This is a genomic window from Mesorhizobium sp. XAP4, from assembly GCF_029269325.1.
In the GTDB taxonomy this organism is placed as follows: domain Bacteria; phylum Pseudomonadota; class Alphaproteobacteria; order Rhizobiales; family Rhizobiaceae; genus Mesorhizobium; species Mesorhizobium ciceri.
The window spans coordinates 390,973-611,997 of record NZ_JARIXW010000001.1 but is presented as its reverse complement, the minus strand read 5'-3'; the positions used below and the strand labels follow the sequence as shown (position 1 = coordinate 611,997).

The following is a 221,025-nucleotide window of genomic DNA, read 5'->3' as shown; positions in this document are numbered from 1 at the left end:
GCTGACATCCGGGGTTAGCGGAAGCCTCTCCCGCCTTCGTCATCCACAGGCGGAGCAGGAGCGAAGCTCCGTCGCGGAGACCCGAGGATGACGAACGTGGTGAATGCTGCGCGCCGCCTACTCGGCCTTCGCCCAGCCGAAAACCAGCCACGCATATTTCGATTTTTCGTAGGGTTCGACAGTGTAGGTCATCTGCATGTCGCCGTCCTTGGCGTAGATATCCAGCCGGGGCGCCGTATCCAGCTCGAGCCACGCCGAACTCTTGCTGAACGACCAGGTTCCGCACCAGACGCAAGGCCCCGACGTCGGATCCCCGGGCTGGTGAAAATTGTAGCGGCCGTCCGCCGTGATCTCCAGATAATCGAACGCCCCGTAAAACGCGGTCACCGTCTGCTGGAACTCACTGGCGGCCGCTTCCTGTTCCGGTGTCGGCGCATCCTTCATATCGCGCGGCGGCCGGATGGCTCCGCCGTTGAGTTTCCATTTGCCGACAAAATCCTTCTCGGTCGGAAGATATTCCTCCTGGGCCTGCGCCGATGAAATATAAGCAAAGGATGATATACTTGTGAGGCCAACGGCCCCGATCGCAAATAGAAGCGTGGCGGCACAGATCGCCCTTGCTGGGTTTTGCATAAAAAAAATATCTCCACGGGGGGGTAAGGGGAGTTTTATTGAAAATTTGTGGCGGACGTTGCTTCGGGACCGATTCCCATCCGCCATTTGCACGGTTAGCATCGGGGCCACCGATCTGGCAACGCAAGGCAGCCTCTCTCCAGCATCGCCCATGCACCCGCGATCCCGGCCGGCTGAATATCGGCAGCTTAGAAGGTGATCTTCACCGAAGCGGCGCTGCGACGATGCGGGCCGTGATGGACGGCCTCGATGTTGTTGCCGTCCGGATCGAGCAGGAAGGCGGCGTAATAGCCGGGGTGATAGGGCCGTTCGCCCGGCGCGCCATTGTCCGTGCCGCCGGCCGCCAGCCCGGCCTTGTAGAAGCCGTCGACCATGGCGTGGTCCCTTGCCTGGAAAGCCAGGTGATGGCGGCCGGTGAGTTTTCTCTGTGCGGCCCGGCTGTCGGCAGTGGAGACAAACAGCTCGTCGGCCCAGAAAAAGTCGGCGCCGCTACCTCCGATCGGGACATCGAGCGCCTGCAGGACCGCCTCGTAGAAACGCCGGCTGGCCGCGAGGTTTCTGACCACCAGCTGGATGTGGTCGATGAGCCGGCCGCGATGCAATTCCTGGGTTTCCATGAAAACGCCTCCTCGTGTGGGTTCGAATTTAGGTTGGGATAGGGCGTCGTCAACGCGGATACTTCCCAGCAAACAAAGGGCCCGCCGGGAGGGGATCCGGCGGGCCTTTGGAAAGCATGTCTAGCCTTCAGGGGTCTGAGGGGGGATCAGACCTGGTAAGAACCTTTGTTGGCCGCGGAGGTTCCACCCGAACAAAAAAATTGCCGATGGCCCGTCCGCGGAATTCAAGCAATGGAGGCGATTTCTTCGCGAGACCACTCACAGTTTGGAACTTTCCGCTCGCAACCGGGTTTGGTGGCGCGGTGGGAGGAATTGCGATTGGATTGTTTTCAGAGGCTCGAAGCGCTGGTCGACAGCGCCGCTGTCGACGATATCGAGGAAGCAACCGCTCTGCTGCGCCGGTTCAAGGGCAGGTCGCGCGAGGTCGCGGCAGCCATCGACGAATTCATGCTCGATTTCATGACCTTGGTCTTCGTCGTCGAAAACGGCGAAGAAGGTTTCGAAAGGCCGGTCCGCAAGCTCGCTCGCACCAGGCTTTCAAAGCTTGAGCGGCTGGTGACTGTAACGGCGGAGGAAAAGCCGGCTTCCAGCGCCGGCCTATCCCTTCAGGATGGCGGCTAGCCTTGGAATGCCTTCGCTCACCGCGCGCCGGTCGGCGAGCGTGAAGGACAGCCGCAGCGTGTTGCGCCCGGTGCCATCGGCATAAAAGGCGTTGCCCGGCACGAAGGCGACCCGCGCTTCCTTCACCGACCGAGCCAGAAGCTCGGTGGCGTCGGCCCCTTCCGGCAGTGTCACCCAGACGAACATGCCGCCTTCCGGGCGGCTCCAGGTCACGCCTTCGGGCATGTGGGCTTCCAGTGCCGAGAGCAGCCCGTCGCGGCGCTCGCGATAGGCGTCGATGAGTTTTTCCACCTGGCCTTCGAACACGGCTTCGGCGACGCGATGCATCACCACCTGGTTGATCGACGGGCTGTGCAGGTCCGAGGCCTGCTTCATCAGCACCAGCTTCTCGACAATGTGGCGCGGCGCGCACACCCAGCCGACCCGCATGCCCGGCGACAGGATCTTCGAGAACGAGCCGCAATAGAGCGTGCGCGCCTTGTCGATGCCGCCGGACCGGGCACAATCGAGCGCCAGGATCGGCGGCTCGCCCTCGCCGTCATAGCGCAGCGCGCGGTAAGCGGCATCCTCGATGACGGCGATGTCGAGTTCGCCGGCAAGGTCGAGCACCGCCTCGCGCTGCTCACGGTTCAGCGTGTTGCCGGTCGGGTTGGCGAAATCCGGCACCAGATAGGCGAATTTGGCCTTGCCGCCATTGGCGGCCGCCGCCGCGCGATAGGCATCGGGCGTCATGTTGCCGCCGGCCGGGGTCAGCCGGTCGTAGCGCGGCTCATAGGCGTTGAAAGCCTGCAGCGCGCCGAGATAGGTCGGCCACGTCACCAGCGCGGTGTCGCCCGGCGACAGGAACAGCTTGCCGAGATAATCCAGCGCCTGCTGCGAGCCGGAGGTGATGAAGATGTTGGCCTCGTCGCAGGCGACGCCGAGCTTGCCCATCTGCCCGGCGAGCCAGCGCCGCAACGGCAGATAGCCTTCCGAGACCTGGTACTGCAGCGCAGCGCCCGCCTCGGCGCCACCCAGCACATCGGCATAGGCGTCGCGGATCGCCTCGGCTGGGAACAGCGCCGGATCGGGAATACCGCCGGCAAACGAGATGATGTCCGGCTGGTCGAGCAGCTTCAGCAGCTCGCGGATTTCGGACGCTTTCATGCGCGACGAGCGCGAAGCCAACAGGTTCATAAGGGTCACGGCACGCCTCCCCGGACGCTGCAATATAGGTCAACTTGACTGACCTATATCCCCTCTTGGCTGCGAATTGAAGTGTGCCTGAACGGTTTCCCGAATGCGCCAGCGCTGGCGCACTGCTCGAACGCCGCGAGCAGTTCCACAAAAGTGTTGCAGCGTTTTCCGACCGCCTAAAGGCTCTTCTTGTAGCCGAGATGGCTGCCGGTGAAGCCGAGGCTTTCGTAAAAACGATGCGCGTCCGCCCGCCCTTTGTCGGTGGTCAGTTGGACGAGGCCGCAGCCGCGCGCGCGGCACGCGTCGATCGCCCATTCGATCATCTGCCTGCCGATGCCGTCCGAGCGCCTGTGGCCGGCGACCCGAACCGCCTCGATCTGGCCGCGCCACGCGCCCTTGCGCGAGAGCCCGGCAAGGAAAGTTATCTGCAAGGTGCCGACCACCTCGCCGCCACCCACGGCCACCGCCAGCAGCTGATTGGGATCGGCGTCGATGGCGTTGAAAGCGTCGACATAACCTTGCGCCAGCGGCAAGGAAGCGTCCTCGCGGCCGGCGCCAAGCGGATCGTCGGCCAGCATGGCCACGATATCAGGCAGGTCGGAGGCCTGCGCACGGCGGAAGGTGATCATGGTGTCGAGATATCGCGAGGCGGCGGCAGCGGCAAGATTTGAATACGTTCCCACTAGGCGCGGGCTAAACTTCGCCCTCATAAACCCGCTGCGCCTGCGTCAGCGCCTCATCGAGCCGCGCGCCCTCGGCATATCCAGCCAGGTTCCGCGGCCGCTCCATGTCAGGCATCAGCCTCGGACACGGCTCGGCGGCGCCGACCACCATCCGCACCGGGATGACGCCGGCCCAAACCGGATGCCCGTAATCCTCCTCGTCGTCGCCGACGCCCTTGGCGCGCACCTTCGCCGATGCCTCTTCAATACGCATGCCGATCACCGTCGTCGCCTTGGCCTCCTGCGCCGAGATCGGCCTCAGGGTCTCGCTCCGGCCGGGATAGAAACGGTCGACGACGCCGGCCAGCGCCTTCAGTTTCTCCTGCGGCTCGTCGACGATTCGCGCCGTGCCGAAACACATCGCCGAGCGGTAGTTGGCCGAATGGTTGAAGCCCGAGCGCGCCAGCACCAGCCCGTCGAGATGCGACACCGTGAGACAGGCCGGCGTGCCGCCGCGCAGATTGCGCAGCATGCGGCTGGCCGACGAGCCGTGCCAGTACAGCATGTCGTCCTCGCGCCAGTGGATGGTCGGCGTGCAATAGGGCTGGCCATCGAACGTATAGGCGACATGGCACAGCAGCCCGGCATCCAGCACCGCGAAGACTGCCGCATGGTCGTAGCTGCCGCGCTCGTGCAGGCGCTTGACGCGGTTGCGGCTGGTGGTCGGAAAACTGGCTGGCGTGTCGTTCACGGCTTGCATCCTTGGTTGTCGTCTGCCAACCATGCGCCATGACATTGGTCGATAAAAGAACCAATCCCATGAAGAAAAACCAGACCAATTTTCCGGATTGGTCGGCGCTGATCCCGGTCCTGCCGGGCGACGGCCCGCGCAGCCGCGAGCTTTATGCGGCGCTCAGGCGGCTGATCGAGACCGGCGCGCTGGCCACCGGGGCGAAACTCCCGACCACCCGGGATCTCGCACAGCGCTTCGGCCTGTCGCGTTCGGCGGCGGTTGCCTGTTTCGAAATGCTGATCTCGGAGGGGTTTGCGGTCGCCAAGGTCGGCGCCGGCACCTTCGTCGCGCCTGATGTGCCGCATCTGCCGCTGACGCTGATCAAGCCGCGTCCAGCGGAGATCGACGTCGCGGCGTCGCTACCTTGCGGCCTTGGCGTTGCGGTCTCCGATCCGCGCACGCTTGATATGTTTCGCATCCTTCTGTCGCGCCACCTCACCCGCCCCGGACCGGAGCATTTCCGCTATGGCGATCCGCGCGGCGGCCTGCCGCTGCGCACGGCAATTGCCACCTATCTCAGGACCGCACGCGGCGTGCGCTGCGACGCCGGCCAGATCGTGCTGACGTCGGGCACGCAGCAGGGGCTGGATCTCCTGGTGCGTGCAGCACTTCGTCCCGGCGATGCCGTCTGGATCGAAAACCCCTGCTATCCCATGGCGCACGCCGTGCTGGCCGGCAGCGGCGCCAGGGTTTTTGGCGTACCAGTCGACGCCGAAGGGCTCGATCCCGAGATCGGCGAAAGCCTGTGCTCCAAGGCGCGCGCGGCCTATGTCACGCCCTCGCATCAATATCCGCTCGGCGTGACGATGACGATGCGCCGCCGTCTCGCTTTGCTCGACTGGGCGCGGCGCAACGATGCCTGGATCATCGAGGACGACTACGACAGCGAGTTCCGCTATGCCGGCCCGCCGCTGACCTCGCTGCAGGGCATGGACGGCTCGGGCCGTGTCGCCTATCTCGGCAGCTTCTCGAAAATCCTCTTCCCCGGCCTGCGCATCGGCTATGTCGTGGTGCCCGAAGCGCTGCTCGATGCCGTGATGGCGGTCAGGGCGCGCTCCGATCGCTTCCCCTCGACGCTTGCCGAAGGCGCGCTGACCGACCTGTTGAACGAGGGCCATTTCGCCGCGCATCTCAGGCGCGTGCGCCGCCGGGTGCAAGCCGCGCGCGACGTGCTGGTCGCCGGCCTCGAGACGCATTGCGGCGATGCCCTCGAAGTAACCGTGCCCGAACAGGGGCTGCACTTGATGGCGACGCTGAAGCACGCCGGGCCGGACACGGCGATCGTCGAGGCGGCGAAGGCGGCAGGTGTCGGCGCCAGGGCCTTGTCCTCGATGTTCATCGGCGGGGCGTCCCGGCAAGGCCTGGTGCTGGGTTTTTCCGGGTTTTCGGACGAGGAACTGATGGCCGCGACGGTACGACTGGGTGGGGTGATGGGCCCCAGTCCCGGCCGCCAAACTACCTGATCCTGCTCAAACAATCCTAGGGCGAAGCAGGAGCGCAGCTCCGTCTCGGAGGCCTTCGGATGACGAAGTCCTCAATCCCCATCGGCGGGCTGGGCCTTGCCGCACTGCGCCAGCACCTTGCCGATGGCCGCGCTTGAACCCTTCAGCGGAAAGCTGATCTCGCCATATTTGGCTGAACTGACCGACACATCGCCCTTGCCGCGCAACAGGTCGAGCAGCGGATCGGCTTTCGCCAGGTTGACCACGAAGTAGTTGTACATGGCCTCCAGCTGCAGCGCCTTAGTTACCGTCTTGCCGTCGGCCTTGAACGCGAACGAACCGCTGATGCCAGGCTCCAATTGCCGGCCGTTGGCGCCGAGATCGTAGCTCAGCACCGGCGTGTCGAAACAGGTCAGCATCAGATACGCATCGCCTTTCGGCCCGCCGCAGACCGAGGCCGTCAGCACGCTGCCGCCCTCGTCTTCCTCCATCCTGGCGCTCCAGCCGCCGCACGACGCGGCAAACGCCGGTTGCGCGGCCTGCAGGACCGCTACCGCACCGGCGACGACGAGATGTGCAACTCTCATGGCTCCCCCCAATTGACTGCCTTCAGGGCATTTGCAGCGCCCGTCGCCAGCATATAGGAAAAGCGATCCGATGGCATTGCCCCTTGCGGCAGCCGGTCCTGTTTCGCGGAGAGTTGGATTGAGAGCCTGCGTTCGCCTGTGTCTGTCCTTTGTCGCCCTGCTGGCCTTGCCGCTCACCGCTCATGCCGAGTGGAAGCCGGTCGAGAAGATCGAGCCCTACGCGATCTCGGGCCAGTCCGGCGCCGAACTCTACCGCTCGATCGGCGAGAAAGGGCCAAAGCTCGGCATTGCCCGCGCCATCGCCTACACCAATTTCAAGCTGACCTGGGGGCTAAGGGATTACAAGCCCAGCGGCAAGGACTGCGTGCTGACGGCCGGGCGGCCGAAGCTGATCGTCACCTACACTTTGCCGAAACCCTCCCGCTCCCTGCCGCCGGCCGTCCAGAAGAACTGGGACACCTTCATCGCCGGCGTCGCCGCCCATGAGAAGGTGCATGGCGCCAGCATGGTCCAGATGGTCCACGACATCCAAGCCGCGACGGACGGCCTGACCGTCGCCGACGATCCCAAATGCAGCAAGACCAGGGCCGAGGTGGTCAAGCGGCTCGACGCGATCTCGAAGGCGCGGGTGCAGGCAAGCCGCGACTTCGACCGTATCGAATTCGGCAATGGCGGCAATTTGCAGAAACTGGTTTTTTCGCTCGTGACCGGCCCCTGAAGCCACCTGACACGGATCAGGAGGCGGGCACTGATGACTTACCACGAAATGCCGGGGGGACAGCGCCCCTCTGTCCTGCCGGACATCTCCCCCGCAAGGGAGGAGATTGTGCTCTCATTTCTGCTTTCGGCAAATTTCCAGCGTTGCAAGACAGGCGCAGCAATTGAAGCTGCCATCTCCCCCTTGCGGGGGAGATGGCCGGCAGGCCAGAGGGGAGTCTGACAGAACTCGGCCCCTTCCAGCTACCGCGGTATGGGCGCGAGGTGCGAGCCCTCACCGCGTTTCCGCGTTCGCCCGCAGCTCCGCCCGCTTCTCGTCCGACACCACGGCCAGATCCAGCACCTTCTGCAATTCGGCCGCATGGCGGAAGGACGGTTCGGCCTGCACGCCCGTGCGCACCGCGTCAGTGAAACGCTGGTAGTTGGTCTCCACCGTGCCGGGGTCGCGCTCTTCCCATATGGCGTTCTCGACATTCTCCCCCACGCATGCCTTGAGCGTCGAACCGTCGAGGTTGTGCACCACTTCGATGCCGCCCTTCTCGCCATAGATGCGCAGACGCAGTTCGTTGAGATGGCCTGTTGCCCAGCGGCTGGCATGCACCACGCCGAAGGCGCCGTTGGAAAAATCCAGCGTCATGGCGAAGCTGTCATTGGCGTCGAGTCCGTAGTCGCCGATGCGGTTGCCGGGCGCCTTGTCGAAGGCGCGCAGCCGGCAGAAGACATGGTCGATGCCGACGGCTGCGCCATAGCTGGCGAAATCGAGGATGTGGATGCCGACATCGCCGAGCACGCCATTGGAACCGTGGCCGCGCGACAGCCGCCACAGCCATTTCGGATCGGTGCGCCAGTCGCCCCAGAATTTCGACACCAGCCAGCTCTGCAGATAGGACGCCTCGACATGCCTGACGGTGCCGATCTCGCCCGCTTGCACCATCTGGCGCGCTTTCTGCAGCGCGGCCACATTGCGATAGGTGAGGTTCACCATGTTGACGATGCCGGCAGCCTCGGCGGCATCGGCCATCTCGGTCGCCTTGCCGAAGTTTTCGGCCAGCGGCTTTTCGCACAGCACCGGCTTGCCGGCGGCGATCAGCGCCATGGTGGTCGGGTGGTGGATGCGGTCGGGCGTGACATTGGCCACCGCGTCGAACTCGCCCCATGCCAGCGCCTCCTCCAGCGCGGTAAAGCGGTTGGGAATGTCAAAGCTGTCGGCGAACTCGCCGACCCGCGCCGGATCGACATCGACCGCGCCGACAATGTCGACGCCCTCGATGGCGCTGAAGCGCCGGGCATGTTCCTGCGCCATCCAGCCGGTGCCGAGTATCAAAAGCCGCATTATTTGCTCCTTGGGGTGAGATGCCGGAATCCCCTCCCGGCCGACGCCCTCAAATAGCGCGTATAATGCCGCCGTCGACCCGGATGTTCTGGCCGGTGATGTAGCCGGCGCCCTCCGACGCCAGGAAGGCGATGGTCGCGGCGACCTCTTCCGAAGTCCCGTAGCGCTGCATCGGCACGCTGTCGCGGCGTTCTTCGGTGGCCGGCAGGCTGTCGATCCAGCCGGGCAGCACATTGTTCATGCGCACATTGTCGGCGGCATAGGTGTTGGCGAAGATCTTGGTGTAAGCGGCAACGCCGGCTCGGAACACGGCGGACGTCGGGAACATCGGGCTCGGCTCGACCACCCAGGCCGTCGAGATGTTGATGATGGCCCCACCCTTCTGCTTGACCATCTGGGGTGCCACGATGCGCACCGGCCGGATGACGTTGAGGAGGTAGACGTCCATGCCGGTGTGCCATTGCTCGTCGGTGATCTCGAGGATCGGCGCGCGCGGCCCGTGGCCGCCGCTGTTGACCAGCACGTCGATGCGGCCATAGCGCTCCAGCGTCAGGTCGACGAGGCGCTGCAGATCGTCGTTCGACTGGTTGGAGCCGGTGACGCCGAGCCCGCCAAGCTCCTTGGCCAGCGCCTCGCCCTTGCCCGAAGAGGAAAGAATGGCAATCTTGAAGCCGTCCGCCGCCAGCCGCTTGGCCGCCGCCGCCCCCATGCCGCTGCCGCCGGCCACCACCACAGCTACTTTTTCTACACTCATCGGATTTCCCTCTCAGGGTTTGCGGGCACCGCAAGCGGTGTTTTCGGGAGTTGAGCGTTGATATAGCTGGTTTTCCGCGTCGGTTCGAACCAGAATGCCTGAAATCAACCTGTAGAAAAACTACTGCATGCCCGAAACCTTCCTCAGCTTGCCGCCGTTGAATGCGCTGCGCGCCTTCGAAGCCTCGGCGCGTCATCTCAACTTCCGCATCGCGGCCGAAGAGCTCAACGTCACGCAAGGGGCGGTCGCCCAGCACATTCGCGGGCTGGAGGCCGATCTCGGCACGAAGCTGTTCGAGCGGCTGCCGCGCGGCCTGGCGCTGACCGATGAGGGCCGCGCCTATGTCCCCAACATCCGCCGCGCCTTCGACCTGATCTCGGAGGCGACGCTGCTGCTTCGTCCCGAGCCGGCGCGGCTGACGGTCAGCGTGACGCCGAGCTTCGCCACCAAATGGCTTATCCCGAGGCTGCACGATTTCGTCGCGCACAACCCGCTGGTCGACCTGCGCGTACTGGCCAGCGAAAGCCTGTCGAGCTTCCAGGTCGATGGCGTCGACATCGCGGTCAGGCAGGGCCGCCCACCCTTCGGCGCCGGGCTGGTCGTCGACCTGTTGTTTCCCCAGCAGATCGTCGCCGTGTGCAGCCCGGCCCTGCTGCCGGCCGACGCGATCGAGATCGCGGCCTCCGAAATCCAGCGCCACGTGCTGCTGCACGATGCCCACAATCTGTGGCCGGAATTCATGGAAAAGGCGGTCGGCCTGAAGATGACGACCGAACTCAAACGCATGCGCTTCAACCAGACCGGCCTCGCCATCGACGCGGCCGTCGCCGGCCAGGGCATTGCGCTGGCCAGCCGCTTTCTCGTCGCCGCCGACCTCGCCGCCGGCCGTCTGGTTCAGCCCGTCAGCGGCGAAATGCGCGGCACGCAGGATTTTTATGTCGTGATGCCGAGAAAACAGCGCCACCCCGAGCCGACGCAAGCCGTGCGGCAATGGTTGCTGGATGCCGGAGAGCGACGACCTTTGTCGTGAGACCTTCGCACGCACGGAGACGTCAAGCCGCTTGCCTATGAGGCAACGACGGGCGCACCGCGAAAGATCGCCACGGCGGCAGCGACGATTTCCGCATTGTCCTTGGCTGTCCTGCCGTCGGCGAGCGTCTTGCCGTCTTCCAGACCGACCCGTGTCGACCAGCGCTGGCGATGCGCAAGCTCGACGAGGGGCCAGACAGTTGTGTCGACGCCATGCAGCAGGATCGGCTGCCGTACCCCGGCGCGCTCGAGTACGGCGGCGATGCCATGCGCTTCATCGAGTGCAGCGGACAGATCGGGGATGTCGATCTCGATCAGATTGCGCAGCACCTGGTTGTGGCCGGGAAGCGCTACGAAGCGCTCGGCATCGGCGACGACGGCAAGCCCCGTCTCGATGCCTACACCACGCTGGCGCAGCAACTCCATCACGGCGGGCGCATCCGGTTCGGACAGGTTGACCGAAGCATAGTCAGGCAGGTCTCGCCAGCCGGCGATCGCCGCGCGGGTCCGCTCGACGTCGTTCTCGATCCAGGCGCCGGTCGACACGCCAACCAGTGTTCCCGGGCAGGTCCGGCGCACCGCCAGCACCGTGGCGTCGACGGCTGCCAGGCTTTCGCGTCCGTCGGTGCCGCGCGGATGGATATGCAGTTCGGCCGCTCCAGCGGCGACGCAGGCTGCCGCATCGCTGGCCATTGCCTCGGCGGTCAGCGGCAGCTTCGGGTGGAAATCGCGCGGACGCGCGCCGTTGATGCAGGCCTGGACGATCATCGATGTCACCTTGCGCAAGGGGCCGCAGTGTAGCTGTGCGGCGTTGAAACTGCCAATCTCCCCCTCGTAGGGGAGATCGGCAGCTTCAACGCCGCGCGCCTGCTCACAACATTCGGCGGCATTTGAATAAAAGCCGCTTGTGGATATTTACCCGGCGTTCCCTCGTCTCCGGCAAGCTCTTTTTAGGGCGGGGTCATGGAGGGACCATTGACCAGCGATTTTTCAGCCGCCCGCATCCACCTCGAACGCGCCTATCATTATCTGCAAGGCAATGACGAGACGAGCCGTGCCGCCTGTGACGCGCTCGATCTGTTGATCGAAGCGGTGACGGAGGCGCAGCACAGGCGACCCGAGGCTGGAGTGCTGGAGTTCCCGCAATCGACGGCGCGGCGAACCGGATAGAAAGTGTCGAGTTTCAGGCCAGTCCGGCCTGGCCTGAAACTCGCCGCACCCGGATCACGATGCCTTGCGGGCCGTCGCTCCCTTGGTTGCGCGCGCGACAATTCGCTCGAGCGGCTCCGGCCGGTGCAGCAAAAATCCCTGGCCGAAGGCGACCCCCATGTCGCTCAACATGGCCAGCGTGTCCTGCCGTTCGATCTTCTCACCGACCACGTCGCAACCGAGGCTACGGGCAATGCTGGTGATGGCCAGCACGATCTCGCGGTCGAAGCGGCTTTGCGTGATGTGCTCGATGAAGGAACCGTCGATCTTGATCGTGTCGACGGGGAACCGCCGGAGATATTCGAACGAGCTCATGCCGGCTCCGAAATCGTCGAGGCCGACCCGGCAGCGCCGCTCGCGCGCCTTGCGCACGAACTGTTCGGCGGCATCGAAATTGGTGACGGCGGCGGTTTCGGTGATCTCGAAGCCGATGCCCGAATGCGGCGCCCCGGTTTCTTCTATGACGCTGTCGACGAAGTCCCAAAGCTGCGGATCGCTCAGCGTCTGCGCCGACAGATTGAAGCCAAGCGTCAGCGCCCCCGAACGCAAGGCGGCACCATGCCGCGACAGCGCGGTGCGGATGATCCAGCGATCGAGCCGCGACGCGATGCCGAACCGCTCGGCCACCGGAATGAACTCCCCGGGTGGCACCAGCCGGCCGTTGCGTGCGGCGAGCCTGGCCAAGACTTCGACATGGCGGCTTTCCTGCCAGGGGCGGCCCAGAAGATGGATTTCCTGGCCAAACAGCTTCAGCCTGCCGTCTTCCATGGCATCGACCGTATCGGCGACGATGCGCGCCGCGTTGAGGCCACCCGAACCCGATGCCGTATCGGTGGAGAAGACGGCAAATCGGTTTCGCCCGGCGGCCTTGGCCGCGTAGCAGGCGTCGTCGGCACAGGCCAGCGCGTCGGCCACCGTCGTGTCGGCGTCATCGACGAAAGCGATACCGATCGAGGCCGCCAGCTTGCGCGACGTGGCCGTCGATCCAAGTTCGGCATCGCGAACCGCGGCAAGTACCGCGTCGGCCAGCCGCCCGGCCTGCGCCGCATCGCAATTGGGCATCAGCAGCGCGAACTCGTCACCGCCCAGGCGCGCGGCATGCGCCTTCGCGGGAAGGCAGCCCAGAATGCCTTGCGCAACGCTTTTCAGTGCCAGGTCGCCGGCCGCGTGGCCGGCAAAATCGTTGAGCGCCTTGAAGTAGTCGAGATCGACATAGAACACGGAAAGCGGCAGCAACTGCGCGGCCGCGATATGATCGGCCAGCAGCCGGTCGAACGCGGCGCGGTTCAAGAGACCGGTGAGCGCGTCATGGCGGGCCGCATAGGCAAGCTCCTGCTCGCGCTGCTTGTCTTCGGTGATATCGCGCACCGTGCCCAGGATCTGCCCCGCCAGCCGGCGGTCCCGGATTTGCGGGTCGGCGATGAAACGCAGCAGGGATTCTATGTGCCGGACCTCTCCGTCGCGCCGCACGATGCGGTATTGCACGGCGGTGACCTTGTCCGTTTCGAGCGGCACCAGATGCGCGCGCGACGCGGCCTCCTTGTCGTCCGGATGCAGATAGCCGAACCAGTGGTCGCGCTCGACTTCGGCGGTGTCGGAGACGAGCCCGAAAATCTCCCTGGTGCGTTCGTCCCAATAACTTTTGCCGCCCGCGAGGTCGTGGTGCCAGATGCCGGTGCCGCTGGCGGCGAGCGCCAGGCGAAACCGCACATTGACCTGCTCGAGTTCGGCCTCGGCGGCCTTCTGCTTGGAGATGTCGGTCTGCACACCCATCAGCCTGAGCGGCTTTCCCATCGCGTCGCGCTCGACGACGCCGCCGCGATCGAGCACCCACACCCAATGTCCCTGCTTGTGCTTCAGCCGCAATTCGGTCTCGATGGCGTCGGTCAGGCCGGCAATGTGGCGGTCGCCGCTGGCCAGCGCCCGCTCGCGGTCGTCGGGATGGGTCAGTTGCAGCCAAAGGTCGCTGGTGTTGGCCAGTTCGCTCTCATCGTAGCCTAGCATCCGCGCCCAGGTCGCGGAATAAAAGCAGTCGCCGGTCACAAGATCCCAGTCCCAGACGCCAAGATGCGCGCGCTCCAGGGCTTTTGCCCAGAACGTTCCATTGCGACTTTTCTTACCCTGACGCGCCATCGTCTGCTTCGCCTGCTCCACCGCGGCGCAATCTGCGGCAAAACCAGAGAAGAAACAGTTACCGCGCGGGCGGAGTTGTCGACGTCTGATTGGGAGCCCCTGTTCATCAAGGCCGTACCGAACTACTCCAGGCAGCCGTCAATTTCCCCAGGTCGACGACACGACATTGCCCGCCGTCACGCCGGACAGTCTTTCGCGCTTCTCGAGCCTCGGCTTTTCATAGGTCTTCTTCATTGCCATCGCCTTCTCCCGTGGCCATCCGATTTCCAGGGTCTAGCTGAGGCGGGGCAGCCATGCTTGGGCTCAGCGGAACGGGTTCCGGCCCAGGCGGCCCTGCCCGGCGCCGAACCCGCCTTTTCGATTGGCCGGCAGGAACCGGAGTTTTGTGTCTGGCGGATCGTCCTACTGCTGCCCAGGTCAGCGGCGCAAGCCGGTGACCCCTGGATCATCGGCGGCGCCGATGATCCCATGCACGACAACAACAAGGACCTCCCCATGACCAAGCAAGAAGACAACAAGGCCGTCGTCGTCAGATGGTTCACCCACTTCTGGGGTGAACGTTGCGATCTGTCCGTCGTCGACGAGATCGCGGCACCCGACATGCTGCTGAAATATTCGCTGCACGAGCCGCGCCGCGGCCGCGACGACATCAAGGCCTTCATGACCGACTTCCGCGCCGCCTTCCCGGACCTCAACTTCTGGGCCACCGCCGACCTGATTGCCGAGGGCAACTATGTCGTCGGCCAGTGGGAGGGCGGCGGCACGCATACCGGCCCAGCCTTCGGCGACTTCCTCGTCGGTTCGCTGCCGGCCGCCACCGGCCGCACCATGCGCTTCACCGGCACCACGGTGCTGAAGGTGGTTGACGGCAGGATCGTCGAGGAAATCGGCCTCGATGACGGCGTCACCGCCCTCACCCAGCTCGGTCTGATCAAGACCGCCTGAGGCGATCAGGCAAAACGATCGTTCGGGCCAGGCGGCGTCAATGCCGCCTGGCCTCATTGCTTATTGGCTCGGCGCCATTGCGTGCTCGCATGACACTTTCGGATTCATGTCGGCGAACGTGCCTGTCGGGTTCCCTTTCCAGGCCCAGACATGCAGCTCGTAGAATTCACCCAGGCCATAGCGGTTGGGGGCGCTGTTGAAATTGAACAGCTGGCCGTCCAACGATGCCGGTCCTTTCGAAGTGATGTACTCGACCGCCACCAGCTTCAGCGTGCCATCGGCCATCGGCTCGTACATCACAGCTTCGGGACGGGCGATGTCGATCTTGTCGTCCTTCAGATACTGGCCGTTGACATAGTGGATGCCCATGGCGCCGCCGGTGATGCCGCTGGCACAAGGAATAGGCGCATAGCCCTCTGATACCGCTGCCTTGACGTCGACAAACCGGCTGTTGACAGCCCGCACCTTGTCGGCCAGCGGGTTGGGGCCGGAGGCAGCTTCAGCCGGCTCCTGATGCGCCTGCGCGAGGGTGGTGCAGATTGCCAGCATGGTCCCCGCCATAAGAAGTCCGCTGCGAAAGTTTGATATCATCTTCATTCCATTCTTCTTGAAAAAGCACAGCTGGCCGGCCGCCGAAAATACGGAGGCCCGTCAGGCAAGCGCTGTGGCTGTTGTTGCTTGGAGATCCCGAAATTGATGTAACGGCTACCGAAAAGGATCATCCCTTCGGCAGATACGGGATCGTTCCGGCCAGATCGGTGTTGTCGATCATCTGGAAACGGCTGTCGCTGCCGTCCTGACGGGCCGAGACGAAGGGCGCGTAGGCAGGATCGGTGGTGAAGGCGCGCGCCGCCGCTTCCGACGGGAACGCCATCAGCGCGATCAGCGTGGTATCGAGCGGCTTGCCTTCAAGCGTTTTCACATTGCCGCTGCGCGACAGATATCTGCCGCCATGCTTGTGGACGAGATCGTGCACCGAGGCGGCGTAAGCCGGCACCCACTGCGGGTCGTTTATCTTGATGTCTGCGATAACGTAGGCGGTCATGGTGGTCTCCTGGTTGCGGTGCACAGGCGTATCCCGTGCAACCGGCCAAAAGGCTCGCATGGCAGGACCCTCGCCAACCAGTCCGCGATCTGTACCGGGGCAGTACAGTTTCCGTACTGGCCGCTTCATTCATGAAGGCCTAATATTCGGTCAGGTTTGAGGGAGAGGCACCAATCATGAGCCAGCACGGATACAAACAATTCTGCCCGCTATCGATGGCCGCTGAGGTGCTGTGCACCCGCTGGACCATGGTGCTGATGCGTGAACTGGTGGCCGGCTCGACCCGTTTCAACGATCTTCGCCGCGGCGTCCCCAAAATGTCGCCCACCCTTCTGTCGCAACGGCTGAAGGAACTTGAGATCGCCGGGATCGTCGAGCGCAAGGAAGTGCCGGGCGAAAAAGGCATATTCGAATATCGGCTGACGGAAGCCGGCCGGGATTTGCGTCCTGTCGTCGAGGCGATGGGCTTCTGGGGGCAGAAATGGGTCGAGTCCCGGCTGTCGCTGAAGAACCTCGATCCGTCGTTGCTGATGTGGGACATGCGGCGCAATCTGAACCCGTCGCCGCTGCCCGAGGGACGTACGGTGATACAATTCCTGTATCAGGACCTGCCGGCATCCAAACGCTCGTGGTGGCTGATCGTCGAGAAGCACGGCGAGGTCGATCTGTGCTGGTACGATCCGGGTTTCGATGTCGATCTCTACGTCTCGACCGACCTGCACACCATGACGGCGATCTGGATGGGAGTGCTGACCGTCGAGAAGGCCGGCGCCAGGGTTGCCCTGACCGGCGACCAGGCCATCGGCAGGAAGATGCAGACTTGGCTCGGCCTCAGCCCGTTCGCGGTGGAGCCCAAACGCGCGGCTTAGGAGAATCGGTGCATGTTAGGCGCGCCTGCGGCCCCTGTCATTTGCAAGGTGATAGGGTTGCACGAGGACTTCGGCGGGAATTTTCCATTCCTTGTTCAGTTTGAAGACCATATCCAGGGTGAGTGCGCGCTTTTTGTTCAACACCTCGGTCGCCCGGGGTGATGATCCGATCACCTCGGCCAGCGCCTTCCGCGACAGGTTGAACAGTTCCATGTGCGAATGAATGGCTTCAACGGGATCCGGTGCTTCAATCGGGTAGTGCTTATCCTCATAAGCCTCGATCAGGGTTGCGAGAACGTCGAACCGGTCACCATCGAGAGAGCCGACCTCCGGCTCATTTTCGAAATATTTAGTGATTTCGGCGATCGCCCAATCGTAATCGGCTTCGGTCTTAATGGGTCGAATGTTTTCCATCACACCTTCTCCGGATCAATCTTGTCATACTCTTTGTGCGTGCCGACGAATTTGATCAGAACGCGGTGAAACTTGTAGGCGACGTGGACAATCAAACGATACTTGTTGCCGCTAATGTCGAAAATGATGCGATTGTCACCGACGAAATCAACTGTCGCTCCAAACGCATCCTTGACGTCAGCCGGGGTCTTCCAATCAGCATTCCCGACAGCCACATACCAAGCCGTCAAAGGAGCTTCGGCCTGATTGTGTTTTGCCCAAAAATCCTTCAGCGCCTTCTTGGCAATTATCTGCATGACCTGATATAGCAAATTCCCAAATTGGGAACAAGAGGATTTTCCCAAATTGGGAAAGGCAAGTGAGGTTCCCAGGCACTTGTCAGGAAACGGGTGGCGGGGCCGGCTTGTGGTGGCTTCAATGCGGTCATGTTCATCACCCTGGCCAAGAGTCTGAAGTCCGCGCCGCTGCAAATCACCGACGATCCGCGCTGGGCGCGCATCGTCGCGCGCGACAAATCCGCCGACGGCGCATTCTGGTATTCGGTGGCGACGACGGGCGTCTATTGCCGGCCTTCCTGTCCGTCTCGGCGCGCCAATCCGAAAAATGTGCAGTTGCACGACACGCTGGACCAGGCCAGGGCGACCGGTTTTCGCCCGTGCCGGCGCTGCGATCCACATGGCCCGTCGCTCGAGGCCGGCAACGCGGCGATGGTCGCCGCTGCCTGCCGCAGGATCGAGCAGAGCGAGGAAGAACCCTCGCTGGCTGAATTGGCGGATGCCGCCGGCCGCAGCGCCGGTTATTTCCACCGCATCTTCAAGGCCGTCACCGGGCTGACGCCGAAGGATTTTGCCGCCGCGCACCGTGCCGCCAGGGTCCGCCAGGGCCTGGAAGACGGCGCCAGCGTGACGACGGCGATTTACGATGCCGGTTTCAACTCAAGCGGACGTTTTTACGAGAAATCCACTGGCATGCTCGGCATGACGCCGACGCGCTATCGCGCCGGTGGCGCCGACGAAGAGATCCGCTTCGCCGTTGGCGAGACCTCACTCGGCACCATCCTGGTCGCGTCCAGCCAGAAGGGCGTCGCCTCGATCCTGCTCGGAGACGATCCCGACGCGCTGGTGCGCGACCTGCAGGATCGTTTCCCCAGGGCACGGCTGATCGGTGGCGACCGCGACTACGAGGCGCTGGTCGCCCGCGTCGTCGGTTTCGTCGAGGCTCCGGCGCTCGGCCTCGACCTGCCGCTCGACGTCCGCGGCACGGCGTTCCAGCAGCGCGTCTGGCAGGCCTTGCGCGCCATCCCCGCCGGCCAAACGGTTTCCTATGCCGAGATCGCGCATCGCATAGGCGCACCTAAGGCGACCCGCGCCATCGCCGCCGCCTGCGCCGCCAACAATCTTGCCGTCGCCATTCCCTGCCACCGCGTCATCCGCAAGGACGGCGCACTTTCCGGCTACGCCTGGGGCGCGGAGCGCAAGCGCGCGCTGCTCGACCGCGAGGCAGCGTCCGACAATGCCAACCGGTCGGTGCGGGCCTGACGAGGACCGGCAATGCGCGCGATGGCAAGGTCTCCCACCACCGATGCGAACATCCAGACCCAAGCTGCCGGCAGCCGCCGCGCCCCTGACGCGAAATCACGGGTGATGACCGCCATCGGCCAGATGGTCGATGATGGCAAAGCCGAATGGAGCCGCACCGCAACCGGCGAGGTTGAGTTGCGCCTGTCATCAGGCGAAGTGTTCATGCTGGGCGAAATTTCCGTCACCCGTGTCGCATGACATCCTCAGGCGAAGTGCCAATGATCAAAATCGGCGCTCTACGGCGCCGTAGAGCACCTGCCTTGGAGATTCGAATTTGAAAGCAAGCATCGGAGTGAGCGCCAATCAGCACGTGGCTAGGGTTCAGGCACAGACAAAGGAGTGAAGGCAATGAACCTCGTACAAACCAATATTCCGGCGACAGCCACCAAGCTCGCCGCCCTCGATATCATAACCTACGCCATCGGCGAATCCCCGATCGGTAAAATCCTGGCGGCACGCAGCGCTATCGGCGTCTGCGCCATCCTGATCGGCTCGGACGCCGACACACTGGAGCGGGATCTTGGCCATCGCTTCCCGGGCAAGCTACTGGTCGAAGACGGGGCCACCTTGCGCGACGATCTCGCGGCAATCGCGCGCTTCATCGAAACGCCTGGCGTCGGCCTCGACCTGCCGCTCGACCTGCGCCGCGGCACGCCATTCCAGCAGCGCGTGTGGGAGGCGCTCCGAGGCATCCCGTGCGGCGCCACCATCACCTACGCCGCGCTGGCCCGGCGCCTCGGCCAGCCGGACGGCGCCCGTGCCGTGGCGACGGCCTGTGCAGCCAACGCGATTGCGCTGGGCATTCCCTGCCACCGTGTTGTCCGCGCCGACGGCACGCTGTCGGGCTACCGCTGGGGCGTCGAGCGCAAGCGCGCTCTGATCGACAAGGAGGCTACGATATGAATGCCGCCAGGGTTGCCGCATCGGCGGTTGAAGCTGCTCGGACGCGTGTCGCGGGTTACGACTGGCCCGCCCTTGCCGCCGAACTCGACGGCTTCGGCTGCGCGGTGATTGAAAAGCTGCTGTCGCCCGAAGAGTGCCGGCAGATCGCGGGCCTCTATCCCGAGGAGAAGCATTTCCGCAGCCACATCCATATGGCCAGGCACGGCTTCGGCAAGGGCGAGTACCGCTACTTCCGTTATCCCTTGCCCGACCTGCTGGGTGGCCTGCGCAGCGCGCTCTATCCCAGGCTGGCCGAGGTCGCTAACCGGTGGAGCGAGCGGATGGGGCAGGCCATGCGTTATCCCGCGACGCATGCCGCGTTTCTCGATCAGTGTCATGCCGCCGGTCAGACGCGGCCGACGCCGCTGCTGCTGCAATATGTGCCTGGCGACTTCAACTGCCTGCACCAGGATCTCTATGGCGACCTCGCCTTTCCGCTGCAGGTGGCGATCCTGCTCTCCGAACCGGGCCAGGATTTCACCGGCGGTGAGTTCGCGCTGACCGAGCAGCGGCCGCGTATGCAGAGCCGGGTCGCGGTGGTGCCGCTGCGCCAGGGCGACGCCGTTGTCTTCGCCGTCCACAACCGGCCGGTGCAGGGCACCAAAGGCAATTACCGCGTCAACCTGCGTCATGGCGTCAGCCGGCTGCGCTCAGGCATGCGCCACACGGTCGGGATTATTTTTCACGATGCGAAGTGAGCAGGGAGAAGATGGAGGTCCCCCTCACCCCGCCGGTGCATAGCGACTGACCACCATGCCACAGTCATAGGCCTTCGAGCCGAGCAGCCGCAGGTTTCTAAAACCGCCCTGATCAAAAATCCGGCGGCCCGCACCCAGCACCGCCGGGTTGATGAAAAGCTGAAACTCGTCGACCAGCCCGGCCGCGATCAGCGCCGACGCGAAACCGGCGCCGCCGAACACGGCCATGTCGCCGCCCTCGCCCGCTTTCAGCGCATTGACTTCGCGCGGCAGGTCGCCGCTGGCCACGCTCGTGCGCTCCCAGACCGGCTCCCCGGCCGATTGCTTGAGCTTATCACTGAGCACCACCTTGCGGGCGTCGACGATGCGTTGCGCAAAGGCGTAGAACGGATCGTGCGGAAACTTCTTGGCGGCATTGCCCCAATGGGTGAGATAGCCCTCCTGCGCCATCTTGCGGCTGAGCAGGATGGTATCGACGCCTGTGAAGACAGCGTTGAAGTCCTGCTTCAGCTCATCGTCCCAGGCGCTCTCGTCACCCCACTCCCAGAGCTGCCAGGAATGATCCTCGGTGGCGCCGACAAAGCCGTCGACCGACATCTGCATCTGCAGGACCAGCTTTTTCACCGTCATTCTCCTCACGGCTATCGCAAAACAGTTTACATTTGGAACTGTTGACGCAAGGCCAAAACGATGTCAATAGTAAAGTGATTTAGAAATGGAACCATAGATGGCGACGCGCGAAAAATCCGACTGCCCGATCAACCTGTCGCTCGAACTCATCGGCGACCGCTGGACGCTGCTCATCATCCGCGACATGGTCTTCGCCGGGAAAAAGCACTTTCGCGAATTCCTGCAATCCGACGAAGGCATCTCCTCGCGCACGCTGGCCGAGCGACTGCAAACGCTTCAGGACGAAGGCATCCTCACCAGAAGCGACGACCCGACGCATGGCTTGAGAACGGTCTACCGGCTGACCGAAGCAGGCATCGACCTGTTGCCGGTGCTGGCGACGCTCGGCGCCTGGGGCAGCAAGCACCGCAAGGCCGACGAGAGATTGGCCAGGATTGCCGATCAGTTGGCGGCAGGCGGCGAAGCAGCGCTGGAAAAGATGAAAGCGGCGCTGCGAGCGGAGCATAGTGTCTAGGCGGTTGCGTTCAAGCCGAACCGGCATGGCTGTTGCCGCACCCAATCGCCCTTCGCTTGACAACGATCCATCTTTGTTCTTTATTTGTTCCAATCTATCAGCAACTGCGGATGTGCGGTCGATGGAAACGACAGCCACCATCCTGCATGCCGATCTCGACGCTTTCTACGCCTCTGTCGAGCAGTTGCTCGATCCGTCGCTGCGCGGCAAGCCGATCGCGGTGGGCGGCGGCGTCGTGCTCGCCGCTTCCTATGAGGCGCGCGCCTTCGGCGTGCGTGGCGGCATGCCGGGGCGCAAGGCGCGCGAACTCTGCCCGCATTTGATCTTCGTCGGCGGCAATTTCAGCCATTACCAGCGGCTGGGCGATGCGGCGATCAAGGTGCTCGACGATTTTACGCCTGTAGTCGAGCGCATTTCCATCGACGAGGCGTTTGCCGACGTCGCCGGCTGCACGCATCTGTTCGGCTCGCCGCAGGAGATCGCGACAACCATCCGCCGCCGCGTGCGGGCCGAACTCGGCCTGCCGATCTCGATCGGCGTGGCGCGCACCAAGCATCTGGCCAAGATCGCCTCGCAGGTCGCCAAACCCGACGGGCTGGTGGTCGTCGAACCCGGCACCGAACTCGCCTTCCTGCATGATCTGCCGGTCGGACTGATGTGGGGCGTCGGCCCGGCGACCAGGGCGCGGCTGGCCGAGATCGGCGTCGAGACCATCGGTCAACTGGCCAGGGCGCATGGCGGCGCGCTGACGCGCCTGCTCGGTCCCGCCGCCGGCGAAAAGCTCGCCGCCCTGTCCTGGAACCGCGACCCGCGAAAGCTGGAGACGAAGCGCCGCGCGCATTCGGCCGGCGCCCAATCGGCACTTGGCCAGAAGCCGGCTATGGCACGGGTCATCGTGCCGACACTGCTGCATCTGGCCGACCGCGTCGCCAGCCGGCTGCGCGCCAAGGCAAGGCCCGGCCGCACGGTGACGGTACGCGTGCGCTTTGCCGATCTCAGAGCCGTCACCCGTTCGATCACGCTTGACCAGCCGATCTCGGCGACCGCGATGCTGGCCGAGATCGCCGGCGATCTGGTGCGCGGCGTGCTTGCCGACAATCCACAGGAGAAAATGATCTCGCTGCTGGCGATCTCGGTCTCGCATCTTGAGGAAAGCTTCGAGTTGCAGCTCGACCTGCCGCTTGGCCTCGCCGACGAGAGGCGCCGGCCCGGCACGAAGAAGGGCCTAGCACGCTTCGACGCCGATCGCGCCATCGACAAGATCCGCGAGCGCTTCGGCAAACAGGCGGTCGGCTACGGCACCGTGGCACTGGAGGCGGCGCGCTCGGTTCCCGACGAATTCAGGGAGTTGGCGGAGAAGGAGCTGTGAAGCCGGGGGCTACTCCATCTCTTCGCCGTCCCAGTACCGCCTCACCGCTCCCATGTCGAAAATGCCGTCGCGCCGGCGCAAGGCGTCGACCGCCATCTTGTTGGAATCTGGATAGACGCAGACCTCGTTGGGATTTTTCTCGCCGATCATCAGGTAACGGCACGGCCCCGTGCCGCTGTTGAGGAAGGAATGCCCGACCGCCAGGCCGGCTGGAAAGCAGACATAATCGCCGGTTTTCATTTCGTGGCGCTCCTCGCCAAGCAGCAGCGTCACCTCCCCTTCCAGGATCAGCGCATGCTCCTCTTCGAGCATGTGATAGTGCCGGGGCGCCAGGCGCATGCCGGGCGCCGGCGCTTCGATCAGCATGCCGACATGATAGTCGGAGCGTCCCAGCGCGGCATAAGTCAGGTGCCTGGACCGGCCGCCGAACCGCGGACCTTCGCCCTCGACCTTCCATTCGACAGCATCGCTGGCGATCGGCGGGATCGGCGCGGCTGGGGGTTTGGTGACACCGGCCGTCACATCCGACGGCAGCGGATCGCCGGCGGCAAGGCCGGTGTTCTCGCCGTCCCAGTAGCTTCGGTTTGCAGCGAGATCGAAGATCGCGCGGCGGCCCAGGGCGCGTACCAGCACCTTGTTGGAGGCGGTGTAGACGACCACTTCATTCGGGTTGCGCTCGCCGACGATGACATAGCGGCACAGTGCGTCGCTGGTATTGATCAGGCAATGCCCCGCCGCGGCACCGGCGGGAAAGCAGATGTAGTCGCCGGACTTCATGGCATAGGCCGCGTCGCCGACATACGCGGTAAGCGCCCCTTCGAGGATGAAGACATGCTCTTCCTCGAAAATATGGTAATGCGCCGGCGAGGACTGCTTGCCAGCCGGAAGCTCCTCGATTGCCACGCCGACACGGTGTTTTTCGCCAAGGGCAGCCAGCGACAAATGCCGGTAGCGCAGGCCGAAGCGTGGCACATCGGACCATTCCGTCCACGGCACCTCATCCGATGCGAATGGTAGCGGCGGTTTAGCTTCGTCCACCATTAGGGCCTCCTGGTCCTGTCGCCCTGCCCTCGTCGCGTGCTGCTAGAGGGTCCACGACAGAACAAAGCTGCCAGCTTCCGGCTAAACCGCCAAGCGGTGTTCGCTACGCTCCTGACAAAGCCGGACAGAAGCCGCGCGCTTCAGCCTCGGATGGCCTTGCCCGCCTGCTGCAGCAATTCGAACGCCGCGAAGCGTTTGGCATGCCAGCCGGCCAGCGTAGCGTCGGGATGATAGACCTCGCCGAGTTCCGACATGCCGGCCATCGCCGCCGCCACATCCTTGTAGGCACCGGCGGCGACCGCGCCCAGCATCGCCGAGCCGAGCAGCACCGGTTCCGGCGAGGTCGAGGCCACCACCACCATGCCTGTGGTGTCCGCCAGCAGTTGGCGCACCAGCGGGCTTTGGCCGGCGCCGCCACTGACCACGATGGTGTCGACGGGAATGCCCTTGTCATGCTCGGCCCGCACGATCTGGCGCGCGCCGTAGCCCAGCCCGCAGACCCCGGCGACATAGAGCCCGACCAGGCTGTCGAGGCTGGTGTCGAGATTGAGCCCGGCAATCAGCGCGCGCGCGTCCGGGTCGGCGAAAGGCGCGCGGTTGCCGAGGAACTCCGGCACGACATGGATGCCGCCGACCAGGGCCGGCGTGGCCGCGGCTCCATTGCGGCTTTGCGCCTGCAGCGACAGCCAGGCGCTGAGGCTGAGCCCCTCGGCTTGCGCTTTGGCGGTCGCTTCGCCGGCTGCAGGGTGCATGCGCACCAGATGATCAATCGCAGCACCAGCTGCCGACTGGCCGCCCTCGTTCAGCCACAGGCCCGGCACCATGGCCGAGAAATACGGACCCCAGACACCGTCGACGAAGGCCGGCTCGGCGGTCGACGACATGGTGCAGGCCGAGGTGCCGAAAACATAGGCCATGCGCGACAGCACGCTGCCGAAATCGCCGCGCGCGCCGACCGTGCCGACGCCCCCGGCATGCGCGTCGATCAGTCCGGCCGCCACCGCGGTGCCGGGGTTGAGACCAAGGTCTGCTGCTGCCTGCGCGGTCAATCCGCCGCCGAGTGCGGCACCGGCCGGCACGATCTCGGTGCCGATGCGCGCGAATGCCTCGTCGGCCAGCGCGCCGAGGCCGATCTTGCGGAAATACGTCTCGTCCCAGCGGCTCTCATGCGCCAGATAGGTCCATTTGCAGGTCACCGTACAGACCGAACGGGCAAGGCTGCCGGTCGCCCGCCAGGTGAGGAAGTCGGCGAGGTCCATGAACTGCCAGGCGGCATTGAAGGTGGCGGGCAGGTTTTCGGCCAGCCACAGGAGTTTCGGCGTTTCCATCTCCGGCGAGATGATGCCGCCGACGTAGTTCAGCACCGCCTCGCCACTGCGATTGATGCGGCGCGTCTGCTCGACCGCGCGATGATCCATCCAGACGATGATGTTGCGTTCGGGATTTCTCGACGGGCCAACAGCCAACGGTACGCCGCCCTCGCCCAGCACCACCAGCGAACAGGTGGCGTCGAAGCCGATGCCGGCGATCGCCTCGGGCGCCACCCCCGATTGAGCGACCGCTTCACGCGTCGCCGCGCAAACCGCCCGCCAGATGTCGTTGCTCGACTGCTCGACCATGTCGCCGGCCTCGCGCCAGACCTCGATGTCCCGTTTGGCCGAGGCAAGCAGGGTTCCCGTGTGGTCGAACACCCCGGCCCGCGCGCTGCCGGTGCCGACGTCGATGCCGAGGAAGTGGGACATTGGGGGAAACCTTCGGTTTAAGGCAGTAGGGGAGTAGGGCAGTACGGGAATAGGAGATGGTGGCTTGGCTCGGGCCCGGGCATTGAACGGCAGAGCAATCATAATGCCCTACTGCCCTACTGCCCTACTCCCCTACTCCCCTACTCCCCCTAGAGATCATTGCTCTGCGGCAAAATCACCAAATCCCTTATCGTCACATTGCGCGGCCGGGTCAGCATGAACATCACGGCTTCGGCCACCTCGCGTGGCTGCATCAGGCCGCCGGCGGCGAGTTCCTCTTCGAGCTTGGCCTTTGGCCAGTCGTCGACCAGTGCCGTCACCACCGGGCCGGGCGCCACGGCGCCGACGCGCAGGCCGTGCTTGGCGACTTGCCGGCGCACCGTGTGGACGAAGGCCTGCACGGCGTGCTTGGAGGCGGTGTAGATCGGTTCCCATACCACCGGAACCAGACCGGCGATCGAACTGGTGACGATGATGTCGCCGGTCTTGCGTTCGATCATGTGCGGCAGCACTGCCTGGATCGAACGGAAGCAGGCATTGATGTTGAGGTTGAGCATGCGGTCCCAGACGTCGGGATCGCCAGTCGCCACCTCGCCGCCGACATAGGCGCCGGCATTGGCATGGAAGATGTCGAGCTGGCCGGCCTTCTCCAGGATTTGCGGCATCATGGTGGCGACGCTTGCCGGCTGCATCAGGTCGATCACCAGCGGGATCGCTTTGGGGCCGAGTTCGGCGCACAGTTTGTTCAGCGTCGCCTCGGCGCGGTCGACCAGCACCACGGTGGCGCCTGCCGCCAGCATATGCCTGGCGCATTCGAGGCCGATGCCTGACGCGGCACCGGTGACGGCGGCAACTTTTCCGGACAGTTCTTGGCTCATGTCTTGCTTCCTGTTGATGGGTTCAGGCCCGGCCATGCGAGACACGCGAGCGGCGTGCCAGCGAGTCGACGATGACCGCGATGGCAAGCACGGCGCCGGTGATCATGTACCGAAGCGACGAGGACAGATCGAGCAGCGTGAGGCCGCTGGCGATCGACTGGATGACGATGATGCCGAGCAGTGCCGAATAGGCGCTGCCCCTGCCGCCGAACAGGCTGGTGCCGCCTATGACGGCCGCTGCGATGGCGTTGAGGTTGACGTCGCCCGTGCCGGCCTGCTGGCTGGCCGAGGCCAGGCGGGCCGCCGACAGCACGCCGCCGAAAGCCGCCAGCATCGAGCACAGCACGAAGGCGCTGGAATAGATCAGCCGCACATTGATGCCGGCGCGCCGCGCCGCCTCGCGGTTGCCGCCGACCGCCGACATAGAGCGGCCCCATTTGGTCCGCGTCAGCGCGTAGTGCATCGATATGACCAGGCCGACGAACAGGCCGAACATCCACGGAATGCCGCGCGCCTGATTGAGATAGAAGACGATGAGCTCGAGAATGACCGTAATCACCACCGCGCGCGTGACGAGCCCGCCGGTCGACGGCGCCGACAGGTTCGCGGCGCGGCGGCGCGCGACGGTGCGCAGGCCGGTGATCAGCATGACGATGCCCGGCACGGCCGCCAGAGCGAACGAGACGAGTTTGGGCATCATCAGCAACTGGCCGAAATTCACCAGGTTCGAGCCGTAGGGCAGGTTGATCGAGCCGGTCGAGCCGAGGATGTAGAGCTGCAGGCCAAGCACCGCCAGCAAGCCGGCCAGCGTCGAGACGAAGCTCGGCATGCCGAGCCGGTTGAACAGCAGCGCATAGAGGGCGCCGATGAAGCCGCCGACGGCAACAGCGGCCAGAATCGCGAGCGCCACCGGCCAGCCCTGGTTGACCCACAGCGTGCCGACCATGGCCGAGGCAAAGCCGCTGATCGAACCGACCGACAGGTCGATCTCGCCGACCATCAAAACGCAGACGATGCCGAGCGCGATGACGCCGACGGTTGAGCAATCGAACAGCAGATTGACCAGATTGCTGCTCGACAGGAAGATCGGGTTGATGCTGGCGAACACCGTCCAGATGATGACCAGCCCGACAATCACTGGCAGCGAGCCGAGATCGCCCGAGCGGACCCGGTCGAAGAACCGGCGGATGGCGCCGCCGATCCCCGCCTCGTGCTTGACGCGCACATCGGCGCGGTCGAGCTGCGGCGGGACGGGGGCGGCCTGTTCGGCTTCGCGGCTCATGGGCGTGGCTCCTGGGTCTGGTCTTGCCTGGCCTGCCTGCGCTCGGCGCGCCGCGACACCGAATTGTTCGAGGCGCCGGTGATGGCGCTGACCAGTTCCTGGTTCGAGGCATCGGGCGAGAAGATGCCGTTGTTGCGGCCAAGCCGCAGCACGACGATGCGGTCGGCGACGGCGCGCACGTCTTCCATGTTGTGGCTGATGATGACGACGCCGAGGCCGCGGTCGCGCACCCGCTCGATCAAATTGAGCACTTCCGCCGTCTGCGCCACGCCAAGCGCTGCCGTCGGCTCGTCGAGCAGGATGAGCTTGGGTTCGAGCAGCAGCGAGCGCGCGATCGCCACCGTCTGGCGCTGGCCGCCCGACAGTGAAGCGACCACTTCGCGGACACTCGGGATGCGCGCCGAAAGCTCGTTGAGCAGCGTCCAGGCGCGCACTTCCATCGCCACCTCGTCCAGCCGCAGCGGGCTGAGTTCGCGGCCAAGGAAGATGTTGGCGACGATGTCGAGGTTCTCGCACAGCGCCAGGTCCTGGAACACGGTGGCGATGCCGAGCGTCAGCGCGGCACTCGGATCGGCAAGTGTCACCTGCTTGCCGCGAAAACTGATCGTGCCTGAGCTCGGCTGATGCACGCCGGCCAGGATCTTGACCAGGGTCGACTTGCCGGCGCCATTGTCGCCGACCAGCGCCACCACTTCGCCTGCATGGACATCGAGATCGATGTCGGTGAGCGCCGAAACGGCGCCGAAATTCTTCGAAACGCCGCGCAGGCTGAGCACCAGCTCGCCTGCCGGAACCGGTTCGTCCGAGGTATCGGTCATGCCAGGAAGCCTTTCAAAACCGGTTCAAAAATTTCGCATGAGCGCTGCCTGGCCACCACGCGGGTGGCCAGGCAGCGGAGCGGGCAAGGGTCGCGGTCAGTTCCCGATGCCCAGCTTCTTGCAGCCTTCCGCGTAACGATCGACGCAGAGCTCGGCCGCGGTGTTGATCTTCTTGTCGATGATCTCGGCCTTCAGGTTTTCCTGCGTCACAACAGCCGGCGTGAACAGCTGCGAGGGCGTATCGTACAGCGTCATCTCGGCCTTAGGCGTCTCGCCAGAAAGTAGCTTGATGGCGATGTTGGCGGCGGCCGCCGCCACGATCTCGCTCGGCTTGGAGATGGTGTTGTACTGGTCGCCGGCGATGATCAGTTGCAGTGCCGCGATCGTCGCGTCATTGCCGGTCACCGGCGGCACCGGATCGACGCCGGCCGCCTTGAAGGCCGCGATGGCGCCGCCACCGGTGCCGTCATTGGCGGCAACCACGCCGAGGATTTTGGGGCCGAAGCGGGTGATCTGGCCGCCGGCCCATTGCTGCGCCTTCGGCGGCGCCCATTCCGGCGTGTCGTATTCGGCCAGGATCTTGTAGCCGCTGTTGTCGAGGCCGGCATGGATGCCCTTCTTGATCAGGCCGGCCGCCGCGTCGGTCGGCGAACCGTTGATCTGTAAAACGCCGCCGGTGGCCGGATCGACCTTCAGCGCCTTCAGGTGCTCGACCAGCGAATCGGCGATGGCCTTGCCGATGCCTTCATTGTTGAACGAGACATAGAAGTCGGCCGGCGCTGTCGGGATTGGCCGGTCATAGGCTATGACCTTGATGCCCTGGCTCTGCGCCAGCTTGACCAGCGAGGCGGCGGCGGTCGAGTCGACGGGGTCGAGCACAATCGCCTTGGCGCCCTGCGAGATCACCGAGTTGAACTGCTGCTGCTGGCGCGAGGCGTCGGCATCGGCGTTCTGGTAGAGCACCTTGCAGCCCGGGCACAGCTTCTTCATCTCGGCGGCGAAGCCGGGATAATCATGCTGTTCGTAACGGGTCGAGGCCTGGTCAGGCATCAGGAAGGCGACGGTGGCGTCGGTGACTTCGGCTGCCTTGGCGATAGCGGCGGTGCCTGCCAGCAGCGACAGCGCAAGCGCTGCCATGCCGGCGGACTTGCCAGTGGACTTCAATGAAATTGAAAGTTTGGTCATTCGGTCTTCTCCGTTTCTGGATATGTTGTAAGAAGGTCGTGACTGCTTTGGTGGTCTGAAGACACCCATCCACCCTCGCCCCAATTGAAGGGGAACCAGGGTCCGGCGCTGGACTTTCGAGCCGCGCCGACGTCCTCCGCCGACGGAGGAATTCGAGACAAGCGTTCTCCATCACGAACCGCTCAACGCGGCTCACGTCCGTCATGCAAAAGAAAAATCCTCCCTTGGTTCCTCCCTGGCTCCTCCGTTAAGCGGCTTTTCCCGCGTTGATGTTGTCGGCCAGCAGGCGCCTGAAGCGCGAGGGCGGCATGCCCTTCTCCGCCAGGAACTGCCGGTTGAAATTGGACAGGTTGTTGAAGCCGACCTCGTAGCAGATGTCGGTGATCGAGGCCTGCTCGTCGCTCATCAGGATCTGGCAGGCGAGATTGATGCGCAGCCGCTTGACATACTGCACCAGCGACATGCCGGTGTGGCGGCGAAACGAGCGCGAGAAGGCCCCGGTCGACTGGCCGGCGATGGCGGCGAGATCCGCCTCGTCGAACAGCTGCGTCAGGTTCTCCCTGATATAGGCGAGCGCCTTGTTCATGCCGGCGGTCATGTAGCCCGACGGATCGGGCCGATAGCTGGCGCTGGCCAGCAGCTGGAATTCCTGGGCGCGGCTTAGCAGGCCGGCGATCATCATGAACAGCTCGATGCGGCGCACGCCCTGCGCCTGCATCATCTCTTCCATCAATGGCGCCAGCGCCTTGCTGGTGCGGTTGGAAAACAGCACGCCGCGCCGCGACGCCTCGAGCAGAGCCGCAAGCCCCGCCAGCTCCGGCAGCACATGCATGGCATCGCCGATGAAACTTTCGGAAAACTGAATGATGCGGCCGCGCAGCGGGATCGAGCTGTCCTTGGGGATGTCGCTGACCCAATTGTGCGGCAGGTTCGGCCCCGTCAGCACCAGATTGCCCGGCTCGAACTCGCCGATGAAGTCGCCGACGAAATAGCGGCCGTTGGTGAAGATTACCTGATGCAGTTCATATTCTGGATGGAAGTGCCAGCGCACCGTATGGAAGGGGTAGCCATGCGACCACGCCTTGAAGGACTCCCCGCGTCGTATCTGGACAACTTCCAGGTCCGGTTCCATGTCCGTTTCCTCCCGGCCGGCACGGATATTTGCCGCGTTCGGCCCAATTCCCTAAACCGGCCGAATTGGTTTCGGCTCTGCATTTCAAGAGCCACGGTACCGGCTCATGACAACAGGCGCCACCACGATTCAAGACAATGGATGATACTTTTTTAACCGGAAGGGCGCGCTCAGAGGCGCTATTCGGGCAGAACAGGTCAGTCTTGCTGACGCGTTCGCTCGACTGACCAACGAGAACACTACCGCCCGAAACGGAATTCCAACGTGTCCGGTGGGCGCCTGGCCTATCGCAAGAACAGCGTGTTCAGGCGCTGTTGCAGCGCCGTCATCGTAGTTCAGCTGGTGCGCAGCGCACCACCCGCCACCGTCGCGAGCGGCGTAACCATGTCAGGCACCAGTATGTCGTGGCGGCGCGCGAAGCTGACCAGCGTGGCCCGCACCGTCTCCGGATCGATTTCGCCGACGATGCCCGCCTTGCAAGCGTTGAGTGCGATGGCATGGGCGCCGTTGCGGCCGGCGCTCGGCCAGTCCTGCAGCAGTGCATAGGCTTCCATCACGCTGTCGATCATCCTCGGAAAGCCCATTCCGACCAGAAGTGTGACCGGTTCTTCGAATTGCCCGCGATTCATGGCTTGTACCTCCTCTCGATTGTTCAGGGCCTGCAGCGGGCCGAACACCGGGAAGCACGGCCCGCCGCGGATAGGTGAAGGGACTGGCCGATTTCCGTTCAGCCGCTGCCGGCGGATACCTCGGATGTTGCCGACACTTGCTGCGCTGCGAGGAACATCAGTGCCGACGCCGCGGTTCGCCGGTTCCAGCCGGCGGCTTCAGCCATGTCGAGCAGCCCTGCCAGCAGCGGCTTCAGCACGTTCCTGCATTCTGTTTCATAGGCCAGGAATTCCTTCGCTTGATGCGTAGGAGCCGGTACGGATCCGAGGCCAGCCATTGCATCCATCTTTACCTCCACTCTCTCTTCGACTGACGCCCGCTCCCCGCCAGGGGAGCGGGCGGATTGGGCCGCGACTTCAGAAGTCCATGCCGGCGCCGGCGGGCATTGCCGGGGCGGCGGCTTCCTTCTTCGGCTTCTCGGCCACCATCGCCTCCGTGGTCACCAGCAGGCCGGCGACCGATGCCGCGTCCTGGAGGGCGGTGCGCACCACCTTGGCCGGGTCGATAACGCCCTGGCCGAAGAGATCGCCGAATTCATTGGTCTGGGCGTTCCAGCCCCAGCCGAATTCGCTTTTCTCGCGCAGCTTGCCGACAATGATCGAGCCTTCGGCGCCGGCATTCTCGGCGATCTGCCGGACCGGCGTTTCGATGGCACGGCGCACGATGTCGACACCTGTCCTCTGGTCCGCATTGTCGGTCTGCACGGCATCGAGCGCCTTGGCCGCCCGCAGCAAGGCGACGCCGCCGCCGGGCAGCACGCCCTCCTCGACGGCCGCGCGGGTTGCATGCAGTGCGTCGTCGACACGGTCCTTGCGCTCCTTGACCTCGACCTCGGTCGAGCCGCCGACCCGGATCACCGCAACGCCGCCTGCGAGCTTGGCCAGCCGCTCCTGCAGCTTTTCGCGGTCATAGTCGGAGGTGGTCTCCTCGATCTGCGCCTTGATCTGTGCGACACGGCCCTGGATCTCTTCCTTGCGGCCGACACCATCGACGATGGTGGTGTTTTCCTTCTCGATCACCACCTTCTTGGCGCGGCCCAGCATCTGCAGCGTTACATTTTCCAGTTTGATGCCGAGATCATCCGAGATCGCGGTGCCGCCGGTGAGAATGGCGATGTCCTCCAGCATGGCCTTGCGGCGGTCGCCGAAGCCCGGCGCCTTGACGGCCGCGACCTTGAGGCCGCCGCGCAGCTTGTTGACGACCAGCGTGGCAAGCGCCTCGCCCTCCACATCCTCGGCGATGATCAGGAGCGGCTTGCCAGACTGCACCACGGCTTCGAGCACGGGCAGCATCGCTTGCAGATTGGAGAGTTTCTTCTCGTGGATCAGCACATAGGGCTCGTCGAGCTCCACGCGCATCTTGTCCTGGTTGGTGATGAAATAGGGCGAGAGGTAGCCGCGATCGAACTGCATGCCTTCCACGACTTCGAGTTCGGTCTCGGCGGTCTTGGCCTCCTCCACCGTGATGACGCCTTCATTGCCGACCTTCTCCATCGCCTCAGCGAGGAAGCGGCCGATTTCGGCATCGCCATTGGCGGAGATGGTGCCGACCTGCGCGATCTCGTCGTTTCGAGTGACCTTGCGGGCATTGGTCTTCAGTTCGGCGACCACCGCATCGACCGCCTTGTCGATGCCGCGCTTCAGATCCATCGGGTTCATACCCGAGGCAACCGCCTTGGCCCCTTCCCTGACGATCGCCTGTGCAAGCACCGTTGCGGTCGTCGTGCCGTCGCCCGCAAGGTCGTTGGTCTTGGACGCCACCTCACGCACCATCTGGGCGCCCATGTTCTCGAACTTGTCCTCCAGTTCGATCTCCTTGGCGACGGTGACGCCGTCCTTGGTGATGCGCGGCGCGCCGAACGACTTGTCGATGACCACATTGCGCCCCTTGGGACCGAGCGTCACCTTCACCGCATTGGCAAGGATGTCGACGCCGCGCAGCATCTTCTCGCGCGCTTCGGTATGGAATTTCACTTCTTTGGCAGCCATTGGATCACTCCTTTATCTAGGCAGCATTCGTTGACTGGTTGGATACAAGAAGCCGTCAGGCGGCCTTCTTCACTTCGGCGATCTCATCGATGATCCCCATCACGTCGCTCTCCTTCATGATGAGCAGGTCCTCGCCGTCGAGTTTGATCTCGGTGCCGGACCATTTGCCGAACAGGATGCGGTCGCCGACCTTGACATCGAGTTCGACAAGCTTGCCGCTGTCGTCGCGCGCGCCGGGACCGACGGCGAGCACTTCGCCTTCCTGCGGTTTTTCCTTTGCGGTATCGGGGATGATGATGCCGCCGGAGGTCTTCTCCTCGGCTTCAAGGCGGCGGACCAGAATACGGTCATGCAATGGACGGAACGCCATGTCGTTCTCCTCGTGGACAAACAGGTTTTGAGGTTCCTCCGCACCGAACCGGCAATATCGGACCGGTGCGGAACGCCGCGACCCTTCGTCAGGCATCGCGGCGCATATCGAGCTAGTTTTGCCCTTTTTCGGTTTCAAGAGACCAGCGCAAAAATTTTTATATTCGACAAGAAAGAGCGCCAAGGCACTGTTATGGCGTGGCTATTTTCGGAACCCGCGAGCTTCTCGCGGCGTTGTTTAAAGAGGGACAGAACCAATCGCCCCGGCCCGGCATTGGGCGGGTTCGACACAAATGCCGCCGGCTCGATGCCTCAGCGGAGAAGGAGAAAGACATGGCCGATACGGTCAGCAACGAATTCCGCCTGCAAATGGAAGGTTATGGCCTGACGACGGCCGAAATCCACTATTACCTGCCCGATCATCCAAGCCTGCTTCAGCTCTATGTCTGGCAGGACTATGATCTCGCTCCAGCCTTTCCCGAACTCAAGGGTTTTCTCCAATATTGGGAGCGCGAACTCGATGGTCCGCTCCACTCGGTTCGCGTTGCTCATCACCGGCTCATCCAGCCTTCGGAATGGCGGGCCGTCGAGGGCATAATCACGGTCCACTAGGGTCTTTGCGACGGCCTCCGCTACGTAGGGAATCACGACATTGGGGCAGGCTCTCGCCGGCCCCACGCAGCGCGATAGCCAACAACCTCCACTCCAAGATTTCCAATTTCCGTATTGTAAAACGATCGCGCCGCGCTAGCCTGAAATCAGATGCGAGGCGGGGAAGAGGAATGGAGCTCCAACTCAACGGCAAGGTGGCGCTGGTCACCGGCTCGACGCAAGGCATTGGCCGCGCCATCGCCGAGACGCTGGCGCGCTGCGGCGCCGGCGGCCTGCTCGTCACCGGGCGCGAGAAGACGCGCGGCGATGCCGTTGCGGAAGAGCTTTCGCGGCTCGGCACGCCGACGGTTTTCGTCGCCGCCGACCTCGCCGACCCGGCAGCCCCTGCCCTTTTGGCGCAAGCCTGCATCGAGCGCTTCGGCCGCATCGATGCGCTGGTCAACGCCGCAGGGCTGACCGACCGGGCCTCCTTCGTCGATGCCGATCTCGACGGCTGGGCCTCGCTGTTCGCGGTCAACGCGCGGGCGCCGTTCTTCCTCATGCAGGCGGCCATCGCCGACATGAAGAAGCGCGGAGAGCGCGGCGCCATCGTCAACATCCTGTCGATCAACGCCCATTGCGGCTCGCCGGAGCTCGCCGTCTATTCCGCAAGCAAGGGCGCGCTGGCCACGCTGACCAAAAACGCCGCCAACGCCCATCGCTTCGATCGCATCCGCGTCAACGGCATCAATGTCGGCTGGACCGACACGCCGGCCGAACGCGTCATGCAGGCCGACACGCTGGGCAACGGGCCGGGCTGGCTCGATGCCGCCAACGCCTCGCAACCCTTCGGCCGCCTGTTCTCGACCAGCGATATCGCCAACCTCGCCGTCTTCCTGCTTTCGGATGCTGCCGGGCCGATGACCGGCACGCTCGTCGATCAGGAACAGTGGGTGATTGGGGCGAACCGGTGAGCGCCATCGAAACGCAAGCGCCTGCATGACGCATCTCGCCGTCGGCGATTTCACGGTTGCCATCAGAAATTTGTCGCGATGACGGTGACTGAAAAGCCTATCGCATCATTCGCTCAAAGCACCCGCGCCGCCTCACAGCGCCAGGCTTCCCTGCTCCACCTCCTCGGCATTCGGATCTCCCGGTGCGGTGGCCCAGGCCAATTCGACCAGTGTCACGGTGCGCCGGCCTGTCCCGTCGAGTTGGCAGACGATGAGGCCCTGCTCCTCGATATAGGTCAAGAGGCGCCGGGCGCGGCGCAGCGAGTGCGAGCCGTAGGCGCGGGCGATCGCGGCGTCGCTCGGGCAAGGCCAGCCCTCCTTCGCCGCGCGGGCAATCATCATGAACACGCCCTGCATGTCGTCGGGCAGCAGCGACGCGCGGACGGAAACGTCCCGCCATGCGTCGTCCTGCGTCGTCTCTGACCCAAGGCCGGCCCGGGCGCGCGTCAGCATGCGGCGGAACTCCGGCAGGTCGGGCACGACCGAGGCCAGGCCTTCGATGCGGCAGCGGACCACGAACTCCTGATAGAGCACGCCGATCACGCGAAAACCGGCGTCGGGCTGCGCCAGGATGGCGCGCAGCACACGGTCCACGCGCTCGCGGCGCTCGGCCAGATCCTCGGCGCTGACTTGCGGCTCCGCCGGTTCGGGGCGGATTTCCAAGGCCGCCGACTTCGCCGCCATCAACTGGTCGAGCAGGTCCGGCGACGCCGGGCGGCGCGGCGTGCGCACCGTTTCGGGCGGCGGCGCCGCCAGGATGATCGCGCGTGCATCCTCGAGTGCTGCTTCCGGCATCGCCATCAGCCGCGGCGTTCCGTTGCGCGGGCTCGTATCCGTCGGGCCGATGCGCAGGCCCAGCGGACGGCGCGACAGCGCCGGGCCGAGCGCCATGAACTGCCCGCGTTCCAGGTCGCGAAACGCCTCCGCCTGGCGCCGCTCCATGCCCAGAAGGTCGGCGGCACGCGCCATGTCGATATCGAGGAAGGTGCGGCCCATGAGGAAGTTGGACGCCTCGGCGGCGACGTTCTTGGCGAGCTTTGCCAGCCGCTGGGTGGCGATGATGCCGGCCAGCCCGCGCTTTCGGCCACGGCACATCAAATTGGTCATCGCGCCGAGCGAGAGCTTTCGCGCCTCGTCGGAAACCTCGCCGGCCACCGCCGGCGCGAACAGCTGCGCCTCGTCCACCACCACCAGCATCGGGTACCAGTGGTCACGGGCGACCTCGAACAGCCCGCCGAGGAAGGCGGCGGCACGCCGCATCTGGTTCTCGGCGTCGAGCCCTTCAAGATTGAGCACGGTGGAGACGCGATGCATGCGCGCCCGCTCGCCTGCCGCCTGCAGGCCGCGCTCGGTATGCTGCTCGGCATCGATCACCAGATGGCCGTAACGGTCGCCCAGCGAAACGAAGTCGCCCTCGGGATCGATGATGGTCTGCTGCACCCAGGGCGCGCTCTGCTCCAGCAGGCGCCGCAGCAGATGCGACTTGCCGGAGCCCGAATTGCCCTGCACCAAAAGGCGCGTCGCGAGCAGTTCCTCGAGATCCAGCTTCGCCGGGGCGCCTGCGGTCGTCTGTCCCATCTCGATCGCAACGGTCATCTCGACTCAGGCGCTCCTTTCGCAGACGGGCTTATCAACTGGGTCACGGCCCGTCGAGCGTGCATGACCGCCCGCGGCGTGTTGCGCACAACTGTGCAGGCACCATCTGGAGGGGTCATCAGCCGATGCCTGACGCAAACTTTGGGTTGACCCCTTCGGACCACGAGGCGACACTCCTCCCAACGCTACGAGTGCGAGGAGGAATGCGATGGACGAGCCCGAACGGTGGCGCCACATGTCGACGGCGCCGAAGGACGGCAGCCGCATCCTGGTCACTGTGCGTCCGTCCGAACAGGGACCGGCGGAAGTCGACCTTGCCTATTGGTCGCGTGCCGACCAGTTCGCCTCGGAAGGCTGGCGCGCGTCGGACTCTTCGCCCGGGCGCGTCATCGAATACGCCGACCCGGAACTGAAATGCTGGATGCCGCTGCCCACCGCCAACCTTAGCCGCGCGTCGATGCCGGCGCCCTGGGAAGGCGAAGACGCCCAGCAGTTGGATGGGTCCGGGATTTGAGGGGCGCAAGAAATTGGCGAAAGCCGCAAAGCTGCCAATCTCCCCCCTCGTGGGGGAGATTAGCAGTTTCGTTGTCAGCTCGTTAAAACTTGCCTCTCAGAACAGGAACGCGGCCGTGGCGGGGTTGGGTCCGTTGCGGCCCTCGGGCGAATCCATGCCGCGGATCGTCTGCAGGTCCTGCGCATCCAGTTCGAAATCGAAGACATCGAAATTGGCGGCGATGCGATCCCTGCGGATCGACTTTGGAATGACGATCAGCCCCTCCTGGAGATGCCAGCGGATGATCGCCTGGGCGACGGACTTGCCATGTTTTTTGGCGATGCCTGCAATGGTCGGATCGCCGAGCAGCCGGCCGCTGCCCAGAGGGCTCCAGCTTTCGATACGGATGTCGTGCTTGGCATGAAAGTCCCTGACACCGCGCTGCTGGAACTGGGGATGCAGCTCGATCTGGTTGACGACGGGCGTCACGCCGGTCTCGCCGATGATCCGCTCCAGATGGTCCTGGTTGAAGTTCGAAACGCCGATCGATTTGATGCGGCCGGCCTGCCTGAGTTCGACCAGCGTCTTCCAGGCCTCGACATATTTGTCCTGGCTGGGCACAGGCCAGTGGATCAGGAACAGGTCGATCTGTTCGACGCCAAGCTTCTCCATCGTCTCGTCGAAGGCGCGCAAGGCCGCATCGCGCTGGTGCGCGCCGTTGCGCAGTTTCGAGGTGATGAACAGCTCAGCCCGCGGCACGCCGGCACTGCGGATCGCCTCTCCGACCCCTTCCTCGTTCTGATAGCCTTCGGCGGTGTCGATCAGGCGATAGCCGGCCTCGATGCCCCAACCCACCACGTCGGCGGTGATGTCCTGGTCGACCTGCCACACACCGAGGCCGAGTTGGGGAATGGCGGAGCCGTCGTTCAATGCAATCTGTTCGGGCATGGTGGGCTGTTCAGGCATGAGGGATCCTTTGCAAAGCTGGGCCGGGCGTCCGCCCGGCGCACAGCCTATCTAGGTCCGACAAGGGGCAACGGCCAGCCGACAGCGGACAAATTGCCGTGTGAAGTGCGCCTGCAAGTGTGACTTCGGCGTCGGCCGCATCCTCACCGCGGCCGGCGCACCGCCCGCACCACCCCGGCGGATGTGCTGCCGCAATAAAGGCGGTCGCCGCCATCGGATTCCAGCCCCGACACGCCCATCCCGGCCGGCATATCGAGCTTCTCCAGAACCTTGCCTGATTTCGGGTCGACGCGGCGCAGGTCGCTCTGGTCGCCTTCCCAGGTGGCGTGCCACAGCTCGCCCTCGACCCATGTCACCCCGGTGACGAAGCGGTTGGATTCGATGGTGCGCAGGATCGCACCGGTTTCCGGGTCGACCTGGTGGATCTTGCGTTCGCGGTATTGTCCCACCCAGAGCGTTCCTTCGGCCCAGGTCAGCCCGGAATCGCCGCCACCACCGGGCGCCGGAATGGTCGCCAGCACCTGGCCGGTATCAGGGTCGATCTTCTGTATCAGGTCGTTGGCAAGCTGGAAGAAATGCTGGCCGTCCCAGGCGGTGCCGGCATGCGCCGCGACATCGATCGAGCGCAGGTTCTGCCCGCTCTCCGGATCGAAGGCGTTCAGCTTCTCGCCCGAGGCAAACCAGACATTGTTGCCGTCAAAGCTCACCCCATGCACCCTCTCCACATCGGCAAAGGGCCCGTATTCGCGCAGGATTTCGGCCGTTGACTGTTTCATGTCCTTGTCCTCACTGAGATCCGATGTCACTTCCTAACCGTTCGGCAGCGGTGCCGGGAGTAACAAGGTGGTCGTGAATCCCACCAGTGGAGGCGTCATCCAGCGGCGCGCCCGGCCGTGACCGAAAAACTGCACCTTGCCGGCCTCGCCAAGCTGCTCCAACGCCCGCTGCACGCTGCGTTGGCCGGTGCCAAGCGCCAGCGCCAACGCCGAACTCGCCCAGGATTCACCGTCGGCAAGGAAAGCCAGCACCGCCGCGTGCCGCTCCTCGATCGGCCGCGCCAGCACCAGCACCTCGCGTGCGTGGCGCGGCGCCAGCGCAAAGCCCTGGCTGGTGGCGCCGATGTCGGCCAAGCCCCGCAATTCGGTGCGCAGCCGGCCGATCTCGACCCGCAGCCGCGCCCGATGCGATTCATCGGCGTGCCTGCCGCCGAAGGCTTGCGCGATCAGCGTTGCCCTCGACACATCGCCTGGCCACGCTTCGGCGAGCGTACGGGCCAGCGCGAACAGAACCGGGCGCGTGGCCAGCGAGACCGTTTTGTCCTGTTGGCGCACGACATATCGGAAATTATCGACCAGCAGCGCCGGCGACGCCTGCAACGCCTCGACGTCCTCAAGCAGCAACGGGCGCTGCTCGCCAGCCGCGATCAGCCGTGCCGCCGGCGTGTCCAGCGCCAGGAATGCGCGGTCGACTTCAGCGATGAGCCCCGCAATGCCGGCCTGGCGGGCGGCGTGGCGTGCCCACTCCAACGCCCTGCGCGCCGGCTTCGTCTTGAGGCGCCGCATCGCGATGCCGGCGATGGCCAGTTCGTGGGCGGCGCGCGAGGCCGGCGGAAGCGGTGCCGGGTCGAGCCCCGCCAGCACGTCTTCGGCCTCGTCGAGACGGCCGATCAATAGCAGGCGCCGCACCTTGAGGTGGCCGGCATGCGCTGCGTTCAGCCGGTCGCCATGCTTTTCCAGCGTCGCCCGCGCCGCATCCAAAGCCTTGGCCGGCCAGCCGAGATCCCGCGAGACCAGCGCGATCTCGGCCTCGGCAACGACGCATCTGGCACGCGCTACCGCCTCTTTCGGGCCGAAGCCGCGCGCGGCACGCCGCAGCAGCGCCTTGGCGCGATCGAGATCGCCGAGCTGCGCCATGGCAATGCCGCGCAGCGCCAGCGCCGGCGGGTCTTCGCGCAAGGCGACGCGATCCAGCGCGCCGAGCGGGTCGCCTCCGGCCAGTGCCAGCGCAGCCGCGGTGATCAGCGAATCCATTCAAATCCCGTCACACTTGTAACTCCCACCCTTGTGCATCGCCGCCCTAACTTAAATCCGTACCGTGAACCGGCAAGCCGCATCGGCAACTATCGGCAACGCGCGGCACGCCAAGGGAGAACCGACAATGCCAACCGACACTCCTCTCCATCGGCCGAAGGCACCGTGAGGATGCGCCACCCCTGCTGCGACGGGCCGGCTCCTGCAAATCCCGTCACACTTGTAACTCCCACCCTCCCGCTTCACCGCCCTATTCTGGCTGACAGCAAGCGACAACAGACTGGCAAAGGAGACGACCAATGACCAAGCACATCGCAATGAAGACCCCGCCGATCGTTTCGAGGCAGGACTGGGAAGCCGCCCGCGAACAAATGCTGGTGAAGGAAAAGGCAACACTGCGCGCCAAGGACGCATTGGCCGCCGAGCGCCGGCGCATGCCGTGGATGGAAGTCGACAAGGCCTACGTGTTCGAGGGGCCGAACGGCAGAGCGAGCCTGCTCGACCTGTTCGAAGGCCGCCGCCAGCTGATCGTCTATCGCGCCTTCTTCGAGCCCGGCGTGCATGGCTGGCCCGATCACGCCTGCCGCGGCTGTTCGCTGGGCGCCGACCAGGTCGGCCACCTCGCCCATCTCAACGCCCGCAACACCACGCTTGCCTACGCTTCGCGCGCCCCGCAGGCCGACATCGCGCGGCTGAAGCGGCGGATGGGCTGGCAGATGCCCTGGTACACAATCACTGACAGTTTCGACAAGGACTTCGGTGTCGACGAATGGCACGGCCACAACGTCTTCATCCGTGACGGCGATCGCATCTTCCGCACCTACTTGATTAACAGCCGCGGCGACGAAGCGATGGGCACCGTCTGGAGCTATCTCGACGCGACGCCGCTCGGCCGCCAGGAAATCTGGGAGGATTCGCCCGAAGGCTATCCGCAGACTCCACTCTACTCCTGGTGGAACTGGCACGACAATTACGACGCCGGGGCCGACAAGAAATGGGAAGAAGTGTCTGCTGCCGGCGAGGCCGCGTTCAGGGACAAGGGCGAGCAGTAACGGTTGTCCAGTCTGGGTTCCTCTCCCCACTCCCTGGAGAGAGGAACCTGTCGTGACTGGCATGATCATCAAGGATCAAGGCGATGAGCGATATCCACACAGGTGCCGGCGGCACGATCCCAGAAGCCGCCACCCTCGGGCTGGCCGACTGGCTTTGCCTTGCCGCGGCACCGACCTTCGCCGTGATGGCGCTGCTCACCTGCATCTTCAGCGGCGATGCGGCCATGCAGTGCATGGGCACCGACGCCTCGCCCCTCACGGGCATGGCCGCGATGTATCTGCTGATGAGCGCATTCCATCTTGCGCCCTGGCTGCGGGTGATCTCCGGCCGGCAGGCCCGCTAGGCCCTTCCAATTCTAGACACCCCACGCATCGGAGAAGACAATGAGACTGGTCAGGCTGAGAGCGCCGGGCGGCTTGGGCAATCTCGACCTGGTCGAGGAAGATCCGCCCCAGCCAGGGCCGGGCGAGGTGCTGGTCAGGATCCGGGCCTGCGCGTTGAACATGCGCGACGACTTTGCCGTGCAAGGCAAGATGCCTCTCGCCGACGGCCGCGTTCCGCTCTCCGACGGCGCCGGCGAAGTGATTGCCCTCGGCGACGGTGTCGATGCACTCAGGCCCGGAGACAGCGTCGTCAGCGTCTTCTATCCCTGGTGGCTGGGCGGTGACATGACGCCCTGCACCCGGCGCGATATTCCGGGAGACAGTTTCGACGGCTTCGCCAGCGAGTATGTCTGCATGCCGGCGCATGCTTTCACCAGGGCACCGGCAGGCTATACGCATGTCGAGGCGGCGTCGCTCACCTGCACGGGCGTTACTGCCTGGCGCGGCCTGATTGTGTGCGGCAAGGTGAAGCCGGGCGACGCAGTGCTGGTCCTCGGCTCGGGCAGTGTATCGTTGTTCGCGTTGCAATTCGCCAAGGCCGCTGGCGCCCGGGTCATCGCCACCTCATCCGACGAGCAGAAGCTGGAAAGGCTCAAGCGCCTCGGAGCCGACGCCGTCATCAACTACAAGTCCGTCCCGGACTGGGGCCGCAAGGCCAAGGATCTGACGGGCGGGCGCGGCGTCGATCACGTGATCGAGGTCGGCGGACCCGCCACGCTGGCGCAGTCGATTGTCGCCTGCCGCACGGGCGGTCACATCGCGCTGGTCGGCGTCCTGACCGGCTTTGCGGCGGAAGTGTCTATCCCAGCCCTGTTTTCCAACCAGATCCGCATCAGCGGCATTTCCATCGGCAGCCGGGCCGACCAGGAGGATATGATCCGCGCGATAGAGTCCAACAGGCTGAAGCCCGTCATAGACCGCCACTTTCCGCTGCAGGACATCGCCACCGCCTTCGCGCATTACGAATCCCGAAAGCATTTCGGCAAGGTCTGCCTTGACGTTTGAGCGTCCTCCGCCAGCAGCACGATGAAGGGGACCGCCGGGGCCGCGCCTCGTCGTGATCCTGCCTAGGTCGCGATGTCGTTGACCGGCAGCAGGGGCTTGGGAAGGTCGCTCTCGCCGAGCCCGCTACGCAACTCGATCTCGATGTCGCGGCAAATCTGCGAGATCGGAACGTCGTTGGCATTGCCCTCGAACGGGTTGGCGCTGCTTTCGCCGACCTGGTCGAGAGACATGTAGGCCCAGCCGAGCAGCGTGCTGAACGGGATCGTCAGCCAGATCGCTATCGACCCGAGCGCGCCACCCAGTTTGCCCATATCGGCAAAGACGGGAACGACCCCGAACGGCAACAGTGTGCAGAAGATCATCACGAACATCGAACTGACGATGGCGTATTGCCGGGGATAGGGATTATTCTTGATGCGATCGCAGCGCGCCTGCTGGTCATGGAAGTCGCGGATCAGCTTGGTCAGTTCGCCATAGATCTGAGGAGGGAGCTTTGTGTCCTTGAACAGCGCATTGACCTGGACAGATTGCAGTTCGAGCAGGGCTATCGCCGGCTGGGGCGATTTCAGGACGTCCTCGGCCTGTTCGGCGAGCAGCGGACGCAATTCGTCGCCGACCGAGCTCGCATCCTCATGGATACGGTAGCGCCGCCGGTATTCGATATTGGCGGCCCGCGCCATGGACTCCCATGGCATCGGCCGGCGCAGGGAAAAGCGCAATGCCGTCATCCAGGCGATGTGGCGATAGATGAGCTGTCTGGCCGTCGGCGCGTCGAGGAAATCCCTGCAGAAATTGGACCACAAACGGCTGCTGGCCGTAATTTGCGTAAAAGCCTGCAGCGCGTCGCTGCTGCGGGTGAACACCTGCGAATTCTTGAACCCGGCGACGAGTGACACGGTGGTGCCAAGCACCAGCACCACCGACCATGGCACCGAAAACCCGGCGATGCCTGGAAGACGGTAGGCCGCCACGGCCAGACCGCTCACCACCACCATGTAGATGACGCTGCGCCGCGACCACAGCGCGAAATCGATCAGTTTGTAGGAACGGCCTACATACATCGTATCCCCTCAACTCATCGATAGGTCTGGTTTTGCACGGCCGGAATCTGGTCGCCTCATTGTGCCTTTGCAGCCCCGAACCGCAACCCGTCCATCAACAGCTTGACCAGCCGGCGCGAGCGGTCGCGCCATTCGGGGGTGTCGGGCGCTGAATAGATGCCGCCCAGCGCGTGCAGCACGTCGGAAGCGTCGACGTCGCCGCGGATGGTGCCGTCGGCCACCGCCGCCTCGACCAGGCGTCGCAAGGCTTGCGACACCCGGCCGAACGTGTCGGAAAACAGCGTCGAATTGGTGGTGAGCACAATGCGCAGGCTGGTCGCCAGGCCGCGCTTGGTGGCGATGTAGTCGACGAAGCGCTGCATCCACTGTTCCAGCGCGACATCGGACGGATGTTTTTGGGCAAGCTCGCCGGCGGCCGCGCACAGCGCCTCCACCTCACGACGATAGACCACCTCGACCAGATGCTCGCGCGTCGGGAAATGCCGGTAGAGCGTGCCGATGCCGACGCCGGCGCGGCGCGCGATCTCCTCCAGCGAGCCATCGATGCCGCGCTCGGCAAAGACTGACACCGCCACCTCGACCAGCCGGTCGCGGTTGCGCCGCGCATCGGCGCGCAGCGGCTTTGCGTCTACGGCCTCGGCCTTCTGTTCAGCAATGGCGGACGGCTCGCTGGCCAATTTTTTCTCCACATCGTGTCAGGGGGCTTGAATCCGGCAGGGTCAGCCACCACGTAATAAACGGAGGCGCCTCCGTTTTAGTGGAGCACCTTTATCATATAATCAGGGGAACCGGTATGTCACGTCTTTCGAACACGCAAGCCGACATCTCCCCTGCCCGCCTGCCTCGCGGGAGATCCGCCATCTCCGCTTTCGCCGTCAAGACCTGACCCAACGGTTACCTTGCCCTTCTGCGGCAAGGCACCAGTTCAATCCCATCCGCGTCAAGCAACTGGAGCCAGACGCCCATGACCAGCCTTCCCATTACCCTCACCATCAATGGCCACCGACACCAACTGGAGGTCGATCCACGCGTAACCCTGCTCGACCTGCTGCGCGAGCGGCTCGATCTCACCGGCACCAAGAAGGGCTGCGACCGCGGCCAATGCGGCGCCTGCACGGTGCTGGTCGACGGCAAGCGCATCAACTCATGCCTGGCGCTGGCGGTCAGCCATGACGGCGCCCAGGTCTTGACCATCGAAGGCGTCGCCAACGGCGAGGAACTGCATCCGGTGCAGGCCGCCTTCATCGCCCATGACGGCTTCCAGTGCGGGTTCTGCACACCCGGCCAGATCATGAGCACGCTCGGCCTGATCGCCGAGGGACAGGCCGGCGACGATCCCGAACGCATCCGCGAGGGGCTGAGCGGCAACATATGCCGCTGCGCGGCCTATGGCGGCATCGTCGAGGCCGTCCTGGAAGCCCAGCAACAGCTTGTCAAAGCCGACCGGAGGACCGCGGCATGAGAGACTTCGATTACATCAGGCCCGCCACCATTCCCGACGCCATCGCCGCGGCAGCCGAGCCGGGCTCGGCCTATCTCGCCGGCGGCACCAATCTGCTCGACCTGATGAAAGGCGGCATCACCAGTCCCGAGCGTATCGTCGACATCTCCCGGCTGCCGGAACTCAACCGCATCGAACGGCTGGACGATGGTGGCCTGCGCATCGGTGCGCTGGTGCGTAACGCCGACCTTGCCTACCATCCGGCGTTCGCCAAATCCTATCCGGCGGTGGCCGAGGCGCTGCTGTCGGGCGCTTCGGCGCAGCTTCGCAACGCCGCCACCGTCGGCGGCAATCTGTTGCAGCGCACGCGCTGCAGCTATTTCTACGACACCGCCAGCGCCTGCAACAGGCGCCAGCCAGGCACCGGCTGCGACGCGCTGGAAGGCGAAAACCGCCTGCACGCCGTGCTCGGCTGGAGCGACGCCTGCATCGCCACCCACCCGTCGGATTTCTGCGTGCCGCTGGTGGCGCTCGACGCCGTGGTCGAGATCGAAGGCAAGAAGGGCCGGCGCCATGTTTCGCTGGAGGAATTTCACCGGCTTCCCGGCGAAACGCCGCAGCGGGAGAATGCGCTGGAGCCCGGCGACCTGATCGTGGCGGTGCGCCTGCCGGCGGAGGCTGCCTCCTTCTCCGCCAATGCCCGCTACCTCAAAGTCCGCGAACGCACCTCCTATGCCTTTGCCGTCGTATCGGCCGCGGCAGCGCTCGTCGTCGACGGCGGCAAGATCCGCGCCGCAAGGCTGGCGCTGGGCGGCGTCGCGGCTAAGCCGTGGCGGGCACGCTCGGCGGAAGCCGTCCTGCTCGGCGCGGATGCCAGCGAGGCGACCTTCGCCAGCGCCGCGGACGCTGCCTTGGCCGATGCCAGCCCCTCCGGCGACAATGCCTTCAAGATCGAGCTTGCCCGCCGCATCGTGATCAGGGCGCTGATCTCTGCGCTTTCGGGAACGCCCGAGCGTCTGCCGGCCCTTCCTGCCTCCCCGTTCTCGAACATTCCTGGAGCGCGCCATGACGCTTGAACTCAGCCTCAACCAGCAACCCGCCCATGCCCGGCAAGGCTCCAGCATCGGCCAGCCGCTGACCCGCCGCGACGGCTTTCTGAAAGTCACCGGAGCCGCGCGCTATGCCGCCGACAACCATCCGCCCGGCATGCTCTACGCCGTGCTCGCTGTCTCTAGCATCGCGCGCGGCCGCGTCGCTGCGCTGGATGTCGAGGCGGCCAAGGCACACAAGGGCGTGGTCGAGGTGATGACGCCCAAGAACCGGCCAGCGCTCGCCGCCGATCCGGACGCCAAGGACCATCCCTTCATGTTCCGGCTCGACCTCTTGCAGAACGACCGGGTCCGCTACCCCAATCAGAGCATCGCCGTGGTGATCGCCGAGACGCTGGAGGCGGCGACCGAGGGGGCGGCGCTGCTGTCGCCGCGCTATGAAGTGATGCCGGCGCGCGTTGGCCTCGACGGCGCCGAAAGTTTCGTGCCGCGTGCTGTCGGCGTCGGCGGTCCGGCCGTGCAGCACAAGGGCGATGTCGAGGTCGGCCTTAAATCCGCAAAGACGCGGATCGAAGCCACCTACGAGACGCCGGCCCAGTACCACAACGCCATGGAGCCGCATGCGATCGTCGTCGCCTGGGAAGGCGACACACTGTCGATCGACACACCGAGCCAGGGCCTTGCCATGGCGCAGGGCCGCATCGCCGGCCTGTTCGGCATCGCGCCGGAGAACATCCACATCCGCAGCCCGTTCCTGGGTGGCGGCTTCGGCTCGAAAGGCATGATCTCCGGACCGCAGGTGCTCGGCATCCCGGCGGCGCGTCTCGTCGGCCGTCCGGTCAAGCTGGTGCTGCGGCGTGAGCAGATGTACGGGCCGGTCGGCCACCGTGCGCCGACGCGCCAGACGCTGCGCATGGGCATGGATGGCGAAGGGCGGCTGACGGCACTCGACCATCACGCCAAGACCGCGTCGAGCACGTTCGACGATTTCTTCGAACCGGCGGCGGATGCCTCGCACACGCTCTATGCCAGCCCGGCCATCGCCACCTCGCACGATGCGGTGCGGCTCGATACCGGTACGCCGCTGTTCATGCGGGCGCCCGGCGAAGCCACCGGCTCGATCGCGCTGGAGAGCGCTATCGATGAGGCAGCCTACGCCTGCGGCATGGACCCCCTGGAATTCCGGCTGCGGAACTATGCCGAGGTCGAGCCGATGACCGGCAAGCCGTTTTCCTCCAAGGCGCTGCGCGAATGCTACAGGCAAGCGGCCGAAACGTTCGGCTGGGCGAGCCGCCCGCTTCAGCCTCGGCTGATGCGCGACGCCGACGGTTTCCTGACCGGCTGGGGCATGGGCACGGCGACCTTCCCGGCGATCATGTTCCAGGCCGAAGCGCGGGCGGTGCTGAGAGCCGATGGCAGCGGCGTGATGGAGACCGGCGCTCAGGACATGGGGCAAGGCGCCTGGACCGCCTTCGCCCAGATCGCCGCCGACGGACTGGGACTGGATATCGACCAGGTCGATTTCAGGGCCGGCAGTTCCGATCTGCCCAATGCAGGCATTGCCGGCGGCTCCGGCCACACGGCGACGGCCGGCATGGCGATCCACAATGCGGGCGCCGCCGTCATCGCCAGGCTCGCCGATCTCGCCACCGGCGACGAGGGCTCGCCGCTCTACGGCGCCGGCAATGAAGGCGTGCTGGCGCGCGGCGGCCGCCTCTATCGGCGCGACGATGAAAGCCGCGGTGAAAGCTACGCCGAGATCCTCACGCGCGCGGGCCTCACCGAGATCGAGGGCCACGGCAAGGGCGCTCCCGACCCGGCGTCTCAGGAGGCCTATGCCAAGCACGCGCACGGCGCCGTGTTTGCCGAGGTGAAGGTCGATCCGGATTTTGGCCAGATCCGTGTCACAAGGCTGGTCGGCGCGTTCGCCGCCGGACGGGTCATCAATCCCAGGCTGGTGCGCAGCCAGTATTATGGCGGCATGATCTGGGGCGTCTCGTTCGCGCTGCATGAGGAAGCCATCACCGACCGGCGCTCTGGCCGGATCCAGAATGCCAACCTCGCCGAATATCATGTCCCGGTGAATGCCGACGTTCCATCGATCGAGGCGTTGCTGGTCCACGAGGACGACCCTCACGTCAACGCGCTCGGCATCAAGGGCGTCGGCGAAATCGGCATCACCGGCACGGCCGGCGCCGTCGCCAATGCGGTCTGGCATGCGACCGGCGTGCGGCCGCGGCGCTTTCCGGTCCGCATCGAGGACCTGCTGGGGTGAGGAGTGGTCCACCTAGCGGATGGGAAGCCAATTGCTTGGCTTCCCGAACGACGAACGGTGAAAGCCCGGTCCGCCTTCGGGCGCACCAAAAGGTCCAGTGGACCTTTCTAAGGGGCTGAACGCCCGAAGGCGGGGAGCGGCAGCGAAGGGCCGCACAGCCGGCGCCAGGTCCCCGCCGGCTGCCAAAGATGAAATCAACGACTTCGCGTCAAGCAACTGGAGCCCGACGCCCATGACCAAAACAACGATCCCAGTTCATCTCGACATCAACGGCCGTGATCACGATCTGCAACTCGAACCGCGCGTCACGCTGCTCGATGCCTTGCGCGATCGCCTCGGCCTGACCGGAACCAAGAAGGGCTGCGACCACGGCCAGTGCGGCGCCTGCACCGTGCATGTCGACGGCGAGCGCGTGCTGGCCTGCCTGACGCTGGCCGCACAAGTCGAGGGCCGCACCGTCACCACCATAGAGGGGCTTGCACGGGAGGGCGAAATGCATCCCGTGCAGGCTGCCTTCCTCGAACAGGACGCCTTCCAGTGCGGCTATTGTACGCCGGGCCAGATCATGTCGGCGGTCGCCTGCATCCGCGAAGGCCATGCCGGCTCCGACGAAGAAATCCGCGAGTATATGGCCGGCAACCTCTGCCGCTGCGGCGCCTATCCGCACATCGTCGCCGCTGTCCGCCAGGCAGCATTGGAGGCCGCATCATGAGGGATTTTTCGTATGTGCGCGCCAATTCGCTCGATGCAGCACGCCAGGCGGCCGCCCTGCCCGGCGCCATGCTCTTGGCCGGCGGCACCACGCTGATCGACCTCGCCAAATGCGGCGTCGCCGAGCCCGAGACGCTGGTCGACATCACCCATCTCAAGGGGTTGGGCAGGATCGAGGTGAACGAGCGCGGCGTCACCATCGGCGCACTGGCCAGGATGAGCCATGTCGCCGACCATGCCGACATCAAAAGCCGCTTTCCTGCGGTATCGGAAGCCCTGTGGCAGGCGGCTTCCGCGCAGATCCGCAACATGGCGACTATCGGCGGCAATCTGATGCAGCGCACGCGCTGCCCTTATTTCCGCGATCCTGCGAATTTCCCAGCCTGCAACAAGCGTCAGCCCGGCTCTGGCTGTTCGGCGATCGGCGGCGTTACCCGTGGCCATGCGGTGCTTGGCATCAGCGACGCGTGCATCGCCATGTATCCGGGCGACCTCGCCGTGGCGCTGGTCGCCTTCGATGCGATCGTGCATCTGGGCGAGCGCCACGTCCCGGTCGACGACTTTTTCCTGCTGCCCGGCACCACGCCGGACAGGGAACATGCGATCGAACCGGGCGAGATGATCACCGCGATCGAGATCCCCGGCTCGGCCCCTGCCCGGCGTTCGACTTATCTCAAGATCCGCGACCGGCAATCCTATGAGTTTGCCGCCGCGAGCGCAGCGGTCGGCATTGAGTTCGAACCTGACGGCCGAACGATCCGCGATTTGCGCGTCGCGCTTGGCGGCGTCGCGACCAAGCCGTGGCGTGCGCGGGCCGTGGAAAACGCGCTGAAGGGCAAGGTGCTTGAGCCGGACACTGTGCGCGCCGCCAGCCTGCTCGCCGTCGAAGGCTCTGTCGACCATGGCGCCAACCATTACAAGGTCGAACTGGCGCCGCGCGTCGTCGCCCGCGCCATCCGCAAATTGGGAGAGACGGCATGACCGTTCACAACATCAGGCATGGGGATGCGTCCGACGGCGCTTTTGCCGAAGCCGTCGGCGGCCGGCTGTCGCGCATCGCCGGCCCGGCCAAGATCACCGGTGCGGCGAAATACGCCGTCGAGCAGCAGCTCGAAGGCCTCGCCTACGCCGTGCTGGTCGAAAGCACGATTGCATCGGGCAAGGTGCTCGCGATCGACACCAAGGCAGCCGAGGCTGCGCCCGGCGTGCTGCAGGTGCTGACGCCGGACACCATCATCAGCCTGAAAACCGCGGCGGACTGGTTCGGCACGCCGCCGCCCGACAAGCCGTATTGCCCGCTCGCGCGCGACATCACCTTTTCGGGTCAGCATGTCGGCGCCGTGGTCGCCGAGACCTTCGAGCGGGCGGTCGCGGCGGCAGCACTGGTCAAGGTCAGCTATGAGGAAACGCCTGCCATCGTCGACCTCAGCGACGGCAAGGCCGGCGATGGCATCGCGATCGATGCCATGACCAAGGAGTGGGGCGACGCGCAAGGTGCGTTTGCCTCGGCGCCGGTCCGCATCTGCGCCGCCTACAACACGCCGCGCGAGTACCAGGCGCCGATGGAGCCGCATGGCCTGATCGCCCGCTGGGAGGGCGACCACCTCACCGTGTGGGAGCCGAGCCAATGGCTGGACGGCATGGCGCGCACCTATGCCGAATGGTTCGGTGTGCCGTTCGAGAACGTGCGGCTGGTGTCGCCCTATATTGGCGGCGGCTTCGGCTCCAAGGCGCTGGCGCTCAGCCATGGCGCGGTGGCCGCCTGTGCGGCCAAAATGCTCGGCCGGCCGGTGCGGCTGGTGATGACCCGGCCGCAGACTTTTACCGGCTATGGCGGCCGCGCGGCGACGCGCCAGACGGTGACGATCGGCGCCGACGTGCAGGGAAAGATCCAGTCGATCGTGCATCGCGGCGTCAATGAAACATCCATCGACGGCATGTGGGTCGAGCCGCTCGGATCGGTCACCTCGATCATGTACACAACGCCGAATTTCTCCTCGAAGCAGAATGTCGTACGGGTCAATTCGGTGGTGCCGGGCGCCATGCGCGCGCCGGGCGAAAACCCCTCAGCCTTCGGCATCGAAAGCGCCATCGACGAGCTTGCCTACGAGGTCGGCATCGATCCGCTGGAGATCCGGCTCCGAAACTATGCCGAGCAGGATCCAGATGCCAAAAAAGCTTGGTCGACCAGGCAGTTGCGCGAGGCTTTTGCTGCAGGCGCCGAACGCTTCGGCTGGTCCAGGCGCACACCCGAACCGCGCTCGATGCGCGACGGCAACCAGTTGATCGGCTGGGGCGTCGCCGCCGGCACCTATCCGGTGCGACGCGCCTATGGCGAGGCGCTCGTGCGCATCCTGGCCGATGGTTCGGTCGAGGTCGAAAGCTCCTCGATTGACATGGGCCAGGGCACCTACACCATCCTGGCGCAGACCGCCGCCGAAACGCTCGGCGTACGAGCTGACGACGTGGTGGTGAAGCTCGGTGACTCCCGCTTTCCGCGCGCCGGCGTCACCGGCGGTTCGCGGCTGGCCGGCGTGATGACGGGTGCGGTCTACAAAGCGGCAACCTCGGCCCTCGACCAGTTGGTGGGCCTCGCCATCAGCGATCCACGCTCGCCCTTCCACGCGCTGCAGGCCAACACGCTGGTCGTCGCCAATGGCCGTATCGCTTCGCCGCGCGGCGACGGCCCCGATGTCTCCGTCGCCGAACTGCTCAAGAGCGTCGGCCGCGACCACATCGAAGCCACCGGCGACACCATGCCGGCCAATTCGACGCCAGAGGATCGCTACAAGAACTACACCACCATCGCCATGTCGGTGCCGCACACCGAGGGCGACTATTCCCGCCACTCCTGGTGCGCGCATTTCATCGAGGTGCGCGTCGACGAGGACTTTGGCACGGTGCGTGTATCGCGCGTGGTGTCGGCGCTGGATTCGGGCCGGCTCTACAACCCGAAACTTGCCGAAAGCCAATGGAAGGGCGGCATCATCATGGGCATCGGCCAGGCGCTATTGGAAGAAGGCATCGTCGACCGCCGCCACGGCCGCATCGTCAATGACAACCTCGCCGACTACCTCGTGCCGACCAATGCCGACATCCCCGACATCGAGGTGATCTCGGTCGGCATCCCCGACCTGCATTCCTCGGTGCTCGGCGGCAAGGGCGTTGGCGAACTGGCCATTGTCGGCGTGGCGCCGGCGATTGCCAACGCGGTGTTCCATGCGACGGGAAAGAGGATCAGGGATCTGCCGATCACGCTGGAGAAGCTGATTTAAGGGCGGTGGCACCGAAGCTGCCGAACTCCCCCTCGGAGCCCGCTTGGAGGAGTTCGGCAGTTCCAACGGTCAGAACTTATAGGCGACGCCGATCCGGACATCATGCGTCGTCAGTTCAATCTCGTCGGGATTGAGGGGAGCGCCGTTGACGAATGCGTGACGCAGGGAGTTGTGGCGGCCGAAATCGGCGAACCGGTACTCACCGCGAACCACCCAATTGTCGGTGACGGCGTATTCGGCGCCGGCGCCCAGCGTATAGCCCGTTACGGTATCCTTCACGTCGGCATAGGGACCGCCCGGAATGTCGGTGGTGGTGTGCTTGTAGCTTGCCACAGCCAGGCCGCCGGTGACAAAGGGAAGCCAGCGATCCATCGCATAGCCGGCCCGCAGGCGCACGGAGCCAACTGACTCCATCTTGAGCTCGCCGCCAAAGGCCGGGTCATCGATGCCGAGCGCCCGATAGAGCGTCGTGTCCTTCACGCTTGCGAAACTGTAGTCGCCCTCGATGCCGAGAGCCAGCCCACCGTCGAACTGCTTGTTGTAGCCGGCGTAAAGACCGCCGAAACCACCGGACGGACTGTAGCCCCAGCCGTAATTGTCGAAGCTGTCCGGGGCAAAGACTTGCCCTGCCCTTGCGTTCCCCCAGGCATATCCGGCATGCGCGCCAATATAGCCGCCGGACCAGTCGTAGGTGGCCGCGACAGGCAAGGCTTCACTGGTGTCCGCTGCGGACGCCATACCGACAGGCGTGAGGATGAAGGCCGTGGCGAGAAGAATGGTTTTCATCGTTTGCTATCCCGAAACTATTGCCTCGCCCCGCGCGAAAAAAGCGCGGGGGTTTGTTCAGCGACGCTAGGTCAGAACTTGTAGCTGAGCCCGACCCTGACATCGTGAGTCTTGAGATCGAAGTTCGCAACCGTTCCAAGACCAAAAAGCGGTACCGAAACGTCCTTTTTGCCGAAGTCGGAGTAGCGATATTCGACCCGCGCGATCCACCTGTCGGTGAAGGCGTGCTCAACGCCAGCCCCAGCCGTCCAGCCAAGATGGGTTTCGTCATGGACCGGTATTGTACCGCCGGGGCCGGTGGTCATCACGCTCACTTCATATTTGGCAGCCGCCACGCCTGCTGTGATGTAAGGCAAGGTGCGATCGAAAGCATAACCAGCCCGCAGCCGCGCCGAGCCCGACCATTTGACTTCGCTCTTGAACAGCGCGCCGGCACCGGCGAAGGTGCCCACCGCGTCTACATTGCTGTACGCAATGTCAGCCTCGGCACCGAGCACGAAGCTGTTCGCCAATTCCTGGTTGACGCCGATATGCACGCCGCCAACAAAACCGCTCGGATCGAGGGGAGCGTTGATGTCGGTGCCGCCGGGGCCAGCGCCGCCGATGAACAGATTGGACTTTCCGGATGCATAGCCGAAGTGAGCGCCGGCATAGAGGCCGGACCAGTCGTAGGAGGAGGCGACGGGCGAAGCCTCGCTGATATCTGCGGCGCACGCCATGCCGGCCGGCGCGAGGATCAATGCCGTTGCGAGAAGAAGAATTTTCATTGTTGTCTGCCGCCCCAAAATTGTCGTGGTCGCCGCCGCGGATGCCAGCGGAGGACCAGCTGTTGTCGAGAAATCCGGTGTTGCATTGTCCGCCGGCCGCGTCTTGGGCTGGGCCGCACCCGAATTGTCGGGGAAAGCACCACGGCGCTTTCCCGGTCGGTGTGGCTTTTCAGCCTCAGTCGATCGGCGCGCCGTGCATTCGGTGGCTGTCGGAAACTATCTGGCGCTGCCCGGCGTCGAGCCGAAGCGGCGGCGGAAGCAGCGGTTGAAATAGGACACGTCGGAGAAGCCGCTGAGCAGCGCGATCTCGCTGATCCGCATGCGGTCGTTGCGCCTATCGGACAGCATCCGATGCGCCCTTTGCAAGCGCAGTTCGAGAATGCGCTCGGCAAAGCTCACCCCGGTTTCCTGCAGCAGGTCATGGACATAGCGAACGGAGAGCCGCAATTGCCCGGCAACGCCCTGCGCCGAAATGGCGGGATCGGCGAAATTGTCCCGCATCTTCTGCAGTATGGCCTGCAGCCTTGCCGCGCGCAGACCGCGCAGGCCCGCCAGTTCGGCCGCTTCGCCCTTGGCACCGGTCGCCAGGCCGATCAGGTCGACGATCGTTTCGGTGGCGTGGCCGATGAGGTCGGGCGAGACCAGGGCCGGGCCTGCTTCCAGGAAGCTGCAATAGCGCTTGAGCATGCCGAGCGCCTCATTGTCGGCTCCGACGGTCAACGCCAGCCGATCCTCTATATGGGCGAAGGCATTTTCCAGCACGGCACGGGGAAGCACCACATTGGCCCAGACATTGCTGTCGCCGCCGGTCATCTGCAACGCTTCCGAAGCCGAGACCAGGGCGGCCTCGCCTTTGCCGACGTGATAATCGCGGCCAATCTGCGTGCCGCTGAGCACCGTATCGCCATTATTGACCAGCAGCAGATAGCCGTCGCGACCGTCGGCAGCGATATTGCCCGCCTTGCGGCTGGCATGACGTATCGTCCCGGCCATCTGCCCAAGCACAAGCGACCCGACAGCGGTGGCTTCGATCGCGGCTTCGAACGACAGTCTTTCCGAAATCGTGTATTCGACCGACCATATCTCGGCGACATGGATGTCCTGCCAGAGCGCGAAGCGTGCGCGATGATCCAGATGCGGCGGCAGATCCGCCGATGAGAAGACGTTCTTTTGCAAGGGACGACCGGCCTTTTCTACAATCGCGTCTTCATTTCGACACGCACCGTATTGGACCAGATCACGGTCTGTCCAGAGCCGGAAATACTTGTGCGCCAGGCGACAATTTCAGTGCCGTCCTGGACAAGGATTGGCCTGATTTCGCGGATCTGGCTGGCTGAATTTCGGATTACTCGAAAATACCCAGTGCCGACGAATCGTTCCCCTACTCCGGCGATGGAACCGGCGGCCGTGATGTCAGCGCCGTGCCGAAGGCGGCGACAACAACGGCAGCGATCCCGGCCAGTTGCGTCGCGGTCAGGCTTTCATGCAGGAACAGGAAGCCGGCCAGTGCACCCAGCCCAGGCTCCAGGCAGGTCAGCGTGCCGTAGATGCGCGCCGGCATGCGGGTCAGCGCCACCATCTCCAGGAAGAACGGCAATGCGCTGGAAAACAGGCCGACGAGCAGCGCGCTGACCAGGATCGACGGCGCCAGCAGCGCGGATCCCGCCTGGGCGACACCGAAGGGCAGCACCAGCACGGCGGCGATGGCCATGCCGTAGGCGGTGGTGCGGGTGCCAAGCTCCGCGCCGGCCTTCTGGGCCAGCACGATGTAGAGCGCCCAGAAGCCGCCGGCCGCCAGCGCCAGCATCACCCCGATCGGATCAAGCGGCGCGAGGGAACGAACGAAGGGCGACAACAGCAGGATGCCGGCCACCGCCAGCGCGATCCAGGCAAAGTCGCTGGCGCGCCGCGAAGTCAAGGTCGCCACCAGAAGCGGGCCGGTAAACTCCAGCGCCACCGCGATGCCGAGCGGAATCCTGGCCAGCGCTGCGTAGAACAGGAGGTTGAGGGCGGCGAGCGTCACCCCATAAGCGACCAGCCACGGCATGGTGGCACGCGAGGGCCGCATCTGCCAGGGCCGCAGCACCGCGATCAGCATCGCCGCACCGATGACCAGCCTGAGCGTCGTCGTCCCTTGCGCGCCGATCTGCGGGAACAGGCCTTTGGCGAAGGTGGCGCCGATCTGGATCGACACCATGGCGCCCATCAGTGCCGCGACAGGCAAGGGCGCCGCTTCGCGACGGGCAATCGGCGTCGATGTCACGTGATCCCATCCTCCATATCGCCGGGTCCAAACCCGACCGGCGGCATGGAGATAGGGCGAACCGGCCGGCCTGTCGTGAGGCAGCGGCAACTGGCTGCTAGGGCACGGCCAAGTGCCGCCGGCCGGTCAGTTCAGGGATTTGCGCCGTGGCGGCGGTGCCGGGTGGCGCTGCTCGAGGGCCGCAGCCGCATCGGTGCGGCCGGTCCGGCGCAGTCTTTCGAGATAGGCCGGCAACTCGCCAAGGCAATGGAACGGCCCGCCTTCCCGGATCACCGTCACCAGCGGGTCGACATCGCTGTCGCTGCGGATGGCCATGGCGCTGCGCCAGTCCTCGAGCAGCCGGCTGGCATGATCGACCACATCGCTTCGGGAGCCTGAGAGATCATGCTGCTCATGCGGATCCTCACTCAGATTGAACAGGCTGACCGGGCCGAAATCCTTGTAGCCGTCATGATAGGTGCGCAGCATCAGCCAGTCGGCCCCGCCGAGCCGGAACCGCACGCCGCGCTGTACCGCCCACGCACCCTGGCTCAGCACCAGGAAATCGCGGCCACCTTCCTCCTTCGCGGCGAGCGCCGGTGCAAAGGAGCGCCCGTCCCAAAGCGCCGGAACGTTGCCGCCGAGCCGGTCGATCAGCGTGGCGGCCCAGTCGAAATGATAATGAAGGCCGCCATTGACGCCGCGCATGTCCTCGGCGCCGGGCCAGCGGATGACCAGCGGCACGTTGCAGGTGAACTCGTCAGCCGTCTGATGGTCGCCCCAGACGTTGAGCTCGCCGAGGTTTTCGCCATGATCGGCGCCGATGACGATGATCGTGTCGTCGAACAGGCCTTGCCGCTTCAACTCCTCGACGATGAGACCGACATGATGATCGGCATAGAGCACGCCGGTGTCGTAGCCGTCGAACCAGGCCTTGACGGTGTCCATGTCGCTGATCGGCGACGGCATGCGCCGGTATTTCGATCCCCCCGGCTCGACGTCGAAGCCCGAGGGTTCCTGCGGGCTGTGCGGGCCGTAGCCGGCATGGCTCTTCTCGAACACCGCCCTGGTCATCCAGTCGGGAAGCGGCTGGTCGGCGAAGGGGTCGCCGAAAGCGTCCGGCGCGCGATAGGGTGTATGCGGGTCCCAGACATTGACATGCAGGAACCACTTTTTTGCCGAGCCATTGCGCTTCAGCCAGTCGATCGCCAGGCCCGAAACCTCGTCGGCGTTCTCCATGCCGGCCTTGCCGGGATTGATGATCTCGTTAAAGCCGGCATACCAATGCCAGCAGCCATGCCGTTCGCCAAAACTGCTGATGGTCGTGGTGTGGTAGCCAAGATCGCGCAGCGCCCGCATCCAGCCTTCCTCGTAGAAGGTGCCGGCCCAGGCTCGCTCGGCGCCTTCGCGGAACGGCTCGCAGGCGGTGCCGCCATGGCCGACCACGCCGGTCCGCATTCCGTGGCGGCCGCTCCACAGCGCCGTGCGCGACGGATGGCAAGGCACATCGGACACATAGACGTTCTCGAAGCGGATGCCCTCGCCGGCAAGGCTGTCGATGACGGGAGAGGTGTTGCGATGATAGCCGTAGCAGCCGAGGTGGTCGCGCCTGAGGCTGTCGATGTCGATATAGAGAACGTTCATGGATGGCTCGTCGCTGCTGTGATTGTCAGGAAACAGGCCCCGGTTCGCTGCCGGGGCTTGCGGTTTGCAAGGGGCGATTTCAAGATGGCCGTCAGGCCGAAATGTATTGATCGCCCAGATAATAGTCCTTGGGATCGAGCGAGGTCTCGAGCTTGCCGAAGGTCTTGAACAGGTCGTTCATCGTCGAGAACCAGCCGTTCACGGTGCCGTCCTTGGTCAGCTTGATCAGTTCGGCCGAGGTCATGAAGCGGCCATAGCCGGCCTCCGTCTTCAACTGGTCGGCCGGAATGCCGAGCAGCTTGGAGGTGATCTCGATCGCCTTGTCCTGGTTGGCGGCACGAAAATCCTGCGCGTCCTTGATGGCGCGCACCACGTTGCGGACGAGATCGGGATTGCCCTCCACCAAATCGTTGCGGGCAATGAAGACGCTCGGAAATGTGGTCTGCGGATAGAAGTCGTCGTTCTTGGCCAGCTCCACCAGATCGGGAACGCTCTTCTGGATGATGCCGACGAACGGATACCAGATGCCGGCCGCGTCGACCTGCTTGGAGGCGAAGGCCGCCACGATGGTGCTCGGGTCCATCTGCACGATGTCGAGGTCGGTCATCGCCATACCGGCCTTGCGCAGCGCCAGCCGCAACAGCATGTCGCCCGAGGTGCCGGCCGCGATCGCGACCTTCTTGCCCTTGAGGTCGGCGATGGACGTGATGCCGGCTTGGGCGATCACCCGGTCCGAGAAGCCGACATCGTTGACGGCGATGATCTTGGCCTTGCCGCTCGCCGGCAGCCACAGCGCGCCCGGTCCGAGATAGCCGAATTCCAGGCTGTTGGCGCCAAGCGCCTGGACCTGGATGGGGCCGTTGGTGAAGACCTTGATATTGGCATCGACGCCGTGCTTGGCATAGAAGCCCTGGTCGGCCGCAACGCCGGCAACGCTGGCGCCCCAGAAATCGCCGTTGTAGCCGATGCGTGCCGCCGTTCCCGCCGCTCCGGCACGGATGCCAGAGGCAGCGAACGCGGCAAGTGCCGCCGATGATGCGATGAGGTTACGTCTTGTCAGTGTCACCATACTCTCCTCCTGTCACTGTTACTGGTGGTAAACGGCTTGCCAGACGCGGTTGCGGATGCTCATGAACTCCGCCGAAAGCCGGATTTCCTCGGTTCTTGGGTAAGGCAGGCCGACGTCGATGATCTCCTTCAGCCTGCCGGGCCGCGCCGCCATGACGATGACGCGGTTGGCGAGGTAGACCGCCTCGTCGACATCGTGGGTGATGAACATCACGGTGCGCCGCTCCCGGCTCCAGGTGTCGAGCAACTGGTCCTGGAGCTGCACGCGGGTCAGTGCGTCGAGCGCCCCGAAGGGCTCGTCCATCAAAAGGATCGAGGGATCGACCGCATAGGCCCGGGCGATCGCGCAACGCTGCTTCATGCCGCCCGAAAGCGTCTTCGGCAGCGCGTCGGCGAAGTCGCCAAGGCCGACGAGATCGATGAAACGCTCGGCGATCTGCCGGCGGCGCGAAGCTTCCTCGCCCTTGATGCGCAGCCCGAACTCGACGTTCTGGCGTACGGTGAGCCAGGGAAACAGCGCGTATTGCTGGAAGATCATGCCGCGCTCCGGACCCGGCCCCTCGACCGCCTTGCCATCGACCAGCACGGTGCCCTCGCTCGGCTTCAGCAGGCCGGCCGCGATGTTGAGCGCGGTCGACTTACCGCAGCCGGACGGACCGACGACGGTGACGAACTCGCCGTCGGCGATGTCGAGCGACAGCCGGTCAAGCGCGACGAAGGCATTGTCCTTGAGGTCGAACCGGCGCGTGACCTTGTCGAAGACGATCTTTGGGGCGATCCTGGGCGGCATCACACGCGCTCCTGCCAGACGGTCAGCCGGCGCTCGATCACCAAAAGGATGCGATCCATGGCAAGGCCGAGAAGGCCGATGGTGATCAGGCTGACGAAGATGGTCGGCAGGTCGTAGTAGAGTTGCGCCTGCTGCATGCGGAAACCGAGGCCGGTCTGCGCGGCGATCAGTTCGGCGGCCACCAGCGTCGCCCAGGCCGAGCCGAGGCCGATGCGCACGCCGACCAGGATGAACGGCGTCGATGCGGGAATGATGACGCGCAGGAAGATGGTCATGTCCTTGGCGCCGAGCACGCGCGCGGCGTTGATCATCGTCTTGTCGACGCTGATGACGCCCTGATAGGTGGCGACGACGCTGGCCAGGAAGGAGGCCAGGAAGATGACGAAGACCTTTGGCGTCTCGTCGATGCCCATCGTTACGATCGCCAGCGGAATGATGGCCAGCGGTGGGATCATGCGGAAGAACTGCAGATACGGCTCGATAAGCGAGCGCGCGACCTTGTACCAGCCCATGACGAAGCCGACCGGGATCGCCAGGATGACGCCGAGGAGAAAGCCGGTCATCACCCGAGCAAGGCTCGACGTGATGTCGGTGACGAGCTGCCCGTTTGCGATCAGATCGATAAACCTGGACGCAACCTGTGGCGGTGGCGGCAGGCCCACCGCGCCGCCCGCCGTCAACACCCACCAGATGGCGATGCCGGCGACGAGACCGCAGAGATTGAGCGCGAGACCGCGATAGTCGATACCCCGATCCTCGTTCGAGCCGCCGCCGGAGCGTGTCGTCTTCGACGCTTCGCTCATCGCGACACTCCCGAATAGAAAAAATGGTCGAGCGCCGCCGCAGCAGCACCGATGGCGCCGGCACCAGGACCGAGGCTCGACCGCTCGACCCGCAGCACGTCGCGCATCGGCGGCAGGACGCGTGGCGGAACGCCCCGCCTTATATGATCGATGAAGCTTTCCGGGGCTTCGGCCAGGTGACCGCCAAAGACGATCAGATCGGGATTGAGCAAATTGGTCGCCGTCGCTATGGCCGTCGTCAGATGCCGGAGCGCCGCGTTCCAGACGTCGGGATATTTCTCCACCGCGGCCAGCAGGCGCCTGGGATGAGGCGTGTCGATATGGGCGGCGCGGGCCAGCGCGCGTTCGGACAGGAATGTCTCCAGGCAGCCCACATTGCCGCAGGCGCAACGCTCGCCATCCTCGACCACCTGGACATGGCCGAGCTCGACGGCCCCGTAGCCGCCGGGACGGAACGGCATGCCGTTGATCACCAGGCCGGCGCCGAGGCCGGTGCGCAGATAGATGTAGAGCAGCGCGGTCGTGTCGCGCCCGATGCCGTAGCGCGATTCCGCCAGCGCCATCGCGCTGACATTGTGCTCGACCACCACCGGCATGCGCAGCGCCGTTTCGAGCTCGTCGGCGAACGGCACGTCCTTCCAGTCGTAATTGACCGACTGCAGGTTGCGGCGGCGCTTGGTGTCCACCGGTCCCGGCACGCCGAGCCCCAGGCCGATCAGGCGCGAACGGTCGACGCCGGTCTTCTTGATCAATTGCTCGACGATCCGCACCACCATGCCGATCACCGCGGCGGGTTCGCTGGTGGCGGTGTCGAAATGCTGCGAGGCCATGGCTTTCGGGGCGGCCCTGAGGTCGGTGATGGTCGCGTCGATCGTTCCCGCGCCAATGTGCACGCCAACCACGGACAGGGCGTCGGGCACCAGCGCGACGCCGATCGCCGGCCGGCCGACGGGTGCATCGCCGGCAGTGGCCTGGTTGAGCTCGACCACGGTGCCTTCCCGCAGGAGATGGGCCGTCAGATGGGTCAGGGCGGTGGGTGACAGCGAGGTGCGCCGCGCCAGTTCGGCGCGCGACTGCGGACCGTCGTCGCGCAGGATTCGCAGGATCGCTCCGTGGTGCGCGCCCATTCTTCCTCCCTATTATTTTCTAATGTTAATAAATTAATTAAGCCTGTCAAGCACGGCAAAGCGCGGCTTGCGACTGGCATCGATGCACCTGGGTTTCACCCTACCCTGCCGCTGGAGTAGGGGCATTGACGCGAAGGGAGATAGCGGGGAAGGCAAGGCCGGCATGAGTAGGTCGAAGATCAGCCAAGCGGAGACGGCCACCTATGCCGCTTGGCTCCCGCGCGCGCTAAGCTGCGGTGGCAGCCGAGCGCTTGAACAGGATGGTCACCCGCGTGCCCTCGCCGGCGCTCGACGTCACGTCGAACTCCGCCTTGGCATTCTCGGTCAGCGAGCGGGCGATCAGCGCGCCGAGTTTGCCGCGCTTGGGCCAGCTCTCGCCGTCCGGCAGGCCAATGCCGTCATCGGCGACCACGATGCGGCAGCCATCGCCGTCGACGATGCTGTGCAGCGTGATCGTACCGCCGTCGCGCCCCTGGAAGGCATGCTTGAGCGCATTGGTCAAAAGTTCGTTCACCACCAGCCCGGTCGGCATGGCGACATTGATCGACACCGGATAGGTGTCGACCTTCATGTCGAGGCGGATGCCCTCGACCGCATGCGAGTTCATGACCGCCGACGCGATCTGGCTGAGATAGACACCAAGATCGACCTCATCCTTGCCATCGTCCCCCGACAGCGTCTGGTAGAGGATCGCCAGCGCATCGACGCGCCCCGCCAGCCTCTCGAAACGCTTCTGGTCCGGTTCGGCCGCGTTGCGCGTCTCCATCCGGATCAGCGCGGTGATCATCTGCAGATTGTTCTTCACCCGGTGCTGCAGTTCGCGCAGCAGCGTGTCCTTCTCACGGATGCGCTCGTCGATCGATCGCGCATCTTCGGTTTCGCCATGGGCCGAAACGTCGACCAGCGCCACCAGCCGGAAGCAGGCCTTGCCATTGTCGTCCTCGATGACGTTGGAATAGACGTCGACGATAGTCGGTTGGCCTTCCTTCCGCTCCAGCCGGAACGTGCCGATGAAATCGGTGTCCTCGACCACGGCCTCGAACAGCGGCCGGTCCTTCTGTTTGTGCAGGCCGGTGCCGGAAAGCGCCGCCCAGTGTTGCCGGGCGAGCGTCGCCGCCTTGAGGCCGGACAGTTTCTCGAATTCCGGATTGGCATAGATGACACGCTCCTTCGAACCCAGGTCCGAGACGGCAATGGCGATCGGTACCTGGTCGAGGAACTTCTTGAACTGTTCGCTTTCGAGCGCGCTGGCAAGGTCCGGCGTTTCGAGCAACTGCCCGACCGCTTCGGCCTTCTGTGTATCGGATGTCATCTGCGGCGCCTGTGCTGTGTGGGCACCATCAATAACAGCGATGCGATCACCCCGCCATCGCCAAACATGGAGTCCGCATTTTCACGCCCGGCATCGGCGATGGCGGCGTGTCTGCCGAATTGACGCCGCTGCCTGAGAGTGCCTCAGGAGGCCGGCTTCGACGCCAGCCGTGGACCGGTCTTGACGTCGACGATCTCCGGCTTGGCGCTGTCGACCGCGCCATCCCAGCCGCCGCCGAGCGCCTTGTTGAGGGCGATGTAGTTGGTCGCCAGCAGGACGCGGCTTTGCAGCAGCGAGTCCTCGGCCGAATAGAGCGAGCGCTGGGCGTCGAGCACGTCGAGGAGGCTTGTCTCGCCGGCCTTGTAGAGAGTGCCTTCGAGACTTGCCGCCTCGCCATAGGACTTCGCGGACGAGGCGAGCTTGCCGATCCGGATGCGCTCCTGCGACAACAGCACCAGCGCGTTCTCGACATCCTCGAGCGCCGTCAGCACCGAAGACCGGTAAGCGATGAAATACTGATCGCGTTGCGCCTTGGCGACCTCGACGGCCGCCTGCAATTGGCCGGCATTGAACAGCGGCACACTCAGCGTCGGCCCGAACGACCAGCCGATCGACGAATTCTTGCCGAGATCGCCAAGCTTCAGCGCCGCCGTGCTGATGTCTCCCGTCAGGCTGACCGAGGGATAGCGGGCGGCTTCGGCCTGGCCGATCTTGGCGGTATATTGCGCATATTGGCGCTCCGCCATGCGCAAATCGGGCCGCGACAGCAGGAGGTCGGCGGGAATTCCGGTGGGCATCGGCAGGCGCGGTGCAGGAATGGGCGCGACCCGCTTCAGCCGCTCGTTGAGCGAGGCAGGCGGCCGGCCGGCCAACACCGCGAGACGATGCACGGCCTGCGCATAACTTGCCTCCAGCGTCGGAACGGCGGCTTCGGTGCTCGCTGCCTGACCCATTGCCTTGGCGACATCGGCGGCGGTCGCCGTGCCCGCCTGCGCCATGGTGCGGGTAAGTTCGGCGGTCTGTCTTTGCGACGCGGCCGAACGACGGGCGAGCGCGATGCGGGCCTGGTAGCCGCGCGCCTGGGTATAATAGGAAGCGACATCGCCGACCAGGGTGAGAAGCGTCGAGCGCAGTTCCTCCTGCGAGGCGTTCAGCCCGTAGCGCGCGGCCTCTACGCCCCTCCGGTTGGCGCCGAACAGGTCGAGCTCCCAGCTTGCATCGAAGCCGGCCTGGTACTCGCTGTAGGTGGCGTCAGAGCCTGATGTGGTCTCGGCCGACTTGTTGCGGGAGGCCGAGCCGGAGCCGTCGGCCGAAGGCAGCAATGTGCCGGCACTCTGGCGATAGCTGGCGCGCGCCTCGCGGATTTTTGCCTTGGCGGTGGCGACATCGAGATTGCCGGCAACCGCTTCCTCGACAAGCGTGTTCAGCTCGGGATCGCGTAGCCGCTGCCACCATTTTGACAGTCGTGCCGGCTGGGCAGGCTTTGTCGGCTTCTGGCCGCTCCAATTCGCCGGCATTGCCAGTATCGGTGTCTGATAATCCGGACCGACGACGCATCCCGCGAGCAGGACAGCGGTGAGCATAGGCGCAAGAAGCCGCCTCGCGGCCACCGAGCCACGTTCCAAACCTGTCATGTGAAGTTTTCCTTATTGCTGGGTGGCCGTCACCGGCGTCTCGCCCGTATCTGGTTTGGCCGCCCTGCCCTTGAAGATGCGCCGCACCGTGACGAACAATAGCGGCACCAGGAAGACGCCGATCACCGTCGCCGCGATCATGCCGCCCATCACGCCGATGCCGACCGAGTTCTGCGCGCCCGAGCCCGCACCGCTGGCGATCGCCAGCGGCAGCACACCCAGGATGAAGGCCAGCGACGTCATCAGGATCGGCCGCAGCCGTTGTCGCGCCGCCTCCAGCGTCGCCTCGACCAGCCCCATCCCGGCGGCTTGCCGCTCGATGGCGAACTCGACGATGAGGATGGCGTTCTTGGCGGCGAGACCGATCGTGGTCAAAAGGCCGACCTTGAAATAAACGTCGTTGGACTGGCCGAACAGGCTGGCCGCCAGCAGCGCGCCGAAGATGCCGATCGGCACCGACAGCATGACCGCGAACGGGATCGACCAGCTCTCGTAGAGTGCGGCCAGGCACAGGAACACGACCAGCGCCGAAATCGCGTAGAGCGACAGCGCCTGGTTGCCGGAAAGCTTCTCCTGGTGCGACAGCCCGGTCCACTCGTGCGAATAGCCGGCGGGCAGTTGCGCGACGAGCTTGTCGATCTCGTCCATGGCGGCACCCGAGCTGACGCCCGTGGCTGCCGCGCCCTGGATCTCGACCGCCGCCGAACCATTGTAGCGCTCCAGCCTGGGCGAGCCGAATGTCCAGTGGCTGGAGGCAAAGGCCGAGAACGGCACCATGGCGCCGCTGGCGTTGCGGACCTGCCATTTGTCCAAATCTTCCGGCTGCATGCGGAAGTTCGGGTCCGACTGCAGATAGACCGGTTTCACCCGCCCGCGATCGATGAAGTCGTTGACGTAATCGCTGCCCCAGGCGGTCGAAAGCGTGTTGTTGATGTCGGCCAGGCTGACGCCCAGCGCGCTGGCCTTCTCCTGGTCGATGTCGACCGAGAGTTGCGGCTGGTCTTCCTGGCCGTTGGGCCTTGTGTTGGCGAGCACCTTGCTCTGCCCGGCCAGGGCCAGAAGCTGGTTGCGCGTCTGGATCAGCGCGTCATGGCCGGCGCCGTTGACGTCCTGCAGGTAGAAGTCGAAGCCGTTGGTGTTGCCGAAGCCCTGGATGGCGGGAGGCGCGAGCGCGAAGACCTGCGCGTCCCTGATCTTCGAAAACGCGCCCATCGCCCGGCCGGCGATGGCCTGCGCGGCGGAAGCCGGCGATTTGCGCAGGTCGAAATCCTTCAGCCGCACGAAAGCGATGCCGACATTCTGCCCTGCGCCGCCGAAGCCGAAGCCGGAGGCGGTGAACACCCCGTCGACGACGTCCTTCTCCTGGTTGAGATAATGGTCGGTCACTTCTGCCAGCACGCGCTCCGTGCGATCCTGCGTCGCGCCGACCGGCAGCTGCACGCTGGTGATCAGGATGCCCTGGTCCTCTTCCGGCAGGAACGAGCTCGGCAGCCGGGCAAACATCCAGCCCACGGCAACGACGATGGCCAGGAACACGACGAGGAAGCGCCAGGATCGGTTGATGATGCCGTGCGAGCCGTCGCGGTAGGCAAGCGTGCCGCGATCGAAGACACGGTTGAACCAGCCGAACGGGCCGGTCTGCGTCGCATGGTCCTTGGGCGGCCGCAGGATGGTGGCGCAAAGTGCGGGCGTCAGCACAAGGGCGACCAGCACGGACAGCACCATCGCCGAGACGATGGTCACCGAGAATTGCCGGTAGATGATGCCGGTCGAACCGCCGAAGAAAGCCATCGGCACGAACACGGCCGAAAGCACCGTGGCGATGCCGATCAGCGCGCCGGTGATTTCGTGCATCGACTTGCGCGTCGCCTCCTTCGGCGACAGGCCTTCCTCCTGCATCACGCGTTCGACATTCTCGACGACGACGATGGCGTCGTCGACCAAGAGGCCGATGGCCAGCACCATGGCGAACATGGTCAGTGTGTTGACGGAATAGCCGAACAGCGACAGCACGCCGAACGTGCCGAGCAGCACCACTGGCACCGCGATCGTCGGGATGATGGTGGCGCGCAAATTCTGCAGGAAGATGAACATCACCAGGAACACCAGCACGATCGCTTCGGCCAGCGTCTTGACCACCTCCTCGATCGACAGCCGCACGAAAGGCGAGGTGTCGTAGGGATAGACGACCTCGACCCCTTGCGGGAAGGTCGAGCTCAGCCGGGCGATCGTCGAACGCACCGCTTCGGCGGTGTTGATGGCGTTGGCGCCGGTCGCCAAATTGACGGCGACGCCGGCCGCCGGCTTGCCATTGTAATTGGCCTGCGTCGTATAGCTTTCGGCGCCGAGCTCGACGGTGGCGACATCGTTGAGGCGGACCAGAGAGCCATCGGTCTGGCTCTTCAGGATGATGTTGCGGAACTGTTCGGCGGTCTGCAGCCGGCTCTTGGCCGTCACCGTGGCATTGAGCTGCTGGCCCTTGCGCGCCGGCAGGCCGCCAAGCTGGCCGGCCGAAACCTGCGTGTTCTGCGCCTCGATCGCCGAGGCAATGTCGCTCGGCATCAAGGCGTATTTGGCGAGCTGGTCAGGATCGAGCCAGATGCGCATGGCATAGCCGGAGCCGAACAGCTGCGTCGAGCCGACGCCTTCGACGCGCTTCAGCGTGTCGTTGACGGTGGCGTCGACATAGTCGGCGAGATCGGTCGAGTTCATCTTGGCGTCGGTCGAGACGAAGCCGATGACCATCAGGAAGCCGGTCGAGGATTTGGAGACGGTGATGCCGTTGCTTTGCACCACCTGCGGCAGCTGCGATTGCACCAGCTGCAGCTTGTTTTGCGTCTGCACCTGGGCGGTGTCGGGATCGGCCGCTGTGGTGAAGGTCAGCGTGATCGAGGCCGAACCGGTCGAGGTCGACGTCGCCGTCATGTAGTCGAGATTGTCGATACCGGTCATGCCTTGCTCGATGACCTTGGTCACCGAGTTCTCGACCGTCTGCGCGTCGGCGCCCGGATAGGTGGCGCTGATGTTAACTGTCGTCGGCGCAATCTGCGGATATTGCGAGATCGGCAGCGAGGTGAGCGCCAGGAGACCGCCCAGCATGATCACGATGGCGATCACCCAGGCGAAGATCGGCCGGTTGATGAAGAATAGTGACATCGCTCAGTTCCCGGTCGCGGCGGCAGGCGCCGGTTTCGCCGCATTGGACGCGGCCGGTGCGGCGGACGTGCTCTGCCCGCGGTCCTTGACCTCGCCGGTCGTCTCGTCGATCGTCACTTCGACGCCCGTCGCATCGCCGCCGGGGCGCACCAGCTGCATACCCTCGACGATGACGCGGTCGCCGTCGCCGACACCCGAATCCACCAGCCAGTTGTTGCCGACGCTGTTGCGCACGGCGAGCACGCGCGTCTCGACCTTGCCCTGCGCGTTGATGACCATCGCCGTGGCCTCGCCCTTGGCGTTGCGGCTGACGGCACGCTGCGGCACCAGGAAACTGTTCTGGGCAACGCCCTCCTCGACCAGTGCCCGCACATACATGCCGGGCAGAAGCAGGCGGTCCGGATTGGGGAACTCGGCCCTGAGCGCAAAGGTGCCGGTGGTCTGGTCGACATTGGCGCCGGCGAATTCCAGCTTGCCGGTCTGCGTGTAGATGGTGCCGTTCTCGAGCTTCAGCTTCACGCTGACATTGGGCCCGCTGAACTTCAGCCGCCCTTCCGAGATCGCCTGCCGCAGATTGAGCAGGTTGGTGCTCGACTGCGTGACGTCGACATTGATCGGATCGAGGGCACGGATGGTGGTCAGCACCGTGTCCTGGTTCGCGGTCACCAGCGCGCCCGGCGTCAGCGTGGACTTGTCGATGCGCCCGGCGATCGGTGCCGTGATGGAGGTCCGGTCGAGGCTGATGCGCGCCGTCTCGGCACTGGCCTTGGCCGAGGCGACATCGGCTTGCGCCTGCGCCAGCGTGGCGGCGGCATCGTCATAATCCTGTTTGGAAACAACGTTCTGCTTCAACAGGCCGGCATAACGGTCGAACTTGGCCTGCGCCGTAGGCACCGCCGCTTCCGCCTTCTGCTGTGCGGCGACCGCGCTGTCGTAGGACGCCTTGTAGCTCGCCGGATCGATGAGGTAGAGCGGCTGTCCAGCCGCCACCTCGCTGCCCTCCTTGAACAGGCGCTGCTGGATAATGCCGTTCACCTGCGGGCGCACTTCGGCAACCAGCGAGGCCGCCGTGCGTCCCGACAGTTCGGCGGTGATCGCCACCGATTGCGGATGCAGGGTGACGACGCCGACTTCCGGTTTGCCGGGCGCGCCCATGCCTGCGGGGGCGCTGCTCTCCTGCGAGCAGGCCGCCAGCAGAAAGGCGGATGCGAACATCGCGGCCCAGGGCGCCAGACGGCGTGCCGGCTGCAAAGACGGGCTAGGCTGGATAGACATGGACTGAATGATCTTTCGCTGGAGTTGCGGGCGCGGGCAATCGACCGCTTGGTCGAGGCATGCCGGCCGATATCTTGATGGTGGGCCGCGCCGGTCTGCGGGCGGCGACGAGCAATGCTTCGAAGCGGCTCATGTCGCGCTCCTTCTCGGCGGCCAGAGCTGCTCGAAGGTCGAGTAGCCGGCCGCGATGCCCACCAACATCATTATGCCGATCAGCGAGGACATGCCAAGCGCCTTGCCGGAATTCACGCGATCTTGCGGTCATGATGCCCATGGTTGTCGAGCGGCTGCGACAGCGGGAGCGACAACCGCCAGCCGGCGAAACTCAGGCGGATCGCGCCCTTCAGCGTGTCGGCCGGCGGGGCCAGCGGCATGCCTCGCCCGACAGGACCGAACGAGAGCCTCGGGCTGGCGGACGCGAGCAGCCGCAGCATGATCATGGCTTCCCACATTGTCGTGCTTCCATTGCAGGGTTCGAATTGGGCATGGTTCGAATTGGCGCGATTCGAACTGGGCGTGATCGAAACGAGGATGGCGGAGATACGCCCGCCATCCCCGGAGAACCGGCCGACCCGAGAACGGGTTGGGTACCGGGCCGGCCGGTGCAGTCGGTCAGAGTTGCTCGTCGTTCCCGGGCTGGGGCGGGAGCTGCCTGCCATCGTTGGGCAGACCTCTGGGGCCGGCTGCATCGTTCGGCGGACCGCCCCAGGGACCGGGGGGTGATCCATGGGGACGTTCCGCCGAAGCGAGGAGTTCGAGTTGTTCGGGCGTCAGCTTGGCGCGCAGTTCAGCGATCGCCTCCTTCAGTCTGCCGGCCGAAACCGCGCGGGCGGTAACGTCGTCGGCCAGCTTTTCCTGGAAGGCGAAGGGATCGGGCTTGCCGCCCGGGCCTGCTGCGTCGGGGTCCTTCGCTTCAGCACCAACGGGCCGCCCGCGGTCAGGCCGAGGCTGCGAAAGCACCGCCTGCAGCGCGCTGGTGTAGTCGCGCCAGGCGTCGAGTTGTTCGGTGCGGATGCCGACGCGGGTCTCCAGCGCGGCGAGCCGGGCGGCCAGCATGAATTCCGGCGGCGGACCCATGCGGCGGGGGCCAAAGCCTTGCGGGCCGAAACCCTGCGAACCAGGTCGCATCGGTCCATGCGGGCCGGGTCCATTCCGGCCGTGGCCTGCCCCATCCTGCATGGCCATGACAGGGGGCGGCTCACCGGGTCCGGCGCCGGGGTCGGGCTGCGCCGCCAGCGCGGGGTGAATTGCGGCGACGGAAAACAGGCCGAGCGCAAGAAGTCTGCTTGGCATAAAGATGTTCCTTTCTCTCATGCTTCGGACGGTTCAGAGGATAGGAAGCGTCTTTGTCCGCTTCGCGTCGGCGTGTTGCCGAAGGTTTCCGCAAAAGGGCAATTTGTTTCCGAATGTTTCCCATGGCCCGCCGGAAACGTTCGGTTGCAATTTTCCACGCCGCTCGGGCGCGGCTCTCCTATAATCGCGGCAAGCCCCTGCAATCACGGGTCCCAATATTCATCGGCAACGGCACGGTCATGCAGTCACAACCCCATATCCTCGTCGTCGACGACGACCGCGAGATCAGGACGCTTCTCCAGCGTTACCTCGACAGCCAGGGCTTTCGCGTCACGGCGGCGGCGGACCGGCGCGAATGCGAGCAACGGCTTGGCTCCGGCCAATTCGACCTGATCGTGCTCGACGTGATGCTGCCGGACGGCTCGGGGCTCGATATCTGCCGCGGTTTGCGCGACCGCAAGCCGCACACCCCGATCATCCTGCTGACCGCGCTGAAGGAAGATGTCGACCGCATCATCGGCCTGGAACTCGGCGCCGACGACTATCTCGGCAAGCCGTTCAACCCGCGTGAGCTCATTGCCCGCATCCGCGCCGTGCTCAGGCGCTCGACGCCCGAGGAAGCGCCCGCGCCGCCGCGCGCGCGCATCTACCGCTTTGCCAGTTACAGGCTGGAACCGGAGACCCGCAAGGTGACGGATGCGCGAGGCGTGGCCGTCGACCTCACCGGCGCCGAGTTCGCTCTTTTGCAGGTGTTTCTCGACCGTCCCGGCCGGCTTTTGTCGCGCGACCAGCTTCTCGACCTGACGCAGGGCCGCGAACGCGATCCGCTCGAACGCTCCGTCGATGTGCTGGTGAGCCGGCTGCGCCGGAAATTTTCCGACACCGGCGACGGGCCGCTGTTCAAGACCGTGCGCAATGGCGGCTACCAGCTCACGGCGCGTGTCGAGACCGTGGAGAGCCACGCGTGAATTCACTGCGCCGCCGTCTCATCCTGCTGTTGGTCGCCTCGATCGTCGGCGTCGTCGGCCTGGCGACGGCCGCCGTCATCAGCGTGCGCGGTGGCGGACCGCCGCCGGAACTGACCGTGCCCTGGATTGCCCAACAGATGGAACTGGTGGTGCGGCTCTTGCCGGGGCCGATCCCCGACGTCCTGCGGGTTCAATTCGCCGACCATCCAGCGGGCGGCAAGGTGGCTCGTGCGGAAACGGCGATGCTCAACGACATCCTGCACCGCCGTGGCCTCGACTTTCCCGCGGTCGTCAACGAGAAGCCGGACGAACCCGGCCAGATCGCATCGATGCACCTGCCCGACAGCCGATGGGCGATCATTGAGGTGCCGCACCTCAAGCCGCCGCGGCGAGAATGGCTGGTTCTGGCCGGCTGGATCTCGCTGATCGTCGCCGGCGCCACGGCGGTATCGGTCTATTTCACCTCGGTGCTGATCCGACCGCTCGAAATGCTGGAGGCCGCCGTCTCCAAGATCGGATCGGACGGCGTGCTGGCGGCGGTGCCGGAAGTGGGTTCGGCCGAGGTCAAGGCCACCGCGCATGCGCTGAACCAGCTCTCGTCGCGGCTGCGGACCGCCATGGAAAGCCGCATGCGGCTGGTCGCGGCTGCCGGCCATGATCTGCGCACGCCGATGACGCGCATGCGGCTGCGCGCCGAATTCCTGGACGACGAACGCGACAAATGGCTTCACGACCTCGACGAACTCGATCGCATCGCCGACAGCGCCATCCGCCTAGTGCGCGAAGAGGTCAACCAGGACGCCGTCGAAGCGGTGGACCTGGCAAAGACGGTGCGCGATATCGAAGCCGAGATGGTGTCGCTCGGCCATGCCGTCTCGATCGGGCACCTGGAAAAGGTTTGCGTGCGCGCCGGCGCGCTCGGCCTGCGCCGCGCCTTGCGCAACCTGATCGTCAACGCCGCCACCCATGGCAAGGCGTGCCGCATCGACCTGGCCGCGACCGACAATCGCGCCGTGCTGACCATATCGGACCATGGGCCGGGCATCCCCCCGGAACTCCTGAACAAGGCGTTCGAGCCCTTTTTCCGCGTCGACCCCGGCCGCCTGCAATCGATCCCCGGAGCTGGTCTTGGCCTCGCCATCGCCAAGGAAATCATCGAGCGCTACGGAGGCACGGTAACACTGGAAAACCGCCGGGGCGGCGGGCTGGAGCAGACGGTGGTGTTCGACGCGGTGTGAGGGTTGGCGGTCAGCCGAGTAATGGGCGTTGCGCGTGGCAACGACGAAAAACAGAGACGATGCTGCACCGCGCAAAGCTAATGGTTCCAAATCATTTCTTCACGGAGCCAGGGCCGGATCCATATAGATAAAATATAGATTACGGAATTTCCTGTGATCTAACAAAGAACTAGGCTCTCAAGCCACGAGCTCGCAAATCAACCGAGGCGGGAACATCGGCAAAATTTAAACCACAGCGTTTAAGTTCTGAGAAAAATCGCCAGAATTGACGAGAAACGCTCGGTTTTCTCAATTTTTTAGCGCTTGCTCACATAAGTATTTCAGCTGGGTAGATTTTTTGTGTTGCGCCGCACAATGCCGTAGCCGAACGATCTCCTGGGGGACTCGTTTGCGACTGGATATGCGCCGTGGAGGATCCCGCCAGGTTGACCAGCTTGAGCCACCCGTCCGTCGATTTCGGGCGTAGGTTCGACGATGCCTGCGCTCTGGCGGGTCTCGTCCGCCTTGGCCTGCCGCTCGAAACGGCCGGCTGGCGGCTTGGTCGCGACCATCACGCTGGCGGATGCCGCTGATGGGAAGCGCACGCGACATCCAACTGGATGCGTTGAGAGCCATCGCCGTGACGATGGTGTTGTATTCCCATTTCTTCGCCGCTGGAGGATCTTCATTCTGGGGCCATATCGGCGTCCGGCTGTTCTTCGTGCTGAGCGGCTTCCTGATCACGCGCCTGCTCCTGGAAGCGCGTTCGGCCGCCGAATTCGAGACCGGCCCCGCGCTGCGATCCTTCTATATCAGGCGGGGCTTGCGGATATTTCCGCCCTATTTCGCCGTGCTGGGTTTCGTCTGGCTGGTCGACCTGGACCAATCCAGGGGATCGCTGGTCTGGCATGCGCTTTACCTGTCGAATTTCTGGTATGCGCTGCGCAATGACTGGAACCCTTGGGTGCTGTGCCATTTCTGGAGCCTGAGCATCGAGGAGCAGTTCTATCTTGCCTGGCCGCTGGTCGTCCTGTTGGCCCCGCGCCGCCGCTTCGAACAGATCTGCATCGGCGTCATCGCACTGTCGCTGGCCTATCGCTTTTACTGGCCGCTCACCGCCAACACGACGCTGGCGCGCGACCTGCTGCCGCCGGCATCCATGGATGCGCTGGCGACGGGCGCGCTGCTTGCCTGCTGGCGATCCAGGGGCGCGGCCCTGCCGCACTGGATGCGGCTCAGTTGGCCTGCCTTCGCGGCCGCATTCCTTGTCATCGAGTGGTTTGTGCCTGCGCCCGCCGATCCGATGCTCGAATGGACCCATTGGCTGGTGCGGCAAGTCCTGCCGCTGGTGCCGCTGATGGTCATCGTCGCAGCCTGTTCGCGCGGCCTTGGCGGCACTTTGGGAAAGCTTGCCGAACTGCCGCCGCTGCTTGGCCTCGGCCGCATCAGCTACGGCGTCTATCTCTATCATCCGATATTGCTGTCGCTCGCCGTCAAGGCGCAACCCTGGATTCCGCTCAACGTCTCGGAGCAAGGGCCAGGGCGTTTCCTGGTTGCGAGTGCCGCCACGATTGTCGCGGCCTCGATTTCCTGGGTGGTTTTCGAGAGGCCGCTCAACAGCCTGAAGCGCCACTTCCCCTATGTCGCGCGCACCCGCTCCGCACAGGGCAGCCATGGCGGCTGGCTCGCGACGGCGGCTGGCGGATCGCCCGATGGCCGCACACCGGCGCTCGAACTCCAGCGCACGGATGCAAGACGATGACCGCCGCACCGCTCGTCTCCGTCCTGTTGCCGGTCTACAATGCCGGTCCCTATCTCGCCACCGCGCTGGGAAGCATCCTGCGGCAGGATCACAGTCGCCTGGAAATCATCGCGATCGATGACGGTTCGACCGACAATTCGCTCGAGATACTCGAGCGATGCCAAAAGGCCGACAGCCGCATTTCGATCATCTCGCGCGAAAACCGTGGCCTCGTCGCGACCCTCAACGAAGGGCTGGCGATCGCCCGGGGCGAACTGGTCGCGCGGATGGATGCCGACGACGTCGCCTATCCCTGGCGTTTGTCGCGCCAGGTGGCGCTGTTCGAGCGGCGGCCCGAACTGGGCTTCTGCGGCGCCGGCGTCGACATGTTGATCCGCGGCCGCATCGCCAGGGGCAGGCCCGATCCGGTCTTCCAGTTCGGCCGCATCCCCGTATTGGCGATGTTCTTCACGATCTTCATGCACCCGACGGTCGTCTACAACAGGAAGGTCATCGACGACAGCGTCCTGCACTATGACCAGGCCTACCGGCATGCCGAGGACTTCGATCTTTTCAGGCGGCTGGCCGGCCGTTACCCGGCAGCCATGATGCCCGAAAACCTGGTCGTCTACCGCGTCCATGAGGCAAGCGTGACGAGCCGGCACGTCAAGGAGATGCGCAGGACGCATTTGCGGATCGTGGCCGAGAACCTCGAGCGCGAGGACCTGGCGCAGGCCACGCGGGACCTGCGCGACATTGGCGATGCGGTCGGCCACGGCACCGTCGCCCGTGCGGCCGACTTCATCGTCGCGCTGGAGCAGGAGATTTCCTCGCTGCCGGCGGCGACGCGGCCGAGCTTCGAGGCCGGCGCGCTGAACCTGTTCTATTTCCTCTACCAGCTCGTCGCCGACGAAAAGCAGCCCGCGCTCACCCATGAATTGCTGACGCGGACCGCCAAATGGAACGTCATCCGGCGCCGCGAACAATATGCGCTGCGGCCCGGCGCCTGGGCGCCCTGGCTCAGCCGCGCTTCGCTGTCGGCCGCCAGGCAGGCCGATGCCATGGCATACTTCTTCAAATCCGCGCCCGCCGCGGCGGTTCTGGCACCTTATCAGGCGGGCTGAGGCATGATCGTCAAAGCCAACCAACCCCTGCAGCGCGATCGTTCGACGGCGCTTGGCCCCGCCCCGGCCGGTCCCCGCCCGGAACGAGCGGCGCCGGAAGTCAGCTTCATCATCTGCACGCGCAACCGCGTCGCCGTGCTCGATGCCTGCATCAAGTCGGTGCAAGCCGCATGCCGCGCACATGCCGGCTTCGCCGCCGAACTCGTGGTCGTCGACAACGGTTCGAGCGACCGCACGGCCGAACGCCTGGCCAGCATCGCGGCTGCGTCGGACATTCCGTTCACGCCCGTTTGCGAGCCGCGCCCCGGATTGGCGGCTGCGCGCAACGCCGGGCTGAGGCGCGCGCGCGGCCGTGTGCTGGTCTTCGTCGACGACGACTGCGCGCTCCATCGCGACTATCTGCGCGATCTGGAGCGACACTATGCGTCCGGGGAACAATGGCTCATCCGGGGAGGCCGTGTCGAGCTTGGCGATGCCAGGGATTTGCCGTTCACCATCAAACGGTCCTGGGCGCGCGAGCGGCTGACGCCAGATGTTCATCCCGGCGGTTTCGTGCTGGGCTGCAACATGACGATGCACCGCGATGTCGCGGCCCGCATCGGCTATTTCGACGAACGCTTCGGCGCCGGCGGACCATTGCGGTCGGCCGAGGATACCGATTACCTCGTGCGCGCGATGCTGCTCGGGATCGCGGTCGAGTATGTGCCTGACATGACGATTTTCCATCATCACGGCCGGCGGGATCGCAAAGCCATCGAAAAGCTGCATCGCGACTACAGCCTGGGCAATGGCGGGCTCTGCCTGAAGCATGTTCGCCACGCGCCCTGGCTGCTTCGCCATTTCTACTGGGCCGCAAGAGGGGCTTTCCGGGAACTGGCGGGAGGACCCGCCTTCGATCGTGAACTCAACCTGTCGCACTGGCCGATCGTCGCCATGAATTTGCTCGGCGCGGCCAGGTTCGCGGTTCTCCTGCTGGTCAGACGGCCGCGAGCCGAACCGGTGCGCCAAGATCAACAAGCCAATGCCCAGGCGAGGTGAAACGCTGTAATGCCAATGCTGCCGCCAAACCTGCCGATGCTGTTCCGGGCGTTCGGAAAGCGGCAACTGCGCCTGCTTCCGGCGGTAGTGGTTCTCGGCCTGGTCAGCGCCGTCCTCGAAGGGTTCGGCATCGGCCTGATCATCCCGTTGCTGGGCATCATCATGGGACACGGGGATGCCGCCGGAATGGCAGGCTTCTCCGCTGTCCTCCAGCACGTCGGATCGGGCTTGAGCGAGCGCGACCGGCTGATCGTCATTTCGGCCGCCATCCTCGGCTCGATCATCCTGAAGAACGTCTTCGCCTTCGCCAACACGCTGCTGACGACCTTCATCTCCGGCAAGGCAAGCCATTCCATCCGCAGCGCCCTGTCGGAGCAGCTGTTGCGGGTCGGCTACCCGTTCTTCCTGCGGCAGAGCCCCGGACGCCTGCTCAACATCATCTCCAACGAATCCTGGCGGGCTTCCGATGCGATCCAGATCATGCTGTCGGCCATCGTCAGCGCATCGGCCGCCATCATCCTCCTGGCTTTCCTGCTGCTGCTTTCGTGGCGCATGACGCTTTTGGTCACGCTCGGACTGGCGCTCGTCCAGATCGCGCACGCCATCCTCTCAGCCAATCTGAAGGAGCCAAGCCGCAGCGTCGCCTCGCGCAACGGCCACCTCGCCTCGCAGATGCTTCACCTTGTGCATGCCGGACGGCTGATCCGCATCTTCGGACAGGAGAACCGGGAAAAGGCGATATTCGACACGGCGTCGGATGCGGTTCGCCGCGCTTCCTTCGCGCTGCTCGTGCGCCAGGGAGCGCTGCCGCCGCTGACGGAGGTTCTCCACGCCATGCTGTTCCTGGCGGTGGTGATCGGCGCCTGGCTGGCGCAGGTGAGTTTCCCGCTGATCATCGCCTTCGTCATCCTGCTCTACAGGCTGCAGCCGCATATGCGGGCCCTGCAGGGGTCGTGGAGCCAGCTGCAGGGCCTGAGCGGATCGCTTGAAGAGGTGACATGGCTGCTGGATCCCGCCGGCAAGCCGCAACCGCCGCAAGGCGCCGGGCCGTTCCACGGCCTGCGCCAGGGCATCAAGTTCGACGATGTGACATTCACCTATTCCGGCACGGACCGGCGCGAGGTGGTGCTGCATGCGGCGACATTCGAAATCCGCGGCGGCCGCTCGACGGCGCTGATCGGCCGCTCGGGCGCCGGCAAGACGACGATCGTCAATCTCCTGTGCCGCTTCGTCGAACCGGACACCGGCAGCATCCTCGTCGATGGATCGCCGCTCGACCGGATCGACGCCAGCCAGTGGCGCCGGCACATCGCCCTGGCCAGCCAGGAACTGGAACTGGTCGACGGCAGCATTTTTGAAAACATAATCTACGGCCAGGATGCCGCGACAGCCGGCGATGCCGAGGCCGCCGCAAGACTGGCCGAAGCGCATGAATTCATCGAAAGGCTGCCTCAGGGCTACGAGACCCTGGTTGGCTACAGGGGCGTCAATCTGTCGGCGGGACAGAGGCAGCGCATCGCCCTGGCGAGAGCCCTGGTGCGCGATCCCGATCTCCTCATCCTGGACGAGGCCACCAATGCCGTGGACGGGCTGTCGGAAGCGGCCATCGTCGAGACCCTGAAGTCGAGAGCCGGCCGCCGCACGACCATCGTCATCAGCCATCACCACAGCACCATCTCGTTCTGCGACGACGTGGTCATCCTGAGCGGCGGCCGCGTGAAAAAGCAGGCCCCTTTCGGCGCCCTGGCCTCGCTCAGCATGGACGAGCTTTACCAGCACGAACCGCTCGACTGAGAAGGCGCCGGGCCGGCCCGCGATCGTTTCCGGGCGTGTCTGCAGCCTCCGGCCGGCGGGTCGTCGCAAGGGTTCGAATCACAAGCCAGGGGAATTGCCGCTGGCACCTTCCGTGATCGCACCAATGCCGTGCGGGACCGAGGCGCGCTACCTTGCCTGTGCGGCGGACCTGTCGATCCGCCTGGCCGGTGCCCCATTGGACTTACTCTCCGGGTGAGGTGCCGGCCTCCCATGCACAAAAGAAAGATCTGAAGCGGGTCGCCTGAATCCTTCAGGCGCGACACGCTTCAGGTGGCGGCGCCGACATTCCTGCGCATGCGCCGCCTGCCCGTCGTCCGTGCTTTCTTCGCCATCGCCCCGGCCATCTCGACCACGCCGTCCTCGCGCGGCCTGCCATTGGTGGCCTTGTGGAGCCGCTCATAGGGCAGCAGTTCCTTGATCCGGGCATTGAGCGAGGCGATTTCGGCCTTGAGGTCCTCGCACTCCTGCCTCTGCACGTCGAACTGTATCTGTTCGGACGCCTGTTGCAGCGTCAGCTGAGAAAGGTTGGCGTTCACCTTGGAAAGACTCATCTTGTCGCTTTCGCTCTCCTGGCTCAGCGCGGACAATCTTTCATCGGCGATCTTCTTTTCGGCCAGGGCATCGTTCAGTTCGCTCTTGAGCCTGGCGATCTCGCCCGCGGCTTCGCCGTTTTCGCTCGACACTTGCTCAAGCCGCGATTGCAGGTTCTGGATCTCCGAGCTCAGCCCGCGCATTTCCGCCTGGCTGCGAGCCAGCTCGGCTTCCTTGTCGCCTTCCATCATGCGGGCCGCTTCGGTCGTTTCCGACAGTTTCGCCTGTGCCGCCTCGAGCGACTTCTGCAGCCGCATCTCCTCTTTCTCGCTCTTGCCGAGCGCCGCCAGCAGCTCCGCCAGCCGCGCTGCTTCGGTGGCATGGACCGCCGACAGCTCGTCGAGCCTGTGGCGCGCCTGCGATTCCCGCTTCAGCGCCTTGTCGAGTTCGATCGACAGGTTGACGTGCTTTTCGCGCAGCATCTTGCTTTCGCGCAAGCGCCTGTTGGCCTCGACCGTCCTGGCGGTCAGCCGCTTGGCGATGTCGCCGAACTCCGCCTCGCGTTTGGCGCTCGCATTGGCTGTCTCGACGAGTTCCAGCCTGACCGCGGCAAGTGCCGCACGAAGCGTCTCCCGGTCCTGGACCAGGCTTGTCTCGCGCTGCTGCAGCGCTTCGAACGCGCCGTCACGCTCGCGCAGTTTTTTCACCGCGTCGTGCAGCTTTTCCGAAAGCGCCCTCTGTTCGGCGGCCAGGGCGGCATTGGCGACCTCCAGCTCGTTGGCGCGCAGGATGTCGCTGTGCAGGATGTTGAGGAATTCGCGCGTCAGATGGTGTGAGGTGCCGATCTCCGACAGCTTGTCGTTGATCTCCTCCAGATAGTCCCTGGCGTCGTGGAAGAGCCCCTCGAAGGCGCTCAATGCAGCCAGCCGGGTCTGTGTATGGGCGGTCAGTCTTGGCGCGGTTTCGGAACTGTCCGCAGCGCCCGCATCCTCGGCATTCCCGGCATTGTCGTCATTTGCCGCATCGGCCTGGGGTGGCCCGTCATCGGGTGCCGCCTGGGCATCCGGCACATCGTCGCTCTCTGGCGGCGCCAGGTCGTCGGCGTCGAGACTTGCATCCAGCGCGTCCGCCAAATCGATCTGCAGGTCCTGGATTGCTTTATCCACGTCTTCAGCACGCTTGATCAGGCCTCTGAAGTTCATCGCCAAACTCCCCTTACGCATACCTCGCTTAGAACTTAACAAATTGCTAATATATCCTTACATCCGCTGCTTGCGCAGGGGAAGCCCCGTCGGCACAAAGGTAAATTTGGGACATTTTAGGGGTTTGGACGCTGCGAGCGATGCGGTGCGAGGGTGCGAAGCCGGTTCTGCCGGCGGGACAGCGCCCCCCTCTGTCCTGCCGGACATCTCCCCCCACATGGGGGGAGATTGGACGTCATGCGGGCTTTCGCCAATCGCCAACGTTGCAAGAAGAACTGAAGCGCAGAAATTGCCAATCTCCCCACTTGTGGGGGAGATGTCCGGCAGGACAGAGGGGGGCGCGAAGGATCGCGGCTCCCCCTAAGTTGCCCTCACCCCGCCATGGCCAGCGGCACGGCGCTCTTGTTGGGGATCTGGATGTCGATCTCCAGCGTCGACATGGTCTCGCCGCGGTCCATCGAGACCTGCAGATAGTCCTGGTCGATCTGCACATGCTTGGCGATGACGGCCATGATCTCCTCGCGCAGGATGGAGACGAGGTCGGGCTGGCTGCGGTTGCGGCGCTCATAGGCGAGCAGCACTTGCAGCCGCTCGCGCGCCACCGGGGCGCTGGAGCGCCGCTTGAAGATGTCGAGCAGGTTCATGCCGCCCTCCTTCCCAAAAGACGATCGAGGAAGCCCTTGCGCTCGAAGGGCACGATGACGGGCAATTCCTCGCCCTCCAGCCGCCTGGCAGCGTCGATATAGGCCTTGGCAGCAGTGTTGAGCGGCTCCGACAGCGTCACCGGCGAACCGAGGTTTGAGGCGCGCAGCACGTCCTGGCTTTCCGGAATGATGCCGAGCAGCGGCACCGACAGGATTTCCAGCACGTCGTCGATGGACAGCATCTCGCCGCGCGACGCACGCGCCGCATCGTAGCGCGTCACCAGCACATGCTTGGCGATCTGCTCGCCCTGCTCGGCCCGCAAGGTGCGGGCATCGAGCAGGCCGATGATGCGATCGGAATCGCGCACCGACGACACTTCCGGATTGGTGACGATGACCGCCTCGTCGGCAAAGCGCATGGCGAGCTGCGCGCCGCGCTCGATGCCGGCCGGGCTGTCGCAGAACACGTAGTCGAACACCGAGCGCAGCTTGTCGATGACTTCGCCGACGCCTTCCTCGGTCAGCGCATCCTTGTCGCGCGTCTGCGAGGCCGGCAGCAGGAACAGCGTCTCGACCCGCTTGTCGCGGATCAGCGCCTGCGAGAGTTTCGCCTGGCCCTGGATGACGTTGACGAGGTCGAACACCACGCGCCGCTCGGCGCCCATGATCAGGTCGAGGTTGCGCAGGCCGACGTCGAAGTCGACGAGCGCCACCTTCTTGCCGGTCTTGGCCACGGCCGCCCCGAGGGCCGCCGTCGAGGTCGTCTTGCCGACGCCCCCCTTGCCCGAGGTGACCACCACTACCTTGCCCATTGAAAAGCCTCCGTTGTTGTTGTTCTTGGTCGGGCGACCATCGGCCGCCCCAATATCGAAACGAATGTCAGCTCAGCGTCGAAACCCGCAAGGCGTCGCCGTCGAGAAACGCCTGCACCGGCTTGCCGCGCGAAACCCCTTCCATCTCCTCGGCGGTGACATACCAGCCGTCGACCGCCAGCAGCTCCGCCTCGTTCTTGCGGCAGAAGATGCGCGCGCCCCTGTTGCCGAGCGCACCCGCCGAAGCGCGCCCGCGCAGCGTGCCATAGACATGGATCGAGCCCGCCGCGATGATCTCCGAACCGGAGGCGACCGAACCGAGCACGATGACATCGCCATGCGGATGCACGATCGCCTGGCCCGAGCGGATCGGCGCCTTGATCATCAGCGTGCCCGAAGCTTCGACCTGCGGCTCGCTATCGCCCGCCTTGCTTGCGTCAACCTTGCCGTCGCCGGCCTTGGCCGCGCCGGCCTCAGGCGCCCTGCCCTCGGCCTTGCCCTCTCCGGAAACATCTTCCCGCGCCTTGCGGGGCAGCAGCCCATCCGTCGTCGCCTCCTTGGCGCCGACCAGCACCGGCGGCAGGTTGGGCTCGAGTGCGGTGTGGCCGTCGAGCTCGATGGCGTAGATACGGATGCCGCGATGGCCAAGCACGCCGACCAGCGATTCGATCGCGGCGACATCGGGCTTCAAGGTGTTGAGATCAAGCACCACCGGACGGCCGGCAAAATAGCCCGGCGAATTGCCGATCCAGTGGTCGAGCCCCTCCAGCCACACGTCCAAAGGCGCCTCCGGCGTCAGCGTGAAAGCGACGAAAGAGCGGGCACGAAAGCGGATGGATTTGGCCTCGATGGGGGCGGCAAAGGTCACGGCTGGCGAATCCTTACTGAGAGGTAAACGCTAGCGAGGGAATGGTTAACGAATGGTTAATGGGGTGGGGCGGCGCTCGGCAGCCCGCGAGAAATTGAAGGGTCGGCCAGACGCCTGTCGCGAACTCCAACCGACGACATTGTACGATTTGATATGACCGTGAGCCGACCGACTACTTTCGGCTGTATGAATTCGGAATCGCCCTTTGCTGAACCTATGAAGATCCGTTTGGCACCCCGCGCCAATTCTGCTCTTGCTTTGTCCGCAAGGCATCAGTGCCGCTGGGTCAACATTGGGGGACTGTGGTTTGGTGCCGAACTAGCGCAGATTCATACAAACAGGCCCACTAAGCAACCCGAGACAGCCCTAGACAAATCAAAGATGTACCGAAAACGTTGCTAGAACATTGTGGCTGTTCCTGATAGTCAAAGGTAACGGGGTCTCCCTTCGCATACGGGCTGTGCAACTGCGGCCTAAGAGTGAATGTCTGCACACATCGAGCCCGCCGCTCGACACTGCGCAATTGGCGTGATTGGAAGGGAGACCTCGTGTCATCGGTTGCAAGGGCTTTCGGCAAGCTCATCCCGATCGAAATTCCGCAGGAACTCGCCGACGAGGCCACATTGCTCTCTCATCTCGGGCTAAGCCCGAAGGAGCTCAAGAAAATCTGGTGGTATCGTGGACGGATGTATCATCAATTCCCGATCGCCAAGGGCAGTGGAAAGGTGCGCCTTATAACTGCACCGGATAAACGCCTGAAAATCTTGCAAAGCAAGCTTGCGTTGCTCCTCGACCAGCTCTACCGCGTTCGTAATCCGGTTCATGGTTTCGTGCCAGAGCGATCGGTGAAGACAAATGCCGAAGCGCATGGCCGTCGTCGCTTCATCGTCAACTTGGATCTTAAAGATTTCTTCCCAACAATCACTGAAAACCGAGTCTGCGGTTTGCTGACGTCTCTCGGTGTCAATAAGCGGGTAGCCGAAATCATTTCGCGCTTATGTTGCTTCAACAGTCATCTGCCCCAGGGAGCACCTACCAGTCCTGTCCTCTCCAACATGATCTGCTACCGCCTCGACACCGAACTCTTACGGTTCGCTAAGGACGTGCGTGCCATTTATACGCGTTACGCCGACGACATCACCTTTTCTAGCTACCAGCCGCCGGCGCCAATTTTCGAGGGTACCATTCCCGCCGCAGGTCGCTTCTCACCCGAGGTGCTAGCACCTCAACTTCGTCAACATTTCCAATCGAACGGCTTCACGATCAATCCCGATAAGTGTCACTATGCCGATCGGAACTCGCGGCGCGTTGTCACTGGCGTCAAAATCAACGCCGGTCTCAATGTTGATCGGCGCTATGTTCGCCACATTCGTGCATTGCTTCATTCGGTAGAGACACTGGGGATGATCGACGCCCAGACGAAATATTCGTCAGCCGGAGGCAAGGGCAGTATCGCTATCCACTTACGCGGCAAGATCTCCTATATCGCCCATTTGAAGGGTCAGACCGATCCGGTCGTCCGTGCGCTGGCGCGTCGCTACAATAAGAGCTTCGAGCAGCAATCGATAAAGCTGGCGCCCACGCCTGAGGAGCGTCGTGACCGATCGGTCTGGATTATCGAGCATTCGGCCAACGGCGGCGAACAGGGCACCGCCTTTTTTCTCAAGGAAATTGGTCTAGTAACGGCAGCGCACTGCGTGGAAGGTGTCAGCGACTTCACAGTCTACCACCCTACAAAGCCTGCTAACCTAGCCAAAGTAACCGTACTCAAGCGATGCGAACATCGCGATCTCGCGATCCTCGGCCATGCCATCCACGAGACTGAATACTATGAATTGGAGGCCGCCTCCCGGGCGGTTGTGGTCGGCGACATCGTAACGGCCTATGGGTATCCTGGCTTCGGTCCTGGGGACAAAATTAACGTCCGAACCGGTCCCATAACGTCGCTCCCGATAAAAAGCGCGGTTCAGATGATTGAGGTTACGCAGGAGCTTACCCAAGGCATGTCCGGCGGCCCCATCCTTGACGTGCATGGCGCGGTCGTCGGCATCGTACACAAAGGCGGTCCGAACGAAGGTCGGCAGCTCGCAATTCACGTCGATGTACTCCGCACGTGGGTTTGATCCAAGAGTACCAAAAGGTCGCAAATCTGGGCAGTGCGGGCACGAATTCAGGCCCATTGCAACACGGAATAATGAATGGACCAAATTCAGCTCGTACAGCGGTTATCCGAGGCTGCATCTCAGTTTTCGTGGTTGCTCGGCGCAGGAGCATCGCAGAGCGCTGGCCTTCCGACTGCTTGGGACGTCATGTGGGACCTGAAACGTCGGCATTACAATCTGCAAGAAAACCAGCAGATATCGCCCAACGACATTCAGAACGCGGCCGTTCAGGAGAAGGTTAGCGCGTATATGGGGGCGCAAGGATTTCTGCCTCCAGGCAATCCGAGGGAATACTCGGCATGCTTTGAATTGATATTCGGCGATGACTATGACCGACAAAGCAGGTATCTCCGGGCGATCCTGGCGGATCACAAGATTTCATTGTCCGTCGGGCACCGCGCCTTAGCCGCCATGATGGCCAGCGGACAAGCGAAAGCGGTATTCACGACCAATTTCGATACTGTCGTAGAAAAGGCGTTCGCTGCGGTCTCTGGAAAGGACATCGCCCCCTTCCACCTAGAGGGTTCGTACGCTGCGAACGCGGCATTGAACGATGATGAGTTTCCGATCTACGTGAAGATGCACGGCGACTTCCGCTACCAGAGCATCAAGAACCTCTCGGCCGACCTCCTCTCTCAGGACATGGAACTCGGCAAATGCCTCGTCAGCGCCGGCAACCGATTTGGTCTAGTGGTGGTAGGTTACAGTGGTCGCGACGAGAGCGCGATGGCGCTTCTCGAAGGAGCTTTGAAAGGACCTAATCCGTTTCCGCACGGTCTCTTCTGGACGACTATGAAAGGCCGCCAGCCCTTCAAGGCAGTTGTGGATCTGATCGCCAAGGCAAAGGCTCGTGGGGTCAAGGCGGAGGTCGTGGAAATCGAGACCTTCGACTCCCTCATGTCGCGCGTTTGGAGGCAACTGCCCAGCCGTTCACCAGAGCTGATCGCGGCTGTGAGCAAAGCGGAGATGACAGCCGTAAGCCTCCCGCTTCCGCCCATGGGCAAAGCCTCTCCTATACTCCGGTTGAATGGACTTCCAGTCGGCGAATTGCCAGATGACTGCTATGAGCTTCGCTTCCGTAAAGATCTGGAATGGGCTGATCTCCGTGAGGCAGAAGGCCGCGCTAAGGGCGCGATGATCTGTACCAAGGAGAGCACGATCTGGGCTTGGGGACATGAGGCCGTAATTCGCAGCGCCTTTGGTGAGGAATTGACCGAAGTCGTCCCAAGCGCGCTCGGTGAGCGCGTTCATGATCTAGCGTCAAATCTCTACCTCAAGAGCTTTTTCGAGCAGGGAATTGGTAGTGGCTTGCGGCGTGGGCTGCCTTTGATTTTGCGTAGCGACCGATCAGGCTCGACACTGATCGTTGACCGACATACTTCAAAGAACTCGATATTCGATGGGCTGCGCGCGGCAATTGGTGGGCCATTGCATGGTCAAGTGACCGGGTTGATGACATCACCAACGCCAGAGCATGCAACGTCAGAGCAAGTCTATTGGGCGGAGTGCGTTCACCTTGATCTCCAACAAATCGAAGGTCGGAATTGGCTGGTGCTAAGGCCTGACGTTTGGGTTTGGCCGAAGTGGGCTCGCCGTGACGCGACCGATTTTCTGGGCCGCCGCTGCGGGGGGCGCTTCAACCCCAAAGCCGACAAACTTTTATCAGCCTGGATTGCAATACTTCTGCCAAATGGTGGTCGGGGCGCTGATCATACTGTCACAGCGTTCGATGGCTCTGCCGAGCCCGGGAATCCGACCTTCATTCTGAACGACCGTACCGCGTTTAGCCGGAGACTTGGCTTGTGAGCCCCGAGATGAGTGCCTATCAGGCAGTGCCTGAACCGAGGCTTGTCTTCTCCGGCGGTCAAACCGACTTGCATCCGTTGCGCGGCCTCATCGTAAACGGGCCTTACAGCCTTACCTTGGGTGTGCCGAGCCGCGTGCGGATCGCGTTCTTAGCGCCGCGCAGCGATCTTCCGCGACTAGATCGCCTAGCGGCCGAGCTTGATCAAACGCTGAAGCCGGTCGAGGCGACAAATTACTATCCGGACTACCCAGGCTTCGATCAACTCTTCCGTTGTCCGCTCGTAAAACCCGCGGACGCGTTGAAGATCGCATTGCCCGACGATCTCGACGGCTACGCGCGCGCCAACGACAGGGCACAATTGGCACGGCACCTGTTCGACGCCATAGGCAAAGTGGGACAACTTAAGCAGCAGTTTGATGTGCTCCTGCTCTATCTACCGAAAGCCTGGTCCGCCTGTTTTGAGGGCCAAGGTTTTCACTTGCACGACTATCTCAAAGCCTACTGCGCTCCGGTCGGCATCCCAATCCAGATCGTACTGGACGGTGCGCTAACTCGACGCTGCCGAGCGAATGTCATGTGGGGCCTGAGTTTGGCGCTCTACTCGAAGGCAAATGGCATTCCGTGGAAGCTCGCCGGGCTAGATCGGGAGTCGGCCTTCATCGGTATTAGTTACGCCATGAAGACCAGCCCAACCGGGATGGAGTACACCACCTGCTGTAGCCAAGTGTTTGACCCTGATGGCACCGGCTTCCAATTCGTTGCCTACGACACCCGCGATTACACCAAGGACCGGCGTGACAATCCTTATCTTTCATACAATGAGATGCTGAGTGTGATGTCGCGGAGCTTGGAAATCTACCAGCGCGGCCATTCCGGCCGCGCGCCAAAGAAGGTCACTATCCACAAGAACACACCATTCCGAGAAGACGAGGCGCTTGGTGCGATTGACGCGTTCAATGCGCAGACGGAAGTCGAACTCGTCCAGATCGTGAAAAGCACGAGCTGGTTCGGCACACGGTACGGGACCGCTGCGGCGGCTGGTCCTGACGGATATCCCGTCACGCGGGGGACCTATCTACCCATTTCGCCTGACGAGACCTTTCTCTGGACGCAGGGCAGTGTACAGGGCGTCCACATGAGTGGCCCGACACGCGACGTGTACAAGGAGGCGACGCTGAAGCCCGTGCCTTCACCGCTAATCGTCAGGCGCTTCAGCGGCAGCGGGGGATGGTTCGAAACCTGCGCCGGCATTATCGGGTTAACGAAGATGGATTGGAACAACAACACACTGTACAAAAAGCTGCCGGTTACCCTCGAATACTCCCAACGCTTCGCGAAGATCATTCAGCAAAACCCCAATCTGGTAGATGCCGAGTTCGACTTTCGCAATTTTATGTAGATTGAGCGTTCCAATTTTGAGTGCGGCGCCAACCAGCCTGTCGATCAGCCCCTGCGCCTCGTCGCCCGATATGCCGGTGCGCATTGCTAGCGCCTCGACCTCCAGCACGTCGGAACTAGCGATCTCGCCGGTTTCCGTCAGCGGCAGAGCGGCTTCCTATCGATCTCATCGCGGCCTGATGCCAGTGGCGCTCGCGAAAAGCCGACACCCGATGGCAAAGTGAGCGCGTGCCTCGGCATACGTGCCACTGCCCTGCCGATTTAAAAAGTTGAGATGCGGTGTCGGATCTGCGGGCGGTCAACCGTCTTAAAGCTGGCGCCACTCGCTGGCATCTCGACAACCAAAGGAATGATCGATGAGCAAGAAGATTTTCGTGAGCCTGCCGGTGACCGACGTGAAGGCATCCAGGGCGTTCTATGAATCTCTCGGGTTCAAGAACAATCCCAAATTTACCGGTGAGACCGCTGCAGGAATGGTGTGGAGTGAAAACATCAATTTCATGCTGCTCAGCCGTGAAAAATGGCAGACCATGACCACGCGCCCCATCCCGCCATCGACGTCCAGCGAGGTCATGCTGGCGCTGTCCCTGGACAGCCGCGAGGCGGTCGATGTGATGGCCACTGCTGCTGCCGCGAACGGCGGCACCGCCGACATCAATCCAATCGAAGATCACGGGTTCATGTATACACGCGACCTCGCTGATCCCGATGGCCATGCCGTGGGCGCGATGTGGATGGACGTTTCCGCGATGCCTTCCGGCGACAAGGCGGACTGACATCGTTTTCGCGATCGGCCTAACCCAGATCCCTTCCCACCCTTTCAAAACGGATGCACGCCCCAGCGACACAGGCTATGTTGCCCCGTCTGGCCGAGGTCATCGAAGGGGCATGACATGCAGGCAATGCCGATAGCGCATCAAGCCGCGCAACCCGTGCGCCCCATATCCTCCCTGGCCGGCTATCCGGCCGCCGTCCTGTGCTGGCTGCTTTCGGCTGGTGTCTATATCGCGGCCAAATGGGTGGCGCCTGAAATGCCGCCCTGGGGCCTCTGCTTCTGGCGGCTGACGCTTGCCTGCGCCATCCTGCTGCCGATCGTGCACCGTCATCACGACGCGATGATCGGGCTTTTGCGAACGCGCGCCCTGGAGGTCATCGCCGTGGGGGCGATCGGCCTGACGCTGTGCCAGGGTATGATCTACCACGGCCTCAACCACACCGACGCCACCACGGCCGGTATCATCATGGCGCTGTCGCCTGTCATGACGATGGTGCTTGCCCGTTTCGTGCTTGGCGAGCCGCTCGGCCTGTGGAAGTCGCTTGGCGCGCTGGTTGCGCTTGCCGGGATGATTTTCATCGTTGCTCACGGCAACCTGACGGCGCTGCTGCAACTCAAGGTCAACGCCGGCGAGCTGTGGATCGTCGGCAGCGCGTTCTGCTGGGGCCTCTACACCGTGCTTCTGCGCCGTGCCAAATTCGGCATCGAACTCCTGCCGATGGTCGTGCTGCTGCTCGGCGCCGGTGCGCTGGTCGCCTTGCCTTTCCATTTGTGGGAATTGTTCAACGACGAACGCTCCGCCATGAACGTCCACAGCCTTCTCGCGCTCGCCTATCTGGCAGGCCCCGGCGGCGCCCTGATGTACTACCTCTACAACAAAAGCGTGCAAACGCTGGGTGCGAGCCGGGCAAGCATGCTGCTCTACCTGCAGACGGTGTTCGTGGCCGTGCTCGCCTATCTGCTGCTCGGCGAGGGCTTGCACGATTACGACCTGGTCGGTGCGGCCTTCATCGTCGCCGGCATCGTCCTCGCCACAATGGTCAGGCCAGCTCAACCACGCGTGGCGTAGACATCTTGCGGGTGACGGCTGTATTCAGCGCCGGCCGCATTGGCGTTTGGTGAGTCACCATCGCGACAGCCAGAGGCCCCCTCTCAATGCCGCTTGAAATACTGCACCTCCTTCTCGTGCTTCTCCGCCGCCTCGCGCGTATCGAACGTTCCGAGATTGCGCCGCTTGCCGGTCTTGTCGTCCTTCTTGCGCGAATACAGCCGGTATTTGCCGTCCTTGAGTTTTCGGATCATCTCGCTCTCCCTGGCTAGGATTGGCCCTGATCAAGGTTTCCGCTTGCCGGGCGGCCCGGCCTGCCGACCAGCGCCTGCGCCTTGTCGCCATGCTCATTCCCCGGTTGTGTCAGGGATCAACGCCGTTCCGATCCAAATGATCCACCCGTTCGAAGGGGGCACTCTACGGCGCCCCCCCTCTGGCCTGCCGGCCATCTCCCCCACAAGTGGGGAGATTGGCAGCTTTGGCGTCGGCGCTTTCTCGCAACGTCGAAATTCGGCGAGCGCCGGCCAAAACGCAAAAACCCGCCTGGGCGGCGGGTCACTGGCGCAAATCAGCACCATAGGCAAAAATGTAGCATAGCTGCCCAAACCCGTCAAGAAAAAATTCCTATCCATCGACGCAAGCTGCCTGCCGGCGGCCACCAAGGCCAGCGGCGCAATTGCGGCGGAGGGGACATTCCAACGCAGTAAATTCAGATCCAACTTGACGGAACATTAGCCAAAGCTAATTGTTAGTGGATGCGGCAGGTGGTGCCCTCCATCGCCTGCCGAAGATCGGCCCTCCGATCGGCCCGCGTCCTCCGCCAGAGGCGCGGGCTTTTCGTGCCGATCAGCCGTCGCAGCCTAGCCGGCATTTTTCGTCCTCCGACTATTTCGCCAGTCCCTCATCGGGGTTTCGCCGCCCTTTGGCCTTGAGGCTGCGCGCGGCTTGCTCGACCGCGGCGCGGTCGTTGCCCAGGCGGTCGAGCAGTTCCTGTGCCTCGTCGCCGGAGATGCCGGTGCGCACCGCCAGCGCCTCGACCTCCAGCACGTCGGAGCTGGCGATCTCGCCGGTTTCAGGCAGCGCGTCGCCCGCCGTCAGCGGCAGGGCTCCCTCGCGGTCGATCTCGGCCTCGGCCTGGTGCCAGTGCCGCTCGGGGTCGCCCTGCATGCGGCCTTCCCGTTCCCAGATCTGGTAGGCGCGCTCACGAATTCTGTCGTCCCGGTCGTCGCTCATGGTCAGTCCTCCTTCGGGTCAGGGTTGAACGTCGCGCCAATGCGGACGCTCCGGAAAATCCGCGCGATCGGATCGCCATGCCGGCGGTGCGCGGGGGCTACTGGCATTGCCGTCTCGGGCCGCCGGAATAGGGCTGGTAGGAGTTGTCTTCCGGGCGGTAGGAGCGGTAGCGGCTGAAGCAGGAATCGACATGGTCGGCCGAAAGCGCTTCGCCGTCATCTTCGGCAAGGTAGACGCCAAGGCCAGCGCCGTTTTCCACGCCATCGCCGGCGGCCGGCTGGCCGGCCTGACCGGCGGCTTCGAGATAGGGCGAGATGCAGGGGCGCAGCTGCCCGCTGTAGGAAAGATAGCTGTTGTCGTCCGGATGGTAGGAGCGATAGCGGCTGGCGCACCAGGCGAGATGCGGAAGCGGCAGGTCGGCTGCCTTGGGCGCGATGGCGCCGGTGACCGTCGGGTCGGGCGGTGTTTCCGGCGGTTTGGCGGAGATGTCGGGCGGCGCCGGCTGGGCGGCCGGCAGGCGTTCGAGGCCTTGCCCGGCTTTGTTCACCGGCCGCGCCTTCTTGGTCCACAGCTCCGCCACGCTGACGGTGGCCGTTGCCTGGCGCGGCGGCTTTGCGGCAAGCAGCCAGGCGGCGAAGCCCAGTCCGCTGCCGAAGACCGCAAGGGTCAGCACGAAGCCGCAGACCAGTCCCAAAACCGCTTTCACGACACGCTCCTTCAGTCCCTGCTCATAGAATGCGGGGCCTCAAGGCTGGTTCCAGAAAAACGCTGGCGCGCGCGCCGGCGTTGCCGCCAAGGGAGGCTCAAAACCCCGCCCCAGACACAGTTCAGAAACAATATTCAACAGTTCGGAAAAACTGCCGAAAAGATCGGATGGCATAAGCATCCCACAACAACTGGAAAAATGGCCGTGCCGGGCAATGCCCGGCCTGGACGGGAAAGTATGGAAATGGATCACGGTGTCGATGTCGCCGAACTGGACGCGAAACGATCGGGGCTGGAAAGCGGCCCGGCAGGTGTCGATGCGCTGGTAAGAACGGCCCCCGCGACAGCCAGGCGCGGGCAAATCCTGACGGGCGCCGACTTTGCCCGCCAAGGCCTGCCCGGCGAGCGGCTCGACACCGTCTTCGAACAGCTCGCCGAAACGTTCGCAGCGCTGCCGGCGGTGATCTCCGATGGGCGTGTCTGGACCTATCGGGAGCTGGACAGCCGTGCCAACCAGTTCGCCCGCCTGCTGGTCAAGCGCGGCGTGCGGCCGGGCGACCGCGTCGGGCTCATCCTCGACCGCTCGGCGGAGACCTATGTCGCGCTGCTCGCCGTGATGAAGGCGGGCGCTGCCTTCGTGCCGCTGGCGACCGCATTCCCTGAGGAGCGGATGGCGCTCATCATCGAAGACGCCGGCGTCAGCCTGATCGTCACCATCGCCGCCTATGCGTCGCGCGCCGGCCAGCTGCCGGTCCCGCATCTGCTGATCGACAGCACTGCTGCCGAAATCTCCAGACAGTCCGACGCGCCGCTGCAGCCGCATGCGAAGGTCGCTTCAGCGGACGACACCTGCTACATCCTCTACACGTCGGGCACCACAGGCAAGCCCAAGGGCGTCGTCATCAAGCACCAGAGTTTCGTCAATTTCATCCGCGTCGCCGCCGCCTCCTACGGCTACCGGCCGGGCGACCGCGTCTACCAGGGCATGACCATCGCCTTCGACTTTTCCTCCGAAGAGATCTGGGTGCCGTTCGTCGCCGGCGCGACGGTGGTGCCCGCTCCTGGCCAGATGCCGCTGGTGGGCGAGGAACTCGCCGATTTCCTGCGGCTCCATGACATCACCTGCATCGCCTGCAGCCCGACGCTGCTGTCGTCGATGACATCGGATGTGCCCAGCCTGCGCACGCTGCTGGTCGGCGGCGAGGCCTGTCCGCACAATCTGGTGGTGCGCTGGTCGAAGCCGGGGCGGCAGATCCTGAACACCTACGGCCCGACCGAGGCGACCGTCACCGCCACCATGGGCGCGCTGACGCCGGACAGTCCCGTCACCATCGGCGCGCCGCTGCCGACCTACTCGATCGTCATCCTCGACGCTTCGCTGCCGCAGCTTGCCGAACCCGGCGAACTGGGCGAGATCGGCATTGCCGGCATCGGGCTCGCGGTCGGCTATCTCAACCGGCCCGACCTGACCGAACAGAAATTCATCGCCGATTTCGTCGGCCTGCCGAACAACCCGTCGAAGCGCATCTACCGCACCGGCGACCTTGGCCGCATCAACGACCAAAGCGAGATCGAGTATAACGGCCGCATCGACACCCAGGTGAAGATCCGCGGCTACCGCATCGAGCTCGGCGAGATCGAGGCGGTGCTGCTCGACCAGCCCGAGATCGCTCAAGCCGCCGTCACCACCTGGGAGATCGAGCCCGGCCGCGTCGAACTCGTCGCCTATTTCGCAGCGAAGGCCGGCCAGACGGCGATCTCGCGCGCGGACCTCGCCAGGACGATGAAGCGGCGGCTGCCGGACTACATGGTGCCCTCCTATCTGGAGGAACTGCCGGCGATCCCGATGACGGTCTCCAACAAGGTGGATTTGCGCCAGCTGCCGAAGCCGACAGGCGTACGGCTGTCGGGCGATCGCGCCATGGTCGCGCCCAGCAATGACGACGAGCGTTTCCTGGCCGACGCGCTGGCCGCGGTGCTGAAATTCGACGAAGTGTCCGTCGAGGACAATTTCTTCGACGATCTCGGCGCCAACTCGCTGCTGATGGCGCATTTCTGCGCCCGTGTGCGCACCAGGAAGGAATGGGCGACGGCGTCGATGCGCGACATCTATCTCCACCCGACCGTGGCGCGGCTGGCGCTGCATCTGGGCGTAGTGGACGAGATGACGACGGCCACCAACGAACCCGTCCTCACGCGGCGGGCCTCCAATCTTGCCTATTGGACCTGCGGCGCCGCACAGCTGATGTTCTACGGGCTCTACAGCTATGGCGCCCTGTGGGCGATCAATGGTGGTCTCAACTGGATGTACGACGCGCTCGACGATCCGCTGCTGCTCTACATCAGGTGCGTGGCGCTTTCGGCCGCCGTGTTCTTCGGCATGTCGGGCTTTGCCGTCCTCGCCAAATGGGCGCTCGTCGGCCGCTGGAAGGCGGAGGCGTTTCCCATCTGGGGCGTGCGTTACTTCCGCTTCTGGGTGGTCAAGACGTTGATCCGCACCGCGCCCGTCGTGCTGTTCCGCGGCAGCCCGCTCTACAGCATCTACCTGCAGCTTCTCGGCACCAGGCTCGGCAAGAACGCCGTCATCGAATCGAAATCCGTGCCCGTCTGCACCGATCTCATCTCTATCGGCGCCAACACCATCCTGCGCAAGGAATCGATGATCCTCGGCTTCCGGGCACAGTCCGGCTATATCCACACCGGGCCGCTGACCATCGGCCGCGATGCCTTTGTCGGCGTCGGCTCGACGCTCGACATCGACACCAGGATCGGCGACGGCGCCCAGCTCGGCCATTCGTCCTCGCTGCACCGCGGCCAAAGCATCCCCGACGGCGAACGCTGGCATGGATCGCCGGCCGTGCCGACCACGGCCGACTATTGCAAGGTGCGCAATGTCGATCCGTCCAACATCCGGCGCTTCCTGTTCGAAGCGGTTCAGCTGATCGGCCTGTTTGCCATCGTCACCCCCTTGCCGCTCTTGTTCCACAGCTATTGGGAAAATGTCGGCGACGACTACCAGGAAACCATCGGCGTCGTCGCGATCGGCACCACGGTGACGCTGTTCGGCTACATGGCCGCATCCTTCCTGGCGGCGACGCTGGTGCCGCGCCTGGTCAGCCTGCTGTTGAAGCCAGGCCGCACCTACACACTGTACGGCTTCCGCTACTGGCTGCAGACCGTCGCTGAATTCTCCAGCAACTCGCGCGTGCTCGGCCTGCTGGCCGGCGACAGCTCGGCCATCGTGCACTACATGCGAGCGATCGGCTGGAATCTCAACAAGGTGGTGCAGACCGGCTCCAATTTCGGCTCCAACCAGCAGCACGAAAACCCGCTTCTGTGCGAGATCGGCACCGAGACCATGGTGTCGGACGGGCTGTTCATGATCAACATGCACAAATCCGCCGCCGCCTTCAGGCTCGAGCCGACGAGGATCGGCGAGCGCAACTATCTCGGCAACAACATCTACTATCCGCCGGACGGCCGCACCGGCGACAACGTCCTGCTCGGCACCAAGGTGATGATCCCCATCGACGGGCCGCTGCGCGAGAATGTCGGGCTCTTGGGTTCGCCTGCCTTTGAAATCCCGCGCATGGTGAACCGCGACAAGGAACTCATCGCCGGCATCGACGAGGACGACCGGCGCCGGCGCATCCCGTTGAAGAACCGCCACAACCTGGTGACGATCCTGCTGTTCGTGGCAACGCAATGGGTCATGCTGTTCGCCACGCTGGCGATCTGGGACCGGGCGCTGAACTACTATACCGAATGGGCTGAAGTCGCACTGTTCGTCGCCGTGCTGCTGACCTCGGCGATCACCATTCCCTTCTACATCTTCGTGGAACGGGCAAGCCTCGGTTTCGGCAGGCTGAAGCCGCAGATGACGACGATCTACGACGTCGCGTTCTGGCGCCATGAACGCCACTGGAAGCTGGCGGACTCGCCGATCGTGCGGCTGTTCGCCGGCACGCCGTTCCGGCCGATGATCCTGCGCATGCTGGGCGTCAGGATCGGCAGCCGTGTCTATGACGGCGGCAGCAATCTGACCGAACGCTCGCTGGTGGAGATCGGCGACGACGCCACCCTCAACGAGGGCTGCGTCGTCCAGGCCCATTCGCTGGAGGAAGGCGCCTTCAAGTCCGACTTCATCCGCATCGGCAAGGGCTGCACGCTCGGACCCTCCGCCTTTGTCCACTACGGCGTCGTCATGGGCGAAGGCTCGGTGGTCGATGTCGACTCCTTCGTCATGAAGGGCGAAGAGCTGGAGCCCAACTCGATCTGGCGCGGCAACCCGGCCAAGCTGCATCGCTTCGTCGAGCCGATCACCGAGTCCTCGACCAAGGCATCGGCTTGAACACCGAGGACATCCGTCTCGTTGCCGTGACCAGGGCCAACCGCGCCCTGGTCGCGGCCCTGGAACTGGCTCCGGAGCAGAGGGATTTCGTCGCCAGCAATTCGGAGTCCCTCGAAGAAGCCGAAACCGACGAAGACGCGCGGCCGCGCGCCATCATGGCCGGGACCCGTGTCGTCGGTTTCCTGATGTACGATGCGTCGGACAACGAGGCGCTGGTCTACCGCTTCATGATCGACCGCGCCCACCAGGGCAAAGGCTATGGCAAGGCCGCATTGCGCGCCTTGCTCGACGAGATCGGCAATCTCGACCATATCAGGGAGGTTTCGATCTGCTACGAGCCCGAGAACGAGGCCGCGCGCCACCTCTATCGCGGCGCCGGCTTCGTGGAACAAGGCATCGACGAGGACGGAGAAATGATCGCCGTCCTGCCGATGGTCGATCGTTGACGCCGCCCGCTGCGAATTCATCGGAGGAAACGACCCTGTTGGAGGCTATGGCCGCGATCGCGCCGAGCGGTGTCCGGATCGGATGCCGCCTGATCCGCGAAGGCGATGAAGCCCATCTGCTGCCTGGGGAAGCGCATTCCATCGCCGCGCGCCAGCCTGGCATGCGGCGCGCCAGCGGCGCGGCCCGCTGGATCGCGCACGGACTGCTGGCGGAGCTTGGCGTCGGCGACGCCGCCATCCTGCGCACGCCGTCCGGCGCGCCTGTCTGGCCCGAGGGAATAATGGGTTCGCTCGCGCACGACGACGACATGGCGGTAGCGGCGGTTGCACCGGTTGGCGATATCGCCTCGCTCGGCATCGACGTCGAGCCCGCGCAGCCTCTCCCGGATGACATTTTGGCGCTCGTGACAACACCCGCGGACCGCACCGACGCAGCCGACCGGCATCTTGCCGGCCGCATCCTCTTTGCCGCCAAGGAAGCCGTCTACAAGGCCGTCTATCCGCTCGATCGCGAGGTGCTGGGCTATGAGGACATCACCGTCGACCTGAACGCAGGCTGTGCGACGACGAAGACAGGCCGCAAGGCCAGGCTCGCCTACTGCGTTGCCCCGCGCGTGGTGGTGCTGGCGTTTGTCGAGAAAGACAGGGGTTAGCGCGCAGTCCTATTCGCCAACGATCTCCGTATACGCCCTCACCTCGCCATCGAGCCCGCGCAGCCGCCAGTTCTCGCCGTCCCGTCCCTCGACATGGCAAGGTCCGATCGGCACCTTGCCGCCGCCTTCCGGCAGGTCGAGCACATAGACGGGGTTGCAGATGCCCGACAGCCGCGCGCGCAGCGCTTCAGCCAGCGCCTGCCCCTGCGCAATAGTCGTGCGCCGGTGCGCCATGCCGCGCGCGAGGTCGCCATGGTGCAGGTAATAGGGTTTGACGCCGAGGCGATACATCAGCTCGCGGCAGAGCTCCTCCAGCGCCTCGACGCTGTCGTTGACGCCTTTGAGCAGAACGCTCTGGTTGAGCAACACGAAGCCGGCTTGCCGCAGCGTGCGGCAGGCGGTTTCCGTGGCCTGAGTGATTTCCCGCGCGTGGTTGAAATGGGTGACGATGGTGACCATCAGCCGGCCCTGCAGGGCCGCAACCAGCCCCGGCGTGATGCGCGACGGCAGCGCCACCGGAACGCGCGTGTGGATGCGCAGCAGCCGCACATGCGCGATCGCTTCGATGCGCGCGCGGATTTCGGCCAGCGCCTTGTCGGGCAGCGACAGCGGATCGCCGCCGGTCAGGATCACCTCGCGGATTTCGGGATGCTTGGCGATATAGGCCAGCGCCGGCTCCAGCGCCTCGCGCGTATAGCCCCTGCCGATCGAGGTCAGAGATTCCTTGCGGAAGCAGAACCGGCAATAGACCGCGCATTGATAGGTCGGGAACAGCAGCACCCGGTCGGCATGGCGATGCGTCAAGCGCGGCACCGGGCTGAAGTCATGGTCGGCGATCGGATCGTCGAGTTCGCCTTCCACCTCCTGCAGTTCTTGCGGAGAGGGGATGACCTGCGCCCGGATCGGATCAGCCGGGTCGTTCCAGTCGATCAGGTCGAGATAGGCTTTGGGCGCGCGCACCTTGTGGTTCGCCGCCGCGGCCTGGGCGGCTGCGCGCTCGGCTGACGACAGCGGGAGGCGGTCAAGGTCGCGGACGTGGCGCACGCCGGCGCGGACGTCCGCCTGCCAGGCGGTGTCAGGATCGGCGGAGCGTGCATCGTGGAGGTTCGTGTCTGAAGTCATCAGGGTTCTCGGGGCAGTTTCTGGCGGAGCTATCGGCCGGATGGCCAGGCGGGTCAACCTTCTGGGGTGGTCGCCGCCATCAAATCCACCGCCTGCAAATCCGTAGGTATTTAGCCAAAATGGCACTATTCTGCGCAGTCTGGGCTTCAGGGAAAACGAATGGACTTCAGCACAGGCCATGGTTACCTGCTCATCGGCGGCCTCATCCTCGTCGGTACTGGGCTGCTCATCCTGTCGCTGATCGTCAATCTGCGCGTCGCCCACAGTGTGCGCGACGACGTGCGTCATCGCGAAAAGCTGCTGGAATACTACCGTAACATCTTCTCGCAGTTGGGCGTGATCCTGATCGGCATCGGCGTGTCGCTGTTCATCTTCTTTTTCCAGCAGAATTACCAGGACCAGCGCAGACGCGAAACGGATCTCCAGCAGGTTCTGGCCAAGCTGGCGGCGCGCATCGCTCGCGGCGCTCCCCTCGTCGAGTCACTTGGCGAATTCGACGCGCTGCTGGATGACGGCGGGGCCTACGTTAGTCCCGAACTTGGTGGAACCAACGCCGCCATCGGCGCGCAGGGAGCGGAGCTTGGCAAGCAGATCCGCGAAATCCTGCTGGTTGAGCGCGACGTCGACATCCGGGACTTCGACATCCTCAACCTGTCGCGCGATTTCGAGTCGTCGTTCGTCGTCAACGAGCTCGATCCGACGCTATGGTTCGACATCGTGCGCGACGAGAGCGAGATCAAATATGCCATCACCCAACTCACCCTCGACTACAAGGACCTGCAGGATGCGATCGGCGGCGAGCCGATCGAGGTTGCGATCGCCAATCCTGAAACCGAGCGCAAGATCAAGCACGAGGTGCTCGACATCTTCTACGATGCCGACCTCTTGCGCCAGCGCAGCAGGCGTTTTCTCGGCCGTGCGTGCTGGCTTCTCAGCCACGGACGCAGCTTTGTCAGTCTTGCGCCGGTCGACGCGATCGAAGCCGACGCGACGTCACATCAGGAATGGATCGACAGATCTAAGCCCTTGCTGGCACAGACGAAATCGGGCAACGGCGATTGCTTCAAACTGCTCCGATACGGCCCGGCATCCTGACTCCCGGCGGGACCGGTCGATTTGGAAGTCAGTCCCCCACACGTTGCAGCGTGCCGAGATGATTGTCGTCGAGAAAACCTACAGTCATGGCCGACGCCTTGCCGTCAGCGCCGACCACGAAACTTACACCCGAGGGGCTGTCCGGCGTCTCCGCGTCGGGGAAGGTCAGGAAAAGATCACCGTCGAAATGCCTCAATGAATAGGACCGGCCGGCGGCCGGGCCTACCTTGAGTACAAGGTCGTCTCCCGCTTTCGACACAATCGCGTCGCCGATGAAGTCGTTGGCGTACCGGCCAGCATAGACACTGCCCGGCCCGGCTCGCCGTGACGGAGACGGCGGCGCGGCATAGGCGGCCTTGGCCGCCGCGACCGCCGGACCGAACAGGCCCGCATAGATATCATTCCACGCCTTGACCCAGTCCTTCTCGACCTTACCGTCGAAGACGAGATCGGCGAAGCTGTCGGACAATCCCTCCGGCAGGCCAGTCGGAAAGGCGTTGGCGACGATGACTATGCCCAACCTCTCCTTTGGGAAGACTGTCACCAGGGTACGCGCGCCGACGCTGAAAGCGCCGGCGTGGCCCCAGCTCAGGCCGTGTCGGCCGAATTCGACATTCCAGCCGAGGCCGTAGAACGATGCGCCGCCGGAGACGGGGTTGTTGCCGCGCGCTATCAGCGGAACATGCGTCTGGCTTAGCGCATCGGCGGCAATCAGTGTCTTGCCGGCATAAACGCCGTTGTGGAGGATGAGGCGCACCCATTGCGAGAGGTCACGTGCCGTAGAGCTGACGCCGCCGGCGGGCGCCTGCGCATCCGGATCGCGCTCTATCCTCGCTGCCCAGGCGCCATCGACCTTGACGTGAAGCGCGGCGCGGTTGGTTCGCTTGACGAAGTCCGAATGGCGGGAACTCGTGGAGGCCATGCCCAGCGGACGGTAGAGCTTCTCCTCGGCGACCTGCTCCCAGGGCTTTCCCGTCGGTGTCGCGGCTGCCACGGCACCCTCTGTCAATCCGAAATTGCTGTAAGAATACCCGGCCCGAAAGCTCGACGATGGCGGCACGAACCGCAGGCGATGCAGGATCTCGACGCGGTCGTAGCCAATGTCCTCGAGGTCGTCTCCGGCGGTGCCTGGAAGCCCGCTGCGATGCGAAAACAGGTCACGGACGGTGAGCTGGCTTGCCGGATAAGGATCGGCCAACCTGAAGGCCGGATCGAGATCGGCGATCTTCGAATCCCAGGACACGATCCTGTCGCTAACCAACGCCGCTACGACGGTGGCGGAAACCGGCTTGGAAAGGGAGGCGATCTGGAACACCGTGTCGGCGTCGACGGTCTCAGGCTTGCCGGCCTCGCGATGCCCAAAACCCTTGAGGAAGATCACCTCGTCATCGCGCACGACGCCGATGGCGAGCCCGGGCACGGCACCGTCTGCGACGGCGGCTTCGGCAAGCGCTTCGAGCTTCGACAGGGCAGCAGTGATGCGCTCGGGCGTGAGGGTATCGGCCGGCGCCGCGTGCGGCCAAAGCGCCATTGCGGCGATGAAGACCCAAACCCTCCACTGACAGAGATTCCGATTCAGCCGCATGCACAAGCCTCCTCCCAGGAATTCACATGACCATGATACAGGCCCGCACGGGTGAGGCCAGCCCTTCTCGGGCGGCTCACGCCGCGAGCCGGATTCATCGGCCGCGCCGACGACGTCAGCTTCAGCGCCGCGCTCCTGTTCCTACCGCCCAGTGGCGCCCGCCATCGCAACAAAGGCGCTCTCGATGGTCTCGAAAGCCAGCTCCGGATACAGCACTCCGGCTTCCGGCGTGGCCGTCTCGAGCGCGGTCTCGCCGCGTATCCAGAATGCCCGCAGCAGTCCGAGCCAGGGGGCTGACGCGATCATCGCCTCAAGCTCCGCCGCACTCTGAGGCACGATATGCGGCGAGCGGCCGCTCACCCGGCGCCACAGATCGATCATTTCGTTCTGGGTGATCTTGTTTCGGGCGATGCGGATCTCGCTGCGGATGGCATTGGGGTCGTTCAGCGCGCGCAAGGTGACGGCGGCGATGTCCTTCTCGCTGACGAACGTCGCCGGCACATTGCCGTCGCCATAAAGTGTCACCTCTTCGGGCGGCAAGGGCGACGAGCCGAAGCGCATCAGATCGCCCAGCGTCGCCACCCATGTCGAAAAGAAGCCATTGGTGTAGATCACCGTATAGGGCAGATCGGCCTCCTTGATCGCGTCGAACACTGCTCGCTTGAGGTCGAGTGGCGGGATCGAGCCCGGTGCGGCGGCGGCGAGGTCGAGGCCGAAGCCGGCGGAAGGCACATAGCGGGAAACGCCGGCATCGCTCAGCGCCCGCACCAGCGTCATCTCGCTGGCCGAATGCACATGCACCGAGCTGATGACGCGGTCCACCGCACCGGCGGCGCGGACAAGGCTGTCATAGTCGTCGAGATCGCCGACGTGGATTTTGGCGCCGAGCTCCTTCAGCGAACGCAGGCGCTCTTCATCGCCGGGTGTTGCCGGACGAACCAGAACGTGCAGGCGATCGCCATTGCGGGCGCTGGCCTTCGCCATCTCGCTGCCCAGCAGCCCCGTCGCGCCGATGATCAGGGTGCTGGTCATATCGACCTCCCGTTGCGCAGGATGGAGCCGTCCCAGTCGCGCTCGAATCCGATGTCGTGCAAGCGATGGTTCGAGAAACGTGAAACTTGGCGCAGCATGCGGCGGCGCTCGACGACTGCAGAGGCTCTGAGTGCAAGACCGCTCGTCGCGGCGCTGATGGATTCGAGAATCGGTTTCATGGTTCGTCTCCTGTGGTTCAGTAGGCGCAAGCGTGCCGACGCCGTCCGCAAGGGGACAAGCATGACGATTGCTCACACTGTTTCTGGTCGTTCAGCGCAGCGGCGAGGTGGGAAAGCCGATCAAGATCCGCTGCTACCCCTATAGATTGGACATTTCCGGGCTGGACGACAAACGACTCTTTGTGCATGATTTGTGAGCAACGATCACAGGTGGACCATGCCGCGCAGACTGCCGCCCCTCACTGCCTTGCCCGCCTTCGAGGCTGCCGCCAGGCATCTGAGCTTCTCCAAGGCTGCGGGTGAGCTCAACGTCACCCATGGCGCGGTCAGCCGCGCCATCCGCAACATCGAGGACAGACTGGGCATCCAACTTTTCGATCGGGGAACGAGGTCCGTGCGCCTGACGTCGGTCGGCGCGGCCTACGCATCGGAAGTCAGGACGGCGCTGGACCAGATCGCCGCCGCCACCATCGCCGCCACGCCCGACCGCACGGCAGGCATCCTGAATGTCAGCACATCGGACGGTTTTGCCGGCCGCTGGCTGGTGCCGAGGCTGCATCGCTTCCACCGCGCCAACGCCGACATCGACGTGCGGCTGTCGACCTCGGGCGTGCTTTCCGATTTCGTCAGCGACGGCATCGACATCGCCATCCGCTATGGCAAGGGCGGCTATACCGGGGTGACGGCGGAGTTTCTCGCTGATGAAGAGGTCTTCCCGGTCTGCAGCCCGGAACTGCTGCAAGGCGAACATCCGCTGCGCCAGCCCGGGGATCTCCGGCATCACAAGCTGATCCACGACGCCTTTCGCATCGACTGGGCAACATGGCTGCAACAGGCCGGCGTGGACGGCATCGATCCCAAGCGCGGCGTGCGCTTCGATTCCGCCACCTTCGCCGTCGAAGCCGCGGTGCATGGCGAAGGCGTCTTGCTCGGCCGAAGCGCGCTGGTCTCGGCCGACCTCGCTGCGGGGCGGCTGGTTCGTCCCTTCGATCTCGCGCTGAAATCCGCCTCGCGCTACTACGTCGTCTACCGTGACGGCGCGCTGCGCCAGAAAAAGATCAAGGCGTTCCGCGACTGGCTGTTTGCCGAAGTGGCCGCCGACTGGGTCGGTGCGACGAAGGATGGCTGATGCGGCAAAGGTTCAATTTGTGAAAGGCACCTCTTCGAGGTCTAGCCCTGCACTACTCCTTCGCGCGAAAAACTTCCGGCACGACGAACACTTCGTCGGCCCGGCCATAGCCTCCGTCGGCGACCTCCTCGACCAGCACCATCGTGTAGGGGCGTACGCCCTCACCGAAAAAGTCGACGAACATCGCGGTCGTTCGATGGATGAGGTCTTCCTTCTGCGCTTTGGAGAGGGCCGCTTGCGGTAGCTTGATGTTGGCGAATGGCATGATGTTTCCTTAGCTTTTCGAGTGTGGAAGTCAGGCAGTCAGGAGAGCCAAGCCGGCCTGGTTGCCGCCTCAGACCACGCCGCCATTGGCGCGGATGATTTGCCCGTTGACCCAGAAGCTGTCCGGACCGGCCAGGAACGAGACCAGCCCGGCAATGTCGTCGGGCTGGCCGAGCCGGCCGAGCGGGATCATCTTGCCGATGGCCTCGATCTGCGCCTCGCTCTTGCCGTCCGTGAACAGCGCGGTCTCGATCGGTCCGGGCGCCACCGCGTTGACGGTGACACGGCGCGCGCCAAGCTCCTTGGCCAGGATGTGGGTCATCGCCTCGACACCCGCCTTTGTGGCGGCGTAAACGCCGTAGCCCGACTGGTAGAGACCGACGACGCTGCTGGAAAAATTGATCATGCGGCCGCCGTCGCGAAGCCGGCGCGCACCTTCCCGCATGCCGCGAAACACGCCGCCGAGATTGATCGCGATCTGGGTGTCGAACGAAGCATCGTCGGTCTGCGCGATCGGCGAAATCTTCATGATGCCGGCATTGTTGACGAGGATGTCGATGCCGCCGAACGCCTTCTCGCCGGCGTCGAACAGCACGGCGATGCCGTTCGGATTGGCGATATCGGCCTGCACGGCGATCGCCCTGCCGCCGCCGGTCTCGATCGCGCGGACCAGTTCTTCGGCCTCCGCGCGGCCCCGTGCATAGTTGACGACAACGGCGACGCCGTCACGGGCGAGCCGCTGTGCGATGGCGGCGCCGATGCCTTTGGAGGCGCCGGTCACGATCGCGGTTCTGGTTTGATTTGTCATCGAAGTCTCTCCGCGTTGTTGGTGACACGGATATAGGCCAAGCCGAATTCCGGATAATCATCCACCCATTGACATCACTATTCGGGAACTGCGAACAAAGAGCATGGATCGGCTGGACACGATGCGGCTCTTTGTTCGCGTTCTGGAGCGGCGCAGCTTCACCGCTGCCGCGGCCGATCTCGGCCTGCCGCGCTCAACCGCGACGGAAGCCATCCGGCGGCTGGAGGAGCAACTCGGCGCGCGGCTGCTGGAACGAACGACGCGGCAGGTGAACGCCACCCAGGATGGTGAAGCCTACTATCGGCGCTGCCTGTCGATCCTGGCCGAGATCGAGGATGCCGAGGCCGCCTTCCGCAACGCCGAGCCTTTCGGCCTGCTGCGCATCGACGCCAGCACGCTGCTCACCCGCACATTCCTGTTGCCGCGCCTGCCGGAGTTTCTCGACCGCTATCCCCGCATCGACCTGCAGATCGGCCAGAGCGACCGGCTGGTCGATCTCGTGCGTGAAGGCGTGGACTGCGTGATCCGCGTCGGCGAGCCGCCCGACAGCGGCATGATCATGCGGCGGCTCGCGATGATCCGCGAGATCACCTGCGCCAGCCCCGCCTATCTCGAGCGCCACGGCACGCCCGCCTCCCCCGATGCGCTCGACGGTCACCAGGCGGTGGGCTTTGTCTCGTCGCGCACCGGAGAGACCCTTCCGTTCGAATTCACTGTCGCCGGCAATATCCGTGAGGTGCGGCTGCCCGGCCGCGTCACCGCCAACAATTCCGATACCGCCGCCGACCTGGCGCGGCTTGGCCTCGGCCTCATCCAGGCGCCGCGCTATCGTTTCGAGAAGGATCTTGCCGATGGGACGCTGGTCGAGGTGCTGGCTGATTATCCGCCATCGCCGACGCCGCTGTCGGCGCTCTACCCGCAGAACCGTCAGCTCTCGCCGCGCCTTCGCGTCTTCCTCGACTGGGCCTCGCGCATCTTCGCCGAGGCAAACCTGTAGGCTGCAAAACGCGCCACTCGCGATCAACTCGGCTTTGCAAACCCGGCCAGGGACGCATAGCCGCGTACCACGCTCTTGCGTTCTTCGCGCGAAGCGACGGCGTCGATGTCATCAAAACCATGCGGCGCCCGGGCCTCGACCATGTCTATGACCGCTTCCGGTCCGCCTTGCCGATTGGCGAGCACGATGGCCGATGTGGCCGGCCGCCGCTCCCCGTCATACCGTGTTAGCGCGGCTTCGACGGTCGGTCCTGCGGCCAGATGCATCGCAAGGCAACCAGCGTCGAGTATTGCCTGGCTGGCTCCGTTCGACCCCACCGGGTACATGGGATGCGCCGCATCGCCGAGCAGCGTCACCCGCCCGAACGACCATCGTGGCAGCGGGTCGCGGTCGCAGTTCGGATATTCGTAGAAGCCATCCGTTGCCTGGATGATCGAGGCAGGGTCGACAAAATCAAGCTGAAACCGGTCACGCACGAAGGGCAGCACATCGTCGATCACGCCCGGGCGGCTCCAGTCGCCGGGACGCAGCGGTGATGTGCCGCTATCGCCGGTATTGGCCATCACCGCCCAGTTCGTCAGCCTGGTCTCTTCGCGATCCGGCTCGATCGGATAGTAGACGAACTTGGCGAAATTGCCGCCGGCAACCGCCATGGTGCGTCCGTCGCGCCACACCGGCCATGGCGTGGCGCCGCGCCACAGCATCGTGCCGTTCCAGATCGGCGGCCCTTCTTCGGGATAGAGCACGGCCCTGACGGCGGAATGAATCCCGTCGGCGCCTATGAGCAGGTCGCCATGGGCCTCGCCGCGCGAGCCGTCATGCCGGCGGAAATGCGCCACGACCTCGCCCTCGTTCTGCTCGAAGGCATCGACACGGCTTGCCGTGCTGATGACGTCGCCGCCAAGCCTGTTCACCACGGCCCGGTGAATCAGCCCCAGCAGCCGGCCGCGATGAATGCTGATTTGCGGAACCTCATAGCCGGCATCGATGCCCCGCAATTCCTGCCATACGATCTGGCCGAAGCGGTTGGTGTAGACAAGCTCGCGTGTCCTCACCCCCTCCGCGTCGAGCGCCGGCATCAGCCCAAGCCCGGCCAGCGCCTTGACAGCGTGAGGCAGCATGTTGATGCCGACGCCAAGTTCGCGGATGTCGTCGGCCCGCTCGAAAAGTTCGACCTCGATGCCTGTCTCATGCAGGAACAGAGCAGTGGTGAGGCCGCCGATACCGGCCCCGGCGATCAATGCTTTCATCAGTCACTCCCTTGCCGTGAAAAGTCCCCCCGAGCCGGTCAGATGCCCGTCGACTTCGCGACGTCACGGCGATGCGCGTGGCCGGGGATATTCGAGTTGCATGGCGACGAAGTCTGCCGTGCGGGCACCATGGCGGGCAGCGATGGCACGCAGCGTTTCGTCCAGGACTTTTGCCGGTCTCCAGATGGCTTGACGACGAGGCTACCGGCGTTAGGTTTCGTCCGAAATGACATAAATCGGGCGAATACTGCCATGCGCAGGCACGTTGCCGTCGTCGTTCACCCCGGTTTCCAGCTTCTGGATGCGGCCGGGCCGACAACCGTCTTCGAGATTGCGGAGCGCTGCCGCCCGGACAGCTATGAGTTGGTTTTGCTGTCGCCCGGCGGCGGCGACGTTGAAAGCTCCTCTGGCCTGAAGCTTCTCACCAGACCTCTGCGCGACGGCCCTTTCGACACCGTCATCGTATCGGGCGGCGAAATCATCCGTTCCATCGAGGCGATGGAAGAGATCGTCGCCTGGTTGAGGCGGGTGCCGGCGCGGCGCACCACCAGCGTCTGCACCGGCGCGTACCTGCTGGCACGGGCGGGATTGCTCGACGGCCGCCGCGCCACCACGCACTGGGCCAGCAGTCACGACTTCCACCGCCGCTACCCGAAGGTCAGGCTGGATGCCGAGCGTATTTTCATCAGGGATGGCGACATCTGGACGTCGGCCGGCATCTCGGCCGGAATAGACCTGGCGCTTGCCCTCGTCGAAGATGACCTTGGCGCTGAAGTGGCGCGCCGCACCGCACAGCAGATCGTCATGCACCAGCGCCGGCCGGGCGGCCAGTCGCAATTCTCGGCCTTCGTCGAGCTGGGCGGGCGAACCGGCCGCTTCGCCGCGCTGATCGAGTGGGTGCGGGCAAACCTGGCCGAACCGCTGACCGTCGAATGCCTGGCCGATCACGCGGCCATGAGTCCCCGCAACTTCGCCCGCGCCTTCAAGTCCGAGACCGGCTTCACGCCGGCAAAGGCGGTAGAGCGCATGCGCCTCGAGACGGCCCGCACGGCGATCGAGACCAGCCATCTCCCGCTTGAGCGCATCGCCGAAGCCGCCGGTTTTGGCGATCCCGGACGCATGCGGCGCGCCTTCCTGCGTACCCTTGGCCAGCCGCCGCAGGCGTTTCGGGCGGCCGCCGAACACAGGGAGCTTCAGCCGGGGCGGCCAAGCAGCGGCTCTGCCGGCTTAAGGGCCGTTCCGGTCCAAAAGCGGACAAAAGCGAATGAGCGCACTTGATCCAGACCGAAGTTTCACGAAAATCGACCCAAAGCCGGTTGCTGCCATTCAGTGCGCCACTTTCGGCCTGTTGGACTGGATATTGCGGCGCCTGGCCTAATCGCCGCAGATGACGAACCGGATAGCCATTATGAGGAGACTGTTTATAACGGTCGCTGAAATCGCGATGACCAAGGGGAGACGATGCGCTACATACGTCCGCTTTCAATAGAAGATGCCGTTGGCCAGTTGGCCGGGTCGGCTGGTACGGCCGCCATCCTCGCGGGAGGCAGCGACCTCCTGGTCAGGATGAAGGGCGGCTTTGCCGAACCAGAGTTGATCGTCGACATCAAGGCGATCGATGGCTTGAGCGAGATCCGGGAGACGGCTGAAGGCTTCAGCATCGGCGCCGCGGTCCCTTGCGCCGTCCTGGGAGAGAACACCGCCCTCAAGAAGGCATGGCCTGGTGTCGTCGAGGCGGCCAAGCTGATCGGCTCCAAGCAGGTGCAGGGCCGCTGCACCATCGTGGGCAATCTCTGCAACGCCTCGCCGGCTGCCGACAGCGTGCCGGCGCTGGTTGCCGCCGGCGCCAAGGCAGTGGTCGTCGGGCCGGCGGGCCGGCGCACGATCCCCGTCCAGAGCGTGCCGACCGCGCCGGGCAAGACGTCGCTGGCCAAAGGCGAGATCATCGAGGCGATCCTGCTCGACAAGCGCGAGCCGCGGTCTGGCGATGCCTATCTGCGTTTCATTCCACGCACCGAGATGGACATCGCGGTGGTCAGCGCCGGGGTGAACCTGACGCTCGACGAGCACGGTGTCGTCAAATCGGCCCGCGTGGCGCTGGGCGCCGTGGCGGCGACGGTGCTTCTGGTTGAAGAGGCCGCGGAGGTGCTCGTCGGCTCCAGGCTGGACGAGGCGACGCTGGAGCGGCTCGCCAAGGTCTGTGCGGGCGCCTGCCGTCCCATCGACGACAAGCGCGGCACTATCGAATTCAGACGAAAAGTTGCGGGTGTGCTGGCCCAGCGGGCCGCCACATCAGCCTATGCACGTGCAGGAGGCAAATGATGGCTGGAATTGCAGTTTCAACGACAATCAACGGCGATGCTGTCGAGTATCTGTGCCAGCCCGACGAGACGCTGCTCGACGTCCTGCGCGATCGGCTGGGGCTGACGGGCGCCAAGGAAGGCTGCGGCACCGGCGACTGCGGCGCCTGCTCGATCATCCTCGACGACCGGTTGGTGTGCTCATGCCTGGTGCTCGGCGCCGAGGCTGAAGGCCGTCGCGTCGAGACCATCGAGGGCATGGCGCATGGCGATACGCTGCACCCGCTGCAGCAGAAATTCCTCGAGCACGCCGCATTGCAATGCGGCATCTGCACGCCGGGCTTCCTGATCGCGGCCAAGGACCTCCTGGCCAAGAACCCCAACCCGACCGAGGAGGAAATCCGCTTCGGCCTTGCCGGGAACCTCTGCCGCTGCACCGGCTACGACAAGATCGTGCGCGCCGTCCAGGATGCGGCCATCGTGATGAAGGGAGCCTGAGATGAATTTCGATCCACGTTTTTCCGGACGTAAATTCGCCTCCGTCGGCACACGTCCGATCCGTCCCGACGGCATCGACAAGGTGACGGGCCGCGCGCGCTACGGCGCCGACTTCAACATGGCCGGCCAGCTGGTCGGGCGCGTTCTGAGAAGCCCGCACGCCCACGCCAGGATCGTCAAGATCGACACGTCGAAAGCGGAAAAGCTCGCCGGCGTCAAGGCGGTGATCACCGCGGCCGACCTGCCCGACCTCACCGATGGCGATGCCGCCATGTACGACGTCCTCGACAATTGCATGGCGCGCACGAAAGCGCTCTATGACGGCCACGCGGTGGCCGCGGTCGCCGCGATCGACGCCCGCACCGCCAGGCAGGCGCTGAAGCTCATCGAGGTCGAGTACGAGCTTTTGCCGCACGTCACCGATGTCGACGAGGCGGCGAAGCACACGGCGCCCTTGATCAATGATGCCATCTTCACCGAGGGCCTTGAGGAAAAACCGGTAAAACCCTCCAACGTCACCAAGCGCAGCCAGTTTGGCCATGGCGATGTCCATCAGGGTTTCGGGCAGGCCGACTTCATCGTCGAGCGCTCCTTCAAGACCGAGCAGACGCACCAGGGCTATATCGAGCCGCATGCCTGCGTGGCGAATTTCAGTTCCGACGGCACCGCCGACCTTTGGGTGTGCACGCAGGGCCATTTCGTCTACCGCCAGCACTGCGCCCAGTTGCTTGGCATGGAAGCCTCGAAACTGCGCGTCACCTCCTCGGAGATCGGCGGCGGTTTTGGCGGCAAGACCCATGTCTGGGCCGAGCCGGTGGCGCTGGCGCTGTCGCGCAAGGCAGGACGGCCGGTGAAGCTGGTGATGACCCGCGACGAGGTGTTCCGCGCCTCGGGCCCGACCAGCGCCACCTCGATCGACGTCAAGATCGGCGCCCGCAAGGACGGCACGATCACCGCCGCCGAAGCGACGCTGCGCTACAGCTGCGGCCCGTATGCCGGCTCCTGGGCCGAGATCGGCGCCATGACCGCGTTCGCCTGCTACAAGCTCGATAACGTCAAGACGGTCGGCTACGAAGTGCTGGTCAACCGGCCGAAGACCGCGGCCTATCGCGCGCCTTCCGCACCCATGGCAGCCTTCGCGGTGGAAAGCGCCGTCGACGAGTTGGCCAAGAAGATCGGCATGGACCCGGTCGACTTCCGGATCAAAAACGCCGCGCAGGAAGGCACACGGTCCTCCTACGGTCCGGTCTACGGCCCGATCGGCATCGGCCCGACGCTCGAGGCGGTGAAGAGCCATCCGCACATGAAGGCGCCGCTGGGCAAGAACCAGGGCCGCGGCATGGCTTGCGGCTTCTGGTTCAACTTCGGCGGCCAGACCTGCACCGACCTCAACATCGGCATGGACGGCTCGGTCTCGCTTGCCGTCGGCACAGTCGACGTCGGTGGTTCGCGCGCGTCGCTGTCGCTGGTGGCGGCGGAGGAACTGGGCATCGACTATTCTCAGGTCAAGGCGATCGTCGCCGACACGTCCAGCCTCGGCTACAACGACATGACGGACGGCAGCCGCGGCACCTTCTCCTCTTCCATGGCGACGATCTCGGCCGCCCGCAATGCGATTCTGATCCTGCGCGAGCGCGCCGCGCAGATGTGGGACATTGCCGTCGACGACGTGGTCTGGGAAAAGGGCCACGCGATCGCCAAGGGCGAGAAGCACGGCAATCTCGGCAAGCTGTCGCTGAAGGAGATCGCGGTCGAGTCGGGCAAGACCGGCGGGCCGATCGCCGGCCACAGCGAGCTCGTCGCCGATGGCGCCGGCGTCTCCTTCGCCACCCATATCTGCGATATCGAGGTCGATCCCGATACCGGCGCCGCCAGGGTCATCCGCTACACGGTCGTGCAGGACGCCGGCAAGGCGGTGCACCCGACCTATGTCGAGGGACAGTACCAGGGCGGTGCCGCGCAAGGCATCGGCTGGGCGCTCAACGAGGAGTATATCTACGGCAAGGACGGGCGGCTGCAGAACGCCGGCTTCCTCGACTACCGCATCCCGGTCTGTTCGGACCTGCCGATGATCGACACCCAGATCCTCGAAATCCCCAACCCCAATCATCCCTACGGGGTGCGCGGTGTCGGCGAGACGTCGATCGTGCCGCCGCTGGCGGCGATCGCCAATGCGGTGTCGAACGCCGCGGGCGTGCGCATGACGCACATCCCGATGTCGCCGCCGCGCATCCTGGCGGCGATCGAGGCGGAACGGGAATGGTCGAAGTAACGCTCTGGGGCTCGCTCGCCGCGACCGCCGGAGGCAACAGCAAGGTCGAGATCGAGGCCAAGGACATAAGGGAGCTGTTCAGGAAGCTGGCTGAACAGTATCCCGGCCTCGAGCCCTTGATCGACAAGGGCATCGCGGTTGCCATCGACGGGACGATCTATCGCGATACGTGGTCGAAGAAGCTGCCGCAGGGGGCGGAGATTTTTTTGCTGCCGCGGCTGGCGGGGGGATAGGCGGACACATGGCAGGGTAAAAGGTGCACTGTCACCGTAATTCCCGTAATTCTAAGAAGGCCAAAAACCGCTGTTGGATTCGACCGGGAGGAGGGTCTGATTTGCGCCCCATGCCGGTCATCGCCACGGCTCATCGCCTCTTCTCACGAGCGGACATCTTCGCGACTAGGCTGAAGCTCGCTCGGCGCCGAGAACCCGCAGCGGAATGTCATGGACTCGATGGTCGGCCCTCTCATCTTTCCGTCCGCCCACCGCATATGCGCGACGTCGAAAACCCCGAGAAGGATTGCGTTGGAGCGGCGCTGATCAGACTGGTTGCGCCTCTTCAGTGTGGCGTGCGTTCCAATGGCGCAGCAGGACCGGGACCAAAAGCGCCACGCCGAGTAGCGAGGAATAGAGTTCGGGTGCCACCAGAAGCAGGGCGGCGAACACGAGCAGCACGTTTTCCCATGGGCGTGTGCGCACCAGAAGATAGCGCGATAGCGCGGCGCCCAGGCAGGTGATGCCCAGCACGCAGCCGAAAAAGGCGAGGAAGAAGTTCGGCCAGGTGAAATCCTTCGTCACCAGCAGCAGGGACGGTGAGAAGACGAACACGAAAGGAACCAGTGCCTTACCCATCCCCAGCCGGAAGGCGGTGTTGCCGGTCTTGAACGGGTCCGCCCCCGCCATGCCAGCGGCGGCGTACGCCGCCAGCGCCACCGGTGGTGTGATGTCCGCCAGCAGTCCGTAGTAGAACACGAAGAAGTGAGCGACGATCGGCTCGGTGCCGAGCATGACAAGCGCCGGCGCCGCGATCGTCACCATAATGATGTAGTTCGCGGTCGTCGGGATGCCGCAGCCCATCAGGATGCAGACGACGCCAGTCATGATCAAGGTGAACAATAGGGTCAGGCCCTGGGCCGAGAAGATCGCCTCGGGGATGAAGGTGCCGAAGAGAAGGGAAAGGTGTCCGGCCGTCGATGTGACGATGTAGGACAGCTTGAAGCCCACTCCGGTCAGGGTGACGACGCCCACGACGATGCCGACGGTTGCGGCAGCGGCTCCGACTGCGAGCGCATATTTGGCGCCGTCGCGCAGACACGTCACGATGTCGGCGACCGACATGCGCCGGCGCGGATTGAGCAAGCCGACGAGAATACACAAGGTGATGCCCCAGAAGGCGGCCATGTAAGGCGTGTAGCCCGAGAGCAGCACGCCGATGAGAACGACGAGCGGGATGATCGTCGGCCAGTCCCGCTTCAGCGCCTCGACGACATCGGGCATCTCGTCCGGCCTGAGCCCCCTGAGGCCGGTTCGCTTGGCCTCGAAATGCACCTGCATGAACACGCCAAAGAAGTGCATGAAGGCGGGCACGATGGCGGCAAGGATGATGGTCGTGTAGGGCAGTTCGAGAAATTCGATCATCAGGAAGGCCGCTGCGCCCATGATCGGCGGCGTCACCTGACCGCCGGTCGAGGACGCCGCTTCCACCGCTGCGGCGAAATGTTTCTTGTAGCCGAGCTTGATCATCGCCGGGATGGTCAGGGAGCCGACGGTAACGGTGTTGGCGACCGACGAGCCGGAAATCATGCCGAACAGCGCCGAGCCGAAGATCGACACCTTGGCGGGACCGCCGGCGTAGCGGCCGGCGACCCACGCCGCGCAGTCGAGGAAGAGCTGGCCGAGGCCAATGCGGGTGGCGAAGACGCCGAACAGCACGAAGTGGAAGACGTAGGTGGCGACGACGCCGAGCGCGATGCCGTAGATGCCCTGCGTCGTCAGATAAAGGTGATCGACAAGCTGGGAGACGGACGCGCCGGGGTGCACCAGAATGCTCGGCATGTACCGCCCCAACAGCGCGTAGGCCATGAAGACGACGGCGATGATGGGCAGCGGGATGCCGACGGAGCGGCGCGTCGCCTCCAGCAGAAGCAGGATGAGGATAAGGCCGAACACCACGTCGAGCGCCGTGGGATTGCCGACGCGGAAGGCAAGGTCGTCGAGCGGGATCATAGGCACGTGCATGACGACGACGACCGCAGCGATCGCCAGCAGCCAGTCGAAAAGGGGTATGCCGAGCGGCCGCAGGAGGCTGGACCGCGCGGGCTGGTCGTAGCTTTTCTTCACCAGCGGGAAGACGAGGAAGATCAGCGCCAGCACCATCGACAGGTGGATGCCCCGGTGCAGCATTTCCTGCAGCAGGCCGAAACCGGCGGTGTAGTAGTGAAACAGTGACAGCGCCACCAGGAGGAAGCCGACCAGCCAGCCCGCGACACGGGTCAGTGGCCGGAAGCGGATTTCGGAGTCGAATTTCTCCTCCAGTTCGCGAGCGTTCTCCTCATCGAACTCCATTGCGGAAAGCTTGATCTTGTCGTCATCGCTCATGGCCGGTTCCGTGTCCTGAATTTCCAGACAAAAGAGGCGGAAAGCATCCCTTCCGCCTCGTTGTTGTCAGCCGGTCCAAATGGCTCTTATTTCAGGGTGCCGACTTCCTTGTAGAATTTCTCTGCGCCGGGATGAAACGGAATGCCAGCGCTGGTAACCGCGTTCTGGAGCGTGATCAGCTTGCCCTTGGCGTGGCCTGCCTGCAGGGCCTTTTGGGTTTCGTCGCTGTAAAGCGACTTGACGATCTTGTAGACGAGGTCGTCGGTCTGCTTGGCGCTGGTCACCCATTGAGCGGCGACGGAAATGGTCTTGGTTTCGCCGACATTTTTGTAGGTGCCTTCCGGCACGGTATCGGTGGAGAAGAACTTCTGCTCGGACAGCAGCTTGTCGGCCTCGGGGCCGGTGATCGGCACCAGCGTGATGTTGTTGGTGGTGGCAAGCTCAACGATTGCGCCGGTCGGATAACCACCGACGAAGAAATAAGCGTCCATGGCGCCATCCTGCAGCCGCTCTCCGGCCGGGCCAGGCTTGAGATATTCGGGCTGCACGTCCTTTTCAGCCAGACCGTAAGCGCCAAGCACAAGTCGCGCATCGACGATGGTGCCGGAGCCCGGCTCGTCAAGAGAGACGCGTTTGCCCTTGAGATCCGCCACCGACTTAATGCCGGCGTCGGCACGCGCGACCAAATGGATCGTCTCGGGATAAAGCGTCGCGATGAGGCGCAGGTCGTCAATCTTGGGCTTGCCCTCATAGAGGCCGGTGCCCGAATGCGCCCAGTAGGCGACGTCGGATTGCGTGAAGCCCGATTCGGACGCGCCCGACTGGATGGCGCTGATGTTGGCCACCGAACCGTTGGAGGACGTGGCGGTGGCGACCAAGCCTTCGACGCCGGCCGCCCCGGTTGCCGAGATGGCGTTGGCGATCAGGCCGCCCACCGGATAGTAGGTGCCGGACGTTCCGCCCGTGCCGATGCGGAAAAACGCCTGCTGCGCGCGTGCCGGCGAAAATCCGGCCGCAGCCAAAGCCAGAGCGCCCGCGCCTATGGAAAAGGTGCGGCGGTTGATCGAAATAGTCATGCTACCTCCCAGTCTAAAAACCGGCAGGATGTTGCAGCGGCCAAGGTGTTGTCAACCTGTACACGCTTTTTGAGAGCGGATCGGTCCTCGCGGGCTGGCCGTGGCGCATCCTCAATAGGTGCAAATTTTGAAGAAGCACCAAAATTCGATCTGAGCCTTTATCATTGGTTGAACGGCAGTAGTTCGCATCCTTGCGCCAAAAAGCTGCCTGTCTGAATTCGGCCCAAACGCAGCCATTCACCTCAACCCGCCCCTATCTCTCCCTCCACAACCCTCAAATAAGCCGTCGCCTTGCCCCCTCCGGCATCTGCAGGATGGTCAAGAGCGTCGTCAGCACAGTCAGGATCAGGGCGCCGAGGATGGTGCCGGTGTAGACACCGCGGCCCCCGAAGATCGAGGTGCCGCCAATGACGGCGGCCACCCCGGCGCCTTCCGCCCGGAAGGCGCGGCAGTCTATGGATACTTGGTCGGCGGTACGGCAGGGTTCAAATCGCCCTGCAGTTCCTTCGGCAGCGGCAGGCTTGAGCATTGCAGGTGCACTTCGCGGGCGAACAGCTTTCGTTGCTTCTGCTCATGCTCCTTGATGGCTGCTACGAGCCCCATCGAGTATGGACCAAGCAGGACGCCGAAACCCCATCCCGGATGCTCTTTCTCGCGAGCCTCGTAATCCGAAGCCGCCCTGCGGGCCTGCTGGCATGCCGGGGAGGCCCATTTCTGGTCCTGCTGCGAAAGCGACGCCTCATAGTCGACCGGGGAGGTCGCGCACCCAGCCACTGCCGCAGTCAATGCGAGGCAGATTGCGTTTCTCATCCGAAGCCTCTCCTAAGCCTTGTGAAGGGCCTGCATAGACCTGTTCATCCCACAAGGCGATAGCTGCGGTCAGGTGCCCTCCCCACCCTCCGCAACCCGCCGCCCTCTCCCCGGCCTTCCCGCAGCCGGATTCGAACGATGCCTGGAACCAAATCACGGGGCCTGGAACCAAACCACGGGCGAGACTGTTCAGTTGTAACTTTGATCCCACGCTGACATCCCGGCCGGCAAAGCGGCGACATTGAGGAGTTCTCACCATGAAGATTTCATCCGGATTTCGTTCCATCGCGGTTGCCGCCATCGCCACCGCAAGCATCGGCTTTGCCAGCGCCGCGCATGCCGACAGCGGCACCATCCGCTTCGCCGTCTACAAGGCGGCCTTCTTCGTCGGTGGCTCCGGAGGCGAAGGAACGCTGACCTTCCATGGCCGCCGCTATCCCATCTCGGTCGGCGGCGTCTCGGGCGGTCTCGCCTTCGGCGTTTCCAAGACCTATTTCCGAGGTACCGTGCGCCACATCAAACGTGCGCGGGATGTGACCGGGGTCTATGGTGCGGCGGGCGGTGGCGGCGCGCTTGGCAAAGGGGCTCAGGTGATCGTCATGACCAATGACAAGGGCGCCCAGCTCGAATTGACAGGCAGGCAGGTCGGCCTGCAGGTCAACGCCGACCTCAGTGGCATGAGCATCTCGCTGCGGTAAGGGCTAGCTCCTCAGGCCCGGCGCTTCCTGCCCGGTGCGCTCGACATATTCCGTATAGCCGCCGCCATAGGTGTGGATGCCTTCGGGCGTCAGTTCCAGCACGCGGTTGGAAAGCGCCGCCAGAAAATGCCGGTCGTGCGAGACGAACAGCATGGTGCCCTCGTACTGCGACAGCGCCGTGATCAGCATCTCCTTGGTGGCGATGTCGAGATGGTTGGTCGGCTCGTCCAGCACCAAAAGGTTGGGCGGGTCGAACAGCATCAGCGCCATCACCAGCCGCGCCTTCTCGCCGCCTGACAGCACACGGCATTTCTTCTCGATCTCGTCGCCGGAAAAGCCGAAGCAGCCTGCGAGTGCCCTGAGCGGCGCCTGGCCGGCCTGGGGGAACGCGTCTTCCAGTGTCTGGAACACAGTGCGCTCGCCTTCCAGCACCTCCATGGCGTGCTGGGCGAAATATCCCATCTTGACACTTGGGCCCCGCGCGACCGTGCCGGTATCGGGCTCGGAAGCGCCGGCGACCAGCTTCAGAAGCGTCGACTTGCCGGCGCCGTTGACGCCCATGATGCACCAGCGCTCGCGGCGGCGGACCTGGAAATCGAGCCCCTCATAGATGCTGCGGCTGCCATAGCCCTTGTGGACGTTCTTCAGCGTCACGACATCCTCACCGCAGCGCGGCGCCGGCAGGAAATCGAAGGACACGGTCTGGCGGCGCTTCGGCGGCTCGACGCGGTCGATCTTGTCCAGCTTCTTCACCCGGCTCTGCACCTGCGCGGCATGCGAGGCGCGCGCCTTGAAGCGCTCGATGAAGGCGATCTCCTTGGCCAGCATCGCCTGCTGGCGCTCGAACTGAGCCTGCTGCTGCTTGTCGGCGATCGCCCGCTGCTGCTGGTAGAATTCGTAGTTTCCGGAATAGGCGGTCAGCGAACCGGCGTCGATCTCGACCACCTTGTTGACGATGCGATTCATGAACTCGCGGTCGTGCGAGCTCATCAACAGCGCGCCGTCATAGTTCTTCAGGAAGGATTCCAGCCAGATCAGGCTCTCCAGGTCGAGATGGTTCGACGGCTCGTCGAGCAGCATGGCGTCGGGCCGCATCAACAGGATGCGGGCCAGCGCCACGCGCATCTTCCAGCCGCCGGACAGCTTTCCGACATCGCCGTCCATCATCTCCTGCGAAAAGCCGAGACCGTCCAGCACTTCGCGGGCGCGGCCATCCAGCGCATAACCGTCGAGTTCCTCGAAGCGGTGCTGCGCCTCGCCGTATTTTTCGATGATCTCGTCCATCTGGTCGGCCTGCTCGGGATCGGCCATGGCCGCCTCGAGCGCTGCCATCTCGGCCGCGACTTCGCTGACCGGCCCGGCGCCGTTCATCACTTCGGCGACAGCGCTGTGGCCTTCCATGTCGCCGACATCCTGGCTGAAATAGCCAATGGTGACGCCGCGATCGACCTGCACCTGGCCTTCGTCTGGCTGCTCCTGGCCGGTGATCATGCGAAACAGCGTCGTCTTGCCGGCGCCGTTCGGCCCGACGAGGCCGACCTTCTCGCCCTTCTGCAGGGACGCCGACGCTTCGACGAAGACAAGCTGACGGCCGTTCTGCTTGCTGATGCTTTCAAGTCTGATCATGCGGTGTCCGGGGAATTTTGCTTGCGTGAAACGATTTGCCCGGCGCCTTACGCGAAGGATAGCCGCAAAGGAAGAGGCGCAAGCGCCGCACTCCGCCGATCTCCCCCCTCGTGGGGGAGATTGGCAGCTTCACCGCCAGACACACTCCAGAAACAAGATTCAACATCCGGGAAAAAATCGCGAAAACATCGCCTGTCATAACCACCCTCGCGGCGGTCACGCGGCCTGCGGCACAACGCGAAGAAATGGTCCCGAAACATGCAACGACGTTCGACCGGATGGATGGGTGCCCTGACAGGCATTTCGCTCGCCATGCTGGCCGTCGCACAATCGGGGGCGGAAGCAGCGGTCACCCGGAGCGAATATTGCAACCGGCTCGGTCTTCAACTCGACGGAGCCATCCAGACCAAAGCCAAACCCGGTGCCAGTGCGAGCCAGATCGCCGAGGCAACGGCACTCCAGGACAAGGCGAACCAGTTCTGTGCCGAGCGCAAGCAGGCCCAAGGCATCCGGACCTATGCCAACGCCCTGAAACTTCTTGGCGTGACACCGGTCGACCTGGACCAGTGACAGCAACACCAATCCCTGAAAGATAGGCCGCCACTCTCGGATAGCGAGGGCGGTTCTTCCAGCGCACCGCACTGCGGAAGTTCCTGCCGGCTACTTCTCGCCCAGATACTGGAAGACGGCCTGCTTCCACCAATCGCTTTCGATGGTCTGCAGGAGGGCGACATCGAGAGACTTGCGCAACGGGCTGCCGAGCGGCAGCGCAATGGCATATTGCTGCTGGTCGAACGTCGCATCGAGAACCTGCAGGCTTGTCGCGTAATTCTGCCCGACCAGCCAGCCAAGCAGCGGCTTGTCGTGCACCAGCGCGTCGATCTTGCCGGCGCGAAGCGCGTTGAGGCCTTGCTGGATCGAGGCAAAGTCCTGATGACGGATCTGGGTCGAATCCAGATAGGACGCCGTCGACGAGCTCTGCACCGCGCCGACCCTGACCGCGGCGAGATCGCTTTCGCCCTGCACCATGCCTTCCATCTGCGTCACCGTCAGCACCGATGTGACACCCGCGGTGAACACCGCGATCGCGATGATCGATCCCATCATCCAGAGCGCGGCCAGCACGCGCCCCGGCACGGTTCGCGGGCCGAAATCACCGGTGCTGGCCTGCGTCGCGGCGATGGTCGACGACCACATGCTGGAAAACAGTCCCTTGGCGACGCCGCCGCCGAAATCGTCATTGTGCCGGCGTTCGAACATCCAGATCAGGACGCCGACCACCACCGATATGATGACCAGCGCCAGCACCGCCTGCAGGAAGCCGAACGACGTCAGGGCATGCAGCACCGGCCGCCATGACGGCTGGTTGTTGAGCGGCGTCGCGATGCCGAGCCCGGTCGTGAAGAAGGGCTGCGTGAAGTCGACGGCCTTTTCGCGGTCGGCCGTGACCGTGATCGCGGCCATCGCCGCATCGAATCTGCCGCTGACCACGCCATCGATCTGGTCCTGCACGGCAGGCACTTCGACATAGTGGAAGCGCAGGTTGAGCCGCCCGGCTATTTTCTGCCAGAGGTCGATGCTCAATCCCGACCAGCTGCCGTCCTGCAGCTTGAACGCAAAAGGCGGCGCCTGTTTTATCCCGACCGAGATCTCTTTTGCCGGCGAGGCCGAGGGGGAAGCCAGGTCGGGAGAAGGCTGATCGGGCGAAGTCTGGGCAAGCGTGACCCCGGCTCCCACACACGCGACGATGACAATGAGACCCAGCGCCATCGTCCACGAAGCAACTCTTCTCAACGGCAACGACTCCCAGCGACCGGTCCGCCGCTCGATCGTCGCGGCTTTCGAAGGGTAGCCGCCGTGCCCTCCTCCGTCCACCAGCGATGTCGTTGCTGAAGCGGCCGCGCCACACCGACCCCGAATTGCGCGAAAACAAGCAGTTGGAACAATTTCGCGATTCAAATCCTGAAGCGCTTCGCGCAACGAGGGATCCCGTGAGGACAGGCTTGCGGCGCCGAAGACGAATTCGCGCCAACCTCACTTCCTGCCTTGCGGATGGATCGTCTCACCACGCTTCAGCATTGCCACAAACGTCTCGATCTTCCTCTTGCGCCCAGCCTCGGTCTTCATGTTGTGAATGCGGAAGGCGAGCGCGAAGCGGTTTTGCGCGTTGAGTTTTTCAAGCATCGCCTTCGCAGCGGGTTCGGCGTCTATGGCTGCTTGCAAATCATCGGGAATTTTCATCTCCTTGCCGCTGCCATAGGCGCGCGCCCAGCGCCCGTCCGCCTTCGCCGCTTCGACCTGTTTGAGCCCATGCTCGGTCATGCGGCCCTCCTCGACCAGCCGCGCCACATTGTCGATGTTGATCAGACTCCAGATGCTCTTCCTGCCGCGCGGCGTGTAGCGCTGCAGGAAGCTCTTGTCGTCCAACCCTTTGCGCACCGCATCGATCCAGCCGAAGCACAGCACCACGTCGATGGCTTGCTTGGGGGTGATCGATTTCAATCCGGACCCCACCTTGTGCATCTTGATCCAGACTTCGGCTTCCGTGGCGTGGTGCTTGCTCAGCCAGGCGTAGAAGCCGGCAGGATCCGCGAATTCGTGAACCTTGGCGGGATCGACCTTGATCGGCGCCATCAGTCGGCCTGCCCGTTCGATGCTGTTGCCGCTCGCGTCATCGCTCTCACTGTCGTCCTGCCTCCGGCATCATGCCCATCGTCATTGGCCAGCATCGTGGCATGAATTGCTGTCAGTTTCCGGCAGCAGACTTGGCAGGCGCGGACGGCGTTCCTTCGCGCCCCTCGGCCCGAACATTTTTCTTCCCGCCCCCCTGTAGAAAGTCCCGGAATACCTGCCATGCTCGTGCTCGGGCACGCCGTCTCGCTCCCGGGGGAATACGCCATGAAATCTCTGTTGCTCGCCTTCGTGTTGTTTCTCCCCACGGCCACCCTCGCCGAGCCGATCGAAACCCGGAAGATCATCACGGCTGTGACTGGCGATTTCAATGGCGACGGCGCCGTCGATCTTGCCATGGTGGTGGAGACCGAACCCGGCCATCCGATGGACGTCCACTTCTTCCTCAGGGACAAGGAGCACAATTACCTCAAACCCGTCGAGATCGTGCACGAGCAGATCCAAGGGGAATGGAACGGCTACGAGCGGGCGGGCTACGAGAACTCCGACACCGAGCCGGAACTGACGATGCTGCCCAACGGCTCGATCAAATTCTACCTGCCAGCGATGGAGATCGGCAGCGAACGGACCGACATGACGCTGACCATCGCCTGGCGCAATGATGCTTTCATCGTCGCCGGCTTCGCCTATGACCACTATGACTATTTGAAGGAGAATGCCGAAAGCGCCTGCGCGTACAATGTGCTGACCGGCAAAGGCACCAGCAGCGAAAAGCAGCCGGACGGCAGCACCAAGCACAGGAACGTCTCGGTCGAAGGCCAGACCATCGCCTTCAAGGACTGGAACCCCGGCACCACCTTCAGCGCTTGCGGCGCGTGATCGACGCCTCTTCGACCGACTTCAGCTTGGCGGCGGCGCTGCCGGCGTCAGCCCGTGGCGGCGCATGATATCCATCATCCCAGCCTTGTCCGGCGGACCGCCGGCGGCGGCGTGGAACATGGCGAATATCTCGCGGAAATAGTCCGGACCGATCGCCGCTGGTGTGACGACGCACAGCGCTTTCGCATCCGCGCTGCCATTGTTGTCGAAGCGATGGACTGCGCCACGCGGGATGCACAGCGCTTCTCCCGGTCCGACCTCGATCGGCTTGCCGTCGACGGTCCAGGTCAGCACCCCCTCAATGCCGTAGATCGTCTCTTCGTAGTGATCATGGCTGTGCGCCGGCGCCAGCAGGCGCAGTCCGCTGGCAACCCTCAACTCAAAGGCGGCGATGCTGCCGTTCGAACTGTCGCCCGTCACCAGGAAGCGAATCGACAGCCCCTTGTCGCCGATGGTCTCATTGGCTGGATTGACCTGAAGATTCATGACCGACATTGCGCAAAGCCCTCCGGTAAATTACATTTACTCGCTATCAGTAAACTCAATTTACCGGATCGTCAATGCCTACCTCAACGGAAGTTCTACAGACCAAGACCGAGAACCTGCTGATCGGCGCCCTGCTGCGCGTGCCGGCACAAGCGATCCAGCGGCGGCTGATCAAGGAGCTCAACGCCGCCGGTTTCGACGAATTGCGCCTGCCGCATATGGCGGTGTTGCAGTTTCCCGGACCGGACGGCGCGCGGCCCGGCACCATCGCCGAGCGTGCCGGCATGAGCAAACAGGCCATCAACCAGCTGCTCAGCAGTCTCGAAGGGTACGGCTACCTCGTCCGCTCCGACATTCCCGGCGATGGCGGTGCGCGCGTGGTGCGATCCACGGAACGCGGTCATGCCGCGTCCTGGAAAATGGTCGATATCCTGCGCGACATCGAGGAGGAATGGCGCACCGAACTTGGGCCGGAGCGCTTTGCCCAGCTGAAAGCTCTGCTGTTTGTCGTCTGGGAAAGTCCGCTGGTGCGCTGAGCCAGAGACGGCGCTCGTCCGCCCTGCTCCATCGGCCTTTCCGATGGCACTATCGGTTTCTTCCGTTTCCTTCTGTCGCGCCGAACTGCCAATTCCTGCCCTTGTCCATCCAAGCAAAGGCAGAGCGAAATGAGCATTTCGAAACAGAAAATCCTGATCGTCGGCGGCGGCTCCGGCATGGGTCTGGCGCTGGCCCGGCATTGCGTGGAGGCCGGTGCGGCGGTTGTCATCGCCGGGCGCGGCCAAGACCGGCTGCGGCAGGCGCGCGAGGCGCTCGGCAATCCCGCCGGGCTGGAGACGGCCGTCGTCGACATCGCGCGCGAAGACCAGGTCTCGGCGCTGTTCGCAGCGATTGGCGGACTCGACCACATCGTCTGCACCGCAGCCGACATCGAAGGCGCCTACCGGCTGCTGCCGGAGCTTGACCTGATGGCGGCGCAAAAGGTGGTGGAGAGCAAGCTGTATGGCCCGCTGCTGCTCGCCAAGCACGGTGCGCCGCGGCTGGCAGCATCCGGCTCCATGACCTTCGTCTCCGGTATCGCCGCCTATCGCCCAGCCGCACGCGGCTCCGTCGTTGCTGCTGTCAACGCAGCGCTCGAAGGCCTCGTGCGGGCGCTGGCGGTCGAGTTGGCGCCGATCCGCGTCAATGCCGTGTCACCCGGCTGGGTCGACACCACGATCTGGGCGCAAGTGGCCGGCGACAGGAAGGACGAGACGTTGGCCGCGATGGCCAAGCGGCTGCCGGTCGGGCGGATTGGCCAACCCGATGATATCGCCGACGCCATCGCCTTCCTGATCGGCAATGGCTTTACCACGGGAACGACGCTGCATGTCGAGGGCGGCCACCGCCTGATCTGAACCGCCGCTGCTTCCGTCAGGAGTTGTTTGCAAACAAGGCCTTGGAGCGGTTCGACGATTCAAGTCCTGAACCAGCCTTGGCGGGCTGCAGGGCCGGCACCAGCGTGTCGCGCGCGGCAGTGAGCAATTGCTTAAGCGCCGGCAGCTGGACGCGCCGGCGGCGCCAGATCATCACCAGCGGCGCCGTCCGCATCTGGCCGGGCCATCGCATTTCGACAATGTCGCCGCGTGCGAGCGCATCGGTGACGGCCAGGCGTGGAACGAGGGCGAGCCCCGCGCCGGCCGCCACCAGCCGCGCAATGGCGCCGATGCTGCCGACCTCGTTGGCAAGTCTAGGTGCGGCAGCGCCCGCCTCGGCAAAGGCCGTGTCGAACATGTGTCGGTAGATGCATCCGGCCTCCGTTGCCACGAACTGCAGTTCGCCAAGCGCGGCAAGGTCGCCTGGCAGGCTGCCCTGCCCGGGAGCCGCGACCAGCACCAGCGGTTCGGCTGCTATCGTGCGCCTGGCGAAGTGTTTATCCGACGCGCCCTTCGCGAAATCACGGCGGTCGAAGCAGAAAGCGACATCGATGTCGCCATCCTCCAATTGGCGCAGCAGCGCGCCGCTGCCCGCCACCTTCATCCGCACGGTGATGTCGGGGTGGCCGGCCTGGAACCCGGGCAGCCAAGGCGCCAGCCTGGCCGACGCGATCGTCTCCAGCGCGCCGATAGTCAGGTGCCCGCTTGTCGAACCTGCCGCCGCCTGCACGGCCGCGCGCGCCTCGCCGTCGAGCCGCAACAAATCCTCGGCGATCGGCTTCAGCGCTAGGCCTGCCGGCGTCAGCTCGAGACCGGACTTCGCGCGCGTGAACAGGGGAGCGCCAAGCTCGGCCTCAAGCGCCAGGATCTGGTCGCTGACGCTCGATTGCGCGAGGTGGACCACTTCTGCGGCGCGCGTGATGTTGCGGCTCCGCGCCACCGCAAGGAAGGTTTTGAGCAGTCTTGGATGCATCGTGTGGCTGACGCGCTATTGCAGCTGCGGCTTCTTCAGAAAACTGCCGCGGTCGGCGGACTTGACGCGCAGCCAGGTTTCGCGGCCGTCGCGCAGCACCCGCATCGGAATCTCGGCACCGGCCGAGCCGCTCTCCCACAGCTTGCGATAGAAATCGGCGAGTCCATCGACCGCGCCGTCGCGGATGTCCGAGATGATGTCGCCCTGGCGCAGGCCAGCCTTGGCCGCCGGACCGCCTTCGGTCACGCTCATCACCACCACTCTGCCATCGCTTTCGGCCGACAGGGCGCCGAGCCATGGACGCGGGGGCTTGGCCACCTGGCCGCGCGTCAGGAGATCGTCGAGTATGGGCGGCAACAAATCGATCGGCACCACCATGTTGATATCGGCGACCTCGCCATTGCGGCTCATCTGCAGGCGCAGCGAACCGATGCCGAGCAGCGAGCCATCGGCGCCGAACAGCCCGGCACCGCCCCAGGACGGGTGCGCCGGCGCAATGAAGATCGCCTCGTCGAGCAGATACTCCCAATAGCCGGCGAATTCCTGCTTGGTGACGATCCTGGCCTGCACCGACTGGCCGATGCCGTCGGCCAGCACCACGGCGTCGCCGATCCTGGCCTTGCCGGCATCGCCCAGCGCCACCGCCGGCAGGCCGAGCGGCGCCAGCGCCTGCACCAGGCCGAAGCCCGATTCCTGGTCATAGGCCAGCGCGTGCGCGGGGATGACGCGGCCGTCATGGCTGGTCAGCCAGACCTCTTCCGCTTCGGTGATGAGATAACCGATGGTCAGCACCAGCCCGTCATTGCGAATGACGACGCCGCTGCCTTCCCTGAGCGTGCCGAGCGCCCCGGCCGTAAAGGCATCTTCGGGAACAGTGGCCCGCACGGCAACGACCGAGCGCGGATTGGGATTGATGGTCATGCTTTTGTCCTGGGTGGGCTTTGGCGACATCTTCTATAGGTATGCCACGCAGGAGAAGGCGCAAGGGTAAGGAAGAGCCCAATTGCCGATGTTGGCACTGCGGGCAGCGATAATAGTTCAACGCAAGTTGAACTTACACATCCGCAGCCCTAGTTAATGGCGACCTGCCATCCTTCCCCGACACGAGGCCACGAAATGACCGACTACACACCGCCGAAAGTATGGACCTGGAACAAGCCGAGCGGCGGAGCCTTTGCCAGCATCAACCGGCCGATCGCCGGGCCGACGCATGACAAGGAACTGCCTGTCGGCAAGCATCCGTTGCAGCTCTATTCTCTGGCGACGCCGAACGGCGTCAAGGTCACCGTCATGCTGGAAGAGCTTCTGGCGCGCGGCCACAAGGGTGCCGAATACGATGCCTGGCTGATCCGGATCAACGATGGCGACCAGTTCGGCAGCGGCTTCGTCGAGGTCAATCCAAACTCCAAGATTCCGGCCCTGATGGACCACAGTGGCACCACACCGGTGCGCATCTTCGAATCCGGCTCGATCCTGGTCTATCTCGCCGAAAAGTTCGGCGAATTCCTTCCGACCGAACAGCCGGCCCGCGCCGAGGTGCTGTCCTGGCTGTTCTGGCAGATGGGCTCGGCGCCGTATCTGGGCGGCGGCTTCGGCCACTTCTACGCCTATGCGCCGGAAAAGTTCGAATATGCCATCGATCGCTTCTCGATGGAGGTGAAGCGTCAGATGGACGTGCTCGACCGCCGGTTGGCCGAGACTGAATATCTCGGCGGCAAGGACTATTCCATCGCCGACATGGCGGTGTGGCCCTGGTATGGCGGGCTGGCACTCGGCCGCATGTACAATGATTCCGGCGAGTTCCTGTCCGTGCACGAGTACAAGCATGTGCAGCGTTGGGCGAAGGCCATCGACGCCCGCCCGGCGGTCAAGCGCGGCCGCATGGTCAACCGCGCCTTCGGTGAGCCTGCCATGCAACTGCATGAACGCCACGACGCCAGCGATTTCGAGACCAAGACGCAGGATAGACTGGCCGCCGAATAGGCCATCGCGGGTCGCGGCAAAGGAAACCCGCCCCGACGCGACGTCGGGGCGGGTTTTTCCCAAGGTCCAGTACTGCGGGAATCCCTAGTGCAGCACTTCAACAATCTGGCGGGTCTCCGGATCGACGAGGACCGTCTGGTCGTTGATCACCGCGACGCGGTATTTGACGTCGGGCACCTCACGCAGTTCGACCGTATCCGGCACCGACGAGCCGAGCTTGAGCTCGACGCCCAGAAGGTTCACCGAGGCAAGCGGTTCTCTCTTGATGTATTCGCGAACGACTGTCTCCTGCTCCGGCTGGACGACGACGACGTTTTCCGCCAGCGCCGCACCAATCCCACCCATCAGGACGACGGCGGTCGCCGCGCTCGTAAGATAAAGTCTCATGGCCATCTCCTAGTGATAACTGAATTCCGCCCTCCATAAAAACTCCACCGCTGCCATGCGGTTCCATCGTAACTTCAGAATTGGAGATATTACGATTGCAGACTGGATATTGATTGGTTGCTGATCAAACGTTCGGCAGACAGCGTTCAAGAGTTTGAAAACTTGCACAGATATATACGGATATTTAGAGGGAAAAAATTCAATCTGAGCACCAGTGCGCCAAATCGGCCGCGCATCCGCCTCTTCATCTGGACGATTTGAAAGGCTCCGGCACGAAAAGGGCTCGCCCCGCCGGGAGCAGAGCGAGCCATAACAGTACCGATGGAGGCGGCAACCTCATCGACACTGCCAGAGAACGCGAAGCATCAGCACTTGTTCCCAACCTGTCGGCCTGAGCACAATGCGGAGCGGTCGCGCATGCATCCTGTTCCCATGATAACGCTGGGCCGAAATCTCCAGCAGGGATATGCTCAGAAGGCGCCGTCTCAGCGACCAAACACCTTGCCGTCGGTCGTGATCGCGCTGGTGGCGACGTTCCCCGAGTTTGCCCGGGCGAACGCGCTCGAGTGGACGGCCTGGTATGGAAACGCCATTCCTGACCGGTCCTGGTCACCCGGTCTCAAAGCTGGACACCGTCGCGATGCAATGGCGGAAAGGCGTCTACCGGATCCTGGCTCGGCACGATGTCATGTGCGCGCCTGAAGATCAGCCTCACGACGAGCACGAAGTAGCCGACCTGCAGGACAAGCAGCGTCGCTATCGTCCAGGCAAATGCCTCCCAGAAGGAGCCGGTGGTCATATAGGTCCAGACCGCGACGATGACGGCCGTGGCTGACATTCCTACCAGAAACTGTCCAAAATACATGGTTTCCAAAACCGTCGAAACCGCGCCGGTTCCAACCAGTCCCTGCCTCATTTCATTTCCCGCGGACAACATTTCATTATTTTAGCAACTTCGCAAGTAAGGGGTCAGTCGCCGCAATGCGTTCTCCATTTGCACGGCAACTTGGCAACCGTGCGGGCCGCGGCCGCGGTGCTGGCGGGGCTGGGCTGACACGCCAGCCGTCGACAATCCAGGAGCACGCCCGGTCTTTGCACTTCGGGTCCGGAACAAACGCCGGCACGCCGAGTTTCGCCTCCAGTTCTTCAACGATTGGAGGCCAGCATGGCACCTCGCAACAAACCAAGCGCCGATATCGAAGATGACGCACCGCGGGCGGATGGGCCGACCATCGAGCAGCAGGATTGGGATGCAATCAAGGGCGGCGAGATCCTGCCAGAGTCCGCGCCGGAAAACGGCGACATGCGTTACGGCGTCGAAAAAGACGGCGATCTGCCGGACGAGGACGACGATAACGCGTACCAGGACAGCGACGACGCCCTCCCCGATGATGAGGAAGAAGCCGCAATCACGCACGATCAGACCCGAGAGGACGGATTCGACGAGACGTGAGCTATTCGTCGCCCGAGACATGACTGCCTGTTGTTGAACTTGCCAAAGCCACATTTTCTATGCCCGGTTTGCGGGCGATTTTGCTTGGCCAGCTAAGTTTTCCGCCCAGGCAATATATCAGGTTTACCTAAAGTAACGGAACATCCAAGGGACATTATCGGAACTGAACAAGGCCCCTTGGACCTTTGCGCTCGGCAGATAAGACCTTGGTCCTACAGGAAAAAGCAAAAGCCCAAAGTGACCGATTGAGGCTTCCAATGAGGGAACATCGGGCCTCGCTTGTCGTTTGTCGCAGAACTCGGCACCGCCGGGTGTCTGGAGAACGCCGCGATGGCCCACCGATCCACCATCATCAAGACAGGCTATGGCCCAGGAACGGCGATTGCCGTGCTCATGGTTGGATTGACGGCGGTGGGCATCGTGTTCCTCATTCTCGGCAGTTCGCTTTACTTCAGCGAGCAGCCTACGGATCAGCGTGTCTTGTCTTCGCCGCCGGCTCGATCGATACACACGGCCCGATAACCGAGCGGCAAACTGGATGAGCAACTGCTGGACGATAGCGACGAGCAGGCCGGCGTATGGTGAAGATAGAGGGTTCGCCAGGCGCCGAAGCGGCTTGCGAACCCTCTCAGCGCAGGAAGGGACGTTGCTGCGCCGATCGACGACATGTCAGCCAAGGACTATTCCCATCACCAGAAAGGTAACGGCTGTCGCGAAAATCGGTGCGAGCAACCAGCGCGCTTGGCCAACACTTTTGTCCATCTGTTTCTCCGAATTCCGGGAGACAAACAGCCGTGAACAGAGAGCCGTTCCCGTCGGTAAGACCAATGCGCTCTCGGGCCAGACTTAAGTCGCAGACAGCATCCGACCGAAGCCCAATCTGAGGAACATTTTCAGTTGGCTCAAGTTCAGTTGCCGTCAGCGTTGGACGATCTTGTCATGCTGACTCGCAAGGAGAAACAGTATGAAAATGCACCTAACGGGCGCCGCAGCGGCGCTGTTGCTGTTGGCCGGAGTGGGCGCCGTTGCCGCTCAGGACGTTGTCATCCAGCCTGAACAGGACACGGTCATCCGCGAGTATGTGAAGAAGCAGCCCCTCGCTTCGGTCAAGATTCCCGGCGTGGAACTGAATGTTGGTAGCGCGTTGCCGGATACGGTCGAGCTTCATGAGATCCCCGACGTCAAATACCGCTACGTAGTGGTCGACAACCGCACCGTCCTGGTGGATCCGGGCACCCGCAAGATCGTCAAGGTCTACGACTGAACTTGGAATTGTCCCAAACCCGCCGCCAGCCATGGCGGCGGGTTGCCCATGTCAGTTTCCAATCAGGACGAGTGAAGATGATAAGCAAAGCTGTGACATCCCCTGCTTTGGGCGTTCGCCTGGCCGATCTCCAAGCCCGGATGCGCGATGCGCGGGTGACGGATGCCGAAATGAAAACCTTTCAAAAGGTCGCGGCCATCATGGAAGATCGTCACGGCCGGATCGATGGCGACGACCTGATTGCGGTGTCGTTCCTCGCCGATCCGGTGCAGCACCGGCAAACGCCTTGAACGACATTCCCAATAACCAGCAGGCTTTTTGACTCCCGGACCGGGAAAGCGCGCCGAAAGTCTCAGCCGAATCCGCCCTTTTGCTCCGGCCTATTCCGCTTTCGCGGAAGTTTCGAGCGGCACGCAATGTGCAATGTTGCTAATGCGGCGGTACGAGCCGCCCTGGTTGACGCGGGCGCCCGAGCCATCCCAACAATGCGCCCCCCCGTCCGCGTCGACCACGGCAGGCGCCCGGCGCTGTCTTCCCTCGCGAAGTCCTCAAGCCGGCCTGCCTGATAATGCGGCCTGCGGCGACGTTCGGGCTCAGCCGCCGACAAGCGCCTTTGTGGTCACCAGATTGACGCCGGCCTCGGCGAATTCGCCATTGTGCCTGATGATGACCTGCTCGGCACTCTCGCTGGCATTGTCCAGCGTGCTGTGCGCATCGGACACCACGGTCACGCCGAGCCCTCTGGCGATCGCGCCCTTGACCGTCGCGGCTACGCAAAAATCGGTCTGCGCGCCCAGGAGCACGACAGCACCCGCACCCTGCCCGGCAACCCAGTCGCCGAAGGCGGGATTGCTGAAAGCATCGCGCACGGATTTGGCAAAGGTCGGCTCGTCCGCAGCTTGGCCAAGTGCGGGCCAAACCGGCCAGCCCGGCTGATCCGGTGCCAACGGATCGCCTTCGGGTCCATCATGCCTGACAAATGCGACCTTGCGCCCGCCGCCCCGCGCCCAGTCGATCACCGCTTTGGTGCGCTCGACTATGCCTGGCGCATCATGGATCGGCGGTTCGTGCACGCCGTCGAACATACCGGTCTGGAGATCGATGACGATGAGCGGCGCGTTGTCTGGGAGGCTGGATGCTGGCATGGGCTTTACATAGCACGGCGGACAAGGTGATCAAGATTTGCTCATTCCGACGCGCCGGCAAACAGCACGACGCCGTCACCGCCATCGGGCGGCCAGTCGCGGATGGTGCGATCATTGCCGCCAGTCAGCACCGCGGCGGACGCCCGCATAGATCGGGCCGGTCTTGCTGTCGAACAGCGCGATCTGGTGGCCGGTGTCCATGCCCCATAGCCGGGCCGTGCCGTCGAGCGAGCCGGAGGCCAGGCGCTGGCCGCCAGCCGATAGCGCCAGGAGGGCCGCCGTCGGCGCCCGGCTTGGTTGACACATGTCGCGCATCTGCCATGCTCGCCGAGGATTCAGGAGAGATCACGATGAAGAAGACTTACGCGAAGCCGACCTTCGTCAAGAAGGGCAAGCTTTCCGCCGTCACGGCAAACGCCCCGAGCAGCGTCACGCTTTAATCCGGCGCATCTCTGGCGGATCGCGCCGGCGCTGGAGAGCAAACTCCAGGTGCAATGGGTTTTGGGATGGCCCGAAACAAAGAATAGGGACCCTGGCCCCTTGTCGCGCATTGTTGGGTTTATTGTTTGTTGCTTTCAGCTCGCATGGTTGACAGATGGCCGCAGTATGGCATCATCAGGCTGGGATTTTAGGAGAGTCTGAAAATGAAGAAAACCTATGCAAAGCCGACATTTTTGAAAAAAGGCCGTCTTTCAGCGATCACAGCGTTAAACGGCGCCTCCAATCCGACGCCACAATAATTCCAGCACCGCCTGAGCCTGACGCTTCCAAATCTCAGCGTGTCAGGACCAAATCGTCCACGACCATTTGCCAATAGTGCTTCGTCGACAGGCGAACACGCGTTACAGCTTTGAGCATCGGGGCATAGTGCAACGGCGTCAGCGCCGACAGCGTGATCTGATCGCTTGCAATCAGCTGCTCGCCAAGCCAGCTTTCGATCAGCGCCACCTCCCCTTCCGACGCCAGCCAGGCGGCGCTCAGCATGACCGAGTGAAAGCCGAACGGCCGTTCGCAGCTGAATTCGGCAGGCAGCCCGCTGCTGGTGTAGAGCACATGGTCACCGGAGACGTTGCCATTGACATAGCCCTGGCTGTCCTTGGTGTAGTCGCGCGCCATCGCATTCAGGTTGCGCCACGCCAATCCGGCATGACCGGCCGGAATTTTCCTGAAGGTGCGCGACGTCACATCGTCGAAACCGATCGTTTCGAGAACGGCATCAGTGGCAATGCCGGCGCGTTGCGCGGACAGCAGGCCGAGATCCGCCGAGTAGGGCGACAGCGTCAGCCGCCGCTCCAAGCCTTCGCCACTGATGCTGACCGTGTCGGCTTCTTCAGCCAGGTCGAAGCTGAAGACGGCACCCGGCGCCAGTGTCCGCGTCTCCAGGACGTGCCCGTCCCCCGACACGGAGAGGGTCGCGGGTCCATCGCCGGCAACGCGCCCGCTGACGCGGCGCGGCGGCGCCAGACCGACCGGCAGCAGCATCTCCTGTGATACCATCCCGGCCGGCGAACCCGGCAGCGGCAGGAAGTGTCGGGACTGAATGTCGTTTTCGCTTTTCGCCTGCCAGCCGGGCGGCACCGAAACCACAAAGCGCCAGTTGCCCGGCTTGCGGATCACGGCCTTTCTGCTTTTCACCGACATGGGGAAATTGGCAAAGCCGGCATTGTTGGTGCGCGCGGACGCGGCGAGCTTGCCGGCTTTATCATACAGCCGCACCATGATCCCGGCCATCGGCCGGTCTCCGGCGCCGTATTTGCCGTCGCGATCGACATCGAAATAGACGAAGGACGAGTAATTGAGCATGCCCCCGCGGCCGCTCCAGTCGGTGCGGACGGCATAGTCGGCAGCCGGATTGGTCTGCCGCCGTCCCTTGCGGCGGCTGCGCTTCCGCCACAGCCGCCAGGACACGACAGCTGCCGCAAGCACCACAAGGGCGGCGAACAGTATCTCGACAGCGCCCAAGTCAGGCATGGAGCCTCCTTTCACAGATCTCGTGGAGGATTGCGTTCATGGGCGATCCGGCTGCGTTGGAATACTTTGCCGACAGGTTATTGCATGTCGGCCAAAAGCGAACCCGGGTTTGGGACAGCGACATGCATCAAGACAAGAGACTTAAAGCGCGTTGCATGGATCCGTTCAAGCGCGACGCATGAAAGCAGTCGCCTTACTTCAATTCCACCCACACCGGCGCATGGTCGCTGGCACCGTCCTCGCCGCGCACGTCGCGGTCGATGCCGGCGGCGGTCAGGCGGCGTGCCAGTTTCTTCGACAGCAGGATGTGATCGAGCCGGAGGCCCGCATCGCGCGGCCAGCGGTTGCGGCGATAGTCCCAGAATGTGTAAAGCGTTTCCTTCGGATGCTTCTTGCGCAGGGCATCAAGCCAACCCTGGTCGAGCAGGCGCCGGAACGACGCCCGGCTTTCCGGCTGCACCAGCGCGTTGTCGTCATAGGAGCGGGTGGCGTAGATATCGCGCGGCTCGGGCACGATGTTGTAGTCGCCGGCCAGCACCACCGGCAGGCCGGTGTCGAGCAACTGTTCGGCATGCGCCTCCAGCCGCGCGTGCCAGGCGAGCTTGTAGGCGAATTTCGGGCCGGGCTGGGGATTGCCGTTCGGCGCATAGAGGCAAGCGACGACAATGCCATTCACCGCCGCCTCGATGTAGCGGCTCTGCCTGTCGGCTTCGTCGCCGGGCAAGGCATCGCGGGTCAACACGGGCTCGGCACTCCGCGCCAGGATGGCAACGCCGTTCCAGGTCGGCTCGCCCTTCCACACCGCGCCATAGCCGGCCGCCGCCAATGCCGAGCGCGGAAACTGCATGTCGCGTGCCTTCAACTCCTGCAGGCACACGACATCGGGCTTTGCCACAGCCAGCCATGTCAGCAGGTTTTCAAGCCGGCTGTTGATGTTGTTGATGTTGAAGGAGGCGATCTTCATCGCTTCAGGAAGCGATCCGACCCGACCACGCCTTGACCGTCTCGGCCAGCGTCTTCAGATGATCGGCGGTCGAAAACCCCGAAACACTCTTGCGAGGCTTGAGATCGTGGTCGCCGTCCTCCAGCCAGATCACCTCGACGCGATCGGAAAGGTCATAAGTCGCAACCTCGTCCCTGGTGCCGAACTCGTCGCGGGTGCCCTGGAAGATCAGCGTCGGTGTCTTGAGATCGGCGAGGTGTTTGGTCCGCAATTGATCGGGCTTGGCCGGCGGATGGAAGGGATAGCCGAGGCACAGCAGGCCTGAAATCTCGCCCTTGGCAAACATCTCGTCGGCGACCATCGAGGCGACGCGCCCGCCCATCGACTTGCCGCCGATGACGAGCGGGCCGGTCACGCCCTTCGCCCTGAGGTCGGCTATCGCCTTGATATATTCCGGGTTGACCGTCTCGGCCCGCGGCGGCGGCTTGCGGTGGCCATAGCGGCGGGCAGCCATATAGTGGAACTCGAAGCGGGCGACCTGGAAGCCGGCTTCGGCCAGTGCCTTGGCGGTGGCGGTCATCGAGGGAGAATCCATCGACGCGCCGGCGCCATGGGCGAGCAGGATGGTGATGGGCGCGGTGTCGGGACCGTCGAAGAGAAAGGTGGTCATGGAGCGGTCTCGCTGGAGAGGTCGAGTTCCGTCACACTCCCCTCTGTCCTGTCGGACATCTCCCCCGCAAGCGGGGAGATTGCGCGCTCAACCGCTTTCGCCAATCTCCCACTTTGCAAGCAGGAACGGGACGCCCAAGCTGCCGATCTCCCCCTTGCGGGGGAGATGGCCGGCAGGCCAGAGGGGGGTGTTCAAGCGCCAGCATCCCTCACCCCGCCGTACGCGCCAACTGCAGATCCACGAACTGCACGCCCTTGGCCGCCACCCGCGACCACTCGGACTCCGCATCGAGTTCGAGATAGCGCACCCACAGCCGCCGCGCCTCCGGCAGATCGCCGGCGTCGAATTCGAGCCGGGCGAGGTTGAACACCGGATCGGCATAGTTTTTGTCGAGCGCGATCGCTTTCTGCAGGTGCCTTCGCGCCGAGGCCTCGCGGCCCTGCTCGCTCATCAGCCCAGCGAGGTTGAACCAGGCCTCGACGAAGGCCGGATCGAGTTTTATCGCATTGATATAATCGTGCGCGGCGTCCGCCGCGTGGCCGCCGGCGCGCAGGCAGTTGGCGCGGTTGAAGGCGGCAATCGCATCGCTCGGATCGATGGCGAGACAGCGCTGGTAGAGTGCGGCTGCCCCATCATGGTCGCCACCCTCCTCCGCCGCTTCGGCCTCGGCAAACAACTCTTCCAGTGTGTCGTCGCCTGCCGAACCGGCGCTGCCCAAATCGAACAGAAGCTGTCCGTCGAGTTCGCTCTGGCCGCCTTCGAGATAGATCGCATCGGCGCGCCCATGCTGCGAGCCGACATTGAGCGACTTGGCGGTCAGCGACGCCACCGGGCCGGAGCGGTGGACGGAGCGCGCGATCGCCCCCCATGTCGCGCCGCCGGCGACGAGCCCGGCATATTTGCGCGCCAGGATCAGGTCGCGGAAGGAATAGGGTTCTGCGTCATGCTCGAACGCATCGAACAGTGACAACAAATCGAGGTCGGCGCCGGATAGCCGCGATTGCTCGATCAGCGATTGCCGCGACAACGAAGACGCTTCCGGTGTCTTCATCAGTCCGAGAAGGCGCAGGAATCCGTTCTCGCTGAGGACCTTGTGCCCGGCCGCGCGCTCGGCGGCGACACGGCGCTCGATCTCGGCATCGCCGTTCCTGGAGAGCCCGGCCTTAGCGAGCAGCGTGCGGCCGCACACGACATGCGTGGTGCGCCTGGTGACGCCGCGCCGCAGCTGGCCGTGCTGACGTTCGACTTCACGCGCGGCCAGTCTGAGCGGAAACGCCGCCAGCGCGCCTATGGTGCCGAAAACAGCGCCGGCCGGTGCCGTCATTTCTTGCTCTTGCCGACCGCCTTCAGCAGATTGGCCTTCAGCGGATTTTCAGCAGCACCACCCGCTGCCGCTTTCTTTGCGGCTGGCTTGGCAACCTCGTCGGCCTTGCTCTTCGACTTGGCTGGCGGCTTCGATTGCGACAGGCTCGCCTTCAGCGCATCCATCAGGTTGATGACATTGCCGCGCTCCGGTGCCGCCGCAATAATCGGCTTGTGGCCTTTCAGCTTCTCGCGGATCATCGTCATGAGCGCCGCCTCGTAGCGGTCCTCATAATTCTTCGGATCGAAGGTGGTTTCCTTCTGCTTGATCAGCGCTTCGGCGAGCTGCAGCATTTCGGGGTCGGGCTTGCCAGCTGGAATATTGCCAAAATATTCAGCCGTTCCACGCACTTCGTTCGGGTTCCTCAAGGTGCACACGAACATGCCGTTCTCGCGCGCGCCGATCGTCACCACGCGCTCGCGGCTCGACAGCACAAGGCGGGCGATGGCGAGCTTGCCGGATTTGCGCATCGCTTCGCGCAACACGGCGAAGGTTTCCTCCGCCATCGCGCCGTCGGGCGCCATGTAGTAGGGCGCGTCCTGGTAGATGACGTCGACCTCGTCCTCGTCGACGAAAGCCTCGATGTTCATCGTATGGTTGGATTCGATGCGCACCGCGTCGAGGTCTGCATCATCGATGATGATGTACTGGTTGTCCTCGTATTCGTAACCCTTGACCAGATCAGCACGCTCGACGAGCCCTAGTTCGGGGTCGACCGGCTTCATGTTGATGCGGTTATGGGTCTTCTTGTGCAACTGGTTGAACGAGATGCGCTCGCTGGCGCTGGTGGCGGTATACAACCGCACCGGACAGCTCACGAGGCTGAGTTTGAGGTAACCTTTCCAACTTGCCCTGGGCGCCATGAAACACTCCTACGCGGTCATGCACTGACAAAGACCTGCAGCGCTTTCGTCCGAGGACGATTGAGGCTGAGCAAATCCTACACCGACCGCACACAATACCGGCAAATCCCTGACGAAATCTTCCGCCATGCATTTGAGGTCGTGGACAGAGAATAATTCAAATTGTTGGAAGCGTCGATGGACTGGAATTTGAAACGCTGGCGGGACAGCGCCCCCCTCTGTCCTGCCGGACATCTCCCCCTCAAGGGGGGAGATCAACAGCTTCGGCGTCTCGCCCACTTCAGCAGCGTTGCAGATTAGCGGAAGCCCGGGTAGTGGCCAATCTCCCCCCTTGAGGGGGAGATGTCCGGCAGGACAGAGGGGGGCGCCACGGATCGCGGCGGTCCTTGTTCTGCAACTACTTACTTCGTCTTCTGCAACTACTTCGTCGCCCCCGAGACCACCGGCAGATCCCGCGCAAACTTATCAATCTCCGCCCACGGATCGCCCGACGTCGCCAACAGCCCCGGCAGCGACGAATAATTCAGATCCTGCGGCGCATCGATGGATTCGAGGTCGCTCCAGCTGACCGGCGTCGAGGCCGGCAGATTGGTGCGGGCGCGCAAGGAGTAAGGTGCTGCAGAGGTGTGGCCGCGCGCATTGCGGTGGTAGTCGATGAAGATGCGCTTCTTGCGGTTGTCCTTGCCCATGGTGGTGGTGAAAGTATCAGGCGCCGTTATCGCCAGATGCGTGGCGATCGCGCTGGTTGCCTGGTGCAGTTTCTTCCAGTTCTGCTTGCCTGTCACAGGCACCGTGATGTGGATGCCGCTGCCGCCGGAGGTCTTGGCGAACGGCACCAGCCCCAGGCGCTCCAATTCGTCCTTGATGTGCACGGCGGCCTCGACCACCTCGCGCCAGGTGATCCCCTCGCCCGGATCGAGGTCGAGGACGATCTGGTCGGGTCTGTCGAGGCTGGCGCGGTGGGTGCCCCAGGTGTGGAACTCGACGACGCCGAACTGCGCCAGCGCCAGATACCCTTTCGCGCCTTCGACCGAGAGATAGGATTTGGTTTCGCCCTCGGAATTTGTCGCCTCGAATGTCACCACCGAGGGCGGCATGCCGGTGAAGGCGTGGCGCTGGAAGAAGCAATCCTTCGGCAGGCCGGTCGGGCAGCGCACCAGCGACACCGGCCGGCCGAGAATGTGCGGCAGCATGAAATCGCCGACCAGCGCGTAATAGACAGCGATGTCGAGCTTGGTCGGGCCGGTCTTGCCGAACAGCCGGCGCGTCGGGTTGGTCACCCAGATGGTGGCAAGGTCAGCCTCGGCGATCAGCCGCTTGCGTGTCGAGGATACCGGCGTCGACAGGCCGACATCCCTCAAACCGCGGAAGACGCCGTGGCGCAGTGCGTTGTCCGCTGTGCGGTTGGCGTAGTGGATGCGCGCCGACAGCAGCGGCCGCACCCAGTTCATCTCGCGCATGACCTCGCGCGGAACGCCCTCGGGCGCGGTGGCGCCTTCCCGCAGCGGCTCCAGCCTGGCGAGCAACTCACCGGCGGTGGCGGCATCGAAACCGGTGCCGACCTTGCCGCGATAATGCAATTCACCATCCTCGAACTCTGCCATGCCGAGCGCCGCCAGCCCTTCGGCCGCATCGGAGATGGTGAAGCCGGCGATGACGAAGTCGCCCGACTGCAGCGCCTTGGTCTTGGTCCAGCTTTTGCTTCGGCCGCTCTGATAGATGGCCGTGGCGCGCTTGGAGACGACACCCTCCAGCCCCAGTTCCGACGCCTGGTCGTAGAGCCCCTGCCCCGAGCCCTCGACATGGTCGGAGAACTGGATGGCGGAATTGGCGCCGAGGCCCGATAGCATCTGCGCCAGCAGCGCCTTGCGCCGGACCAGCGGCGCCTTGGTCAGGTCCCAGCCGTCGAGATGGAGAAGATCGAAGGCGTAGAAATGGAGCTTGCTGCCGGCGCCCTCCGCCAGCGCATCCTGCAGCAGCGCGAAACGGCTGATGCCCCGGGCGTCGAGCACCACGATCTCGCCATCGATGATGGCGTCGCGGCACGGCAGTTTGGCGAACGCATGCGGCAGGTCGCCATAACGCTTCGTCCAGTCGATGCCGCCACGGGTGATCAGCTTGACCACGCCGTCAGTGAGATGCGCCATGGTGCGGTAGCCGTCGAATTTGATCTCGTGCAGCCAGACTTGTTTGGTGTCTTCGCCATCGGGCGGTTTTGGCACCTGCGTCGCCAGCTGCGGCTCGATACGGGCAAGCATGGGGGCCTTGAAGGCGCCCGGCAGCGTGCCGGGCTTCAGCGATCCCTGTCTGGGCGCGGGTTTGGCGGCGGGCTTTGCCGGCGCCGCCAGCTCCTCGATGCGCAATCCGGATTTGACGCTCTCCGGCCGGGCCGTGAGGATGTCAAGCGCGGTGTCGGCGGCGAGGTCGCGCTCCTTGAACAGCAGCCAGTTCTTCTTGTTTTCGTCCTCGCCGGGTTTCGGTTTCAGCCGTGTCAGCATCCAGCCGCCATTGAGCTTGGCGCCGGCCAGCCGGAACTTGAAGGCGCCGGTGCGCAAGCTCTTTTCGACATCGTCCATCGGCGCCCAGCTGCCGGTGTCCCAGACGATCATCGGCCCGCCGCCATACTCGCCTTCGGGAATGACACCCTCGAAGTCGATATATTCGAGCGGATGATCCTCGGTCTCGACCGCCAGCCTTTTGTCGGCCGGATTGAGCGAAGGCCCGCGCGGCACCGCCCAGCTCTTCAAGACATCGCCGACCTGCAGTCGCAGATCATAATGGTCTGCGGTGGCGTGGTGCTTGTGCACGACGAAGCGGTTACCGTCGCTGCTGACGAGCCCGCCAACCGGTTCCGGCGTCTTGGCGAATTCGCGTTTGGCGCGATAGGCTTTGAGCTTTGGTGGAGTTGTCATCGCAAAGATCGAAGCACGGCGGCCAGGAACAAGCCAGTCACGCTCTCAATCGTCAGCGGCCGGCGTCAACTCGAGCTCCGCCGGCGACAGCCCTTGCTGCAACTGGCTCAGCCGGAATTCGTCGACCCAATAGGCCTCGCCATCGACCAGAACCCGGGCTTGGTAGGTGCCCTCCGAAAAACGCTGCTCGGTGATGTAGACCTTGTGACGATCGAGCGCTTTGCGCACCGCGGCGCGTTTGGAATTCTGACCTGTGACGGGACTGAACATGACACTGCCCTCGGTCGCCCTGACACGCAACGCGGCCGCTGCCGGCGGCCTTGCGACTGGCTCCAAGGATGCCGGAGACGAGGTGTCCTGTCAATTTCGTGGCAGTGCAGGTTGCAGTCCGGTTAATTTTTGCAGTCTTTTGAAGATGCTCGGGTCTCGGCCTGAATCACGATGTGAAGCGCGCGAAGACGTAGCCGCGCGTGATCGTGCCTGTTACCGCCAGCCTACGAAGCGGCCGGCATACCCGAATGAGTGGATTTCCGGACTTCCCCGATGAGATCGAGTGTCGCTGCCGCGACCTCGGCAACCTGAAGCCGCTGCACACAATAGACCCCACCGGGGTTGTTTTCTTTACAAACACCTGGAGCGATGCATGGACAGGGCATGACCGGCTGGAGCGTCCGGTTCGGGACACCGAACGGGCCCCATTGCTCAGGCGACGTCAGGCCGTACAACCCCACCGCTGGAGTTCCGACAGATGCCGCGATGTGCATCGGGCCGCTCTCATTGCCTAGAAAGATTGATGCTTCGGCCAACAATGCCGTCAGGACTTCAAGCGAGGCCTTTCCGACGACACTGGCGACCGGCGACGCTGCCACTTCAAGGATCCTTTGCGCGGCAAGCCCCTCGTCCGGCCCACCAACGAGCAGAGATCGCAACCCGGTTTTGGCGTATACCTCGTCGATGACCGCAGCAAAATGTTGCGGCGGCCAACAACGCCCTTCGAACCTAGCGCCGGCATGCACGGCCACATATGACTTCTTTGCCAAAGCGTTTTCCGCAAGAATCCTGGCACACTCTTCCTGGGCGGTCCCGTTCGGCTGCAGCCGAGGCGTTGGGTCCTGACAATCCAACCCAAGCGCGTGGAGTGGAGACAGGTTCCTGTAGAGATAATGGGGGCCACCCTGTCCGAAAGTCGCGGCGAGAACGTTTGCAAGCTGGATTTCCCAGAACTTCATCGGATGCTCGGAAGGATCGAAGCCGACGCGAAGTGGAGCGCCGATCAAACGATGCATTATCCGCGAGGTTTTTGAATCGGTAAGGTCGATGCTAAGATCGAATTTTCGACGCCGCAGATCAGAGATGACGCCACGATAGTCGCTCAAACGCTTGAGCAGAGTCCTTCCTCTGCCGCGGGATTCAAAGCCAACGGCAACATCGGCGATCCCTTGCGCGACGATGAACTGCTTGAGTCCCGGCGCACAAAGCATGGTTACCGATGCTTGTGGATAAGAAAGACGCAGATTGCGAACCAAAGCAGATGTCAGAACGACATCTCCAATGTACTTCGTTTGAATAATGAGGATGGAACGAATCCCATCTCCTAAACTTGCATTCATCGAGATGATCTGCCGAAAACGCCAATTTGAGAAAATCTGCCGACGACACTCATTTCTGAACGTCAAGCGCGCTTTCAAATATAGAGCCAACCAACCCTGTCAACAACCTTGCCGGCCTTGGTGCCTCTTTGCATCGGTCGTCGGCAGGACCGGCAAACGCTCGTCCTCAGTCCTTCAATCGCCGCAAGCGGCGCGTCAGGCCCTGAACGGCTTTGAGCAGCCGGGGGCGCGACCGCGTCATGCCTTCGACCCGGCTGCGCAGCAGAATGGCTGCGTTCGCAGCCCTGCCCCGCACCGTCACCGGTTCGCAGATCTCGGCCAGAACCGAACTCGCGGCACCAATATGTTGCTTGTAGCCCTGGCCGCCGACCGACAGGTCGAAATAGTCGAAGCCCCGCTCGCATCCCCACATCATCAGCTTGCCCATCGTCGTCAGGCCGGGTGAGACATTGGCGACCGCGTTCTGGTCGATGCCCAGCAGGAGGGCGTGAAGTGTGCCTTTTCTGACCAGCACATAGATGGAGGCGAGCCAGGCTTCACCGACGCGTAGACCGAAGAGCCGCACAGATCCATTGGACAGGCCTTGCAGCGCCGCGGCGCGGTAGAAATCGACGACCGGGACCTGCGTCAGGAGGTCGAAACGCCCAAGCTCACGAAAACGCTTCAGCCGCAATTCCAGCAGCACATCCAGGAGCTCCTCGGTCAGATCAGGCGTGTCGGCCTCGACCAGAGCGAGGCCACCAAGCTGCTCGAAGCCGCGGCAATGCTTGCGGAAGGCCTTGGCAAAGGACGGCTTGCAGATCCGCTTGATGAGCGTCTCCGGGTCGCCATGCAGGACGAGGCCGGAGGTGACCTGGATGGAGTCGCGCGCCACCGAAAGCAGTGCCAGCGGATTGACCAGGCCGTGGATCTGCTGCGGGATCCCGGCGATATGGATGCGATCCGCCGGTGGCAGAACGGCACGGACCGCCGCCCACATGGCGTCGGCACTCTGCCTGGTCCACGCTCTCCCATCCGCCAGCAGCGGCACCGAGTAGTCGCACACGCGGCAGCTCAGCCATTCGATGACGTGGTGGCCGAGGGCCCGGCGCCGCATCAGCGGCAGCAGCATGGCCGGCGCGCCGGTCACGGCGTCACTCACCTCGATGACGACCAGGTTCGCGTCCTTGGGCATCAGCCGTGCGGCGATTCCTTCGACCCAGGCATAGTGCTGATGGGCAGTGCAGACGCCGTGCGCCTCAAGCAGCAGCCATAGCAGCCTTACGGTGTCGAAACTGGTGTGCAGCCGAGCCGTGAAGTGCGCGGTTGCATCAGCGTTGGCGACAGTCGGGGAAAGCCGCCCACCGGGCAAATCCCTTATCGGAGTCGTTCGCGCCGCGTAGCTTGCCACATGCTTCTCCCGTCATTCCGATCCCCCACGCAGGCGCCGCAAGTCCCGCATCAGTCCCTGGAGCCTCTTCAGCAGCCGAGGTTTGGAGCGCACGAACACCTCGGTCCGGTTGCGGACCTCGATGGCTGCGCTCACGGCGCTGCCTCGCACCGTAATCCCGTGGCAAAGCTCGCGCAGGCCCGAACCCACGGCACCCATATGTTCCTTATAACTCTGGTTGCCGACCGACAGGTCGAAATAATCGAAACCGCGGCCGCGCGCCCAGCTCATCAACTTGCCCATGATCAGAAGTCCCGGCGAGACATTGGGCACCGCGCCCTGATCGATTGAGATCAGCAGAGCATGAACGGTGACTTGATGGATCAGCAGGTATTGTACGGCGATCAGAGCTTCACCAACACGCAACCCGAAGAGCCGCACCGATCCATCCGACAGGCCCTCGAGAGCGGCGTTTCGATAGAAGTCGACAGCCGTCGCCTGCGTCAGCAGGTCGAAGCGGCCCAGTTCGCGAAAGCGGCTGAGCCGCATCCGGACCAGGCCGCCGAAGATGACCTCCACCAGGGCCGGCGTGTTGGCTTCGACCAGTTCCACGTCGCCAAGCCGTTCGAGGCGGCGCCAGTCCTTGTTGAAGGCCTTGACGAAGGATGGCCGGCATAGGCGCTTGAGCACGGTTTCCGGGTCGCCGTCGATGGCGAGCCCGAAGCTGGTATGCAGGGAATCGCGCGTGGCTGCGAGCAAGGCCAGAGGGTTGGCGACGCCGCTGATCGATTGCGGAATTCCCGTGATCTGGATGCGGTCCGCCGGCGGCAGCACGGAACGCACCGCAGCCCACGCGGCCTGCGCCGATTGCATCGTCCACGGGCTGGCATCTGCCAGCAGCGGTGCCGAATAGTCGCAAACGCCACAGCTCAGCCATTCGATCACCCGATGGCGGAAGGCCGGCCGCCGTATCAGCGGCACCAGCATTCGCGGCGCGCCCGTCACGGCATCGTTTACCTCCACGATGAGCAGTTCCGCACCTTCCGGCATTAGCCGCGCGACGATCCCCTCGGCCCAGGCATAATTCTGGTGGGCGGTGCACACACCGTCCGCCTGGAGGCGCAGCCAGAGCGGCCTCACCGCTTCCAAGCTGGTGTGGAGCCGCGCCGTGTAGGCATCGATGGCGACGACGGTGGCCGGATGGGAGGACTGGCCATCGGGCGAGCCGGTCACCGCAGCAATTTGCACCGCCTGGACTGCCATGTTTTTTCCTATCGCTTTGCCGTAGCGAACGGCAAGGTCCGCCGCCACGCGCCCAACCGGCTGTCGCGCGCCTCATCGGGATGCTCGATATTCCACATGCGGTGATGCGCGAAATACCACGATGCCACGAGTACGAACATCTCCGAGACGGCGGAACCCAACAACGCCCACGGCGGAGACGCGATTGCCAGCAGGGCCGCGATCAGCGCCAGCCCGACGACCGCGCCGCCCGTGGTGATGAACGCGACGATCCGAAAATCGCCGAGTATCTCAAGCACGATGCGGGGCATGATATAGAGCATGATCGGGACAAAATTCGCGATCACGAAAAGCCCGATGAACCAGGTCGAAGCGTCCTGGAGAGCCTGGGATTTTATCATCGGCAGGACGAACATGATCGCACATCCATAAGCAAGGCCGCCGAGCCCCATGACGAGCGCCCAGATCTTGGCCTGCGTCCAGACACGGCCTGTTTCATTGTTCCGCATCAGCCTGGCGAGATCCGGCTGCGTCATGTTGACGAACGCAAGGCTGATGATGCGCAGCGGAGCAAACAGCACCAGAACCGCCGCCAGCGGTGCGTAGGCGGCTGGCCCGGCAATGCCGGCGACCAGCAGCGCCAGACATTGACCCTGGATGTTGGTGGTGGTCGCGCTGAATGCCGACCAGCGCAGTTGGGGCCAGAGCCTGACATAGCGTCGGCGCGTCGGCATGCGGAAGCTGATGCGAAGCGAGCGCCGAGCCAGGCGGACCAGGACGAAAATGCCGAACACATTTGCGGCTGCAAGTGCATAGAATACGGTCTGCAGCGGGTCCTGGACCAACCAGATCGACAGCCCGGTCAGGACACAGCCGGCGACTGTAAAAGCGCCATCGCTGATGGAGACGACAACCTGCTGGCGCCGTGCGAAGAAAGCCGTGCGCATATGGCTGCGCAACGACCAGGCACCGACGAAGCAGCCGGCGGCAATTCCGCTTGGATCTCCAAGGACATGCATCAGAACAGCCGTGCCGACGGCCATCAGCAACGCCACGATCAGCGCCGCCGTTCCGAACGCCACGTCATAGGTATCGACGCCGGCGCTGTTGGTGCTCTTGCTCATCCAGATGCTGGCGGGAACAGCGGTGAGCGACCTGATATAGGACAGGCCGACCCCGCCCATCACCATGCCGATGGCGAAGAGGCCGTAGCCCTGCGCCGACAGCATGTGCAACAGCATGATGTTGAGGGCGAAATGAAAGCCGCTCTGCATCGCCTCGCCGCCGATCATCAGCACGAGGCGTCGAACCAGATGGCTCGGAAACGCTAACTTCACGGCCGTGTCTCCGCTGCGCGGGCAGCGGGCGCCCTGCCCGGCCGCGCGATGGTCGTCTTCAGCTTTTCGGCGGCGATCGCGGTGATCGCCGCGGCCGCGACCGGCTCGCTGAAGATCGCCTCATAGCGCGCGCGCCCGGCAGCGACAAACCCGCGCCAGGCCTCAGGGGCGAGGATGATCTCCTGCAATTTCGCGCCAAGAGCTACTGCGTCGCCGGGCGGAACATGCCAGCCGGTCTGCCCGTCGCTGACCACTTCCACCAGCCCGCCGATCGCCGACACAAGCGGCGGCCGGCCATAAGCCATCGCCTCGATGGCGACGCGGCCCAGCGATTCCGGACGCCGCGACGGCACGGTGACGATGTCGGCCCAGCGATAATGCTCCGAGGGATCGGGAATGAAAGGCAGGACTCCGACGCGCCCGACAAGCCCCATGGTTTCGACCAGTTCGGCAAGCGCACGCTCGCGCTCGGTGCTTTCGAAGGCGCCGCCGACCAGCCTGACCTCGACCCTCGCCTGGAGTTCTGCCGGCATCGAGGCGATCGCCTCCAGCAGGACCTCCTGCCCCTTGATCCGGTTGATGCGGCCGAGCAGCAGCACCCGCAATGGGCGCTTGCCGTTATACGTCATTGGTTCGACCGCCGCCGGCCCGGCAACGCCGTTGTAGACGACATATGCGCGCGCCGCCTTGGGATCGCCAAACGCGGTGCGTGTCGCGCGCGAGTTGAAGATCAGATCCGCATGGCTCCAGCGCATCAGGCCGACAAGTACCCTGCGCATGGCGCCTTCGGGGATTTCGTGGATGTGCAGGACGGCCTTGTAAGGCAGCAAGCGCGCGGCCAGCGCATAGTCGGCAACGATCGAGGTGTTGACATAGACGAGGTCGCAGGCCTTGAGGCGCCGCCACGCCCTGAACACGGCAACCGGCAATCGCGCCATCTCGACTGTCGCAAGGCGCGCAATGGCCTGGCGCCTCAGCACCCAGAGCGGTTCGAAGACGATCCGGCTGGCATGCGCTTCCAGGATCTGGACGATCGGCCCGCTGCGCGGCAAGACCACCTCGATGTCGGCCGACGGAAACGCGGCGCGCAGCGCAGCCACGCTCTCCGCGAAGCTGCGGTCAGAACCATAGAGTTCATAACCCTGATGAACGCAGGCAATCCGCATCTTTGTTTCCCGCCGGGTGCTACAACCATCGCGCTGGGCGATTGTGGCAGAACCCCGTCCGCAAGAATCATGCCTGGTTCGATATGCCCGACTATCGGTTCGATATGTCCGACTGTCGGCCGTACGCCCCTGGCATTGCTTCGTTTCGATACAGCTACGCACAGAAGGGTTGACCGAGAATGAAACAACCACCGGGTTCAACACCGTTTTTTTACAACCCCGCGCCATGATCCCCTCCCAGGATACCGAAATCGGAAGATGGCACGAAAGTTGCGGTCTGCTCATTATAAATTAAGCAATATCTAATATATGAGATGTGTGAAAGTGCCGCCGGCCATGAAACCAGAAAAGCCCGCCATTCTAATCCTGGGGACCCGCGGCATACCCGCGGCCCATGGCGGCTTTGAAACCTTTGCCGAAAAACTGGCGCTGTTTCTTGTCGGGCGCGGCTGGAAGGTCGGCGTCTATTGCCAGGATGAGGTCGAGCGGATCGACCAGCGGGTGCGCAGCGAAACCTGGCGCGGCATCGAGCTCATTCACATCCAGGTCGCCTCCAAGGGACCGCGCGCGACCCTGGAATTCGACTGGCAATGCGCCCGCGATGCTGCCAGGCGACAGGGCGTTTGCCTGGTGCTCGGCTATAATGGCGCGGTCTTCCTGACCTGGCTCAGGCTGAAGCGGCGCAAGATCTTCACCAACATGGACGGCATCGAGTGGCGTCGCCCCAAATGGGGGATGGCGGCGCGAACCTGGTTCTGGCTCAACGAATGGATCGGCGCTTGGGCCTCGCATCGGCTGGTCGCCGATCATCCCGCCATCGCCGATCACCTGGCGACGCGCCGGCCGCGCAGCGCCATCGCCACCATCGCCTATGGCGCCGATCCGGTGGCATCAGCGCCCGAGGCGCCGGTCCGGGCGCTCGGCCTCGAGCCCGGGCGTTATCTCATCTCGATCGCGCGCATCGAACCCGACAACAACATCCTGCCGATTGTCGAATCCTTTTGCTCCACCAAGCGCGACATGAAGCTGGTGGTGCTGGGAACGCTGTCCGACGACATCCCCTACCATGCCGCCATCCGCAAGGCGGCGAACGGTTCGGTGGTGCTGCCGGGCGCCATTTACGACCAGGCAACGGTGAAGGCCCTGCGCTTCCACGCCCGCGCCTATCTGCACGGCCACACGGTGGGCGGGACCAACCCGTCGCTGGTCGAGGCGCTGGCGGCCGGCAACATGGTGATCGCGCATGACAATCCCTACAACAGGTGGACCGCAGGGGCTGCGGCGATCTACTTCACCGACAAGAACAGTTGCGCCGAGCGGATGCAGCAGGCGCTGGACGATGATGCCCTGGTCAAGGCCTGCGGCGTTGCCGCGAGGGCGCGGGCCCGCGAAGCCTTTCGCTGGGACGATGTCCTGCTCGCCTATGAAAACGAGGCCTATCATCTGCTCGGCATGACCGCCGCCAAGACCACTGCGATGGATCACGCATCGCCAGGAACCGTATGATAGGCTGGTCGCGCCGGCGGGTGCTGCGGACCGCGCTGTCCACTGCAGCGGCTCTCGGCTCGCTCCCGGTCGCACCAATCGCTCGCGCCGCCGCCGAGACGCGGTTACGGCGCGGCGTCAACGCCTGGCCCTGGTTCTCGCTGACGCGTGAATTTCCCGCACCCCGCACCGACTACGGCTGGCCGCCCTTCCAGTCGCAACGGCCGGTGCCGACCCCAGACGACCTGCGTCGGTTGCGCGAGACCGGGCTCGATTTCATCCGCTTGCCCATCGATCCCGGCCCTTTCCTGGCCGCCGACGCCAAGACGCGCAGTCAGTTGCTGGACATGCTGGACGCCGCCGTCACCGCCACCCTCGACGCCGATCTTGGCATCATCGTCAACATCCAGGCCAACGCTGCCACCCATTACTGGAACCCCGACCGCATGGTCTCCAGCACCGCCGCACCCGCTTTCGATCTCTATCGCGGGCTGGTCGGCGAGCTTGCCGGCAGGCTGGCGCGGTTCCAGCCCGGCAGGGTGGCGCTCGAGCCGGTCAACGAACCGGCGCAGGCCTGCGCGTCGAACGTCTGGTTGCAAATCCAGCTCGCGCTTCTGACCGCGGCAAGGGCATCGGCAGCGACCCTGCCGTTGGTCGTCACCGGAGGCTGCGGCTCGATGGTGAGCGGACTGACCGCGCTCGATCCGGGCCCGCTGTCGCCCTTCGAGCCGATCCTGTTCACCTTCCACTTCTATGAGCCCTATCTGTTCAGCCATCAGGGCGCGCCCTGGATGCGCGAGCCGGTCTATCGGTCGCTCAACAATGTGCCGTGGCCGGCATCCGCCGGCTCGCTGCAACAGACGCTGGCATCGGTCAGGGCGCGCATGGCGCAGGACACCGAAACCCCTGAAGACGCCAAGCAAGCAGCCTATGCCGAGACCGAGCGTGTGCTGAAAGTCTATTTCGACGCCCAGCCCGACCGCTGGTTTGTCGACAAATATCTTCGCCAGGTCCGCGATTGGGCCGATGGCCATAGCCTTGCGCCGGAACGCATCATCATGGGCGAGTTCGGCGCGCTGCGCACCGACGCCCGCTATGTCGCCGCGCCCAATCCGGATCGCGGGCGCTACATCGCCGATGTGAGGCGGAGCGCCGAGGAACTCGGCTTCGCCTGGGCACTGTGGGATCTCTTCGATGGCATGGGCATGATGGACGACACCACCCGGGCGCTGGACCCCGATATCATCGCGGCGCTTGGCCTGACCATGCCGGCGGACTGACCGGCCTGAACGCTGCCCGCGCCGGCCGATAGAGCACCAATGCCAGCACCACGAACTTGGTCAGCAGCGTCGTCTTCGACGCGACGCTTTCCGAAGTGTTGATCAGGATGACCCAGCCCAGCATCGGCAGCCAGATGCCGGGATGGCAGCGGCGCGCCACCTCGAACAGGAACAGCACGAAGCCGAACGTCAGCAAAAGCGTGAAGAAGGCGCCCTGATAAAGGACCGTGCGGATGATCGGGTTCTCGATGCCCTGTTCGAGACCGTTGATGCGGCGCAGGCTGTCGATCAGGTCGACATCCGGCCCCACGATCAGATCGCGCAATTCCAGGTGCTTGAAGAGCTCGAACATCTCGACGCGGGCATTGGCGCTGCCGCTGTCCGACACGAAGCGCTCCAGCAGCGCGTCGAAAAAGCCCAGATATGCCGCCACGATGATGACGACCGGCAGCAGGGCGGCGAGCATGAAGCCGAGTGCCGCACCCAGGAGATTGACGCGGCCCTGGCGCAATTTGGTGATGCCCTGAAAAAGCAGGTAGCAGCCGCCGAGCACCACCGTCGTCACCATCGCCGTGCGGCCGCCGAAGGCGACGAGTGCCGCGCATTGCAAGCCGATCAACCCTATCCGCACAGGCATCGACAGGGATCTGGCACCGGAGAGCAGCGCAAGCACATAGATCGAAGTCACCATGGCATTGGCAAGCGGATGCCCCTGCAGCGCGCTCGAGCGCAGATCGGTGGTAAACGCCACGCCGTCGAGGCGATAGGGGAAGATAAGCGTCTTGGTGGCGAACTCGAAAAGGGCAAGCAAGGCATTCGCTGTCATGACCACGTGGACGACGGTCTGCAGCCCGGCGAAGGTCCGTTCGTCGTCCTCGCTGAGCATCAGCACGAGAAGTGCCGCAGCCACGAACGTATCGATCATGCCGGCCATACCGGGCCGCTGCCTGGCGATGACGACGACCAGAAGCACGATCGATATGGCGGCCATCAGCGCGCTGGCCGGCCGCCTGTCGGCGAGATGGACGATATGGCCGACCGGATTGCCTGATGCGCAGGAGCGCCAGGCAAGCAGCAGGACGATGAGATAGGTGGACGGGTGGATCTTGGTCGCCGGGTTGCCGAACAGGCCATCATAATTGTAGCCGACCAGCCACAGCATGCCCCCCGAGATGCTGAACAGCACCGCTACCGCCGCGATCAGTCCGAAGTGCGTCAGTGCATCGACCGAGGTGCCGGAGATGGGCGTGCCGGCGCGGGGTGCGGCAGCACCAAGGTTCGAAGCGCTTGCGCTCCAACTGGCCGCCATATCAGGCGGCCTCGTCGACCAGCAAGGCGGCTGTCGGCAGGCGCCCCATCACGGAGACCGCCTGCGAAGTCGTCGTGACGTCGCGCATCGGGGTGGCGTTCAGCGTGGCGACGAGCACGATCTCGTCGGCCATGGCGACCAGCGGCGAGGCATTGAGATTGTCGGCCAGCGCGCCACCGTCGATGACGACGAGGTCGAAGCTCCGGCTGGCCCGCGCCAGCATCTGCTGCGCAAAATAGATGCCATGCGCTTCCTGGAAGACCGCCTTTGAGCGGCCCCTGCCCAGCACGGCAACGTTGCTGCCGGCGGCGTAATGGCTGACGGCCTCGAACGCGTACTCGCCGCGCAGAACATCGAGGATCCCCGGCTGCGGATCCTTCTGGCCGCCGCCGCCAGCATTGGCATCGATGAACAGCACACGGCTGCCCCTGGATGCCGCGGCATTGGCCAGCAGCCGCGCCACCCGGCTGCGCTGCGCGCCCTCGCCCGGCGACGATGTCACCAAGATGGAAGGCACCAGCGGCCAGTCCGCCGGACGCTGGCCCGAACTGAACATGCGCCTGAGCGCAAGGCCGACGACGGCATCGGTCTTCTGGCTGGAGGCGGCGGCGCGCGCCCCGCCGAAAGGCCACCAGCGCCGGCCTGTGTCTGACTTTGCCGGCACCACGCCCAGCACCGGCGCGTCGATGGCCGACTGCATCTGGGCGCTGGAAAGCACCGTCGGCGAGGAATATTCGGCGATCAGCGCCAGACCGGTGCCGAGCCCAAGGCCGCCGAATATCGCGCCCAGCAACAGCAGCGGCAGAGGCGGCCAGCTCTTCTTCAAGGCGGGCATGGCGTTGGAGATGATGCGCGCATTGGTGCTGTCGACATTGATCTGCTCGCGCGTCTCCTGGGCGCGCTGGAGATAGTTCGAGTAGACGGAACGCAGCGCCTCGAGGTCGCGCTGCAATTCGCGCAGCCGCACCGAGGCCTGATCGGTGTCGAGCGACTTGCTCTTCATGCCGGCGACCTTGGCTTCCAGCGCCTGCTGGTTGGCCAGCGCCCGTTCGTAGTCGGTCTCGGTGGCGGTGGCGATGCGGCCAAGTTCGCGCACGATCAGCTGGCGCGTGTCGCGCAGTTGCTGCTGGGCTGCGATCAGCGAGGGATGACGCGGCCCCAACTCCGTGCCGAGCTGCGAGACCTGGTCGACCAACGTCGCCTCCTGCGCCCGCAGGCTCGAGATCACCGCCGAGCGCATTGCTTCCGAAGTTGCGTCCGGCGTGCCGCTCTGCCGGCGCATCTGATCGACCTGCGCCTTCAGCGCCGCGGTGCGGCTCTGCGCCGCCGCAAGCTGCGTGTTGATCTCGGTCAGTTCCTGGTCGCTGACCAGATTGCCTGCCGCCATCACCATGTTGTTGGCGGACTTGTAGGCTTCGACGGCGTTTTCGGCTTGCTGGACGCGCTTGCGCTGCTCGTCCAGCCGCGCGGTGATCGACTCGGAAGCGTCCTTGGCCATTTTCGCGCGCGCGCTCGCCTGGTCGACCAGGTAGGCCTGCGCGATGGCGTTGGCCAGGAGGGCGGCCTTGTCGGCGCTCTTGGCGGTGACGATGACGTCGAGGACCAGGACCTTGTCGGCCCGCTTCACCGCCAGGCGCCGGCGCAGCGCGTCGAGTGTCTGCACCGACCTGTCGCCTTCGGCTGATGCCGAACCGAGCAGGCGCGACAGCAAGCCCTGCCCATTGAATTCCGGATCCTGCGTCAGGTTTGTCGCCGCGATCGCCCGCATCAGCACGCCTGTCGACTGGACCACGCTGACCTGGCTCTCGACCTGCGTGATGCCGCCATCGGGTGAGATACGGCTGGGATTGACGTCGTTGGTGACCACCTGCAGGTCCTGCGGATCGATCAGGATTTCCGCCGCCGAGCTGTAGAGCGCCGGTGTGAAAAGGCCGTAGAGCAGGGCGACCAGCGTCAGCAGTGCGACGGTGCCGAAGATCCAGAACCGGCGGCGCACCAGGATGCGCTTCAGATCGCCCAGTTCGACAGTGGAGGCTGCATATGATCCCGCGCGTGCCGGATCCGGGGAGTGTTGCTGAGGAACCATGGGCAGGGATGATTGCATGGCTGCCTCCGACAATACTCCATATGCCGGCAAGACCAGTTTGCGGCGCTAACCTAGCTATTCCTCCAACTGTTAAAACATTGTTAATTATGTTGAGAGGTGACGTGAATTTTGGCACGCGGTTTGCTTAAAAATATACATATCGAGGTGTTGGCTACGCAGCGAGCGGAGACGAATGCAGATGGGGTTACAATTTGACCGGACCGGCCTGGCCGGCAAGGCCGGGCACCGCCTTTTCGGACCTCCAACATGCAGATAAGCCTCCGCCTGGACGGCGACTGCGTCCGCGCCTTTCACGTCACGCTGCTGGAGCGCCTTGCCGCGCTCGAAGACGTCGAACTGTCCGTCGATGTCAGGCCGGCGGGCGGTGGCATTCCGCGCAGCGCCGCGGCCCTGTTTCAACTCGAAACGGCGATCCACGGACTGTCCCATGATGGACTGGCCAAGCGTGTGCCGCTTTCGGCGCTCGCGCCCTACCGGCAGTCCCCCGCTTCGCCTGACCTGGTCATCGACCTCTGCGGCGATGTCAGGCTGGAAAGCACACGGATCTGGCGCGTCACCTATGACGGCGCCAGCGGCGAAGCGGCCTTGCTGGCCCTGATCCTCGCAGGTCGCACGCCGCTTGCCCGCATCGAGGAGAACGGCGTTGCGATCGCCGCCGGGCGTCTGGGCACCGAATATGGCGGCATCGCGCTGGCGTCCTTCCAGGATATGCTGGCGCGCACAGCAAGCCTGATCATAGCTGCCATGTCAGGCGCGGCAAAGTCCGTGCCTGATCTGCCCGAACCGGCGCAGGTGGGTGGCCCGCCGCCAATGCCCTCGGCGGGCAAGCTTGGGGTCAGGGCCGGCAAGGCGCTGGCGCGGCGGATCATCCAGAAGATCTATCACCTTTGCTACAACGCGCCGCACTGGAAGGTCGGCTGGCGGCAAACCGGGAGCCGCGATCTGTTCGAGCTGCGCGCGCATCCGGCGTCGGGTTGGCAAGAGTTGCCGGACGACGGCAGCCGCTTCTACGCCGATCCGTTCCCCATCCTCTACCAGGGCCAGCTGACCCTGTTCATCGAGGACTATATCCATCGGCTCGGCAAAGCCATCATCTCCGCCGTTCCCTTCGGCCCGGCAGGCCCGCTCGGAAGGCCTGAACCGGTGTTGGAGCTGCCCTACCATCTCTCCTACCCCTTCGTCTTCGAGCGCGACGGCGAGGTCTGGATGGTGCCGGAAAGCTGCGCCAACGGCACGGTCGATCTCTACCGGGCCACAGCTTTTCCCGGCGGATGGGTCAAGGAGGCGACGCTTCTGTCCGGTGTCGTCGCCAGCGACGCCACGCTTGTCGAGCATGGCGGCGCCTGGTGGCTGTTCGCCACCGTCCGCGACGGCGGCGGCGCCTTCTCCGACGCGCTGCATCTGTGGTCGGCGCCGGATTTTCGCGGCCCCTGGACGCCGCACCCCAAAAATCCCGTGCTGATCGATATCGCCTCGGCGCGGCCGGCCGGCCGCATGGTCAGGCGCGGCAACGACCTGCTGCGCCCGGTCCAGGACTGCCGCAGGAGCTATGGCGCGGCGCTTGGCATCGCACGCATTTCTCACCTTGATTTGATCGGCATGGAGCAGGTCGTTGAAACCATCTTAAATCCAGGTGCGCTATGGAGTGGGCGTAAACTTCACACGCTCAACGAGGCTGGCGGCTTTGAGTTCATCGATGGCTCGGCGATCGCACCGCGCTGGAAGCAGCGGACCCGCGATTAACCTAAACATTGGTTACTACCAAGCACGCGCGCCGGTTGCTTGCGGTTGATTTAGGTCCGGAAGATATTTTCTACCGGAGATTGTGAAACGCGCCGTTGCCATCAGAAAGAGCAGCAAAATGAGTATCTCAGAGGCTGGCCCGGCCCACGTCGATGTGGCGATCGTCGGTGCCGGAATGGCCGGCACGACCTTGGCAATTCTGTTGGGACGAGCCGGCCGCAAGGTGGCGCTGATCGATCCGCACCGCGTCCACCACGAGGAATTCCGGGCCGAGAAGATCGGCATGGACCAGATGCTGCTGTTCGAAAAGCTCGGCCTCGATGCGACACTCAAGCGTCTCGTCACCTCCACGACCGACACGCATGTGTTTCGCCTCGGCCAGTTCTTCGCGCATGAGAAGAAGGCTGAATTCACATTCTCCTATGGCGCGCTGATCAATGGCCTGCGCGACGCCTTGCCTGCGCAAGTGCCGCTGACGGTCGGCAAGGTAACCGAAGTCTCGACTGGACCGGACCGGCAGCGGCTTGTGCTGGCCGACGGCACCGTCATCGATGCCCGCCTGCTGGTGGTGGCAACCGGTCACGGCGAGGCGGTGCGGCGCGCCGTCGGCGTCGAGCGTATCGAGCAATCGAAGGCGCATTCACTGTCGATGGGATTCGACCTCGCCATCTCGCCCAGCGATTTCGGTCATCAGTCCGTCACCTGCTACAGCAGGCGGGCCGCCGACCGTATCGCCTACATCAGCATCTTTCCCCTCGGCGACAAGATGCGGGCGAACATGTTCCTCTATCGCAATGTGGCCGAGCCGTGGACGCGGGCGTTCCGCCAGGAGCCGCAAAAGATGCTCTGCGAATTGATGCCCGAAATAGCCGTGCGATGCGGCAACTTCGAAGTCGCGAGTCCTGTCGAGGTCAGGCAGATCAGTCTGAGCACGACGCAAGGCCATCGCCGCGACGGGGTCATCTTCATCGGCGATGCTTTCTGTACCACGTGTCCGACGCCGGGCGTCGGCATCGGCCGCGTGATGACCGATGTCGATCAGCTCCATTCGGTTCACATTCCACGCTGGCTCGAAACTCCAGGCATGGCGGCTGACAAGATCAACGCCTTCTATGACGACCCGGTCAAGGTGGCTGCCGATGAGGATGGCATGCGGGTCAGTTACTATGCCAAGTCGATTACCGCCGACACCGGGCTGGAATGGCGCGTGCGGCGCCTGCGCAACAACACCGCGCGCCAGCTGATGATCATCGGCCGTAAGGTCCGGCATCTGGGACAACGGCGGGCACCCGTGGCCAATATGCGATAGGGCGCGACCAGTGGCGCCCTATCGCCGATATTGATTGCCCTTATAGGGCGAAGGCGTCAGTCGCCAACCGCTCAGGTTGCCGTCGGCGGAGGTGTCGATGGGGCAGTCTGGGCCGTGACACCCGAAAGCCTGTCGCGCTTCTGCAAGGTTGGTTTCTCGTATTTCTTCACTGTAAAGTGCCCTCCGAATTGATACGGCGCCAGCAGAACCAATTCCCTGCCCCGTGTCAATTGTGCCATTACTGGTTCTTACGTCGTATCCACGCCATCGCGGTCAAACGATTCTTCACTGTTGCATTGCCGGCACATATCGACTCCGACAGGTCACCTCATCCCAGCGCCAATCCCGCTCTCCTCGGCCGCGCGATGTTGTAAATCGTTTCATCCAAGGTATTTTGGCCGTTGGGGAACAGAGGGAATAGTCATGTCCAACAGCGCCTTGCCGCTGGTCATCAGTGCGCCTGAACCACGCACGCTCGACCTGATCTTCACAGCCCGGCAGCTGGCGCGGCTCAAGGCGCACTATCGCATCGTCGAGACGACCGCTGACGGCGTCGCGAAACTGCCGGCCGACGTGCTGGCCGAGGTGCGCTATATCATCGGCCAGCCGCCCATATCGCCCGAAACGCTCGACCGGATGAAGGCGCTGCGCTGCGTCTTCAACGTCGAGACCAACCTCATCAACAACATGCCCTACGAGACGTTGTTCGCGCGCGGCATCCATGTCGTCACCACCGGCCTGGTGTTCGCCGAGCCCGTCGCGGAGCTTGGCCTTGCGATGGCACTCAATCTCGCCCGCGGCATCGTCGATGCCGACCTCGCCTTCCGCCAGGGACAGGAACTGTGGGGCGGCGACGGCAACCAGACGGCGCGGCTCTTGTCCGGCGCCGATGTCGGCATCATCGGTTTCGGCGATCTCGGCCGGGCGCTCAACCGGCTGCTGTCGGGTTTCCGCACCCGCACCAAAGTCTTCGATCCGTGGCTGCCGCCATCGATCCTCATCGACAATGGCGTCGAGCCGGCCTCCCTCGACGAGGTGCTGTCGACCAGCGACTTCATCTTCGTCGTTGCCTCGGTGACCAGCGAGAACCAGGGTTTTCTCGGTGCCGACGCCTTTGCCGGCATGCGCAAGGGCGCTGCCTTCATCCTGCTCAGCCGCGCCGGCGTGGTGGACTTCCCGGCGCTGATGGCGGCGGTGAAGAGCGGCCACATCGTCGCCGCCAGCGACGTTTTCCCCGAAGAACCGCTGGCGCGGGACCATCCGGTGCGCGCCCTGCCCGGCTTCCTGCGCTCGGCTCACCGCGCCGGCGCGCTCGACATCGCCTTCAAGCGCATGGGCGATATGGTGCTGGAGGACATGGACCTGATCGACCGCGACCTGCCGCCGCTGCGCTCCAAACGCGCCGAGCGCGAGACGGTTTCGCGCATGCGTTCCAAGCCGGCCGACAGGAATTGAGGCGTGGATTTTCGTTCGGGTTGGCCGGCCCTCGACCAGGTCCGCTTGACAGGAGCGCGGCCGGCGATGACGCTGCCGCAATCGAACTTTGCGGAGGGAGGCCGTGACCATGAAGAAGATCTATGAAAAGCCGATGCTGCTCAAACGGCAGAAACTCTCCGCCGTGACGGCGCAGCAAGCCACTTCAGGAGTGACCGGTCCGATCGGCCCGACAGGCCCGGCAGGCTGACGCCTCACGGTGTTCGATGAAGGTAGCATTGGACGCGCCCGCGGGTCGGCGGCGAGACGGCAGTCGCTCAAGGCGCAGCATCAGTGTTTATGGCTGCTCTTCGCTCTGCGGGCAACCGCTTCCATAAAAGAGCGGGCGGCAGCGTCACAGGCTGTTCTGGACGGTCCATTCGCGGACAGCACGACCTCCGCGGCCTTCCGCGACATGCCGTATTTCCGGGCGAAGACCGCAGCGTCGTAAGGTTCGTTTTCGGCCGGTGCCGCGGACGTGATCCTGGCCTTGGTCATTGGCGGGTCCGCCTGAAACTCTCAAGCAACTCGCCTTCATTGCGGCAGCCATTCTGGAACAGCGAAAACACCGTGGCTGCCAGAAGTTGCACGTCCGACTCCCCCGACATGCGATCAAATTTGCGCTCCAGGCAGACCCGATCGAAGATGCGCTGGCACAGTTGCAGATCGGAAGGATGGAGACCGGGATTGCGCTTACGAAGGCTCGACATAAGAAGCCCCTTTCGGAGCAGCGCCACTTTCTAATGCATGTCGTCCAAAGGTGACCTCGGCTTTGGGAGAACGACATGCATAAACAAAGACCCTAAAGCGCATCGCATAAATCGGATCAAACGCGATGCGCTTTAGACGCTGTGGGTCAAAAAATGAAATCGGGCTGAGCAAGAGTCAACATCGGCCTTCATCACAGTAACTATCGTACAATTCTCCCCCCGGTCCTCCCCCTTCTTCGAACGGTCCCCAGGCCCAGCGCGACATGGCGCTTTTCATTGGCCAGCGGATTTTATCGGCGTGATCCGGCGCTCTCGTGAAATATGTCGGTTTTGTACCAAATGGCGTTTGGTACGTTTCCGACACTAACATTCAGGCCGATCTTTTCATATGCGAACAGGCGTTGGGGGGCGCCGTGCTTCGAATTTCATATCGCATTGATATCTTTCTGCGTTCAGAGCCCCTAAACATAGGCCATCGTCCTCACGTTTTTACGGGCACGGACGGCTGGGAGATTGGATGGCTCTTGCCCTGCATTGGGCCACGCCATGTCTGATCCCAACAAAAACTCTGATCCCGACGGGAACCATCCGTACCGAAACCAACTGCTGCGGCGCATGCCTGCGGATGATCTGGCGTTGCTCGAGCCGCACATGCAGCGCTGCGACTTGCCATTGCGCATGATGCTGGTGACCCCGAATGTTCCGATCGAGGCCGTCTACTTCATCGAACAGGGCATTGGTTCGGTGGTCGCCAGCACGGCAAGCGGCCAAGAGGCCGAAGTGGGCTTCATCGGCTTCGAAGGCATGACGGGATACTCCCTGGTGATGGGCGACGACCGTGCGCCGCATGCCTGTTATGTCCAACTCGAAGGCGAAGCGATCCGCATCGAAGCCGGCGCTTTCAAGGCAGCTTTGGCGGCAAGTACGACCTTGCGCATGTTCCTGCTGCGCTTCGTCAACGCACTACAAACCCAGGCCGGCTGCACCGCGCTCGTCAACGCGCGGCTGAAGCTCGAGGAGCGGCTGGCGCGATGGCTGCTCATGTGCGACGACCGGGTGCCCGGCGAACATCTCGCCATCACCCACGAATTCCTGGCCATCATGCTTGGTGTCAGGCGGCCAGGCGTCACCGTCGCGCTTCAATTGCTCGAAGGCCGCGCGTTGATTCGCTCGAGACGGGGCGAGATCGTCATTCGCGACCGCGCCGGGCTGCTGGAACTCGCCAATGGCAGTTACGGCGAAGCCGAGGCCGAATATGCAAGGCTGATCGGCGAGATCGGCGCGGCCTGATCAGGAGCGGCTGCTGCCGGCATCCGGCTTGCCCGATGTCGCTTTGCCGGGCGGTGCCGCACCGCCTTCTATGGGCCCATCCCTGCCGATCGGCCCATCCCTGCCGATCGGCCCATCCCTGCCGATCGGCCCATCCTTGCTGATCGGCAAGCCGGCATGCTCCAGGCTTGCAAGCTTGCACTTCGTCTGCTCGGCCGCCGCTCCGACAAGGCAATCAATGGTGAACATGGCACCGGCGTGATCGCTTGCCGCGACCGCCTGGCGGATTTTCGTCAATTGCGCCTGCGTGTAGTCCAGAAGCTCGACCAGGTCGGTATGATCCAAACCGCCCTCCATTACAGGATGTCGAGAGGCCGATCCGAGGTCGCTCTTGCCACCGAAATACGCCCATTTACGCGGCTTGCATAGCCGGACTGTCAGAATCGTACAGCCTACGCTCTACGGGATCGTTGCCTATTGGCCAAAGGTCCATCTTCGCGCCAGCGCCACGGCATGCAAGTGTATATAAGCTATCGCTTGAATACTGGTCCGTACGTCTGTCGGGGAGATGTCGTGCCAATTCGCGAGAATCTCGCCGCCAATCTCAGGCGGCTGGTCCAGCGCCACGCTTCCGTCAGCGCGGTGTGCCGTGAGCTTGGCATCAACCGCACCCAGTTCGAGCGCTATCTGCAAGGCAAGGCAGTGCCCAACAAAGCCACCGCCAGGCTGATCTGCGATTATTTCAAGATCGACGAAAACGAGCTGTATCGCGAGCCGGCTGTTCCCGCAGCCAACGGCGACGGCAACGCGTCGCTGCGCGAGGCACTGTACGAAAACATGGTGCGGCCGCCGTCGCCCGCCATCGCCGGCGGCACTTATTTCACCTATTTTTCGGTTCCCGGCCGCCCCGACCTTCTGATGCGCTCGGTCACCTTCCTGCGACGTGAGGCCGAGCTGGTCACCTTCCGGCGGGTGACGCGGTGGGCCCCGGGCGATGGCCAGGGTGGCGCCAGAATGCCCGGCAACCACTACGGCGTAGCGATCTCGCGCCTGAACTGGATCTATTTCACAGGCATCAACCGCCGCCAGACAAGCGAGCCCTCGATCATGACCGTACAGTGGGCTCCCATCTCCGAACCGGTTCTGGTCGGCAGGGCGATCGTCCTCACAGGATCGGGGCCGGCCTTTGTGCCGGTCATCATGCGGCAGGACGTCACCAGGGTCAGCATGAAGCGGGCGCTGCAGATGGCCCATATCGTCAGCCTCGACGACCCCAGCGTCGATCGACTGGTGGTCAGTCTCGCACGAGAGACCCGATAAACTCGCCTCCTACGGGAAAAATCGGGGAAAGTTTCAAGTTTTTCGGCTATATTTTTCCTCGTTTCGGCTTTTCTGCGCAAAAAATGCCGGAACTTTCACCCAAACCTGTCGTTTTCCAATGGATCGTTGCTTCGACGATCCCAAAGCAACAGGAGAGTACCCATGAACATCAAGATGATCTGCTTGGGCGCCATGGCACTTTCGATGGTCGGCGGCGCGGCGTTTGCCAAAACGTCGGCTCTCGACGATCCAGCCAAGATGCAGCCCTTCTACACCGATAGCAGCATGAAGACGATGGTCAGCAACGACGACTTCGTGAAAGCCTGGAAGGCCCTTACGCCGGACGACCAGACCGCGATGATGAAGGCCTGCGAGGACGAGGCGAAGGACGCCACTGCGGCCAACAGCCATCCCGAATTCTGCAGCAGCGTGAAAGCGAACGGCGGCAGCAAGTAGCAGTCCAGCAACCCGAATGAGAAACAGCCCCGCGCGGGGCTGTTTTGCGTCTGCCGCAGGTGTGCAGACAAGCCAGCCACGCAAGGATCGGGCCCGGCCGGCACCCGGCCCATCTCCCCATTTCTGCCATGTTGCACTGCGATAAATTTGTTGCATTGCGATATCGGCCTGCACCGCCGACATTGCACAGGGGCTGGGCTTGCACGAGGGAGCCGTCGTGGCAGCATCGTTCCGGCCGGACATACAAGGATTGCGCGCGCTCGCCGTCGGCGGCGTCGTCGCCTACCATTTCGGCCTCACCGCGCTCCCCGGCGGCTTTGCCGGCGTCGACATCTTCTTCGTCATCTCGGGCTGGCTGATATCGACCCATCTCATGCAGGAGATCGGCGAGACCGGCCGGCTCGACCTCTGGCGCTTCTATGCCAGGCGCGCGCGGCGGCTCCTGCCGGCAGCTTTGTTCGTCATCCTGGTCACGCTGGCCGCCGGCTACTTCATCCTGGCGCCGCAGGAGCAGGCGCTCTATTCGCGCGGCGCCATGTTTGCCTCCGCCTATGCCATCAATCTGTGGCTGCTGCGCTGGTCGTTCGACTATTTCGCCGCCGACGCCACCAGCAATCCCTTCATCCACTTCTGGTCGCTGTCGGTGGAGGAGCAGTTCTATCTGGCCTGGCCGGCGCTGCTTCTGCTGGCCGCCTGGCTGCGGCCGGGCCGGCGAACGGCCGCAGCCATGATCGGCGTGGTCGGCCTCGCCTCCTTCGCCGCCTGCCTGTGGCTGACCAGCGCGGCGCCGGCCTGGGCCTTCTATTTCTCGCCGCTGCGCGCCTGGGAGTTCGCTGCCGGCGGCCTGGCGACGCTGGTCCCCATGGCTTTGCTGCAGCACCGCATCTGGCTGCGGCCAGCCCTTGGCTGGCTCGGCCTGGCGCTGATTGCGACGGCCTATCGCCTGTTGAGCGAGGACCTGCCCTTCCCCGGCTGGAATGCACTGCTGCCGGTTGCCGGCACCGTGCTGGTGCTGCTGAGCGGCGGCTGCGGGGAACAGACCAACGGGCGGACCGACCGGCACGTCCTTGGCCCGGCCACCGCTTTGTCGCTGCCGCCCTTGCAATGGATCGGCACGCTCTCCTATTCGCTCTATCTCTGGCACTGGCCGGTCATCGTCTACGCCGGGATGCTGACGCCCGATCTTACGGTGCCGCAGCGGCTGGGCTGCGGCGTGCTGGCGCTGGCGCTGTCGGTGCTCACCTATCACCTCATCGAGAACCCGGCACGACGCGGCGCCTGGCTGACGGTGGGCGCTCGCGCGCTCGCACCCGCGCTGGCGCTGACCGGTGCCGGCGTGGCGGTCGCCTACGCCAATGCGCATCTGGCCACGCGCAACATCGGTCCCGAGCAGCGCGGCATCGAGCAGGCGGCCGAAAGACCTTCCATCGCGCGGGCCGTCGACAAGAACTGCCTGGCCGACTTCCAAACGGTGACGCCGAAACCCTGCACATTCGGCCCGGCCGATGCCACCCGCACCATCGTGCTGTTTGGCGATTCGCACGCCGACCACTGGTCGACGCCGCTGATCGAAGCAGCCAGGCGCAACGACACCAAGGTGGTCACCTACCTCAAATCATCGTGCCGCGCCTCGCGGCTCTCCACCTTCAACACGGTGCTGAAGCGCGACTACACCGAATGCGACGCCTGGCGCGAGCAGGCCATATCAGAGATCATCCGCCGCAAGCCGCGCCTGGTGGTGATCTCCGAATTTTCCATCGGCAATCTGACCCGCGATCTGCCCGCCGCCGAACGCACCGCCGAAGTAGCGCGCTGGCAGGCCGGCCTGCGCTCGACCTTGCAGGCCTTCAGCCGGGCCGGTGTCGAGACGGCAGTCATCCGCGACACGCCGATCAACGCCAGCTTCGCCGGCTCCTGCGTGGCGCGCACCCTGTGGTGGCGCGAGGCACCCTCGCCGCACTGCGACACGCCAAGGGCCGAAGCCGCCAACGACAGCACCGCCGCCACCGAGCGCGCCGTGGTGACCAGCGTGCCCGACACCCGCTACATCGACCTCACCAACCAATTCTGCGGCCCGACCACCTGCCACGTCGTCATATCAGGCAAGCTGGCGTTTCGTGACAGGCACCATCTGGCGACGGGCTTTGCCGAGACACTGGCGGGGCCATTGGAGAGGGCCTTGTTTTAGGCGCCTGGGCATCTGCGCCCCGGTCTGCATTGTTCGTCACATCTTACGAATCTGTGGAACGAGGCTGCAACTCGGCAGTTATATTAGCCTAACCTTGAAAAGGAGGCAGCTATGAAAAAGCTCCTGCTTGTTTCAGTTATCGCCATTGCTTCGGCCGCGTCGATGATCGCCCCCGCCGACGCCCGCAGCCGTATCAGTATCGGCATTGGCGGCTATGCAGACGATTATTACGGCGACGATTATTACAATGGTTATGACTATGGCGATCGCTACTATCGCCCTTATTACCAGTACGACGCCTATGACAACGGCTACAGGCCGCGCTATTACCACCGTCACCACCGTTGCCACATCGCACTGGTCAAGCACTGGCGCCATCACCACAGGATCGTCGAGGAAATCCGCGTCTGCCGATGATCTGATCCTGTGAAAAATGATCCGGCCGGCGCCGCCGGCCGGATATTTGCGCCGCTCACCCCACCCGCCTCCTCATCATCATCCCGTAATGCACCGCCAGCAGATCGAGCCCCACCTTCAGCAGCTTCGTCACCACGTTCCGGCCCTCGCCGGTCTGCTCGGACAGGCGCTTGAGGGAACCGTCCGCGCAGCAGACTTGTCGTACCACGGCGGCCACCTCCCAATGGCCTAGCGCTCTTGTGGCGGCGGCATAGGCCCTGCCGGCGTCGAGAACGCTGTGGGCAATGCCGCCGCCCTCGCGGCCGCCGTCGATGCGCTCGGTCCAGCGCATCGGCTTGACATCAGCCTGCTGGCTGCAGCGGAAATCCTCGCGGTAGCGCAGCCCGGCCTCGCGCTGCTGGCGCGACAGCGAGGTGATGCCGACGAGCGCATCGATGGCGCGCAGCCGCACGATGCCGCCGGTCGCGGCGTAGCCGTCATTCGACACTTCGTAGACACGCGCAGCCTCCAGCGTGCCCGCTGCCAGCCGCTTGCGGCCGAAGGCGTCATCCCTGAGCGCGAAATCATGGCCGATCTCGCGGCGTATGCGCACCTGCTCGGCCTCGCCCTTCGGCAATTTCGGCGCCTGCGGTTTTGCGGGTCTGGTCTTTTTGCTCATGGGAGGCTCCTGGTTGGGATGGGTGGTGGAGGCCGGCACGTGGCGATCCTTCGCGCGCCCTCGGCCCTGCCGGGCATCTCCCCACGCGGTGGCAGAGCGGAGCGGAGCGCTGCTCGGTTGGCCTTCAATGAACCGTAGGTCGTCGCCTCTTCGCCGCCGCGCCAGCATCCCTGCCGTCCGGCATCCAGGCTGATGGAACCGGCGCGAGTTTTCGACGTTATGTCGCGTCCATGCCAAGGGGAGGTTCGCCGATGACAGCCTTCATGCCGGTTACCGTGCGCTTTTGCGACAACAAAACCATGCTGGTCAGTTCGGTGGCCGGAGCCGCCGAGGCACTGCGCCACCAATGGCCCGACAAGACAGCGCCTGGCTATCTCGAGGCTTCCCGGCTGGTTACGCTCGCCGTGGACGGCATCTGCTGCCAGCGCATCGCGTTCGACGCCTTCACCAGGGCGGCCAAGCAGCAGAACATACTGGTCGACAGACCCAAAAGCCGCGCCCATGACTGGCTGGATGCGGTGGCTAGCCCGTGAGGAGCGGGCGCCGGCCGAAAAATTGATGCAACCGGCCCCCAGCGGGGCGCGTTTATGGGTGCGGTAGCTGGAGCCGCGCGCAAAGCGAAGGTGAACGCCGTGGGTACGATGAAAACCGGAGTGCCGCTCAAAGTGCGGGTGGAAGATGAGATCGAAGAGATCGACAGCGTCAGCGAAGCCGCCGATTTTCTCCAGCGCTGGCCGCTGGAGCGACGCGGCCATGTCTACCGCAGCGCGCTGAACGCCTGCAGCGCGGCGATCGCCGCCCAGATTTCCGAAGCCGACGCCATGAAGGTGTTTACCGGCTTTGCCCGGGTGACCGGCATATTGGTCGGCGAGGGCAACCCGGCGGTAGCGATGGACGCAAGGAGCATGCAGAGCCGCACGCCCAAGCAAGGCGGGCAGATGCCGAAATAGGGCTTTGCTTCTTTCTCCCCGTTTACGGGGGTGAGGTGTGATCCGCGCAGCGGACGAAAAGCCAATTGCTTGGCTTTTCGAACAGCGAACGCCCGGCAGGGCAATGAGGGGCGGCGCCAGCGCTTCGGTAAGTGGCATCTGAATCGGATGCTTGAATTTCATGTCAGCTTCCATCCTGCCTCGTCAGCGCTGCCCCTCACCCGCCTGCCGGCACCTTCTCCCCGTGAACGGGGGAGAAGAGATCAAACCTCACCCCGTCGCAACAAATACGCGGCGCTGGAAGCGGGCCTGGTGGTAGGTACAATAGCTTTTCAGCGCCCTGGTGCGCATGCCGCAGCACAACATGTCGGCACCTGGGCGGCTGCCTGGCGCCCCCTCTTCGGCAATAGAAGTGTCCGGATCCCCCTCCACCGTCAGATCCAGCGGCGCACGGCAGCGTGAAAACAGGCAATCGATGAAGCGCATCGCCACGCCATGCGGCTGCCGGCCGATGGCCGCGCGCGGCGGCGCCGGCGCCTCCAGGCGATAGGCCACGCCGTCGGCGATCAGCACGCCCACCTCGCGCACGAACGAATGCGCGCGCCTGGGCCGGGCCACTTCACGCGCATGGATGTCCTTGGCGGCAAGCACGCCCTCCATCTTGCCGACGACAGGCGCCGCTTTCGCCGACGCGCCACTCGCCCGCTTGCTTCCAGCGCGCTTGCCCACGGCCTGCCTGGATCGCGGCGGCGGCCCCTTGCCATTGGCAAAGCCGATCGCGCCGAGCATGGCGTTGCGGTGCACGATGCCGATGATGGCGTCGCGCGACACCGGACTGCCGCGCAACGCGCTGAACGCGACTGCAATCCTGGAGGCTGAGAACCCATCCTTCAGCCAGCGGGCGATCTCGTGCAATTCCGCGTCGCTATAGCTTGCCATATCCAGCTCCATCCAAAGTTCGGCCGCGCGCCGTCGGGCAGCGTCAAGGTTCGACCCGGTCGCCAGGCCGCAGTCAGGTTGTTTTTCAAGAGCCGGCTCTCAGCCGGCCAGCCTCAGCCGGCTTGGGCCGATTTCCCGCCGGCAAGGTGCAGAAGCCTCGCTTCGGCCGTGTTTCTGTCCAGGGCGGAAACCGCCCTGCCCGTCAGCCTGTCGAACAGGATGACGGTGCCGTCCTCGGTGCGGATGCAGGATCGGCCTGCCGCAAAAACAGCGCCGGCGCCATGCCGGCCGAATTGGGGGCCGAAGCCGCTGGGAGCGGCGGCTCCGGCCGTTCCGGTCGCCGGAGACAGGCGGCGGACCGGACCCGAGGCTGGTGCGGTCAGGCACTGGGCCTCGGGCTTCATCCGGGCCGGGGAGGAGGACGGCCGGGATGAAAGGGAATGGGCGGTTATGACCGCCGGGCGCGCCTCGCGTGAGGCCGGCGACTCGGCGCCATCAAAGCTGGACAGGTTTTGCATGACCGGATATAAGCATAACTCGAAAATAGATGCAAGTCATTCTTTCATAGACGAGAGCGGCTTTCATCCCTCACATGGGCGCCATGGCAAAAACGGAACTGTCGATCAAGGTCGGAGCGGCGATCCGCAAGGCGCGCAAGCAGCGCGGCCTGGTCATGCGCCACATCGCCGAGCACAACGACACCGATGTCGCCGCCGTCGGCAACTGGGAAACCGGCCGCAATCTGCCCAAGACCGAGAACCTGCTGAAGACCGCCGCCTTCCTGCGCGTCGACCCGGTTGCGCTGGGCCAGGGGCAGGTCGTGTTTCTCGACGATGCCGGACCGGTTGCCGATGCGGAGATCGTCACCGATGCGGGTCCACTACCCGCCAGCTCGATGGACATCGAGGTGCTGGGCGCGGCTGTCGGTGGCGACGATGGCGATTTCACCTTCAACGGCGAGCCGGCGGGTTACGTCCAGCGCCCGCCGGGCGTGCGCAACCTGCCGAAGGTGTTCGCCCTGCACGTGCTCTCGGATTCCATGGTGCCGCGTTACGAGCCCGGCGACCTGATCTATTGCGGCGGCCGCGACGCCGTACCGGGCGACCATGTGGTGATCGAGACCTTCCCGGAGGAAAACGAGCGCAACGGCAAGGCCTTCATCAAAAAGCTGGTCAAGCGCACGGCGGGCGAGCTGGTCGTCGAGCAGTACAACCCGCCGAAGACGCTGACCTTCAACCGCTACGCCATCAAACATGTCTGGCGCGTGATTCCGCTGAAGGAATTGCTGGGGTATTGAGCAAGGGACGCTCTTCCTTCTCCCCCTGCGGGAGAAGGAAGAACCAGCGCTGGCACCCTCCCACTCAAGCCCGCCGCGATCCCTCCAGCGGCACATCCCTGTCGCTCAGCATCCGCGCTTCGCTGCGCACGCGCTGGCGCTCGTCGATAAACGCCGCCTGGATCGAAATCGCCGTCCCCGGCAGTCCGTCGGCGCGGCAGGCCGAACAGACGATGCGGCCCGACAGAGTGGACAGCGGCGTATTCCCCGTCACCCCGAACCGCTTCAGCTGATCGGGTCGCCACCACCTATTGCGGCCACAATCGGCGCACTCGACCGAGATCGAGGCGACATGCGCGATCGTTGGTTCCTTGCCCGGCAATGCCATCGCCCCTGCCTCGTCTTTGTTCCTGATTTGTTCGCATATTCCTGTGTTTTACGCCGGGAGTCGAGTCGCAGTTTTCAAACTTTCCCAGAAGTTTTTCTTCTAGCGTAATTTGAGTTATGCTTTCATAAATGTATGAAAATGTGAGTCGGGCACGAACCTGCCCACTGCATCAGACCCGGGAGCGATAATGGACGCTTTTGCCGCCGATTTTGCCCGTTCCTGCGGCTACGCCGGCGACAGCCTGGCCTTGCTTGAAGCCTTCGAAGCAATCCGTCGCAGCGGCATCGCCCACGCCCGTCAGGATCACGTCAGGCGCAAGGCGGTGATCGACGAATTGAAACCGTCGGAGGCGCTGTTCCTGGCCGCTATCGGTCCGGCACTCTCGGCGCAGGAGGCAATCGAGGACGCCGCCCGCTTCATAGCCTGCTGGCGCAACATACCGCGCTGGCGCCAGGAGCGGCGCCTGCCCGACCTGATCAGGGCCAAGCAGCAGCGCCTGGTGGCGCGCTATTTCCGCCGCCATGGCCACAGGCTCTGGGCAAGGGAAGCGGTGTGAGGACTGGACCAGCCATTTGCGGGTTCCATCAGCCATTTTTTCTTTCTAGACTGCGCAGGGGTGGCTGACCGTTCGACGTGCATAGTTTGGAATGTTCAAGACTGCCCGCTCAAAATTTCAAACCTGGATAACGGCCGGCGCGGGAACCATCGCCGCCCTGCTCGTCGCCGGCCTGATGGGCGCGTTCGGCGCCCTGCCCGCCCACGCCCCGCCGCAATTGCCGCCCGATGCCGCCATCGATGCCGGGCGCTGGCGGGTCCAGCCCGCGCGCGCCTATGTCAGCCGCGCCAAACTCTATGGCGTGGCGCTGAAACCAGGCCAGAAGGCGCTGGTGTTGGAGGCCGATCTGACGAATCGCACGGCGCAATCCGACAAGGCTTATTTCAACGTCTTCAAGCCGGACGGGATCGACCTGCCCGATTCCACGCCGATGATCGCGCTGGCCCGCGATTCGACGCTGACGCCGGAACTGCATCCCGGCATGACCGAACGCATGGCCTATGTCTGGCCGCTTGCCGGTGACGCCGCCGTGCCGGCAAATCTCAGCTTCGGCGTCACCGCCGAGATCTTCAAGCCGCGCGACAATCTTTACGGCACGCCGGGCTGGTTCAATTCCTATCGGCTCGGCACCGTCACCATGCCGGTCGCCGACCTGCCCGAGAGCGGCTCATGAGGATCCGCGCCATCGGCAATCTCCTGATCGTCGCCGCCACCGTGGTGCTCAGCTACGGCATGCAGGTGTCGAAGCCGCATTATGCCGAACTCACCGCGCCGATCCCCATCGATGGCGCCATGCACGACACGGTGCGGGCGCGCAGCTTCGATGTCCGCCTCGACAGAATGGTCTTTGCGCGCACGCTGAAGACCAACCAGTTCGGCCAGGAAAGGCTGCTGACCACCAGCGGCCTGTGGGCGGTGGCGACGACCGATCTCACCGCCACCAGCACCTCCACCACGGTCGCCGACGGCACCTGGCAAGGCCCGACCGGCCTGCGCTACCGCCAGACGGAGCGGCTCAGCTATCGCCAGGATATGCCGCCACATGCCGTCGATCCAGGGCTGGAGAGAAGCGGCCTGTTCGTCTTCGAGTTGCCGGCCGACCAGATCCGAGGCGCCAGCCTGCTTATCGCCGCACGTCAGTTCGGCCCGCTCGACGCCCAGGCTCGCATCAGCCTCGATGCCGTTCCGACCGGTGCCGATGGTCAACCGGCGGATGTCTTGCCGCTATACGATCTCGACGCTCCTGCACCGCCGCAGGGCCAGACACGGCAGGGCCAGACACGGCAGGGCAAGACATGAGCGCGGTTTCAACCGACATCGACCCAGCCGGCGGTGGCGAGAAAAAATGGCGACGGCGCGGTCTTGCCGCGCTCGCTATCCTGCTGCCGCTGACGCTGGCCGAAACCAGCTATGAGAGCATCCGTGAATGGCTGCATGGCGAGGACCTCATCGCCAGGGATGTCGAGTTTGGCCAAGGCGCGCCGTTCGGCGGCAGCGAATGGCGGCTGGCCGATTTGCGCGGCGGCAAGGCCGGCCGCTTGCCCGACCATGCCATGGCCGTCATCGCCACCTTCGCCGTCACGGTCGGCGATCCCGATCTGCAAAAGCAGTGGCTGGGCTGCAAGGTGATGCTGACCGACGCCGCCGGCCGCCGCTGGCTACCCGACTTCATCTCCGGCGTCAGCCTGCCGGACGGCGTGATGAACTGCACCTCGGCGATCTTCTCCGGCGCCAAAGAGGGCGAAATCATCAGCGTCGGCGAGACCTTCATCGTGCCCGAGGATGCCATCGAGACCATCCGCCCAGCCATTGGCCTGGGCAGCGAGCGCCCCTGGTTCCTGCGTTTTCAGCGGCCGCCGAAGTGACAGCATCCTTCTCCCCGTAAAGAAAGCTCATTTCCCCGCCCGCTTCGCCATCGAAAACGCCGTCTCCAGCACGGCGGCGAGAAAGCATATGCGCAGCGGCTCGATCAGGATGCCGGTGGAGGAATCCTGGAACGGGCTGCCGAAGAGCAGCGTCACGGCATGCGAAAAAATCTGCCAGATATCGAGCTCGTGTGGGCCGATCAGCCGCGTCGCGCCGAGCCACAGCCAGGCCGCGCCCCAGTCGAGCAACCGGTAGCCGACCACCAGCGTGCACAACAGCACAAGGCTGGCGCTGACCGTCAGCCGCACGCCGTTGGCGATCGGCAGATAGCGCGAGCGGTAGCCGGCGATGAAATGCTCGACGAAATCGCGCAGGAATTTCGGCAGGCCGGCATAGCGCCGGCCGACACGCTCCAGCCGGCCGTGCACGCGCATCAGGGCAGCATCGTCGCGCACATCATAGCCGTAGATCAGCGCCGCCATCACCAGCCAGATCAGCGGCAGGAGCATGAAGAAGAACAGGTTGATCGCAGCCGTCGACGGCGCGATCGAGGAGATCTCGACCGGCACCATGGGTGCGGCCGAGGCCATCGGCACCGGGTTTGCCAGCCCGTCCACCGATGCCTGCAGGACCGACCAGAAATTGCGGCTCATCAGCCATTGCAGGGCCGAATCCTTCCAGCGGCTGATCACGTAGAGACCGACGAAAATCCAGTTGGTCTCGCAGATCACCACCACGATCTGCCAGAACGACTCCGCACCTGTCTTAGCCTGCATGAATTTGGCCAGCCGGCGAATCAGCCACGACACCGCCACGGAGGCCAGCAGCCAGCGCGAGTCGAGCACGTCGAGCACATCAGCGCTCTGGCCGAAATCGGCCTGGTCGAGTGTTTCGCGCGAATACTGCCGCACGATGTCGCCCAGAAATCCCCAGGCGGCATAATAGGCGAAGAACGGCAGAAGCGCGATGGTGATCATCCGCACCAGCCGCGAGCCGCGCCGGTCAGCCTCGGCACCCGGCTTCGTTTGCGTCTCGGTGGTTGCGGCCTTGTCGGCGCCGCGCTGCGCGGCCACCACATGCGGCAGGCCGGGGCGCAGCACGTAGAACATTGCCACCGTCATCACCAGCTGCGCCAGCGCCACCAGCGTCAGCATCGCCAACCCGGCGAAGTGATTGGCCAGCGCCACCTTCGCCGCCAGCAGCATGAGGAGATCGCCGACCAGCACGCCGGCCAGCACGAGTGCCATGAGCTGCGGCCAGAACCGCCGCAGCAGCGAAAAACCTAGGGTGATCGGTCTGATGATATCGGCAAACATGAGGTTCTCTCACGATGCCACCCGCCAAAACCTTTCTAGCAAAGCATGATTGTTTTGCAAGGAATGGGGTGGGGTCTCCTGCCAGGGGGCAGAGCGAGGCGCCCCCCTCTGTCCTGCCGGACATCTCCCCCTCAAGTGGGGAGATCAGCAGCTTCGTCCTCGCCGCTTTCTCTTCAACGTTGAAAATTAGCGAAAGCAGTCATGACATCCGATCTCCCCCCTTGAGGGGGAGATGTCCGGCAGGACAGAGGGGGGGGGGCGCCTGGGCGTTAACATCTCCCTTCGCCCCTCACCGTCGCACCCGCGACTTCAGCCACCGATCAAACGCCACCGCCAGGATCAGGATGAGCCCGATGACGATGCTTTGCGTGTAGGACGAGACATTGTTGAACTGCAGCCCGTTCTGCAGCACGCCGATCAGCGCCGCGCCCACCACCGTGCCGCCGACCGAGCCGATGCCGCCGAACAGCGAGGTCCCGCCGATGACGACGGCCGAAATGACGGTTAGTTCGTAGCCGATGCCCGCCACCGCTTCCGAGGAGTTCAGCCTGGCCGACAGCACGAAGGCCGCGAGCCCGGCGAAGAAGCCGACAATGACGTAGACCGAGACCAGGATGCGGTCGACGCGCAGGCCCGACAGCCGCGCTGCTTCCGCATTACCGCCGACGGCATAGACGGCGCGGCCATAGCGCGTGTAGCGCAGCACGATGTGGCACAGGATGGCGGCCGCCGCGAAGATCAGCGCCGGCACCGGCACCGGGCCGATCAGCCCGGTGCCGAACCAGCGCATCGAGGCGTCGAAGCCCGAGATCGGGCCGCCATTGGAGATGGTCAGCGTCAGCCCGCGAAACACCGTCAGCCCGCCCAGCGTGACGACGAAGGGCGGCACTTTCAGCCGGGTGATGACAAGTCCCTGCACGCCGCCGGCAGCGGCTCCGACGATGATGGCGGCCAGCAGCGCGGCGAACCAGCCGAACCCTTGCGTGCCGCTCGTCGACAGCGACAGCGTGTTGGCCGTGCCGCCCTTGGCGACCACGGCGGCGACCATGCCGCAGAAGGCGAGCAGCGAGCCGACCGACAGGTCGATGCCGGCGGTAAGGATGACGAAGGTCATGCCGAGCGCGATCAGCCCGGTGATCGAGATCTGCCTTGTGATGTTGAACAGGTTGATCGGGTCCATGAAGCTCGGCTTCAGCACCGTGAAGACGATGATCAGCGCCACCAGGAACAGCAGCGGCCCGAAGCTCATCAAAAGCCGCGCGAAGTTGATGCCGCCGCGCTGATCCTGCTCCCCCGCCACGCTCATAGTGTCTCCTTGCGGTCGAGTGCCATCAGTTCCATCAGTCTTTCCTCGTTTGCTTCGACGCCCGGCATCTGGCCGGTGATGCGTCCGCGGCGCATGGTGACGATGCGGTCCGAAACCGCCAGCACCTCGGGCAGTTCGGACGAGATCATCATCACCGCAATGCCGCGCGCCGCAAGCTGCACCAGGATCTGGTGCACCTCGGTCTTGGCGCCGACATCGACGCCGCGCGTCGGCTCGTCGACGATCAGCACTTTCGGATCGCGCGCGAGCCAGCGCGCCAGGATCACCTTTTGCTGGTTGCCGCCCGACAGGCCCTCGATCGCCTGCTCGGCCGAAGCCATGCGGATCGACAGCATCTTTCGAAACCCGGACAGCGCATCGCGCTCGCGCCGCTCGGCCATGAAGCCGAAACCGTTGCTGAAGCTGCCCAGCGAAGCGATGGAGAAATTCGGCAGGATGCCCAGCGCGGCAAAGATCGCCTGGTGCTTGCGGTCCTCCGGCACCAGGCCGATGCCGAGCGCAATGGCGTCCGCGGGTGATGACGGGGCGATCGGCTTGCCGTCGAGCGTGATGGTGCCGGCCGCGATGCGGTCGGCGCCGAAGATAGCGCGCGCCAGTTCGGTGCGGCCTGAGCCGACAAGCCCGGCAACGCCGAGGATTTCACCAGCCTTGAGGTCTATGTCGACGCCGTCGAGCACGATGGCGTGCGGCGCCTCGGGGTCGCGCACAGTGCGCAGGCCGCGCACCGACAGCACGACATCGCCGGCCACCGCGCGTTGCGCCGGCCGGGCGTAGAGCTCGGACGCCGCGCGGCCGACCATCTTCTCGATGATTTTGGGCAGCGCGATCGGCCCGCCTTCACGGTTAAGGTGGCCGGCAAGCCTGCCGTCGCGCAGCACCGTCATGCGATCGCATATGGCGGACGCTTCCTCCAGCCGGTGGGTGACGAACATGATGGCGACCTCGTCCTTGCGCAGCCGGTCCATGATCGACAGCAGCCGCTGCACCTCGGTCTCGGTCAGCGCCGAAGTCGGCTCGTCCATGATGATCAGCCGGCTTTCCAGCGACAGCGCCCGAGCAATCTCGACCAGTTGCTGCTCGGCCACCGACAATGCCGAGACCGGCGTCATCGGGTCTATGAAGAGACCGACGCGGGCGATGATCGTGCGGGAATCTTCCTCCATCTTGCGCCAACTCACCAGCCCGAGCGGGCCGATCGGCGCGCGGCCGATGAAAATGTTCTCCGCCACAGTCAGCGTCGGGATCAGGCTCAGTTCCTGATAGATGGTGACGATGCCAAGCCGCTTGGCATCCTGCGGGCTGGAGGGATGATAATCGGCACCGTCGAAAGTGATGCGGCCGCCCGATGGCGGCATCACACCCGACAGGATTTTCAAGAGCGTCGATTTGCCGGCGCCGTTTTCGCCCAGCAGGCCGAGGATCTCGCCGGGGCGGATATCGAGCGAGACATCGCTGAGCGCGGTGACGCCCGAGAAATGCTTGGTGATGCCTTCGACGGCAAGCAGGATGGGTTCGGGCGAGGCGGCTTCAGCGGCTGGCGGCAAGGGTGGCTCCTTCCATGCAGTTGATGTCGCCTGTCAGCGCTTGAACGCCCCCCTCTGTCCTGCCGGACATCTCCCCCTCAAGGGAGATTGGCTGTGTCACCGGCGACACCTTTTCTTTCAACATTTGGGAACTGGCGAAAGCAGGAGGAACAGTCGATCTCCCCATTGAGGGGGAGATGTCCGGCAGGACAGAGGGGGGCGCTGTCCCGCCGGCTTTGCCAATCGGCCGATCCCCGCCAAACCCTACTTCGTCTCGCCAATCCGCTCCGCCTTGTCGAGATTGTCCTTGCCGATGACGATTGGCGTCAGCAGCACCAGCTTCTCCTTCGGCTCGGTCTTGTCCTTGGCAAAGGCCACCGCGATGCGCACCGCAGTGCGCGACTGCTCGCCGGGGAATTGCTCGACCGTGCCCGCAAGCTTGCCGTCGCGTACGGCGACCAGCGCTTCGGGCAGTGCATCGAAGCCGTAGATCTTGACGTCGGTGAAGTTGCGCGCGGCACAAGCCTCCATGGCGCCCAGCGCCATGTCGTCATTGGCGCAGACGATGGCGTCGGGTTTGCCGTTGGCGGCAAGGCCAGCCTCGGTCACCGACAGCGCCTCGGCGCGGGCGAAGTTGGCGGTCTGCTCGAAGACGATCTGATACTTGTCCTTCAGAGGATCGAGCACATTGTGCACGCCCTTGTTGCGGTCGATCGCCGGGCCGGCGCCGGGCTGGCCCTGCAGATGGAACAGCTTGGCACCGTTGGGAAACGCCGCCACCACGGCGTTGGCTTCCGCCTCGCCGCCCTTCACATTGTCGGCGCCAACATGGGCGAGGATGCCCTCGACGCCGTCTACGCGGCGGTCGATCGTCACCACGGGAACGCCGGCCTTGACCGCTTCCTCGATGGCCGGCGCCAGGGCGTTGACGTCGAGCGGCGAGATGACGATGGCGTTGACCTTCTGCACCAGGGCGGCCTCGATGTCGGCGGTCTGCTTGGTGGCCGAGTTCTGGCCGTCGCTTTCGGTCAGATTGACGCCTTGCGTGGCGGCTTCCGCCTTGATCTCGTTCAGCATGTGCACGAAGAACGGAAAGCCGAGACTGGGCACCGAGCCAAGGATGGTGAGCTTGTCCTGCGCAAACACAGAAGGCGCGGCAACCATCATGGCGCCGAAAGCCGCGGACGACAGCAGGAATTCACGTCTGTTCATGGGATCCTCCTCCACAAGAACGCACGACCCGAAAACCGGGATCGGTTTCAGGAAGGATCATGCGTCGGTTCAAAGTGTGGAGCATCCTCCCTGCGCCCGAAAACGCATGCCGCTCCAGCTGGCCGCCGCTGTAAAAAGAGCCTCCCACCGACGCCTGCGCAGGGATGCTAACCCAGGGCCAACCATTTGTGCAACATCGATATAACAGCGGTGCCAGGCAAATTATCGGAATTGTCGGATTTTGGATTTCCGGCGTGGGAGCCGCTTTGTCGGAAGACCCTCCATTGCAAGGCCGCCCTTCTGCTTCTCAATCCAGGAACGCCAGAACACGCTGCCAAAGCAGCGCCGCGGCTGTGTCGTTGTAGTCGGGCAGAGCTGGATCCGAGAAATAATGTCCCGAGTTTGGATAGCGGAAGATCCGCACATCGGTTTGCGCGGCCTCGGCGGCGTGCTGCCAGGCGCGGACATCCGGCTCGGGGAAGAACGGATCGGTGTCGGCGACATGCAATTGAACCGGCAGGCCGGGCCGGATGTTCGCAGGCACGGTTGCCAGCCCATGCAACAGCAGCACCTTGGCCGTCAGCGGCCGCAAGGCCCAGACTGACGCGACCACGCCTGCACCCATCGAAATCCCCGCCAGCACCGTATCGCCGGGCGTCGAGGCCAGGGCATCGCGCGCCCTTTGGCAAATGACCTCCCAGCCGATCCGCGCCTTGATCGCGAAGCCTTGCTCGAGATCGTCCGTCGCCACGCCCGCATAGAGGTCCGGCAGCGAAACGGCGTGACCGGCGGCGCCCAGCTTTCCAGCGAGATGCCGCTCGTGCTCGCGCAGCCCCAGAACCGAATGAAACAGGATTATGTTCGCGGACATCCGGTCATGATACCTGCCGGCACATGCCGTCTCAACGGCTGGGTACGTCATGAGGCGTGCGGCTTCCATTCTCCCGGCGTGGCACTACTTTGGACTGAACCCAAAGCACTCGACTGGAGAACAACATGAAGCCGCAAATCATCTGCCATATGCTGGCATCCCTTGACGGCAGCCTCCACCCCAGCCGCTATACCTCGAGCCCCGATGGCACCCGGGCCGAGTGGTCGAGCCTCTACGAGCATATCCATAATGATCTCGCGGCTGATGCCTGGATCGTCGGGCGCGTCACCATGGCCGAGATGAGCAAGGCCGGCGCGCATCCGCCGGCCAATGCCGGCAAGGTCGACCGGCCCTATCATTTCGCGCAAATAGGTGCGGGCAGTTATGCCGTGGCGCTCGATGCCTCGGGCAAGCTTCACTTTTCCAAACCCGACATCGGTGGCGACCATGTCGTGGTGCTGCTTGGGCGCGACGTTGCCGACAGCCATTTGGCAGAGCTTGCCGCCGACGGCGTGTCCTATATCGTCGCGGAAACCGGCGATATCGATCTCGCCGCCATGCTTGAGGTCCTCGGACGCGAACTCGGCATAAGCCGGCTGCTGCTCGAGGGCGGCGCCAGCATCAACGGTTCCTTCCTCGCCGCCGGGCTCGTCGATGAATTGAGCCTTCTCGTTGCACCCGCGATCGACGGGCGGGCCGCCAATCAGGGTTTCGTCGAGTTCGGCGAGAGCGGCCTGGCGGGCAAGACGCAGCTGTCCCTGAAGAGCTGCGAGGCGCTGGCGCATGGGCTCGTCCATCTGCGCTACGCGGTCAGCCCTGGAGCATAATCCCGAAAGGTCGCGGCGTGGCCCAGGGTCTCCGCGACGGAGCTGCGCTCCTGCTTCGTCCAGGGATGACGAAGTCAGAGACTTCGGCTCACCTCGAGCGTTGCTAAGCGCATCAATACCGCATGGCGTCGAGATCGGCGATCAGCGTCGGGCCGGTGGGGTGCCAGCCGAGCCGTGCCTGGGTCAGAGCGCTGGAGGACGGCAGATCCATCGGCGCGAACATCGCCATCCAGCCGAAATGCTCCGCCGCCTTTTCCGGCGCAATGGAAACCACCGGCAATTTCAAACCCCGGCCGAGCGCCTCGGCGATAGCGCGCACTTCGACACCTTCCTCGCCGACCGCGTGATAGCGCGCGCCCGGCTGCCGCTTTTCCACGGCGAGCCGGTAAAGCCGCGCCGCATCGAGGAGGTGGCCCGCGGAGTAGCGATTGCGGCCTTCGCCGACATAGGCCGAGACGCCCCTTTCACGCGCGATCTCGATGAGCGGCGTGATAAGGCCTTGCTTGACCGGATTGTGGACCTGCGGCAGCCGCACCACCGACACATTGATGCCGGCGTCCAGCAAGGCATTGCCGGCCAGCTCCGAGGCGATGCGCGGATTGGGATGGCTGGCGTTGAAGACGTCCTCGATCGCCAACTGGCCATGTCCGGGGCTGCCCATGCCGACGCCGGAGGTGATCACCAGCGGCCGGTCGGAGCCGGCGAGCGCGGCGCCCAGTGCGGCGATGACGCGTTTGTCCTTTTCGCAATTCTCGGCAAACCGCGAAAAGTCGTGGTCGAATGCCGTGTGGATCACGCCGTCCGCCTTGGCCGCGCCATCGCACAGCCCTTCGGGCTCCTCGAGCGTTCCGCGATGCACTTCAGCACCGGCGGCGGCCAGCGCCTCGGCGCCGGCGTCGGAGCGGGTCACGCCGACCACCTGGTGGCCTGCCTTGATGAGTTCGGGAACGATCGCCGAACCGATGAAACCGGTCGCGCCGGTGAGAAAGATACGCATGCAAAATCTCCTGTACAGTTGCCTGCATAATATTGCCGGTCTATTATTCTATTAAAGTAGTGATCTTATCGTGGTATAATGGCTAACAGGATGCCCTCCAATTCCGGCTCACTAGCAGCGTTCCTCAAAGACCGGCGCACCCGGCTTGATCCCGCATCATTCGGGTTTTCCGGACGCAGACGCACGCCGGGGCTGCGCCGCGAAGAGGTCGCGCAGCGCGCCAACATCAGCCCGACCTGGTACACATGGCTGGAACAGGGCCGCGGCGGCGCACCCTCGGCCGATGTCCTCAACCGCATCGCCAAGGGGCTGCTGCTGACCGAGGCGGAGCGCGAACATCTTTTCATGCTCGGGCTGGGGCGCCCGCCCGAGGTCCGCTACAGGGGCGTCGAAGGCGTCAGCCCCCGGCTGCAGCGCCTCATCGACACGCTCGATGCCAGCCCCGCCATAGTCAGGACCGCCACCTGGGACGTCGTTGCCTGGAACCGTGCCGCGAGGGTCGTTCTGACCGACTACAGCACCCTGCCCGAGGGCGAGCGCAACATTCTGCGCTTCATGTTCCTCAGTCCCCATATCCGCGCCAGGCAGCACGACTGGCAAAACCTCGCCCGTTTCGTGGTGGGCGCGTTCCGGGCCGATGCGGCACGCGCCGGCGCTGTCTCCGAGGTGCGTGAACTCGTCGACGAACTCTGCAGCGCCAGCCCCGAGTTTGCCGCCCTGTGGCGGGAAAACGGCGTGCTCAGCCATGGCGACGGGACAAAGCGCCTGAAGCACCCGGAACTTGGCGATATCGAACTGGAATATTCGGGCTTCGCGGTCGACGGCCGGCCGGATTTGAGCCTGACCGTCTACAACCCGGTCGACAGCGCCGTCGCCGACCGCATCCGCGCGCTGGCTCTCGCCCGATACCCCAAAGAGTAAGGGCGGGACGACCTATCCGCTGCGATGACTCCCGCCCGCTCTCAAGCGCGCTCGCAGACCGCCTTCAGGATCTGCAAGGTCGGTCCCCAGTAGAGATTGGCGTGCGGACGGATCGCCGGTTCGGCGAAGTCGCTGAGCGTCAGTGTCAACAGTGTTCCCCCATCCGCCGGCGCCAGGTCGAAGCTGACCACGGTGTGATTTTCGGGCACGTCCGCCAGACGCGAGGCCGACAGCGTGCTCCAATAGCTGTAGGCGAAGCTCATTCCCGGCTCAAAAGTGCGGATGGTGCCGTGGTTTTCGAACGGTATTCCGTGCAGCAGTCCGCGCATGACGATCGCGCCGCCGGCCTGCCCTTGCAGGCTGACGGTCAACTCCTCGTCGGACATCCATTGCGGGATCATTTCTGGCGTCGTTAGTATCCGCCAGACCTTGGCCGGCACGGCACCGATGACGACGGTCTTGGTTATCGGCGCAGCGGACTCACTCATGGGGTGCAGATTATAGCGGATGCGGCGGCGACAATATCGCTGTTCCAGGCGGTACGGATGCCGCCATTGCCCCTTGCCCTGTATAGGAAGACAGCACCACGCTTGCGAAGCCATTGCAGCCCGTGGCATCTGTCGGCTCCACCAGCGCAGGCGGCACCATGACACCACGGCAGACACGGCAGAGCGGCAGGCAGGGGGCGCCCGGCGTCAGTCTCAACCGGGCGCTGTCGAAGCTCGGCCTGTGCTCGCGCACGCAGGCCGAGGTGCTGATCGCCGAAGGCCGCGTGCGCGTCGGCGGCAAGGTGGTGCGCGATGCGGCGCTGCGCGTCGACCTCGACCGCGACCGCATCGTCGTCGACGACAGGCCGGTGGTTGCCGAGCGCAAGGTCTACCTCATGCTCAACAAGCCGCGCGGGCTGGTCACCACCCGCGACGACCCGCAGCAGCGCGACACCGTCTATGCCTGCCTCGAAGGGCTCGACTTGCCCTTCGTCTCCCCGGTCGGCCGCCTCGACAAGGCGAGCGAAGGCCTGCTGCTGATGACCAACGACACCCGGTTTGCCAACCGGCTGATGGACCCGGCTTCGCATCTGCCGAAAACCTATCACGTGCAGATCGGCACGGTACCGGATGCTCCGATGCTGGAGACGTTGCGCGCCGGCGTGATCGTCGACGGCGAGGTGCTCACCGCGAACGCGATCGAACTTTTGCGCAGTGGCGGCCGCACCGCCTGGCTGGAGATCATGCTCGACGAAGGCCGTAACCGCCACATCCGTCGCCTGCTCGCCGCGCACGGCGTCGAGGTCCTGCGCCTCATCCGCATCGCCATCGGCCGCCTGCCGCTCGGCGACCTCGCCAAGGGTACGGCACGGCATTTGACAGCAGAAGAGTTGGCGCTGCTGAGGGGGTAAGCAGGGCGTGCCGCTGGTGCAGGCGCACGGCGATCCCTCCTGACGGAAAGCTGTCAGCAGGCCTGGCCTATAGGTCGGATGGGAGCCGGCCACGGCTTCAACGATCAGGGAGCCAATGCAATGAATTTCGTCTCCGTCCGCATCATCACGTCGGACGTCCAGCGTCTCGTTCACTTCTACGGTGAGATCACCGGCATGCCCGTGACGGTGTACACGGAAGACTTCGCCGAACTGGCGACGCCGACCTGCACGCTGGCAATCGGCAGCACACGCACCTTGATGCTGTTCGGCGGCGACATCGCCCGCCCCGCCGACAACCACACCGCCATCATCGAGTTCCGCGTCGGCGACGTCGATGCTGAATTCGCCAGGCTCTCGGACCTCCTCAGGAATATCACTGTGCAGAAGCCGACCACCATGCCCTGGGGCAACCGCTCGCTGCTGTTTCGCGACCCTGACGGCAATCTGGTGAATTTCTTCACGCCGGTAACCGCTGAGGCGATCAGGAAATTCGACAGATAGGCGTAAGCGGCGCCGCTGCCGAAGCTGCTCTATTTCTGGTTCCATTTCCGGATGACCGGCTCGCTCAAATCATGCTCGTAGCCGAGCACGCTGATGCTGGCCGTATCGAGCACCAGCAGCGCGCCGCCCTCCGGCGGCAGCCCGATCCAGCGCGCCGCCAGCACGCGCAGAAAATGTGCGCTGGAAAACACCAATATGCTGGCATTGGCCTCGCGCAGCCCAGCGATAATCCTGTCGGCCCGCGCGCCGACATCGGCCGCCATCTCGCCCTTTGGACACCCATCGCGAAACACACTCCAGCCGCGGCGCTCGGCCAGGATCTGTTTTGTCGTCAGCCCCTCATAGGCGCCATAGTCCCACTCCTGCAGATCGTCCTTCTTGACGCTCTGCGCGCCGAAGCCGGCCAGTACGCTGGTGTTGTAGGCGCGCTGCGACGGGCTCGACCATACCGCCGAAAAAGACAGGCCCTCGAGCCTGTCCGCGAGACCCCGCGCGGCGGCCTCGCCAACCGGGGTCAACGGCATGTCGGTGCGGCCGGTATGCTGCCCCGAAAGGCTCCACGCCGTTTCACCATGCCGGACCAGATGGATTTGCGGATACGGGTTGCTCATGGACTGCCTTTCAATGTCACCGGCACCTTAGGCGACGATGCGGCAAAGGGGAATCCGCTTGGTACAAGACTGCGTGGTCGCCTGGCCTTGATCCGCGGCGGGGCCGGCCCTGTGATCGGCCCGAGGCCGCAACTATATCAAGGCCAGCCCTCCACAGGCTCCCGCCACCTCAAGGGCATCGGCCCTTGCGCAACAGGTCATGTCATCATGTACAAACATTTGCTCATCGCCACGGACGGATCGGAACTGGCCGACAAGGGCGTTACCCACGGCCTGACATTGGCCAAGGGCCTCGGCGCCTCTGTTACTTTCATCACCGTCTCCGACAATTCCCGATCTTCGCCTGGGGCGGCGCCATGGCCGGCTACGCCGCCGGCGATGAACTGGCCGCCTATCAGGAAGAGGCGCGCAAATACGCCAAGGAAGTTCTTGACAAGTGCAAGGCATCGGCCGACGCCGCCGGCGTCTCGGCGGAGGTCGTGCATGTCGAGGACAAAAGGCCCGCCGAGGCGATCCTGGAACTGTCGCAGGCGCTGGACTGCGACCTTATCGTGATGGCTTCGCACGGCCGCCGCGGACTAGGCAAGCTGCTCCTCGGCAGCCAGACGGCGGAAGTGCTGTCCTACACGGAGATCCCGGTGCTGGTCGTGCGGTAGGGCTACTACGGATCGCATGCTCCATCGAACGGGTAATGACAATGTCGTTACGCTGTGCTAGATATGCGCAACGAAGGAGCCGTCCATGCCAACGTCACATCATCCGGTGCCGAAGAGCGTTCCGCTCAACATCCGCGTCAAGCCGGAAGTTCGCAATCTGATCGACCGCGCAGCCGAATTGCTCGGTAAGAATCGCACCGACTTCATGCTTGAAGCCTCGCAACGCGCCGCTGAGGAAGCGTTGCTCAACCGTCTCGTGTTTACCGTCGAACCGGATGTCTACGCTGCGTTTCTGGCACGCCTCGACGCGCCGCCGCAGCCCAACGACCGATTGCGCCGCACGATGACGACAAAGGCTCCGTGGGAAGCTGCGTGACGCTGTCGGTCCCGGTTCCACTCGCGGATCATCACGAACTCGGGGAATTTTCGTCGGGCATTACAGCGCTCGACGATTGGTTGAAAAAACGTGCTCGCACCAATCAAGCGGGCGGTGCATCCCGGACCTATGTGACTTGCAAAGGCAACCGTGTGATTGGCTACTATGCCGTTGCCAGCGGCGCCGTGAAAATGGTCGAAGCTTCCAGCCGTTTCCGGCGCAACATGCCCGATCCGATCCCCGTCGCAGTGCTAGGCAGGTTGGCCGTAGACCAAGCCTATCACGGTCGGGGCATCTGTCGGGCGCTGGTAAGGGATGCCGGTCTACGAGTTCTCCAGGCTGCTGAAATACTGGGCATCAAAGGCATAGTGGTGCATGCGATTTCCGACGATGCGCGAGCTTTCTACATCACCATCGGGTTCGAGCCCTCGCCGGTCGAGCCGTTGACACTCATGGTCACGCTCGCTGATCTCAGCGAAAGCATTGGCTGACGACTTCCTGCCAGTGCTCTGGGGAAGTCCGGCGCCTAGAACACCAACTCCCCCACGAGATAGACCCCAAGCGCCAGCAACCCCGCGAAGAACACTTTGCGGAAGGTCTCGACGCTCATCTTCTGGCGCAGCGCCTGGCCGGCGAACATGCCGGCCAGCGCCGGCACAAGGGCTGCGACCGACCCCACCAGTTGCGCACTCGGCGACGCCAGGGCGCCGGTCCTGAACAACCCGAAGGCAAGAGCCGCCGTCGACAGGGTGAAGGACAGGCCGAGCGCCTGGATCAGGTCTTCTTTCTCCAGCCGCAGCGACTGCAGATAGGGCACCGCCGGGATGACGAAGACGCCGGTGGCGCCGGTGACCAGCCCGGTCGCCACCCCGACCAGCGGTGACATCAAGGCTTCGCGGCGCGCCGGCGTGGTGAAGCCAAGCTTGAGCAGGCCGAGAATGGCGTAAAGCACCAGCGCCGCACCGAGCCCGGCCGAGGCAACGCCAGAGTGTGTGCCGGTCAGCAGGCCGGCGCCGGCAACGGTGCCGAGCATCACGCCGGCCATCATCGTCCACAGCCGCTTGCACAGCCGGCCGAAGGACGGGCCGGTCAGCAATTGCCAGAGGTTGGTAACCAGCGACGGGATCAGCAGCAGTGCCGCGGCCTGTGCTGGCGGCATCGTTACCGCCAGCAGGCCCATCGCCACGGTCGGCAGCCCCATGCCGACGACACCCTTGACGAAGCCGGCGGCGAGGAACACGGCGCCGATCCAGGCGAGGATGCCGGCGCTCAGCATGATCGTATCTTCAGGGCCGGATCAGTCATGCAGCAGCATATCGGTTGCGTCGGCATCCGGGCTGGCGGCCTTTGCCGGCGCCGCATCGCGGCCGGTGGATACGACCGTCGCCGCGCATCCCCGCACGCCTGATCCCGCTCGCGCCATGGCAAGGCCGGCCACGGCAATGGCCAGCACGATCGCCGTGCTTTCAAGAATGCCGAGCCGCCCTGATGTTCGTTCGTTCATCGCAATTCTCCTTCGAAACTGTTTGACGAAAATCCTGGCCGATCACAATGTGGAAGTTGCGCTGCCAGCCTTCGGCCACGACGAAGGCTGGTTGGCCGACCGCCTTCCCGGCGCTGAATATTCGCAGGAGCAAGAGAATGCGCTTCGATCTGGTCGATCTCCGCCTGTTCCTGCTGGTCGCCGAACGCGGCAGCATCACCCATGGCGCCGAGCTTGCCGGACTGGCCCTGGCGTCGGCCAGCGCCCGCATCAAGGGCATGGAGGAGCGGCTCGGCGCGCCGCTGCTGGAGCGCCGGCGCCGTGGGGTGGTGCCGACGGCGGCCGGACAGGCGCTGCTGCATCATGCGCGCGCGGTGCAGAACCAGATCGAGGCGATGGCCGGCGACCTCGCCGCCTATGCCACCGGCCTGCGCGCCCGCGTCCGGCTGATGGCCAACACCGCCGCCACAGCCGAGTTGCTGCGCGAGATCCTGCCCGCCTTCCTTGTCGCGCACCCCGGCATCGACATCGAGCTCGACGAGCGCCCCAGCCATGAGATCGCGCAAGCCGTGGCCAGTGGTGCGGCCGATCTCGGCATCGCCGCCACCTGGGCCGGCCTTGCGCACCTCGAGCAGAAACCGTTCTTCATAGACCGGCTGGTGGTGATCGCCGCGCGAAACCGGCCCGGCCTTGAAGGCCGCACCGTCAACCTCACTGAGCTTCTCGGCGAATCTTTCGTCGGCCTCAGCACCGGCCATGCGCTGCAGGAGCACATCGCCCGCCAGGCGGCCCGCCTTGGCGGCCATCTGCATATCCGCATCCACGTTCCCGGCCTCGACAATGTCTGCCGGCTGGTCGCGCAAGGTGCCGGCATCGCCATCGTGCCGGAAAGTGCCGCCCGCCGCTCGGCGCGGACGCTACGCACACTGCGGCTGACCGATGATTGGGCAACGCGCCAGCTCAACCTCTGCGCCCGCCGCTTCGACGAGTTGACACCGCAGGCAAAATTGCTCGCGACAGCGCTGGCGTGAGCCGGACAGCGAGCACCTATCCTCATCAGCGCTGAATCATTGCCTTGCTTTTCAAATGTTCGTGACGTAGCTTGTTTGCACATTGGCAAAAAAATCGCCAAACTTTTTTCCTTTTGTGAAAGACGGGGACTTTGCGGGAACATCTCGATCTGACCGATCGGCGGCTGGTCAAACAGCTGTCGCAGGACGCCCAGCCGGGCATCAACCGGATCGCCGAGATATTGGCGATTTCGGTGCCGACGGTGCGCTCGCGGCTGCGCAACCTGCTCGACCGCAACCTGCTCAAGATCGTCGGGCTGCTGAACCTGACCGAGCGCCCCGAGCTGATCTCCGCCATTGTCGGCATCAATGCCCAAGGGCGCGGCCGGGCCCGCGAACTGGCGCAGCGCATTGCCGAACTGCCCTTCGTCAACTCGGCTTCGGTGGTCACCGGGCGCTTCGATATCATCGTCGACGTGACGGTGGCCGGTGACGTCGCCGATCTCTACCGCGTCACCAGCGAACTGATCCCCGGCGCCGGCGAGCCAGGCGAAGTCGTGCGCAGCGAGACATTCGTCGTGATGGCGTCCTGCAACAAATGGGTCAGCCTGCCGGAAGGCTGCTGGTCGGACGACCGCAAGGAGCCGGCATGAAGATCGCGGTTCTCGGCGGCCTCGGCCTGCAAGGCCGGGCGGCAATCGCCGACCTCGTCGCCAGCGACGGCGTCGAGGAAATTGTCTGCGTCGACACCGCGCCGGACGGCCCTGCCCGGCTTGCCGGCCTGACCGATCTTGCCCGCGTGCGCTTCGTCGTGCCTGAGGGCGCGATCGGCCAGGCGCTGGCCACTGTGCTTGATGATGTCGACGCCGTCATCGACCTGTTGCCGCAGCCGCTGATGCGCGAGGCGGTGCAGGCCGCGATCGCCACGCGCACGCCGCTGGTCACCACCAATTACGCCAAGTCGATCGCCGACCTGGCGCCGGCCGCCGAACAGGCCGGTGTCTCGATCATGACCGAATGCGGGCTCGACCCCGGCATCGACCTCGTGCTCTACGCGCGCGCCGCCAGGCAGTTCGACTCGATCTCTTCGATCGATTCCTATTGCGGCGGCATCCCCGAGCCGAAGGCGATGGCCAAGCCGCTGTGCTACAAGGTGAGCTGGAATTTCGACATGGTCCTGGTCAGCCAGAACCGCGACAGCGTGATGATCGAGGACGGGAACCGTGTCGCGGTGCCTGCCGGCCAGCAGCACGACAATCCGTTCATCCATGAAATCGAGGTTGCCGGTCTCGGCAGGCTCGAAGCCTTCCCCAATGGCGACGCGCTGCACTATGTCGAGATGCTGGACGCCGCAAAAGGGCTGCGCCGCTCCGGCCGCTACACACTGCGCTGGCCGGGATGGTCGGCCTTCTGGGCGCCGTTGAAGGAACTCGGTTTCCTCTCTGAGGACAAGGTGCCCGGCACCTCCAACAGCCCGCGCGAATTCCTTGGCCGGCTGCTCGGCCCGCAATTGCAATACGGCCCCGGCGAAAAGGATCTTTGCGTGATGCGCAATGTCTTTTCCGGCCTCGAAGGCGGCCGCGCCAAGACGGTGACGTCGGACCTGATCATCGAACGCGATCTCGTTTCCGGCCTGTTCGGCATGAGCCTCGGCGTCGGCTATCCCGCCAGCATCGTGGCGCAGATGCTGGCGAGGGGCGAGATCACCAGACCCGGCTTTTTGAACCCGCTGCTGGATGTGCCCGACATCAGGTTCTTCGATGAATTGGCCAGGCGTGGCATCACGGTTTCCGAGACGGTGGCACGGGACTGAGGCGAAAGATTTTCGAACGGTGGCTGCCGCCGGCAACGGCGCTGCCGCTCAAAAAGGAGCCCAAGGAGAACCGCGGGCACACATTAACGACAACAGGGAGGAATACCGAAATGAAGATTGCCAGACTTTTCATCGCCGGAAGACTTTTCATCGCCGGGCTTGCGCTCGCCGGGCTCACCGCTGCGGCCAGTGCGGGTACGCTCGACGACATCACCAAGCGCGGCGAATTGCGCGTCGCCGTGCAGACCCAGGGACCGCCCTTCTCGCTGGTCGGCGCCAATGGCGAACGCACCGGCAGTTCGGTCGAACTGGCCGAACTGATGGCCAAGGAAATGGGTGTGAAAATCACCTTCCTCGACTTCGACTGGGATGGTTTGATCCCGGCGCTGCTGTCGGGCAAGGCCGACCTGCTGGTCGCCGACATGACACCGACGCTGGCGCGCGGCATGAAGGTCGCGTTCACCACGCCTTACATGTACACGGGCAGCACCGTCTTCACCAAGGCCGACAGCAAGTTCAAGACCACCGAGGACTGCAAGGCCAAGGGCACCAAGATCGCCGTGCTGCTCGGCGCCACCGGCGAGAAGGAAGCCAAGAACGCCTTCCCCGATGCCGACATCAAGAGCTACAAGGGTGGCGGTCCGCTGCTGCTCGACGCCGTCAACAACGGCCAGGCCGATTGCGGCGTCAACGACGTCTCGGCGGTCAAAGGCCAGTCGACCGCCTATCCGGCCGGCACCTTCACCATCATGCCGGACCTTCTGTCGAAGGAGCCGCTTGCCTTCGCCACCCGCTATGATGAGCCGGACCTGTTGATCTGGATGAACCTGTTCCTCAACCAGGTCACTATCGACGGCCGCCTGCAGAAGAACCTCGACTACTGGGTCAATTCCGACGCCTGGAAGAAGGATCACTAAGCAGCGATAAATCCAGGCGGTTTCGCGCGCATCTTAAACGCCGCGAAGCCGCCCGGAATTTCGTTTCATCTGTCGTTGCCTGCGCTCTGGGGATTTCACCCAACGATGCTCGAAAATTTCAGTTTCCGCACCATCGTCGAATACCTGCCGTTGTTCGGACAGGGCCTGGTCACGACCGTTTGGCTGTCGGCGCTGTCCTTTGTCGGCGCGCTTATCGTCGGCATCGTGCTGTGCGCCATGAATCTGCAGCGCGGCTGGCTGTTTCGCGCCCCAGCCAAGGCCTATATCGATGCGGTGCGTGCCACGCCCTTGCTGGCGCAGCTCTATTTTCTTTATTTCGGCCTGCCCCGGCTCGGCTTCGTTCTGCCGGAACTCGTCGTCGGCATCCTCGCGCTGTCGCTGAACAGCGGCGCCTATATCGCTGAAATCATTCGCGCCGGCATCCTGTCGATCCCGCGCGGCCAGGTCGAGGCCAGCGTCGCTTCGGGCATGACCTATGTCCAGCGCATGCGCCTTGTCGTCCTGCCGCAAGCCTTCAAGGTGACGATCCCGCCGCTGCTCGGCCAAGCGATCGTGCTGGTCAAGGATTCCGCCCTTTTGTCGCTGATCTCGGTTTCCGAACTGACGCGCGCCGGTCAATTGCTCGCCTCCGACCGCTTCATGCCGGCGGAAGGTTTCCTCACCATCGCCGCCTTCTATCTGCTGCTCTATTACGGCCTGAAAGGACTGGCTGGGCTCTCCAGCCGCTGGCTCGGCACAGCGGGGGCGCGGACATGATCTGGCAACAACTGCAAAGCCTCGCCGGCTCCTATCCACTGGCCCTGCGCGGCCTCGGCATGACCGTGTTGCTGTCGCTGATCAGCCTGGTGCTCGGCACGCTGCTCGGCTTCGGCCTCGGCATCCTGCGCACCGGCGGCAACCGGCTGATCTCGGGCTTGATCGGCGCCTGGGTCGACCTGATCCGCGGCACGCCGTTCCTGGTGCAGATCTTCCTGATCTTCTTCATCCTGCCGGAGTTCGGCATCGAGCTCGACGCCTTCACCGCCGGCATCATCGCGCTGACCAATCTGGCTGCCTGCTTCATCTGCGAGATCGTCGTCGCCGGCATCCGCTCGGTGCCGACAGGCCAGGTCGAGGCGGCACTGGCGTCCGGCCTGTCGCGCTGGCAGCGCATGCGCCAGGTGGTGCTGCCGCAGGCGATGCGCATCGTGCTGCCGCCGCTGGTCGGGCAATATGTGCTGCTGATCAAGGATTCTTCCGTCGTCTCGGCCATCGGCCTCACCGACCTCACCCGCGTCGGCTGGCTGGTGGTGCAGCGTGTGCCCAACGGCCTGCTGGTCTTCTTCCTTGTCGGCGCCGGCTATTTCATCGTCTGCTATCCGCTGATCATGCTGGCCCGCCGGCTGGAGCAGCGCATGGGCGCGGCGCATGGCGAGGTGCAGTTGTGACTTCCAACCCCAAAGGTCCAGAAAACATGACCAAAACGGGCCTTGCCAAAACCGGCATGATCGACTTTCGCGGCGTCAACAAGTGGTTCGGCTCGCTCAACGTGCTCAAGGACATCACGCTCAGCGTCGAACCGCGCGAAGTGGTCGTCGTCTGCGGCCCGAGCGGCTCGGGCAAAAGCACTCTGATCCGCTGCGTCAACGGCCTGGAGGCGATCAAGGACGGCGATCTCGTCGTCGACGGCCAGCGCCTGGGCGACCCCGCCACCAACATGACCCAGCTGCGCACCGAGATCGGCTTCGTCTTCCAGTCGTTCAACCTCTACCCGCATAAGACGGCACTCGAAAACGTCACGCTCGCCCCAATCCATGTCCGCAAGATCCCGCGCGCCGAGGCTGAAAAAGCAGGCCGCGAATTGCTGGCCAAGGTAGGCCTCGCCGACAAGGTCAATGCCTATCCAGCACAGCTCTCCGGCGGCCAGCAGCAGCGCGTGGCGATCGCGCGTTGCCTCGGCATGCGGCCCAAGATCATGCTGTTCGACGAGCCGACCTCGGCGCTTGATCCCGAGATGATTTCCGAAGTGCTCGACGTCATGGTGGCGGTCGCCGAGGAAGGCATGACCATGATGGTGGTGACGCACGAGATGGGCTTTGCCCGCAAGGTCGCCCAGCGCGTGGTGTTCATGGACGCCGGCGCCATCGTCGAAAGCGGCACGCCCGACGAGTTCTTCTCACACCCCAAGACCGACCGCAGCCGCGCTTTCCTGAGCAAGATTCTGCGGCACTAAAGGCGGGCGGTCAGGTCGCCTCTTCCGCGCTGCCGCCAATCGCAAACGCTGCCGGGCCGCCGCGCCGCCTGAGCAGCGCGATGGCGAGGAAGGCGATGACGCCGCTCGCGGCGACGACCACCAGCACCCACAGGGAATTGGCGACCGATGTCCGCGCCATCATGAAGGCGAGCGCGAACGGCGCAAAGGCCGAGGTGAACTGACGGGCGGCGCTCGCCCATCCCAGCCGCGCGCCATAGCCTTCGCGGCCGAAGAGTTCGAGCGGCAAGGTGCCGCCGACGATGCTGGTGAGGCCGGAGCCGAGGCCGAACAGGAACACGAACACGAAGGCGCCGGGCAGCCATGGCGTGGTCAGCAACAGCGCACACAGCCCGGCCGTGAGCAGTGACGCGGCAATGACGGCAAGGTGCGTCTGCTGCAGCCGCCCGCCAAACAGCATGTTGATCAACCGGCTGGCGACCTGCGCCGGCCCGAACAGGGTCGAGACGAAGAGGCCTGCGGTGCCGAGCCCAAGGGCCGCCGTCAGCGGCACCATGTGGATGAGGATCGCCGACAGCACAAAGCCCTCGGTGGCGAACCCCGCCAGCATCAGCAGGAATGCGGCCCGGCCGCGCCGCGCATCGAGCGGCATTCCCGCTTCATCGGGAGCGGAACCGCGCTCATGCGGCGTGACCGTTGCGTGGCGACGCGACAGGCGCATCAGCCAGGCGTGGATCGGCAGGCATAGGCCGAGATTGAGAGCGGCGAACAAAAGGTAGACCTCGCGCCATGTGAGATGCGCATGCAGCGCCGAGGTCAGCGGCCAGAACAGGGTAGAGGCAAACCCGGCGATCAGCGTCAGATGGGTGATGCTGCGTTGCGGCCGGGGAACCCCGACCTGCACGATCGCCACGAAGGCAGCGCTGTAGAGGACGAAGCTGGAGGCCAGTTCCATCGCCAGCAATCCCAGAACGAAGCTCACGCGGCCGGGTGCGACGGCGCACAGCGCCAGCGCCACAGCCGCCGCGACCGAGCCGACGGTCATGATACGGCCGGCGCCGAAGCGGTCGGCCCACCGCCCGGCAGTCGGCGCGAACAGGCTGCCGGCAAACAGCGAGGCCGACAGGGCTGCGAATACCCAGCCTTCCGTGAGCCCGAACTCGCGTGCCATTGCCGGCGCCAGGATCGAGAAGCTGTAATAGAGCGTGCCGTAGCCGATGATCTGGGTCAGCCCAAGCGCCCAGATCGCCTTGCGCAGGACGGATCGTTCAGGCATCGACGCCGGCCGCCATATTCTCTCGCGTCTCGGTGGCCGGCGCGGTTGCGCAGCCGCAACCCGACGCGCCCGTTGTCTTGGCGGCCGCATCCCTGACGCAGCAGGCATCGATAGCGGCGGGAGCAGGCCCGCCACAGCAGCCGGCGCTTTCCGATACCGTCGCGACACCGACGGCGCTGCACACGCCGGTCTCCGGCAGCACCAGCCGCACCTCGCGGGCCGCGGCATGGTCTCCGGCAATATCGGCCACCACCGAGCGGACCTGCTCGTAGCCGGTCGCCATCAGGAAAGTCGGGGCACGGCCGTAGGATTTCGAGCCGACGATGGTGAAACCGGGTTCGGGATGCGCGAGTTCCGCAATGCCATGCGCGGGAACCGTGCCGCATGAGTGGAAGTTCGGATCGATCAGCGGCGCCAGTGCCGGCGGCGCTTCGACGGCGGGATCGAGCGCGATGCGGATTTCGCCGAGGAACGACAGGTCTGGCCTGAAGCCGGTGGTGACGACGATGCGGTCCACGGCCAGGCTGAACGGCTTGCCGGCGAGGTGGGCGTCGACGGCAAGCTTCTCGCCTTGCGTCTCGATGCGGTCGACGGCGAAGCCCGTCAGCATGTTCAGCCTGCCGTCCGCCATCGCCTGCCTGGCGGCCAGCCCGAGCGCACCACGTTCCGGCAATTGGTCGTTCAGCCCGCCGCCGAGCAATCTTTCGATGCTGGCGTGCCGCAGCGCCCAGAACATTTCGGTGCCAGGCGCGCCATCCTGCAACTCCATCAGCGCCAGCGCGACGTTGATGGCCGAGTGCCCGCCGCCGATGACCAGGATGCGCTTGCCCGCATAGTCTTCTCTCGCCTTGCCGACCACGTCGGGAATGCCATAGGCGATGCGTGCCGACGCCTTGCCTTCGCCGGCAACCGGCAGCCCGTCGATGCCGATCGGGTTTGGCCGCCACCATGTTCCGGATGCGTCGATGACGGCGCGTGCGAGAAAGCGGTGCTCACCGCCGCCATCGCGGTAGCGGATGACGAAGGGCGCGTCCTTGCGGCCCTCATTGGCGACCTTGTCGTGCCCCTGACGGGTGATCGCGGTGACCTCGGCGCCGAGCTTCAGATTGGCGGCGATCGCCGGAAGCCGGCCAAGCGGCGCCAGATAGTCGCGCACGATCTCGCCGCCGGTCGGCAGGCCCTGGCTGTCCGGCGGCGTCCAGCCGGAGCGGTCGAGCAGCGCCCGCGCCGCCGCGTCGATGTTGTATTCCCACGGCGAGAACACCCGCACGTGGCCCCATTCGAGCAGTGCGGCACCAACGCTTTCGCCGCGCTCCAGGATCAGCAGGCGGATGCCGCGCTCGACCAGATGCGCCGCGGCGGCAAGGCCGACCGGGCCGGCGCCAATTACCGCGACGGGAAGATCTGTCATCATGTCCATAGGTTCGATCCTTCCGGTATCTTCGAATTATACGCGCAGAAAAATCAGGCCAGTGCTTTGCCGACGGCGGGCGCGCAGGCAGCATCCGCGCAGCACTCGTCGGCGAGATAGCCGATCAGCGCATTCATGCCGGGATAGTTGGCGCGGCAGATCAGCGTCGTCGCTTGCCGTTCCTGCGTGACAAGCCCGGTATCGACCAGCCGTTTGAGGTGATGCGACAGCGTGGAGGACGGAATGTCGAGCCTGCCCTGGACGCTGCCGACGGCAAGCCCGTCATCACCGGCCCGCACCAGGATGCGATAGAGCTGAAGCCGCGTCGGATTGCCGAGCGCTTCAAGCTGCGCGGCTGCTTTTTCGAGTTTCATGGAAATAAGCTACGCGGCACTTTTCGCGCCGTCAACCCAATTTCGAAAATTATGGAAATAACATCAGCCGGCGCGCTTGCCCGAGGCGTAAATGACCACCTCACCATCCTCCTTGGTGAACGCGCCGATCTCCGGGTTGGGCAGGATGTCCAGCACCTTTTCCGACGGCCGCGCCAGCACGACGCCGAGCGGACTGACGACGATCGGCCGGTTGATCAGGATCGGATGTGCCAGCATGAAATCGAGGATCTGCTGGTCGGACCATTTCGGGTCGGCAAGGCCGAGTTCGGCATAGGGTGTGCCCTTCTCGCGCAGCAGGGCGCGCGGTGTAATGCCCATCGCCGCGATCAGTTCGACCAACCTTTCGCGCGATGGCGGCGTCTTCAGATATTCGATCACCTCCGGCTCCTCGCCCGACTGGCGGATCATGGCCAACGTGTTGCGCGACGTGCCGCAATCGGGATTGTGGTAGATGGTGATGGTCATTTCGAGGTCCTCTCAGCCGACATGGTATTCCGGACGGCGCCGCCCATCTCGTACCAGCCCTTGCTGCGGTTCACGATCCACACCACCGACAGCATGACCGGAACCTCGATGAGCACCCCGACCACGGTGGCAAGGGCCGCGCCAGAATTCAGCCCGAACAGCGCGATCGCGGCGGCCACCGCCAGTTCGAAGAAGTTCGACGCGCCGATCAGCGCCGATGGTCCAGCCACGCAGTGTCGTTCGCCGCTGAGGCGGTTGAGCAGATAGGCAAGACCGGAATTGAAATAGACCTGGATCAGGATCGGCACCGCCAGCAGCACGATCACCAATGGTTGCGCGATGATCTGCTCGCCCTGGAAGCCGAACAGCAGCACCAGCGTCGCCAGCAAGGCAACCAGCGACAGAGGCTGCAGCGTGGCAAGCAGGGCCTCAAGCCCGGCCTGTCCCCTCGCTGCCAGCAGCCGGCCACGAACCAACTGCGCGACGATCACCGGCGCGACGATGTAGAGTGCGACCGACAGCATCAGCGTGCCCCATGGCACGGTGATCGCCGACAGGCCGAGCAGCAGGCCGACGATTGGCGCGAAAGCAACGATCATGATCGCGTCGTTGAGCGCCACCTGCGACAGCGTGAAATTCGGCTCGCCGCGCGTCAGGTTCGACCAGACGAACACCATCGCCGTGCACGGTGCCGCGGCAAGGATGATCAGCCCGGCAATGTAGGAATCGATCTGCACGGCGGGCAGCCACGGCCGGAACAACCAGCCGATGAAGAGCCAGCCCAGCAGCGCCATCGAGAACGGCTTCACCGCCCAGTTGATGAACAGCGTCACGCCGATGCCGCGCCAATAGGTGCCGACCTTGGCCAGCGAGGCGAAATCGACGCGCAAGAGCATCGGCACGATCATCAGCCAGATCAGCACGGCGACAGGAATGTTGACCCTGGCGATCTCGGCCAACGCGATGGCGCCGAACACGCCCGGCAGCAGATGGCCAAGCGCGATACCCGCGACGATGCACAGTGCCACCCACACCGTCAGATATTTCTCGACGAAGCCGATGCCGGGCCGCACCGCCTCAGCTGCGTTCAGAGCATGATCGGTCATGATGACTCCTTGTTCGAACGGCGCGCGGCGGACAGTCACAAGCCCCTCAGCAGTCACAGGTCACGGCATTGATGACCGGGCGGCAGAGCTCCGGCGCGCCATTGCAGCAATCTTCCATCAGATAGGCCAGCAGGTCGCGCAAGCCGGTCATGTCGGCGACATAGCGCACGGTCCTTCCGTCGCGTTCGGGACGGATCAGCCCGGCATGGGCGAGCACCTTCAGATGCGCCGACATGGTGTTCTGGACCGTGTCCAGCCTCGTTGCGATCTCGCCGGCTGGAATGCCTTCCGGGCCGGCACGCACGAGCAGCCGGAAGACATCCAGCCGCGTCTCCTGGCCAAGTGCGGCCAGCGCGTTCAAAGTACCCTTCCTATTCATATATCCGAATCCTTGGATTTATGGATTCGTGAATACCGACTCCCCCACGATCTGTAAAGGATGTCCGCCGCTATGATGTGACGGCAAGCACCTTTCCCGTATCGTGCTGGCGCACGAAGTCCACCCGGGCACCATCCCAGTGGTAGCTGTAGTGGCGGCCCTGCACTGGAACGGCAATGACGTCGGGCCAGAAGATGCCGATGCAGCCGCCGCCCGGCATGCGCACGCTGTTCCACACCAGCCCGTCGCTGCCGGCTGCCCGCAGCGCCCGCCCTTCCGCCTGCGAGGCGGAATAGTCGTCCGGGTCGAGCACGCCGGGCACGGCGTTGACGTCATCGAGGTCGCGGTCGACGTTGCCGATCAGCACGCGGAAATCCGCCGTCCAGCCCGGCCCCTCGTTGGTGGCGCGCATGAATTTCTGATGGTGGTGAATGGTCTCGGCCAGCGCCACCTCCTCGCTGTCACCCGCATAATAGATCCCGTAGCTGCCATCCGAGAAGCGGCCTGGTCTGAGCGTCGAGCAATGCACGAAGGGCGCCATCACGAAACTGGCGCCGGGGCCGGAAATCCGCCTTGCGGCCGAAACCTTGCCGAGATCGCCGATCTCGAACCTTATGCGTGGGTTTGTCTTCGCCTCGACGGCGGCAAGCGCCTCCCAGTCGCGCGGGTCGGCAATGTCTTCGAACAGGTCGATCGGTGGGTGGATGGAACGGATGATGCGGAAGGTCTGGTGCCAGTCGACGCGGCGACGGACCGCAAGCCCACTCACCATGCACCACGCTCCGCATCGAGCCATTCGCGCATCGCCGAGAGATCGGAGATTTCGCCGCGCAGCATCAGGTCGAGCGCCGACTGGCCGCCAAAGGTGGCATTGGGCTTGCGGATCCAGGCATAGCCGCGCGCCGGCTCCGTGAAAAGGTAACGCAGGCCCTTATGGATGCCCATCAGGTGCGCCATGCGGGTGCGCAGGTCGCGGTCGATCCTGCCGATGCCACCTTCTTTCCAACGCGCCCAAGTCCGCGCCGACATGCCGCCGAGCAGGATGCAGGCCTCCAGGTCGGTGAGATTCCAGGCCTTGAACAGATTGACCGTGGTGCGCGCCAGCGCGCCCGCTTCTTCATCCGAGATAGCGGCTCCGAACGTGGCCGGCGTGGTGACGATGGACTGAAGCTGCATTGCGTTCACCTTGCTGATTGGCAGATATATAGCATGTATTTGCCAATTGGCAAGAATGCGGAGATGGCAAGGCTTGGCTGCAAAATGAAAGGGCGCGGCCCACACCGCAGGCCGCGCCCTTTATTGCATCACACTGTACGTGCCTACTCCGCCGCCTCATACCCCGCGATGCCCTTGATCTCGAGAAAATCCTCAAGTCCGTATTCGGCATATTCGCGGCCATTGCCCGACTGCTTGTAGCCGCCGAACGGCAGGCCGGCGTCCCACTGGGGATAGTTGATGTAGACATTGCCGGTGCGCATGCGCGCCGCGACTTCGCGCGCCTTCTTCATGTCCTTGGCCTGGATGTAGGAGGCGAGGCCATAGACGGTGTCGTTGGCGGTCTCGACCACCTCGTCGACGCTGTCATAGGGCATGATCGCCAGCACCGGCCCAAAGATCTCCTCGCGCGCGATGCGCATGTCGTGGGTAACGTCGGCGAACACCGTCGGCCTGACATAGTAGCCGCGGTTGAGTTCGGCCGGACGGCCGGGGCCGCCGGCGACCAACGTCGCACCCTCGTCGATGCCGGCCTGGATCAGGTCCTGGATCTTGTCGAACTGAACTTGGCTGACGACCGGGCCGAGCTTGGTGCCGGCAGCGTCGGCCGGACCGACGGTGAATTTTTCCGCCGCAACCTTGGCATAGCCGGCCGCCTCGTCATGGCGCTCGCGCGGCACGAACATGCGCGTTGGCGCGTTGCAGGACTGGCCGCTGTTGCTGAAGCAACCGGCCACGCCCTTGCTGACCGCGCTTGCGAGGTCGACGTCGGGGAACAGAATGTTGGCCGACTTGCCACCAAGCTCCTGATGCACGCGCTTGACCGTGTCGGCGGCGGCCTTGGCCACCAGGATGCCGGCGCGGGTCGAACCGGTGAACGACATCATGTCGATGTCAGGATGGCTGGACAACGCCTGGCCGACGCCCGGTCCGTCGCCATTGACGAGGTTGAAGACGCCCTTCGGCACGCCGGCCTCGTCGAGGATCTCGGCGAAGATGATGGCGTCGAGCGGCGCGATCTCGGATGGCTTGAGCACCATGGTGCAGCCGGCGGCGAGCGCCGGACCCACCTTGCAGGTGATCTGGTTGAGCGGCCAGTTCCACGGCGTGATCAGCCCGACGACACCGATCGGCTCCTTGACCACGAGATGATTGCCCTTCACGTGGCGGAATTCGAAAGCCTTCAGCGTCTCGGCCATTTTGGTCAGATGCGCCAGCCCAATGCCGACCTGGCTGTCCAACGCCATCTGGCGCGGCGCGCCCATCTCGCGCGACACGGCAACCGCAAGATCGCCACTGCGCTTCTTGTAGACCGCGATGATGCGATTCAACAGGTCGAGCCGCTCGCTAACTTCGGTGAAACCAAAGCTGTTGAAGGCGCGCTTGGCGGCAGCCACCGCCTTGTCGACATCGGCCTTTGAGCCGAGCGAAATCTGCGCAAAAGCGTCCTCATTCGAGGGATCGATGACGTCCAATGTGTTGGGCACAACAGGATCGACCCACGCGCCATCGATGTAGAACTGCAGATTGTGTGACATGGTTTTCTCCTTGGCCGCATGGTCGCGCCGGGCCGTCATATCTGGCTGGAGATAACGATGCACAAACGCCGCTGTCAAACGCAACCCCCGAAGTGGTTGAGCCAGTGCGGCAGTGATTGAGCCAGAGCGGTTGGGCAGCAACCGGCTTGGTGAGGATGGACTACAGCAAGGTATGCCCGGCCTCGACCAGAAACCGCCTCGCCGCGGCCTGATCCGTGGCTTTCACCAGGAGATGGTCGCCATCGAAAGTGGACACCACGAAGATGCCCAACCCGTTTCCGACAACGGCCTGATGACCGACAGCACGATACCGGTTTCGTCGAAGGCGAACGGGCCCAGGAGCTTGAAGGCCACCCAGTCGATATCCTGCTTGATGGCATGCGGCACGCGGTCCTGCAGGCAAACGATCGAAAGCTCGTCGTCGGTCCTTGTGATGCTGACGAAGCCTAGTCCGTCCGCCCAACCGGGAATGGTTTCGCCCGCCGCCAGCCGGGAAACCGCGTAAGACCCCGGGAGTTGCTTAAGCCTGACCTTGGCAGCCATTATCGAAATCCTTCCTCAGATCGCCGGTGATCCCGCTAGCCTCTTGCTCATATAGACCGTCATGCCGCCCATGAACGGCTCGTCCCGATCCACGATATAGCCCTGCCTCTTGTAGAGCGATACGTTCGCCTCGAACGCGCCATTGGTCAGCAGGCGAAGCTCGTCGCGGCCCGACTCGATCGCCTTGCGCTCGGCCCACTCCAGCAACAGCCGGCCAATCCCCCTGCCCTGCGCATCCGGTGCGACACAGACATTCTCGATCCACAGGTGATCCTCGGCCAGCATGGTTTCAATCATTCCCACGATCCGATCATCCTCGACGGCGAGATCGAACGGATGCTCGGCAACAGCCTTCTCGTAGTCGGCGCGCATCGGCAGAGGCTCGCGGCCGATCACCGCTACCCATTTGGCATAGGCGGCGCGCACGATATCCCGGATCGCGGCGGCGTCAGCGGGCGCGGCCGGCCGAAGCCGGATGGAAGAATTGTTTGTCATCAAACTGCTCCAGACATGAAAAATCCCGCCGGCGGTTTCGCGGGCGGGGCTGGAAACGAAAGAACCGGGTCTATCCTGCCGGTCTTTGTCGTCGCGCAGTCAGCTTGCCGCTCCGCACTGTGCAGGGGCGACGTCGCTTGGTGTTGGCAGGCGCGAAAACGAACATAGCGCCAAGTTGGAACAGGAAGCGCGGCGATGTCAAGGCGACCGCTCGATCGACAGTGTCTCGCATCGGCGACAAGGTTCTGGTCCTCGCGCCCGCAGGGCATAGAATCGCTATATGCTTTGTGCCAACGGCAGCTAATCGATGGGCAAACTATGACCGGGACGCTGAACAAAGCGGTGCGGATGGTGGCCATCCTGAACCTGGCCTATTTCGGGATCGAATTTGCCGTAGCCGTTTGGATCGGATCGGTATCGCTGTTCGCGGACAGCATCGATTTTCTGGAGGACGCATCCGTCAATCTCCTGATCATGGTCGCGTTGGGCTGGACCGTCCGCAATCGAGCGCGGCTCGGAATGGCGCTGGCCGGGATACTTCTGATCCCCGCATTGGCGACCCTTTGGACAGCCTGGGAGAAATTCAACATTCCAATTCCGCCAGCTCCCGTTCCGCTAACGCTCACAGCGGCTGGCGCGATGCTCGTCAACCTGTCGTGCGCGCTCATGCTCGCTCGCTATCGCCATCACAGCGGCAGCCTCACCCGCGCCGCCTTCCTGTCGGCGCGCAACGACGTCCTGGCCAATGTGGCAATCATTGCCGCCGGCCTGGTCACGGCATTTGTGTGGAATTCGGCTTGGCCAGATATTGTCATTGGGCTGGCAATCGCCATCATGAATGCGGATGCTGCCCGCGAGGTTTTCACGGCCGCAAGACGCGAGTTCGCAGAAGGCCAAATTTCAAACTGAAACGCTGCCACCCGATCCGCGCACGATCCCCTCAACTCCTGCGCCGTCGGCCGGAATGGTTACCCGGTCGTCGAGTGCCCTCAGCCTGCGCCTGGCTCTAGCGATCGATCCTTGCTTCCTGTTGCGGAGAATAGCGCGCTCCCTGTACGGCGATCGCCGAGACCGCGTCCTCGATGTCGGCAAGATCGTTCGCCGTCAGCGCGACAGTGACCGATCCGATGTTCTCTTCGAGGCGATTGAGCTTGGTGGTGGGGATCGGAACGATCCAGGGCTGTATCTGCCAAGCGCGGGAGCGATATCGGAGAATGGGCTTTTCAGCCTTGGAACATCGGTCATGGTGGTCTCCTTCGTAGAGTGCGGGCGTTGAACTCGGCGCCACGCGCCGATACCTGGTCAAATCCCGTATTGTTCGTCGCTGACATGCTCCAACCAGTCGACGACCTTGCCGTCGAGCGCTTCGGCGATAGCGATGTGGCTCATCGCCGTGGTCGGCGCGGCGCCATGCCAATGCTTCTCTCCGGGCGCGAACCAGACGATGTCGCCGGGCTGGATCGATTCGATCGGGCCGCCCTCGCGCTGCGCCAGGCCGGCGCCCGAGAGGACGATCAGCGTCTGGCCGAGCGGATGCGTGTGCCAGGCGGTGCGCGCGCCGGGCTCGAAAGTCACGGTGGCGCCGCCGACCCGGGCGGGCTCGCTGCCCTTGAACGGCGCGTCGATGCGCACCGCACCGGTGAAATAGTCGGCCGATCCCTTGGCCGAGGCCTGAGAGCCGTTTCGCGTGATGTCCATGGTTTTGTCCCTTCCTGGCAACAGCCATGACACGACCGCCCGGCTTTAGAGACGGCCGGAGGTGCCCGGTGTGATAACGCCTATCTAGGGTCTGCGATTGGTGCCGATTAGGTGCTATATCCAGCATGATCTTATGAAGGGGGCTCATGAATGCCACGTGACAACCTGAATGAGCTAACCGCCTTCCTCGCTGTGGCGCGCGAGGAAAGCTTCACCAGGGCGGCGGCCAAGCTCGGGGTTTCCCAATCGGCGCTCAGCCACACGGTGCGGGCGCTGGAGGAGCGGCTGGGTGTACGGCTCCTGACCCGCACCACGCGCAGCGTGTCGCCCACCGAAGCCGGGGAGCGGCTGCTTCGCACCGTCGGGCCGCGGCTGGACGAGATCGAGACCGAGCTCATTGCCTTGAGCGCATTGCGGGAAAAACCCGCCGGCACCATCCGCATCAGCGCCGGTGAGCACGCCGCCGATGCGGTCCTGTGGCCGGCGATCGCCCCGCTGCTGCCCGACTATCCCGACATCAAGGTCGAGATCATCGTCGACTATGGACTGACCGACATCGTCGCCGAGCGCTTCGACGCCGGCGTGCGGCTGGGCGAACAGGTGGCGCGCGACATGATCGCGGTGCGCATCGGCCCCGACATGCGCATGGCGGTGGTCGGCTCGCCAACCTATTTCGCTACCCGACCAAAGCCGCGCACGCCGCAGGACCTGACCACCCACAATTGCATCAATCTGCGGCTGCCCACCTATGGCGGGCTCTATGCCTGGGAGTTCGAGAAGGCCGGACGCGAGCTGAGGTTCGGGTCGAAGGCCAGCTTGTGTTCAACACGGCCGCGCTGCGCATGAACGCGGTGCTCGCCGGCCTCGGCCTTGCCTATCTGCCTGAGGAGCAGGTGACGCCCCATCTGGCCAACGGCCGGCTGGTGCGTGTGCTCGCCGACTGGTGCGGGCCCTTCCCCGGCTACCATCTCTATTACCCCAGCCGCCGGCAAGCCACGCCGGCCTTCTCGCTGCTGGTCGAAGCGCTGCGCTACCGGGGCAAGGAGTAAGTCGGTGAGCAGCTTCCACCCGGCTTTGACTCGCCGCCGCCTGCGGTGACTATCCCCGGAAATGGTCGCGGAACCATTTCCGCGGCACCGCGTTCAGTGCGGTTAACTGGAACTCCTATACGTGGCGCAAGTGACGAAAACCTCGAGCTCGACCTTTGATCTGCCCCACCAAATCCTCGATAATCTTCCCGTAGCAATCTACACCACCGACACCGAAGGCAAGATCACCTATTTCAATCGGGCCGCGGCAGATTTCGCTGGGCGCGAACCCGAGCTCGGAAAAGACCAATGGTGTGTGACGCACAAGCTGTTCACGACCGACGGTGAAGTGTTGCCGCATGACCAATGCCCGATGGCTGTCGCGCTGAAGGAGAACCGGCCGGTCAGAAACCAGTCGGCTATCTCCCAACGCCCGGACGGCACGCGTGTGCCGTTCCTTCCCTATCCCACACCGCTTCATGACGAGCAGGGCAGACTGGTCGGCGCCGTCAATATGCTGTTCGATCTCACTGACCGCCATCATGCCGACGAGGCCAGGCATCATCTGTCAGCCATCGTGGAGTCTTCCTTCGATGCCATCGTCAGCAAGGATTTGAACGGGGTCATCAGGAGCTGGAACTCAGCCGCCCAACGTCTGTTCGGTTACACCGCCGACGAAGCAATCGGAAGGTCGGTAACTATGCTGATACCGGACGACCATTTGGACGAAGAGCCGCGCATATTGGAGCGCATCCGCAAAGGCGAGCAGGTCGAGACCTACGAAACCATCCGCCGCCGCAAGGACGGCAGCCTTGTGCCCGTATCCCTGACAATCTCGCCGGTGCGCAACGCCGTCGGGCAGATCGTCGGCGCCTCGAAGATCGCCCGCGACATATCAGTAGCCAAGGAGAACGAATATCGCATCCGCATGCTGATGCGCGAGGTCAACCACCGGGTGAAGAACCAGTATTCCGTCATCATCTCGATGATCCGGGAGACCAGCAAGCGGTCATCGACGCCGGCCCAGTTCGAACGTCAGGTGCGCGAGCGCATCATGGCGTTGTCGCTCTCGCATGACCTTCTGGTTTCCGGCGACTGGAAGGGCGCCACGATCTTCGAACTGCTGCTTGCGCAGGCCAAACCGTTCGGCAACGAGGAGCGGATCTCAATGTCGGGCCCTTCCCTGACGCTGAGCCCCAATGCCGTCCAGTACCTCGGCATAGCGTTTCATGAACTCGCGACCAATTCCGCTAAATACGGCGTCCTTTCGGCCGCAGAGGGAACGATAACGGTGCAATGGAAGGTAACCGGACTGGTCGGCCAGAAACAGTTCCAGCTGATCTGGAAAGAGAGAGATGGTCCTGAAGTACAGACGATCGGCCATGGTGGTTTCGGCAGCGTGGTGCTGCGGCGCGTCGCTCCAGCCGCGGTGAGCGGCACCGGTGTTCTCGAGCATGATAGCCACGGTGTCACCTGGACGCTGCAAGCACCGTTGACCCAACTTGAGGCCTCGGTTGACAGCGAGCACGTTGATCAGCGTGCATTGGACCAGGTGATGAGCGGACACGAATTCGGAATTGTTCCCTGAACTTGGGCACTGGCAACAGGACTACGGCCCGCTATGTGTTGCTTTTATTGTACGTCCTGGCCTTCAGCCCTGTCGCAATATGGCGGGCATCAGCACCGGAGCCATCGCCGTGACCGTGACCGACCTCTATCGAGGCTACATCGCCTGCCTCAACAATCAGGACTGGCAGAAGCTGCATCGCTTCGTTCATGACGAGGTGCACTACAATGGCGACCGCGTCGGACTGTCGGGTTACCAGGACATGCTGGAGCGCGATTTTCGGGAAATCCCAGACCTCTATTTCGATATCCAGTTGCTGATCGCCGAACCGCCGTTCCTAGCCAGCCGGCTTCAGTTCAACTGCACGCCGAAGGGAACCTTCTTCGGGCTCCCTATAAACGGCAGGAAGGTGTCCTTCAGCGAGAACGTCTTCTATGAATTCCTCGACGACCGGATCAGGAACGTCTGGTCGGTGATCGACAAGGCCGCGATCGAGGCGCAGCTTTAATCCAGGTCGCCCAGAAAGCGACGTCTGCGCGGCAGCGTCCGTGGATCGTTCGTAAAAATCGATCATTCTAACGAAAATAATTCGTTGGAAAGATTGGTTTAGGAATGGCATTCTCCCGGCATACTCGCCTGGAGCATTGCGTTGTCTTCCGTTTCCCACTTCGCGAACGATATTCCAAAAAGCGCGTTTCCTGCCGATGTCGCGCAAGGGCGAAAATCCCTTAGCTGGAATGGCATCGTCCCCGGCATCGTGCTGGTCACGATGATCACTGCCGTCGCCTTCTCGGCGCGCAATGTTTCCGGCTTCGCGCTGTTCAGTCCAATGATCCTCGCCGTCGTCGCCGGCATGATCTACTCCAACGTGCTCGGCACGCCCGTGCACGCCAAAGCCGGTATCGCATTCTCGCAAAAGCGCCTGTTGCGCTTCGCCATTGTGCTGCTCGGCTTCCAGCTGACGCTCGGCCAGGTGGTCTCGATCGGCGCCGGCGGCGTCGGCATTGTCGCGGCGACGCTTGGCGCAACCTTCGTTTTCACCATCACGCTTGGCCGGCTGATCGGCGTCGACGCCAAGCTGGCGCAGTTGATCGCCGCCGGCACCTCGATCTGCGGCGCTTCGGCCATCGTCGCCACCAACATCGTCACCGATGCGCGCGACGAGGACGTCACCTACGCCGTCGCCTCGATCACCTTGTTCGGCACCGTCGCCATGCTCGGCTTCCCGCTCATGGCGCCCATGCTCGGCCTCGACCAGCACGCTTTCGGCCTGTGGGCCGGCGCCTCGATCCACGAGGTGGCGCAAGTCATCGGCGCCGGCTTTCAGAACGGCACCCAGTCCGGCGAGATCGCCACCGTCGCCAAGCTGACCCGCGTTGCCATGCTGGCGCCGATGGTCGTCGCGCTCGGCCTGATGGCGCGCGGCAGGAGCAGCAGTGAGGTGGCGGCGCGGCCGCCCATGCCGTGGTTCGTCGCCGCCTTCGTCGCTGTCGTGGCGTTGAACAGCTTGGTCACGGTGCCCACCGAGGTGAAATCGGCAATGGCGCTCGCCACCACCATCATGCTGACCATGGGCCTGGCCGCCATGGGCCTGCAGGCCGACATCTCTCAGTTGCGCTCGCGCGGCCTGCGCCCGCTGGCGCTCGCCTTCTCGGCCTTCCTGTTCATCGGCTGCTTCAGCCTGATGCTGGTGAAGTTCGTAGGCTGATCAGTCCTCGAACGAACTCGCCGCGGCATAGATCGCCGCCAGCGTCTCGATGCCGGCCTGGTCGGCCTTGTCGAAGCGGCCGGGCAGCGGGCTGTCGAGATCGAGCACGCCGAAGACGCCTTCATCGTCCTCGAGCAGCACCACCAGTTCCGAGCGCGAATCGGCATCGCAGGCGATGTGGCCGGGAAAATCATGCACGTCCTTGATCAGCATCGAGGTGCCGAGTTCGACCGCCGTTCCGCACACGCCCTTGCCGACGGCGATGCGCACACAGGCCGGCTTGCCCTGGAACGGCCCGAGCACCATTTCCTCGTCCGACTGCAGGAAATAGAAACCGGCCCAGTTGAGGTCCGGCACCATCTGGAAGATGAGTGCTGCGGTGTTGGCGGCGTTGGCGATCGAATCGCGCTCACCCTCGAGCAGCGCCTTCAATTGGGTGGCGAGGTCGCGGTAGAACGTGGGCTTGTCTGAGGTGTCGATGGCCTTGGCCGCAAACATGAACGTGTCTCCGTGTCGGGGATGGCGGTTCGTCCGATCGCTTGCCAAAGTCCGGCGAGCTCCGCAACCAGACGGCCGCCTGGACAGTCTAGCGTGGATTGCGTCCCCTTCGAAAGCCGCAAGATCATGATTGCCTCCCGGGATTGAGCCGGGCGACTGCGTAAACTTTGCGATGATCATCTTGAGAATCGTAGCGGCCCCGATCGGGGCCGCCATTCACATCTCCGACAGATCGGACAAATCCTGGGTTTTAGTAGCCGCCCATGCCGCCACCGCCGCCACCCGCAGGTGCTGCATCCTTGGCCGGAACGTCGGTGATCATCGCTTCGGCGGTGATCAGAAGGGCTGCGATCGAGCCGGCATCCTGGAGTGCGGTGCGCACCACTTTCGCCGGATCGACGATGCCTGCCTTGATCATGTCGACATAGACCTCGTTCTGGGCGTCAAAACCCTGATTGTGGTCCTTGCTGTCGGTGAGCTTGCCGACGACGATTGAGCCTTCGACGCCGGAATTCTCGGCGATCTGGCGGATCGGCGCTTCGAGCGCCCGCAGCACGATCGTGATGCCGGCCGTGACATCGGCATTGGCGCCGGTCAGGCCGCCAAGCGCCGAGCGGGCACGCAGCAGAGCGACGCCGCCGCCGGGCACGATGCCTTCCTCGACCGCCGCGCGGGTGGCGTTCAGCGCATCGTCGATGCGGTCCTTCTTTTCCTTGACTTCCGACTCGGTGACGCCGCCGACGCGGATGACGGCAACGCCGCCGGCGAGCTTGGCCAGCCGCTCCTGCAGCTTTTCCTTGTCGTAGGCTGACGTCGTCTCCTCGATCTGGCCCCTGATCTGAGCGACGCGCGCCTGGATGGTCGCCTTGGTGCCGGCACCGTCGATGATCGTGGTGGTGTCCTTCTCGATCAGCACGCGCTTGGCGCGGCCGAGCATCTCGATGGTGACGTTTTCGAGCTTGATGCCGAGGTCCTCGGAGATCATCTGGCCCGACGTGAGCACGGCGATGTCTTCCAGCATCGCCTTGCGGCGATCGCCGAAGCCAGGCGCCTTGACGGCCGCGACCTTGAGGCCGCCGCGCAGCTTGTTGACGACCAGCGTCGCCAGAGCCTCGCCCTCGACGTCCTCGGAGATGATCAGCAGCGGCCTGCCGCTCTGCACCACCGCTTCGAGGATCGGCAGCATCGCCTGCAGATTGCCGAGCTTCTTCTCGTGGATGAGGATGTAGGGTTCTTCCAGCTCGACGCGCATCTTGTCGGCATTGGTGACGAAATAGGGCGAGAGATAGCCGCGGTCGAACTGCATGCCTTCGACGACGTCGAGTTCGGTCTCTGCGGTCTTGGCTTCCTCGACGGTGATGACGCCGTCATTGCCGACCTTGTCCATAGCCTTGGCGATCATCTCGCCGACGCTGGCATCGCCATTGGCGGCGATGGTGCCGACCTGCGCGATCTCGGCCGACGACTTGACCTTCTTGGCGCGCGCCTGGATTTCCTTGACCACGGCGGAAACCGCCTGGTCGATGCCGCGCTTCAAATCCATGGGATTCATGCCGGCGGCGACCAGCTTGGCGCCTTCGCGCAGGATCGAGGCGGCCAGCACCGTGGCGGTGGTGGTGCCGTCACCGGCGAGGTCGTTGGTCTTCGAGGCCACTTCGCGCACCATCTGGGCGCCCATGTTCTCGAACTTGTCGGCAAGCTCGATTTCCTTGGCGACGGTGACGCCGTCCTTGGTGATGCGCGGCGCGCCGTAGGCCTTGTCGATGATGACGTTGCGGCCCTTGGGGCCGAGCGTGACCTTCACAGCATTGGTAAGGATCTCGACGCCGCGCAGCATGCGGTCGCGCGCGTCGGTGGAGAATTTGATTTCCTTGGCAGACATGATTTTTATCCAGTACGTTCGGAGAAAATAAGGTCAGGCAGCTTTCTTGGCGGCCACGGTCTTGTCGGTTGCAGCGGTCTCGCCCTTGTCGATGATGCCAGTCTCGTCCTTGTCGATGACGCCCATGATGTCGGCTTCCTTCATGATCAGAAGGTCCTCGCCGTCGATCTTGACCTCGGTGCCCGACCATTTGCCGAACAGGATGAAGTCGCCGGCCTTGACGTCGAGCGGAACAAGCACGCCGTTTTCGTCGCGTGCGCCAGGGCCGACAGCGATGACTTCGCCCTCCTGCGGCTTTTCCTTGGCAGTGTCGGGGATGATGATCCCGCACTTGGATTTGATATCGCCTTCGGCGCGACGAATGACGACGCGGTCGTGGAGTGGCCGAAATTTCATGGGAACTTTCTTTCTGGGGGCCGGCACAGGCGGCCACGCCCCTCCTCTATAGACGCGTTGGCACTCGATAGATAGGAGTGCCAAAAATTATTCGCGGCCACATTAAATATTCAAAAGTATTATTTCGGCTGGCCGTTTCGTGATATCCGCAGAATGTCAAATAATTCAAAAGATTGAATTTTGCCGATCGAGTGCCTATTTATCGGACAAGTTCACTTTCACGGTTTCAGGCACAAGGGAGATTTCTTCGATGGCCGAAGGCAATCAGACGATCATGGAAAAAGCTGAAGCCCGCTTTGTCGACAAGCAGAAGAAGACAGCGGAGAAAAACAAGGCGACCGCTGAATATATGTCCGAGGCAAGAGCCAGGGAGATCAAGACGGCAAGGCTGAGGGAGCTTCGGCTGGCCAAGGAAGAGGCTGATCGTGTCGCCGAGGCCCTCAATCCGACGCCGAAGAAGAAGCGGGTGACCAAGAAAGTCACGGAGGCCAACACATGAGCCTCACCTTCCCCAACCGCAGCCGCAGCTATGACGAGGCGGGCCAGCGCATTCGTTTCGTCGGCCATGACGGCATGTTCCAGATCTCGTTTTCCGTCGCCGCCGACGCCATGGCCAAGATGCGGCCGGGAACCGCGGCCGATGAAGCCGGTTATCTCCAGACATTCGACACCGAGAGCAGTGCCATCCGCGAGGTCGCGTCGAAGGCCTACGACCGCACCCACAAGAGCATGTATGTTCTGACGGCGTCCGATTTCGGCTGATCAGTCCATTGCATGTCGCTCAAAACGACGATTAAAGATCCATCTCCTCGACCATCGCGCGTATCTTCGCAGCCTTTTCGAAATGGTCGAGGCGGTGGGTTCTGATCCACCATTCGGCGGCTTCCATCAGGAGTTCGGGGTTGTCGTTTCTGTTGGCGAAAAACGCATAGAACGACACGCCGACGCCGGCCCCCTTCTCGGAGATCTTGCGGTCGCAAACCTCCAGTATCTTCTGCTTCAGGCTGGCTCTCACGGGAATCCCTTGATTTGCGGTGCGGCAGGCTTCCGCCGGCGGGCCGCTACGGATCAGGCCTTGCGCTCGGCCCGTTCGCGGCGTTTGACATCGCGGACATTCATCTGCACGACCATGTCCTCGGCCTCGCGCGGCCCCATCCCGACCATCACCTTTTGCCGGACCACCGCAGGCTGGCCGGTGAAGACATCGATGATGCTCCAGCTCTGGGGAAGCTCCATACGCAGCGTGTAGCGGTTGGCCATGCCGGTCAGCCTTGCATCGTGAAAAACACGGCGCCCAGGATCAGCACCGTCCAGGCGACGACCGACAGTTTCAGCACCATGCCGCCATGCACGGCCAGAAGCTTCCGCAGGTGCGACACACCTGCCGACGAGGCCGGTGCCGCCGCCAGGGCAGCAGGAGCCTTGAGGCCAAGTTTTCCAAAGACGGGCAGCAGCGACGGTTCACGCACGAAAGGCCTCGAATGTCAGGAAAAAGCGAAGCAAGAACGCTCGACTCCCTTCCATACCACTCTTTTCGCGCGTGCCGGCATGCCAAATGCAAGACAGGACTGCTTTAACGTCCGGTCCGCACCGCCTTCGTAACGCACAAATCTATTCGTGGGGACTGACTGCCCTTGGGGCAGATTGGGACTGCTGTTCGACGCGAAATTTTGGAGGCCTCGCCTCGGAATCGAACCGAGGCTTCAGAGATTTGCCGTCTCCAGCGTAGCCGCTCCGCCACGAGGCCATGGCTGTTGAAGTAGCGGCCAAATATTTACGGAAAGGTTAATCCCGAGGGACTGTTCAGAATTTTCGGCACGATCTTCAGACCGTCCGCCAGCACATATTGCGGCCAGGTTTGCTGCCCGGCAGCGCCAACCCTTTGCCGGACCTCGCATCCCGCGCACGCTGCGATCCTTCACGCCTCAAGCGGCAGCCCGCCCCGTCTCGACCGAGGGCCTCCAGTACTGCGACTGGCGCTCTTCCCCTGAGCTAAGTGCTGCCGGCGCTGCTTTAACCCGCGTTTGCATTCGAAGGAAGAGAGCAGAGGCCCAACCAGCTTTTCCCTTGAACGGCGATCCAATCTGGTCTAGCCTCAGCTGAGAAAAGGTTTTCTCAAACAATTTCAGTCGGGCTCGGCCACCTGCCGGGCCTCTTTCAGATCGGTAAGAGAAAACCTTTTTCCAACTAAGGACTCTCGGCGCGATGCCATCGGACGATCTGCCTGTTCCGATCTTTTCCAAGCCAGTCACCTTGCGTGACGTGGCCGCGCAGGCCGGAGTCAGCGTCGCTACCGCATCCAAGGCGCTCAACAGCCAGGGCCGGATGACAGCCGAGACGCGCGAACGCATTCGCGAGACCGCCCGGCGGCTTGGCTTCCGGCCCAACAGCCTGGCGCAAAGCCTGCTCCGACGCCGCAGCTTCACCGTCGGCCTGCTCACCAACGATACCTATGGCCGCTTCTCGCTGCCGCTGATGTCGGGCATTTCGGACGCGCTGGTCGACAATGGCGTCTCGGTGTTCCTGTGCAATGTCGAGGAGGATCCGCGGCTGGGCCAGATGCATGTCGACGCCATGCTCGACAAGCGCGTTGACGGCATCATCGCCACTGGCAAGCGCATCGATCGTCATCTGCCCGTCGACCTCTCCAATCTGCGCGTCCCGGTGATCTATGCCTTCACGCAGCCCGACCCCGACGCCGTTGCCTTCGTCTCGGACGATGTTGGCGGCGCCCGGCTGGCCGTCGAGCATTTTTGCCGGCTTGGCCGCAAGCGCATCGCCCACGTCACCGGGCCGGCGAGCTTTGCCGTGGTACACGCGCGCGTCCAGGCTTACCGCGACGTGCTCGCCGAAAACGGCCTGACGGTCAGCGAGCCGCTGCTCGGCTCCTGGTCGGAAGCCTGGGGTCACCAGGCGGTTGCGCAACTGTTCGACGGCAAAAGCGAAAGGCCGGACGCGGTCTTCTGCGGCAACGACCAGATCGCGCGCGGCATCATCGATGCTCTGCGCGAACGCGGCCTCGACGTACCCAGGGATGTCGGCGTCATCGGTTTCGACAATTGGGAGATCGTGGCCGAGGCGACGCGCCCGCCGCTGACCTCTGTCGACATGAACCTGGTCGCGCTCGGGCGCGAGGCCGGGTTGACCCTGCTTTCGCTGGTCGGCGGCAAGCCCGCCGCGCCCGGCATTCGAAAACTGCCGTGCCGGCTGGTGGTGCGGCAGTCATGCGGCCATCCGCCGGGTGGCTGAAAACGAAGCGCCGCGCAATCGGCGCCAAGCCGCGGACCGCGGCCAACCTTGGAGGAGGAGAACATGAGGAACCTGATTGCCAAACTGGCCCTGGCCGCTGCCGTTCTGGGCGGCGGTCTCGGCACTGCCGCCGCCGAGACGGCCAACATATGGGTGCGCGCCGACGGTTCGAATTTCATGCCGAGGATCGTCGATGCCTACAACAAGGCGCACACCAACCAGGTCAAGCTCGATATCATCCCCAATGCCGAGATCATCCCCAAATACGGTGCCGCGGCCGCCGGCGGCACAGCGCCCGACGCGCTGTCGCTCGACCTGATCTACACGCCCTCCTTCGCCGCAGCCGGCCAATTGGAGGACATCACCGACTGGGCAAAGTCCCTGCCCTATTTTGCCAGCCTGTCGCCGGCGCATGTGAAGACCGGCACCTACAAGGACCACATTTACGGCCTGCCCTTCTCCGCCGACGCCTCGGTGCTGATCTGGAACAAGAAGCTGTTCAAGCAGGCCGGCCTCGATCCCGAAAAAGGCCCGGCCAACTGGGCCGAGATCGCGGCCGATGCCGAGAAGGTCAACGCGCTCGGCGGCAACATCAAGGGCTTCTACTTCTCGGGCAATTGCGGCGGCTGCAACATCTTCACCTTCACGCCCCTGATCTGGGCGTCTGGTGGCGACATCCTGAGCGAAGACGGCTCGAAGGCGACGCTGGACAGCCCGCAGCTGCGCGGCGCCATCGATCTCTACCGCTCGATGGTCAAGAAGGATCTGGTACCGGCAGGCGCACAGACCGACACCGGCGCCAATTTCTTTGCCGCCTTCGCCGCCGGCAATATCGGCATCTCGCCGTCCGGCGCCTTTGCCATCGGCGCGCTCAACACCCAGTATCCCGACATCGATTACGGCGTCACCTTCCTGCCGGGCAAGGACAGCGGCTGGTCGTCCTTTGCGGGCGGCGACAATTTCGTCGTCACCAAGGGCACCACGAAACTGCCCGTGGTGAAGGAGTTCCTCGACTTCGCCTATTCGCTCGAGGGCCAGACCATCCTTGCCAAATACGGAAGCCTGCCGGTGCGCGGCGACATCGCCAAGGACGCGTTGAAGGATCTCGATCCGCGCTACCAGATCGCCGCCGAAGCCATGGCCAAGGGCAAGACGCCCTATTCGGTGGTGTTCAACGACCTGATCAACTCCGCCAACGGCCCGTGGACGCAGATGATCAACGAGGTCTTCTTCGGCGACGATGTCGATGGCGCGATAGCCAATGCGCAGGAAACGATGCAGTCGATCATCGACCAGGCGCCGCAGAAGTAGCGGACGCCTGCCGGCCGCCCGCCTGTCTCCCTGGGCGCTTGGCCGGATACCGCATCGCCAACGGCAGGGCTATCACGTTGAGAAAAGACCCCCTCATCCGGCCGCTTCGCGGCCACCTTCTCCCCGCCGGGGAGAAGAGGCTGGCACCATCCCCGGCAACCTCCTCTCCCCTCGGGGAGAGGTCGGATTGCCCCGAATTGCTCTCTTCAATTCGGTTGGCAATCCGGGTGAGAGGGTTCTTTGCCAATGTCCCAATAGCACCGAGCGCGCAGCCATGACCGTCATCACCGCAGCAACCCCTGCCCCGCCCCGCGCCCGCAAGGTCGCCAGCCGCCACCAATGGATCGGCCTGCTCTATGTCGCGCCGGCTGTCGCGCTGGTCGTCGTCTTTTTCCTGATCCCGCTCGGCATGACGGCGTGGATGTCGCTGCACAACTGGCCCCTGATGGGCGAGCACAGCTTTATCGGCCTCGGCAACTATGTCGCCATCCTGCGCGACACCCGGTTCTGGAACGCGCTGCGCTTCACCGCCTACTACACCGTGATCGTCACCATCGCGATCTTCGTGGTGGCGTTTCCGCTGGCGCTGTTCGTCGAGCGGCCGCGGCCGCTGACCAATCTTTACCGGACGATGTTCTTCATGCCGGCGGTTGTCGGCTTTGCCTCGGCCAGCCTGCTCTGGTCATGGCTGTTGAACGTCGATTCCGGCCTGTTCAGCCCGGCCGCCTACGACCTTGGCCTGATCGACAGGAAGTTCAACCTCTTGGCCACCTTCCAGCCGGCCTTCTGGTCGATCATCGCCATGGTCGTCTGGAAGGTCGCCGGCTTCACCATGATCATCCTGATGGCCGGCCTGCAATCGATCCCGCAGGATCTGCAGGAGGCGGCCGTCATCGACGGCGCCGGTCCGTTCGCCAGGTTCAGGGCGATCACTTTGCCGCTGATGCGCCGCACGCTGGCGCTGGCCCTGATCCTGTCGGTCGCCGGCTCGATCCTCGCCTTCGACCAGTTCTACATCATCCTGCGCGGCGGCCCACGCAACCAGACGCTGACGGCGGTCTACTGGATCTTCAACCAGTCCTTCGTGTCGTTCAAGCTCGGCTACGGCGCGGCTTTGTCGATGGTGCTGCTGGTGATCCTGGTGGCGCTCAGCCTCGTCCAGCTGTGGCTGCTGCGCAAGCCGGAGGGGCTCGACTGATGGCGCAGGCCGCTTCCCGCAACCGCCGGCTCTTGAGCCGCATCGGCGAGCATTCGACCGGCATCGTCGCCTCGGTGCTGTTTGCCGCGCCGATCGTGTGGGCGGTGCTGTCGGCGTTCAAGCCGGCGGCCGAAGCGCGCCTGCCGCCGCTGCCGCCCTGGCCGACATCAGGCTTCTCGCTGGAGAACTACGCCACGCTCAACAGCTTCGGCGACGGGCTGTGGGTCTCGGCGCAAAACAGCATCTACGTCTCGGTGATGACCGTCGTGCTGTCGGTCGCCGTCAGCGTGCTGGCCGGCTACGGCTTTTCGCGGTTCCGGTTTCCGTTCAAGGACCTGTTCTTCATCCTCATCCTGTCGACGATCATGATCCCGTTCCAGTCGATCCTGACGCCGATCTTCCTGGTGCTGACCAAGCTTGGCCTGCACAACACGCTGACCGGCCTGGTCGGCGTTTATGTGACGCTGCAACTGCCGTTTTCGATCTTCATGATGCGCAACGCCTTCGACGCGGTGCCGCGCGAGATCGAGGAAGCCGCCCGCATGGACGGCGCCGGCAATCTCACCATGCTTTGGAAGGTGATGCTGCCGCTGGTCTGGCCGGGCGTCGTGACCATCGCCCTGTTTGCCTTCCTCGGCGCCTGGAACGAATTCCTCGCCGCCCTCGTGCTGATGACCGACCAATCCAAATTCACGCTGCCAGTGATGATGACCGCACTGCAGTCGGGCCGCTTCGGCGCCATCGACTGGGGCGCGGTGCAGGCGGGCGTCACCGTGATGATGGTGCCGTGCCTCATCCTGTTCCTGGCGCTGCAGCGCTTCTACATCCGCGGCCTGATGGCCGGGGCCGTCAAATAGAATGGAGTAAATTCATGACCGCATCGCCATCCGCAAAAACCGGGAAACCGAAGCTCGCCTTCCGCCCGCTGCCGGTGCCGCAGGTCGACGTGCACGGCTTCTGGGGCGATCGCGCCGACGCTGTCGCCGCCCGCACCGCCGATATCCTTTACGAGCGCTGCGTGGAGGCCCGCATGCTGGAGCAGATCGATCCGGACCGTCCCTCGCCCGGCATAGTCATCCCCTTCCACTCGCCCTCTCCCGACGAAGCCGACCGCCAAGGCGCGGAATTCACCGGATCGACGGTGACCACGCAGATGTTCTGGGATTCCGATCTCGGCAAGACGATCGAGACCGCGGCCTATTCGCTGTACCGGCGCAAGAATCCCGAACTGGAGAAGAAGATCGACGCCGTCATCGACATGTATGGCAGGCTGCAGCAGGAGGACGGCTATCTCTCCAGCTGGTACCAACGCATCCAGCCCGGCAAGCGCTGGACCAATCTGCGCGACTGCCACGAGCTCTATTGCGCCGGCCATCTGATCGAGGGCGCGGTCGCCTACTACCAGGCGACGGGAAAACGCAAGCTGCTCGATATCATGTGCCGCTATGCCGACCACATCGCGTCGGTACTCGGCCCGGAGCCCGGCAAGAAGAAGGGCTATTGCGGCCACGAGGAGATCGAGCTGGCGCTGGTCAAGCTGGCACGGGTGACCGGCGAGCGGAAATATATGGAGTTGGCCAGATACTTCATCGACCAGCGCGGTCAGCAGCCGCATTATTTCGACGAGGAGGCCCGCGCCCGCGGCGCCGACCCGAAGGCCTATCATTTCAAAACCTATGAATACAGCCAGTCGCATATCCCGGTGCGAGAACAGAACAAGGTCGTCGGCCATGCTGTCAGGGCGATGTACCTCTATTCCGGCATGGCCGATATCGCGACCGAATATGGCGATGATACGCTGCGAGCAGCACTCGACCTTCTGTGGGACGATCTCACCACCAAGAGTCTCTACATCACTGGCGGACTGGGGCCGTCGGCGCACAATGAGGGCTTCACCAGCGACTACGACCTGCCCAACGAAAGCGCCTATGCCGAGACCTGTGCGGCGGTCGGCCTGGTGTTCTGGGCCAGCCGCATGCTCGGCATGGGGCCGAACGCGCGCTACGCCGACATGATGGAACGCGCCCTCTACAACGGTTCGATCTCGGGCCTGTCGCTCGACGGCTCGCTGTTTTTCTACGAGAATCCATTGGAAAGCCGGGGCAAGCACAACAGGTGGAAGTGGCACCGCTGCCCGTGCTGCCCGCCCAATATCGGGCGCATGGTCGCCTCGATCGGCAGCTATTTCTACAGCCTGGCCGACGATGCGCTGGCCGTCCACCTCTATGGCGACTCGACCGCGCGCTTCGATATATCGGGCGTCCCGGTGAGCCTGACGCAGGTCAGCAGCTATCCCTGGGACGGCGCCGTCGACATCATGCTCGAACCGCGGGCGCCGGTCGAGTTCACTTTGCACCTGCGCATTCCCGCCTGGAGCCCCAGTGCCGGGTTGAAGATAAACGGCGAAGCCATCAGGCTGGCGGATATCACCAGCGACGGCTACGCCGCGATCAAGCGGACATGGAAAAAGGGCGACAATGTCCGGCTCGATCTCGAAATGCCGATCGAGCGGCTTTATGCCAACCCGCAGGTGCGCCAGGATGCTGGCCGCGTCGCGCTGTCACGCGGCCCGCTGATCTATTGCGTCGAGGCATCAGACAATGACAGCCAGCCGCATCGCCTGACGCTGCCGCGGACGGCCACCATCGAAGCGCAGCACCGGCCGGAACTTCTCGGCGGCGTGGTGACGCTGTCGACCGCGGCACTTGCCGATGTCTCCGACGGCTGGCAGGACGGGCTCTACAGGCCCGAGCCGCCGGCCACCGCCGAGACGCGACTGACCGCCATTCCCTATTTCGCCTGGAACAACCGCGAGCCCGGCGAGATGCTGGTATGGCTCAGGGACGGCTGAACGAGGTCGGTGTATCGGCGATGACCGATCCAAGCTCAGCCGCGGTCGATGCCGCGGTTTCGGGCTTTTGGTCCATATAGCGCAGACGCAGGCGCAGGAATGGCGCCTCGACGCAGGTATAGCTGAGATAGCCGATCGGGATCGTCGCCACGAAGCACAATGCGGACCAGAGGCATGCGACGTAGAAATTGCTGATGCTCATGACATTCGTGTCTATGAACGCTGCCAATTGCAGGACGAAGAACAGGTGCAGAAGATAGATCGAATAGCTGTAGGCCCCAGCCTTCTCCAGTACCCTGAACGGCGGGCTTGTTCGCTTTCTCGAAAAGCTCGTGTCGTAGTAGGCGATGCCGAATGAATAGGCTGCCGCCTCCAGGGTCGGCAGGATGATGCATATCCAATGAGGCGACGGATAGCGGCCCAGTTGGTAAAATCCGCCGGCTGCATCGAACCACCAGAAGAACCCCGAAAAAGCCATGAGAACGGCCAGCGCCAGCCAGTGTTGGTTCTTCGCGTGGGCACGCAGGTGAAAGGCAAGAATGCCGGCCAGGAACTGATCCGCATGGCCTATGATGGTTGCGGACGCCGCCGACTGCACTTCGCCGATCTGCACATACAGGACGGACCTCAGCACAATGGCTGCCGCGATGAACAGCAAGGGCGCGAACACAAACCGCCTGGATACCATCAGCAAGAACGGCAGCAACAGGTAGAAGTGCGCTTCGATCGTTATCGACCAGCCGCCATTCGGGAGGGTGGGAAAAAGAAACCCCAATCCGACGCCCGTGAAATACCCGTCGAGGGACTGGCCGGCCACGTACCTGCGGCAGGCCTCGATGCATAGCACGACCAGGAGAAGCGGAAGCAGCCTGAGGGCCCTGTTGGCAAAGAAGGGCAGATAGTTGATCTGCTTTCCATCGAGCAGCTTGGCGAACAGGTAGCCGGAAAGCGCCATGAACAGGGAAACGCCAGTATGCCCTTCATCCAGAACGCTGAAGATAGGAAGAGCCGGCACGAAATCATAAGGCACGGGGCCTTCAGGAGAAGCATGAAGGAAATGCCAGGTAAAGACAAGAAAGGCCGCCAGGCCACGAACATGATCCAGCGCTGGGTAGTGCTCTCCGGTCGAGGATTTCATGATTGGTCCACGCGCACCGTGTCCTGCGCCGGTGTTCAGGTCATCGTTGGCCCAGAACTGTTTTCAATTCATTAAACCTTCACTGCGGAGACTTACGAAATCAGAGATTTGCTTCGCAAGGTGCTGTGGCCTGCAAGCATCCGGAGCCAAACACGACTGAAGCGTGCCGCGTCTGAGCGGATCACTTCTGGGCGGATCACTTCTGGGCGACGGTCAGCCCGATCTCTTCCGCCACCAGTTCCTGCAGCCGCCACAGATTGCGGTCGCGGATGCCGCAGGCTTCGAGGTGGCGGATCGTCTCGAATAGATATTGCGCGCCCGAGCCCCAATGACCGACGGCTGTCACCAGCGTCGCCGCGATCGCCTGCTTGTCGAGCTTGCCGGCATAACGCGGATTGGCGGGATCGACGACGAAACCAAGCGCGCGACATGGGCCGCCTTCGGTCCTGACCTGCAGCCAGCGCGGCACGTTGACGGCGGGCAGGATGGTCATTTCGCGGCGCAGCAGCGCTTCGAGGTTGGCCGCCACCGGTTCCGCGATCTCGAACACCACGCCCTGGCACTGGCCGCCGCGATCGAGCGCCATCATCAAGCCGGGCTGCTCGACCGTGCCGCGAAAACGCTGCACCGTGAAGCAGAACGAACGATGCCAGCCGCTGGCCACCGCGCGTTCTCCGCCCCTCACCTCGCCGGCGGGCTTCCACAGCAGCGAGCCATAGGCAAATAGTTTCAGCGGCCCGGCCGGAGCGCCGGCCAGCACCTCGTCGCGGATGCGCGCATAGTCGGCGTCGGTCATGTGAACCATGCCCGGCGTCGGCCCGGCATCCTCGACAGCACGCATAGTGCGCGCGACCAACGCCTCGGTCAGCGCCATCGGCGTGTTGCGCGGCACGGACTTGCGCGGCGATATGGCAGAAATCGGCTGGTTCATTTCATACCCTCTACCGTCGCCGTCATGTTGCCGAAGGCAGAGGGATTCTCAAGGGTCCATGTGACCGGCGCAAAATTCGGCCGATGCCGGGCGGGTGACCCTCCCGCCCGGCTCCAATCATTCTAGTGCTTGGTGCTCTTGCCGCCGATGGGGATGCGCCTCATCTTGTTCTGTGCCTTCTCGGATTTCGGCAAGGTGACGAACAGCACGCCGTTGCGGAAATCGGCAGCGACCTTGTCTTCTTCGACTTCGAAGCCGATCGGAATGCGACGTTCGAAGCGGCCGTAGAATCGCTCGGAGAACTGACGTTCCTTGTCGTCGGTTTCGGCGTGTTTTTCACCGCGCAACGTCAGGACGCCGTCATCGAGCAACACCTCGATGTCCTTTTCCTCCATGCCAGGTATTTCGGCGGTCACGCGGATTTCCTTGTCCGTTTCCGAGATTTCCACGCTAGGCCAGCCACCGCCCGCTGAAGAGAGCCTGCCCAAGGATGGGAGACGTGAACCGAACCGCGGAACATGTCGTCAACAAGGCGGTTCATCTCGCGATGCAGGCTCATGAATGGGTCCTGATCGCGGTCGCCTGAGAGGGTCTGAACCTGGTTTGGATCGCGACCCCATGGCATCAGATCACGAATGGTCATTGCATTTGCTCCTTTCTTGATCCTGTCTATCGTTCGTTTGCATGCTCTGGTTGCCATGCTCGGACGATGCGCGTCTGCGCCATTGGCGCTCCGGTCCAGCTGGAAACGCCTGGATCAGTGGCGGGGGCTCGCGCACCTGAGCCTGCCCGAGGGCCACCGCCCCTGACCCGCGCGGCGCCCGTGAAGCCGGCGCCTCGTCGGCACTGGTGCGGAGGATTTTGGACTCCGTCGCGGGTGGGTCAAGACCTCGTAATGTAATGTGATTGGTGCATGCAGGTGCCTGCGTCACCGGTGCTGTCCACATCAGTCGTGCCCTTCGATCGGCATGTCGCGAAACAGTGGTCAACCGCCGGCTTGATGTCTGCTGGACCGGAGCCGCCTCGGCCTCAACGCGCGGCTGGTCGGCTGGATCGGCGGTCTCGAGGACAGGGAACAATGCCGCTGGCAGGCCGTTCTGTTCCTTGCCGGAGGATGCCATGAACGACGCGTCGGCACAGCCCGCTGGCCCCGTCCTTTCATCGGCGGAGCGCGTCAACACGCTGTCGCATTTTCACCGCGCCGAGATCGCTCGCATGGCGGGATGGCGCGACCGGCTGGACAGGACAACCAACTGGGCAATCACGGTGGTGGCGGCGCTGCTTTCGGTATCGCTGTCGACGGCCAGTGCGCATCACGGCGTTCTGCTGTTCGCCATGTTGCTGATCCTGCTGCTGCTATGGATCGAGGCCCGCCGATATCGGTTCTTCGATTTCTATAGGGCGCGCGTACGCCAGTTCGAGCGCCACTATTTCGCGCAGATCTTTTCCCCACAGCCCGACTTTGCCTCGGACTGGCTGCTCATCGTCGGGGAAGGCCTACGCGCGCCGAAGTTCCTGCTGTCGCAGCGCGTCGCGCTGGCCCGTCGGCTGCGGCGAAATTACATCTACCTGTTCCTGATCCTCTTGCTGGCCTGGGTGCTCAAGATATCCACCCCCAGCCTTCAAACCGTGGGCGTCAGGACCGGCTTTGCCGGTTCGCTTCGCGAAGCCGTAGACAGCGCCGCCCTTGGCCCCGTTCCCGGTGTGGCGATCGTGGTTGTCGTGGCCGCATTCTATGTCGGGTTGCTTGCCATCGTCTTTTTCACGGCCGATAACGACGGCGAACTGTCCTTTGGCGACGTGCATGTTTGACGTTGATGCCCGGCAACACGCCGCTGCAACGCAAACGGCGGCCCGCGCGCTGAAATGGTCGGTCCGCCGAGACGTTTGAGGGAACGGAACTTCGCGCCTAGATGCCGAAGAACTGCTTGCCAACCATGTAACCCAGTGCCGCCACGACCAGCGGAAACAGCGCCGGCGCGGCTTTGCCCAGAAGGGAGACCTGCGGGTCCTTCGCCGGCGTATGACGTGCATTGCCGAGATTCTTGGTCATTGCTTGCCTCAGGTTCGAAAGACTCATTAGCAAATGCTGATTAACAGCATGGCCGCATTAACGGCTTGATAGGAAATCAACTCTGATCAGATGCAAATTCTAATGATCGGCACATGGACGGCAAAGACGCGCTGCCCTATTTGGCGGCGTTCGAAGCATTGACGGGGACGCGCGGCCGTTCGCGGCAATCGACAAAAACACGCCCGAACAACAAGATGGCTCAGGAGCTCGATTTAGCAGGTGAGCGCCAGCTCCGAAGCCGGTGCAGTTCATCCGCCGCCTCGCCCGAGCTTCGTGTTGATAGCTCGGGGTCGAACGCATGTCCGCGGCGTAGGCAGGCCGCCTCCCGTCAAAAAATTCGCAAACCAATGTCGGACTGGCTAGGCTTCGTCCGTCCTTGGGGTATCGAACAGGCATTCATGAAAGGATCCAG

The 221,025-nt window shown here is 64.0% G+C and carries 229 protein-coding genes, 1 tRNA gene and 6 pseudogenes; 105 read left to right on the top strand and 131 right to left on the bottom strand.

Annotated elements, in window-relative coordinates:
• Nucleotides 1-117: 117 nt before the first annotated feature.
• A complete protein-coding gene (locus tag P3C39_RS03145; RefSeq protein ID WP_013530757.1) occupies nt 118-633 on the bottom strand; it encodes a hypothetical protein in 516 nt (171 codons plus the stop codon).
• A 188-nt stretch (nt 634-821) separates the two neighbouring features.
• The gene (locus P3C39_RS03140; protein WP_275952650.1) at nt 822-1,250 is read right to left on the bottom strand and encodes a VOC family protein; all 429 of its coding nucleotides are present in this window, start codon (nt 1,248-1,250) and stop codon (nt 822-824) included.
• Between the two features lie 318 nt (nt 1,251-1,568).
• On the opposite strand from P3C39_RS03140, the gene P3C39_RS03135 reads away from it, so the two are divergent.
• Nucleotides 1,569-1,871, top strand: coding sequence for a hypothetical protein (locus P3C39_RS03135; protein WP_275952649.1), 303 nt, complete (start codon nt 1,569-1,571; stop codon nt 1,869-1,871).
• Here P3C39_RS03135 and P3C39_RS03130 read toward each other — a convergent pair.
• The 3 genes from P3C39_RS03130 to P3C39_RS03120 all read right to left on the bottom strand — a co-directional run bounded on the left by P3C39_RS03130 (nt 1,848) and on the right by P3C39_RS03120 (nt 4,493).
• Nucleotides 1,848-3,047 carry a PLP-dependent aminotransferase family protein gene (locus P3C39_RS03130; RefSeq protein WP_032807972.1) on the bottom strand — a complete coding sequence of 400 codons (1,200 nt, stop codon included), beginning with the start codon at nt 3,045-3,047 and terminating at the stop codon, nt 1,848-1,850. The two genes, P3C39_RS03135 and P3C39_RS03130, sit on opposite strands and share 24 nt — an antisense overlap.
• A 176-nt stretch (nt 3,048-3,223) precedes the next feature.
• Nucleotides 3,224-3,676: a GNAT family N-acetyltransferase gene (locus P3C39_RS03125; protein WP_275953156.1), complete on the bottom strand. Its 453-nt coding sequence runs from the start codon at nt 3,674-3,676 to the stop codon at nt 3,224-3,226.
• 64 nt (nt 3,677-3,740) lie between these two features.
• Nucleotides 3,741-4,493: a pyridoxamine 5'-phosphate oxidase family protein gene (locus P3C39_RS03120; protein ID WP_063168570.1), complete on the bottom strand. Its 753-nt coding sequence runs from the start codon at nt 4,491-4,493 to the stop codon at nt 3,741-3,743.
• A 35-nt stretch (nt 4,494-4,528) separates the two neighbouring features.
• Between P3C39_RS03120 and P3C39_RS03115 the strand changes: the two genes are divergently transcribed.
• On the top strand, nt 4,529-5,965 hold the full coding sequence (locus P3C39_RS03115; RefSeq protein ID WP_275952648.1) for a PLP-dependent aminotransferase family protein: 1,437 nt from the start codon (nt 4,529-4,531) through the stop codon (nt 5,963-5,965).
• Nucleotides 5,966-6,036: 71 nt separating this feature from the next.
• Here P3C39_RS03115 and P3C39_RS03110 read toward each other — a convergent pair whose 3' ends face one another.
• On the bottom strand, nt 6,037-6,531 hold the full coding sequence (locus P3C39_RS03110) for a hypothetical protein (RefSeq protein ID WP_224621167.1): 495 nt from the start codon (nt 6,529-6,531) through the stop codon (nt 6,037-6,039).
• 118 nt (nt 6,532-6,649) lie between these two features.
• Here P3C39_RS03110 and P3C39_RS03105 point away from each other — a divergent pair, with 118 nt between their 5' ends.
• Entirely contained in the window at nt 6,650-7,249 is a 600-nt protein-coding gene (locus P3C39_RS03105) for a DUF922 domain-containing Zn-dependent protease (RefSeq protein WP_275952647.1), read from the top strand.
• 273 nt (nt 7,250-7,522) lie between these two features.
• Here P3C39_RS03105 and P3C39_RS03100 read toward each other — a convergent pair whose 3' ends face one another.
• Both P3C39_RS03100 and P3C39_RS03095 read right to left on the bottom strand, forming a co-directional pair.
• Nucleotides 7,523-8,581: a Gfo/Idh/MocA family oxidoreductase gene (locus tag P3C39_RS03100; RefSeq protein ID WP_064993918.1), complete on the bottom strand. Its 1,059-nt coding sequence runs from the start codon at nt 8,579-8,581 to the stop codon at nt 7,523-7,525.
• Nucleotides 8,582-8,630: 49 nt separating this feature from the next.
• Nucleotides 8,631-9,335 carry an SDR family oxidoreductase gene (locus P3C39_RS03095; RefSeq protein ID WP_024501629.1) on the bottom strand — a complete coding sequence of 235 codons (705 nt, stop codon included), beginning with the start codon at nt 9,333-9,335 and terminating at the stop codon, nt 8,631-8,633.
• Nucleotides 9,336-9,462: 127 nt separating this feature from the next.
• Here P3C39_RS03095 and P3C39_RS03090 point away from each other — a divergent pair, with 127 nt between their 5' ends.
• Nucleotides 9,463-10,365, top strand: coding sequence for a LysR substrate-binding domain-containing protein (locus tag P3C39_RS03090; RefSeq protein ID WP_275952646.1), 903 nt, complete (start codon nt 9,463-9,465; stop codon nt 10,363-10,365).
• 35 nt (nt 10,366-10,400) lie between these two features.
• Here the strand turns inward: P3C39_RS03090 and P3C39_RS03085 are convergent, their stop codons facing one another.
• On the bottom strand, nt 10,401-11,132 hold the full coding sequence (locus P3C39_RS03085) for a 3-keto-5-aminohexanoate cleavage protein (protein WP_127369119.1): 732 nt from the start codon (nt 11,130-11,132) through the stop codon (nt 10,401-10,403).
• A gap of 207 nt (nt 11,133-11,339) precedes the next feature.
• Between P3C39_RS03085 and P3C39_RS03080 the strand changes: the two genes are divergently transcribed.
• On the top strand, nt 11,340-11,534 hold the full coding sequence (locus tag P3C39_RS03080) for a hypothetical protein (RefSeq protein WP_024501638.1): 195 nt from the start codon (nt 11,340-11,342) through the stop codon (nt 11,532-11,534).
• Between the two features lie 54 nt (nt 11,535-11,588).
• Here the strand turns inward: P3C39_RS03080 and P3C39_RS03075 are convergent, their stop codons facing one another.
• Complete coding sequence (locus tag P3C39_RS03075; protein WP_275952645.1) at nt 11,589-13,706, bottom strand: EAL domain-containing protein; 2,118 nt, start codon at nt 13,704-13,706, stop codon at nt 11,589-11,591.
• A gap of 138 nt (nt 13,707-13,844) precedes the next feature.
• Nucleotides 13,845-13,946 carry a hypothetical protein gene (locus P3C39_RS03070; RefSeq protein WP_013530742.1) on the bottom strand — a complete coding sequence of 34 codons (102 nt, stop codon included), beginning with the start codon at nt 13,944-13,946 and terminating at the stop codon, nt 13,845-13,847.
• Nucleotides 13,947-14,201: 255 nt separating this feature from the next.
• Between P3C39_RS03070 and P3C39_RS03065 the strand changes: the two genes are divergently transcribed.
• Nucleotides 14,202-14,651, top strand: a complete 450-nt coding sequence (locus tag P3C39_RS03065; protein WP_275952644.1) for an ester cyclase — start codon at nt 14,202-14,204, stop codon at nt 14,649-14,651.
• 60 nt (nt 14,652-14,711) lie between these two features.
• Here the strand turns inward: P3C39_RS03065 and P3C39_RS03060 are convergent, their stop codons facing one another.
• Both P3C39_RS03060 and P3C39_RS03055 read right to left on the bottom strand, forming a co-directional pair.
• Nucleotides 14,712-15,248, bottom strand: a complete 537-nt coding sequence (locus tag P3C39_RS03060; protein ID WP_174564969.1) for a hypothetical protein — start codon at nt 15,246-15,248, stop codon at nt 14,712-14,714.
• A gap of 121 nt (nt 15,249-15,369) precedes the next feature.
• Nucleotides 15,370-15,696 carry a DUF1330 domain-containing protein gene (locus P3C39_RS03055; RefSeq protein ID WP_013530739.1) on the bottom strand — a complete coding sequence of 109 codons (327 nt, stop codon included), beginning with the start codon at nt 15,694-15,696 and terminating at the stop codon, nt 15,370-15,372.
• A gap of 176 nt (nt 15,697-15,872) precedes the next feature.
• Here P3C39_RS03055 and P3C39_RS03050 point away from each other — a divergent pair, with 176 nt between their 5' ends.
• A complete protein-coding gene (locus P3C39_RS03050; RefSeq protein WP_024501641.1) occupies nt 15,873-16,565 on the top strand; it encodes a helix-turn-helix domain-containing protein in 693 nt (230 codons plus the stop codon).
• Between the two features lie 15 nt (nt 16,566-16,580).
• On the opposite strand, the gene P3C39_RS03045 is transcribed toward P3C39_RS03050, so the two are convergent.
• Both P3C39_RS03045 and P3C39_RS03040 read right to left on the bottom strand, forming a co-directional pair.
• Entirely contained in the window at nt 16,581-16,979 is a 399-nt protein-coding gene (locus P3C39_RS03045; RefSeq protein ID WP_024501642.1) for a type II toxin-antitoxin system HigA family antitoxin, read from the bottom strand.
• Nucleotides 16,979-17,275 (bottom strand): type II toxin-antitoxin system HigB family toxin, encoded by a 297-nt coding sequence (locus P3C39_RS03040; RefSeq protein WP_013530736.1) that lies wholly within the window; start codon nt 17,273-17,275, stop codon nt 16,979-16,981. Before P3C39_RS03040 ends, P3C39_RS03045 begins: the two co-directional genes overlap by 1 nt.
• A 129-nt stretch (nt 17,276-17,404) precedes the next feature.
• Here P3C39_RS03040 and ada point away from each other — a divergent pair, with 129 nt between their 5' ends.
• From ada to P3C39_RS03020, 4 genes are all read left to right on the top strand, one after another.
• Nucleotides 17,405-18,517 carry a bifunctional DNA-binding transcriptional regulator/O6-methylguanine-DNA methyltransferase Ada gene (gene ada / locus P3C39_RS03035; protein WP_275952643.1) on the top strand — a complete coding sequence of 371 codons (1,113 nt, stop codon included), beginning with the start codon at nt 17,405-17,407 and terminating at the stop codon, nt 18,515-18,517.
• Between the two features lie 12 nt (nt 18,518-18,529).
• On the top strand, nt 18,530-18,757 hold the full coding sequence (locus P3C39_RS03030) for a hypothetical protein (RefSeq protein ID WP_024501644.1): 228 nt from the start codon (nt 18,530-18,532) through the stop codon (nt 18,755-18,757).
• A gap of 150 nt (nt 18,758-18,907) precedes the next feature.
• Entirely contained in the window at nt 18,908-19,462 is a 555-nt protein-coding gene (locus P3C39_RS03025; protein ID WP_275952642.1) for a methylated-DNA--[protein]-cysteine S-methyltransferase, read from the top strand.
• A complete protein-coding gene (locus P3C39_RS03020) occupies nt 19,459-20,199 on the top strand; it encodes a 2OG-Fe(II) oxygenase (protein ID WP_275952641.1) in 741 nt (246 codons plus the stop codon). Before P3C39_RS03025 ends, P3C39_RS03020 begins: the two co-directional genes overlap by 4 nt.
• A 24-nt stretch (nt 20,200-20,223) precedes the next feature.
• Here P3C39_RS03020 and P3C39_RS03015 read toward each other — a convergent pair whose 3' ends face one another.
• Nucleotides 20,224-20,823 carry a dihydrofolate reductase family protein gene (locus tag P3C39_RS03015; RefSeq protein WP_275952640.1) on the bottom strand — a complete coding sequence of 200 codons (600 nt, stop codon included), beginning with the start codon at nt 20,821-20,823 and terminating at the stop codon, nt 20,224-20,226.
• Between the two features lie 103 nt (nt 20,824-20,926).
• Here P3C39_RS03015 and P3C39_RS03010 point away from each other — a divergent pair, with 103 nt between their 5' ends.
• Together P3C39_RS03010 and dinB are read left to right on the top strand one after the other, a co-directional pair.
• Nucleotides 20,927-21,343, top strand: coding sequence for a helix-turn-helix domain-containing protein (locus P3C39_RS03010; protein WP_275952639.1), 417 nt, complete (start codon nt 20,927-20,929; stop codon nt 21,341-21,343).
• Nucleotides 21,344-21,464: 121 nt separating this feature from the next.
• Nucleotides 21,465-22,712: a DNA polymerase IV gene (gene dinB, locus P3C39_RS03005; RefSeq protein WP_275952638.1), complete on the top strand. Its 1,248-nt coding sequence runs from the start codon at nt 21,465-21,467 to the stop codon at nt 22,710-22,712.
• A 9-nt stretch (nt 22,713-22,721) separates the two neighbouring features.
• On the opposite strand, the gene P3C39_RS03000 is transcribed toward dinB, so the two are convergent.
• The 11 genes from P3C39_RS03000 to groES form a co-directional block, all read right to left on the bottom strand.
• Complete coding sequence (locus P3C39_RS03000; RefSeq protein ID WP_275952637.1) at nt 22,722-23,753, bottom strand: cupin domain-containing protein; 1,032 nt, start codon at nt 23,751-23,753, stop codon at nt 22,722-22,724.
• A 140-nt stretch (nt 23,754-23,893) separates the two neighbouring features.
• Nucleotides 23,894-25,495 carry an FGGY-family carbohydrate kinase gene (locus P3C39_RS02995; RefSeq protein WP_275952636.1) on the bottom strand — a complete coding sequence of 534 codons (1,602 nt, stop codon included), beginning with the start codon at nt 25,493-25,495 and terminating at the stop codon, nt 23,894-23,896.
• A 149-nt stretch (nt 25,496-25,644) separates the two neighbouring features.
• Nucleotides 25,645-26,373: an SDR family oxidoreductase gene (locus tag P3C39_RS02990; RefSeq protein WP_024501651.1), complete on the bottom strand. Its 729-nt coding sequence runs from the start codon at nt 26,371-26,373 to the stop codon at nt 25,645-25,647.
• A gap of 22 nt (nt 26,374-26,395) precedes the next feature.
• Nucleotides 26,396-27,655 (bottom strand): ABC transporter permease, encoded by a 1,260-nt coding sequence (locus P3C39_RS02985; protein ID WP_024501652.1) that lies wholly within the window; start codon nt 27,653-27,655, stop codon nt 26,396-26,398.
• A complete protein-coding gene (locus P3C39_RS02980) occupies nt 27,652-28,473 on the bottom strand; it encodes an ATP-binding cassette domain-containing protein (RefSeq protein ID WP_024501653.1) in 822 nt (273 codons plus the stop codon). The genes P3C39_RS02985 and P3C39_RS02980 overlap by 4 nt, the downstream gene beginning before the upstream one ends.
• 96 nt (nt 28,474-28,569) lie before the next feature.
• Nucleotides 28,570-29,658, bottom strand: coding sequence for a sugar ABC transporter substrate-binding protein (locus P3C39_RS02975; protein ID WP_013530723.1), 1,089 nt, complete (start codon nt 29,656-29,658; stop codon nt 28,570-28,572).
• A gap of 247 nt (nt 29,659-29,905) precedes the next feature.
• The gene (locus P3C39_RS02970) at nt 29,906-30,790 is read right to left on the bottom strand and encodes an AraC family transcriptional regulator (protein WP_013530722.1); all 885 of its coding nucleotides are present in this window, start codon (nt 30,788-30,790) and stop codon (nt 29,906-29,908) included.
• A 335-nt stretch (nt 30,791-31,125) separates the two neighbouring features.
• The gene (locus P3C39_RS02965; RefSeq protein WP_027160769.1) at nt 31,126-31,419 is read right to left on the bottom strand and encodes a DUF982 domain-containing protein; all 294 of its coding nucleotides are present in this window, start codon (nt 31,417-31,419) and stop codon (nt 31,126-31,128) included.
• Nucleotides 31,420-31,517: 98 nt separating this feature from the next.
• Nucleotides 31,518-31,745: a hypothetical protein gene (locus tag P3C39_RS02960; protein ID WP_013530720.1), complete on the bottom strand. Its 228-nt coding sequence runs from the start codon at nt 31,743-31,745 to the stop codon at nt 31,518-31,520.
• 70 nt (nt 31,746-31,815) lie between these two features.
• Entirely contained in the window at nt 31,816-33,447 is a 1,632-nt protein-coding gene (groL, locus tag P3C39_RS02955) for a chaperonin GroEL (RefSeq protein ID WP_275952635.1), read from the bottom strand.
• Between the two features lie 55 nt (nt 33,448-33,502).
• On the bottom strand, nt 33,503-33,817 hold the full coding sequence (groES, locus tag P3C39_RS02950) for a co-chaperone GroES (protein WP_013530718.1): 315 nt from the start codon (nt 33,815-33,817) through the stop codon (nt 33,503-33,505).
• A 332-nt stretch (nt 33,818-34,149) separates the two neighbouring features.
• On the opposite strand from groES, the gene P3C39_RS02945 reads away from it, so the two are divergent.
• Nucleotides 34,150-34,428, top strand: a complete 279-nt coding sequence (locus P3C39_RS02945; protein ID WP_084015824.1) for an usg protein — start codon at nt 34,150-34,152, stop codon at nt 34,426-34,428.
• 170 nt (nt 34,429-34,598) lie between these two features.
• Nucleotides 34,599-35,381, top strand: coding sequence for an SDR family oxidoreductase (locus tag P3C39_RS02940; protein ID WP_063172588.1), 783 nt, complete (start codon nt 34,599-34,601; stop codon nt 35,379-35,381).
• A gap of 132 nt (nt 35,382-35,513) precedes the next feature.
• Here P3C39_RS02940 and P3C39_RS02935 read toward each other — a convergent pair whose 3' ends face one another.
• Entirely contained in the window at nt 35,514-37,016 is a 1,503-nt protein-coding gene (locus tag P3C39_RS02935) for an ATP-binding protein (protein WP_013530715.1), read from the bottom strand.
• A gap of 208 nt (nt 37,017-37,224) precedes the next feature.
• Between P3C39_RS02935 and P3C39_RS02930 the strand changes: the two genes are divergently transcribed.
• On the top strand, nt 37,225-37,530 hold the full coding sequence (locus tag P3C39_RS02930) for a hypothetical protein (RefSeq protein ID WP_013530714.1): 306 nt from the start codon (nt 37,225-37,227) through the stop codon (nt 37,528-37,530).
• Nucleotides 37,531-37,626: 96 nt separating this feature from the next.
• Here P3C39_RS02930 and P3C39_RS02925 read toward each other — a convergent pair whose 3' ends face one another.
• The 3 genes from P3C39_RS02925 to P3C39_RS02915 form a co-directional block, all read right to left on the bottom strand.
• Nucleotides 37,627-38,457, bottom strand: a complete 831-nt coding sequence (locus P3C39_RS02925) for an aldo/keto reductase (RefSeq protein WP_174299083.1) — start codon at nt 38,455-38,457, stop codon at nt 37,627-37,629.
• A gap of 161 nt (nt 38,458-38,618) precedes the next feature.
• Nucleotides 38,619-39,251 carry a PQQ-binding-like beta-propeller repeat protein gene (locus P3C39_RS02920; RefSeq protein ID WP_024501659.1) on the bottom strand — a complete coding sequence of 211 codons (633 nt, stop codon included), beginning with the start codon at nt 39,249-39,251 and terminating at the stop codon, nt 38,619-38,621.
• Nucleotides 39,252-39,284: 33 nt separating this feature from the next.
• Nucleotides 39,285-40,505 carry a DNA-binding protein gene (locus P3C39_RS02915; protein ID WP_064993932.1) on the bottom strand — a complete coding sequence of 407 codons (1,221 nt, stop codon included), beginning with the start codon at nt 40,503-40,505 and terminating at the stop codon, nt 39,285-39,287.
• A 299-nt stretch (nt 40,506-40,804) separates the two neighbouring features.
• On the opposite strand from P3C39_RS02915, the gene P3C39_RS02910 reads away from it, so the two are divergent.
• The 3 genes from P3C39_RS02910 (at nt 40,805) to P3C39_RS02900 (ending at nt 42,946) form a co-directional block, all read left to right on the top strand.
• On the top strand, nt 40,805-41,557 hold the full coding sequence (locus P3C39_RS02910) for a thioredoxin family protein (RefSeq protein ID WP_064993933.1): 753 nt from the start codon (nt 40,805-40,807) through the stop codon (nt 41,555-41,557).
• 83 nt (nt 41,558-41,640) lie between these two features.
• Nucleotides 41,641-41,901, top strand: coding sequence for a hypothetical protein (locus P3C39_RS02905; RefSeq protein ID WP_064993934.1), 261 nt, complete (start codon nt 41,641-41,643; stop codon nt 41,899-41,901).
• 40 nt (nt 41,902-41,941) lie between these two features.
• Nucleotides 41,942-42,946: an NAD(P)-dependent alcohol dehydrogenase gene (locus P3C39_RS02900; protein ID WP_275952634.1), complete on the top strand. Its 1,005-nt coding sequence runs from the start codon at nt 41,942-41,944 to the stop codon at nt 42,944-42,946.
• A 62-nt stretch (nt 42,947-43,008) separates the two neighbouring features.
• On the opposite strand, the gene P3C39_RS02895 is transcribed toward P3C39_RS02900, so the two are convergent.
• Nucleotides 43,009-44,007, bottom strand: coding sequence for a bestrophin family ion channel (locus P3C39_RS02895; protein ID WP_063168584.1), 999 nt, complete (start codon nt 44,005-44,007; stop codon nt 43,009-43,011).
• A 56-nt stretch (nt 44,008-44,063) separates the two neighbouring features.
• Nucleotides 44,064-44,684 (bottom strand): TetR/AcrR family transcriptional regulator, encoded by a 621-nt coding sequence (locus tag P3C39_RS02890; protein WP_024501664.1) that lies wholly within the window; start codon nt 44,682-44,684, stop codon nt 44,064-44,066.
• A 287-nt stretch (nt 44,685-44,971) separates the two neighbouring features.
• On the opposite strand from P3C39_RS02890, the gene P3C39_RS02885 reads away from it, so the two are divergent.
• The 6 genes from P3C39_RS02885 (at nt 44,972) to P3C39_RS02860 (ending at nt 52,758) form a co-directional block, all read left to right on the top strand.
• Nucleotides 44,972-45,469 (top strand): (2Fe-2S)-binding protein, encoded by a 498-nt coding sequence (locus P3C39_RS02885; protein WP_013530705.1) that lies wholly within the window; start codon nt 44,972-44,974, stop codon nt 45,467-45,469.
• Entirely contained in the window at nt 45,466-46,524 is a 1,059-nt protein-coding gene (locus tag P3C39_RS02880) for a xanthine dehydrogenase family protein subunit M (RefSeq protein ID WP_063168585.1), read from the top strand. The genes P3C39_RS02885 and P3C39_RS02880 overlap by 4 nt, the downstream gene beginning before the upstream one ends.
• Nucleotides 46,514-48,772, top strand: coding sequence for a xanthine dehydrogenase family protein molybdopterin-binding subunit (locus P3C39_RS02875; RefSeq protein WP_275952633.1), 2,259 nt, complete (start codon nt 46,514-46,516; stop codon nt 48,770-48,772). Before P3C39_RS02880 ends, P3C39_RS02875 begins: the two co-directional genes overlap by 11 nt.
• A gap of 232 nt (nt 48,773-49,004) precedes the next feature.
• Complete coding sequence (locus P3C39_RS02870; protein ID WP_275952632.1) at nt 49,005-49,484, top strand: (2Fe-2S)-binding protein; 480 nt, start codon at nt 49,005-49,007, stop codon at nt 49,482-49,484.
• A complete protein-coding gene (locus P3C39_RS02865) occupies nt 49,481-50,464 on the top strand; it encodes a xanthine dehydrogenase family protein subunit M (RefSeq protein WP_275952631.1) in 984 nt (327 codons plus the stop codon). Before P3C39_RS02870 ends, P3C39_RS02865 begins: the two co-directional genes overlap by 4 nt.
• Complete coding sequence (locus tag P3C39_RS02860) at nt 50,461-52,758, top strand: xanthine dehydrogenase family protein molybdopterin-binding subunit (protein ID WP_275952630.1); 2,298 nt, start codon at nt 50,461-50,463, stop codon at nt 52,756-52,758. The genes P3C39_RS02865 and P3C39_RS02860 overlap by 4 nt, the downstream gene beginning before the upstream one ends.
• A 69-nt stretch (nt 52,759-52,827) precedes the next feature.
• On the opposite strand, the gene P3C39_RS02855 is transcribed toward P3C39_RS02860, so the two are convergent.
• The 15 genes from P3C39_RS02855 to P3C39_RS02785 form a co-directional block, all read right to left on the bottom strand.
• Entirely contained in the window at nt 52,828-53,544 is a 717-nt protein-coding gene (locus tag P3C39_RS02855) for an outer membrane protein (protein WP_224674522.1), read from the bottom strand.
• A gap of 71 nt (nt 53,545-53,615) precedes the next feature.
• Nucleotides 53,616-54,311, bottom strand: a complete 696-nt coding sequence (locus tag P3C39_RS02850; protein WP_275952629.1) for an outer membrane protein — start codon at nt 54,309-54,311, stop codon at nt 53,616-53,618.
• A gap of 216 nt (nt 54,312-54,527) precedes the next feature.
• Nucleotides 54,528-55,487 (bottom strand): AraC family transcriptional regulator, encoded by a 960-nt coding sequence (locus P3C39_RS02845; RefSeq protein WP_024501671.1) that lies wholly within the window; start codon nt 55,485-55,487, stop codon nt 54,528-54,530.
• A 205-nt stretch (nt 55,488-55,692) separates the two neighbouring features.
• The gene (locus P3C39_RS02840; RefSeq protein ID WP_275952628.1) at nt 55,693-56,574 is read right to left on the bottom strand and encodes a DMT family transporter; all 882 of its coding nucleotides are present in this window, start codon (nt 56,572-56,574) and stop codon (nt 55,693-55,695) included.
• Nucleotides 56,575-56,700: 126 nt separating this feature from the next.
• A complete protein-coding gene (locus tag P3C39_RS02835; RefSeq protein WP_275952627.1) occupies nt 56,701-58,197 on the bottom strand; it encodes a sulfatase in 1,497 nt (498 codons plus the stop codon).
• Nucleotides 58,198-58,288: 91 nt separating this feature from the next.
• Nucleotides 58,289-59,266, bottom strand: a complete 978-nt coding sequence (locus tag P3C39_RS02830; protein ID WP_275952626.1) for an aliphatic sulfonate ABC transporter substrate-binding protein — start codon at nt 59,264-59,266, stop codon at nt 58,289-58,291.
• An 18-nt stretch (nt 59,267-59,284) separates the two neighbouring features.
• A complete protein-coding gene (locus tag P3C39_RS02825) occupies nt 59,285-60,043 on the bottom strand; it encodes an ABC transporter ATP-binding protein (RefSeq protein WP_032898659.1) in 759 nt (252 codons plus the stop codon).
• Between the two features lie 11 nt (nt 60,044-60,054).
• The gene (locus P3C39_RS02820; protein WP_275952625.1) at nt 60,055-60,858 is read right to left on the bottom strand and encodes an ABC transporter permease; all 804 of its coding nucleotides are present in this window, start codon (nt 60,856-60,858) and stop codon (nt 60,055-60,057) included.
• The gene (locus P3C39_RS02815) at nt 60,855-61,985 is read right to left on the bottom strand and encodes an ROK family transcriptional regulator (RefSeq protein ID WP_275952624.1); all 1,131 of its coding nucleotides are present in this window, start codon (nt 61,983-61,985) and stop codon (nt 60,855-60,857) included. Before P3C39_RS02815 ends, P3C39_RS02820 begins: the two co-directional genes overlap by 4 nt.
• A gap of 226 nt (nt 61,986-62,211) precedes the next feature.
• The gene (locus P3C39_RS02810; protein WP_275952623.1) at nt 62,212-63,297 is read right to left on the bottom strand and encodes a histidine kinase dimerization/phosphoacceptor domain -containing protein; all 1,086 of its coding nucleotides are present in this window, start codon (nt 63,295-63,297) and stop codon (nt 62,212-62,214) included.
• 143 nt (nt 63,298-63,440) lie between these two features.
• Entirely contained in the window at nt 63,441-64,931 is a 1,491-nt protein-coding gene (locus P3C39_RS02805) for an efflux transporter outer membrane subunit (protein WP_275952622.1), read from the bottom strand.
• 12 nt (nt 64,932-64,943) lie between these two features.
• Entirely contained in the window at nt 64,944-68,087 is a 3,144-nt protein-coding gene (locus tag P3C39_RS02800; RefSeq protein ID WP_275952621.1) for an efflux RND transporter permease subunit, read from the bottom strand.
• A 3-nt stretch (nt 68,088-68,090) separates the two neighbouring features.
• Nucleotides 68,091-69,362, bottom strand: a complete 1,272-nt coding sequence (locus P3C39_RS02795) for an efflux RND transporter periplasmic adaptor subunit (protein ID WP_275952620.1) — start codon at nt 69,360-69,362, stop codon at nt 68,091-68,093.
• Nucleotides 69,363-69,607: 245 nt separating this feature from the next.
• Nucleotides 69,608-69,814: a hypothetical protein gene (locus P3C39_RS02790; RefSeq protein ID WP_275952619.1), complete on the bottom strand. Its 207-nt coding sequence runs from the start codon at nt 69,812-69,814 to the stop codon at nt 69,608-69,610.
• Between the two features lie 160 nt (nt 69,815-69,974).
• Nucleotides 69,975-70,655, bottom strand: a complete 681-nt coding sequence (locus P3C39_RS02785; RefSeq protein WP_275952618.1) for a hypothetical protein — start codon at nt 70,653-70,655, stop codon at nt 69,975-69,977.
• Between the two features lie 239 nt (nt 70,656-70,894).
• Here P3C39_RS02785 and P3C39_RS02780 point away from each other — a divergent pair, with 239 nt between their 5' ends.
• The 6 genes from P3C39_RS02780 (at nt 70,895) to P3C39_RS02755 (ending at nt 78,537) form a co-directional block, all read left to right on the top strand.
• Nucleotides 70,895-71,623 carry a response regulator gene (locus P3C39_RS02780; RefSeq protein ID WP_275952617.1) on the top strand — a complete coding sequence of 243 codons (729 nt, stop codon included), beginning with the start codon at nt 70,895-70,897 and terminating at the stop codon, nt 71,621-71,623.
• The gene (locus P3C39_RS02775) at nt 71,620-72,861 is read left to right on the top strand and encodes an ATP-binding protein (protein WP_275952616.1); all 1,242 of its coding nucleotides are present in this window, start codon (nt 71,620-71,622) and stop codon (nt 72,859-72,861) included. Before P3C39_RS02780 ends, P3C39_RS02775 begins: the two co-directional genes overlap by 4 nt.
• A 571-nt stretch (nt 72,862-73,432) precedes the next feature.
• Nucleotides 73,433-74,602 carry an acyltransferase gene (locus P3C39_RS02770; RefSeq protein WP_024501681.1) on the top strand — a complete coding sequence of 390 codons (1,170 nt, stop codon included), beginning with the start codon at nt 73,433-73,435 and terminating at the stop codon, nt 74,600-74,602.
• Nucleotides 74,599-75,705 (top strand): glycosyltransferase family A protein, encoded by a 1,107-nt coding sequence (locus P3C39_RS02765; protein WP_275952615.1) that lies wholly within the window; start codon nt 74,599-74,601, stop codon nt 75,703-75,705. The genes P3C39_RS02770 and P3C39_RS02765 overlap by 4 nt, the downstream gene beginning before the upstream one ends.
• A gap of 3 nt (nt 75,706-75,708) precedes the next feature.
• Nucleotides 75,709-76,743, top strand: coding sequence for a glycosyltransferase (locus P3C39_RS02760; protein WP_275952614.1), 1,035 nt, complete (start codon nt 75,709-75,711; stop codon nt 76,741-76,743).
• Nucleotides 76,744-76,752: 9 nt separating this feature from the next.
• The gene (locus P3C39_RS02755; protein WP_275952613.1) at nt 76,753-78,537 is read left to right on the top strand and encodes an ABC transporter ATP-binding protein; all 1,785 of its coding nucleotides are present in this window, start codon (nt 76,753-76,755) and stop codon (nt 78,535-78,537) included.
• A 287-nt stretch (nt 78,538-78,824) separates the two neighbouring features.
• Here the strand turns inward: P3C39_RS02755 and P3C39_RS02750 are convergent, their stop codons facing one another.
• The 4 genes from P3C39_RS02750 to minC all read right to left on the bottom strand — a co-directional run bounded on the left by P3C39_RS02750 (nt 78,825) and on the right by minC (nt 82,615).
• The gene (locus P3C39_RS02750) at nt 78,825-80,291 is read right to left on the bottom strand and encodes a hypothetical protein (protein ID WP_275952612.1); all 1,467 of its coding nucleotides are present in this window, start codon (nt 80,289-80,291) and stop codon (nt 78,825-78,827) included.
• A gap of 371 nt (nt 80,292-80,662) precedes the next feature.
• On the bottom strand, nt 80,663-80,935 hold the full coding sequence (gene minE / locus P3C39_RS02745) for a cell division topological specificity factor MinE (protein ID WP_024501686.1): 273 nt from the start codon (nt 80,933-80,935) through the stop codon (nt 80,663-80,665).
• On the bottom strand, nt 80,932-81,747 hold the full coding sequence (gene minD, locus P3C39_RS02740; protein WP_024501687.1) for a septum site-determining protein MinD: 816 nt from the start codon (nt 81,745-81,747) through the stop codon (nt 80,932-80,934). The genes minE and minD overlap by 4 nt, the downstream gene beginning before the upstream one ends.
• Before the next feature lie 67 nt (nt 81,748-81,814).
• Entirely contained in the window at nt 81,815-82,615 is an 801-nt protein-coding gene (minC, locus tag P3C39_RS02735; protein ID WP_275952611.1) for a septum site-determining protein MinC, read from the bottom strand.
• A gap of 548 nt (nt 82,616-83,163) precedes the next feature.
• Here minC and P3C39_RS02730 point away from each other — a divergent pair.
• The 5 genes from P3C39_RS02730 (at nt 83,164) to P3C39_RS02710 (ending at nt 89,826) form a co-directional block, all read left to right on the top strand.
• Entirely contained in the window at nt 83,164-84,738 is a 1,575-nt protein-coding gene (locus tag P3C39_RS02730; RefSeq protein WP_275952610.1) for a reverse transcriptase domain-containing protein, read from the top strand.
• Between the two features lie 75 nt (nt 84,739-84,813).
• Entirely contained in the window at nt 84,814-86,583 is a 1,770-nt protein-coding gene (locus P3C39_RS02725) for an SIR2 family protein (protein WP_275952609.1), read from the top strand.
• 8 nt (nt 86,584-86,591) lie between these two features.
• Nucleotides 86,592-87,983: a nuclease PIN gene (locus tag P3C39_RS02720; RefSeq protein WP_275952608.1), complete on the top strand. Its 1,392-nt coding sequence runs from the start codon at nt 86,592-86,594 to the stop codon at nt 87,981-87,983.
• 355 nt (nt 87,984-88,338) lie between these two features.
• On the top strand, nt 88,339-88,758 hold the full coding sequence (locus tag P3C39_RS02715) for a VOC family protein (RefSeq protein WP_275952607.1): 420 nt from the start codon (nt 88,339-88,341) through the stop codon (nt 88,756-88,758).
• Between the two features lie 117 nt (nt 88,759-88,875).
• A complete protein-coding gene (locus P3C39_RS02710) occupies nt 88,876-89,826 on the top strand; it encodes an EamA family transporter (protein WP_275952606.1) in 951 nt (316 codons plus the stop codon).
• 83 nt (nt 89,827-89,909) lie between these two features.
• Here the strand turns inward: P3C39_RS02710 and P3C39_RS02705 are convergent, their stop codons facing one another.
• The 3 genes from P3C39_RS02705 to P3C39_RS02695 all read right to left on the bottom strand — a co-directional run bounded on the left by P3C39_RS02705 (nt 89,910) and on the right by P3C39_RS02695 (nt 91,744).
• Nucleotides 89,910-90,059, bottom strand: a complete 150-nt coding sequence (locus tag P3C39_RS02705; RefSeq protein ID WP_086081318.1) for a hypothetical protein — start codon at nt 90,057-90,059, stop codon at nt 89,910-89,912.
• Nucleotides 90,060-90,690: 631 nt separating this feature from the next.
• Nucleotides 90,691-91,038 (bottom strand): DUF2934 domain-containing protein, encoded by a 348-nt coding sequence (locus P3C39_RS02700; RefSeq protein ID WP_027160800.1) that lies wholly within the window; start codon nt 91,036-91,038, stop codon nt 90,691-90,693.
• Nucleotides 91,039-91,135: 97 nt separating this feature from the next.
• Entirely contained in the window at nt 91,136-91,744 is a 609-nt protein-coding gene (locus P3C39_RS02695) for a BA14K family protein (protein WP_275952605.1), read from the bottom strand.
• A 237-nt stretch (nt 91,745-91,981) separates the two neighbouring features.
• On the opposite strand from P3C39_RS02695, the gene P3C39_RS02690 reads away from it, so the two are divergent.
• From P3C39_RS02690 to P3C39_RS02680, 3 genes are read left to right on the top strand one after another with little or no spacing between them, the layout of a single operon-like run.
• A complete protein-coding gene (locus tag P3C39_RS02690; RefSeq protein WP_275952604.1) occupies nt 91,982-96,094 on the top strand; it encodes a Pls/PosA family non-ribosomal peptide synthetase in 4,113 nt (1,370 codons plus the stop codon).
• Complete coding sequence (locus P3C39_RS02685) at nt 96,091-96,540, top strand: GNAT family N-acetyltransferase (RefSeq protein WP_198032076.1); 450 nt, start codon at nt 96,091-96,093, stop codon at nt 96,538-96,540. Before P3C39_RS02690 ends, P3C39_RS02685 begins: the two co-directional genes overlap by 4 nt.
• A 47-nt stretch (nt 96,541-96,587) precedes the next feature.
• Entirely contained in the window at nt 96,588-97,193 is a 606-nt protein-coding gene (locus tag P3C39_RS02680; protein WP_275952603.1) for a 4'-phosphopantetheinyl transferase superfamily protein, read from the top strand.
• A 9-nt stretch (nt 97,194-97,202) separates the two neighbouring features.
• Here the strand turns inward: P3C39_RS02680 and P3C39_RS02675 are convergent, their stop codons facing one another.
• Nucleotides 97,203-98,315: a KamA family radical SAM protein gene (locus tag P3C39_RS02675; RefSeq protein ID WP_275952602.1), complete on the bottom strand. Its 1,113-nt coding sequence runs from the start codon at nt 98,313-98,315 to the stop codon at nt 97,203-97,205.
• Between the two features lie 159 nt (nt 98,316-98,474).
• On the opposite strand from P3C39_RS02675, the gene P3C39_RS02670 reads away from it, so the two are divergent.
• Nucleotides 98,475-99,410, top strand: coding sequence for a hypothetical protein (locus P3C39_RS02670; RefSeq protein WP_275952601.1), 936 nt, complete (start codon nt 98,475-98,477; stop codon nt 99,408-99,410).
• Nucleotides 99,411-99,438: 28 nt separating this feature from the next.
• Here the strand turns inward: P3C39_RS02670 and P3C39_RS02665 are convergent, their stop codons facing one another.
• The 3 genes from P3C39_RS02665 to P3C39_RS02655 all read right to left on the bottom strand — a co-directional run bounded on the left by P3C39_RS02665 (nt 99,439) and on the right by P3C39_RS02655 (nt 102,206).
• The gene (locus P3C39_RS02665; RefSeq protein WP_275952600.1) at nt 99,439-100,995 is read right to left on the bottom strand and encodes a serine hydrolase; all 1,557 of its coding nucleotides are present in this window, start codon (nt 100,993-100,995) and stop codon (nt 99,439-99,441) included.
• A 141-nt stretch (nt 100,996-101,136) separates the two neighbouring features.
• Complete coding sequence (locus P3C39_RS02660; RefSeq protein ID WP_275952599.1) at nt 101,137-102,027, bottom strand: NmrA family NAD(P)-binding protein; 891 nt, start codon at nt 102,025-102,027, stop codon at nt 101,137-101,139.
• Nucleotides 102,024-102,206 carry a DUF1127 domain-containing protein gene (locus P3C39_RS02655; RefSeq protein ID WP_013530655.1) on the bottom strand — a complete coding sequence of 61 codons (183 nt, stop codon included), beginning with the start codon at nt 102,204-102,206 and terminating at the stop codon, nt 102,024-102,026. Before P3C39_RS02655 ends, P3C39_RS02660 begins: the two co-directional genes overlap by 4 nt.
• A gap of 217 nt (nt 102,207-102,423) precedes the next feature.
• Between P3C39_RS02655 and P3C39_RS02650 the strand changes: the two genes are divergently transcribed.
• Nucleotides 102,424-103,335 (top strand): transcriptional regulator GcvA, encoded by a 912-nt coding sequence (locus P3C39_RS02650; protein ID WP_013530654.1) that lies wholly within the window; start codon nt 102,424-102,426, stop codon nt 103,333-103,335.
• Nucleotides 103,336-103,387: 52 nt separating this feature from the next.
• Here P3C39_RS02650 and P3C39_RS02645 read toward each other — a convergent pair whose 3' ends face one another.
• Entirely contained in the window at nt 103,388-103,600 is a 213-nt protein-coding gene (locus tag P3C39_RS02645) for a 4-oxalocrotonate tautomerase family protein (protein ID WP_013530653.1), read from the bottom strand.
• A 69-nt stretch (nt 103,601-103,669) separates the two neighbouring features.
• Nucleotides 103,670-104,407, bottom strand: coding sequence for an SDR family oxidoreductase (locus P3C39_RS02640; protein ID WP_024501705.1), 738 nt, complete (start codon nt 104,405-104,407; stop codon nt 103,670-103,672).
• 103 nt (nt 104,408-104,510) lie between these two features.
• Between P3C39_RS02640 and P3C39_RS02635 the strand changes: the two genes are divergently transcribed.
• Nucleotides 104,511-105,404, top strand: coding sequence for a LysR family transcriptional regulator (locus P3C39_RS02635; protein WP_275952598.1), 894 nt, complete (start codon nt 104,511-104,513; stop codon nt 105,402-105,404).
• A gap of 23 nt (nt 105,405-105,427) precedes the next feature.
• Here P3C39_RS02635 and P3C39_RS02630 read toward each other — a convergent pair whose 3' ends face one another.
• Together P3C39_RS02630 and P3C39_RS02625 are read right to left on the bottom strand one after the other, a co-directional pair.
• Nucleotides 105,428-106,654, bottom strand: coding sequence for a flavin-dependent oxidoreductase (locus tag P3C39_RS02630; protein ID WP_275952597.1), 1,227 nt, complete (start codon nt 106,652-106,654; stop codon nt 105,428-105,430).
• A gap of 63 nt (nt 106,655-106,717) precedes the next feature.
• Nucleotides 106,718-106,834: pseudogene (locus tag P3C39_RS02625) on the bottom strand (transcriptional regulator); the annotation flags it as partial.
• Between the two features lie 72 nt (nt 106,835-106,906).
• Between P3C39_RS02625 and P3C39_RS02620 the strand changes: the two are divergent.
• From P3C39_RS02620 to P3C39_RS02600, 5 genes are all read left to right on the top strand, one after another.
• Nucleotides 106,907-107,932, top strand: coding sequence for a GlxA family transcriptional regulator (locus tag P3C39_RS02620; RefSeq protein WP_275952596.1), 1,026 nt, complete (start codon nt 106,907-106,909; stop codon nt 107,930-107,932).
• A 183-nt stretch (nt 107,933-108,115) separates the two neighbouring features.
• Complete coding sequence (locus P3C39_RS02615; RefSeq protein ID WP_027160812.1) at nt 108,116-108,976, top strand: xanthine dehydrogenase family protein subunit M; 861 nt, start codon at nt 108,116-108,118, stop codon at nt 108,974-108,976.
• On the top strand, nt 108,976-109,452 hold the full coding sequence (locus P3C39_RS02610) for a (2Fe-2S)-binding protein (RefSeq protein ID WP_275952595.1): 477 nt from the start codon (nt 108,976-108,978) through the stop codon (nt 109,450-109,452). Before P3C39_RS02615 ends, P3C39_RS02610 begins: the two co-directional genes overlap by 1 nt.
• 1 nt (nt 109,453) lies before the next feature.
• On the top strand, nt 109,454-111,724 hold the full coding sequence (locus P3C39_RS02605; protein ID WP_013530646.1) for a xanthine dehydrogenase family protein molybdopterin-binding subunit: 2,271 nt from the start codon (nt 109,454-109,456) through the stop codon (nt 111,722-111,724).
• Complete coding sequence (locus P3C39_RS02600; RefSeq protein WP_013530645.1) at nt 111,712-111,957, top strand: MoaD/ThiS family protein; 246 nt, start codon at nt 111,712-111,714, stop codon at nt 111,955-111,957. The genes P3C39_RS02605 and P3C39_RS02600 overlap by 13 nt, the downstream gene beginning before the upstream one ends.
• 306 nt (nt 111,958-112,263) lie before the next feature.
• On the opposite strand, the gene P3C39_RS02595 is transcribed toward P3C39_RS02600, so the two are convergent.
• The 4 genes from P3C39_RS02595 to P3C39_RS02580 all read right to left on the bottom strand — a co-directional run bounded on the left by P3C39_RS02595 (nt 112,264) and on the right by P3C39_RS02580 (nt 116,207).
• The gene (locus P3C39_RS02595) at nt 112,264-114,321 is read right to left on the bottom strand and encodes a TRAP transporter permease (protein WP_224674550.1); all 2,058 of its coding nucleotides are present in this window, start codon (nt 114,319-114,321) and stop codon (nt 112,264-112,266) included.
• An 86-nt stretch (nt 114,322-114,407) separates the two neighbouring features.
• A complete protein-coding gene (locus P3C39_RS02590; protein ID WP_013530643.1) occupies nt 114,408-115,397 on the bottom strand; it encodes a TAXI family TRAP transporter solute-binding subunit in 990 nt (329 codons plus the stop codon).
• A 274-nt stretch (nt 115,398-115,671) separates the two neighbouring features.
• Entirely contained in the window at nt 115,672-115,818 is a 147-nt protein-coding gene (locus P3C39_RS02585) for a hypothetical protein (RefSeq protein WP_263499075.1), read from the bottom strand.
• Between the two features lie 32 nt (nt 115,819-115,850).
• Nucleotides 115,851-116,207 carry a hypothetical protein gene (locus P3C39_RS02580; protein WP_024501714.1) on the bottom strand — a complete coding sequence of 119 codons (357 nt, stop codon included), beginning with the start codon at nt 116,205-116,207 and terminating at the stop codon, nt 115,851-115,853.
• Between the two features lie 257 nt (nt 116,208-116,464).
• On the opposite strand from P3C39_RS02580, the gene P3C39_RS02575 reads away from it, so the two are divergent.
• The gene (locus tag P3C39_RS02575) at nt 116,465-116,905 is read left to right on the top strand and encodes a hypothetical protein (RefSeq protein ID WP_024501715.1); all 441 of its coding nucleotides are present in this window, start codon (nt 116,465-116,467) and stop codon (nt 116,903-116,905) included.
• Between the two features lie 3 nt (nt 116,906-116,908).
• On the opposite strand, the gene abc-f is transcribed toward P3C39_RS02575, so the two are convergent.
• Nucleotides 116,909-118,531 (bottom strand): ribosomal protection-like ABC-F family protein, encoded by a 1,623-nt coding sequence (abc-f, locus tag P3C39_RS02570; RefSeq protein WP_275952594.1) that lies wholly within the window; start codon nt 118,529-118,531, stop codon nt 116,909-116,911.
• A gap of 282 nt (nt 118,532-118,813) precedes the next feature.
• Between abc-f and P3C39_RS02565 the strand changes: the two genes are divergently transcribed.
• On the top strand, nt 118,814-119,101 hold the full coding sequence (locus tag P3C39_RS02565) for a hypothetical protein (protein ID WP_275952593.1): 288 nt from the start codon (nt 118,814-118,816) through the stop codon (nt 119,099-119,101).
• 90 nt (nt 119,102-119,191) lie between these two features.
• Here the strand turns inward: P3C39_RS02565 and P3C39_RS02560 are convergent, their stop codons facing one another.
• Nucleotides 119,192-120,325: a transporter substrate-binding domain-containing protein gene (locus P3C39_RS02560; protein ID WP_275952592.1), complete on the bottom strand. Its 1,134-nt coding sequence runs from the start codon at nt 120,323-120,325 to the stop codon at nt 119,192-119,194.
• A 240-nt stretch (nt 120,326-120,565) separates the two neighbouring features.
• On the bottom strand, nt 120,566-121,165 hold the full coding sequence (locus P3C39_RS02555) for a YdeI/OmpD-associated family protein (RefSeq protein ID WP_275952591.1): 600 nt from the start codon (nt 121,163-121,165) through the stop codon (nt 120,566-120,568).
• 264 nt (nt 121,166-121,429) lie between these two features.
• On the opposite strand from P3C39_RS02555, the gene P3C39_RS02550 reads away from it, so the two are divergent.
• Complete coding sequence (locus tag P3C39_RS02550; protein WP_275952590.1) at nt 121,430-122,041, top strand: hypothetical protein; 612 nt, start codon at nt 121,430-121,432, stop codon at nt 122,039-122,041.
• Nucleotides 122,042-122,062: 21 nt separating this feature from the next.
• Here the strand turns inward: P3C39_RS02550 and P3C39_RS02545 are convergent, their stop codons facing one another.
• Nucleotides 122,063-122,536 (bottom strand): cupin domain-containing protein, encoded by a 474-nt coding sequence (locus tag P3C39_RS02545; RefSeq protein ID WP_027160820.1) that lies wholly within the window; start codon nt 122,534-122,536, stop codon nt 122,063-122,065.
• Between the two features lie 65 nt (nt 122,537-122,601).
• Here P3C39_RS02545 and P3C39_RS02540 point away from each other — a divergent pair, with 65 nt between their 5' ends.
• Together P3C39_RS02540 and P3C39_RS02535 are read left to right on the top strand one after the other, a co-directional pair.
• Nucleotides 122,602-123,063 (top strand): MarR family winged helix-turn-helix transcriptional regulator, encoded by a 462-nt coding sequence (locus P3C39_RS02540; protein WP_275952589.1) that lies wholly within the window; start codon nt 122,602-122,604, stop codon nt 123,061-123,063.
• 129 nt (nt 123,064-123,192) lie between these two features.
• Complete coding sequence (locus P3C39_RS02535; protein WP_275952588.1) at nt 123,193-123,921, top strand: SDR family oxidoreductase; 729 nt, start codon at nt 123,193-123,195, stop codon at nt 123,919-123,921.
• A 16-nt stretch (nt 123,922-123,937) separates the two neighbouring features.
• Here P3C39_RS02535 and P3C39_RS02530 read toward each other — a convergent pair whose 3' ends face one another.
• Together P3C39_RS02530 and P3C39_RS02525 are read right to left on the bottom strand one after the other, a co-directional pair.
• Nucleotides 123,938-124,912: a LysR family transcriptional regulator gene (locus P3C39_RS02530; RefSeq protein WP_275952587.1), complete on the bottom strand. Its 975-nt coding sequence runs from the start codon at nt 124,910-124,912 to the stop codon at nt 123,938-123,940.
• A 15-nt stretch (nt 124,913-124,927) separates the two neighbouring features.
• On the bottom strand, nt 124,928-125,833 hold the full coding sequence (locus P3C39_RS02525) for a S1C family serine protease (protein WP_013530631.1): 906 nt from the start codon (nt 125,831-125,833) through the stop codon (nt 124,928-124,930).
• Between the two features lie 195 nt (nt 125,834-126,028).
• On the opposite strand from P3C39_RS02525, the gene yghU reads away from it, so the two are divergent.
• Complete coding sequence (gene yghU / locus P3C39_RS02520) at nt 126,029-126,895, top strand: glutathione-dependent disulfide-bond oxidoreductase (protein WP_013530630.1); 867 nt, start codon at nt 126,029-126,031, stop codon at nt 126,893-126,895.
• Nucleotides 126,896-126,979: 84 nt separating this feature from the next.
• Here the strand turns inward: yghU and P3C39_RS02515 are convergent, their stop codons facing one another.
• A complete protein-coding gene (locus tag P3C39_RS02515) occupies nt 126,980-127,282 on the bottom strand; it encodes a DUF1236 domain-containing protein (RefSeq protein ID WP_013530629.1) in 303 nt (100 codons plus the stop codon).
• Nucleotides 127,283-127,901: 619 nt separating this feature from the next.
• Nucleotides 127,902-128,120: an exopolysaccharide production repressor protein gene (locus P3C39_RS02510; RefSeq protein ID WP_224674556.1), complete on the bottom strand. Its 219-nt coding sequence runs from the start codon at nt 128,118-128,120 to the stop codon at nt 127,902-127,904.
• Nucleotides 128,121-128,447: 327 nt separating this feature from the next.
• On the opposite strand from P3C39_RS02510, the gene P3C39_RS02505 reads away from it, so the two are divergent.
• From P3C39_RS02505 to P3C39_RS02490, 4 genes are all read left to right on the top strand, one after another.
• A complete protein-coding gene (locus P3C39_RS02505; protein WP_275952586.1) occupies nt 128,448-128,735 on the top strand; it encodes a hypothetical protein in 288 nt (95 codons plus the stop codon).
• Between the two features lie 279 nt (nt 128,736-129,014).
• On the top strand, nt 129,015-129,257 hold the full coding sequence (locus P3C39_RS02500) for a hypothetical protein (protein ID WP_224674557.1): 243 nt from the start codon (nt 129,015-129,017) through the stop codon (nt 129,255-129,257).
• A gap of 442 nt (nt 129,258-129,699) precedes the next feature.
• Nucleotides 129,700-129,999, top strand: coding sequence for a DUF1236 domain-containing protein (locus P3C39_RS02495; protein ID WP_013530625.1), 300 nt, complete (start codon nt 129,700-129,702; stop codon nt 129,997-129,999).
• Nucleotides 130,000-130,076: 77 nt separating this feature from the next.
• A complete protein-coding gene (locus P3C39_RS02490; protein WP_013530624.1) occupies nt 130,077-130,289 on the top strand; it encodes a hypothetical protein in 213 nt (70 codons plus the stop codon).
• Between the two features lie 303 nt (nt 130,290-130,592).
• On the opposite strand, the gene P3C39_RS02485 is transcribed toward P3C39_RS02490, so the two are convergent.
• Together P3C39_RS02485 and P3C39_RS02480 are read right to left on the bottom strand one after the other, a co-directional pair.
• Nucleotides 130,593-131,144, bottom strand: a complete 552-nt coding sequence (locus P3C39_RS02485; protein WP_275952585.1) for an isochorismatase family protein — start codon at nt 131,142-131,144, stop codon at nt 130,593-130,595.
• Between the two features lie 111 nt (nt 131,145-131,255).
• Nucleotides 131,256-131,459, bottom strand: a complete 204-nt coding sequence (locus P3C39_RS02480; RefSeq protein WP_024501727.1) for a hypothetical protein — start codon at nt 131,457-131,459, stop codon at nt 131,256-131,258.
• A 35-nt stretch (nt 131,460-131,494) separates the two neighbouring features.
• Between P3C39_RS02480 and P3C39_RS02475 the strand changes: the two genes are divergently transcribed.
• Both P3C39_RS02475 and P3C39_RS02470 read left to right on the top strand, forming a co-directional pair.
• Nucleotides 131,495-131,584 (top strand): hypothetical protein, encoded by a 90-nt coding sequence (locus P3C39_RS02475; RefSeq protein ID WP_081714185.1) that lies wholly within the window; start codon nt 131,495-131,497, stop codon nt 131,582-131,584.
• 204 nt (nt 131,585-131,788) lie between these two features.
• Complete coding sequence (locus P3C39_RS02470) at nt 131,789-131,884, top strand: putative RiPP precursor (RefSeq protein ID WP_127255804.1); 96 nt, start codon at nt 131,789-131,791, stop codon at nt 131,882-131,884.
• Nucleotides 131,885-131,918: 34 nt separating this feature from the next.
• Here P3C39_RS02470 and P3C39_RS02465 read toward each other — a convergent pair whose 3' ends face one another.
• On the bottom strand, nt 131,919-133,115 hold the full coding sequence (locus tag P3C39_RS02465) for a hypothetical protein (protein ID WP_275952584.1): 1,197 nt from the start codon (nt 133,113-133,115) through the stop codon (nt 131,919-131,921).
• Nucleotides 133,116-133,153: 38 nt separating this feature from the next.
• Here P3C39_RS02465 and P3C39_RS02460 point away from each other — a divergent pair, with 38 nt between their 5' ends.
• Nucleotides 133,154-133,297 carry a hypothetical protein gene (locus P3C39_RS02460; protein ID WP_127224232.1) on the top strand — a complete coding sequence of 48 codons (144 nt, stop codon included), beginning with the start codon at nt 133,154-133,156 and terminating at the stop codon, nt 133,295-133,297.
• An 11-nt stretch (nt 133,298-133,308) separates the two neighbouring features.
• Here the strand turns inward: P3C39_RS02460 and P3C39_RS02455 are convergent, their stop codons facing one another.
• The 11 genes from P3C39_RS02455 to P3C39_RS02405 form a co-directional block, all read right to left on the bottom strand.
• Nucleotides 133,309-134,079 (bottom strand): exodeoxyribonuclease III, encoded by a 771-nt coding sequence (locus tag P3C39_RS02455; RefSeq protein ID WP_013530618.1) that lies wholly within the window; start codon nt 134,077-134,079, stop codon nt 133,309-133,311.
• Between the two features lie 4 nt (nt 134,080-134,083).
• Nucleotides 134,084-134,728, bottom strand: a complete 645-nt coding sequence (locus P3C39_RS02450) for an alpha/beta fold hydrolase (protein ID WP_275952583.1) — start codon at nt 134,726-134,728, stop codon at nt 134,084-134,086.
• A gap of 208 nt (nt 134,729-134,936) precedes the next feature.
• Nucleotides 134,937-136,052, bottom strand: coding sequence for a tetratricopeptide repeat protein (locus tag P3C39_RS02445; RefSeq protein WP_275952582.1), 1,116 nt, complete (start codon nt 136,050-136,052; stop codon nt 134,937-134,939).
• Nucleotides 136,049-136,954, bottom strand: coding sequence for a Ku protein (locus tag P3C39_RS02440; protein WP_275952581.1), 906 nt, complete (start codon nt 136,952-136,954; stop codon nt 136,049-136,051). Before P3C39_RS02440 ends, P3C39_RS02445 begins: the two co-directional genes overlap by 4 nt.
• 419 nt (nt 136,955-137,373) lie before the next feature.
• Nucleotides 137,374-139,866, bottom strand: coding sequence for a DNA ligase D (ligD, locus tag P3C39_RS02435; protein WP_275952580.1), 2,493 nt, complete (start codon nt 139,864-139,866; stop codon nt 137,374-137,376).
• Nucleotides 139,867-139,911: 45 nt separating this feature from the next.
• Nucleotides 139,912-140,136, bottom strand: coding sequence for a hypothetical protein (locus P3C39_RS02430; RefSeq protein WP_027160830.1), 225 nt, complete (start codon nt 140,134-140,136; stop codon nt 139,912-139,914).
• Between the two features lie 224 nt (nt 140,137-140,360).
• Nucleotides 140,361-141,542, bottom strand: a complete 1,182-nt coding sequence (locus P3C39_RS02425; RefSeq protein WP_346016425.1) for a glycosyltransferase family 9 protein — start codon at nt 141,540-141,542, stop codon at nt 140,361-140,363.
• A 100-nt stretch (nt 141,543-141,642) separates the two neighbouring features.
• Nucleotides 141,643-142,866, bottom strand: coding sequence for a GNAT family N-acetyltransferase (locus P3C39_RS02420; RefSeq protein WP_275952579.1), 1,224 nt, complete (start codon nt 142,864-142,866; stop codon nt 141,643-141,645).
• Nucleotides 142,867-142,878: 12 nt separating this feature from the next.
• The gene (locus P3C39_RS02415; protein ID WP_013530610.1) at nt 142,879-144,108 is read right to left on the bottom strand and encodes a GNAT family N-acetyltransferase; all 1,230 of its coding nucleotides are present in this window, start codon (nt 144,106-144,108) and stop codon (nt 142,879-142,881) included.
• Between the two features lie 8 nt (nt 144,109-144,116).
• The gene (locus tag P3C39_RS02410) at nt 144,117-145,424 is read right to left on the bottom strand and encodes a hypothetical protein (RefSeq protein ID WP_024501738.1); all 1,308 of its coding nucleotides are present in this window, start codon (nt 145,422-145,424) and stop codon (nt 144,117-144,119) included.
• Nucleotides 145,421-146,590 (bottom strand): glycosyltransferase, encoded by a 1,170-nt coding sequence (locus tag P3C39_RS02405; RefSeq protein WP_275952578.1) that lies wholly within the window; start codon nt 146,588-146,590, stop codon nt 145,421-145,423. The genes P3C39_RS02410 and P3C39_RS02405 overlap by 4 nt, the downstream gene beginning before the upstream one ends.
• Before the next feature lie 336 nt (nt 146,591-146,926).
• Between P3C39_RS02405 and P3C39_RS02400 the strand changes: the two genes are divergently transcribed.
• Both P3C39_RS02400 and P3C39_RS02395 read left to right on the top strand, forming a co-directional pair.
• Nucleotides 146,927-148,096 carry a DUF1972 domain-containing protein gene (locus tag P3C39_RS02400; RefSeq protein WP_027160834.1) on the top strand — a complete coding sequence of 390 codons (1,170 nt, stop codon included), beginning with the start codon at nt 146,927-146,929 and terminating at the stop codon, nt 148,094-148,096.
• Complete coding sequence (locus P3C39_RS02395; protein ID WP_127371823.1) at nt 148,093-149,355, top strand: cellulase family glycosylhydrolase; 1,263 nt, start codon at nt 148,093-148,095, stop codon at nt 149,353-149,355. The genes P3C39_RS02400 and P3C39_RS02395 overlap by 4 nt, the downstream gene beginning before the upstream one ends.
• On the opposite strand, the gene P3C39_RS02390 is transcribed toward P3C39_RS02395, so the two are convergent.
• Together P3C39_RS02390 and P3C39_RS02385 are read right to left on the bottom strand one after the other, a co-directional pair.
• Nucleotides 149,318-150,664, bottom strand: a complete 1,347-nt coding sequence (locus P3C39_RS02390; RefSeq protein WP_275952577.1) for a VpsF family polysaccharide biosynthesis protein — start codon at nt 150,662-150,664, stop codon at nt 149,318-149,320. The two genes, P3C39_RS02395 and P3C39_RS02390, sit on opposite strands and share 38 nt — an antisense overlap.
• A 1-nt stretch (nt 150,665) precedes the next feature.
• Complete coding sequence (locus tag P3C39_RS02385) at nt 150,666-152,768, bottom strand: exopolysaccharide transport family protein (RefSeq protein ID WP_275952576.1); 2,103 nt, start codon at nt 152,766-152,768, stop codon at nt 150,666-150,668.
• Between the two features lie 249 nt (nt 152,769-153,017).
• Here P3C39_RS02385 and P3C39_RS02380 point away from each other — a divergent pair, with 249 nt between their 5' ends.
• The 4 genes from P3C39_RS02380 to P3C39_RS02365 all read left to right on the top strand — a co-directional run bounded on the left by P3C39_RS02380 (nt 153,018) and on the right by P3C39_RS02365 (nt 157,507).
• Nucleotides 153,018-154,514: a formyl transferase gene (locus tag P3C39_RS02380; RefSeq protein ID WP_064993991.1), complete on the top strand. Its 1,497-nt coding sequence runs from the start codon at nt 153,018-153,020 to the stop codon at nt 154,512-154,514.
• 118 nt (nt 154,515-154,632) lie between these two features.
• A complete protein-coding gene (locus tag P3C39_RS02375) occupies nt 154,633-155,823 on the top strand; it encodes an NAD(P)/FAD-dependent oxidoreductase (RefSeq protein WP_275952575.1) in 1,191 nt (396 codons plus the stop codon).
• Nucleotides 155,824-156,246: 423 nt separating this feature from the next.
• Nucleotides 156,247-157,278 (top strand): hydroxyacid dehydrogenase, encoded by a 1,032-nt coding sequence (locus P3C39_RS02370; protein WP_024501745.1) that lies wholly within the window; start codon nt 156,247-156,249, stop codon nt 157,276-157,278.
• A 109-nt stretch (nt 157,279-157,387) separates the two neighbouring features.
• Complete coding sequence (locus P3C39_RS02365) at nt 157,388-157,507, top strand: hypothetical protein (RefSeq protein ID WP_013530600.1); 120 nt, start codon at nt 157,388-157,390, stop codon at nt 157,505-157,507.
• A gap of 283 nt (nt 157,508-157,790) precedes the next feature.
• Here the strand turns inward: P3C39_RS02365 and P3C39_RS02360 are convergent, their stop codons facing one another.
• Nucleotides 157,791-158,033 (bottom strand): hypothetical protein, encoded by a 243-nt coding sequence (locus tag P3C39_RS02360; RefSeq protein ID WP_275952574.1) that lies wholly within the window; start codon nt 158,031-158,033, stop codon nt 157,791-157,793.
• Nucleotides 158,034-158,552: 519 nt separating this feature from the next.
• On the opposite strand from P3C39_RS02360, the gene P3C39_RS02355 reads away from it, so the two are divergent.
• A complete protein-coding gene (locus P3C39_RS02355; protein WP_224621894.1) occupies nt 158,553-159,296 on the top strand; it encodes a Crp/Fnr family transcriptional regulator in 744 nt (247 codons plus the stop codon).
• Here the strand turns inward: P3C39_RS02355 and P3C39_RS02350 are convergent, their stop codons facing one another.
• Nucleotides 159,297-159,620 carry a hypothetical protein gene (locus tag P3C39_RS02350; RefSeq protein ID WP_275952573.1) on the bottom strand — a complete coding sequence of 108 codons (324 nt, stop codon included), beginning with the start codon at nt 159,618-159,620 and terminating at the stop codon, nt 159,297-159,299.
• Between the two features lie 228 nt (nt 159,621-159,848).
• On the opposite strand from P3C39_RS02350, the gene P3C39_RS02345 reads away from it, so the two are divergent.
• The 4 genes from P3C39_RS02345 to P3C39_RS02330 all read left to right on the top strand — a co-directional run bounded on the left by P3C39_RS02345 (nt 159,849) and on the right by P3C39_RS02330 (nt 163,656).
• Nucleotides 159,849-160,595 (top strand): helix-turn-helix transcriptional regulator, encoded by a 747-nt coding sequence (locus P3C39_RS02345; RefSeq protein WP_275952572.1) that lies wholly within the window; start codon nt 159,849-159,851, stop codon nt 160,593-160,595.
• Nucleotides 160,596-160,757: 162 nt separating this feature from the next.
• The gene (locus P3C39_RS02340; protein WP_013530594.1) at nt 160,758-161,051 is read left to right on the top strand and encodes a hypothetical protein; all 294 of its coding nucleotides are present in this window, start codon (nt 160,758-160,760) and stop codon (nt 161,049-161,051) included.
• A 217-nt stretch (nt 161,052-161,268) separates the two neighbouring features.
• Entirely contained in the window at nt 161,269-163,239 is a 1,971-nt protein-coding gene (locus tag P3C39_RS02335) for an acyltransferase family protein (RefSeq protein WP_275952571.1), read from the top strand.
• Nucleotides 163,240-163,350: 111 nt separating this feature from the next.
• The gene (locus P3C39_RS02330) at nt 163,351-163,656 is read left to right on the top strand and encodes a hypothetical protein (RefSeq protein WP_275952570.1); all 306 of its coding nucleotides are present in this window, start codon (nt 163,351-163,353) and stop codon (nt 163,654-163,656) included.
• A 55-nt stretch (nt 163,657-163,711) separates the two neighbouring features.
• Here P3C39_RS02330 and P3C39_RS02325 read toward each other — a convergent pair whose 3' ends face one another.
• A complete protein-coding gene (locus P3C39_RS02325; protein ID WP_275952569.1) occupies nt 163,712-164,314 on the bottom strand; it encodes a DUF6456 domain-containing protein in 603 nt (200 codons plus the stop codon).
• Between the two features lie 251 nt (nt 164,315-164,565).
• Here P3C39_RS02325 and P3C39_RS02320 point away from each other — a divergent pair, with 251 nt between their 5' ends.
• Both P3C39_RS02320 and P3C39_RS02315 read left to right on the top strand, forming a co-directional pair.
• The gene (locus P3C39_RS02320; RefSeq protein ID WP_013530587.1) at nt 164,566-164,847 is read left to right on the top strand and encodes a DUF982 domain-containing protein; all 282 of its coding nucleotides are present in this window, start codon (nt 164,566-164,568) and stop codon (nt 164,845-164,847) included.
• 108 nt (nt 164,848-164,955) lie between these two features.
• Nucleotides 164,956-165,264, top strand: a complete 309-nt coding sequence (locus P3C39_RS02315) for a DUF982 domain-containing protein (protein ID WP_063170292.1) — start codon at nt 164,956-164,958, stop codon at nt 165,262-165,264.
• Between the two features lie 249 nt (nt 165,265-165,513).
• Here the strand turns inward: P3C39_RS02315 and P3C39_RS02310 are convergent, their stop codons facing one another.
• Nucleotides 165,514-166,182 carry a GcrA cell cycle regulator gene (locus P3C39_RS02310; RefSeq protein WP_275952568.1) on the bottom strand — a complete coding sequence of 223 codons (669 nt, stop codon included), beginning with the start codon at nt 166,180-166,182 and terminating at the stop codon, nt 165,514-165,516.
• A gap of 113 nt (nt 166,183-166,295) precedes the next feature.
• Complete coding sequence (locus P3C39_RS02305; protein ID WP_224675015.1) at nt 166,296-166,586, bottom strand: hypothetical protein; 291 nt, start codon at nt 166,584-166,586, stop codon at nt 166,296-166,298.
• Between the two features lie 188 nt (nt 166,587-166,774).
• On the opposite strand from P3C39_RS02305, the gene P3C39_RS02300 reads away from it, so the two are divergent.
• On the top strand, nt 166,775-167,479 hold the full coding sequence (locus tag P3C39_RS02300) for a helix-turn-helix transcriptional regulator (protein ID WP_013530583.1): 705 nt from the start codon (nt 166,775-166,777) through the stop codon (nt 167,477-167,479).
• Nucleotides 167,480-167,543: 64 nt separating this feature from the next.
• Here P3C39_RS02300 and P3C39_RS02295 read toward each other — a convergent pair whose 3' ends face one another.
• A complete protein-coding gene (locus P3C39_RS02295; protein WP_275952567.1) occupies nt 167,544-167,846 on the bottom strand; it encodes a hypothetical protein in 303 nt (100 codons plus the stop codon).
• Nucleotides 167,847-168,033: 187 nt separating this feature from the next.
• Between P3C39_RS02295 and P3C39_RS02290 the strand changes: the two genes are divergently transcribed.
• From P3C39_RS02290 to P3C39_RS02275, 4 genes are all read left to right on the top strand, one after another.
• A complete protein-coding gene (locus P3C39_RS02290) occupies nt 168,034-168,402 on the top strand; it encodes a hypothetical protein (protein ID WP_082827457.1) in 369 nt (122 codons plus the stop codon).
• Between the two features lie 91 nt (nt 168,403-168,493).
• Entirely contained in the window at nt 168,494-169,075 is a 582-nt protein-coding gene (locus tag P3C39_RS02285) for a hypothetical protein (RefSeq protein WP_275952566.1), read from the top strand.
• Entirely contained in the window at nt 169,072-169,701 is a 630-nt protein-coding gene (locus tag P3C39_RS02280) for a hypothetical protein (RefSeq protein ID WP_275952565.1), read from the top strand. Before P3C39_RS02285 ends, P3C39_RS02280 begins: the two co-directional genes overlap by 4 nt.
• Nucleotides 169,698-170,267 carry a hypothetical protein gene (locus P3C39_RS02275; protein WP_275952564.1) on the top strand — a complete coding sequence of 190 codons (570 nt, stop codon included), beginning with the start codon at nt 169,698-169,700 and terminating at the stop codon, nt 170,265-170,267. The genes P3C39_RS02280 and P3C39_RS02275 overlap by 4 nt, the downstream gene beginning before the upstream one ends.
• Before the next feature lie 27 nt (nt 170,268-170,294).
• On the opposite strand, the gene P3C39_RS02270 is transcribed toward P3C39_RS02275, so the two are convergent.
• From P3C39_RS02270 to P3C39_RS02250, 5 genes are all read right to left on the bottom strand, one after another.
• Nucleotides 170,295-171,584, bottom strand: a complete 1,290-nt coding sequence (locus P3C39_RS02270) for a hypothetical protein (protein ID WP_275952563.1) — start codon at nt 171,582-171,584, stop codon at nt 170,295-170,297.
• 289 nt (nt 171,585-171,873) lie between these two features.
• A complete protein-coding gene (locus tag P3C39_RS02265) occupies nt 171,874-172,890 on the bottom strand; it encodes an ABC transporter permease (RefSeq protein ID WP_013530576.1) in 1,017 nt (338 codons plus the stop codon).
• Entirely contained in the window at nt 172,887-174,455 is a 1,569-nt protein-coding gene (locus P3C39_RS02260; protein WP_275952562.1) for a sugar ABC transporter ATP-binding protein, read from the bottom strand. The genes P3C39_RS02265 and P3C39_RS02260 overlap by 4 nt, the downstream gene beginning before the upstream one ends.
• 243 nt (nt 174,456-174,698) lie before the next feature.
• The gene (locus tag P3C39_RS02255; protein WP_013530574.1) at nt 174,699-175,646 is read right to left on the bottom strand and encodes a substrate-binding domain-containing protein; all 948 of its coding nucleotides are present in this window, start codon (nt 175,644-175,646) and stop codon (nt 174,699-174,701) included.
• Nucleotides 175,647-175,953: 307 nt separating this feature from the next.
• Nucleotides 175,954-176,517: a dienelactone hydrolase family protein gene (locus tag P3C39_RS02250; protein WP_024501764.1), complete on the bottom strand. Its 564-nt coding sequence runs from the start codon at nt 176,515-176,517 to the stop codon at nt 175,954-175,956.
• 125 nt (nt 176,518-176,642) lie between these two features.
• Between P3C39_RS02250 and P3C39_RS02245 the strand changes: the two genes are divergently transcribed.
• A complete protein-coding gene (locus P3C39_RS02245; RefSeq protein ID WP_013530572.1) occupies nt 176,643-177,344 on the top strand; it encodes a RibD family protein in 702 nt (233 codons plus the stop codon).
• A gap of 112 nt (nt 177,345-177,456) precedes the next feature.
• Here the strand turns inward: P3C39_RS02245 and P3C39_RS02240 are convergent, their stop codons facing one another.
• Entirely contained in the window at nt 177,457-178,341 is an 885-nt protein-coding gene (locus P3C39_RS02240; protein ID WP_024501766.1) for an SDR family oxidoreductase, read from the bottom strand.
• 78 nt (nt 178,342-178,419) lie between these two features.
• Here P3C39_RS02240 and P3C39_RS02235 point away from each other — a divergent pair, with 78 nt between their 5' ends.
• On the top strand, nt 178,420-179,262 hold the full coding sequence (locus tag P3C39_RS02235; RefSeq protein ID WP_032898616.1) for a helix-turn-helix transcriptional regulator: 843 nt from the start codon (nt 178,420-178,422) through the stop codon (nt 179,260-179,262).
• Between the two features lie 41 nt (nt 179,263-179,303).
• Here the strand turns inward: P3C39_RS02235 and P3C39_RS02230 are convergent, their stop codons facing one another.
• Nucleotides 179,304-179,750 (bottom strand): SRPBCC domain-containing protein, encoded by a 447-nt coding sequence (locus P3C39_RS02230; protein ID WP_063168649.1) that lies wholly within the window; start codon nt 179,748-179,750, stop codon nt 179,304-179,306.
• A 158-nt stretch (nt 179,751-179,908) separates the two neighbouring features.
• Between P3C39_RS02230 and P3C39_RS02225 the strand changes: the two genes are divergently transcribed.
• Nucleotides 179,909-180,661 carry a pseudouridine synthase gene (locus tag P3C39_RS02225; protein WP_275952561.1) on the top strand — a complete coding sequence of 251 codons (753 nt, stop codon included), beginning with the start codon at nt 179,909-179,911 and terminating at the stop codon, nt 180,659-180,661.
• Nucleotides 180,662-180,781: 120 nt separating this feature from the next.
• Nucleotides 180,782-181,183, top strand: a complete 402-nt coding sequence (locus P3C39_RS02220; protein WP_013530567.1) for a VOC family protein — start codon at nt 180,782-180,784, stop codon at nt 181,181-181,183.
• A 29-nt stretch (nt 181,184-181,212) separates the two neighbouring features.
• On the opposite strand, the gene P3C39_RS02215 is transcribed toward P3C39_RS02220, so the two are convergent.
• On the bottom strand, nt 181,213-181,794 hold the full coding sequence (locus tag P3C39_RS02215; RefSeq protein WP_275952560.1) for a histidine phosphatase family protein: 582 nt from the start codon (nt 181,792-181,794) through the stop codon (nt 181,213-181,215).
• A 207-nt stretch (nt 181,795-182,001) separates the two neighbouring features.
• Here P3C39_RS02215 and P3C39_RS02210 point away from each other — a divergent pair.
• The 3 genes and pseudogenes from P3C39_RS02210 (at nt 182,002) to P3C39_RS02200 (ending at nt 183,317) form a co-directional block, all read left to right on the top strand.
• A pseudogene (locus P3C39_RS02210) lies at nt 182,002-182,450 on the top strand (universal stress protein).
• Nucleotides 182,451-182,535: 85 nt separating this feature from the next.
• The gene (locus P3C39_RS02205) at nt 182,536-182,826 is read left to right on the top strand and encodes a DUF1778 domain-containing protein (RefSeq protein ID WP_013530564.1); all 291 of its coding nucleotides are present in this window, start codon (nt 182,536-182,538) and stop codon (nt 182,824-182,826) included.
• The gene (locus P3C39_RS02200) at nt 182,823-183,317 is read left to right on the top strand and encodes a GNAT family N-acetyltransferase (RefSeq protein ID WP_275952559.1); all 495 of its coding nucleotides are present in this window, start codon (nt 182,823-182,825) and stop codon (nt 183,315-183,317) included. The genes P3C39_RS02205 and P3C39_RS02200 overlap by 4 nt, the downstream gene beginning before the upstream one ends.
• 35 nt (nt 183,318-183,352) lie before the next feature.
• Here P3C39_RS02200 and P3C39_RS02195 read toward each other — a convergent pair whose 3' ends face one another.
• The gene (locus P3C39_RS02195) at nt 183,353-184,102 is read right to left on the bottom strand and encodes a sulfite exporter TauE/SafE family protein (RefSeq protein ID WP_275952558.1); all 750 of its coding nucleotides are present in this window, start codon (nt 184,100-184,102) and stop codon (nt 183,353-183,355) included.
• Between the two features lie 21 nt (nt 184,103-184,123).
• Complete coding sequence (locus tag P3C39_RS02190; RefSeq protein WP_275952557.1) at nt 184,124-184,330, bottom strand: hypothetical protein; 207 nt, start codon at nt 184,328-184,330, stop codon at nt 184,124-184,126.
• Nucleotides 184,331-184,467: 137 nt separating this feature from the next.
• On the opposite strand from P3C39_RS02190, the gene P3C39_RS02185 reads away from it, so the two are divergent.
• The 7 genes from P3C39_RS02185 (at nt 184,468) to P3C39_RS02155 (ending at nt 190,282) form a co-directional block, all read left to right on the top strand.
• Nucleotides 184,468-185,340 (top strand): LysR substrate-binding domain-containing protein, encoded by an 873-nt coding sequence (locus P3C39_RS02185; protein WP_275952556.1) that lies wholly within the window; start codon nt 184,468-184,470, stop codon nt 185,338-185,340.
• Between the two features lie 131 nt (nt 185,341-185,471).
• Nucleotides 185,472-185,972, top strand: coding sequence for an Lrp/AsnC family transcriptional regulator (locus P3C39_RS02180; protein ID WP_024501775.1), 501 nt, complete (start codon nt 185,472-185,474; stop codon nt 185,970-185,972).
• Nucleotides 185,969-187,132, top strand: a complete 1,164-nt coding sequence (locus P3C39_RS02175) for a saccharopine dehydrogenase family protein (protein ID WP_275952555.1) — start codon at nt 185,969-185,971, stop codon at nt 187,130-187,132. Before P3C39_RS02180 ends, P3C39_RS02175 begins: the two co-directional genes overlap by 4 nt.
• Before the next feature lie 110 nt (nt 187,133-187,242).
• Nucleotides 187,243-188,049, top strand: coding sequence for an ABC transporter substrate-binding protein (locus P3C39_RS02170; protein ID WP_013530558.1), 807 nt, complete (start codon nt 187,243-187,245; stop codon nt 188,047-188,049).
• A gap of 105 nt (nt 188,050-188,154) precedes the next feature.
• Nucleotides 188,155-188,826: an amino acid ABC transporter permease gene (locus P3C39_RS02165; protein WP_013530557.1), complete on the top strand. Its 672-nt coding sequence runs from the start codon at nt 188,155-188,157 to the stop codon at nt 188,824-188,826.
• Nucleotides 188,823-189,497, top strand: coding sequence for an amino acid ABC transporter permease (locus P3C39_RS02160; protein WP_127368920.1), 675 nt, complete (start codon nt 188,823-188,825; stop codon nt 189,495-189,497). The genes P3C39_RS02165 and P3C39_RS02160 overlap by 4 nt, the downstream gene beginning before the upstream one ends.
• A 56-nt stretch (nt 189,498-189,553) precedes the next feature.
• A complete protein-coding gene (locus P3C39_RS02155) occupies nt 189,554-190,282 on the top strand; it encodes an amino acid ABC transporter ATP-binding protein (RefSeq protein ID WP_024501778.1) in 729 nt (242 codons plus the stop codon).
• A 10-nt stretch (nt 190,283-190,292) separates the two neighbouring features.
• On the opposite strand, the gene arsK is transcribed toward P3C39_RS02155, so the two are convergent.
• The 11 genes and pseudogenes from arsK to P3C39_RS02100 all read right to left on the bottom strand — a co-directional run bounded on the left by arsK (nt 190,293) and on the right by P3C39_RS02100 (nt 199,084).
• On the bottom strand, nt 190,293-191,537 hold the full coding sequence (arsK, locus tag P3C39_RS02150) for an arsenite efflux MFS transporter ArsK (protein WP_024501779.1): 1,245 nt from the start codon (nt 191,535-191,537) through the stop codon (nt 190,293-190,295).
• Entirely contained in the window at nt 191,530-192,957 is a 1,428-nt protein-coding gene (locus P3C39_RS02145) for an NAD(P)-binding domain-containing protein (RefSeq protein ID WP_275952553.1), read from the bottom strand. Before P3C39_RS02145 ends, arsK begins: the two co-directional genes overlap by 8 nt.
• A gap of 44 nt (nt 192,958-193,001) precedes the next feature.
• Nucleotides 193,002-193,322 (bottom strand): metalloregulator ArsR/SmtB family transcription factor, encoded by a 321-nt coding sequence (locus P3C39_RS02140; protein ID WP_064994010.1) that lies wholly within the window; start codon nt 193,320-193,322, stop codon nt 193,002-193,004.
• A 63-nt stretch (nt 193,323-193,385) separates the two neighbouring features.
• Nucleotides 193,386-193,808 carry an arsenate reductase (glutaredoxin) gene (arsC, locus tag P3C39_RS02135; RefSeq protein WP_064994011.1) on the bottom strand — a complete coding sequence of 141 codons (423 nt, stop codon included), beginning with the start codon at nt 193,806-193,808 and terminating at the stop codon, nt 193,386-193,388.
• Entirely contained in the window at nt 193,805-194,869 is a 1,065-nt protein-coding gene (gene arsB / locus P3C39_RS02130) for an ACR3 family arsenite efflux transporter (protein ID WP_164747183.1), read from the bottom strand. Before arsB ends, arsC begins: the two co-directional genes overlap by 4 nt.
• 91 nt (nt 194,870-194,960) lie before the next feature.
• On the bottom strand, nt 194,961-195,293 hold the full coding sequence (locus P3C39_RS02125; protein WP_013530549.1) for a metalloregulator ArsR/SmtB family transcription factor: 333 nt from the start codon (nt 195,291-195,293) through the stop codon (nt 194,961-194,963).
• Between the two features lie 70 nt (nt 195,294-195,363).
• Nucleotides 195,364-196,065: an RES family NAD+ phosphorylase gene (locus P3C39_RS02120; protein ID WP_275952552.1), complete on the bottom strand. Its 702-nt coding sequence runs from the start codon at nt 196,063-196,065 to the stop codon at nt 195,364-195,366.
• Entirely contained in the window at nt 196,059-196,469 is a 411-nt protein-coding gene (locus tag P3C39_RS02115; protein ID WP_275952551.1) for an MbcA/ParS/Xre antitoxin family protein, read from the bottom strand. Before P3C39_RS02115 ends, P3C39_RS02120 begins: the two co-directional genes overlap by 7 nt.
• A 143-nt stretch (nt 196,470-196,612) precedes the next feature.
• Nucleotides 196,613-198,046, bottom strand: a complete 1,434-nt coding sequence (locus P3C39_RS02110; RefSeq protein WP_063173750.1) for an aldehyde dehydrogenase family protein — start codon at nt 198,044-198,046, stop codon at nt 196,613-196,615.
• Between the two features lie 160 nt (nt 198,047-198,206).
• A pseudogene (locus P3C39_RS02105) lies at nt 198,207-198,589 on the bottom strand (ACT domain-containing protein).
• Between the two features lie 15 nt (nt 198,590-198,604).
• Nucleotides 198,605-199,084 (bottom strand): GNAT family N-acetyltransferase, encoded by a 480-nt coding sequence (locus P3C39_RS02100; RefSeq protein ID WP_024501788.1) that lies wholly within the window; start codon nt 199,082-199,084, stop codon nt 198,605-198,607.
• Nucleotides 199,085-199,402: 318 nt separating this feature from the next.
• Between P3C39_RS02100 and P3C39_RS02095 the strand changes: the two genes are divergently transcribed.
• On the top strand, nt 199,403-199,993 hold the full coding sequence (locus P3C39_RS02095) for a cation diffusion facilitator family transporter (RefSeq protein WP_127368568.1): 591 nt from the start codon (nt 199,403-199,405) through the stop codon (nt 199,991-199,993).
• A gap of 97 nt (nt 199,994-200,090) precedes the next feature.
• Here the strand turns inward: P3C39_RS02095 and P3C39_RS02090 are convergent.
• Both P3C39_RS02090 and P3C39_RS02085 read right to left on the bottom strand, forming a co-directional pair.
• Nucleotides 200,091-200,279: pseudogene (locus tag P3C39_RS02090) on the bottom strand (aldo/keto reductase); the annotation flags it as partial.
• Nucleotides 200,280-200,386: 107 nt separating this feature from the next.
• Nucleotides 200,387-200,782, bottom strand: a complete 396-nt coding sequence (locus P3C39_RS02085) for a cupin domain-containing protein (protein ID WP_027160872.1) — start codon at nt 200,780-200,782, stop codon at nt 200,387-200,389.
• A 150-nt stretch (nt 200,783-200,932) separates the two neighbouring features.
• Between P3C39_RS02085 and P3C39_RS02080 the strand changes: the two are divergent.
• From P3C39_RS02080 to P3C39_RS02065, 4 genes and pseudogenes are all read left to right on the top strand, one after another.
• Nucleotides 200,933-201,831 (top strand): annotated as a pseudogene (locus P3C39_RS02080) (LysR family transcriptional regulator).
• Nucleotides 201,832-201,952: 121 nt separating this feature from the next.
• On the top strand, nt 201,953-203,398 hold the full coding sequence (locus P3C39_RS02075) for a PAS domain S-box protein (protein WP_013530540.1): 1,446 nt from the start codon (nt 201,953-201,955) through the stop codon (nt 203,396-203,398).
• A 109-nt stretch (nt 203,399-203,507) separates the two neighbouring features.
• Nucleotides 203,508-203,885 (top strand): ester cyclase, encoded by a 378-nt coding sequence (locus P3C39_RS02070; RefSeq protein ID WP_024501791.1) that lies wholly within the window; start codon nt 203,508-203,510, stop codon nt 203,883-203,885.
• Nucleotides 203,886-204,026: 141 nt separating this feature from the next.
• Complete coding sequence (locus P3C39_RS02065; protein ID WP_024501792.1) at nt 204,027-205,085, top strand: YeiH family protein; 1,059 nt, start codon at nt 204,027-204,029, stop codon at nt 205,083-205,085.
• On the opposite strand, the gene P3C39_RS02060 is transcribed toward P3C39_RS02065, so the two are convergent.
• The 3 genes from P3C39_RS02060 to P3C39_RS02050 form a co-directional block, all read right to left on the bottom strand.
• Nucleotides 205,086-205,583 (bottom strand): GAF domain-containing protein, encoded by a 498-nt coding sequence (locus P3C39_RS02060; RefSeq protein ID WP_013530535.1) that lies wholly within the window; start codon nt 205,581-205,583, stop codon nt 205,086-205,088.
• 250 nt (nt 205,584-205,833) lie between these two features.
• Nucleotides 205,834-207,465, bottom strand: coding sequence for a chaperonin GroEL (groL, locus tag P3C39_RS02055; protein WP_127370712.1), 1,632 nt, complete (start codon nt 207,463-207,465; stop codon nt 205,834-205,836).
• A 33-nt stretch (nt 207,466-207,498) separates the two neighbouring features.
• Nucleotides 207,499-207,861, bottom strand: coding sequence for a co-chaperone GroES (locus P3C39_RS02050; protein ID WP_275952550.1), 363 nt, complete (start codon nt 207,859-207,861; stop codon nt 207,499-207,501).
• A gap of 250 nt (nt 207,862-208,111) precedes the next feature.
• On the opposite strand from P3C39_RS02050, the gene P3C39_RS02045 reads away from it, so the two are divergent.
• On the top strand, nt 208,112-208,360 hold the full coding sequence (locus P3C39_RS02045) for a hypothetical protein (protein WP_275952549.1): 249 nt from the start codon (nt 208,112-208,114) through the stop codon (nt 208,358-208,360).
• Nucleotides 208,357-208,623 carry a DUF1488 domain-containing protein gene (locus P3C39_RS02040; protein ID WP_013530531.1) on the top strand — a complete coding sequence of 89 codons (267 nt, stop codon included), beginning with the start codon at nt 208,357-208,359 and terminating at the stop codon, nt 208,621-208,623. The genes P3C39_RS02045 and P3C39_RS02040 overlap by 4 nt, the downstream gene beginning before the upstream one ends.
• A 31-nt stretch (nt 208,624-208,654) precedes the next feature.
• Here the strand turns inward: P3C39_RS02040 and P3C39_RS02035 are convergent, their stop codons facing one another.
• The 4 genes from P3C39_RS02035 to P3C39_RS02020 all read right to left on the bottom strand — a co-directional run bounded on the left by P3C39_RS02035 (nt 208,655) and on the right by P3C39_RS02020 (nt 209,608).
• Entirely contained in the window at nt 208,655-208,876 is a 222-nt protein-coding gene (locus tag P3C39_RS02035; protein ID WP_127367757.1) for a DUF6500 family protein, read from the bottom strand.
• Between the two features lie 53 nt (nt 208,877-208,929).
• On the bottom strand, nt 208,930-209,121 hold the full coding sequence (locus tag P3C39_RS02030; protein WP_027160878.1) for a hypothetical protein: 192 nt from the start codon (nt 209,119-209,121) through the stop codon (nt 208,930-208,932).
• A gap of 5 nt (nt 209,122-209,126) precedes the next feature.
• A complete protein-coding gene (locus tag P3C39_RS02025; protein WP_027160879.1) occupies nt 209,127-209,330 on the bottom strand; it encodes a hypothetical protein in 204 nt (67 codons plus the stop codon).
• 202 nt (nt 209,331-209,532) lie between these two features.
• Nucleotides 209,533-209,608, bottom strand: a tRNA-Cys gene (locus tag P3C39_RS02020).
• Between the two features lie 458 nt (nt 209,609-210,066).
• Here P3C39_RS02020 and P3C39_RS02015 point away from each other — a divergent pair.
• The 5 genes from P3C39_RS02015 (at nt 210,067) to P3C39_RS01995 (ending at nt 216,470) form a co-directional block, all read left to right on the top strand.
• Entirely contained in the window at nt 210,067-211,110 is a 1,044-nt protein-coding gene (locus P3C39_RS02015) for a LacI family DNA-binding transcriptional regulator (protein WP_275952548.1), read from the top strand.
• A gap of 63 nt (nt 211,111-211,173) precedes the next feature.
• Nucleotides 211,174-212,421, top strand: coding sequence for a sugar ABC transporter substrate-binding protein (locus P3C39_RS02010; protein WP_013530526.1), 1,248 nt, complete (start codon nt 211,174-211,176; stop codon nt 212,419-212,421).
• Between the two features lie 274 nt (nt 212,422-212,695).
• Nucleotides 212,696-213,619, top strand: coding sequence for a sugar ABC transporter permease (locus tag P3C39_RS02005; protein WP_024503911.1), 924 nt, complete (start codon nt 212,696-212,698; stop codon nt 213,617-213,619).
• Complete coding sequence (locus P3C39_RS02000; RefSeq protein WP_013530524.1) at nt 213,619-214,476, top strand: carbohydrate ABC transporter permease; 858 nt, start codon at nt 213,619-213,621, stop codon at nt 214,474-214,476. The genes P3C39_RS02005 and P3C39_RS02000 overlap by 1 nt, the downstream gene beginning before the upstream one ends.
• Nucleotides 214,477-214,490: 14 nt before the next feature.
• Entirely contained in the window at nt 214,491-216,470 is a 1,980-nt protein-coding gene (locus P3C39_RS01995; protein WP_275952547.1) for a glycoside hydrolase family 127 protein, read from the top strand.
• Here the strand turns inward: P3C39_RS01995 and P3C39_RS01990 are convergent.
• From P3C39_RS01990 to P3C39_RS01980, 3 genes and pseudogenes are all read right to left on the bottom strand, one after another.
• Nucleotides 216,457-217,608: an acyltransferase gene (locus P3C39_RS01990; RefSeq protein ID WP_275952546.1), complete on the bottom strand. Its 1,152-nt coding sequence runs from the start codon at nt 217,606-217,608 to the stop codon at nt 216,457-216,459. The genes P3C39_RS01995 and P3C39_RS01990 overlap by 14 nt on opposite strands.
• A 196-nt stretch (nt 217,609-217,804) precedes the next feature.
• A complete protein-coding gene (locus tag P3C39_RS01985; RefSeq protein ID WP_063172682.1) occupies nt 217,805-218,539 on the bottom strand; it encodes a gamma-glutamylcyclotransferase in 735 nt (244 codons plus the stop codon).
• Between the two features lie 122 nt (nt 218,540-218,661).
• A pseudogene (locus P3C39_RS01980) lies at nt 218,662-219,182 on the bottom strand (Hsp20/alpha crystallin family protein).
• A 476-nt stretch (nt 219,183-219,658) separates the two neighbouring features.
• Between P3C39_RS01980 and P3C39_RS01975 the strand changes: the two are divergent.
• Complete coding sequence (locus tag P3C39_RS01975) at nt 219,659-220,351, top strand: DUF2270 domain-containing protein (RefSeq protein ID WP_013530519.1); 693 nt, start codon at nt 219,659-219,661, stop codon at nt 220,349-220,351.
• A 97-nt stretch (nt 220,352-220,448) separates the two neighbouring features.
• Here P3C39_RS01975 and P3C39_RS01970 read toward each other — a convergent pair whose 3' ends face one another.
• Entirely contained in the window at nt 220,449-220,592 is a 144-nt protein-coding gene (locus P3C39_RS01970) for a hypothetical protein (protein WP_013530518.1), read from the bottom strand.
• Between the last annotated feature and the right edge of the window lie 433 nt (nt 220,593-221,025).

Bases quoted from the DNA above. Each gene is read 5' to 3' on its own strand.
- P3C39_RS03145 (WP_013530757.1), bottom strand. From the start codon at position 633: ATGCAAAACCCAGCAAGGGCGATCTGTGCCGCCACGCTTCTATTTGCG.
- P3C39_RS03140 (WP_275952650.1), bottom strand. From the start codon at position 1,250: ATGGAAACCCAGGAATTGCATCGCGGCCGGCTCATCGACCACATCCAG.
- P3C39_RS03130 (WP_032807972.1), bottom strand. From the start codon at position 3,047: ATGAACCTGTTGGCTTCGCGCTCGTCGCGCATGAAAGCGTCCGAAATC.
- P3C39_RS03125 (WP_275953156.1), bottom strand. From the start codon at position 3,676: ATGATCACCTTCCGCCGTGCGCAGGCCTCCGACCTGCCTGATATCGTG.
- P3C39_RS03120 (WP_063168570.1), bottom strand. From the start codon at position 4,493: ATGGTTGGCAGACGACAACCAAGGATGCAAGCCGTGAACGACACGCCA.
- P3C39_RS03115 (WP_275952648.1), top strand. From the start codon at position 4,529: ATGAAGAAAAACCAGACCAATTTTCCGGATTGGTCGGCGCTGATCCCG.
- P3C39_RS03110 (WP_224621167.1), bottom strand. From the start codon at position 6,531: ATGAGAGTTGCACATCTCGTCGTCGCCGGTGCGGTAGCGGTCCTGCAG.
- P3C39_RS03100 (WP_064993918.1), bottom strand. From the start codon at position 8,581: ATGCGGCTTTTGATACTCGGCACCGGCTGGATGGCGCAGGAACATGCC.
- P3C39_RS03095 (WP_024501629.1), bottom strand. From the start codon at position 9,335: ATGAGTGTAGAAAAAGTAGCTGTGGTGGTGGCCGGCGGCAGCGGCATG.
- P3C39_RS03090 (WP_275952646.1), top strand. From the start codon at position 9,463: ATGCCCGAAACCTTCCTCAGCTTGCCGCCGTTGAATGCGCTGCGCGCC.
- P3C39_RS03085 (WP_127369119.1), bottom strand. From the start codon at position 11,132: ATGATCGTCCAGGCCTGCATCAACGGCGCGCGTCCGCGCGATTTCCAC.
- P3C39_RS03075 (WP_275952645.1), bottom strand. From the start codon at position 13,706: ATGGCGCGTCAGGGTAAGAAAAGTCGCAATGGAACGTTCTGGGCAAAA.
- P3C39_RS03070 (WP_013530742.1), bottom strand. From the start codon at position 13,946: ATGGCAATGAAGAAGACCTATGAAAAGCCGAGGCTCGAGAAGCGCGAA.
- P3C39_RS03065 (WP_275952644.1), top strand. From the start codon at position 14,202: ATGACCAAGCAAGAAGACAACAAGGCCGTCGTCGTCAGATGGTTCACC.
- P3C39_RS03060 (WP_174564969.1), bottom strand. From the start codon at position 15,248: ATGAAGATGATATCAAACTTTCGCAGCGGACTTCTTATGGCGGGGACC.
- P3C39_RS03055 (WP_013530739.1), bottom strand. From the start codon at position 15,696: ATGACCGCCTACGTTATCGCAGACATCAAGATAAACGACCCGCAGTGG.
- P3C39_RS03050 (WP_024501641.1), top strand. From the start codon at position 15,873: ATGAGCCAGCACGGATACAAACAATTCTGCCCGCTATCGATGGCCGCT.
- P3C39_RS03045 (WP_024501642.1), bottom strand. From the start codon at position 16,979: ATGGAAAACATTCGACCCATTAAGACCGAAGCCGATTACGATTGGGCG.
- P3C39_RS03040 (WP_013530736.1), bottom strand. From the start codon at position 17,275: ATGCAGATAATTGCCAAGAAGGCGCTGAAGGATTTTTGGGCAAAACAC.
- ada (WP_275952643.1), top strand. From the start codon at position 17,405: ATGTTCATCACCCTGGCCAAGAGTCTGAAGTCCGCGCCGCTGCAAATC.
- P3C39_RS03030 (WP_024501644.1), top strand. From the start codon at position 18,530: ATGCGCGCGATGGCAAGGTCTCCCACCACCGATGCGAACATCCAGACC.
- P3C39_RS03025 (WP_275952642.1), top strand. From the start codon at position 18,908: ATGAACCTCGTACAAACCAATATTCCGGCGACAGCCACCAAGCTCGCC.
- P3C39_RS03020 (WP_275952641.1), top strand. From the start codon at position 19,459: ATGAATGCCGCCAGGGTTGCCGCATCGGCGGTTGAAGCTGCTCGGACG.
- P3C39_RS03010 (WP_275952639.1), top strand. From the start codon at position 20,927: ATGGCGACGCGCGAAAAATCCGACTGCCCGATCAACCTGTCGCTCGAA.
- dinB (WP_275952638.1), top strand. From the start codon at position 21,465: ATGGAAACGACAGCCACCATCCTGCATGCCGATCTCGACGCTTTCTAC.
- P3C39_RS03000 (WP_275952637.1), bottom strand. From the start codon at position 23,753: ATGGTGGACGAAGCTAAACCGCCGCTACCATTCGCATCGGATGAGGTG.
- P3C39_RS02995 (WP_275952636.1), bottom strand. From the start codon at position 25,495: ATGTCCCACTTCCTCGGCATCGACGTCGGCACCGGCAGCGCGCGGGCC.
- P3C39_RS02990 (WP_024501651.1), bottom strand. From the start codon at position 26,373: ATGAGCCAAGAACTGTCCGGAAAAGTTGCCGCCGTCACCGGTGCCGCG.
- P3C39_RS02985 (WP_024501652.1), bottom strand. From the start codon at position 27,655: ATGAGCCGCGAAGCCGAACAGGCCGCCCCCGTCCCGCCGCAGCTCGAC.
- P3C39_RS02980 (WP_024501653.1), bottom strand. From the start codon at position 28,473: ATGACCGATACCTCGGACGAACCGGTTCCGGCAGGCGAGCTGGTGCTC.
- P3C39_RS02975 (WP_013530723.1), bottom strand. From the start codon at position 29,658: ATGACCAAACTTTCAATTTCATTGAAGTCCACTGGCAAGTCCGCCGGC.
- P3C39_RS02970 (WP_013530722.1), bottom strand. From the start codon at position 30,790: ATGGAACCGGACCTGGAAGTTGTCCAGATACGACGCGGGGAGTCCTTC.
- P3C39_RS02965 (WP_027160769.1), bottom strand. From the start codon at position 31,419: ATGAATCGCGGGCAATTCGAAGAACCGGTCACACTTCTGGTCGGAATG.
- P3C39_RS02960 (WP_013530720.1), bottom strand. From the start codon at position 31,745: ATGGATGCAATGGCTGGCCTCGGATCCGTACCGGCTCCTACGCATCAA.
- groL (WP_275952635.1), bottom strand. From the start codon at position 33,447: ATGGCTGCCAAAGAAGTGAAATTCCATACCGAAGCGCGCGAGAAGATG.
- groES (WP_013530718.1), bottom strand. From the start codon at position 33,817: ATGGCGTTCCGTCCATTGCATGACCGTATTCTGGTCCGCCGCCTTGAA.
- P3C39_RS02945 (WP_084015824.1), top strand. From the start codon at position 34,150: ATGGCCGATACGGTCAGCAACGAATTCCGCCTGCAAATGGAAGGTTAT.
- P3C39_RS02940 (WP_063172588.1), top strand. From the start codon at position 34,599: ATGGAGCTCCAACTCAACGGCAAGGTGGCGCTGGTCACCGGCTCGACG.
- P3C39_RS02935 (WP_013530715.1), bottom strand. From the start codon at position 37,016: ATGACCGTTGCGATCGAGATGGGACAGACGACCGCAGGCGCCCCGGCG.
- P3C39_RS02930 (WP_013530714.1), top strand. From the start codon at position 37,225: ATGGACGAGCCCGAACGGTGGCGCCACATGTCGACGGCGCCGAAGGAC.
- P3C39_RS02925 (WP_174299083.1), bottom strand. From the start codon at position 38,457: ATGCCCGAACAGATTGCATTGAACGACGGCTCCGCCATTCCCCAACTC.
- P3C39_RS02920 (WP_024501659.1), bottom strand. From the start codon at position 39,251: ATGAAACAGTCAACGGCCGAAATCCTGCGCGAATACGGGCCCTTTGCC.
- P3C39_RS02915 (WP_064993932.1), bottom strand. From the start codon at position 40,505: ATGGATTCGCTGATCACCGCGGCTGCGCTGGCACTGGCCGGAGGCGAC.
- P3C39_RS02910 (WP_064993933.1), top strand. From the start codon at position 40,805: ATGACCAAGCACATCGCAATGAAGACCCCGCCGATCGTTTCGAGGCAG.
- P3C39_RS02905 (WP_064993934.1), top strand. From the start codon at position 41,641: ATGAGCGATATCCACACAGGTGCCGGCGGCACGATCCCAGAAGCCGCC.
- P3C39_RS02900 (WP_275952634.1), top strand. From the start codon at position 41,942: ATGAGACTGGTCAGGCTGAGAGCGCCGGGCGGCTTGGGCAATCTCGAC.
- P3C39_RS02895 (WP_063168584.1), bottom strand. From the start codon at position 44,007: ATGTATGTAGGCCGTTCCTACAAACTGATCGATTTCGCGCTGTGGTCG.
- P3C39_RS02885 (WP_013530705.1), top strand. From the start codon at position 44,972: ATGACCAGCCTTCCCATTACCCTCACCATCAATGGCCACCGACACCAA.
- P3C39_RS02880 (WP_063168585.1), top strand. From the start codon at position 45,466: ATGAGAGACTTCGATTACATCAGGCCCGCCACCATTCCCGACGCCATC.
- P3C39_RS02875 (WP_275952633.1), top strand. From the start codon at position 46,514: ATGACGCTTGAACTCAGCCTCAACCAGCAACCCGCCCATGCCCGGCAA.
- P3C39_RS02870 (WP_275952632.1), top strand. From the start codon at position 49,005: ATGACCAAAACAACGATCCCAGTTCATCTCGACATCAACGGCCGTGAT.
- P3C39_RS02865 (WP_275952631.1), top strand. From the start codon at position 49,481: ATGAGGGATTTTTCGTATGTGCGCGCCAATTCGCTCGATGCAGCACGC.
- P3C39_RS02860 (WP_275952630.1), top strand. From the start codon at position 50,461: ATGACCGTTCACAACATCAGGCATGGGGATGCGTCCGACGGCGCTTTT.
- P3C39_RS02855 (WP_224674522.1), bottom strand. From the start codon at position 53,544: ATGAAAACCATTCTTCTCGCCACGGCCTTCATCCTCACGCCTGTCGGT.
- P3C39_RS02850 (WP_275952629.1), bottom strand. From the start codon at position 54,311: ATGAAAATTCTTCTTCTCGCAACGGCATTGATCCTCGCGCCGGCCGGC.
- P3C39_RS02835 (WP_275952627.1), bottom strand. From the start codon at position 58,197: ATGAACGTTCTCTATATCGACATCGACAGCCTCAGGCGCGACCACCTC.
- P3C39_RS02830 (WP_275952626.1), bottom strand. From the start codon at position 59,266: ATGGTGACACTGACAAGACGTAACCTCATCGCATCATCGGCGGCACTT.
- P3C39_RS02820 (WP_275952625.1), bottom strand. From the start codon at position 60,858: ATGAGCGAAGCGTCGAAGACGACACGCTCCGGCGGCGGCTCGAACGAG.
- P3C39_RS02815 (WP_275952624.1), bottom strand. From the start codon at position 61,985: ATGGGCGCGCACCACGGAGCGATCCTGCGAATCCTGCGCGACGACGGT.
- P3C39_RS02810 (WP_275952623.1), bottom strand. From the start codon at position 63,297: ATGACATCCGATACACAGAAGGCCGAAGCGGTCGGGCAGTTGCTCGAA.
- P3C39_RS02805 (WP_275952622.1), bottom strand. From the start codon at position 64,931: ATGACAGGTTTGGAACGTGGCTCGGTGGCCGCGAGGCGGCTTCTTGCG.
- P3C39_RS02800 (WP_275952621.1), bottom strand. From the start codon at position 68,087: ATGTCACTATTCTTCATCAACCGGCCGATCTTCGCCTGGGTGATCGCC.
- P3C39_RS02795 (WP_275952620.1), bottom strand. From the start codon at position 69,362: ATGTCTATCCAGCCTAGCCCGTCTTTGCAGCCGGCACGCCGTCTGGCG.
- P3C39_RS02790 (WP_275952619.1), bottom strand. From the start codon at position 69,814: ATGTGGGAAGCCATGATCATGCTGCGGCTGCTCGCGTCCGCCAGCCCG.
- P3C39_RS02785 (WP_275952618.1), bottom strand. From the start codon at position 70,655: ATGCCAAGCAGACTTCTTGCGCTCGGCCTGTTTTCCGTCGCCGCAATT.
- P3C39_RS02780 (WP_275952617.1), top strand. From the start codon at position 70,895: ATGCAGTCACAACCCCATATCCTCGTCGTCGACGACGACCGCGAGATC.
- P3C39_RS02770 (WP_024501681.1), top strand. From the start codon at position 73,433: ATGGGAAGCGCACGCGACATCCAACTGGATGCGTTGAGAGCCATCGCC.
- P3C39_RS02765 (WP_275952615.1), top strand. From the start codon at position 74,599: ATGACCGCCGCACCGCTCGTCTCCGTCCTGTTGCCGGTCTACAATGCC.
- P3C39_RS02760 (WP_275952614.1), top strand. From the start codon at position 75,709: ATGATCGTCAAAGCCAACCAACCCCTGCAGCGCGATCGTTCGACGGCG.
- P3C39_RS02755 (WP_275952613.1), top strand. From the start codon at position 76,753: ATGCCAATGCTGCCGCCAAACCTGCCGATGCTGTTCCGGGCGTTCGGA.
- P3C39_RS02750 (WP_275952612.1), bottom strand. From the start codon at position 80,291: ATGAACTTCAGAGGCCTGATCAAGCGTGCTGAAGACGTGGATAAAGCA.
- minE (WP_024501686.1), bottom strand. From the start codon at position 80,935: ATGAACCTGCTCGACATCTTCAAGCGGCGCTCCAGCGCCCCGGTGGCG.
- minD (WP_024501687.1), bottom strand. From the start codon at position 81,747: ATGGGCAAGGTAGTGGTGGTCACCTCGGGCAAGGGGGGCGTCGGCAAG.
- P3C39_RS02725 (WP_275952609.1), top strand. From the start codon at position 84,814: ATGGACCAAATTCAGCTCGTACAGCGGTTATCCGAGGCTGCATCTCAG.
- P3C39_RS02720 (WP_275952608.1), top strand. From the start codon at position 86,592: ATGAGTGCCTATCAGGCAGTGCCTGAACCGAGGCTTGTCTTCTCCGGC.
- P3C39_RS02715 (WP_275952607.1), top strand. From the start codon at position 88,339: ATGAGCAAGAAGATTTTCGTGAGCCTGCCGGTGACCGACGTGAAGGCA.
- P3C39_RS02710 (WP_275952606.1), top strand. From the start codon at position 88,876: ATGCAGGCAATGCCGATAGCGCATCAAGCCGCGCAACCCGTGCGCCCC.
- P3C39_RS02705 (WP_086081318.1), bottom strand. From the start codon at position 90,059: ATGATCCGAAAACTCAAGGACGGCAAATACCGGCTGTATTCGCGCAAG.
- P3C39_RS02700 (WP_027160800.1), bottom strand. From the start codon at position 91,038: ATGAGCGACGACCGGGACGACAGAATTCGTGAGCGCGCCTACCAGATC.
- P3C39_RS02690 (WP_275952604.1), top strand. From the start codon at position 91,982: ATGGAAATGGATCACGGTGTCGATGTCGCCGAACTGGACGCGAAACGA.
- P3C39_RS02680 (WP_275952603.1), top strand. From the start codon at position 96,588: ATGGCCGCGATCGCGCCGAGCGGTGTCCGGATCGGATGCCGCCTGATC.
- P3C39_RS02675 (WP_275952602.1), bottom strand. From the start codon at position 98,315: ATGACTTCAGACACGAACCTCCACGATGCACGCTCCGCCGATCCTGAC.
- P3C39_RS02670 (WP_275952601.1), top strand. From the start codon at position 98,475: ATGGACTTCAGCACAGGCCATGGTTACCTGCTCATCGGCGGCCTCATC.
- P3C39_RS02665 (WP_275952600.1), bottom strand. From the start codon at position 100,995: ATGCGGCTGAATCGGAATCTCTGTCAGTGGAGGGTTTGGGTCTTCATC.
- P3C39_RS02660 (WP_275952599.1), bottom strand. From the start codon at position 102,027: ATGACCAGCACCCTGATCATCGGCGCGACGGGGCTGCTGGGCAGCGAG.
- P3C39_RS02655 (WP_013530655.1), bottom strand. From the start codon at position 102,206: ATGAAACCGATTCTCGAATCCATCAGCGCCGCGACGAGCGGTCTTGCA.
- P3C39_RS02650 (WP_013530654.1), top strand. From the start codon at position 102,424: ATGCCGCGCAGACTGCCGCCCCTCACTGCCTTGCCCGCCTTCGAGGCT.
- P3C39_RS02645 (WP_013530653.1), bottom strand. From the start codon at position 103,600: ATGCCATTCGCCAACATCAAGCTACCGCAAGCGGCCCTCTCCAAAGCG.
- P3C39_RS02640 (WP_024501705.1), bottom strand. From the start codon at position 104,407: ATGACAAATCAAACCAGAACCGCGATCGTGACCGGCGCCTCCAAAGGC.
- P3C39_RS02635 (WP_275952598.1), top strand. From the start codon at position 104,511: ATGGATCGGCTGGACACGATGCGGCTCTTTGTTCGCGTTCTGGAGCGG.
- P3C39_RS02630 (WP_275952597.1), bottom strand. From the start codon at position 106,654: ATGAAAGCATTGATCGCCGGGGCCGGTATCGGCGGCCTCACCACTGCT.
- P3C39_RS02620 (WP_275952596.1), top strand. From the start codon at position 106,907: ATGCGCAGGCACGTTGCCGTCGTCGTTCACCCCGGTTTCCAGCTTCTG.
- P3C39_RS02615 (WP_027160812.1), top strand. From the start codon at position 108,116: ATGCGCTACATACGTCCGCTTTCAATAGAAGATGCCGTTGGCCAGTTG.
- P3C39_RS02610 (WP_275952595.1), top strand. From the start codon at position 108,976: ATGGCTGGAATTGCAGTTTCAACGACAATCAACGGCGATGCTGTCGAG.
- P3C39_RS02605 (WP_013530646.1), top strand. From the start codon at position 109,454: ATGAATTTCGATCCACGTTTTTCCGGACGTAAATTCGCCTCCGTCGGC.
- P3C39_RS02600 (WP_013530645.1), top strand. From the start codon at position 111,712: ATGGTCGAAGTAACGCTCTGGGGCTCGCTCGCCGCGACCGCCGGAGGC.
- P3C39_RS02595 (WP_224674550.1), bottom strand. From the start codon at position 114,321: ATGAGCGATGACGACAAGATCAAGCTTTCCGCAATGGAGTTCGATGAG.
- P3C39_RS02590 (WP_013530643.1), bottom strand. From the start codon at position 115,397: ATGACTATTTCGATCAACCGCCGCACCTTTTCCATAGGCGCGGGCGCT.
- P3C39_RS02580 (WP_024501714.1), bottom strand. From the start codon at position 116,207: ATGAGAAACGCAATCTGCCTCGCATTGACTGCGGCAGTGGCTGGGTGC.
- P3C39_RS02575 (WP_024501715.1), top strand. From the start codon at position 116,465: ATGAAGATTTCATCCGGATTTCGTTCCATCGCGGTTGCCGCCATCGCC.
- abc-f (WP_275952594.1), bottom strand. From the start codon at position 118,531: ATGATCAGACTTGAAAGCATCAGCAAGCAGAACGGCCGTCAGCTTGTC.
- P3C39_RS02565 (WP_275952593.1), top strand. From the start codon at position 118,814: ATGGGTGCCCTGACAGGCATTTCGCTCGCCATGCTGGCCGTCGCACAA.
- P3C39_RS02555 (WP_275952591.1), bottom strand. From the start codon at position 121,165: ATGGCGCCGATCAAGGTCGATCCCGCCAAGGTTCACGAATTCGCGGAT.
- P3C39_RS02550 (WP_275952590.1), top strand. From the start codon at position 121,430: ATGAAATCTCTGTTGCTCGCCTTCGTGTTGTTTCTCCCCACGGCCACC.
- P3C39_RS02545 (WP_027160820.1), bottom strand. From the start codon at position 122,536: ATGTCGGTCATGAATCTTCAGGTCAATCCAGCCAATGAGACCATCGGC.
- P3C39_RS02540 (WP_275952589.1), top strand. From the start codon at position 122,602: ATGCCTACCTCAACGGAAGTTCTACAGACCAAGACCGAGAACCTGCTG.
- P3C39_RS02535 (WP_275952588.1), top strand. From the start codon at position 123,193: ATGAGCATTTCGAAACAGAAAATCCTGATCGTCGGCGGCGGCTCCGGC.
- P3C39_RS02530 (WP_275952587.1), bottom strand. From the start codon at position 124,912: ATGCATCCAAGACTGCTCAAAACCTTCCTTGCGGTGGCGCGGAGCCGC.
- P3C39_RS02525 (WP_013530631.1), bottom strand. From the start codon at position 125,833: ATGACCATCAATCCCAATCCGCGCTCGGTCGTTGCCGTGCGGGCCACT.
- yghU (WP_013530630.1), top strand. From the start codon at position 126,029: ATGACCGACTACACACCGCCGAAAGTATGGACCTGGAACAAGCCGAGC.
- P3C39_RS02515 (WP_013530629.1), bottom strand. From the start codon at position 127,282: ATGAGACTTTATCTTACGAGCGCGGCGACCGCCGTCGTCCTGATGGGT.
- P3C39_RS02510 (WP_224674556.1), bottom strand. From the start codon at position 128,120: ATGTCAGCCACGGCCGTCATCGTCGCGGTCTGGACCTATATGACCACC.
- P3C39_RS02505 (WP_275952586.1), top strand. From the start codon at position 128,448: ATGGCACCTCGCAACAAACCAAGCGCCGATATCGAAGATGACGCACCG.
- P3C39_RS02495 (WP_013530625.1), top strand. From the start codon at position 129,700: ATGAAAATGCACCTAACGGGCGCCGCAGCGGCGCTGTTGCTGTTGGCC.
- P3C39_RS02490 (WP_013530624.1), top strand. From the start codon at position 130,077: ATGATAAGCAAAGCTGTGACATCCCCTGCTTTGGGCGTTCGCCTGGCC.
- P3C39_RS02485 (WP_275952585.1), bottom strand. From the start codon at position 131,144: ATGCCAGCATCCAGCCTCCCAGACAACGCGCCGCTCATCGTCATCGAT.
- P3C39_RS02480 (WP_024501727.1), bottom strand. From the start codon at position 131,459: ATGCGCGACATGTGTCAACCAAGCCGGGCGCCGACGGCGGCCCTCCTG.
- P3C39_RS02475 (WP_081714185.1), top strand. From the start codon at position 131,495: ATGAAGAAGACTTACGCGAAGCCGACCTTCGTCAAGAAGGGCAAGCTT.
- P3C39_RS02470 (WP_127255804.1), top strand. From the start codon at position 131,789: ATGAAGAAAACCTATGCAAAGCCGACATTTTTGAAAAAAGGCCGTCTT.
- P3C39_RS02465 (WP_275952584.1), bottom strand. From the start codon at position 133,115: ATGCCTGACTTGGGCGCTGTCGAGATACTGTTCGCCGCCCTTGTGGTG.
- P3C39_RS02460 (WP_127224232.1), top strand. From the start codon at position 133,154: ATGGGCGATCCGGCTGCGTTGGAATACTTTGCCGACAGGTTATTGCAT.
- P3C39_RS02455 (WP_013530618.1), bottom strand. From the start codon at position 134,079: ATGAAGATCGCCTCCTTCAACATCAACAACATCAACAGCCGGCTTGAA.
- P3C39_RS02450 (WP_275952583.1), bottom strand. From the start codon at position 134,728: ATGACCACCTTTCTCTTCGACGGTCCCGACACCGCGCCCATCACCATC.
- P3C39_RS02445 (WP_275952582.1), bottom strand. From the start codon at position 136,052: ATGACGGCACCGGCCGGCGCTGTTTTCGGCACCATAGGCGCGCTGGCG.
- P3C39_RS02440 (WP_275952581.1), bottom strand. From the start codon at position 136,954: ATGGCGCCCAGGGCAAGTTGGAAAGGTTACCTCAAACTCAGCCTCGTG.
- ligD (WP_275952580.1), bottom strand. From the start codon at position 139,866: ATGACAACTCCACCAAAGCTCAAAGCCTATCGCGCCAAACGCGAATTC.
- P3C39_RS02430 (WP_027160830.1), bottom strand. From the start codon at position 140,136: ATGTTCAGTCCCGTCACAGGTCAGAATTCCAAACGCGCCGCGGTGCGC.
- P3C39_RS02415 (WP_013530610.1), bottom strand. From the start codon at position 144,108: ATGGCAGTCCAGGCGGTGCAAATTGCTGCGGTGACCGGCTCGCCCGAT.
- P3C39_RS02405 (WP_275952578.1), bottom strand. From the start codon at position 146,590: ATGCGGATTGCCTGCGTTCATCAGGGTTATGAACTCTATGGTTCTGAC.
- P3C39_RS02400 (WP_027160834.1), top strand. From the start codon at position 146,927: ATGAAACCAGAAAAGCCCGCCATTCTAATCCTGGGGACCCGCGGCATA.
- P3C39_RS02395 (WP_127371823.1), top strand. From the start codon at position 148,093: ATGATAGGCTGGTCGCGCCGGCGGGTGCTGCGGACCGCGCTGTCCACT.
- P3C39_RS02390 (WP_275952577.1), bottom strand. From the start codon at position 150,664: ATGGCGGCCAGTTGGAGCGCAAGCGCTTCGAACCTTGGTGCTGCCGCA.
- P3C39_RS02385 (WP_275952576.1), bottom strand. From the start codon at position 152,768: ATGCAATCATCCCTGCCCATGGTTCCTCAGCAACACTCCCCGGATCCG.
- P3C39_RS02380 (WP_064993991.1), top strand. From the start codon at position 153,018: ATGCAGATAAGCCTCCGCCTGGACGGCGACTGCGTCCGCGCCTTTCAC.
- P3C39_RS02375 (WP_275952575.1), top strand. From the start codon at position 154,633: ATGAGTATCTCAGAGGCTGGCCCGGCCCACGTCGATGTGGCGATCGTC.
- P3C39_RS02370 (WP_024501745.1), top strand. From the start codon at position 156,247: ATGTCCAACAGCGCCTTGCCGCTGGTCATCAGTGCGCCTGAACCACGC.
- P3C39_RS02365 (WP_013530600.1), top strand. From the start codon at position 157,388: ATGAAGAAGATCTATGAAAAGCCGATGCTGCTCAAACGGCAGAAACTC.
- P3C39_RS02355 (WP_224621894.1), top strand. From the start codon at position 158,553: ATGTCTGATCCCAACAAAAACTCTGATCCCGACGGGAACCATCCGTAC.
- P3C39_RS02340 (WP_013530594.1), top strand. From the start codon at position 160,758: ATGAACATCAAGATGATCTGCTTGGGCGCCATGGCACTTTCGATGGTC.
- P3C39_RS02330 (WP_275952570.1), top strand. From the start codon at position 163,351: ATGAAAAAGCTCCTGCTTGTTTCAGTTATCGCCATTGCTTCGGCCGCG.
- P3C39_RS02325 (WP_275952569.1), bottom strand. From the start codon at position 164,314: ATGAGCAAAAAGACCAGACCCGCAAAACCGCAGGCGCCGAAATTGCCG.
- P3C39_RS02320 (WP_013530587.1), top strand. From the start codon at position 164,566: ATGACAGCCTTCATGCCGGTTACCGTGCGCTTTTGCGACAACAAAACC.
- P3C39_RS02315 (WP_063170292.1), top strand. From the start codon at position 164,956: ATGAAAACCGGAGTGCCGCTCAAAGTGCGGGTGGAAGATGAGATCGAA.
- P3C39_RS02310 (WP_275952568.1), bottom strand. From the start codon at position 166,182: ATGGCAAGCTATAGCGACGCGGAATTGCACGAGATCGCCCGCTGGCTG.
- P3C39_RS02305 (WP_224675015.1), bottom strand. From the start codon at position 166,586: ATGAAGCCCGAGGCCCAGTGCCTGACCGCACCAGCCTCGGGTCCGGTC.
- P3C39_RS02300 (WP_013530583.1), top strand. From the start codon at position 166,775: ATGGGCGCCATGGCAAAAACGGAACTGTCGATCAAGGTCGGAGCGGCG.
- P3C39_RS02295 (WP_275952567.1), bottom strand. From the start codon at position 167,846: ATGGCATTGCCGGGCAAGGAACCAACGATCGCGCATGTCGCCTCGATC.
- P3C39_RS02290 (WP_082827457.1), top strand. From the start codon at position 168,034: ATGGACGCTTTTGCCGCCGATTTTGCCCGTTCCTGCGGCTACGCCGGC.
- P3C39_RS02285 (WP_275952566.1), top strand. From the start codon at position 168,494: ATGTTCAAGACTGCCCGCTCAAAATTTCAAACCTGGATAACGGCCGGC.
- P3C39_RS02280 (WP_275952565.1), top strand. From the start codon at position 169,072: ATGAGGATCCGCGCCATCGGCAATCTCCTGATCGTCGCCGCCACCGTG.
- P3C39_RS02275 (WP_275952564.1), top strand. From the start codon at position 169,698: ATGAGCGCGGTTTCAACCGACATCGACCCAGCCGGCGGTGGCGAGAAA.
- P3C39_RS02270 (WP_275952563.1), bottom strand. From the start codon at position 171,584: ATGTTTGCCGATATCATCAGACCGATCACCCTAGGTTTTTCGCTGCTG.
- P3C39_RS02265 (WP_013530576.1), bottom strand. From the start codon at position 172,890: ATGAGCGTGGCGGGGGAGCAGGATCAGCGCGGCGGCATCAACTTCGCG.
- P3C39_RS02255 (WP_013530574.1), bottom strand. From the start codon at position 175,646: ATGAACAGACGTGAATTCCTGCTGTCGTCCGCGGCTTTCGGCGCCATG.
- P3C39_RS02250 (WP_024501764.1), bottom strand. From the start codon at position 176,517: ATGTCCGCGAACATAATCCTGTTTCATTCGGTTCTGGGGCTGCGCGAG.
- P3C39_RS02245 (WP_013530572.1), top strand. From the start codon at position 176,643: ATGAAGCCGCAAATCATCTGCCATATGCTGGCATCCCTTGACGGCAGC.
- P3C39_RS02240 (WP_024501766.1), bottom strand. From the start codon at position 178,341: ATGCGTATCTTTCTCACCGGCGCGACCGGTTTCATCGGTTCGGCGATC.
- P3C39_RS02235 (WP_032898616.1), top strand. From the start codon at position 178,420: ATGGCTAACAGGATGCCCTCCAATTCCGGCTCACTAGCAGCGTTCCTC.
- P3C39_RS02230 (WP_063168649.1), bottom strand. From the start codon at position 179,750: ATGAGTGAGTCCGCTGCGCCGATAACCAAGACCGTCGTCATCGGTGCC.
- P3C39_RS02225 (WP_275952561.1), top strand. From the start codon at position 179,909: ATGACACCACGGCAGACACGGCAGAGCGGCAGGCAGGGGGCGCCCGGC.
- P3C39_RS02220 (WP_013530567.1), top strand. From the start codon at position 180,782: ATGAATTTCGTCTCCGTCCGCATCATCACGTCGGACGTCCAGCGTCTC.
- P3C39_RS02215 (WP_275952560.1), bottom strand. From the start codon at position 181,794: ATGAGCAACCCGTATCCGCAAATCCATCTGGTCCGGCATGGTGAAACG.
- P3C39_RS02205 (WP_013530564.1), top strand. From the start codon at position 182,536: ATGCCAACGTCACATCATCCGGTGCCGAAGAGCGTTCCGCTCAACATC.
- P3C39_RS02195 (WP_275952558.1), bottom strand. From the start codon at position 184,102: ATGCTGAGCGCCGGCATCCTCGCCTGGATCGGCGCCGTGTTCCTCGCC.
- P3C39_RS02190 (WP_275952557.1), bottom strand. From the start codon at position 184,330: ATGAACGAACGAACATCAGGGCGGCTCGGCATTCTTGAAAGCACGGCG.
- P3C39_RS02185 (WP_275952556.1), top strand. From the start codon at position 184,468: ATGCGCTTCGATCTGGTCGATCTCCGCCTGTTCCTGCTGGTCGCCGAA.
- P3C39_RS02175 (WP_275952555.1), top strand. From the start codon at position 185,969: ATGAAGATCGCGGTTCTCGGCGGCCTCGGCCTGCAAGGCCGGGCGGCA.
- P3C39_RS02170 (WP_013530558.1), top strand. From the start codon at position 187,243: ATGAAGATTGCCAGACTTTTCATCGCCGGAAGACTTTTCATCGCCGGG.
- P3C39_RS02165 (WP_013530557.1), top strand. From the start codon at position 188,155: ATGCTCGAAAATTTCAGTTTCCGCACCATCGTCGAATACCTGCCGTTG.
- P3C39_RS02160 (WP_127368920.1), top strand. From the start codon at position 188,823: ATGATCTGGCAACAACTGCAAAGCCTCGCCGGCTCCTATCCACTGGCC.
- P3C39_RS02155 (WP_024501778.1), top strand. From the start codon at position 189,554: ATGATCGACTTTCGCGGCGTCAACAAGTGGTTCGGCTCGCTCAACGTG.
- arsK (WP_024501779.1), bottom strand. From the start codon at position 191,537: ATGCCTGAACGATCCGTCCTGCGCAAGGCGATCTGGGCGCTTGGGCTG.
- P3C39_RS02145 (WP_275952553.1), bottom strand. From the start codon at position 192,957: ATGGACATGATGACAGATCTTCCCGTCGCGGTAATTGGCGCCGGCCCG.
- P3C39_RS02140 (WP_064994010.1), bottom strand. From the start codon at position 193,322: ATGAAACTCGAAAAAGCAGCCGCGCAGCTTGAAGCGCTCGGCAATCCG.
- arsC (WP_064994011.1), bottom strand. From the start codon at position 193,808: ATGACCATCACCATCTACCACAATCCCGATTGCGGCACGTCGCGCAAC.
- P3C39_RS02125 (WP_013530549.1), bottom strand. From the start codon at position 195,293: ATGAATAGGAAGGGTACTTTGAACGCGCTGGCCGCACTTGGCCAGGAG.
- P3C39_RS02120 (WP_275952552.1), bottom strand. From the start codon at position 196,065: ATGGTGAGTGGGCTTGCGGTCCGTCGCCGCGTCGACTGGCACCAGACC.
- P3C39_RS02115 (WP_275952551.1), bottom strand. From the start codon at position 196,469: ATGCAGCTTCAGTCCATCGTCACCACGCCGGCCACGTTCGGAGCCGCT.
- P3C39_RS02110 (WP_063173750.1), bottom strand. From the start codon at position 198,046: ATGTCACACAATCTGCAGTTCTACATCGATGGCGCGTGGGTCGATCCT.
- P3C39_RS02100 (WP_024501788.1), bottom strand. From the start codon at position 199,084: ATGACAAACAATTCTTCCATCCGGCTTCGGCCGGCCGCGCCCGCTGAC.
- P3C39_RS02095 (WP_127368568.1), top strand. From the start codon at position 199,403: ATGACCGGGACGCTGAACAAAGCGGTGCGGATGGTGGCCATCCTGAAC.
- P3C39_RS02085 (WP_027160872.1), bottom strand. From the start codon at position 200,782: ATGGACATCACGCGAAACGGCTCTCAGGCCTCGGCCAAGGGATCGGCC.
- P3C39_RS02060 (WP_013530535.1), bottom strand. From the start codon at position 205,583: ATGTTTGCGGCCAAGGCCATCGACACCTCAGACAAGCCCACGTTCTAC.
- groL (WP_127370712.1), bottom strand. From the start codon at position 207,465: ATGTCTGCCAAGGAAATCAAATTCTCCACCGACGCGCGCGACCGCATG.
- P3C39_RS02050 (WP_275952550.1), bottom strand. From the start codon at position 207,861: ATGAAATTTCGGCCACTCCACGACCGCGTCGTCATTCGTCGCGCCGAA.
- P3C39_RS02045 (WP_275952549.1), top strand. From the start codon at position 208,112: ATGGCCGAAGGCAATCAGACGATCATGGAAAAAGCTGAAGCCCGCTTT.
- P3C39_RS02040 (WP_013530531.1), top strand. From the start codon at position 208,357: ATGAGCCTCACCTTCCCCAACCGCAGCCGCAGCTATGACGAGGCGGGC.
- P3C39_RS02030 (WP_027160878.1), bottom strand. From the start codon at position 209,121: ATGGCCAACCGCTACACGCTGCGTATGGAGCTTCCCCAGAGCTGGAGC.
- P3C39_RS02015 (WP_275952548.1), top strand. From the start codon at position 210,067: ATGCCATCGGACGATCTGCCTGTTCCGATCTTTTCCAAGCCAGTCACC.
- P3C39_RS02010 (WP_013530526.1), top strand. From the start codon at position 211,174: ATGAGGAACCTGATTGCCAAACTGGCCCTGGCCGCTGCCGTTCTGGGC.
- P3C39_RS02005 (WP_024503911.1), top strand. From the start codon at position 212,696: ATGACCGTCATCACCGCAGCAACCCCTGCCCCGCCCCGCGCCCGCAAG.
- P3C39_RS02000 (WP_013530524.1), top strand. From the start codon at position 213,619: ATGGCGCAGGCCGCTTCCCGCAACCGCCGGCTCTTGAGCCGCATCGGC.
- P3C39_RS01995 (WP_275952547.1), top strand. From the start codon at position 214,491: ATGACCGCATCGCCATCCGCAAAAACCGGGAAACCGAAGCTCGCCTTC.
- P3C39_RS01990 (WP_275952546.1), bottom strand. From the start codon at position 217,608: ATGAAATCCTCGACCGGAGAGCACTACCCAGCGCTGGATCATGTTCGT.
- P3C39_RS01985 (WP_063172682.1), bottom strand. From the start codon at position 218,539: ATGAACCAGCCGATTTCTGCCATATCGCCGCGCAAGTCCGTGCCGCGC.
- P3C39_RS01975 (WP_013530519.1), top strand. From the start codon at position 219,659: ATGAACGACGCGTCGGCACAGCCCGCTGGCCCCGTCCTTTCATCGGCG.
- P3C39_RS01970 (WP_013530518.1), bottom strand. From the start codon at position 220,592: ATGACCAAGAATCTCGGCAATGCACGTCATACGCCGGCGAAGGACCCG.